Source organism: Dethiosulfatarculus sandiegensis, assembly GCF_000931935.2.
In the GTDB taxonomy this organism is placed as follows: Bacteria; Desulfobacterota; Desulfarculia; order Desulfarculales; family Desulfarculaceae; genus Dethiosulfatarculus; species Dethiosulfatarculus sandiegensis.
In genome coordinates this window covers 115344-346029 of the sequence record NZ_AZAC01000011.1, presented here as the reverse complement: position 1 = coordinate 346029, position 230686 = coordinate 115344, and the positions used below count along the sequence as shown (strand labels likewise).

Here is a 230686-nt window from a genome sequence, read left to right as displayed (position 1 = left end):
CTGGCGGTGCGCGAAGAGAGCTTTATCGAGGCGGCCCGCTCGGTGGGTGCCAAAAAGTGGCGCATTATCTTTAATCACATCCTGCCCAACTGTTCCTCGGTGATCATTGTCAAGGCCTCCATGGATATGGGCATGGCGATCCTGGCCGCCGCGGGCCTGGGCTTTATCGGCCTGGGCGCCCAGCCTCCCATGCCCGAGTGGGGCGTGATGATCAGCGAGGGCAGAAACTTCCTGCCCGAGTGGTGGTGGTATGCCACCTTCCCCGGCCTGGCCATCTTCACTACGGTCCTGGGGTTCAACCTGTTGGGTGACGGGCTCAGGGATATCCTGGACCCCCAGAGCAGAGGATGATCCCCATGAATAACGAGCAAACTAAAAATATTCTGGAAATAAAAGACCTGGCGCTTCATTTCGACACCTTTGAAGGCACGGCCAAGGTTTTGGACGGCGTTTCCCTGAGCCTGACCCATGGCGACACCCTGGGTGTGGTCGGTGAAACAGGTTGCGGAAAATCCATCACCTCAAAAGCGGTCCTGGGCCTTTTGCCCGTGCCTCCGGCCCGCATCCCCCGAGGCGAGATATTTTTCAAGGGCGACGACCTGTTGAAAAAAAGCCCCAAGGAGATCAGCAAGGTGAGGGGCACCAAGATCGCCATGATCTTTCAGGACCCCATGACTTATCTAAACCCGGTCTTCAGCATTGAAAAGCAGATGACCGATGTGATAATCCGCCATTCCAGGCAAAACGGAAGCCCGCTTAATAAAAAACAGGCCATTGAAAAGGCGGTGGAGCTTTTGAAGGCCGTGCAGATACCCAGCCCGGACCAGCGCATCAGGGAATACCCGCACGAGTTCAGCGGGGGCATGCGCCAAAGGGTGCTTATCGCCATGGCCCTTTCCGGAGAGCCGGAACTTCTGATAGCCGATGAACCCACCACCGCCCTGGATGTGACGATTCAGGCCCAGATCTTAAGGCTTTTGAGAGACCTGGTGAATCGTCTGAACCTCTCTATCCTTTTGATCAGCCACGACCTGGGCGTGGTGGCCAAGCTTTGCCACAGGGTGGCTGTGATGTATGCGGGCAATGTGGTGGAAACCTCTACCATAGACAGAATTTTCACCGCGCCTTTGCATCCCTATTCCCAGGGGCTTTTGCGCTCCATCCCCAGGCTCAAAAAGAGGGAGGATTCCCTGGAGGGCATTGCCGGCAGCATCCCTAGCTTTATTAACCCGCCCAAGGGTTGCCGCTTTGCGCCCCGCTGCCCCAAGGTCATGGATATCTGCGGAAATGTAAAGCCGATCCTGACCGAGGTGGAACCCGGGCACAGTCTGGCCTGTCACCTTTTTCCGGCCTGCCGCCCTGCAGACGCTTGAGACCGAGGTAATTTAAGCCATGAGTATTCTGGAAGTAAAAGATCTGAGCATGCATTTTCCGGTCAGGGGAGGGCTTTTGCAGCGGGTGACCAAGGAGGTCAAGGCCGTACGCAAGGTGAGCTTCAACCTGGAGCCCGGAGACAGCTACGGCGTGGTGGGAGAGTCCGGTTCGGGCAAAACCACCTTGGCCCGTTCAGTGCTGCGTCTTTTGACCCCGACCAGCGGCAAGGTGCATTTTCAGGGAAAGAATCTGGCCGGGCTTGAGGGCGAGGAGCTGCGCCAGATGCGCCGCCATATGCAGATGGTGTTTCAGGACCCCCATTCTTCCCTTAATCCGCGCAAAACCATCTTGAAAAATATAGGCGAGCCCCTGGTTATCTTTGACCGGATGAAGGGCAAGGCTCTGGCCGAGCGGGTGCAGGAGCTTTTGGAGCTGGTGGGCCTGGGCAGGGAGCACATGTACCGCTTCCCCCATGAGCTTAGCGGCGGTCAGAAACAGAGGGTTGGCATTGCCCGCGCCCTGGCCCTGCGCCCCAAGCTCTTGATGCTGGATGAGCCCACCAGCGCCCTGGACGTTTCGGTCCAGGCGCTGACCCTGAACCTTTTGGAAGAGTTGCAGGAAAAGCTCTCCCTCACCTATCTGTTCATCTCCCACAACCTGGCGGTTATCCGCTATGTTTGCGACCGGGTGGCTGTTATGTACCTGGGCCAGATTGTGGAGGAGGGTCCGGTGGATTCGCTTTTCGACTCCCCGGCTCATCCCTATACCAAATTCCTTTTGTCTGCCGTGCCCAGTCCCGAGCCCCAGACAAATACCGAAGAGCAGATTCTGGAAGGTGACATCCCAAGTCCTCTGAACCTCCCGACCGGTTGCAGTTTTCACACCCGCTGCCCGGTCAAGATAGGCCGCATCTGCGAGACCGAAGAACCGGTCACCACCCTGGTGGGTGAAGGTCACACCGCAGCCTGTCATCTCTGCAGGGGAGATCAATAGGCCGAAGCCTTGTAACTGGATAGTTTTAAAATTAAATAACCCGGCAGCAGAACCCCCCGGATCAGGAGGTTTCGCTGTCGGGTTTTTCTTTTTGCTGTATCTATAATTGAGTTTTTTGAGTTGACCTCGTGTGTACTATAAGATAAGTAATGTGTATTAAAAGATACAAAGGGTAATATGCCAGAGAATAATTTCGACCTAACGGTAATTCGTAATCTAAGGATTAAGCGGGGGTTGACCGCAGAAGAGATGGCCGGTCAGGCGAACCTGACCAGGTCCACTGTGGCTAAGATCGAAAGCGGCAGGGCCAACCCCACCCTGGGCACTATCGGCTCCATCGCGGATGTGCTGGGTATGAGCACCACGGCTCTCTTGGCCATGGCCGAGACTAGCCGGGCCACCCTTTACCAGGCCGAACCCTTTGAGATGAAGGGCATTAGCGGCAGCCGCATGGTTACGCCGGGTACGGAGATCTTTCACCTGAAGGTGGAATCCAAAGCCGAGGCTTTTTTTGATCCTCTGCTGCATGAAAATACCCAGGAAACCATGATGGTGCTCACAGGGAGCCTGGAGGTGACGGTTGACGGCAGGTCCCATTCCCTGAACCAGGGGCAGGCCTTGTCTTTCAAAGCCCTGCAGGAACACTCGATCTGGTCGGCTGATGGTTGCAGCTTGATCATAGTTCATTACAACTCGCTTTAACACTGCCTGATAAAAACTGATTCAGGCTGAGACCACGAAGGTCCGAGCCCCCTTAATTTAAGGGGGCCGGGCTTTTTTCATTTTTTGGGGAGAACGAAAAATGCCAAAGAAAATCCAGTTGTTGTTGATTTTGATATCTGTTCTATGTCTGGCTGCGCCGCTAAAGGCCGCGGAGAAACAAGAGAAGAAAAATACCAGCCAATTGGAAGATGTCTGGGTGCAGGCCACAAGCGTCACCGATGACGCCCTGGGTGATTCAATCGTCCATCAGGAGGTTATGGAGCGTCCCAGCATCTCGGGTTCAATTGTTGAATCACTTAAAGGCCAGGCGGGTATTCAGGTCTTGGGCACCTCTTTATTTGGCGGCAATGAAGCGGAAGTGCGGCTAAGGGGGTTCAACCAGACCCGTTTCAGGGTTTTGGTCGACGGCATGCCAATTCAGAGGGACGGGTCATATGGAAACGGACCGGTTGACTGGTCTACCTTCTCGCCGGATTGGGTTGAAAATATCGAAATCATGAGGGGCGCGGTGCCGGTTAAATTCGGCAACACCTTGGGCGGTGTTATCAATATCATAACCAAAAAGCCCACAGAAAAGCCTGACACCAGGGTGCAGGCTGTATACGGCAGCCTGGACACCTGGAAGGTGAACGCCTTGCATCGTTGCAAAATGGGGCCGGTTGGCTGGTCGCTCAGCGCATCCCACTATGAGACCGACGGATACCTGCGCAACAATTATGTGGACCGCAACAATCTATCCGGCCGGTTGAGTTTTGATCTGCCCTGGCAGATGGAGGCCGGTTTGGGGATTTATTTCAGCGACGGCAAAACCGGAATGCCGGTCTACAACCGGCCGGACAGCCCTTACTATGACAGTGGAAAACCTGATGCCGACGAAAAAGAGCTGGTTGGCCCCGGCATCAGCTCCCGACTGCTAAGAGGTGTTTACGCCTGGGGTGATGACAGTGAAGTCAAAGACACCAACACCCTGTACACTGCTTACCTGAAAAAGAATTTCAAGGCAGGTTCCTTTAGCGTCAAGGGCATGCTCTGGAATCAAAAAACCACAGACACCTATTACAACAGCCAGAGCAGCTCCCAAAAGCTCTATGAACGGGACAGCACCCCGGAGGACAACAACTGGCTGTTGATGGCGGATTTCGACTATACCCTGGGAAATCACACCCTGGCTTTTGGCGGTGAAACCCGCACCTACGGCTGGGGCGAGCAGAAGGTCTCTTACATTGACCGCAGCCAGTTCAACGGCTCCATCAACTTTTTTAAGTTTGTATCAGACGGTTTCCTGGGCCAGGAAGATTGTCTTCAGTATCACGCGGTCTATGCCCAGGACACCTGGCAGGCTATGGATAACCTGGAGATTGAGCTGGGCTTGCGCGGTGAATGGTTTGAGGCCAAGGAGATCGACCCGGCGGCTTTTGGTTTCCCCAACAGCGCCCGGGCCGCCACCCTTTCCGAAAGCGGGGTGGACCCCAGACTGGCAATCCGTTTCACCCCCTGGAAAGAGGGTGTAATCGGCCTGCGGGTGGGAATCGCCCATCGTTACCCCAACTCGCCTGAGTATTTCTGGTGGTACCTTAATCGGGGCAGCGGATTTTTCAATACCTCGCTTGAGCCGGAAAAGGCCACCCAATATGAATTGGGTATTGAACAGCGCTTCGGCAACAAAGCGGTATTGGCGGCCAGAGCCTATTACTACCAGGTTGACAATTATCTCTCCTCCACTTCGGTTCCCGGCACCGGTACAGTGGTCTACAACATTGACAAGGTTGATATCAAGGGTGCGGAATTTGAAGCGGGCGTGAAGCTGCCCTGGCATCTGCACCTTTGGGGCAATCTGACCCTGCAGGACGCGGAAAAAGAAGGCGATCCCTGGGACAGCGCTTCCCAGTCAGAGGCCCAGCTTCCCAATTTCCCGGAAGTCATGGCCAATCTTGGCCTGGACTACCGGAGGCCTGAAAAGTTCTCCGCAGGCCTGATCCTGCACTTCACCGGTGAGCGTGAATACCTGACCAACAAAACCCTTCATGAACTTGGTTCTTATGTGATGTTGAATGCCCATGCCACCTACCGCCTGGCTGACACTGAGTATGGCAAATGGGAGCTGGTGGCAAATGCCGCCAATATCCTGGACCAGGATTACGAGCTTGAGGCAGGCTACCCCATGCCCGGCTTCACGGTAATCGGCGGCGTTCGGTTCATTTTTTAAGGAAGATATTATGCAGGCAAAACCGTTTAAGCGTGAATTCGCCTTTCCCGGACTGGTGGCCTTTGTCTCCACCTGTGATCAAGAAGGTGTTCTTAATGTGGCCCCTTACTCCAACCTCATGGCAGTGCTTCGCCCTACTGATCTGGTCTGCGTAGCGCTTTGGCACAAAAGGGACACCTTGAAGAATATCCGGGCAAACAACCAGTTTGTCATAAGTGTCCCCCCTGCCTCCATGGTGGATAAAGTGGTGCCCACGGCCCAGGGACATCCGCCCGAGGTAAGCGAGTTTGATATTGCAGGCCTCACTCCCAGGCCGTCCAAGGTTGTCACTCCTCCGGGTGTGGAAGGGGCGGTGGCCTGGATGGAGTGCGAGCTGGTCAAACAGTATGTGGAGAAAAGCCATGTGCTGGTCTTGGGCAGGGTGGTTAATCTGGAGTTCGACCGCAACTGCCTTGACGAGAACGGTGGGCTGGACCCTGAAAAGGCCCAACCCCTGATGATGCTCCAGAATAATAAGGGAATGCGTTTTGTAACCGTAAGGGACATAGGCGCATTCGAGCCTTACGGGGCCATGTTTTTTGACGGCGAGGATATTCTTGCCGAGCATTATGAGGATTAAAAAATGGCTAAGAGATTTGTTTGGCTTTTGCTTCCCCTGCTTTGCCTGGCAATGGTCTTTTGCCTTCCCGCCCAGGCAGCCGGGATTGAGGCTGTGGTTGAAAAGGCGGTTGAACAGGCCAGGCAGGAGTTGGGCGGCCTGGATAAGGCATCTGAGGTGGCCTGCCTTACCAATGCCGGATATTCCGCATATAAGGGGGAATCAACTCTGATCGCTTTGGATGTTTTGGCCAAGGTGCTCCCGGTCAGCCCGGGCAAGGGCAACCTTTTGGTGCGTCCGGCCAAGGCTTCTGATCCGCTTTATTTCATGTTTATTAAAAAGGCCGGGCCTGAAAAGCTCATGGCTGTCTATACCCTGGAAAAATCAGGTGCGCTGAAATACGGCCCGGCCTTGAATATTTTCATTGGCAAGGGGACCTCTTTTAAACCATTCAACCAGGCCTATGGGCCCATGGCCTTTAACCTGGTCACCCTGGCCAACGGCTGGGCCATGGGACTGCCCCATGACATCATGCGGGCGGCTTTAATACACGGCCACCTTTGCTGTGGGGTTTTCACCGGTTATTTCACAACCAGGTTCATTGAAAAGAAGATTCCTTTGCAAAAAGGTGAGAACTACGTGTATGTGGGGGCTCCGGCCTGGTGCCAGGATGACTATATCATCGACTATATGCGGCTTACCCCAGGGACCCACGGCTATGTGACCATGGCCTTTCCCTGGTCTAAAAACTGGCCCACCAAAGAGAAAGACTATACCCAGCTCGGCGGAGTGGTGGTGCGCTTTAACCGCAAAACCAATCTGGGCAAGGCCTATGTACTTAAATTTGACTGGCGCCATGAAGAGTTCAAAAAATATATGGCCATGCCTGATCTGAAACTGGACTGGCGAGGCCAGCCCTGGCTGCATAATGCCTATGACCGATTTTTCATGACCAGGCTTGAAGAACCGGAGATGTTTGTAAGTATACAAAAAACAAGTGATATCAATGGCGTGGGGGATCTTAACGCCATAATAGGCCTGGGCGCAAATCCCCTGGCTAAAATTTTGGGACCAAGGGTGGCTGATTAGTTGGTTGTTTAATCAACTCTGGGGCTAAAAATCGAGCTGCCCAAGCGTTCCGTCATCCAAGGGGCGCGGCTTAACGGCCGCGCCCCTTTTTGTCTCCGATTTTCATAAGAGGTATCGAAGTTTACTACTTAGTTACCCTTGCCTCTCGGTGGTGTCTTGCCATTTGAAGTTTTATTTCAGAAAAGAGTCCCGGGCTGGTTGTTGAGTTCCGTTCAAGGCGGTTGTGGTCCATGTTTTTCAGGGCGTTTAAGATACGGGCAATGATCCTGCGGGGCAATCTTATACTTTTTAGTCAGGTGGGCTAAGCAAAATTGGCAAAATATAACTTTTGTAATTGATGAGTGAATATATGTAATTTATAGAATATTCAGACGGTATTTTAGCTTTTTTAAACCCCTATTTAAAACGGTTTTTTTGCGACATAAAAACAAGATGTTTTTAATGGTTTATTCTAAAGTTTGTGTTTTTACTTAATAATACAAAAGCCGTTGGCTTTTAGGGTTATGGCATGCCACTTGTCTTTTTTGATCTCCTTGGACTGAAAAGAAAGAAAAGTGATTATCCTTATAAAAAACCGGAATATTGAATCAATGAGTAAGTAGCAGTCCTTAAAGATAAAATTTGCTTATTTTTATTTAGGATCACAGGAAAGCCCAAGGGTTGTCTCCCGTCCAACACGCTTAAATACCACGAACTTCCCTGCTTGCAACCGCCGGTTCGACTTGGAGTGATGTTGTGTTTCTGTCCGTGATCCAAGGTTGACCAGTAATAGAAATTAGTTTAATATGCCCTATCCTTAAAACTTATACAGAAGTGGCCAAGGGATTTTTTCGCCTAACAGTTTTAATGGATAGGGTTTTTTGCATGTGGTGAGACCCGGCCAACCGGCAAGTTGTCTCAACCCGGCCTTTAAAGGCCTTTTTGCTCCGCGGCCGTTGCCGCTCTATTTAGGACGATATTTTCATGGTCCTGGACCCGAAGAACAATAATCAACCATCGCGTCTTTTATCAGTTGAGGGTCTTAAAACTCATTTCCACACATTCGAGGGAGTGGCCAAGGCGGTAGACGGGGTTTCATTCAGCCTGGATGCGGGCGAGACCCTGGGCCTGGTGGGAGAGAGCGGCTGCGGCAAGAGTGTCACCGCCCAGTCGATTATGCGGCTCATACCCGAACCCCCGGGCAGGATCGTGGAAGGCCGGATCCTCTTTAATGATCATGATTTGGCAAAAGCCGATATGCAGGAGATGCGCCGCATAAGGGGCAATCGCATCTCCATGATATTTCAGGAGCCCATGACTTCCCTGAATCCGGTCTTCACCATAGGTGACCAACTGGCCGAGATGTATCTGTTCCACAGAAAAGAATCCAAGAAAACGGCTCTGGAAAGGGCCATAGAGATGCTTCAGTTGGTGCAGATCCCGGCTGCCCACAAAAGAGTGGAGGAATACCCCCATCAGCTATCCGGCGGTATGCGCCAAAGGGTGATGATCGCCATGGCCCTGGCCCTTAATCCGGAGATACTTATAGCCGATGAACCCACCACCGCCCTTGACGTCACCATCCAGGCCCAGATTCTGGAGCTGATGCTCGAGCTGAAACAAGCCTATGACGCAGCCATCATTCTAATTACCCACGATCTGGGCGTCATAGCCGAGGTCGCCCAGAAGATAGCCGTCATGTACGCCGGCAAGATAGTAGAGCAGGGCCCCACAAAAACAATATTCAAAGAAGCATTTCATCCTTATACCAAGGGACTCTTGAAATCCATCCCCAAATTGGGCGAAAGGGCCAGGCAGGGGCGTCGCCGCCTTACCGAGATCAAGGGAATGGTGCCCAGCCTGTATGAACTGCCCCAGGGTTGTTCCTTTTACCCCCGCTGTCCCAAGCGGATGGATATCTGCAAAGAGAAGATGCCTGAATTGACCAGCCTCTCGCCAAAACACCTGGTTAGATGCTGGCTGAATGAAGACGCCTGAGTTTTTGGAGACAGTTAATTGGATAAACTGCTGAAAGTAGATGGGCTGAAAGTCCATTTTCCCATAAAAAAAGGGCTTTTCTCAAAAACAGTGGGCTATGTCTACGCCGTGGACGGAGTCTCTTTTGAATTGGGTGCGGGTGAGACCCTGGGCCTGGTGGGAGAGAGCGGTTGCGGCAAAACCACGACCGGTCTGGCGGTTTTACAGCTTATCAGGCCCACCGACGGGCAGGTCTATTACCAGGGCCGGGACATAACCAGGATGTCCGCAGGTGAACTGCGCGATCTGCGCCGGGAAATGCAGATAATTTTTCAGGACCCGTATTCCTCCCTGAACCCGCGCATGACGGTGAACGCCATAATTAACGATCCCATGGCTGTGCACAACGCCTTTCCCAATCATGAGAGGGCGGAGAGAATAGCCTATCTGCTGGAAAAAGTTGGGCTTAACCCGGAACAGGGACGCCGCTATCCCCATGAGTTTTCCGGCGGCCAGCGCCAGCGCATAGGCATAGCCAGGGCCTTGGCCTTAAATCCCAAGATTATAGTGGCAGACGAACCGGTCTCCGCCCTGGATGTTTCAATCCAGGCCCAGATTATAAATTTACTTTTGGATCTGCAAAAGGAATTTGACCTTTCCTTTATCATGATATCCCATGACTTGGCCGTGGTAGAGCACCTTTGCGACCGCATTGCCGTGCTTTATCTCGGCAAGATTGTGGAGACCGCCAGGCATAAGGATCTTTACTTAAATCCCAAACACCCCTATACCCAGGCCTTGTTGTCATCGGTCCCCCAGGCCGATCCGGAACAGACCAAGGAAAAAACCAGCCTGTCCGGTGATGTACCGAGCCCCATTGATCCACCCTCCGGGTGTCATTTTCACCCCAGGTGCCCCCATTGCATGGAGATATGCACCAAAGAGCCTCCCCCGGTGATCGATATGGGAGGCGGGCGCCAAGTAACCTGTTTTTTGTATCAGTAAGTCAATAAAAAAGCATTACAGACAGAAATACAAAGCACGGGAGGAAAAAATTATGGGAAAGAAAAATATTAACCTTTTCGCCGCGATCTTCGTAGCAGTGGCGCTTTTGGCAAGCGGTGCCATGGCCCAGGCGGCGGATAAACTGGTGTTGGGAGTGGATACCCCGCCTCGCACCATGAACCCCCATGGCTCCAATGCCGACTCCAATATCGGCATTATGAGCAACATCTTTGACGGCCTTTTGCAAAGGGTGGGGGCCACCGGCAAGCTGGAACCGGCCCTGGCCACCAAATTTGAGCATCCGGATCTTTTGACCTGGAAGTTCTATCTCAGAAAAGGTGTTAAGTTCCATAATGGAAACGACTTCACCGCAGCGGACGTGAAATTCACCTTTGAGCGTTTGAGCGATCCCAAGGTGAGTGAGTGGATCAACACCGGCAAAAGCATCGCCACCATCGAGACTCCCGACGACTATACAGTCATATTCAAGACCAAAGAACCCATTCCCTGGTTTGCCAACAATATGCACCAGATCCATGTCATGGATAAGGAATCCACCGAAAGCAGGGACGAAGGTGAAGTGGGGCTCAAGCCCATCGGCACCGGCGCTTACAAAATGGTGGAATGGGTCAAGGGCTCTTATGTGAAGTTTGAGGCCAATGAGAACTACTGGGAAGGCGCTCCGGCCATCAAGCATGTGGAACTTAGGCCCATCAAGGAATCCTCCACCCGTTTTGCAGCCCTGGCTTCCGGCCAGGTGGATATTGTCTCCGGTGTTCCGGTGCAGCTTTATGACAAGCTGATTGAAAATCCCAAGTTGAAGGTCATCAAAAAAGCCGCTCGCCGCTGCATCTTCCTGGCCCTGGGTAATGAGCCCGGCAGCCCCACCGCAGACGTGAGGGTGCGCAAGGCCATGTACCTGGCGATTAACGAAGACGAGATCATCAATAAGATAATGCGCGGTCACGCTTCGCCGGCGGCCCAGGTGCCCGATCCCCCGACGATCGGCTACAACCCCAAGTTGAAGCGCATGGCCTATGACCCGGCCAAGGCTAAGGCCCTGTTAAAAGAAGCCGGTTATGAAAAGGGATTTGAGATCACCCTGGCCGGTCCCAACGACCGCTATGTTCAGGACGCTCAGATCGCCGAGGCCGTGGTGAAATACCTGGCCAAGGTGGGGATCAAGGCCAAACTGGATGTCAAGCCCAAGAGCATCTTTTTCCCCGAAGTCACCAACGGGAAACATAAATTCTATCTGATTGGCTGGTTTGACGGCACCTTTGACATGGGTCGCACCTTCTTCAAGCTGATCCGCTCCTATGACAAGGAAAAGGGCGTGGGCGCCTGGAACGGCACCCGGTTCAGCGATGCCAAACTGGACAAGCTTCTGGATTCCACTGCGGATATCGTGGATCCGGCTGAGCGCAAAAAGGCCTTGCAGGAAGTCAACCGCCTGGCCATGGAAGACGCCATTGCCTGGATTCCCCTGCACTACCAGGTGGATCTTTATGCCATGCAGGAGGGCAAGGGGATTAAATTCGACCCCAGACCCGACCGTTGGCTGATCTACAAGGAAATTAAGAAAAAATAATAATCTATCACCCCTTTTAGGGCGGAGCCCTTAAAAAGGGTTCCGCCCCGGAGGGTGCATGTACACTTATGTAGCCCGCAGAATCCTTCAGGGAATATTGGTATTGCTTGCGGTTTCCCTGATTTGCTTTGCCATCTTCCGCTTTTCCGGTGATCCGGTGATCACCCTGGCAGGCCGCTATGCCACGGAAAAGCAAAGGGATGAAGTGCGCAAGGCCTTTGGATTGGACCGACCGCTCCACGTGCAGTATTTCAGTTTTCTGACCAATGCCCTGCAAGGGAATTTTGGCAAATCTTATGTGGCCAGGGTGCCTGCCCTGGGCCTGATCACAGAGCGCCTGCCCGCCACCTTTGAGCTGGCGGCCACGGCCATGTTCATCGCCTTCACTTTGGGGGTGGGATTGGGGGTGATAGTGGCTTTAAAGCCCTACTCCTGGTCCAGTCGCCTGGTGATGACCGGTTCCTTAGGTGGAATTTCTATTCCCACGTTTTTGATAGGTATATTACTGATCATGGTTTTTTCCGTATCCCTGGGCTGGCTGCCGCCTTATGGCCGGGGGGATACGGTTCAAATAGGAATCTGGCGCACTGGTTTTCTCACCACAAGCGGTATAAGCCATTTGATTTTGCCCGCCCTGACCCTGGGCCTGTACCAGCTGGCCGTACTTGTCAGGCTCACCCGGGCCGGCATGCGCGAGGTCCTCACCCAGGACTATATCAAAACAGCCTGGGCCAAGGGGCTCAGCCCCAATCGGGTGATTTACAAGCACGCCTTGCGCAATGTGCTGATACCGGTGATTACCATCACAGGGCTTCAGTTCGGCGAACTGATCGCCTACGCCACAGTGACCGAGACGATCTTTCAGTGGCCCGGCATGGGAAACCTGCTTCTGACCTCCATCTACGAGTCAGACAACCCGGTAATCGTGACTTACATCATGCTGGCGGCTGTGATCATTCTCACATTTAATATCATAATTGATATTCTCTACGCCTTTTTGAACCCGAGGATACGCTATGACTAAGCGTTGGACCTCCAACCGGATGCTTAACAGTTACCTTAGGGATCCGTCCGCCCTTTTGGGCAGCTTTATCCTGTTGGTCTTTATTGTAGCCGCCGTGTTGGCTCCCTGGATAGCGCCCCAAAACCCCTATGACCTGGAAAAGGTCAGCCTGGAGCATTTTCTCACCCCGCCGATCTGGATGGAGGGTGGAGTGGCTCCCTATTGGCTCGGCACCGACGACCAAGGCAGGGGCATCTTCAGCACTATCTTGTATGGCTGTCGGACCTCACTGATTGTCGGGTTCGGGGTGGTCTTATTTGCAGGCACCTTCGGGGTGCTGATGGGGCTGTTGGCAGGTTATTACGGCAAATTTGTGGACTCCATAACCATGCGCCTGGCAGACACCTTGTTTGCCTTTTCCACCACCCTGATGGCCATGCTGATGCTGGGGTTGTTTTCCCAGCGCAACATATTGATAGTGATCATAGCCATCTGCGTGGTGGACTGGGTGCGCTATGCCCGCACCATGCGGGGAAGCGTGCTGGAGGTCAAGCAGGAGGCCTATGTAATGGCCTCCAAGTCCACAGGGGCCAAGGATTTCCGTATATTGCTGAAGCATGTTTTGCCGAACGCCATTCCACCGATTTTCGTTATTGTGGCCGTGGACTTGGCCGTGGCTATCATGCTGGAGGCCACCTTGAGCTTCCTAGGGGTTGGCGTACCGCTCACCGAGCCCTCTTTGGGCATGATGATCGCCATAGGCAAGAATTATGTCTATGCCGGAATGTGGTGGATGGTCCTTTTTCCGGGCAGCGCTCTGGTGCTCTTGGTGATCGGAATCAACCTGTTTGCCGATTGGCTCAGGGAAGAGATGAACCCCCGCATTCAGCGTAGGAGCTGATAGGGGATTATGGGCGGGAAAAGCCTCATACTGGCTGCTCAAACCTGAGGCCGCCCGCATGACAAGGGGATTGAGATGTCTGGCATCATAACCTTTATCAATGCTTTTTTGATTGACGGCCTGGGCGGGGAGCCCAAGCCCGACGCCAAAGTGGTGATAGAGGAGGCCGAAATCAAGGAGGTCAGTTGGGGGAGTGAGGCCAAGGGGCCCGGCCGGGGAAAGGTCATAGACCTGGCAGGCAAGACCCTGATGCCGGGTTTGATAGATCTGCATGTGCATCCCGGCAATGTGGAGGCCTCCCTCACTCAGACCGCGACCTTGCCGCCTGCTGTGTTTGTGCACAAGGTCACCCGCACCCTGGAAAAGGATCTGGCCTTGGGGTTCACTTCCCTGCGGGATGCAGCGGGCCTGGATATCGGTTTCAAGGCTGCCGTTGATCAGGGGTTTATAAACGGCCCCCGACTTTTTTTGAGCGTATCGCCTTTGACCACCTCGGTGGGATATCCCGAGGGCCAGGCTCCGCCTCGCAACAGCCTGGGGGTGAGGCCCGAGGTCTGTGACGGCCCGGATCAGGTGCGGGCCGCCACCCGCCGCACCCTGGGCAGGGGCGCTGATCAGATAAAGGTTTTTGCCGACGGCGAGGTGTTGAGCCAGTCACCTTATGACCGCACCAAACCCGGCTCGGTCAAGTTCACCATAGAGGAACTCGCGGCCGCGGTGCAAGAGTCGAAAGCCCTGGAAAGCTATGTAATGGCCCACGCCTATTGTCCCGAGGCAGTCAGAAGATGTGTGGCCGCAGGCGTGCACACCATAGAACACGGCAACCTTTTGGATCAGGAAACCGTGGAGCTGATGGCCGAAAGGCAAACCTGTTATGTCCCCACCCTTACGGTCTATGAGATGGCTGCCAAAGGAGACATTATCAAGTGGGATGAGAAATCCCTGGCCAAACTGGCCGAAGTCGGCGACCAGGGGCTCAAGGCCTTGGAGATGGCCTACAAGGCTGGGGTTAAGATCGGGTCGGGCACTGATATTGTGGGGCCCGGTCAGGAATGCAAGGGCAGGGAGCTTTCGATCAAGGCTCAAGTGATGACCCCCATGGAGGCCATTGTTTCGGCCACAAGGATCAATGCCGAGATAATCGGATGGCAGGACAGGATAGGCACCGTGGAGTCCGGCAAATTGGCCGACCTGATCGTTGTGGCCAAAAATCCCTTGCAGGATATCTCGGTGTTTGAAGAGGGATTTAGTCAGGTGTTGATGGTGCTCAAAAACGGGGCTGTTTGCAAGGATCTGATGGGAGGCTAGTTGCGGACCTTTTGGAGCAAATGGTCCAAGGATCTCCGACTGGCCTGATAAAGAAGTTTTTTGTATCATGTTTGACTTGAATTGGATTGTGTAAGGTTAATAATTAAAGCTGGTTAGCGAAAAAACACAGATCTTTGGCTTTCAGCTTGACCGGGTCCTGGGAATATCAGACCCGGTTTCTCTTTGCTTTCAGGCGGTTCCGATTCGTTTGTAGAGATAACTCTTTGATTTTATTAAATATATTTACGACGAAATAATGCCTTGTTTTTTTGTTTATCCTGCCACCTCTTCTTTTAAATAAATTTGGAATAACTGTAAATAAAGTATGGTTTATGTGTAACCTGGCAATATAAGGTTCCCCAGGGCTGCTTTATCCGCCTGGACGTGACCCCGTGAGGATAAAACCCCATAATAATCACTTTGACTACGACGACAATGCCCTTATATGCGGCATGGCAGTCTTGGCCCAGACATTTCTGGATCTGAGTAAAGAAATCCGCCCGGAGGAAAACCCGGGCGAAATCTAGCCACATTATTCTGTTTCACCTTCTTAAGTTTAAATCATGATTGCCACGCTATAGCTTTGGCGGAAGGCTAAGTAGAAGTTTTTTGTAGTTGCGCCTAATTTATTTTTATGTATTTATATAGTTTAACAATTACTAACAATGAGTCGGTAAATCTTTTCCGGATATGTTAAAATGTGTTTCTCTTTCAATTGTCAACTACTTACTGGACGCAAAAAAGTTGAAGCCTTTCAGGATTTAACTTAACTGGCTGTTCTGTGAGGAACCATGGCGACCCCGGCTGTTATGAAAGATGAAAAGCCAGGTATTTTAGAAAGCCAGAGGCTTTGCGATCGTGGAAGCCTTATCTCCAACAGCAGGCAACGTTTGCTTGGAGACGAATGCATAGAGCGGTCCTTGTACCTGAATTCAGGGCTGGAACTGGTTTGCATGCAGCGTCGCACTGCAAGGGATGTGGCCTTTAAGTTTCAAAGGCAATATGCCTTTCTGGAATTTGGCTGCCTGCTTACAGGTGATGTTCAAGGCTTTTCCTACCTTCCCAGCGGTGGAAAGCTTCACTTCGGGGGACAGCCGGGTTTCACCTGGGTATCTTATGCCCAAAGCGCCTGCGGCATAATCGAGTATTTCAGCGGCAAGCCGATATGCGTTGTTGTATTTTTGGTGTCAGCGCCACTTTTGCATTCATTTCTTCCTTTTGCGGATATTTCTTCTCTTTCGCCAGTCATTGGAGATAGGCGGGTTCAACCCTTTAACTTGATGGGAGACCTGACCTCTAAGGTGGAAGAGGTTGTGCGCCAGATTATGGGCAAGAGGGAGATCGGCGACGAGCTTGACCGGCTTTTTCTTATCTCCAAGGCATATGAACTCATGTTTCAACTTATGGCTTCGCAAGGAAGCAAGTCTGGTTTTTCTGAACTGGATTGTATTGAAAAGGCCAGCCGCATCTTGCGGGAGCAATTGGCTTCTCCTCCCAGTCTGCCGGATTTGGCCAGACAATCAGGATTGTGCGCCACCAACCTGAACAGGGGATTTAAAGCGCGGTTCGGCACCACGGTTTTTGGTTTTTTGCGCAGGGAGCGTCTGGCAAAAGCCAGGGATCTTATGCTGAACAGCCGGAAAAGCGCTTGTGAAGCAGCCTGGGAAGTAGGTTATGCCAGCCTGAGTTCCTTTCACAGAGCCTTTTACGCCCAATACGGGGTAACTCCGGGTTCTTTGCTCAAGAAAAGCTGAAGAGCCGGGTTTTATTTGGAAGAATTTGGATCAGGCCAGATTGATATCCAATCAGATTACGGATTCGCTTTTTTGCATCTCTTTAGATAATCACTGCAAATTCCCTATACATCCTGGTGAAATGCCTTGATTCGAATGCTGGATCGCTTTTGCCGGAATATATCTTAAGGCCCATAAATAATTTTCTGGACAAAAAAAATAGTTTTCAGGACAAACAGGAACGAGACGCCAAAAGCATAATATCCTCTGTTTCATCAACCCATAGGAGGATTATTGTGTTGCTCCAAAAGAAAATATTGACTTTGGCCCTGGGCCTGGCTCTGGCCGCAAGCTCTGCCGTGGGATACGCGGATACAGGTGCAGTCCCCAAGGCGGCAACTAAAACCGGTGATATAGTCGTTACCGCCACTAAGACGGCCCACACTCTGCAGGATGTGCCTGTGGAGACAGTGCTCATTACCAGGGAAGATATTGAGCGTTCCAATGCGGATAATATCTCCGCCCTTTTGAACTACATCCCGGGTTTCAATTTTTCTCAGCAGTCGGATTTAGCAGGGGCCATGGGCTATAAAAATACAGTTCGCGGCCTGAACGTGGAATCGCATTACCTGCTGATCCTGGTGGATGGCCAACGGGTATTCGGCGGTTACCACAGCGGCGGCATGGCCTCGGCCGGTTTTTCCCATAACGTAAATGTGGTCCCTATTTCCATGGTCGAACGAATCGAGGTGGTCAAGGGGCCTGGTTCTGCGCTTTACGGTTCCGATGCGGTTGTTGGCGTTTTGAATATCATCACCAGGAAAGCGACCGACGAATTTAAAGTTTCCGCCGGGGGCTCTTACGGCTCCTATGAGGTCAAGGGAATGGATTATACGGGGGTGAAACCCCAGGAAACCAACCGTATTCGCTATGAAGCCAATGCCTTGATGAGCGGGCCCATTGTGGGAAAACTCAAAGGGGTCTTGGCCCTAAGTCATCAGGTTAACGAAGGCATCCAGCCCACAATCTATGATGTCCTTCGTAATTACATCCACGGCCGCCTGGACCTGGCTGCAACCGACAAACTGAATTTGGCCTTTGGCGGAGATCTTACTGCCTGGGAGCAGAAAAAAGACGAACTGGGGGACAAGAAGACCGAAGATGCCCCCAGGGTTTGGTTGACCGCCGATTATGAAATCAGTCCTTTGCATAATTTGGCCTTGAACGGCTATTATCATAAACTTGATGCTGACTTTAAGGACCCCTGGTACGGCAAACAAAGCGCGGATGTAAGTTATCAGGATGTGGAGCTGAAATATACGGGGCTTTATTTTAGCCAACACAGGATCACCCTGGGTTTTAACTATCTCAACGAATCCCTGGATACGGATGTGGTGGTGGATAAGGAGACAGCCACCACCAGTGCATATCTGCAGGACGAGTGGAGTCTTTTACAAGGCGACCTGGTCCTGGTCCCCGGAGTGCGCTTTGACCATAACGATGAGTATGGCGATGAAACCAACCCCAAGTTCAGCGCCATGTATAAATTCACCCCGGATACAATCCTAAGGGCTTCTGTGGGCTGGTCCTTCAAAGCCCCCTCCGGCATGGAGACCGCCTCCCAGCCTATGAACCACTATGTAAACTGGGTCTTCCCCAATCCGGACTTGAAGCCCGAAAAGGCGGTCACCTATCAAGTCGGTTTGGAACAGGGATTTTTTGACCGGCGTCTTCTGGTCTCGGCCACCTATTATCACTCCGACTTGAAGGATATGATCGCCCGATGCGCTACTGGAAAAACCTATTTGGGCCTGCCGGTGGCAACCTTTATGAACCTGGATGAGGCAAGGATTCAGGGGGTGGAGGCCACGGCCAGTTATTCGGTTATCAAGGGCCTGGACCTTAATTTGAGCTATGCCTATACCGACGCGATTAACAAAAAAACCGACCAAAGGCTGACGGACACACCGGAGCATAGCGTAAACGCTTGGATTGACTATAACAATTCTACCTACTTCTGGGGTGGTTCCTTTTCCATGAACTACACCGGTGATCAGAAAAATATGATGTTCACTCCCGCCGCTTCTCCTGAGACCGAAGAATTCACCACCTTTGGGCTCAAGCTATGGAAGGATTTCCAGAATGTTGGTCGCTTAAGTTTTGAAGTCGACAACCTTTTTGATGAAGACCTGAAGGGGTCTGACACCATCTATGTCGGGCAGATGTTCATGCTGAATTTCAGGTTTGGCTTTTAGGCTAACAGGTTCTGGAGATATTCCAAATGCTTATAGGTGACCATCTCAAGACCTTTGGTTGGGTTTTGGCTCAATCCAAAGGCAGCCGCAGTAAATTGTTCTGGTCTGCTTTTTTTGCCGGTGTAAGCGCAATCCTCGGCGTTGCACCCATGGTGTGCGTTTATTTTTTGGCTGCGGACTTTCTGGGTGTAGGGGAAATCGAGCCGGAGAGGGTGTGGGGCCTCATGGCCGTGGCCGTGGCCTCGGTTGTACTTCGTTTTGCCCTTTATTTCGCGGCCATGGCCTGCTCCCACATCTGCGCCTTTAATGTGATTTATGATCTGCGCGCAAGCATTGCCACTCGCCTTGCCGCCCTTCCCTTGGGTTTTTTTGAACAGAGATCTTCCGGGGAAATAGAAAAGATCATGACCGAGGATGTGGAAAATATAGAGCTTTTCATAGCCCATTATTTTCCGGATTCAGTTGCGGCAATGGCTTTGCCCTTGATAACGGCCCTGCTTCTTTTCTGGGTGGATATACCCTTGACCCTGGCTTCACTTGCCCCTCTCCCCTTGGCCTTTTTGATGCATTTGGGCATGAAAAGGGTGTATCGGAAAAATGTGGGGGCTTTTCACAAAAACGTTGAGGCCCTGAACAACGCCATAGTGGAATATGTAAGGGGCATGCCGGTGGTAAAGGCCTTTAATCAAACAGCCGAATCCTTCAGCCGCTACAAAAGGGCCCTTAAACGGCATACCGGGATTGCCGAGGAGTGGAGTTCCAAAGCCTCTGGTTTTACATCTTTTTTTTGGGTGTCTCTTGACCTTGGCCTGCTGGTCATCCTGCCGGTGGGATTTTTACTGCTGAAAAGCGGGGGGCTCTCACCTGCGGGATTTGTTTTATTCATGCTTTTGGGTCCCGGAATTATGGAGCCTTTGGGCAGGCTTATTATGGTCGGAGGATTTCTTGACCGGATCTCCGAAGGTGTCTTGCGCATACAGACGATCTTTACGGCCAAGCCCTTAAACGATCCGCAAAACGGTTTTACCCCCAAAGGCCATTCCATTGAATTTAAAAATGTAACCTTTGCCTATGACCGGGAGCCTGTTTTGCGTGATGTCTCTTTTGCTTTAAAGGAGGGGACGCTTAACGGGTTTGTGGGGCCGTCCGGGGCGGGTAAGTCCACCGCAGCCCGGTTGATTCCCCGGTTCTGGGATATTTCCCAGGGCCAGATTTTGATTGAGGGCCTGGATATAAAGCAGATTCCCGGCCGGGAGCTAATGAACAAAATAGGCTTTGTTTTTCAGGATGTGTATCTGATCAATGACACGGTGGCGGAAAACATCCGCATGGGGAATCAATCCGCCACTGATGACGAGGTGCTGGCGGCAGCCCAAAGTGCCCGGGCTCATGGATTCATTTCCGAGTTGCCCCGGGGCTATCAAACCGTGGTGGGGGAGGGCGGCGCCTATCTCAGTGGTGGAGAGAAACAGCGCATCAGTATTGCCAGGGCCTTTTTAAAAAACGCCCCCATTCTGATCCTCGATGAAGCCACCGCCTTTACAGATCCTTTGAATGAAAACCGCATCCACGAAGCATTGAACCGGCTGATGCAGAACAGGACTGTCATCATGGTGGCTCACAGGCTGCCCACGGTCATGCACGCGGATCAGCTTTTACTTTTTGAAGGAGGGAAAATAAAGGCCAGGGGAACCCACCAGGAAATGTTGCAAGACACACTCTACTCCAAATTGTGGAACAATTGCTCCTTGGCTTGCGATTGGAAACTGGCGGTGGGGGAGGCTATTGATGCTTAAAACTATTAAAAATATTTGCGGCCAGGATATTGGTTACCTTAAAAGCCCATTAGTTTATTCGGTTGTGGAAGGGGCTTTGCTGGCAGCACCCTATATTGTTCTGGCCTTTTTGTTGCCCGGCCTTTTGCTGGCCGGACAACCGGATAATGAGTTCTGGGTCTCCTATGGCCTTATAGCCTTGTTTTTTGCTCTGCGCATTTTTGTCACCAGAAAAAGTTACAGTGGCGGCATGCAGGCAGGCTACAGGGCCGGGGCAGCCATAAGGCTTAACATGGGGGAACACTTGCGTAAGCTGCCCATGGGTTTTTTCAGCCAAAGGGATACCGGGGAGCTGGTCAATCGCCTGTTTCAGAATGTGGGCATGGTGGAAATGATGATCGGCCACTTCATGTCCCAGGCGGTCAGTAATCTGGCGGCTCCCCTGGCGCTTTTGGCCTTTCTTTTGATTACAGCCCCTTTCTTAAGCGGAGTGATGCTTCTGACGCTTGTAGCGGCGTTCCCGCTTTTCTACGTTTTGATAAAAATGGTTGATAAGGACTGCGATAAGCGGGTGCAGATGCTGGATGTGGCGAACTCCAGGATTTTGGAATACTTGCACGGCATTACGGTCTTCAAGGCCTTTAACCAAACCGGCATGGGTTTTACAAGGCTCGCCAGGGCGTTGGCTGAATTGAGAGACTTCAGCATCAGGTTTGAGCTTAAGTCCTTTGCCGCCTCGCTGGTCTACAGCGCTGTTTTGGAAATGGGTTTTGTGGTCCTGATCTATGCAGGCTGGCAAATGATTGCCGGGGGCATGATGGAGCCTTACGGCCTTTTGATTTTTTTGATCCTGGCCCTGCGCTTTTACCGCCCATTACACCGATTTGCCGAGAACGCCGCCCTTACCAGGGGCAGCTTTTCAGGGGCCAAGGCCATCCATCAGGTTTTTGAGGAAAAAGAGATACCGGCCCCTGAGAAGAGGCCCGTGGAGCTTTCCAACTTTGAGATCCGTTTTGATCGGGTGTCTTTTGGCTACAAAGGCAAAAAGGTGCTGCATGATTTCTCCTTCGTGGCCCCGGAAAAGACCATGACTGCCCTGGTGGGGCCCTCCGGTTCAGGTAAAAGCACTGTAACCAAGCTTATCGCCCGCTTCTGGGACGTGGACCAGGGAGCTGTAAAAATCGGGGGGGTGGATGCCCGGGACCTGCCCCCAGAGATTTTGTTGGGCAACATGAGCATGGTCTTTCAGGATGTTTATCTGTTTAACGACACCATTTTGAACAACATCAGAATCGGAAACCCCGAGGCTTCTCTGGAAGAGGTGCGAAAAGTGGCCCGCGAGGCTCTTTGTCATGACTTTATCGAGGCGTTTCCCAAGGGCTACCAGACTGTTATCGGTGAAGGCGGTGCAACCCTGTCCGGCGGAGAAAAACAACGCATCGCCATTGCCCGCGCCATGTTGAAAAACGCCCCCATTGTGCTTTTGGACGAAGCTACCGCCAGCCTTGATCCGGAAAACGACCGTTTGATTCAAAAAGCGGTTGAACGCCTGGTTAAGTCAAAAAACCTTATTGTTATTGCTCACAGGCTCCACACCATTGTTAAAGCCGGACAGATTATTGTGCTTGAAGACGGCCGGATTACTCAAAAGGGTGATCATGAGGAGCTTATTAAGCAAAACGGGTGGTATGCGCAGATGTGGCAGGAGCAAAAAAGCCGGGTGGCCCTTAGACCGAAGAGGAACCATGCGTAATCGTTTTGACAGAAGGTACCTGGTTTTGGCTTTGCTTTTCATGGTCAAAACCCTGCCTCAGATATTTTTTCTGATGACCGTGCCGGTTATTCTACGGCTGGAAGGCCATCCCCTTGAGTTGATCGGACTGGTTCAGTTGGCCAGTGTGCCCTATCTTTTAAAATTTTTGTGGGCGCCTCTGCTTGACCGGGGAGGCGGCAATGAAAACCATTATAAAAAATGGGTGCTGGGTTCCGGTCTGATTTATGGCCTTTTGATAATGGCAATGGGTGTATTGGATATTGAGAATCAGTTGACGGAACTTATCAGCTTGGTGATTGTGATATCTTTTATCTCCTCCACCCAGGATATAGCCATTAATGCCCTTTATATCAGGCTGTTGACCTATGAGGAAAGGGGGCTTGGCTCCAGCAGCAAGGTCTTTGCCCTTAACCTGGCCACACTTTTGGGCAGTGGTCTTTTTCTGCTGCTCTATAACCATGCCGGTTGGGTTGCCGCCTCGGTCTCCATGGGAACCGTAGTTCTTTTGGCCTTGCCCTGTCTGGTTTTCCTGAAAGAGCCGTCTGGGCAAAAAAACGAAGCGGACAAGGGGATCCAGTGGACTGCATTTTTAAGCTTTTTCAAGGGCAGAGGCATGATCAAATGGTTCAGCCTGATGGTGTTGAATTCGGTCAGCACGGCAGCGATCTTCTTTATGATCAAGCCTTTTTTAGTCGACTATGGCATAGACCCCGACAGCATAGCCTTTTTGGTGGGCTTTTACGGCATGACTATTGCCGCCCTGGTGGCCATGGCCTGCAGTGGAAAAACCTTCCAAAGATTTCTTTTGCACCGCAGAAGGGCCTATATCATGTGCGCGGCGCTGCATGTGGCTGCCGTGGGCCTGTTTATCCCGGTTTCCCTGAGACACGATCTTATCTGGTTGCTTTATGTGGCGGTTGCCTTTCTCAATATCACCATCACCATTTCCTCGGTGGTTTCCGCAGCCCTTATAATGGATTTTTCCCGCAAGGGTTTTGAGGGAATTGATTATTCACTCCAGATGACCGGGCTGCATTTGGGCGGCATGTCCATGGCCGGTTTCAGCGGGGTGATTGTTGCCTTTACCGGTTATACCGCTTTTTTTTCAGCCCAAGGCCTGGTGGCGGCGGCCATGGTTTTAATTTCCATCACCCTTTTCAAGGGAAGATGGATTCCCGGCGATAATCTGGCTCCTGCAGAGGAGGCCGGAGTGGGAGTCAAACAAGGGTCATTTTGATGGCCTTTTAGATAAATCGATCATTACGCCTCATCCGGTTAATTGGGCTGGGGCGTAATGATTTGAAGCGCATGGTTGATTTTTGGTTTTTTCATTGCCGGATTATAGGTAGTATAACCCGTAGGAATACAAGGTTTACGGATGGGCCAATTGAAAGCCTGCCCCTTGTTTTTTAACACCTTTGGGCGCCAAAAGAAGCAGAGGGGAAAATGAAAAAACAGCCACTTTGCGTTCAGACAGTGGTTTGCCTTTTAGTGGTTTTCTTGTTAGCGCCTCCTGCCTTGGCCTGGTGGTCTCAGTTGAAGCCCAAAGGCAAACCCATTCACTCCATGCTGACCAGACTCTCCAGGGAAACTCTGCAAAAATACGGGCTTTGGTATGAACATGAAGCGAAAAAGGGCTCCAGTGACCCGGATGACAAAACTCACCTTCAGGCGGCGTTTACTCATCAACAGACCATGAAAAGGGCGCGCGATTCCATTTGCGCGGCCCTGAAGCCCTGGTTCAAGGGGAATAAAGAATGGGCTGCCAGGCGTTTGGTCAGGGGGTTCCATTATCTGCAGGATCGGGCAGATCCCACTGATCAGATAAAAGGTGGGCGTAGAATTCATGTACGGCAACTGGCCTATGAACTGCTCTCGCAAGAAGATCTGCACACCTATAACAGGGGACAGTGGAAGTGGTTGGTTCAAAGGTATCGGCGGGTAATGGAGAATATGAGCTACAGACAGGTAATGGAGCAGTCCGGAAAGTTTGCCGAGGATATCGGTAACAAAATAAATGAGTTGCATGAGCAGTTCAACTCAAGGCCCCAAGACCGGGACAGGCTGGTCAAAAACGAGCTTCTTAAAATGATGGCCTGCATCCAGGTCAGCCAGGACAGGCTGATCACCCTGTTTGCCGCGGAAAGGGCCAGGCAGGCCCGGGGGGAGAGTGAGTTATGCGATCCCGTTGATGTTGATGCCCTTAAAAAGGATGGATATTCAAGGTGTCAACGCTACGCTGACACGGCTGTGGCCCAGCAGGAGCGCAATCTTGATCAACAGTGCGGCTATAGCGGCTCCCGCTGGAGTAAGAACCGCCAGGGGCACTTAAACTGGTGTAAAAACGTTTTGCCTGATGCCCCGGAAAAGCAGACCGAGCTACGGGAAAACAGTCTGAAAACCTGCGCCGAGAATAACGCCCGTTGTAGGCCGTATGCGAAAAAATCGGTTTCCCAGCAGGAGCGCAATCTTGACCTGAAGTGCGGGTATACGGGCAGGTCCTGGAGTAAAAATTATGATGGACATTTCAGGTGGTGCCGGTCTGCTCCTGTCGAATTCTCTGCCAACTGGATCAAAAAGCGGGACGATTTGCTCACAACCTGTGCCGAAAAGAATGCCCGATGCAAGCCCTACGCTGAAAAGGCGGTTTCACAACAGGAAAGAAACCTCAGTCAGAAATGCGGCTATACCGGCGGGGCCTGGAGTAAGGGATACCGGGGTCACTTCAATTGGTGCTGGAGCGTTTCTGCTGAAGCTCCGGGCAGGCAGAGCGAGATGCGGGAAGAGCAGCTAAGGATCTGCGCCGAGAAAAACGCCCGCTGCAAGCCCTATGCTGAAAAGGCGGTCTCTCAGCAGGAAAGAAACCTCAGTCAGAAATGCGGCTATACCGGGGGGGCCTGGAGTAAGGGATACCAGGGTCACTTCAATTGGTGCTGGAGCGTTTCTGCTGAAGCCCCGGGCAGGCAGACCGAGATGCGCGAAAAGCAGCTCAAGACCTGCGCAGATAAGAACGCCCGCTGCAAGCCCTATGCAAGTACGGCTGTCAGTCAGCAGCGCCGTAATTTAAGCCAAAAGTGCGGCTACACCGGTGGCGCCTGGAGCATAAACTATGATGGGCATTTCAATTGGTGTTGGGGCGTTTCACAAAAGTCTTCCGATGGGCAGACAGAATATCGGAATCGGGTTTTAAAGGAGTGTGCCGAAAGAAAAAATAAATAAAGTTTTTTTATTTGGAAAAGGCTGCAAGGCTGCGAATAGGAAAGATGTTTTTAGAAGCGGTTTAATTTCTCCCCCATGCGCCGGGCCTTGGCCAGGTGTTTTTCAGAAGCGCCGGGCCTGTTCTTGGTGCCGGGCTGGGCCAGTCTGCCAATGGTTTTAAATCCCGACCACTTCAGCACCTCATGCACGGCAGCCAACGCCCCCCTGCTTTCAGCGAAGATCCAGTTAAAAGGCCATGGCGTGGTGCAGGCGGTGACCACCACCGCTGGTTTGCCCTTATGTTTCGGTAGGGGGGTTCCGGAAGGTTTTTCTCCCATAAGGGCCGGGACATTGCGATCGAAAATCAATTTGAGCTGGGCGCTCATATTGCCCCAATAAGTCGGCGTGCCTATGATAAGACCCTCTGCCCGGCGCAGTTTTTGACCCATTACATGCCCGTCGTCAGCCGGAAGGACGCAAATCCCGTTTGGGTCCCGGCGGCATTTCATGCAGCCAAGGCAAGGCCGGATATTCAGTTTGCCCGCATCTATCCATTCAATATCCGCATTTTGGGAAAGCCCTTCAGTGACTGCCTTGAGCAGGTTCGCAATAACGCCTTTGGGGTGAGGGCTGCCGTTAATTACCAGTATGCGCATTTTATGGTTCTTTCTGTGCGGTAAGTAGGGCGCAATGTTTCTTAAAAAGTTTGTAAAGGTGAATGCCGCCCTATTATAGCATATGGACTTTTAAGTTGAATAAGAGGCACACGGCAGGGTGGACTTTTCAGGTTATTTGAAAAACACCGATTTTTTCAGAAAATCCACCTCATGGGGAGTCAGGATCGCTTCCGGTGGTTGGGTGTTTTCCATGATGGATTTTTGGCAGTTGGGATTAGGTGTGGGGGCGCTGCAACTATGCCCCAGGCCAAAGGTGTGCCCCAGTTCATGTCCCACGGCATAGCACACCCCTTTTTGATCCTTGGTGAGTCTGCCGGAAGCGGGCACCGCAAGGCTGGCCGCATAGGGTGGTATTACGGCAAAGTCTCCCTGGGAGGCCGCGCCCATCCACATTTCAGGGCTGTTGCCGGTGAAAAGAGTGATAACCACCTTGATTCTTCCCTGAGGCAAGGGCAGGTTGGCCCGGTATTCGGCGATTGCCTTGTAAATGAAATCAAATCGGCGGGCATTATCCAGGCTGGCCCGGCAAAGGCCTTTCCAATAGGCGGCGTTTCCTTTCACCGGCAGCACCAGGGGCTCAAGTAATCTGAAATTTTTGCCTGCCCTTCGGCCATACCAGGTGTGCACCCTCTTTAAGACCGAGCTGAAACGCCCGGCTCCCCGCCGCACTCCCTGTATCTGGCCAAAATGATCTGAACTGACGAGCATTACCGGCAAAACCGCCTGGCCCAGGCTGCTCCAGGGAATGGCCCGCCAGTCGTATTTATGAACCCCAACCGCCCCCACAATCCATCCCCGGCCATATTGGCGCATTACCGCGCCCCTTAAATCCAGGGGTAAAATTCTGCCCTGAACTTTGGCTTTCCAGGCATACAGATGATTTCCGGTTTCCACCAGGACTGCGGCCGGGCCATATTGCTCCCGTACAGCTCTGGCCATATCCAGGGGGGCGTAACGGGCATGGCCGGTGAACGGTTTCAGAAAAACGGGCAAAAGATAAAGGACAAGAAAAGCCAAGGAAACTATGATCTTTTTACTGATAGAAGGGCGAGGCACTTTGAGCTCCTTGGCAGCCTTTCGGGGAGGGAGGAGTTGAGTGGAAAAGAAAGAACACCTGATGGATTGGTGTGGAAAGGCAACAAAACAATTTAAAGGCGAATTACGCTTCAGGACAGGCTGCTTCCTTTAAATTATCCCATGCCGTTACTTGTGGCGACAAGATGGCTATAGAAAAATTTGTTGTTATTTAAGATGTTTTGCTGGTTGGGGATGTGGGATAATTAATAACGAACCAGATGGTTCACGGCTTTCGGTCAATCAGAAGGATCGCCCCCATGTCCGCCCCTGCCCATAGCATATCCTTGAAAATTGGTGTGTTGGTTTTTTCCCTATTAACCTTAGTCTTTCCCCTACAGCTTAGCCTGGCAGGCCTTCTTAAGCCGGTTAAGGCGGAGGTGCCTTTTGTGCGCCAGCAGACTGCATTATGGTGTTGGCTGGCTGTGGCAGAGATGGCCCTGCGCTACAAAAAGGGCGCTTCCCTGCCTCAATGCCGTTTGGCGGACCTGGCTTTTAGAATGACCCCGGGCGCCTGCTGTAAGCCTGGTAAATGCCAGAAGGGAGCCAGCCTTACCGTGGTCCACGCCCTTTTGGCGTATATGGGGGTGAAGTCCCGACCCCAGGGGCCGGAAATCTCTTCTGATGAGGTCTACAGACTGTTAAAACAGGGGAGAATTTTTATTGTGCGTCTGGTGCGCCGCGACAGGGGGCCGATCCGTGTTGGCCCCAAGTCCGTGGGGCATGTGGTGGTGTTAAGGGGCATGCGCTTTGTCCCTGCCCCGCCGGGCAGCCCCCTGGCCAGGCAAAACAAGGCCTTGCCCTTGGTGTTGATCAATGATCCCAGTTTCCTCAGCCCCATTGAGGTGCCCTTTCCGGACGTGATTTCAAACTGGGAAGGCATGCTGGTTATCCAGTAGGGGGGGGTGGGAATCGTGTGGGAGACTTTATTTGAATCCTGTTAAAAAATACTCCCTGCCCTTGGATTAAGGCCAAATTCCAACTCTTATGTCTCTATCTCCTAACTTTAACCCCCCAGACAGGGCTTCGTCTGGGGCCATATCTTCGCTCCTTTGGCTCCCTTGAATTCTGCTCCCATCCCGGAGGAGGTTTGGTTCTTTTTTTATCTTGTCTTTTTTGCGTCTTCTATTCTATTTCTTCTTTAATTTAAATATGTTGTTTTGTTTGATGTCGGTTTGAAAAAGTGCAATTTTGCGACCTGTGGCCCGAGGCGGATTGGGGGGGAGACAGGCAAAGCCGGGGTGGGTGATCCGGGGAGAATTGGTTTGACAAATAGTTATAATATGGCTACAATGTAACTGTATTTTTAAAAGTGCTTGTTTTTATTAGATAAATTCTTGTTCCAACTAATTGAGAACCAATGCTTCATCCTTGGGAAGACAACACTGCCCAAAGGCCCCTTACAAGGACATTAATGATAAAAGAACCAGCTAAAAAGGGGGTGAAACCAAACTCTTGCGGAAAAAGCCTAGGAAACAGCATGTTTTTTTAGGCCTTAGCAGACGTAGTTTGAGCGCTTTTCCGGAAAGGATCTGTGGATAATTCACAGACCGGGTTTTTAAAAAGGTATTCGCGGCGAGGCTTCGGCAGGGAAGCCGGAAAAGCCGCAGGACGGATATGCCACTTCCGTGAGGTAAAAAATGAGATACGCAGAGACAGGCTACAATTTAGAGATTGATTTAACCAAGGGGAGTGTTGACAGGGTGGAGACCGACCCCACGGAAACCGAGCTCTATCTTGGCGGCCTGGGCACCAACGCCAAACTGATTTGGGACCGGGTGCCGCCGGAGGTGGAGCCCTTTTCCGAGGACAATCTTCTGATTTTCAGCGCCGGCCTGCTCTGCGGCACCCCTGCCACCGGCTGTAACAGGACCATAGTAACCACCATCTCTCCCCAGACCCGTTTGATGGCCTTTTCCATGATGGGCGGTTTTTGGGCTCCTGAGCTCAAGTACGCGGGTTACGACAAGGTGGTCATTCGGGGCCAGTCTCCCGACCTGGTTTATCTGTGGATAAATAACGACAAGGTGGAGATAAGGGATGCCTCCCATTTAAAGGGCAAGGGTGCGGTTGAGACAGAGGCCCTGATCAAAAAGGAACTCAACGAACCCAGGGCCCAGGTGGCGGCGATTGGGCTGGCCGGTGAAAACCGGGTGTTTTTCGCCTCCATTGAACAGGGCAGGTCCAGCGCCAGTAGGGGCGGAATCGGCGCGGTGATGGGGGATAAAGGGCTAAAGGCCATAGCGGTTCGCGGGACCAGGGATGTAAACGTGGCTCAGCCTGCCGAGTATATTCAGCTCTGTAACGAGGTGATGGAATATATTCAGCATCGTAACGAAAACCCCATACCGGGGGTCATGCCGATCCTGGCAGGGTTGGGTTCTCCCCAGGAGATGAAGGTCCACGACGAAAAGTGGCATACGGAAAACTTTTCCTGGGGCAACTCGCGCCTGCGCAGAAAGGATTTCTGGAACGAGGAGATCGCCAAGGAATGGACCGAGACCCTGGAGACCATGCGCAGGCGGCTGATAAGCTGTTACAACTGTCCCATGACCTGTGGGGCCACCATTTCTCCTCCGGGCAAACCCACCTATATGATGAAATGCTTCTCCAAGCTCACCTATACCATGGCCGCCATGAGCGATCTTGAGTTTGGTCTCGGCATTGCCCAGAGCGCCACCGAATATGGGGTGGACGGCTTCTCCACTCCCCAGGTCATGGCCTTTGCCTTGGAACTGTTGGAGGCGGGAATTCTGACAGACGATGATTTCCCGGGCATGCCCGAGGACAATGAAGGCAGGTTCTATTGGCTTTTGGAACACATAGTGAACCGGGAGGGCATAGGCGACCTGCTGGCCAACGGCACCTATTGGGCGGCCAAGGAGATAGGAAAGGGCGCAGAGGAATACGCCCACAACAACATTAAGAAGCACGAGCAGCTGCCGCTTAAACTCTCCATGCTGAATCCCATTTATTTTGTGATGTATGCCACCGGCGAGAAGATCAATATCACCCAGATTGAAGGCCAGTTTCCCCAGGCCCCCTTCCCCAAAAGGGAGCATAGGGAGGCCTTTGTAGAGGATTGGTTCCAGGTCCCGGATGAAAAGTTCAAACAATATTTCCTGGACTGGGAGCCCAGGGGCGAAAACTCCATGCCGTTTTACCCCACCCCGAAGATGGTCAGCGATATTGTGGACTGGCAGGAAAAGATGCACTACATAGACGACGCCCTGGGCATGTGCGCCGGTCTGTCTTCCTTCCCCTTGAAACCGCCTTACCACATTCATAATTATCCCAAGTTCATCTCGGCCGGTGCGGGCATAGAGATGGATGAGGAAAAGCTCACCAAGGCGATAAAGCGCTATCGGACTTTGGTCCGGGCCAACAACACCCGAAGGGGCATGAGCAGAAAAGACGAAAAGCCTCCCCAGAACCATTGGAAGAAAAGGTTCCCGGAACTGGAGCAGGAGCTTCTGGATACCTATTACGCCTTTAAGGGCTGGAATAAAGACGGCATCCCCACCAAGGAGACTCTTCAAGACCTTGGCCTGGATTATGTGTATGAGGATTTTGTCAAGCGGGGAGTTTTAAGGGAACAGGAAGACACCCCGTCTGAAAAGGCCTCTGGGGAATAAAAAAGGAGCATGACGCCGTGGCGGCTGAGAAAAAGAAAAAAGTCATAAAGACCATCGTAATAGATGCTGACAAATGCAATGGTTGTCGGGCCTGCGAGGTGATCTGCTCCGCTTTTCACGCCCAGCCCAAATACAGCGGCAACAACCCGGCCAGGTCCCGCATCAGGGTTATAAGAGATCCCTTGAGCGATATTTACGTGCCTGTATATGCCGGAGAATACACTCCGGCCGAATGCATGGGCAGGGATAAGTACATCCTGGACGGCAAGGAATATGATGAATGCGCCTTTTGCCGGGCCGCCTGTCCCTCGAGGGATCTGTTCAAGGAGCCGGATTCGGGCTTGCCGCTTAAGTGCGATATGTGCGAGGGCGAAGACGAGCCCTTGTGCGTCAAGTGGTGTCTGGTGGACGCCTTGACCTATGAGGAGCGGGAAGTGGAAGAGGAAGAGGAAGAGCCCAAAGAGGAACTCGATATCGGCCTGGAGTCCTTGGCTGATAAATACGGCCTGGACAAGATTGTAGACGCGGTTGCCCGGATGTCATCAAAGGAATGAAGTCTTTAGGCTAAAAAAAAGGGCGGGCTAAACTAGTGGAAAATATAGCTGATTACCAGGAAATTGTAGAGGTCATCAAGGAAAGTGGCGGCGACGCCTACAAAAGGTGTTTTCAATGCGGTCTATGCGATACGGTCTGCCCCTGGAACCGGGTGCGGGATTTCAGCATGCGCAAAATCGTGCGCCAGGCCACCTTTGGCATGACCGAGATCGAGAGTGAGGATATCTGGCGCTGCACCACCTGCGGCCGCTGTCCCCAGCGTTGCCCCAGGGATGTACAGCAGATCGAATCCGGGGTGGCGCTGCGTAAGATCGCAACCGAATATGGTGTCTTCCCCACCGCGGTCAAGCCCATCCGTTCCATCAGTGCGAGTCTGATCGGTGAGGGCAACCCCTTAAACGAAGAGCGCAAGAACCGGAAGAAGTGGACCGAGGGGCTTAATGTCCCAACCTTTGCCGAGGGTATGGATATCCTTTATTTTCCGGGCTGTTATCCCAGCTATGACCCCAGGTCAAAGAAGGTGGCCAGGGCTACGGCCTCTATCCTGAACAAGGCCGGGGTTGAATACGGCATCCTGGGCTCCAAGGAGAACTGCTGCGGCGAGTCCATCAGAAAGACCGGTGATGAAGAACTCTTCAAACGGCTGGCCAGGGAAAACATCAAGACCTTTGTGGACAACGGAGTGAAAAGAATCCTGGTCACCTCTCCCCATTGCCTGCACACTTTTAAGAATGAATACCCCCAGTTCATGGTGGATTTTGAAGTGATCCACATGACCGAGTTTTTGTTCGAGCTTATCCGGGAAGGCAGGCTCACCTTAAATGGCGAGTTCCCCAAAAAGGTGGCTTATCACGACCCCTGCTACCTGGGCAGGCACAACAATATCTACGACCAGCCCCGCGGAGTGTTGAAAGCAGTGCCCGGGCTGGAGCTTTTTGAGCTGCCGGACGCCTTTGAAGACAGCCTCTGCTGTGGCGGCGGCGGCGGCAGGATCTGGATGGAGACTCCCAAGGGCGAAAGGTTCTCGGATATCAGGCTGGAGCAGGCCATGGATGTGGGGGCGGATGTCCTGGTAACCGCCTGTCCTTATTGCATAACCAACTTCGAGGACAGCAGGCTGGCCGTGGCCGACAGCCGGGGCATAGACGAAGAAGACGAGAGCCTTATCCAGATCAAGGAGATCAGCGAGATAGTTCAGGAAGCCATCGAGTGATTAAAAATTCCTGATGGGATGTATACAAGTGGAAGCAAAGCACATGAGAGGCAGGCCGGTTATCAGTTCCACAAGCGTGGATTTTGGCGATGTGATGGTTGTCGGCGGAGGTATCAGCGGCATTCAAGCCTCGCTGGACCTGGCCGCAGCCGGGTTCAAGGTCTACCTGGTTGAAAAGGGCCCAAGCATCGGCGGCCACATGGCCCAGCTTGACAAGACGTTCCCCACTAACGATTGCAGTATGTGAATACTCTCACCCAAACTGGTCGAGGTCGGCCGGCATCCGAATATTGAGGTACTCACATATACTGAAATCGACGAAGTGGTGGGCGAAGCAGGTGGTTTTAATGTCACCCTGGTCAAGAAGCCGCGTTACATCATAGAAGACAAATGCACAGGCTGCGGGACCTGCGTGGAATATTGTCCGGTCGAGTACCCGGATCAGTACAACCAGGAAATCTCGGACAACAAGGCCGTACACATATTCTTTTCCCAGGCGGTCCCCCTGGTGGCTTATGTTGATGAAACCTGCCTTTACTTAAAGGAAAAGAAATGCCTGATCTGTGAGAGCGTGTGCCAGGCCGAGGCCATTGACTTCAGTCAGAAGCCTGAGAAGGTGGAGATCAACATAGGGGCCATAATCCTTTCGGTTGGTTTTGAGCCTTTTGATCCCAGTGTTAAGTATGAATACGGCTACGGTAGACTGGAAAACGTGGTCACCAGTATGGACTACGAGCGACTTCTGGCTGCCACAGGCCCCTATGAGGGCGAGATTCTGCGCGCCTCCGACAAAAAACACCCCCAAAAAATAGCCTGGATTCAGTGTATTGGCTCCAGAAGGGTGTCGGATGTGGACAACAGCTATTGCTCGGCGGTCTGTTGCACCTACACCCAAAAGCAGGTGATCCTGACCAAGGATCACAACGCCGATGCCGCCTGCACCATATTCCATAATGATATCCGGGCCTATGGCAAGGATTTTGAGCGTTATTTCCACCGGACCGATGACCTGGACCAGGTGCGCTTTATCAGGAGTTACGTCTCTGTGGTGCGGGAGACCCCGGACGAGAAAAACGTGGTTGTCAGATACGCCACCGCAGACCAAGGGGTCAAGGAAGAAGAATTCGACATGGTGGTCCTGTCGGTGGGGCTTAATCCGCCGACTGGAAACAAGGAAATCGCCGAGATGTTCGGCATTGAGCTGAATCATCACGGCTTTAACCAGACCAACCCGGCCAACCCCATGGAGACGGCCACGCCCGGCGTGTTTGTCAGCGGCGCATTTCAGGGGCCCATGGATATTCCGGAGAGTGTCTTCACGGCCAGCGGGGCAGGGGACCAGTGCGGTGAGATGTTGGACTACCGGCGCTGGAAACTCACCAGGGACAGGGTCTACCCCCCGGAAAAGGACGTATCCTCGGAAGAACCCAGGATTGGTGTCTTTGTCTGCCATTGCGGGGCCAATATTGGCCGGGTGGTGAATGTTCCCTCAACCGTGGAATACGCCCTGACCTTGCCGAATGTGGTCTACGCCCAGGAACAACTTTTTTCCTGCGCCACCAACTCGGCCAAGGAGATCACTGACACCATTAAGGAAAAGGGCCTTAACCGGGTGGTGGTGGCTGCCTGTTCGCCCAGAACCTTGGAACCCCTGTTCCGGGACACCCTGCGCGAGGCGGGTATTAACCAATACTATTACGAGATGGCCAATATCCGGGAACATTGCTCCTGGGTTCATTCCAAGGAAAAGGAGCTTGCCACGGAAAAGGCCAAGGATATCGTGCGCATGTCTTGCGCACGGGCCAATTTCCTTAGGCCTCTGCAAGAGATAGATCTGCCGGTCAATAAAAAGGCCCTGGTGGTCGGCGGCGGTATAGCCGGCATGACCTGCGCGCTATCCATTGCCAATCAGGGGCACGAGGTCTATCTCCTGGAAAAAGAGGCCCAGCTCGGCGGCATGGCCAGGAGGATACATTCCACTTTGGACGGCATGGATGTGGGAGCCTTTGTGGATGACCTGGTTAAAAAAGTCTACAAACACCTTTCCATTCATGTTTACACCAAGGCCGTCATAACCGAGGCCACGGGTTATGTGGGCAACTTTGTCACCAAGGTTGAGTCGGACAGGGGAAAGGCCAGGATAGAGCATGGAGCCAGTGTGGTGGCAACCGGGGTGGATGTCTATAAACCCACGGAATACCTCTATGGCGAGGACGAAAGGGTTCTGACTCACCTGGAGCTGGAGGAGAAGATCCACCAGGATGATGAAGACCTGCAGAAGGCCAAGACCCTGGTGATGATCCAGTGTGTGGGCTGCCGCAATGAGGAGAGGAATTACTGCTCCCGCATCTGCTGCGGCGAGTCGATTAAAAACGCCCTGGAGCTGAAAAAGAAAAAGCCGGAGATGGATATCTATATCCTGTATCGGGATATGCGCACCTATGGTTACATGGAGGACTACTATCGCGAGGCCTCTGAAATGGATATCAAGTTTGTGCGTTATGAACCCGAGGCTCCACCCCAGGTCAAGGCGACCACCTCTGAGGGCAGGGAGGTCTTGCAGGTGGGGCTCATGGACTACGTGCTGGGCATGGAGATAGCCATAGACGCCGACTATATAGCCCTGGCCGCGGCTGTTGTGGCCAGGGAAGACAACAAGGAGCTGGCTCAGAAGTTCAAGATCTCCCTGGGGCCGGATGACTTTTACAAAGAGGCGCACGTTAAGTTGCGGCCGGTGGACTTCGCCACTGAAGGCGTATATCTCTGCGGCACTGCCCATTATCCCAAGTACATACCCGAAACCATAAACCAGGCCTATGCAGCTGCCGGTCGTGCGTTGACCCTTTTGGGCCATGACATTGTCACGGTCTCCGGCTCGGTCTGCGAGGTGGAGGAGAATCGCTGCATGGGCTGCGGGGCCTGCATAGATGCTTGCACCTATGGGGCGATTGAGTTCCGTAAAACAAAAACAGGCAAAAAAGCCGTAGTGAATCCGGTTATCTGTAAAGGTGACGGCCTGTGCAACGCCAAGTGCCCCACAGGCGCCATCTATCTCAAGCACTTTACTGACGAAGAGCTTGTAAACCAGATAGACGCCGCGGTTTTTAAGGCATAAGGCTTTGAAGGCTTTTTCTAAACCCATAACACGAGGCGGTGACTGATGAGCGCGGGACGTAGGTTCAAGCCGAAGATATTAGGCTTTCTCTGCCATTGGTGAGCGTACGGCGCTGCAGATATGGCTGGAGTTTCCAGACTACAATATAAGAGTGAGATCAGGGTCATCCGCGTCATGTGTTCCGGTCGGGTGGATCTGGAGTTTATTCTCCGGGCCTTTTCCAATGGAATGGACGGGGTGTTTATCGGTGGCTGCCGCCTGGGCGAGTGCAACTATATAACCCACGGCAATTACCATGCTTTAAATACGGCCATGCTCGCAAAGAGGCTTTTGGAGCATATCGGCCTAGACCCGGACAGGCTGAGGATTGACTTCATGTCTGCCGGCGACGGTGGCCTTTACACCGAATTTGTGGATAGCTTTACCAGTCAGGTTAGTGAGTTGGGCCCTCTGGGAGAGAAAGAGGGGTTGGATGAGATTGAACTCAAGGCCAGGCTGGAGGCCGTGCGAAAGCTGATCCCCTATATCAAGGTGGCCAAGGGGAAAAAACTCGCCACCCAGTTCAGTAAAAGGGAAGAATACGACGAACTTTACACCAAAGAAGAGATAGATCAGCTCTTTGACGAGGTTGTCTCCTATTATATTGACCCGGAAAAATGTCAAGCCTGCGGCATGTGCCGCAAGCGCTGCCCGGTGGAGGCAATAGTCGGGGCCAAGAAGCAGGTGCATGTGATAGACCAGGACAAGTGCATCAAATGCGGAACCTGTTTTGAGGCCTGTCCCTCGAAATTCAGCGCAGTCACCAAAATATCAGGTAAACCGGCCCCTCCGCCCTTGCCTGAGGATCAAAGGGAAGTCATACCCCGGGCCAAGGCCGGTTAGCAGCCCACCGGTAAAAGGCTTTTGTAAGGGAAGACGCTCTTGAGAGGGGAATAGCCTTTTAAAGAAATTGGGAGATAGACTGCCTGTCGACGCTTTCAGGCCGACAGGCAGTTTTTTATGCCAACTATTTTAATTGCATGGTCTTTCAGGGGAATCTCTCCCGGCTTTGTCGCCACACCCGATGCAGAAATAGAAAATTGCCCAAAAGGTAGCGTCTCCATAAACGGCCGGGCTCTTGGAAAAGACGCCAAAGCCATTCAATGCCCAAGCCTCGCCAGGCCAGGGGAGCTCGGGGAACTTCTCCGGCCAGAAAATCAAACAACCCGCCGACAGCCAGCCCCAGCCCGGCTCCTGTTTCAGGAAGGTGTTCGGCCAGCCAAAGTTCCTGCTTGGGCGCTCCCATTGCCGCTAAAAGCACATCCACTTTATGTAAGGCAATGCGGGCCAGGATTTCTTGGGTTTGGTCCTCTGGGAAGTACCCGTGATGCCAGCCCGCTATCTCTATTTTGGGGTGGATTCCCCTTAAACATCGGGCGGCTTTTTCCGCCACACCGGGTCGGGCTCCTAAAAGATAGACTTTAACTCTCTGGCTTGGGAGTTCCTTGAACAGCCAGGGGATTAGATCGGTGCCGTTTAAGTTTTCCCGAACAGGATTTTTTAGTATAAGACCGGCCAGGGCCAGGCCTGAGCCGTCAGCCAGAACCAAGTCTGCCTGGGCAAGGGCGCGGCGATAGGCCGGGTTGGCGCAGGCCTGGTTGGCATAGTGAGCGTTCAGGAAACACACCAGGCCTGGTTGGGGCCGGTCAAGTAGTTTACGGATTTGCCCAAGGGCCTCTTCTTTAGTCAGATTGTTCAGCCTGATCCCCAGGATTGAGGTTTGCCCGCTTTGGGTGGTTAAGACCATTCTTCAATAGGCCCCCTTGCCCAAAAGCACCGCAGGTACGGTTTTTACGAGAAGCCTTATATCCAACCACAGGCTTTGGCTTTCAATGTATTGCAGATCCAGTTTCACCTGTTTGGGAAAGGGGATGTCCCCTCTGCCCTCCACCTGCCAGATGCAGGTGAGCCCGGGGAGAACATCAAGGCGTCTGCGGTCGCTGAGGCTGTATCTCGCCACCTCACTGGGCAAAGGCGGGCGGGGGCCGACTAAAGACATCTGCCCCAGCAATACGCACCAGAGCTGGGGGAGTTCGTCTATGGAAAATTTTCTGATTATTTTTCCCACCGGCGTTACCCGCGGATCGTGTTTTGATTTAAAGGTTATGCTGAAGTTTTCATCGTTTTGTTCGTTTTTTTGATCGTGAATACGGTCTGCATTAACCGCCATTGACCTGAATTTGGGAAAGCTGAATTCCCTTCCATGTAATCCCACCCTGGTCTGCAAGTATAATACCGGTCCCTTGTCGTATGCCTTGACGGCTATCGCCACCAGGAACATAAGCGGAGAAAAGGCCAACATGCTCAAGCCTGCACCTATGATGTCCAGAGCCCGTTTCAATAGCCTGGAGCTATTGGTTACGGTGATCCAGGCGTACTTTTTCCATAGATAGCGGCGTTGATTGGCCGGACCCTTGCCCGCATAGCGCCTGGCCAACTCCTCAATCATTTCCAGGCGGGTTTTGGCGTTGGGGCCTTGCGGGGTCTCTGCACGATTAACCTGCTGCATTGCCTTGGCCTTTTCAAGCGCAAATCCTGGGCGGGTGCTTTTTTCCGGGAAGTGCTTTTTCTTTGGTAAAAGGGACTGTGAAGTTGTTTTAGTAAGCAATGTGTTTTTTTGAAAGATGTCGGTGAGCATTCACAGTCTGGTTTATGTGAAAAAGGGTTATTACCTTTTTGCCGGTCGGATTTCTCACTTGCCTCTTGGATATAGCAACAAAGACGGCGTGGACCGTTTACCCTCCCTTAACCGGTGATGGCGGAATCAAAGGTAACCCTTTCTTCAGCGTTAAAAATTAAGAATTTGGATCCCCTGGCCCTGGCGACCACAATCATGCCCAGGTCCTGGGCCAGGTTAAGCCCCATTTGGGTGACGCCTGATCTGGAGATAAGAATTGGGATTCCCATAAATGCAGTCTTCATGATCATCTCAGAAGTAAGCCTGCCAGTGGTGAAGAAGATTTTGTCATCCCCTTTTATGTCTTCCAGCCACATGCGCCCACTTATGGCGTCGGCCGCGTTGTGCCTGCCTACATCTTCAATGCTGATCCGCACCTCTTCTCCCCGGCAGAGGGAGCAGCCATGTACTGAACCTGCCTGACGATAAAGGGGGTTATGCACGGAGGCGGATTTCAGCAGGGCATAGATGGTGGATGTCCTGAGCCTGGCCCGTGGCAATTTCTGCTCATAAAGCTTGTCTACGGTGCAACTGAAAAGAGTCCCCTGGCCGCATCCGCTGGAAACAGTCACCCGGGAGAGCTTCTCGGCCAGATCCGGTATCCCCTCACCACTTCTGGTATCTACATGCACAGTTTCTCTTGCCCAATTAACCTTTACCGAGGCGATATCTTCTATGCTTTCCAGAAGATGCTGGTTGCGCAGATACCCCAGGGCCAGTTCCTCGGGGTTGGTGCCAAGGGTCATCAAGGTGATGATTTCCTTGTTATCCACTTTTATGGTCAAGGGGGTTTCGCCGGGAATGGCCACCTGTTTGACCTTGCCCAAATGGTCTGTGACCTGGCAATAGTGCACCGGGTCCAGCCCGGCCCGGCTCATCTCCGGTTTGGTGTGAGGGTGCTTCTGTTCCTTCATGTTCTTTCCCGCTTTTTTAGCCTGTGACACCGCAGATGATCTGTGGAGTTTGAGCTTAGTCCCGCCGAGCGGAGTTGCCTTTAGCAAGGAAAAGGCAAAATAAATTGAGACTGACAGATCCTGGGCCGGGGTTATGCCTGATTAAAGTTCCATCTCCAGGTTGACCATATCACCTTTCTGAAAACCAATACTGTTGAAGAACTTTAAAAGCCTCCAGTCGCGTCGGGTTACAAAGGTGTACATGGTGTCCACCCCGTTTTCCTTGAGGCTTTCCGTCATATTTGCGAATAAGAGTTTAGCTATACCCTGTCCTTGAAAATCAGGGTCCACGCCAATGGTGTCGATCCAGCCAATGTTCTCCGGCACCCCGTATTCCCAACGGCTGGCTCCGCCAATGATAAAGCCCACTACCTGGCCTTTGATTTCCGCCACCAGGGCTGAGATCTGGGGGTGTTTTTCAACAATATCCAACTTCATCTGCCAATATTCCGGCCTGGGTCTGGTCAACACCTTAATATCAATAGAGACTATTTCATCTAAATCCGCAGGGGTCATTGGGCGCACAACAGGGGATACAGATGTACTTTCAGACATGTCACCCTCCTTTGTTTGTCCGGCTGGAGCGTAGGATTATAAGGGTTTATTCACCACCCTTATTTGTATGTTAATATGTTATGGGTCTTTACATAAAGGATATTTGGCTGGTTGGTTTTTTAAAGAGGCCTATCCCACATCTTTCTGGTTTCCGGATTTGTTGAATCCCCCTCACTCTTTCACTGGTTGGGGCAGTGAGGCAGATTGGCCTGGTTGTAGGCAGCCGGCAGGAGCAGGCTATTCAGCCAGGGGCACCTTTTTTCCTTTGACCTTTGCCACTGATCTTGGTAATCACGAACCCCGATTACTAAAGAACAGGCGGCTCTTTGCAGAAGGGCCCTATCCACGCTTGTGGGGGAACTGGGCATGGTGCGCTTGTAATTGTTGTAGATGGTCAGTCTTTTCTTAAGTATTCTTTGAAACTTGAGCATGTTTTTGCGCAGCGCTGCGCAGGCCCCTGCGTCATATTGAGGATTTTGCCGTTGTTGCACAGTGTTGCCGCCACGGTATATATGGCAAACCAAACCAGGGGCGGCGTTTAGGCCCAGAGGATTTTTTATGCGGGCCGCCTGAAGACAGCCCGCCTCTTTAGCCGCCAGTTTAAGGTCGCTCATCTCTTTACTTGCATCGACTATTCTGCAGGCCACAGGACCGACCACCTCTCTGGGCCTGTTCGCTTCTCTCAGTCTGGAATAATAAGCCAGCTGCTCTTTTATGACTTTTTTTGTATCGTTGATTTGATTGATATATCCCTGACATGAGGTCTGGCTGGTCTGCTCTTCTTGATCAAGCGGCGGAGTGCCGGTTGTTTCTGAAGCAATTCTGGCCTTGACGATTTTTATCTTGTCGCCCAGTTTTTTCCTGATGCGCTTGCAAGATGTGTGTTTAGCGGCCTTTTGCAAAAGTTCTTTCGCTTTCTGATACTTTCCATCGACATACAGTTTGTTTGCCTTTTTAAAAAGGCTGAAGGTGATCTCTTCGTAGGCCTTTAATTTTTGGGCTGATTTTATTTTTGTATTGATGCTTTTAGTATGTTTTTCACATTTGGCTTGGGATAGTGCTTTATTTAGAATTTTAAGGGCCTTGCCAGGGTGGCAATCCTTAAATTGCTCCCTTGCCTGGTTAACCAGTTTTTTTAGCTCCTGTTCCAGACTAAGGGCCTGATTGAGCTCGTTCTCCAGTTGATTGCGCAAAGGCCCTGCGGGCAGGTTGTTTATAAGGTCTCGGGCGCTTACGAAATCACAGCCATTTATGGCCTGCTTCACCACTTGCCCCTGCGCCGGTCCCGCACCCATGACCCTGGCCAGGGAAGTGAGGCAGGCTTGGGCCTGGCCCAAAGCACGGCGGGCCCTGGTCTTGGCCTTTTGGGAGGCATTTAGCTGTTCCACGGCTTGTTTCAAGGCCACCTTGCTTTTTCTAAGGGCCATGGAGGCACGTGCGGCTCGTTCCTCCAGCCGGGCAATTGCTCTTTCCAGCCCCTGGGCCGCTGCCAGCACTGGGTAAGGCGCCATGGGCGGGTCGGGGTCTATTGGCTTGGCATTTTTATATTGTTCAGCCACCTCTTGGCAGCCTTCCCTTAATTTCGAAAGTTCTCTGTTTTGCGGGTTTGGGTCCAGTAATCTGCCGATGGCAACCAGGAGGGGGAGGGTGTCTTCATAGCCTTTGGTCTTTTGCTTGGCAATACCCTTTACGTCTTTTTGAAGGGTTTCCCACATTTGTTCGGCCTGGTCCAGGAGTTCCCTGGCTTTGTCCAGGTTCACCCGCATATTGGCCGCGGCTTTTAGTTTTTTGAGCAGCCCGTCTGTGGCGGCTTCCAGTTCCCGGCTTTGATCTTGGGCCTGGTTCAGGCTTTGTTCTGCCGCCCGAACCGCATCCAAAAGGCCGCTCTCGGCGTGCTCTACTTGCAACTCAACCTGATGATAGCCCTGTTCGGCCTGATTATGCCAAACATGAACCTCATCTTGGCTGGGCTGGGGGGCCAATGTGGCTTTTTCAGCCTGGCCGCAGGTTTTTTTCTGTTCATCCTGAGCGCCTTGGGCCGCCTCATCCATTGCACCACCGAATTTGTTCAATTGGCTTAAGGCCGTCTCCAATCGGGCCAGGCTTTGCTCCATTCCCTCAAGTAAGGAATCGGGGCCAGGACCATATGGGGATTCATCCAACAGAATGGCGCTTTCGGCCTGAGCTTCGTATAACCTTTTGGCTTCGTTCACCAACTTATCCATCTCTTTTTGGTTTACTTGAACGTCTCTTCTCCACTTCAGAAAAAGGTGCAACTTTCTGTGGGCATCTTCCATGCGTGAACGCAACTGGTTAATCTGGTCGGTGAGGTCCTGTTCTTCTGTAGACTGCTCTCCTGCCGGGGTAAGGCGGGCGAGGCATGCGCGAGCCTTGGAAAGCCCTGCGAAGAGAGCCTGGGAGTTGGATGCCTCATGCAGTTTTTCTTGAATTTGCGGCAGCAGGTTTTCCGCCTGGTCCACAATGCTCTGGGCCCGGTCAAAGGTTTCCCTTAACCGGGCCAGATTCGGATTGGATTCGTAATTGATAAAATCCTGGGCAAGAGGGTCAAACTTAATCAGAACCGGCAGGTCTTGGGGAAGATATATTTCATCGGTTTTCTGAATCGCCCGTTCAAGCCTTGCCCATATGGGGTCTGTTTCAGGTGCGGAAGCCTCTAAAAGCCGGTCTTGCAGGGTAAAGAGATCCGCCTTGATATCTCTAAGCTTTACAAGGGAAAAAGCCATACGCAGGCTTTTAAGTTTTCTTAATAATTTTTCGGCCTTGTCCAGATCCTCCCGCGCCTGCTTCAGTTTGGTGAGATTTTTGGCCATTTCCCGGTAGGTATTTTGGAATAGTTCCCTATGTTGCAAGAGGGCATGGAGCCTGCCCGCTTGCAGGGCCAGGCTGTCGCTATCATCGGCCAAGTCCCGCCAGGCCCGGTTCAGGGACTTGCGCCTTTGTTCCAACTCCATGCGCAGGCGGCTTATTGTTTCCTGCCCCCGTCGGTGTGCATTTTCCTGATCAATGGCTGTTCGGACCTGGTCTGATTCCTGGTCGGCTCTTTGGCAGATTTCACTGGTCGCTTCTTTGACCTCTTTGGTGAATTTCAGCCACCCGTTGAGTTGACCGGTAAAGAGTTTCAATTGGGCCTTGGCCTGGCGCAAGGCGCTTTGGGCCAGGGGCATATCCGCCCTGCCGCCGATTACGGCCATGTTTTTTAAGGCAATGATAAGGCCTTCTGTTGCCTGAAGACCTTTTTGGGCCATGGAATGATGCAGGTTCAGCTCTGCTTCAGTGATGCGGTAGTCATCTAAAGCATCATATAGTTCATCCAGGATTTTCTCATGTTCCTCAATTTGCTTAACAATCTGCCTGTCGGCCCGGCCTTCAATGGGCAGGGCCAAAAACACTGTAAGTATCAGGGCCAGACAAGTAGTGGTTATATGGGGTCGATGCGGCATTTCAGTTACAGCTCTCCCAGATCGGCGGGGATATCTTCTTTTCTTATCGGGCCTGTGTCTTGACCTTTTTCCTGTAACTGTCCTTTGGAACTTAAGTCTTCCACTTCAAATTCCCCGGAAGCGATTTTGACCCCTTTGACAAAAAGTTCGACCTTGTATTCACCCACCGCCCATTTGCCGGGTTGTTCCCAGCCAAAGCCGTGGCAATGGGTTGAGTCCATCCAACCCGGTTCAAGCCTGGGGGTGGTCCAGAGTCGGGCAAGGCTTTTGCTGGGTGCATGAAGAATTGTCCATTCAATCCGGAAAGAACCGGCCTGTGGAGGTGATCTGTGGTGCAGGGCCAGCTCCCAGTTAATGTAATGAGCCTTGGATTTGTCAAAAATTGCCTTGTATTGCCTTTTGTTTTTTGGGGGGTAGCCTTTAGTGCTTTGAAAAAACAAAAGCCCGGCAACCTCTGAATTCAGGCCGGGGATGGTGGCCTGTTTTGGTGGACCTGCGGTCAGGTTTTGGGCATGAATCAGGCATAGTCCGAAAGCCAGGAATAAACAGGCCAGGGTTTTTAAAATTCCATGATTGGTCAAAGTTGTCTTCATGGTTTCCCTGATTTTCAGGCAAAAGCGGTATTTACCGGAACATCACTTTTTTGGGTTGCAGACATTTGTAGCCATTGGGTGTTTTCACCATTACTTTGCCGCCGGGACAGGTGCATCTGTACCCCAAAGTGGGGTGTCTGGGAGATAAAAGCGACCCTTCCGGGCACTTAAGGCAACTGATTTTACCTCTGCCCATGAAGCCGAGGCTTTGCCCGGCAGGGCATTTAACGCATCTGCCCTGACCGTAATAGTGATGCCATATGTATCCCGGATTGCAGGCAGCGCATTTTTTTTGACCTGCCAGGGTTACCGGCTTGAATTTTTTAGGACATTTGCCCTTGGCGTTAAGGGGGGTGTACTTGGGTTTGTGGCCTTGAGGGGTCTCCATGGCCGGATGCATCTGAAGCCTTACGCAGACCGTTTTGCCGTGGATTTTTTGAGGGAAATAGCCTTCCTTTTGATTACAAAAAAGGCAGCGCGATTTTCCTTTGAAAAACAGCTTGCTGGCTCCTTGGGGACATGTCCCCCCTGGTCCCGGCGCTTTGTAAACAGGTTGCATATGGTCTATGACCTGTGGCTGGGCCAGAGAAAGGGAGGCTAAAAAAAACAGGGAAGCCATGACTATCAGGCCCGTCAGTAAGGGAAAAATCCTTTGGCAAGAAACCTTCTGAGAATACATTTGGCAACTCCTTTGAAGTTTTAATGATTCGTCAGGGATTTAAAGGTCTGTGCATTGCCATTTGCCTTTGATCAGCCTGAATACCTTTCCGTTTGCACAGCGGCAGACCGGTTTAATGGGAAATGCCACCCCCATATAGGCCGCACCCTTGGGACAGCCCACACACCTGAGTTGTTTCTGGAACCTGTCCAGGTGGAAGCCTGAAGGACATTTGTAGCACCCGCTTTTAGGCTGCTTGTTGTTGAAGTGGAAATCCAAGGGGCATTTAATGCAACGCAGTTTGCCGTGAAGCATCATTGCCTTGAAGCTCTTGGGGCACTTGGCAGGGCCTGTCAAGCGGGCCAGTTCGACTGGGTTGAATAAAGGTTTCTTCACGTATGGCCCTATTATTTCCTTATAATCTTCAGACCATGCGTTTAATGGGGCGATTAAAAGAAAGACCGCGGTTGTAACAGCCAATTTTATGGAAAAGGTCCGGAATCCCATGGCAATACCTTCACTCTGGAGCTTTTTGAAATTTTAAAAATTAGTTAAATAGCCAATTTTTCAGGAGGTCGTGACGGTTTTTAAGAAAAGAGCTAAAAAACCTTGGCTGAGAGAGCGGAGATTCGAAGAGCTTGGCTTATATCTTAATATAGCAACATCCGGGATAGGGAGGCAATCGGCAGAGTTGGGAGTTTTAAAACATTTCAGCGCAGCAGATTTTCATTGATTAGTTCCCGGGCCAGGGCCTGGCTGAATGCTTTGGAAGGATGGAAGAAATCTCCGGCTGAGAGTTGGGTGTAGATGAGGCCTTTTGTTTTGAGCATTTTTTCCAAAAGGTCTTTGGCGTCATAGTGTCTGATGGCAAGTTTGTTTAAGATTTCAAGAGCGGCCCGGTGCTGTTTGCGATAGGAATTCGGCCAATTCCCCGGTTTCTGGAAAAGGGGGTAAATCACCATCAGCAACTTAAAACCGTCTGTTGGGATAGTTGGTGCAGGCGGGCCAGGTTGTTTTTAACCTCTTCTTCCAGGCCGGGTCTGTGGAAAAGCGACTTTTTTACAGAAAGCCATATCCTGTATATGGTTGAATGCCTGAAAAGCCAGGGACTGAAAAAATTCGAACCCAGATACATTTTAGCTACCAGGGTTTCTTCTTTTTGGCTCTTCAGGATAATCGGGGTGCCGTCAAAATCATTCAGACAAAACTCCAACACCACCAGGTCCGGGTTTATTTTTCTTAAATATCTTTCAAAGAAATTTACTTCTTGAAAAGTTGAATATACGAAAATTCCACCATTCCAGATCTGGTTTTTGCCCGGTGCGAGTTGAGCCAGGGCTTTTCCCAAGAAACCGATGGCTGCTATGGAATCTCCCATCATCAGAATTCTTTTTACCTGGGCTGGTTTTTTAAGGGCAAAGGAATTGTGTTGAGTCCCCAAATTTGAGTAGGCGTACTTCTCTCCCATTCTGGGTAAATAGCCCAATATGGGGTCCGGCTGGGACCATTGCTTGAATTGTTCTTGGCTGATGGTTTGGAATTGTTCTTTAGTGGGATCTTCAAAGTAAAGCTGAGTTAAGTTGGTAGAGTTGAAAACCAGGTTAAAGGGCATTAGAGCCAGGTCAAAAAGCACCAGGGCTACAATTACCGAGCAGATTAGCAGGGCTGTATTGGTGAAGGCTTTTTTCTTTTCACCCATGGGTTGCTTGCCAATTCACCCTTGTTGAAAGGTCAAGTTTCTAAACTGCCAAGAGGTATGGCCAGGAGATTGCCGTTAAGGCTTTTTTCCCAATTCACGGAGAACAGAAGGGGAAGGTCATAGCGGGGTATGTAAAAAGCCTGGTAGTTGTTTTCTTGAAAAAAGGCGTTTAATTGGTCTTTGGCATGGTCTGCCGAGGTCTTGTCTTTGAAATTAAGGTCTTCGTGTTCAAAGATCACATGAGGCCTGTGAGTGTCAATCAGGGCTGCTCCCCCTTTTAGAACTCGGTTTTCCACGCCTTGCACATCTATCTTCAACACGCCGATGTGTTCTTTCAGATCTGCAAAGACCTGGTCAAGGGTGATTAGCTCCACGGATATGGATTCGGCGGTTTCCTTTCCATAAAGGCTTTCCAGGAAAGTGGAGAGACCAATATCGCGGTGGGGGAAGGCGTTCATTTTAAGGCTGCCGGTTTGGTCAGCCAGGCCTTTTTCCCAAAGGGTTACGTTGTCAAGGCTGCTTAAGGAAAGGTTTCTTTGAAGTCTTCCCAGGGCGCTGGGTCCAGGTTCAAAGGCGTGAATCATGGCCTGGGGCAGATAACCGGCCAGGGGGATGGTGTAGGCCCCGATACCTGCTCCTACGTCCAGGAGAAGGTCGTTGGGTTGGGCCAGGTCGGCCATCAGGTTCAGGACATCCTGGTCATAGGAACCTTGGCTGATGAGTTTTCGTTCCGAGGCTATTTGGGGGTCGCAATAAAAAAACGAAGGCCTGCCCCGGTAATCCACCTTGATCAGCACTTCTTCTGAGTTATATTGCTCAAGATCCTTGTCGGAATAGCACCAGGTGTCTTGGCCGGACTTTTCCCCCCTTACCCAGGCGTTTCATGTATTGCAGGGGATCTATCTTTTCATACGGCTTGCGCAGCCCAGAGGCATAGAGGGATCTCCAAATTCTTTTCAGCATGTTTTCTATTTTAAACAGAGATTTTGGTTAAACAGGCATTTCTGCCGTGAGGAACCTTAAAAGCGGATAAACGCTTCAGATTCGCTTTTGTCCCGTCTTGGCAACTTGTTTTCTATTCTTAACTCTGTTGGGCCGGCACGGCCCTGAATAAGCACCTATCGCATAGTACTAAATTAAAATAATAGGTCAATGTGGGATTTTCCTGCCGGAACAGGAACCTTAAATCCAGGGGGGGCAGGGGATAAGGTTTTCCAAGTGGCTTGTGAGGGGCCGGTAAAACCGGAGAAAAAAAACCAAAGCAACAAACACATAAGGTGCAGTTGCTTTGGTTTTCGGGACCGATTACGGCCATTTTAGAGCAGTTGCAATTGGCTGGACCTATTGGGAAAAATTAAATCCCCCAATAGGCCTGAGGCCTGATTACTTTACGTTTGCCCTTTTATATCGTTTGGGCTCGGTTTTTTTGCGGCTCACAGGATTATTCTGTGAACCTGTGCCCACCCGTCTGCGTTTCGCAGGGCGGTAGGGCTTTTTAGGAGCCTTTTTCTGAGGCAAAAGCGGGCCCTCATAGCCAAAGGCTCGCGGGTCCGAGACCGGCACCGATTGGCGGATCAGCCGTTCGATATTCCGCAGAAATGATCTCTCCTGGGAATTGCAAAAGGATATGGCCACGCCCTTGGCCCCGGCCCTGCCGGTGCGGCCAATGCGGTGCACATAACTTTCCGGTTCGTTGGGCATGTCATAGTTGATCACATGGGTCACGCCTTCAACATCAATGCCCCTGGAGGCTACATCCGTGGCAACCAGCACCTTGGTGCGGCCTGTACGGAAATTGTTCAAGGCCGCCTGCCTGGCGTTCTGGCTTTTGTTGCCGTGGATGGCTTGAGCCTTTACATGACGTCGGGCAAGTTGACGGGCCACCTTGTCCGCACTGTGTTTGGTGCGGGTGAAGATAAGAACCCGGCTCGGCTTGGAGCTGTTTAGAACATCGTCTAATAACTCTTTTTTGTCTTCCTGGGCCACGAAAAGCACACTTTGGTCTATTTGCTCTACCGGCTCTGACACCCGGGCAATTTGGATTTTTTTAGGGGTGTTAAGGATTTTTCTTGTCAAATTCACAATGACCGGGGGCATGGTGGCAGAAAAGAAAAGGGTTTGTCTCTCTTTGGGAGCCATGAGCAAAAGGCGTTTAATGTCCGGAAGAAAACCCATGTCCAACATGCGGTCCGCTTCATCCAGGACCATTATCTCAAGATTATCCAGCCGGACAAAGTCCCGGTTTATGAGATCCAGAAGACGGCCGGGGGTTGCGACCATTATGTCGAGGCCCCTGGCGCAGGCCTTTATCTGGGGGCGGAGGCTTACGCCGCCGTAGACCGTCATCAGATGCAGACCCAGATACTTGCCATAATCCTTAAAGCAGTCTGTGACCTGAACAGCCAATTCACGGGTGGGGGTGAGCACCAGGGCTCTGGTGCTCTTGGGCTTGGTTTTTTTGCGGAGTGAGGACAGCTTATGTAATATCGGCAGGGCAAAGGCTGCTGTCTTGCCTGTCCCGGTCTGGGCACAGCCCTGCAGATCACGCCCTTCTAAAATGGGCGGAATACCGGCCGCCTGAATCGGGGTCGGATTTTGGTAGCCCAATCCGCGCAAGGCCCGTTGAATGGGTGCGTTCAGGGCTAACTGATCAAAGGAAATCTCTGGCATCTAGGCTATTTTCCTCGATAATTCTAGAGGGATGGGGAATTGGTCCCTCCCCCGGTTAAACAATGCGAGACCCCGCTTCAGCAAAGCCGAAGCGGGGTCTTCGATTCTTTACGAACGCTTGGTTTGCGAGGGCTACCAGCGCCTGGGCGGACGGGCTTCGCGAGGCCTGGCCTCGTTCACCTTAAGAGCCCTGCCATCCAAATCTGCGCCGTTTAAGGCTTCAATGGCGGCGGCTGCGCCTTCTGCGTCCATCTCAACAAAACCAAAACCGCGAGACCTGCCGGTCTCCCGATCCTCGATCACCTTGACAGAGTGCACGGTACCGTACTGTTCAAACAGTTCGCTAATACCTTGCTCATTGGAGTTGTAAGACAGATTACCTACGTAAATGTTAGTTCCCATTATCAAAAACACCTTACTAAAAAAGAAAAAATGCACCCCTCCCATGTGGAGGGATCACGGAACCAATTAAGCCCAAGTTTTCGGTAAAAATGAATGGCAAGAATAGGCCAGCAAGTTTAACGAACAAATTGGCTGAATGGTCAGCTGGTGATAATGATACAGGCGAAAAGCCTGGTGTCAATTTTTATTTAGCAAATAAAGATTAATTTCTTACTTTTTGCTCGGAAATAAATATCCCCACGTTTTGCCTGCCTAAAGTTAGGCTTAATAACTTTAGGCAGCTGGGGTGACGGATTGATTCAAGGTTAACCTCAAAAAGCCGATAAAGACCCGGTCCAAAGCCAAATTCGCTTCTGATCGGGCCTGTTTATTCACCTACATACGATCCAGAAACACCTTTCTGAAATGGAAGCCGTAGACGGCAAAGGTAAGGGCTCTGGTCAAGGCCAAGGGTTTACGGAAAAGTGACCAGAACATGAGCTTCCAGTAGTGCCGGCGGGCCTTGTCTTTTATGCCCAAAAGGAAAAAGGTTTTGAAAAGCGCTGAAATATAACCCGGATGCAGGCGGATGTAATTGAAATGAAAACGGAACTTTTTTCTTTTTAACGGCTTGTACTCTTTGAGGTAATTTTTCACCCGGTCGTAATAGGGCTTGGGGGAGTAAATACCGCTTATGATTTGGCGGTACCCCTGGTATAGGTTGTCCATTCCCATCTTGGGTACAAAATTGGTGGAAAAATCCGTATTGTCTCCGGTGACTTCTTTTAAAAGGCGCCCCTCTTCAGCAATACGCTTGTAAAGGCGGCTGCCTTTGGGGGCGTTCAAGAGCCCCACCATTGCGGTGATCACCCGGCTGTTTTGGATAAGTTCTATTTGCTTTTCAAATACAGATGGTGAATCACTGTCAAACCCCACAATAAATCCACCCCGAACCTCCATGCCAAAGGCCTGGATTTTTTTTACACAGGCCACCATGTCCCGGTTTTTATTCTGCAGCTTGCTGCATTCGGCCAGGCTTTCCTCACTGGGGGTCTCTATGCCCACAAAAACTCCGTCAAAACCAGCCTTGACCATCATGATCATCAGTTCTTCATCGTCGCTTAAGTCTATGGATGCCTCGGTGGAGAGACTAAAGGGGTAGTGGTGCTTTTCCATCCATTTAATAATGGATGGAAGGACATCTTTTTTTAGTTTGCCTTTGTTGCCGATGAAATTGTCGTCCACTATAAAGAGCCCGCCCCGCCAGCCCAGGGCATGGAGGTGGTCCAATTCAGCCAGCATCTGCTGGGTGTTTTTGGTGCGCACCCTGCGGCCAAACAGGGTGGTTATATCGCAGAATTCGCATTGATAGGGGCAACCCCTTGAATACTGGATGGTCATGGAGGCATAGCGCCTGAGTTTGATGAGATCCCAGCGGGGAGAAGGGGTGAGGCCAAGCTTGGGAAATTTTTCTGTAGTGTAAACCGGTTGGGGGTTTCCTGCCTCAAGATCCCTTAAAAAGCCGGGCAGGGTGATTTCCGCCTCATCCAGCACAAAATGGTCTATGCCCTCAAATTCTTCATGGCTGGTGGTGAAAAGCGGGCCTCCGGCCACCACCTTGAGCCCATGCCCCTTGCACCGGCTTACCACTTTTTTCACGGATTCCTTTTGGATCACCATGGCGCTGATAAAGGCCATCTCCGCCCAGACAAGGTGTTTATCGGTAAGCGGCTCCACATTCTCATCCACCAGTTTGAGCTCCCAGTCGGCGGGCAACATGGCCGCCACAGTCAAAAGCCCCAGGGGCGGGTGCATGGCTTTTTTGGCGATGAATTTAAGAGCGTATTTAAAGCTCCAAAAGGTCTCCGGATTCTTGGGGTAAATAAGAAGTGCTCTCATATTTTTATCCCTCATTTTTTTAATAGTATACAATGTTTAGCCCACATAGTGGCGTTGTTTTTTTTAATAAAATGAATTTTATTTGGAATAGTTAAGAAGCGAAAAGGCAAGGCTTTGATTGGCTAAACTGGCTTTTGAAAAGAAAAAAAACTGTTGGGTAGGCGGGGACTTGCCTTTTGGCTTTATCAAAAGTCCGTTTGAATAGGTTTTCAAGGGGCAAAAAACATATTTCCTACTTCCCTTGAAATATTCCCCAAATCCCCTGCTGTTAACATACTGATTAGCTTGCTAATTCAATTTTTCACTTGACACAGGATCGTAATAGTGGAATGTTTTACTAAGTGACACTGTGTTTCACTTGGAGAGACAAGGGTGACAGCCAAGGCAAAAACGGTTTTGCGGTCAAGTAAAAGGGAGGAGTTGCCTTTTACCGAGGTATCTTTTCCCAGGATAGCCATACCCTTAACTTTTACTGCGGGCCGGGCTTCCATGCGGGCCGGGTTGATGAAAGGGTATGCCGCCCCCTCTGTTTTTTGCGATTTCCCTTTTCGGTCTTTTTCCGTCTTTCCCTTCATTATCAAAGACAAGCAGTTAGTACACAGGAAAAGCCGCTGTTCTGGCCGGGGCGCTTCTGGACTTCAACAAGGGGCCAGGTTTGGCTCCATGTCGAGTCAACGAACCTGGCCGCAGAAGCTAAGGTCGCCTTATCTGAAATCCTATGGTGAAACGTCTTTTTACTGCTTGACACACGGCTTCAATCTTGCCAATCTGCCAGATAATAGGGATTGCACCCCATGGGCTGAGTCGGGATTAGCTGGTTTTTCTTGGCAACAGGCTCCCTTTTCACCTGTCAGGCTCACGACCGGCCTGGCTGAAGATCGTTTAATTTCAACCCACAAAAATAAAACAGCTTATAAAACCCCTTTCGCGGGAAAAACCCTGAATCCGGGTTTGGCTTCCAAGGGGTGTTTGAAACGCAAATTGAGTGAGAGCGGCAACTTAGCGCATATCAGAAAGCGTTATGACCGTTTGCCAGCTAAAGAGAGTTAGAAAGGATCCATAGATGAAGTTCATAGTCAATAAATCCAGTCTGCAGGGAACGGTTCAGATTCCCGGCAACAAGTCCGCCACGGCCCGGGCCATTTTGTTGGCCGGTTTGGCAGAGGGCGTCTCCACTATCGGCAACCCACTGCCCGGCCTGGACAGTTATTCCATTGTGGATATGATGTGCGCCCTGGGCGCCAAGATAGACACCTCCCGCGATGATAAGTGGATCGTCGAGGGGGTGGCCAACCAGCCCCAGGTGCCCTCCACTGTGCTGGACGCGGGCAACTCCGGCACCGGGTACTATCAGATTGTGGCGATCGCCTCTTTGATCAACGGCACCTCCGTGGTTTCCGGCGACTACCAGATCTGCCGCAGGCCCTGCGCTCCGATGATCGCCTCCCTGGAAGAACTGGGCTCCAAGGTGGTCTCCACCCGCAACAACGGCCTGGCCCCCCTGGTGGTCACCGGCCCCATGAAGGGCGGCAAAACCAGCCTGCCCGGTGTGAACTCCCAGTGGCTCAGCCCGCTTCTGATTGCAGGCGCCCTTACTGAAGAAGGCGTGGTGGTGGAAGAGGACGACCTGATGGAGCGTCCCTATGTGGATATGACCATGGGCTGGATGCGCACTGCCGGGGGAGAAGTCTCCCACGACAACTATGATCTGTTCACCGTGCCCGGCGGCCAGAAATACAAGGCCTTTAACGCGGATGTGCCTTCGGACTGGGGCACCTCGGGTTACCACATGGTGGGTGCCGCCATCACCGACTCCAAGGTTACCTTCACCAATATGGACCCCAACGACTATGCCGGTGAAAAGGCCTACCCCCATATCATTAAAGAGATGGGCGGCAACGTGACCTTTGAAGACGAAGGCCGCACCGTCACCATTGAGGGCGGCAACGAGCTGCACGGTATTGAGATCAACTGCTCAGGCACCCCGGACGCCATCCCGGCCCTGACCGTGTTGGCTTCCCAGGCCACATCCAAGACCGTTTTGACCAACGTGGCGGCCAGCCGTTTGAAAGAGACAGACCGCACCAGATCGATCATGGAAGAGCTGACCAAGATGGGCGGCAAGTTCGATGAGACCCCGGACACCCTGACCATCTACCCGGCCGAACTCAAGGGCACCCATATTGACGGCCGTCATGACCACCGCATTGTCATGGCCACTTCAATCGCCGCCCTGGTGGCAGAGGGTGAAACCATGGTTGACGATGCCGAATATGTGGGCGTATCCTTTCCTAACTTCTATGAACTGAGCCGATTCCTCGGTGCGGACATCAAGAGGTTGGACTACGTTTAGGGAAACCGGCAAAAGGCGGTCTTTTTAGAAAAGGCCGCCTTTTCAGGTAGGCCGGACAATCCGGCTACTCGCCTGAATAGGCTATATTGCATAACGAGGTAGGGAGAACTTTTAAGATGAAAAAGTATTTGGTTTTAATGACAGTGGCGCTTTTGACAGCCGCGCTTTGCGTACCCTCTTGGGCTGCCGACAAGAGGATCTCCATCGGCACCGCCGGCACTGCCGGCGCCCTGTATCCCATGGGTGTGGCCATGGCCGAGACCATCAACCACCATGTTCCCGGCCTGAAAGCCTCTGCCGAGGCCAGCAGCGCCTCTTTGGAAAACCTGCGCAACCTGGCCCAGGGCAATGTGGATTGGGCCATCAGCCAAAACGAAGTCGCCTTCCTGGCCTATAACGGTAAAGACAAATACAAGGGCCGGGCCGTTTCCTCCCTGCGCTCCTTGTTCGGCACCCTGCTTTCCTGGGCCCAGATTTTCGCCCCGGCCGACAGCTCCATCAAGACAGTGGCCGACTTCAAGGGCAAACGCATCGGCGTGGGCGCCCCGGGCAGCGGCGGTGAAAGGGCCGCCAGCAAGATCCTGGACTACTACGGCCTGACCTACAAGGACATCAAGGCCGAGTTCATGAGCAACGCCGAGATGGTCGCCGCCCTGAAAGACGGCACCTTGGACGCTTTCATCATCACCCACCCGCTGAAATCCGCCGCCCTGATGGACTTGACCACCAGCTTTGATGTTAAGATGGTGCCCGTGGCTGATGACGGCTTTTACAAAAAATACCCCTTCTTCAATAAAGTGGACGTGCCCGCGGGTGTGTACCGCAATGTTGACAAGCCCGTGCCCACCCCCACCAGCAGGGTGGTGATGTACACCAGCACAAAGGCCGAACTCTCTGCCGATCAGGTTTACGCCCTGCTTAAAGGACTGTGGGAGAACCCCGGCGAGTGGACCAACACTCACCCCGCAGTGAAGAAGTACACAACCTTAAAAGACGCGGTCAAAGGCTTGAGCGTGCCTTTGCATCCCGGTGCAGTGAAATACTACAAGGAAAAAGGGATTGAAGTTCCCCAGGCCCTGATCAAGTAGGAATACAGCCAAGATGAATCATTCAGCGCTCTTTTGGAAGGGACTCATCCTGTTATGCATCCTGTTCCTATCTCCCTGGCATTTGCTGCCTGCCCCGGCCGGTGCATCCGAAAGAGCGCTTTTTGTAAATAATCCTCAAACCGGCCTTGAGGTTTTGCTCCCCCTGGCCGGAGTAGATGAAGTATCCATCCGGTTTTTTCATTCATATGACTATCAGTGGGTGAAAGAAACCTTTGCCATAGAAAAAGGGCGCTTTGTGCCGAAAAAAGTGGCATATAGGGATGACTCCTATGACTGGCGCGATCAGCGCTATGATTGCAGCCCCAAGATAGGAAGTAAAAAGATTACTCTGGGGCAAATCAAGCCCCGAAAAAAAGATCGCTTGGTTAAAATCATTACACGCGTGGCTCATATCAAGTCACAGCAGTTGATATTAAAGGGTGCAAACAAAACCCAAACCATTCCCTTCACTCAATGGGGAAGACCTGGTCAGCGCCTGATTTTCTCCATCAAGGGAGATTGAAATGCCCAAAACCGAAGAAAAAAAGCCAAACAAGCGTAATCCGGAAGGATTTAGTCGTTGGTTGGTTTTCGCCATAGCAGTAGGCCTCTCCTGCTTTCATCTTTACACAGCGGCCTTTGGCGTGCTTTCGCCCCTTTACCAGCGGGCCGTGCATTTGATAGGTCTGCTTTTAATCTGTTTTTTTCTTTATCGTCTTTATCCCGGCCAGGGGAAACAAAACCCGGGAATTTTTGACTGGCCCCTGGTGCTTGCCACCTTGGGGTTGGGTGCGTTTTTGTTCCAGGCCTTTGCGCCCGAGGCTGTATTGGACAGGGGCATCATGGGCCCCACCGAGACCGAGTTCTGGGTGGGCCTGGGCCTGATTCTTTTAATTCTGGAAGGCACACGGCGCACAGTGGGCATGCCGATTGTGCTGGTGGGTGTGACGTTTTTAGCCTACGCCATGCTGGGGCCTTATATGCCGGATTTCTTGGCCCACAAGGGATATGGCCCAGAGCGTTTGGTGAGCTATCTGGTTTGGACCACAGAGGGTGTCTTCGGCATTCCAGTGGCGGTCTCGGCCACTTTTGTAATCGTGTTTATTATTTTCGGCGCGTTTTTGGACAAACTTGGCGCTGGAAACTTTTTTATTCAGATGGCCATGGCCCTTACCGGCCGCAGGCGGGGCGGTCCGGCCCTGACCTCGGTCCTGGCCAGCGGGCTCATGGGGTCTATCAGCGGTTCATCGGTCTCCAACGTGGTGACCACAGGCACCTTCACCATCCCCCTTATGAAGCGCACCGGCTATAAACCGGTCTTTGCCGGGGCCGTGGAGGCGGTGGCCTCAACCGGCGGCCAGATCATGCCTCCGGTTATGGGAGCCGGGGCCTTTGTCATGGCCGAACTTCTGGGGGTCTCCTACGCCAACGTGGCCCTGGCCGCAGCCATACCGGCTATTCTTTATTTCACCTCTGTGGGGCTGATGGTCTATTTTGAGGCTCATAGAAGCAGGATATCGGTTTTAAAGGACGAGGAGGTGCCTGATGCCAAGGCCATCCTGCGTCAGGGGTTCCATCTCCTGATTCCTTTGGCCGTTTTGGTCTACCTTCTGGTGATCAAGCAACTTTCCCCCATGTTGGCCGGTGTATACGCCATCCTCACCCTGATTGTAACAGCCAGTCTGTTTATCCTGATCCGTGAGCGCCGGTTCCCCTGGCGGGAGATCCTGGAGGCCCTGGAAGCAGGCGTTAAGACTGCGGTGCCCGTGGCCCTGGCCTGCGCCACCGCCGGTCTGGTTATCGGAGTGGTGTCGCTCACAGGCCTTGGAGTGCGGTTCACCCAGATGGTGATCCACCTTTCCGGCGGCGTGCTTTGGCTCGGCGGGCTCTTGACCATGATCGCCTGCATTATTCTGGGCATGGGACTTCCCACCACCGCGGCCTATATCATCACCGCAGTGCTGGGAGTGCCAGCGCTTACCGATATGGGGGTGCAGCCCATAGCCGCCCACATGTTCATTTTTTATTTTGCCATTATTTCCTTTATCACTCCGCCTGTGGCTATCAGCGCCTATGCGGCCAGCGGTGTGGCAGGCACCAATGCCATGAAAACCGGTTTCCAGTCCTTTAAGTTAGGGCTGGCCGGGTTTATTGTGCCGTTTCTGTTCCTTTACAGCCCGTCTATTTTGCTGCAGGGCAGTGTGGTAACTATTATCGTGGACACCATCACCGCCATCTTGGGGGTGACCGCGCTTTCAGGTGCCTTGATCGGTTGGTTTTTCCGGGATCTGTCCATTTGGTTGCGGCTGGTTTTTCTGGCTTCCGCGGTGGCTCTGATCGTACCTAATCCCTGGGTGGGCCTTTTAGGTGTATTGCCCATGGCGGCGGTTTGCCTTCTCAGCCTGAATAACCGAAAAAAAGAGCTGGCTGAAACTCCGGTCGGCAGTTGATTTTAAAACGGTTCCCGGGTCTTACTGTAAGACCCGGGAACTATCAGAGAAGTCATTACTTGTTTTTATAAAAAGAACCTCTATTGACTTCAGTTTGCCGTTGAATACTTGGCATCCCCCCACCCTTGGACGTTTTTACGTCTGTTCCAGGTATTCAACGGCATTTTTACGCTTTTTAGCTTAAGCTTAGTGTCGGCTCAAAGGGTGCAGGTCCGCTGGCGGGGCGCAGTGAGCAGGATTTCCCGTAAGCGCTCCGGATCTTTGGGCTGGTCCCATTTGCGGGAAAAAGATTCATTTCCGGCTGCCTGGGCAATGGCCGCCAAACTGCGCAGGTAGGCATCCCGGCGGTCATGGGTGAAGAGAATGACAAACAGAGCCCTGGTTGGGGATTGGGCGGGAGACAGGCTTACCGGTGGAGCAAGCCGCACCAAAACCAGCTCCAACCTGCCTTCGCCCGGTAAAAGGGCGTCTGTGATTGCCACGCCGGGGAACATCTCCGTGGATTGACTTTTTTGGCGTTTTTTAAGGGCAAGGGCCAGTTCCTGGGCCTCAATGCCGAATTCGGTGGCAGCCTCCAGTGATATTGAGGCCAGGATCTGATTGGTGTCTGAAATTTTTTTAAACTCCAGCACCTTGGAACCTCTGACCGCATGATCAAACTCATCCCAGCACATTTCATCCCTTTCCCGGATGATTTCCCGCAGTTCTTTTTCCAGGACCTTGCCCGAGGCTTCGGTGTCTGTCATGCGCTTGACCAGATAAAGAAGGGCTGTTTCTCTTTGCGCCCGTATGCGGCCATAGAACCAATAAAAGGCCAATCCGGCAAGAACCAGCAAAAGACTGCTTAAAAGGGCTTTCCAGCCCATTTCAATGATGAGGATGATAAAGCCCAGTGAGCCCGCGATCTGGAGCCAGGGATAGCCGGGCGACTTGAAACTGGGTCGGTAGCTCAAAAGCCTAGACTCCCGCAACACGATGACGCAGAGATTGGACATAAGATAGGTGAAGATCAGAATTGATGACGCCGCCTTGACCAGGGATTCCAGGCTGAGAAACAAGGTGCCCAGCACAAACAGGCCGGTTGCGAGAACCCCCATCTGGGGAATGCCGTGACGGGGGTTAATGGTTCCCAAAAACGCAGGCGCAAGCCCATCCCGGCTTAGGGCCAGGAGATAGCGGGATGCGGCCATGATGCCGGCCGAGGCCGTACTGGCAAAGGCCGCCACTGCAACCAGGCCCATCACCACCGCCCCTGTTGATCCTGCAATGCGGCGGGCTGCCTGGGTAATGGGAGAAAGTGAGATGTCCAGTATCTCTGCGCCCAATACTCCGGAAGTTATAAATGCAAGACTTACATAAAAGAACCCCACCACCACCAGGGAAAGGAAAATGGCCCAGGGTATGTTTTTGTGGGGCTCTTTTATTTCTTCCGCCACCGCCGCGACCTTGAGAAGCCCGCCATACGATACAAAAACAAGTCCGGCGGTTCCCAGAACCTGGCCCAGGCCATGGGGGGCAAAGGGGTCAAAATTGCTCCATTCAATTTTAGGTGCACCTTTTATGACAAAAAGTAGCATTAGGGCCAGAATCAGGCTTAAAAGCACCATCTGCATGAGATCTTCCTGTTCTGCCCAGAACAGATTCAAACCTACAAAAATTGCCCAAAGGGGCAGGGAAACCAAAAGCGGGTCCCAGCCAAACCAGAATTGGAAAACCGCCCCCATTCCCACTATGGCCAAAGCGCTTTTCAGGGAAAGGGAAAGCCAGGATAACAGCCCGGTTACCATGCCGGTGGCAGGGCCCATGGTGCGGGTGATGAAGAAATAGTCTCCACCCGCCTTGGGCATGGCGGTAATCACCTCGGTCAAGCTTATGCTGCCTATGGCTGCCAGACAGCCGGCCAGAAAATAGCTGAAAATCATGGCCGGGCCTGCCTGGGCGTGGGCCAGTCCGGGAAGCACAAAGATGCCGGAGCTGATCATTGCCCCGCTGGTCATGCAGAAAACGGCAAAAAGACCCAGTCGTTTATTCATGGCTGCCAAGAAAATCTCCCCAGTGTTTTTTTATTCTAAAACATAAACCTTCTTTGCTTGAGGAACAAGTTTGACTCTGCGTCTTGTCTACATTTACACCTCGCATAGCCTGCGCCTGGGGCCAAGAAGAAGCACGTCCCGCAAACGGTCAGAGTCCCTGCCGGCCAGCCAATTAGGCATGAAGTCAAAATGATGAGTGATCTGAGCCAAGGCTGCCAAAGCCTGCAGGTATTCGTTGGTTTTGTTTTTGCCAAGCACTATAAGAAAAAAGGCGCGAGTCTGTTCCTGGTTTTTCTGTAGAACCACACCAGGCTCAAGGCGGGCGGCCAAAAGAACTATTTGATCTGGGTCAGGATGGGGAATGTCGCTTATGGCTACTCCCTGTAAAAGAACTGTGGAACCCTTCTCTTCTCTGGAAGCCAAAAGGTTTGCCGCTGTTTCCTGATTAAATAGATGGTGAACAGCCAGTTCTTTGCCGAGAAGGGTAAAAAGTGCTTCCGGTTTGGTTGCTTCTTTTATATCTAGTATGATCCCCTGCCTGGTGAGTCGGTCAAAGGTGTCTTGGCAGTGCTGGTCCCTTTCCTTGAGGATGTCTCTCAATTCGGTCTCCAACTCCCCCTTGACCATTTGCTGGGAGGTAACTCTCTCCAAAAGGTGATGAATTGCTGATTCCCTCGCCGCTTTGACTCTGCCGTAAAACCAGTAGAATAAAAGCCCTCCCGCCACCAGGGCAAGGCTGATCAAAATGGCCTGATAGCCCATTTCAAGAATCAGAAGCCCGAATCCGGCCATGCCGATGATCTGCACCCAGGGATAGCCCGGGGCCCTGAAACTGGGGCGGTAATTTAAAAGGCCGCTTTCCCTGAGCACTATGAGGCATGCGTTGGCCAGGAAATAGGCTAACAGCATAACCGTACTGGCCGCCTGAACCAAGGCGTCAAGTTTAAGGAAGAGGGAAGCGATCATAAATGCACCGGTCAAAAGGATGGCGTTTACCGGCGCTCCTTTGGAGGTGACTTTGCCGAGCATTTGTGGAACAAGCCGGTCCCGGCTAAGTGCCAGAAGATAGCGGGAAGCGCTTAATAGCCCCGCATTGGCTGTGGATATAAAGGCCAGCATGGCTGCCGCGCCTATGGTCCAATAGCCCCATTCACCAAAAAGAGCCCTGGCTCCGTCACTGATGGGGGTTAGTGAATTATCGAGTGCCTGGGCGGGCAAGACCCCGGTGGTTATGAAAACCACTACGGTATAGGTGAGGGTGATAACCATTAGACTTAGTATCATGCCCAAAGGGATGGTGCGTCCGGGGTTTTTCACCTCTTCGGCAACACTCGCTATGTTTAACAGCCCGCCATAAGCCACAAACACCATACCGGCTGTGGAAAAGACAGCGGACCAGCCTTGGGGCAGAAATGGTTGAAAATATTTCGGATGAACCTGGTTGCTGCCCAAAAGGGCGTAGATTAGTAAAAGCCCCAACAACAGGGTCACCAGAATAATTTGCAGGGTTCCGGTTTTTTGGGCTCCGGTGAGGTTTATGAATATAAAAATGACTCCTAAAACCATCCCTATGGGTAAAGGGGGTATAGATAACCCGGAAGGTGCGAACGCCATGATTCCCACCAGGGCAAAGGCGCTTTTCAATGTCAGGCTGAACCAGGTCAATAAACCGCTCACCGCCCCGGCTGCAGGTCCCAGGGTTCGGGTGATGTAAAAGTAATCACCCCCTGCCTTGGGCATGGCGGTTATTATTTCCGCAAGGCTCAGCATGCCTGTGGCTGCAAGGCAGCCGGCCAAAAAATAGCTGAACACAACTGCCGGCCCTGCCTGAGCATGTGCCAGGCCAGGCAGAACAAACAGGCCGGAACTGATCATGGCCCCACTGGCAAGGCAGAAAACTGTTCCCAAGCCCATGCTTTTATTCAGATCAGCCATACGGTTAACCAGCCCTTGGATAAGATAATAAAGATATAACAGATAAATCAATGCTAAACACGGGTAGGCCCCTTAGCAGTGGTTGTCTTTGAGATGTGTTTTCAGCTTGTCAAAATCAAAGTCCTTTGCCAAGTCTAGAATAGGTAATTTCACAAGCGGTTTGGGATTTGGGATTGCCAATTTCGGAAAAGGCAGTGTTTAAGTAGTAGGAGAATGACGAGGTTTTTTCTGAATGCCAGTGGGTGAGCGGCTATTGTTTCGGCAGCCTGGCCAGGGCATTGTGTGGACGTAATATATGGATGATCGGATCTTTATGTATCCGGGTAAGTGTTAAAATTTATAGGAAAAGTTGCTGCCGGTGTTTTCCCAAGAGCCGCCCCGGAATGGGGCGGCTTTAAAGTCATTTTCAGTCACAGCCTAGTCAAAGGCCATGGTAACCTTCCATTCTTTCCACACGTTGCCTACCAGGTGTTCTCCCGGTTGTAACACGGGCTTGCCGGGTTTCCAGCCACTGGGAGTGGCCTTTGAACCCTTGCTTTCGCGGACCAGTTGGAAGGCCTGAATCTGCCGCAGGGTCTCGCCCACGTTCCTGCCCACGGGCGGGGTCAGCACTTCAAAGCCCTGGATAATACCATCAGGATCAATCAGAAAACGGCCGCGTACATCAACGCCGCCTTCTTCGTCATATACCCCGTAGGCTGAGCCGACCTTGCCGCCGCCGTCGCTCAGCATGGGGAAGGGCACACCGCCTTCGACCATTTTGGAAAGCTCGTGGTCCACCCACATTTTGTGGACAAACATGGAATCAACGCTCATGGAGAGCACTTCCACACCTAATTTTTGGAATTCGGGATGCTTCTCGGCGACCGCCGAAATTTCGGTTGCTCAAACGAAAGTGAAGTCACCAGGGTAGAAGCAAAGCACCACCCATTTCCCCAGATAATCGCTCAATTGAACTGAGCTGAATTTTCCCTGGTTGTAGCAGGGAGCCATAAAATCAGGGGCCTTTTTACCCACCTGTATCATTTTCTTTACCTCCTTTGGTTTTGAAGGGGCGTTTTCCCCGCTTTGCACCGGGGGGTCTTCGCCAACCACACCACCTGTGGGCCGGGCGCAACCAACCGGTTTTTCTTTCGGCATACGAAACCTCCCTTTGGTCGGTTATGAGGCAAAGGGCCCGGCAGTTTGGCAAGCAAATTTTCCTGAGTTTGATCTGATGCCGCTTGGTAAAAAAACAGGTTTTGCCAAGCGCCCGGTTCAGGCTGTTTGCAAGCGGTCTGCCGGCGCCTTTGACCTCTGATTAAAGTAATATAAATAATGGTAGACCTTAAAATTATGGCCGTCCAGTTTGGGTTTTGTCAAAAGCTGGTTACAGAACGGCTTGGATTTTTGGGCGGAATTGGCATTGCAGTATAAATAAAAAGGTATGGATAGGTATGGTGTTAAAGGGGGTGTTAAAAATCGTTTTGGGATACTGTTATTTCTCCGGCATGGTATGGCCGGAAAAATAACAGTTTTAATAATTGTATTTCTGCCTTTTAGATGCGCTTAAGCCGTTTTATTTATGATCAATCGGCTCTTATAATTTTGTTACTAATATTTTCTTGGTAACTGAAGTAAATTTTATGAGTGTGTATGAATTAATAAAAAAGTGATCAGATCAAAATATTGAAATAACCTATAATTACAGTGTATTATCTTTATAAATCGGCGTCTGTACTTGCCGGGATTATTTGGGAAATATAAAAGGCTCCAAATACCTTATTTAAATTGTTTTGACCTGGATTTAAAAATATCAAGGCAGGTTTTGATTTTTTATTCGGGTTTATTTACTGATCGGCATTTGTGGATAAGTGTTGGGCAGAGTTAGATTCGCTAAAAAATTCGGAAAAAGGCTTCATTATCTGGTAGTCTGCTAATATACTGATAAAGACGGGAACCTTTACAGATTAAAAAGTGAAATTAATCAGCAGGTTGGATGCGCGGAGCCGTACACGGCACTTTGAGGCCGGGGTTTGCAGACACCCTCCTGCTTGATCATAGCTTACCATGGGGGCCTTTAGATGAAAAAACTGCTTATTTTAGCCATAGCCGCCCTGGGGCTGGGCCTTTTTATGGGGGAATCATCCACTGATCTGGACAAGGACCCCTTGCAGGAATTGAAAGCCAGATTGAAAAATGTGCCCACGGCATCCATTGTCCTGGCTGATATGAAAGAAGAAGGCACCTTTTTCCCCAGTTACTACCACAATTACATGGTCATATACCAGGCTGTGGATCCTAAGAAGGCCCTTGATCAAAAGGTTTCGGCCATTCGCGAGGCAGAACCCCAATGGCGGGAGGTTTCCGAGGAAATCTACAATGCACGCAAAGGCCTTCTGGGCATGACCCTGTACTCCAAAAAGGACGGTAAGGAAAACACAGCAGTGGCTCCGGCTGGTTATGAGTATGTTGGTGATCCTCGCTATGGCCGTTGGCAGACGGATTCCAGCGGCAACCGCTTTTGGTCGTTTTTCGGTCAATATGCCCTGTTGTCCATGATCTTGGGCAACAGGCCGGTTATGTATAATGATTATTCCGGCTACCGCGGCCATTATAGAACCGGCCGCAATACGCCCTGGTTTGGCGGCAGATCCAAAGGCTCCGCCGCCGGAGCTAAAGTGGGTTCTTCGGCCAAGACCAACCAGCCTTCGGATTTCTTCCAAAGGCGCATGGCCCGCAGCCGCAGTCAGTCCAGCAGCTTTGCAAGTAAAGTAAATAACCGCGTTGGCCGCTCCAGTGTGAGTGTCAGAGGCCGTTCCGGCGGAGTGGGGAAATAGCCATGACTGTAGATGAACTGCTTACAGCTTTAGTTTTGCTTATCGGGTTTTTTGTGGTTTTCTGGGTTGGCAAAATGGTTTACACCCTTTTGCATCGCCAATATGACTTAAACCACGAGCTGACCCAAAGGGATAATCCGGCCTTGGCCTTGAGCCTGGTTGGATATTACGCCGGTTTGGTGCTGTCCGTGGGCGGAGCCTTGGTCGGACCCGGGGTGAGCCTGGTGGATTCCCTGATTGCCCTGGCAGTCTATGGTTTGTTAGCCGTGGTTTTGCTGAATATCTCATGGTGGGTCTGCGACCTTCTTATCCTGCGAAAATTTAAGGTGAACGACGAACTCATAAGGGACATGAACCAGGGAACCGGCGTGGTTGTGGCCGGAGTTTTCATTGCCTCGGGCTTTATCCTTTTTGGAGCCATCCAGGGCGAATCAGGCGGGATCTTGACCGCGGTTGTCTACTGGCTTATGGGACAAGCGCTTTTAGTCCTGGCTTCGTATGTTTACGACTGGATAACCCCTTACGATCTTCATAAGGAAATAGAAAACGACAATGTTGCCGCAGGCGTTGGTTTTGCCGGGTCTTTGATAGGCATAGGTGTGTTGATCGGCATGTCCGGGAGCGGCAGCTTTGAGGCATGGCGTGAAAGCCTTTTGGATTATTTAAGCTTTGCCCTTGTGGGATTGGTTCTCTTGCCTGTGGTGAGGTTTTTAACCGACAAGGTCCTATTGCCCGGCGTATCTCTGACCGACGAGATTGCAAACCAGGAAAAACCTAATCTTGGTGCTGCCTATATAGAAGCCTTTGCTTATATCTCGGGCGCTTTTCTGATTTATTGGTGTGTCTGATACTGTGCGCACCGGCCTGATTCTAAAAATTGCAGTCTTTGCCACCGGCCTGGCCGGGGTTGTGGCCGAGTTCGTGCTTTCCACTCTGGCTACTTACCTGTTGGGGGATGCGGTCTTTCAATGGGCAGTGGTAATGAGCCTCATGCTTTTTGCCATGGGGGTGGGAAGCCGTCTTTCCAGACTTGTCAGAAAAGACCTTTTGGACGCCTTTATCCTTACCGAATTTGTGCTCTCCATATTGTGCGCCGCAGCCTCATGCCTGGCCTATGGTTTGGCGGCCCGCATCTCTGAAGTCGGCATCCTGATATACAGTCAGGCCCTTTTGATCGGCTGTTTGATCGGCCTGGAGATTCCTCTGGTTACCAGATTGAACCGCAGCTATGAGGAATTGCGAATCAATATCGCCTCAGTCATGGAAAAGGACTATTTTGGCGCGCTTTTTGGCGGGCTTTTATTCGCCTTTGTGGCCCTGCCCCATCTGGGGCTCACCTACACCCCGGTTGCCTTGGGTGCTGTCAATTTTTCCGTAGCCGGTCTGTTATTGTTCTCCTTTCTTGGTTTGGTTAAAAGAAAGCGTCTAATTGTTAGCGCGTTTTCCGTTTCTCTTGTTTGTCTGGCCGGTCTGGCCTGGTTTGCCGAGCCGATTGTCACCTATGGAGAACAGGTCCAATACAGGGACAAGGTTGTGTATGCCACTCAAACACCTTATCAGAAGATCGTTATTACCAGGTGGAGGCAGAACCACTGGTTGTTTTTAAACGGCCAGGAACAGTTCAGCACGGTTGACGAGCATCTGTACCATGAGCCTTTAGTGCATCCGACCATGGAACTCACTGATAAGCCGGAGCGGATATTGATTATAGGCGGAGGTGACGGCCTGGCCCTAAGGGAGATATGGAAGCATAAGGGGGTGAAATCGGTGGTCATGGTGGACCTGGACCCGGTAATGACCAAGCTGGCAAGGGATCACGCAATATTTCGCTCAATAAACAAAGACTCCATGCATGATCCACGTCTCACCGTGATAAACCAGGATGCAGGCAGCTTTATCAAGGATGATACCGGACTCTATGACGTAATCATCGTCGACCTGCCTGACCCGGACAGTGTGGATCTTTCCCATTTGTACAGTTTGGGATTTTACAGAAGACTCAAGGCCCATCTGTCTTTGGGAGGAACCATGATAACCCAGGCCGGAAGCCCTTTTTTTGCGAAAAAGGCATACCTTTGTATTTACAAAACAATGCAAGCGGCTGGGCTGTCCTTGCTTCCCATGCACAACAATATCCCCACCATGGGGGAATGGGGCTGGTTCATGGCCAAGCACCAAAACGAGGCCTCAGCTGGCGAGTTGCGTCAAAGGGCTCTGCAACTTGAATTTAAGGAAATTAAGACCAAGTTTTTAAACCACGAGGCCATGAGTGTCTTGGTTAATTTCGGGAAAGGCATCTTTGATTCCAAGTTGTTGACCCAGGTTGAGGTGAATACGGTTTTTAAACCGGTTTTACCTCGTTACTACGCCCAGGGACAGTGGGACGTTTATTAATGAAAATGAGGGAGTGGGATGTCCAAAAGAGAAGCGGGGGTGCTCGATAATTTAAAATTGGCCTTTCTCATCATGGCCTCGCCTTGGCTGGTCTTTGCCCTGGACCTTATCCTGCCTTTTGATCTGAATCGCTTGGGTATTTTGCCCCGCAATTTTATCGGTCTCAGGGGAATAATATTGAGCCCCTTTTTACATGCAGGGATTCCCCATCTCCTGGCCAATTCCGGTGCGCTGTTTTTCTTGAGTTTCTTAGGATTCTCTCTTAACCGGTCCGCCACTTTCAGGGCCTTGGCCATTATTGTGCTTTTGGGAGGCGCCGGTGTTTGGGTGTTTGGAGCACCGGTTTATCATATCGGAGCCAGCGGCGTTGTCTTTGGCTTGTTCGGCTATCTCCTGGCCAGCGGTTTGTTTCATAAGGATATCAAGGCGATCATTGTTTCGGCCTTGGTTTTTTTCCTTTACGGCGGATTAGTCTTTTCGTTTTTAAGGGTCATGCCAGGCATAAGTTGGGCGGCACATTTCTGGGGTTTTGTGGCCGGACTATTGGCCGCCTGGCTGACCAGACCCAAGAAATAACCGGTTTTAAGCAAAGATTAAGCGGCGCCCCCAAGACGGAGTGATCCGTCTCGGGGGAGTTAAGACGAGCCTTTTTCAGGCGGCAGGCAAGATGTCGGTGAACTGATACTCCTCAACAAAAAATCCCAGATAGGCCTGGAATTCGTCTTCACCCCATTGTTCTATGGTGAGGTACTTTTCGCCGTCGTCGTCTTCATAACTCCAACGCAAAAGGTTCTGTCCCGGCCCTTGGGTGTTTTTAAGAAAACTGCCTCCAGCCATTTCTTCCATATAATAGGTGACACCGTCCAGAACGATCGTCTTCGGAGGGTCTCCGGTTTGCTGAATCGCTGTTTTCACTCCCTGGCCCAGACGGGAAAAGTCGATCAGACTGTTTAAACTCCAATCGTCTACATCATCATGTTCCAGCTCAAGGTAGATGATGGCATCACCTGAAACGAGCTGCCATTCGTGGGTCAGGTCGCCTTCAGACCAATCATAGGTATGATGGGCCTTCACCTCCCAGGTTTTGAGGTCATAGTCAACCATCCAACCAGGTTGCAGCTTAGCCAGCGTGAGACCGCCGGTTACATCCGGCCCCTGGTCGGTTTTTTTATCTCCACCCTTGAAAATGTCGAAAAATCCCATCTGCACCCGCCTGCTTTGAGGGGCGGCCCCGGAGTTCAATTTAGGACCCCGGAGCCTGGTTCTATTGGCTGTCAGGAGATACCCATTTTTTTCTTGAGTTCGTCCAGATTGGAGGATGCATTTTTAACGGCACCCTTGCTAAGGGCGGCATTTATCTCCTGGTCAACGTTGGTATCTACATCCGCCAGCTCGCCATAGGCCACTGCCAGGCTCTCGCTTTCCTCCACCCTGGCTTTCATTTTTTCCAGCATGGAGATGGTGTCGCTGGGGTCTATCTGAGACATTTGCTTGTTGATTTTTTGGGTGGCCTGGGCTGTCGTGGCCCTGGCCTTTAAAGTGGTGAGGTCGTTTTCATAAGAGGTGATGGTTGATTTGATCTTGTTCACCTGCGCCTGGAGCTGGGCCGACATTTTTTCATGGTGCTCGGCCTCCTGGGCCAGGGTCAAAGCCTGCCCGGCATTTTGCTCTTTCAAGTTAAGCGCCTCCGTGGCCAGGCGTTCGGCATCAGCCGCATCCAAAGAGCCGGACTGCATCTGCTGTAAAAGGCTCATGGCCTTTCTTTCGTAATCCGCTGCCAGCTTTTTCTTGTTGTCCGCATTACGCCTGGTGCGAATGGCAATGGCCTTAACCTCGGCCAAGCTGGTCATGGCCTGGCGCAGGTCGTTTTTAAGGTCACGGATGCCCTGCTCTGTCATCTTTACCGGGTCTTCCAGCTTATCAACGGCAGCATGGGCCTCGGATTTGGCCACACTGAAAAGTCGCTTAAAAAAGGACATTCTTTTCTCCTTTTAGCAAAAAGGCTATTTGGGGATGTAGGTTAAAAGCTCAGAACCATACTCGGCCAAGCCAAGGCTCAATGCCTGGATGGATGCCTCAAGTTCGTTGCGATCCAGATTGGCCAACTGCAGGGTGTCCCGGAAAAGAACTTTTTTGCCTTCGTCGTCCAGTGTAAAGGCGCCGTGAACCAGGGACCGGTTGAGCTGCAAAAGCCGTTTAAACAGGTCTTTGGGATCAGCAGGAACCGGCATTATCGACTGCTCCAGAACCACGATAGTATCTTCGCAGTCTATGATAAGGTTTTTGATGCCCTTATCTTCGTCTTCTACAATGACGATCTCTTCTTCGGGAATTTCTGTGGTAACGGCTATCTGCATGTCTTCCAGATAAGCCTTAACCAGCTCGAATTTCTCCGACATATTTTCCTCCATGGCTGTGCAAGCGGTTTATTTGTTGCTTGTCTTAGACTTTTTGGAGATGCAGCAGTAAAGGTGCATCTCTCTTATAAGATGTTTACAAGGCTCAAAAGGTGACAGTGATTTGTCAATATGCGTCTCTGTCCTTTAAGACCTGTCTCAAGCGCCTTGATAAAAGCGGCCTTACACACAAACTATAGTTGAGCGGAAAAAAGCAAAGCAAGTAGTCGGAATTTTGAATTCCTAACTAGTATTATTAGATGATAAACACTATCCGTTTATTGAAATAAACGGCTGTATAGTAAGAATTTGTCTGATCTGTTTGTAAAACAGGCTTCAGCCTGTCTGGCTCTAAATGTCCCATCTAATATATAACCATTTCAATGACCCATGTCCAGTTGGTCAGGTTGAATTTTGACCGATTCCTTGAATGGTTTCTCCAGGCTGTCAAGCACAAATAGCACCCTAAAACGGTTAATTAAAATCATCTGACAGTAAAAAATGCGTAAAAAAGCAAAATAAGAGTTTCCCCCGGAAAATTAAAGGTAAGTTTTACGTCATAAATATTGAGGTTAGTTGTGAATCGCTTTTAATTTGTGGATTTTTTGGACAAGTAACATGCTTAACTTAATGGTAGGTAAATTGCTTTACAGGTTAAGGAGAAGTTTAGATGTGTGTTGAAAATGGTTTCTTACAAGGCATGAAGTCCATTTCTGATTATGTTGGATTCAGTGAACGCACCATATTGAAACACAAAAAGAGTTTTCCTTTGATGCCCATCCAAAAGGTGGGCGGGGTTTGGGTTGGCGACCCTGAAGGCTTGACCGCCTTTTACAGATCATTGGCCAGAGGCGAGGAAAACCAACGAACTGTTCAGGCTGTCTGACCCCTTTATTTAAATGGAGTAGCAGATGTATTTAAAAATAGCGACAATTCCATTTTACCAGCGGGAATAAATACCCCGCGCTCAGGGTGTATTTACTTTTTGGGTTAGGCTTCTTGACTTCCTCTCTTTTTCCCCCCTCCCTAAATTCCCTTTGGTTTTGTAACTTACCGTTAATTATAAATTTATTCGTTATATTATGTAGATGTGCCGACTTGCTGGTTTTTTCAGGGAAAGAATAATTCCCTCAAAATTACGGGCAGCTAATATGTATCGTATGGAGCCTATTTGGGGGATTTGCTTTACCTGTCAAGCTATTTTTCCTAGATAAAAACAGAACATATTATCCCTAATTCCTTAAGAATCATCAAATACACGCAAAGACCAATTCCTTCCAAAACCAGTGATAATCTTCACTCAATTCGGACGGCGAAAAGTTTTTGTCGTGTGAATTTTAAGCATCATAAAAATTTAAAAATGTAGGCCCATGCGGGATGCATGACAGGACTTGTCAGGCCTTATTCAGTTGGGCGCATTTACGTTAAACAAAACTTAACGGATTGGGAATACACATGGAAAAACACCCGAGAACCCAGATACGCGAGAGGCTGGCGGCTTTATTAAGCACTCCTTTCGGCCCTACTGAAAACCTGGTGTATCCCACTTGCGCCCTGGACAGGGTGTATACCAGTCGTTTTCTTGAACTGAATCAGACTGGATTCCCCTATGCCTTGATAACCGACGAGCAGGAAACCGTATTAACGCCCGAGTCTGATCTCCCCTTGCGTGAGCTTTTGGTGATAATCGCCTGCACCCATAAGGCGGCAAACGGTTCATTGGTTGATGAGATGCTGGACCACTTTGCCTTGGATGCCGAGAGCCTGATTGCGCATGATTCCCATTTGGGGGACTTGGCGGTCTCATCCCAATACAGGGGCATGAAAAAAGAACATCAGACCGACGAACAAGGCGTCATCGGGTGCCTGCGCCTGGATTTCAGAATCCAATATTGCCCTGTCCCAAGGCTACTCCCGTCTTTACAGGATTTTCTCAAATGGCATGGCCATTACTCGCAAGCAGATACAGCAGGTGCGGCGGACTTGGTTGAATTGCCGCCGCCTGCATAAAAGGAGGCAACTATGGAGAAGATTTTTCTTAAACCGCGAAAAGGGTTGAAGGTGCCTGATCCTAAAACGGGCCGGGACTTAGACCCCCAGGGCGCTTATGTGACAGAGAGCATCTACTGGCTGCGAAGGCTGGCCGATGGTGATGTCACGAGCGCCAAAAAACAAAAACCCCGAAAGGAGAAATAGCCCATGGCCATCAGTTTTAACCAGATCCCCGTTGATCTCAGAACACCGGGTCAGTATGTGGAGTTTGATAACAGCCGCGCCCTGCACGGTCTTCTGGGTATTCACCAGCGACTTCTGGTGATCGGCCAGCGCACGGCAAGCGCCGAAGTGGAGGCGGGCAGGCTGGTCATGGCTGTCACCCCTGAGAAGATTAAAAAGATGTTCGGCCAGGGATCCATGTTGACCTCCATGCTCTTGGCGGCCAAGGAAGCCAACCCTTACACCGAGACCTGGGCCGTTGCCTTAGATGATGATGACGCGGCTGTGGCGGCCAAGGGAAGTGTCACCCTTAGCGGCGACCCTGCCCAGAGCGGCACCCTGAACCTTTATCTGGGCGGCGAGCGGATTCGCATCCTGGTGCAGGATACCGAAACCCCGGAAGAGGCGGCTGCCAATCTGGCGGCTGAAATTAATCTACATACCGAGCTGCCGGTGACCGCCCTGGTGGATGACACTGACACCAATAAGGTTAATATCACCGCCCGCCACAAGGGTGAGGCCGGAAACCACATTGACATCAGAATCAACTATTTCATGGGAGATTCCCTGCCCGAGGGGCTGGGCGTGACCATCTCTCCCATGAAAGACGGCACAGCCAACCCCTCCATTGCGACTGCCTTGGCCGCCTTGGCTGAAGAGCAGTTCAACTACATCGCCATGCCCTATACCGATAATTCTAACCTGAACCTTTTGGCTTCTGAGTTGGAGGGCAGGTGGGGCCCCATGCGCCAGATCGAAGGCCTGGCCTTTACTGCGGCCAAGGGAACCACAGCCGAGCTGTCCACCTTGGGCGATGCCAGAAACGACAAACTGATCAGTATGTTGGGCACCGGAAAGAGCCCGACCCAGCCCGAGATCTGGGCCGCGGTTTATGCCGCCACAGCTGCTTTTTATCTGAATATCGATCCCGCTCGCCCCTTGCAGACCCTGGAGCTGATCGGCGTATTGCCTCCTTCTTTTGGCGATCGCTTTACCAGGGAAGAGCGCAATGTGCTTTTGCATAAAGGTGTGAGCACCTGCATGGTCGATGCCGACGGCCGTTGCCGCATTGAGCGCTCCATCAGCACTTACCAGGAAAACGCCTATGGCTATGAGGACCCCAGCTACCTGGATATGAACACCATGGCCACCCTGGCCTATATCCGCATCCAGGTAAGGGCCCGTATTGCCCAGGTCTTTGGCCGTCACAAACTGGCCAATGACGAGACCACCATCTGGCCCGGACAGGCCATTGCCCGTCCCAAGGATGTGCGCATGGAGCTGATCGCACTGTTCCTGGCCATGGAAGAGCAGGGCATTGTGGAGAGTGTTGACCAGTGGGCCGACCAGATTGTGGTTGAGATCGACGGCACGGATTCCAACCGGGTGAATGCCCTGTTGCCGCCTGATCTGATCAATCAGCTCAGGGTTTTTGCCTCTCAGGTTCAGTTCAGGCTTTAGGCCAAGGAGAAAGATATGAGCACCGGCGCCAAAAGAATTACAGGGAAATTTTATATCAAACTCAACGGCAAACTCCTGCCGATCACAGGTGACGCCACCTTGAAGCTAGGCGGCCAATCCCGGGAAACGGTGATTGGAAACGAGGTTCTGGGCTTCAGGGAAAAGGCGGTGGCTCCCGAAGTGGACTGCACTTTTGTCCACAATCAGGATGTGGATCTCAAGGGCATCGGCTCCATGGATAACGTAACCATCACCGTGGCCACTGATACAGACGTGGTCTACACCATTGCCAATGCCTGGTGCGTGGATCCGCCGGAGCTTTCCAGCAAGGGTGAGGCCAAGTGCAAATTCTCCGGAGTTCTGTGCAAGTAACAATCTAAACCAATTGGATGCGTTGAAATGACAGGCAAAAACAAAACCATTGAATTGAAAAAAAGCATTTCAGTGAGCGGAGAAGAAACCTCTCGTCTTGAGATGCAGGAGCCAAAACTAAAAGACAGGGAGATCTTCGCCCATCTGAAACCAGGGATTGACGGGAGCCAGGTCTCCACCGGGGACATGTTGGATCTTTCTTATAAAGCGGCCTGCAAACTCTGCAATCTGACCCCTCCGGAGGCTGACAGCCTGGGCATGGAAGACGCCCTGAAAGTGGCGGAGGCGGCCATGGGTTTTTTCGTGGAGACCTAGAGGAAGAGATCAGCCACAGCCTGGCGGTCTTGGCCTATCTGTTTAATTGGCCGCCTAGTGAACTTCTGAATCTTACTTTATCCGAGCTGGAATATTGGGTTGAGCAGGCCCAATGGGCGGTTCAGCAACTCGACAGGGGGCGGTAGCCATGGCAATGGGAGCGACCGGTGAAAATATAGAGGTCAGAACTTTGGCCGACTATAGGAAAAATATTAGCGATCAGATGGACGGGTTTGCCGATGATCTCGTACTGAATAACAAGAAAATTGGCAAGGCCTTTGATTTTTCACTTCAAAAGGTCGCTTCCTTTAATAGTGCTGTTCTTAATAAACAGATCGAAAAGGTTTTGTCATCCATGCCTATAAAAGGCATGGATGACAAGTGGAGTCTTTTATCTGGTCTAAAAGAAATTAGTTGTCTAAATGAAAAAATGCTCAGTAGCGAAATGATAAAAGAAAAGCTGAGTATTCAAAAAAAACAAAACAGTACTAGGGGAAAATTTAAGGACTTCAAAACTTCGCTACAGTCTAACCTTTCGAGCCTGGTTGCTTCCTCTTCAATGCTTTCCTTGGAGCAACAGGTTCAGATTCATAATTCTATAAATAAAATCCCCAACTTATTTACAGAGAATCTGAACCTGTTGCGCAAGGATATTTTTAATAGGTCACTTGGTTTAAAGGAATTTAGCGTCCGAGTATCGGACAAGTTAAAACCTGCTAAAAAAGTCATCCAAGATATTATACCAGAAGAATTTTTAGGCGGGGAATTTAACTCTTTTTTTCCAAAAATGTCAGGGGATACTACCAATAATAAAAAAGGTGCTAATAATCTAAATTTGTCTGCTCGAGATTATCAATTAACTCACGGAATGTTTTCGTTGTTTGGGGGTAATAACTTTGGCTTTGAAAATGTTGCAAATACATATCCAATGCCAAAATTAGGAACCGCCTTTGGTTTTGAATTTGATGCTGCTTCAGATGTAAAAAATGGCTTATCTTTTTATGAAAATACTGATTCTAAGAATCCACTTTTATCATTAAATGAAAGAAAATTGCCCATTAGTGGGCAAAGAATTGAGAGTGGTTTAGATAAACCCAAACCTGTTTTCTATTCTGCAATTGATGAATTAAAATCAAGATGTGAGGGCCTTGAAAAAGGTTTGGGCTCTTTAGGTCGTTTGAATAGCCAGATAGGCGCGGCTTTAGCACATTTGCAAGCAAACCTGAGGCAGAAAGTTAAGCCTAATAAAAATCAGGGCAGTAAGTTTGTTGGTAGTGGCGCATTGGGTGGTAAAAACCTTTTACAGCCAGGGTTGGCAAAATTGGCGGATTTGTCCTCTGGATTAAATGGGGTGATCGCTAAGGTCTCCGGAGAGGCGTCCAAGATACCAGACCTGTTAAACGCATCCAAAAAGACTTTAGGGGGGCAAGGCAAGGCTGAAGCTGATTTTCGAAATAATTTGAAGGGCATTTCGAGCTCTTTGGAAGATTTTAAAAATGCTTTAAACCCACCTCATCAGGCTTCAAAAGGATCGAGTTCTCCTTCTGAAAAAAACAATAATAAATCATTTTTAGATAGAATTAAGACATTTTTCTCTTCGTTTAGCGAAGGCCAAAAAAATGAAGATAAAGAAGTGAAAGGAGTTACTGGTCAGTTTGGCGACTTGATATCAAAAGTGAGTGGTAAGTTCAAAGGGCTAGAAAGAGTTTTCAGTTCGCTAATGGGGGGAGCTGAGGGTGATGGTCCGTCGGATAATAAATCTCAATTAAGCAGTATCAAGACAACTGTTGGTAAGGAAATCGGGCTGTCGACAGGGAATAATGAATCCCACTTAAGAGTTGATAAGCAATTGTCAGGTTGGCCTGCAGATAAGAAATTAAATGATACTTTAAATAATGCAAATGCTATTGAAGCTCCTTTGAAAGGTCTGTCAGAATCTTTTGGCAAAATCGCAAGCAATTCCACTAAAAATAGTAGGGGTTTGCGGCAAAAAATTGATTTTAATCCTAATAAAAATATTCCGAAATTAAGAACACAATCCTTGCCAAAGAGTACAGGTAAAGCTTCCTTTGGCTTAAATAATAGGTCTTTGCTTGGGGGGGATGTTTTTTCAGATTTGGAACCCATGGAAAGGTTTAATGCCGGGGCTTCTAATTTGCTTATTAATGGTGGAGTTGATCCTCTGCGATCATCTCAAGACGATTTAAGTACTAAATATGAAAAAGGAGAAGAATCTCAAGCTTTGAGAAATGCCGGAACGGCTCTTAAAGATTATTCGGAATCCAAAATTAAAAAATATGGAAAAGTACAGATAGATCTTCTTTTAAAGAATAAAAATTCTAAAAAAGAAGAGAAAGCCATTTCTCAAAAAGTTGATGATTTGGCTGATGTCTATTGTGGTCATGCTGTGGCTGCGGGGGTTTGATCATGCCGAAAAAGGAAACCAAAAAGGCCGGTATGGCCAGTTTCAGAGGGGTGCCCTTTCATCTTCTGGATAGTGACATGGAGGTGGGAAGGCGCACGGTGACTCACAACTATCCCTTGAGCAACCAGCCCTATAACGAGGATATGGGCAAAAAAACCAGGGCGCTTAACCTTAAGGCCTCTATTCTGAACTCTATTCCCGGGGCCAACGACTATCAGGTCAATGCCAATAAGCTTTTACAGGCCTGTGAAAAAAGCGGCAGCGGTGTTCTGGTTTGTCCCGGGCTGGTGGTCTGCAAGGTGGTTTGCACCAAATGCCAGGTGCAATATAGCAGCTCGGGCAAGGGAGAGGCTCAATTCCAACTGAGCTTTGAAGAAGAGGGCGAAAACTCTTTTCCCAGCGCTAAAAGCGATCTGGAAAAGGTAATGAAGGAAAAGTCTGAAAGCGCTTTGGAAGACTTTCAAAAGGCTATCACGGATTTTCTGGAGGAGTTTTTAAAGGATTTCAATGAAGCCAAGGATAAGGTTCTGGCCACCATTTCCCAGATTGCGGCCAAGATCCGCGAGTTGTTGGATAAACTGGATCCCACTCCGCTTTTGCAGGAGGCCTTGGATTTTTTGAAACAGCTGGAGGAGCTAATCAAGGCTCCCCAAAAATTGCTCAAGGATATTGAAAAGACGGTCAAGGATTTTATCAAGTCGGTCGATAAGGCTATCCACGAAGTTCTTGGCTCTTTGCAAAAAGAGCTTGCCTTGGAGATATCCCTTAAGCTGTCTTCTTTGCAATTGGATTCCATTATAAAGGCTATCGAAGATTTCGACCTGTCTGAAGTTAAAGAAGCTGTGCAGGCCATTGTTGATTATGTCCGGCGTATATCTTTGGTGGTCGCGGCCTCCTTGTCTGTTGAAATCTCCTTTTCTTCACGCCTTGAAGCCAGATTGTCGCTGGAGCGGGTTTTAGACAATTTGGATATTTTGGCTCACCAGGCCAGCTCTAAAAAAGACACTTCTTCTTTTGAGCTTTTGGTTGAGCTTAAAACAATGCTGATAGCCTCTTTTGAGCAAAAGGAGCTCAACGCCAAAAAAGTTTCCAAATTTGATGTGCCTCCTTCCGCGTTGCCGGCCATGGTTTTGGCTTATCAACTTTACGGGGATATCACCCGTGAACAGGAGATCCTCAAGATGAATCCCCAGGTCTTTCACCCCGGCTTTTTACCTGCCGGAACAACCCTGGAGGTGAAGGATGCTTGAGGATGTGGTGCTCAAGGTTGAGCTTCAAAAAGACGTTATGCATGACAATGCCGGTTGGAAAAGCGTCAAGATCAGCAGCTCGTTGGATAAGCTTGCTCACAGCTTCAGCCTCGAGATGTCTGCCCGCTGGCCTAAACAACCGGAAAACTACCGTATAAAGCTGGGGGCCAAGTGCCAGGTTTTTTCGGGCAAGGAAAAGATTCTCTCCGGCCGCATAGACCAGATGAGCCCCTCTTACTCTGACAGCTCCCATTCCATCTCGGTCAGCGGCAGGGATCTATGCGGTTATCTGGTTGATTGCTCCCATGTCTCTGAAAAAGTGGATTTTTTTGATCAGGACCTGGTCTCCATAGCCACAGAGGTTTGTGCTCCTTTTGGAGTGACGATTGAGGCGGAAAAAGAGATCCCCGGCAAGTTCAAAAGGGCCAGCTACAGCCAGGGAGACAGTGTGCATTGTTTTTTGCTCAAGCTCTGCAAGCAGAGGGGTGTTTTGCCGGTGAGCAACGGCAATGGGGTTTTGAGCCTGCGGATATCGGATAAGCGGCCTGTGATCGGAGAGCTTAAGGTCGGTAAGAACATTATTGAGGCCAGTGGGGATTATTCGGGCAACGAGCGTTTTTCCAAGTATCTGGTCAAGGGCCAGGCTGCCGAACCGGAAGAGGACCAGGAGGGGGAGACCAAATCCCTGTCCGTGGTTGGGGAGGCCGAAGACCCAGTTTTAAAGGATGTTCATAGACCCTTGATCATCCTGGCCGATGTGACCGGTAATAAAGCGGCCATGGAGGCTCGGGCCAGATGGGAGTCTGTAAACCGGGCCGGAAAATCCCGGCGAGCCACTTTTAAGGTTCAAGGTTGGCGCACTGCCGCAGGAAAGCTCTGGCAGGTGAATAAGCTGGTCAAGATTGATGACTCTCTCTTGGGCATGAAGGGTGAATACCTTATTGAGAGCGTGAGTTTTGTTTTGGATGAATCCAGCGGCACCACCACCGAGCTGGGAGTGATCCACCCGGACGCCTATGCCGTCCAGCCTACCAAGGATCAAGCCAAAAATATTAAGAATTCCTATGACGGAGAACAGTCATGAACATGTCGGCTTTGGGCAGGGTCTTGCGCCCTTTGCGTCAGAAAATCCTCCTCATGTTGGCCAGGGGAATGGTCCGCGCGGTGGAAGAGAGTGATCAGGGCAAGACGATCACGGCCGAGCTTTTGGGAGGGGAAGTGGCCCAGGGGCTCAAGGTTATGCAGCAGTATGGTTTTGCTTCTGAACCTTTGGAAAATACGGAAGTAATGGTGCTTTTCCCGGCCGGGGACCGCAGCCTGGGCCTGGCCGTGGCCACGGAAAAACGGGAGCTCAGGCCCAAGGATCTGGACCAGGGGGAGGTGGCCCTTTACGGCAAGGGAGACGCTGTGGGCGAGGATGAGCCACCCCTTGAGCTGCCGGCAGAGCTGCCTCCCGGTTGGCCTGCTGACACCGGCGGACCCAGGCAGAGGCTTACCTTTAAGAACGACGGCAGGGAGGTGGAGCTGGTCTGCGACAAGTTCACTGTGCGGGCCATGCAGGGGATTGACCTGTTGAGTCTGGGGCAGATCCAGATCCTGGGTGCCGGGGTGAGCATGGGCAATTTCATGGCCCCGGTGAATATAGACGGTGAGTCTTTTGAACGGCTGGCCAGGGTTGGCGACTGCGTACATGTGGAAGAGGGCTCCAGCGCCGGGCACTGGAAGATTGTGGAGAGTTGCAATGGCTGACATTGGGCATTTTTTCGATAACCAGCTGCTGCATGGAGACTTGCGGGTTGCAGATGGTCAGCTCATGGAGGATCCGGGCCTGTTCACTGCGGTTCTGCACAGCCTTTTCAGTGATGCCGAGGCTCCCGAGGGAAGTGATGAACTTATTCGGGATAAGCGGGGCTGGTGGGGTGATCTCATCACGCCCTGGCCGGAAGATGAATATGGGTCCAGGCTTTGGCTGCTTAAGCGGGAAAAGCAGACACCTGAGGTGCTTGAACTGGCCAGGCTTTACGCCGAAGAGTCCCTGGCCTGGCTGGTGGCCGACGGCATAGTAAACGAGATCCAAGTGGATGCCGATTTCAGCGGGCAGGGAGTGCTCAAGATGTCGGTGCGCCTGGAGCTGGTGCAAGGCAAGCAGGCCTTGTTTGATTTTAACTATCCTTGGAGTTCTTCTGATGCCTCTTGATATTCCAGACATAAGAACCATTGAAGAGCGGGTGCGCACTGACTTAAAGGCTCAATTGCTTGAGGGAAGCCCGGAGTTGAGGCGGGGAAACCTGCAGGTCCTGAGCAGAGTTGAGGCCGGGGCGGTTAACAGTATTTATGGCCTGGCCAGAAGGCTCAGCCTGCAGCTTATGCCGGACACGGCCGAGTCGGAGTTTTTAAAGCGCCATGCAAGTATTTGGGGTGTGCGCCGCAAGCAGCCTGCCAAGGCCTTTGGCCAGGCAATTTTCAGCGGTGTAAACGGAACCCTGGTGCCCTTGGATTTAGAGCTGAGGGGGTTGAACGATGAGCGTTATGCAACCACTGAAGAGGCCTACATCCAAGATGGGGAGACCCAGGTTGCCATCCAGGCCAAGCAAGCCGGGATAAAGGGAAATCTGCCCGGCGGCATGAAACTTTACCTGCATCACTACATCCCAGGGCTTAAGGGACATGCCCTTTCCCATGGTGACATTGTGGGTGGTGCGGATTTGGAGACCGACGAATCCTTGCGCTTGCGCCTTTTGGATCGAATTCAAAAGCCTCCCAAGGGTGGATCCGGGCACGACTATGTGACCTGGGCCAAGGAGGTGCCTGGTGTGACCAGGGCCTGGGCCTATCCCTTGCGGCTGGGGCCGGGCAGTGTGGGAGTGACCTTTTTAATGGAGAATAAGTCGGGTTCTCCCATACCCAATGCCCAGGAGGTGCAGATGGTGCAGGATTATCTGGATGACCCTGCCCGCAGGCCCATAACCGCCACTGTCACGGTCTTTCCCAGCCAGGCCCACCCGGTTGATTTTGATCTGCGTTTGATCGGTGTGGACACCCCTTCTGTACGCCAGGCAGTGCAAAAAAGCCTGGAAGCTCTTTTCAGGGCTGAATCTGAACCAGAGGGGGTGATGCTGATCAGCCATATCCGTTGGGCCATCAGTCAGGCGGCAGGTGAGTATGACCATGAACTCATTAGCCCTGTTGCAAATATCACCGCAGGCCAGGCCAAGCTTTTGGTGCTGGGCCAGATTAACTGGGGGTAGTTATGGCAAGGGCGGTTGAATATCAACAGATGCTTTTGTCGCTCATGCCTTTGGGCGACATCTGGCCCAGGGACCCCAAAAGCACCTTGGGCCGACTGTGCCTGGGCAAGGCCAGGGAATACGCCCGGCTGGAGGAGATGCTCTATCGGCTGGTGGAAGAGGCTGATCCCCGCACAACCAGCGATTGCCTCAAAGATTGGGAACGGGTCTGCGGTCTGCCTGATCTGTGCAGCCTCATAACCGAGACTCCGGGCGAGAGGCGCAGCGCTTTGCACGCCAAATTGACCGCCTGCGAAAGCCCCACCCCGGCTTACTTTATCTCCCTGGCCGCCAAGCTGGGCTACCCGGTGAGCATAACGGAATTCAAGCCTTTCAGGGCAGGCATTGGCCGGGCCGGAGAACCGGCGGTGCAGGCGGATTGGGCCTATGTGTTTCGGGTGAATGCCCCTGCCGTGACAGTGCGGCGCTTTAAGGCCGGCAATTCAGTGGCCGGGGAAAAATTGTCTGATTGGGGTAATGAGCTGTTGGAATGCGCCATATTGCGGGACGCTCCTGCCCACACCTTGCCCATATTCGCTTACGGAGGTTGATAAAACCATGCACAGAATAGACGGCTCCGGCCACCAGGATAATCACTTTACCGAAGGAAATCCCCAAACCGGCACCGAGGCCACAGTAGTGACCGCGGACTGGCTTAATTCGGTTCAGGAAGAAGTGGCCCATGTGATCGAGGGCCAGAATTTGGCGCTCGATAAAGACGATAATGAACAGCTAAAAACTGCGGTGAATACTGCTATCGGGCAGGCGGTTGCCAATTGCAAAACAGAAGTTGCCCTAGACCGTGCCAGCGAGATTGATGCAGCTAAAAATGAAATCAGCGGACTGATTGACCAGAAGGTGGATGCCGGGATTGGGGCGGTTAAGCAGAGACATATTATAAGATGGTCGGTTTCCGGATATGCACAAGTTGCCGATTCGCTATTGACCATAACGCCCGGAATTAGCTGTAAAACTAAACGGGTGGGGGCAGTCATATCTGGAACTGGTGCCGTAGGATTTTCGGCAAAAGTTGGCTCAACAGCACTTTGGTCGTCCAGTATTGATTCCAGCGGTGGAGCCGCAAATACAGGCACAGTATATCTAACCGAACTAGATGCAATAACTATTTCACTGCCTATTGTTTCTGGTGAAGCCTACGACTTTCGTGGATTTATTTTAGTGGAGGAATTGTGATGCCGTTATCAGTAAAAATTATCTCAAAAACAGATACAGATAATGGTTTTGTGGTTGATTTTGAGGGTTATCAGGATGGAGGAAAAGTCCTGGAGACCGCCTTGCACTTCTCCCGTTTCTCCACGCCCAAACAGGTGCTTGAGGTTTGCATGGAAGAGGTGCAGGCCGCTGTTGCTCCCTTACCCGATTCGCCTGATCTTTCTGCTTTACTGAATCAGGAACATGAGGTCGATCCTGAGCTGGGGCACCCCCTTCATGGGATTGATGATCCGGTCCAGGCCAAGAGTCGAGTCGAGAGCCTTATAGCGGCCCGCTTGGAACGGCTCATCAGCGAAAGCGGCCTGGTGGACCGCTACCCCAGTGTGGAGCGGGACACCTGGGGTCGGCAGATAGAAGAGGCCTTGAACTACAAGGAAGGCCGGGAAAGCGCTTTCATAACTAGCGTAGCCAACACCCAGGCCGGAGAAACGCCCGAGATGTTTGCTGATTCCATTTTAAATAACGCTTCTGAGTTTTTGGCCTCGGCCGCGCCTCTTTTCAAGGCCAAACATGAGTTAGTCTGCGCTTTGGATGCTTTACCCAATGAAATGGAAGCTATAAAGGCCTTTTTCGATAACCAGGTGCTTAACTGGAGTATTTGATTATGGCTTGGAGCAACCTTGGCGGTGGAGATCATGAGGGTGTGAATTGGACTCCGGCGGATGGAGCGGAAATATGCGGCACCCACACCAATGTAGGAATCTTTTGCGTTGCGGCAGGCCGCAGGATTTACGTGAAAAAATATAATGGCTCTGATTACGGGGTGTTAAAGGTTGAAGCTCAAGACATTCAGATTGACGGCATTCTGGACGCGAACAAAGCGGGCTATGGAGGCGGAGGGGGAGGCGGCGGTGGCGCTGGGGGTAACGGCGGTTGGGTGGTGGAAACGGTGACATCCGGGGGGGCAGCCGGCCTAGGAACTTCTGGGGGAAATAATGGCTGCCCCGGTACAGGTACAAGTGGCGCGTGGTCAACAACCGGCGGCGGCGGCGGTGGCGGTGGTGCCGGGGGCGGGCCATATGGCGGCGCGCGCGGGCTTGCCGGTGCGGGTGGCACACTCCACAACGTTGGTGCGGCAGGATCATCAAACGGTGCTTGCGGAGGGTATCGTGGTGTCGCGAAAAATGGTGACAACTCAACTGACGAAATCGTGTATATGGGGTCCGGCGGAGGCGGAGGTGGTGCTGGCGGCGGCGGCGGTGCCGGCGACGATGGTTAGCCTGACTAAAGGAGCATAGCTAATGGCCTATTGTGGAGGCGGCGGTGCCGGCGGCGGTGGCGCCGGGGCTCTTGGTGGTGGTGCAGTTTACTTAATTGCAAAAAATAGCCTAAATCTCTCAGGCACAATTTATTCGGGCGGGGGAACCCGTGCGGGGAATGCCGGTGCCGGTGTATCCTCTACCGGTTGGCCTGGCGGTGCAGGTGGCACTGGCGGGAGTGCAACGGCGAGTGGTGCTCGTGGCGGCGGTGTTGGCGCGAACGGTAATACTTCTTGTGTACATGATGGTGGGCGCGGTGGTGATGGCAGATACGGCGGAACGGGCGCCGGTGGTGGTGTTCTTCTCCGGTGTGATGGCCCCTGGGGTGTTCAGATTTCCGGAGTTATCAGCACAGTCGGTGGAATGAGTTATGCAGCCCCTAATTTTGGATCCACCAAAATTTTTGGGGTTTACGGCAGGGTAAACACCGCCGGGGCAGCCCTTCAAACCGGCTGGAATAATAACTACGGCAGCCCTTTGATTAAGCAGAATAAGGTTTGGGTTCATCCTGTTGGTTAGATGAATGTTCAAAAAAGAGCAGGGGGTTTTTCACGCTCCTGCTTTTTTTGACCTAATTTTATTTGTCAGTTCTAAGTTTATGAATCGGTACGTAAGATTTCGCCTTGATTCTTGCTTAATCTACTTATGAAAGTTGATAACCATGCACAGAATAGACGGCTCCGGCCACCAGGATAATCGTTTTACAGAGGGCAATCCCCAAACCGGCACCGAGGCCACAGTGGTGACCGCGGACTGGCTCAATGCAGTCCAGGAAGAAGTGGCCCATGTGATCGAGGGACAGAATTTGGCGCTCGATAAAGACGATAATGAACAGCTAAAAACCGCAGTTAATACGGCTATCGGGCAGGCGGTTGCCAATTGCAAAACAGAGGTTGCGCTAGACCGTGCCAGCGAGATTGATGCAGCTAAAAATGAAATCAGCGGACTGATTGACCAGAAGGTGGATGCCGGGATTGGGGCGGTTAAGCAGAGGCATGTAATTAGGTTTTTTGTGAAAGGTTTGGTACAGACTGGAGATAATATAGTCAATATACAATCTGGAATCAATGGCAGAATTGTAGAAGCCGGAGCTATGGTAAGAGGTGGAGGAACTTCTCTCAATATAGAAATTCGTTCTTCTGGCACTACTTTATTTCAAAGTGAAATTGGGACAAATACTACCGGAGGTTATATTCAAAGAGATACTGATTTAAATGTTATTTGTGCCTGGAATACTTATTTTATGGTTGATGTTCATTCTGTAAATTCTGGCAATCCTTACAACTTTATGGGGTACTTAATTGTGGAGGAAAACTGATGGCTTTATCTTTAAAAATTATTTCGAAAGCAGATACTGATAACGGTTTTGTGGTTGAATTTGAGGGTTATCAGGATGAAGAAAAAATCCTGGATAACGCTTTGCATTTCTCCCGTTTCTCAACACCCAAACAGGTGCTTGAGGTTTGCATGGAAGAGGTGCAGGCTGCTGTTGCTCCCTTACCCGATTCGCCTGACCTTTCCGCTATGTTGGCTCAGGAGTATGAGGTCGATCCTGAGCTGGGGCACCCTCTTTATGGGGTTGATGATCCGGCCCAGGCCAAGAGCCGAGTCGAGAGCCTTATAGCGGCCCGCTTGGAACGGCTCATTAGCGAAAGCGGCCTGGTGGATCGCTACCCCGGTGTGGAGCGGGATACCTGGGGTCGGCAGATAGAAGAGGCCTTGAACTACAAGGAAGGCCGGGAAAGCGCCTTTATCGCAGGCGTGGCCAACACCCGGGCCGGAGAAACTCCCGAGATGTTCGCTGATTCTATTTTGAATAACGCTTCTGAATTTTTAGCAGCGGCGGCCCCTTTGTTTAAAAGCAAACATGAATTGGCCTGCGCCTTGGATGCCTTGCCTGATGAAGTGCCAGGCATCAAGGAATTTTACGATAACCAGGTGCTTAACTGGAGTGTTTGATTATGGCTTGGAGCAATCTGGGTGGTGGCGATCATGGGGGAGTGAATTGGACACCGGCAAACGGCAGAGAGATAGCCGGTGTTCATACCAATATCGGCACCTTTACCGTAGCGCAAGGTGCTACAGTGAAGGTCAAAAATTATAACGGCAGTGCTTACGGACAACTCAGCATCGAAGCCGGAAGTGTTCTTATCTTAGGCACCTTGACGGCGGAGGGTGCGGGGTATGGCGGCGGCGGTGGCGGCGGCGGTGGCGCAGGCGGTAATGGCGGGTGGTATGAGAACAGAGCTTATGCTGGTGGCGGCTACCCTGGCGGTCCCGGGGGAGAATCTGGTAATGCTGGTGAAGATTGCATAAATCCCACTGATAAGGCTGGTCAGTGTCAATATGCCAATGGCCGCAGAGGCGGTAATGGCGGTCGCGGTGGCGGTTCACATGGCGGATCCGGAGGCGCCCGGGGGCTGGGTGGAGCCGGTAACGGCGGCAGGGGCAGCCGTGGAACTAACGGAGGGTACTTAGCTGCCTGCGCAAACGGGGATAATACCACTAATGAAACTATTCGCATGGGTTCCGGTGGTGGCGGCGGTGCCGGTGGCGGTGGCGGCGGTGATGGTCGCGATGATTAAGGAGTAATAAAAATGGCTTATTGCGGCGGCGGAGGCGCAGGTGGTGGCGGAGCCGGAGCGCCTGGTGGCGGAAGCATCCGGCTTTTGGCTAAAGACAGCATGATCATCTCCGGCAAGGTGGTGACAAAAGGAGCCGGTCTAGTAAAAGAACATGGCCTTAATGGCCAAAATACAACTACAAGCCGAGGCGGTAACGGCGGAAGGGGCGGCCGAGGCGCCTATGCCGGTGATTCCAGCTATGGATTAGGCGGCACCGGAGCCAACTGCCTTAGAGGGGCCTATAACGGCGGCAGGGGCGGAACAGGAGCTGCTGGAGCGGGCGGCGGCATCTGCCTGATTTGTAAGGGCCCGTATGGTGTCAACGTGACCGGAAGTTTGGACTCCCGAGGTGGCGTTTCCAGAGCTAATTTTGGGTCCAGTAAAATTTTTGGTGTTCATGGCCGAATAAGCACTTCGGGAACCCTGGCAACCGGTTGGAATGATAACTACGGCAGTCCTTTGGTTCAATATAATGAGGTTTGGGTGCATCCAATAGGCTAGATAATGCCCTAAAAGAGCAGGGTGCCCCTGCTCTTTTCTCCTCAATCCAATGTGCAAACTTTTCAATGTCTTTATTCATAAGACACCTTTCTTTTGTATTCCTTTGGAGGTTTTCACCCATGCATAGAATAGACGGCTCAGGTCATCAGGATAATCGCTTTACCGAAGGCAACCCTCAAACCGGCACCGAGGCCACAGTGGTGACCGCAGGCTGGCTCAATGCTGTCCAGGAAGAAGTGGCCCATGTGATTGAAGGTCAGGGATTGGTCCTGAATAAGGATGACAATGAACAGTTAAAGACGGCTGTAAATACAGCCATTGACCAGGCGGTGGCCAGTTGCAAGACCGAAGTCGAACAAGAGCGGGATACTGCCATTGACTCGGCGAAAACTGAAATGAACGGGGTGATTGATCAGAAAATAGACGCCAGTGTTGGCGCGATAAAGCAAAAGCACATTATGCGCTGGTTTGCAAAAGGAAGACTCCAGACGGGGAGCCGGGTAATAAAAATGATGTCCGGAGTAAACGGCGCAATAAAAAAAATAAATGGTTATCTTTGGTCCGGTAGTGCCAATGTGTCTTTTGAGGTTAATACAAGTCTTTTTATGACGGCTGGTTTTACTGCTAGTTCATTGACATCGCTGCCGTGTAATCGTCCTGTAAGTCCCGGACAGATGGTTTATATAACCATAAATTCAGTTTCCGGCGATCCATGTGATTTTACAGGCTGCCTGGAAATAGAGGAGGATTAAAAGTTGGCTTTATGCTTTTTCATGGGGTGAATTTAAAGGAGCGAGCTAAAAAATTAACAAATTTTTAGCTCGCTCCCTGCAATGTTGATAGGCAGAGACAGAATAAGCGGATCCTTTCATCAGGACAGCCTCTTTTTAAAGGAAAAATGCCTGGATCGTCACCAAGGCCGCTATGATAACTGTAGACCGGCTGAATGATGTGCAGGCAAAGCGAGTGAAGGGGAGGTCCGGTTTTGAATGAGGATGATAATAAGCAGATGAGGGCCGTAGTAAACTCAGTTTTTGAACAGTCAGTGGCAGGCTGTGAAGCCAAGATTATCCGGGAGGGGATGCTCCTATAATTGGCGGAATAACTGAATGGCATACTATTAGGCTGGGCAGGTTGAGTGAGGCCGGTTTTTCGCTTATTTGTTTTTGTGTCTGGTATTGATGGCCGAGTAAAAGGTGTATCTCGGAATTGCCATAGCGGCGCACCTGTAAAGGTTAACCCATATCAGTAATTGTCATACGTTTAACCATAACGAAGTATGGATGGGGTAATGCTATAATTTTACGGTTGGGCAACCTTACGCATTCTGTATATTGGATTTTCGATGATAATTACCTGGCAGATGCCACCCTGGAATTGTTCGTTTCGTTTATAGTTGGTATTCCTCATAAGTTACTATTTTTATTTATCTTTCGCCCTGTTTTTAAGAAGTCGGTTGGCCGCCTTTCCTTTGTGCAGAGACTGGGGCAGGCCATTTTTACCTTTGGCGATTTATGCTTTTTTACCCGTTTAATCATGAACTGAGAATTGGCTTGAAGACTGCCTAGCGGATAATAACTGGCGATCTCTCATCCGGCAGGTCTCATGATTCCGGCTTGCTTGTCTGTCGTTTAACGAATATTGTATAGTCTGTTTTGGGAGGTTTTGTTTTGGTTTATTCTGCATAACTATATAAGATATGGTATAAAATTTGTTAATCCATCAAAATGAAGGCATATTTTTTCAAATTTACGGCAGTAAAGAAAAATCAAAATAACCTCAAAGGAAAAAATCCTTCAAAACCCGCCAGTTGCATCTCTCAAAAAATACCAAATTTCGCCTTCTTCTCAGTTGATAAAAAAATGGCTTGTAGCGTTAGGTGAATTAGCGGTAAAACACTTGTCATAAACATGAAAAACTGTAAATTAAGTTTGAGGAATTTTTCTTTGTATTGTTTTTATTGGCCCAAATACCAGAAAAAAGTATTAAAACTGCCGAACAGGAATTTGTTTTCATTTTTTGGTTAATTGGTTTAAGTATCTGATATGAGATCAAGCTGGTTTAGGTTGCCTCTTTTCGACAGGGAGAGTGTCGGTTTTTTAGATTTGTAAAATTAGATAGTTAGATGGAAATTCTGTTTATTTTTTTATTTAAATCGATATTTTTAATAAACTATACGGGAAAAATGATAATGCGATTCGCCGGAGTTCTCCACACAATAACGGCTTGCTTGACAAATGAAGGCTTTAGTCATGTTTGAAGATTTAAGTAACCGTATCAATAAGTTGCCTAAACTTACCAAGGCTGAGAGTAAACTTGTTGCATATTTTCAGGAGATAAAAGACCAGCTCGCCCTGAAGAATATTTATGAAATAAGCGATGGCGCCAGAGTCAGTGTAGCTACTGTTACGCGTTTTGTCTCCAGGCTTGGCTATGATGATTTTCTTGATTTTAAGAAGCAGCTTAAGCAGGCATTGCTGAGCAAAGTGGGTTCCCAATGGGAGAACTATCAGAAGACCAGGGCCGAACTCCTGGGAGGGGAGGGGGAACTTTGGACACGCTTCAGCAATCTGGTTATAAATGAACTCAAAGCGGCCCATGCCACCAACCCTCCGGAGAGGCTGGCCAAGGTGGCTGAGATGATTCATCAGACCAAGGGTGCGATTTATGTAATTGGCCAGATGAATTCTTATGCCATTGCCTATTTCTTCTGGCAACAACTGGCCATACTTTGCCCTGGGGCGGTGTTTCTGGATAACCAGGCGGGCAACTTAGTGCATAAGCTCCTTGGAATAAAGAAAGACGATCTCGTTTTCGCGGTTTCCTATACCAGTTATTCGCAACAGACCACTGCGGTCATAAGGGAGTTTGCTGAAAAAGGATCGCAGGTGGTTATATTGACAGACTCGGATGTTTCGCCTGTCTCCCGTTGGGCTGATGCGCAATTGGTGGTGCCGCTTGAGTGGAACGCCATAATGAGCAGCCGCTGTTCGGGGCTTATGCTGGTGGAAGCCCTGGTATTGCACTTGGCGCAACTGAGAAGGGACGAGCTGGGCGACCGGGTTGAAAGAGTCCAACTTCTCTCAAATAAGTTAAATGTGTTTGATCATCCGGGCAGTCGCAGAGATGTGATTATGCGGCGTTTGGACTTGATCATGGATGATGCCTTGGAGCCGGGAGAAAGCCAGTCCCAAGACCTTGGGCCGGAAAAAGGTTAGGGCCCGGCCGGAGACTATGACCGGCCGGGCGGGTTATGCCTATTTTTTGATTTTTGCTATAGCCTTGGAAGCTCCATCGGACAGAATCATGGAGTCCGTGCTGTAGGCGATCATGCGGGCGCCCTTATCTATCCATTGCCTGGCTGATTCAGGGGACACCACCCACATTCCGGCGGCTTTATTATTATCCGCGCAGGCCTTGAAGACCTTGTCCACGGTCTCAAGCTGTTTGGGGTGTTCCATCTGAAGGGGGATGCCCAGATTTGTAGACAGGTCGCCGGGACCCACAAAAATGCAGTCCACACCTTTTACCGCGGCTATGTCGGCGGCGTTGTCCGCGGCCTCGCCGGTCTCCGCCTGCACCGCCACCAAGGTTTTTTCATTGGCTTCAATAAGGTATTCGCCGGGATTGACCTGGCCAAAGGCAGTGTGCATTTTTTTCAATACCACTCCCCTTTCGCCCATGGGAGGATATTTGGCGTGACGCACCGCATCTTGGGCCTGGTCCCGGTTGTTGACCATGGGTAAAAGAAGTCCGCTGGCCCCTGCATCAAGGGGATGAAGTATTGCATCCTTGCGCACTTCCTGCGCCCTGACCACCACCTCAATACCGGCCCCCCTGGCCACCGCCAGGAAATCACTCATGGTTTCCGGCGAGTAAGTGCCGTGCTCATTATCCAAAATGAAAAAATCAAAACCAGCCTGAGCCAGGATGTAGGCAATAGCCGGATTTCTGGATTCACACACAAAGGTGCCAATGGCGGGTTCGCCGTTTAAAAGGCGTTTTCTTAATTGGTACACGAGTAACACTCCCTTTACGGTGTGACGGAGTTTAAAGGGCAGTTAGCCCTGACTGACAGGCTATTTGCGGCCAGCCTGCTGGTATTTTTATGGATTCTACGCCCCTTGGCGGCACCCTACAAGCTGTCTGTGTTTTTTCATGACACCATTTTTTTAATCAAGCATTCCCACAGCCCTGACCGGCGAACCGTCACCAGTTGAGAAGGGCAGGGGAAGGGCGCTGAAAATAAAGTCACGGTTCGGCAGCCTGTCCAGGTTGGTCAGATTTTCGAAGATCATGATATTGGCCTTTAAAAGGAGCTTGTGGTTCAAGTGACTCAAGCAATCCATGGGGTCCACCGAGATGGTGTCTACGCCCAGCCCCTTGATCCCTTTGGCAATCAGCCATTCCAGGGCGGAAACCGAGAGCACCGGAAAGCCCTGCAGGTATTTTTCGTGCCCCCAGTATTCGCTCCATCCCGAGTTGAACAGGACAAAATCCACCGTCTCATTTGGGCTGGGCCAGCGGTCCTCCAAATCCTCAAGTAAAACAGGTTCCTGATCCAGACCCTTTATATCTATGACAAAAGCAGTGCCCACAAAGTTTTCCAAGGGTATGTTTTCCAGACCCGCCCCTTGTTTGATAAGGTGCAGGGGAGCGTCCACATGGGTGCCGGTGTGGCTGCTCATTTTAAGCAGGCTGCATTGAAACCCTTCCTCTTCATGGGTGGCGGTCCGGCTTATTTCCGGATGCGGGTCCCCGGGATATACCGGCATGGAATCGGTTATTCTGTGGGTAAGGTCTATGACACGCATGGCAAAGACTCCTTGTTGCCAACGGTTTAGGCCATGGCCTTTTAACCAGAGGAATTTTGGTGGTAAGAGTCAATCTAAGCGGGAAGTAATGTACCAGAATATAACTCCCAGGGCCGCCTGGGCCAGGCTCAGGATCTGCCCCATGGTAAGAAAGCTTATAACCAGGCCCAGTTGGGGGTCGGGCTGGCGCACAAACTCGACTAAAAAACGGGCCAGGGAGTAGCCGATTATAAAAAGGACTGAAACCTGACCCGGTTTTACCCGGTCTTTCAACATCCAGAGCAGGAAAAATAAAACAGGCCCTTCCAAAACCATTTCATAAAGCTGGGAGGGGTGCCTGGGCAAGGGCCCTGCACCAGGGAAGACCATGCCCCAGGGCAGTTCGGTAATCCTGCCATAGAGTTCTCCATTGATAAAGTTGCCGATGCGTCCCAGACCCAGGCCTATGGGCGCGGCCAGGCAGGCTGCGTCTGCAGCAGGCAAAAGCGGTGTTTTTCTCTTTTTTAACAGGGTGAACCCTGCCAGGGCCGCCCCGACCAGGCCTCCGTGAAAAGACATGCCTCCGTGCCAGATGGCTATGATTTCAATCGGATTTTTCAGATACCAGTCAAGGTTCATCCACTGGTAGAAAAGAACATACCCCAGTCTACCTCCCAAAAGGAGCCCTATACCGCACCATAAAAGCAGTTCCTGGGTTAGATCCCCCGGCGCCCGGGGCAAGGTTTTTTTCAGGCGGTTTGATATAACCAGGTAGCCCCCTAAGAAACCCAATACATACATCAGGCCATACCAGCGCACTGCTATGGGGCCAAAGCTTATAAGAACCGGGTCTATCTGGGGGTAGGTCATGGTTCCTTTTTGTTTTGTTACTGGTTCAGGTCAAGGGACAGGCGTTTACCTGTTTTAATATCCTCAATCGCGGCATTTCGCCAGATCGCAGCGTCAACCTTTATTCCATAGCGAGGTTTTTGGGGTGGCTAAAGACTTCTCCCTTAGGTCGCGCCGGTGGAATTATCCGGGGCGGGCAGCAGGGAAAAGGCCTTAAACGTGTTGATAAGCAGTCGGCAGGCCATCCAGTTTACTTCCATTGTCTTGGCCCTGCGTAAAGCTTTCCCAGGAAACATCCCATCAGGCTTGAGTCTCTCTTACAGCTTGACTAATCTAAGTCTGCGGGTCAAACCTTGTCTAAGGCGCCTGCGACACGCGGATCTCATCTTCCGGATGGCTTCTTCTCCTGTGGTATTTAAAAAGTAATCAGATTGTATTAAGGAGGCCTGATTGTGGAGACTCAAACCGTTTTGATGGCTTTTGGCCTGACCCTTCTGGCTGGTCTGTCAACCGGTATTGGCAGTGCACTGGCTTTTTGCGCCCGGCAGACAAACACCAAACTGCTTTCCCTGGCCCTGGGGCTTTCGGCCGGGGTGATGATCTATGTCTCCTTTATCGAAATTTTCTTTAAGGCCAAACAAGCCCTGGAAGCGGATTTGGGTCCGACCCAGGGTTATTGGGTTACGGTGCTCGCCTTTTTCAGCGGCATGGGGCTCATAGCGGCCATTGATAAACTGGTCCCGGATTTTGAGAATCCGCACGAAATCCACAAGATCGAGGAGATGCAGGACGAGGAGGGCCTGAACAAGTTCCAAAGGCTCTACAAGGTCGGCATGTTCTCCGCCCTGGCTATTGCCATTCACAATTTCCCCGAGGGGCTGGCAACCTTTACCGCAGCCTTGAAGGACCCTTCCATTGGTATAGCCATTGCCGTGGCCATTGGCATCCACAACATCCCCGAAGGTGTGGCTGTTTCAGTGCCGATTTATTACGCCACCGGCGATCGAAAAAAGGCTTTTTACTATTCATTCCTTTCCGGTTTGGCTGAACCGGCGGGCGCGCTTTTGGGCTATCTTTTGTTGATGCCCTACCTCTCGGATACTGTTTTTGGAATCCTTTTTGCGGGCGTGGCTGGTATCATGGTTTTTATATCCCTGGATGAGTTGCTCCCCGCTGCCAGGCAATACGGGGAGCACCATCTTTCCATCTATGGTTTGGTTATGGGAATGGCAGTCATGGCCCTAAGCCTTCTTTTGTTTGCATAAAAAATTTTTGTCTCTTTCAAAGGTGCGCAAGAACTAACCGGTTTTTTCTAAATTGGGTGTTTTTTATGCAGCGGTGACCGGGATAAAGTCTGTTGGAGGCTTGATTCCGGGCTTTTGGGCCCAAGACAGTTTGGCCCGAATGCTGCAAGTAGATATCCGGAAAAGTTTGGAGAAGCTCTGTACGGGAGGAGTTCATGGCTTTGGTTTCTCTTGAGGGAGTGACCCGGACCTATGATTTAGGTGAGGTGCGGGTAAATGCCCTTTCAGATGTGAGTCTGGAGGTAGAAAAAGGCGCCTTTGCAGCCTTGGTGGGCCCTTCGGGCAGTGGGAAGACAACTGCCCTTAACCTAATGGGATGCCTTGATAAACCCAGTCAGGGCAGGGTGATGGTGAGCGGCCAGGATATCAGTGCCCTGGACCGTAAGCAAGGCGCTCTTTTCAGGGGAGAAAAGCTGGGATTTGTTTTTCAGGACTTCAATTTGCTCCCTGTTCTGACGGTCTTTGAAAATGTGGAATATCCCCTTTTAATGATTCTGGATATGCCCAGGGACAAGCGCGGACCATTGGTGGAACGGGTTTTGGAGGCAGTGGGAATGAGCAATCAGTCCCACAAGTATCCGGCCCAACTCTCAGGCGGCCAAAAACAAAGGGTGGCGGTGGCCAGGGCCCTGGTGGGCAAACCGGAGCTGGTCCTGGCTGATGAGCCCACAGCCAACCTGGACGGGAAAACAGCCCAAAAAGTGATTGAGCTGATGAAGCAGATGCGCGACGCCTTTGGCACCACCTTTGTTTTTTCCACCCATGATCAGAGGGTCATGGACCAGGCAGAGGTGCTTTTTTATTTGGAAGACGGAATTTTTGTGGGGCATTCGGGCCGGAAAGGCCAGGTGGAAAATGCTTAAGATATTGCGTCTGGCCTGGAAGAATCTTTTGCGCTACAAGCGCCGCAGCCTCTTGACCGGGCTGATGATCGCCTTTGGCATGGTGGCGGTGATAGTGTTTGTGGGCTTAAGCGGTTCTTTTAAAAAAGCCGTGGTAGGGCAGATTACGGATTCCTTTTTAAGCCATATCCAAATTCATAAAAAGGGTTACCTGGCCAGCATAGACAACCTGCCTCTGGACAGGTCCCTTTCCCCCAAGGCCTATGAAAACCTCGCCGGAATTTTGGAGAAACAGGCCGGGGTGGAGGCTTTTTCGCCGCGGATTAAGTTTTCCGCCATGCTGAGCAACTATACCCAAACCACCAATGTGCGCCTAAACGGCATTGAGCCGGCCAAGGAAAGTGCAACTGTTCCCTTGCTTACAACCCGGCTCACTGAACGCTCCCACAAAGATAAGCTTTTGCAGGAGGGCGAGGTGCTTTTGCCCGAATCCATGGCAACCGGCATGGGGGTGAAGCTGGGTGACACCATAGTGCTGGTGGCCAACAACAAGGACGGCTCTGTAAACGGCATGACTTTTAAGGTGGCCGGAATTGTGGAAGGCCTCATGGGGCCCGGCGGCAGGGACGGATATATCCATCTCAGGGATGCGGCCACGCTTTTACGTATGAAAAAGCCCGAGATAAGCGAGATTGCAATACGGGTCAAAAGTTTTGACAAACTGGAGAAGGCCGCCGCTTCCTTGAAGGGTCAACTGGCGCCTTTTAAAAATAAAGAAGGCAAACCTGCTTTTGAGCTGCACACCTGGGCCACGTTGACTCCTTTTTACAACATAGTGCGCATGATCAACATGATGAATATGGGCATCAAGGTGATTTTGATCGCCGTGGTTTTGATCAGCGTTTTGAACGTAATGATGATGAGTGTCTATGAAAGGGTGAGCGAGATCGGCGCCCTGGCCGCCATGGGCACCAGTCCGGGCCGTATAAGGGGTTTGTTTGTGGCCGAAGGGTTCAGCCTTGGCTTGATAAGCTCTTTAGCCGGAGCTGCCATCGGGGTCGGCATTTTGCTTGTGTTTAATGTGACCGGCCTGGAGGTTGAGTTCGGCAGATCCGGCATGGTCTTCATTCTGGAGCCATCCATAGCCCCGCTGGAGCTTGCCTGGTCATTTGGGATAGTGCTTTTGGTATCTATCCTGGCCAGTCTACAGCCCGCGGCCAAGGCTGCGCGCCTGGAACCGGTGGAGGCCCTGCGCCACGTGTAACGGACTTGATGAAACAGGATTTATAATTGCTTCAAAGGAAGAAGGCATGTTGAAAAAGCGTTTTGCCCGATGTTTCATCGCCCTGGGGCTGATCCTGGGGCTCTCGTCTCCGGCCTGGTCACTTAGTGGCCAGGAGATCTTGAAAAAGGTGGATGAGAATCTCCAGCCCGGTGCGTTTGAGATGTACCGCAAGATCATAAACATAGAACCGGACGGAACTAAAAAGGAGTTTGTGCTTTGGTTCCTTAAAAAGGACCTGGACAAGGTGGTGACCCTTTTTATCTCTCCGGCCAGTGAAAAGGGCAGGGCCACCTTACGCCTCGGCGACAATATGTGGCTTTATATCCCCAATGTGGGCAAGCCCTTGCGTATCACCAGCATGCAGTCTGTGGTGGGCGGGGTCTTTAATAACTCCGATATCATGCGGCTGGATTACGGCGTTGAGTATGACGTCTCTGAATACAAAGAACAACCCGGAGAGTATGTTCTTGAATTAAAGGCAAAATCCGGCAATGTCGCCTATGATCGGCTGCGTATGTGGGTCTTGCAAAAAGAATTGGTTCCCACCAAGATAGAATGCTACGCAGCCACCGGCATGTTGATAAAGACCCTGATTTTCAAGGAGATCAAGGATATTGGCGATGGTGTGGTGAGGCCCGCTGTGATGGAGACCCAAAGTCCTTTGTACAAGGGGTATATGTCCATAATGATCTCCGCCAAGCTCAAGAAAAGGGAACTGGCCGATGAGGTATTCACCTTAAATTACCTCTCCCGGATCAAGGACCTGCGCTGATGAATTCGGGCTGTTTTTGCCTGCGGGCTTTTCTTCTGCTCTTATGCCTGACTTGGCCCTTGCCGGCTATGGGCGGAGAATATGACTTCGCCATTCCGGAGGCGGAAGAAAAGCCCTATGAACTGGGGGGAAGGGCGGAGGTGCGCCAGGTTCACCATTGGCTGAATCAGGATTCAGCACGCTATTCCTTAGACCATTACAAAGACGATCCAGGTCCGGCTATTGATGAATTCAATCCCCAGGTGGAGCTGGAGGGGAGTTACGGCAAGCGTTTGTGGCAGGTGTTTTTTCTCTCTCATCATGAGTATTTGAACACCTATCAGGATGAAGATTGGCAAAATAAGCTCTATCAGGGATATGTTTCCATAAAACCGTCCAGCAACCTCACCCTGGAGTTGGGTAAAAAATCCTTTCTTTGGGGCAAGGGCTATGCCTGGAACCCGGCCGGGTTTGTCAACCGCACCAAAGACCCGGACGATCCGGAACTGAATCTGGAAGGCCGCACCGTGTTGGGGCTGGATTATATAAAGAGTTTTGCCGATCCAGGGCTTAACAACCTGGCCTTTACCGCTCTTTTATTGCCTGTGGTGGAGGATTTTTCCAACTCTGAACTGGGAGAGAACGGCGACTGGAACCTGGCCCTTAAGCTTTATCTGCTCTGGCGTGATACTGACCTGGATTTTATCTACTATAACGGACCCGAGCAGGCGGAAAGCCTGGGTTTTGATTTTGCCAGGAACCTGGCCGAAAACCTGGAGATCCATGGCGAGGCCGGGCTCAAGCGCCGGGTGCGGCATGTGGTTCTGGACAGCCTGGGCAATGCCTTGGTCTCGGAGGAGGACCAGCTTAGTTTCATGGCCGGGCTGCGTTACTTAAACTCCCATGACACCACTTTTTTTCTTGAGTATTATCACAACGGCGCGGGATACAGCTCTTCGGAGCTGGACGATTTTTTTGCCTATCAGGATGCTGCCTATGAGTCATGGCGGGTCACAGGTGATGACGCGATTATGGAAAAGGCAAGCCGGGCGGTGCGCCCGTATTATGGCCAGCGCAATTTTGGCAGACATTATCTATATTTCAAGGCATCGCAAAAGGAACCCTTTGATTTCCTATATCTGACAACCTGGATTGCCTCGATCATCAACCTGGAAGACTTGAGCTTCAGCCTGCAGCCTGGCTTGACCTGGTCTCCTGTGACCAACCTGGTCCTCAATTTCCGGATGGCCTTTCCCCTGGGTGGTTCAGGCACCGAGTTTGGCGAAAAGCCGGACCAGGCCAGAAGCGAGTTTTGGGTCAGGTATTATTTTTAGCCTTAAAGCAATTGGGTAATATGTCAGGCTCGATTAGCCCGTAAAGCTCTTGGTTTTACGGGCTAATCGTTTTTTGGATGCGTATTTGCTTGACAGATGCGGGGCTGTGCTATATTTATACGAACGTATAAAATTTTATACGAACGTTAGTATAAATACCGGGTAAATTGGGGTGATTGTGGATCACTGATTCCAATCAGGAAGGGCCTGGTAAAGGAGCTTGGGCTTTGGCCAGTTCAAAAGAAAAGATTTTGGATGCTGCTGAAAGGGAATTCGCCGAATTGGGGATAGCGGGTGCTTCATTGCGAGGCATAACCAAGTCGGCCGGAGTGAACTTAGGCAGTATTTACTATTACTTTGAGAGCAAAGAAGACCTGATAATGCAGGTTTTGCAGCGCCGTATAGACCAGTTTCGCAGGAAGGGGCTTATAGAGTTTGAGGAGTTCAAAAAGAAGGTGAAATCCCCCACCAACCGGGATTACTGGTTAATGATGGTAAAGGCCATGCTGCGTTTTCGCAGCAGGCATCCCCAATATGTGGCCTTTATCTCCAACCTGTTTTCCACCAGAAAGGATGTGGTGGAAAAGGCGCTGGGTAAGAATGAAGACTTTCTGCAAAATGAATACCTCAAGGAGATTAAAAAGTCCTTGCCGGAAAGAGTTTGGCTTGAGGCGGAAAAAAGGGTCACCACCATCATGCTTATGATCCACATGCTTCTTCTAAATAAACATATGGCCGGCATCTACCTGGAAAAGAAGAGAGTTTTTAAAGATCAGGATGACTTTGCCGAGGAGATAGCCAATATCGCAAGCGCCTCAATGGATGCCTTGGCCAAGGGATGTTGACAAAAATCGCATTCTCTGAAAATGGGTATTAGAAAAGCAAAAACAGACAAGTTTTAAAAAAAAATTAAAGGTAATCTTCCCTGGATTTGCCTGTGAGTTTTGCTGAACAGATAGAGGAGGCAGGCTGATATCCGGAAAAGAGAAGAGGGAAGAGGCCAGATATGAGGTCAGAGTGCGATGAGGCGGTTTTTTTATCTGTCTCTTTAAGAGTGCAACCGGTCGGCCTGTCTTGCCGGTCTGGAGGAGTATTTAAAATTGGGGCATCGCCCTTTTGGGTGGTGCCGTGGGTGGATTACCGTTTTATTGTTTGCTCTGAAGCCGTGCCCGGTCTTCTCGGTCAGGGCATCAGACCGATTGGCCGGTTTATTGACTGTTGATTGAATCGACGAAAAGACCCTTGCAAAGTATTCGGACTAATCAGTTGATTTCGCGCGGACAGTTTTTTTCAGCCTGTTGGAGAGATACTTGAGTGAACAAGGTGGCTTGTATGGTTAATCTTAAAGTAAGCATCAGTGTCTGCTTAGCGGCTATTGCCGGTATCTGCCTTTTTATCTGCCGAATAGACCAGGCTTCCTTGTTCTGGTTTATTTATTGATTTTGCGGCGAGTTCGGCCTTATAGGCCTTGTAACCGGAACACCAGCCCGTATGCCAGCGCCATATTCCGGCCAGTATGCTTTGGGGATTGGCCAAAGCATGGCGTCTCAGAAAACATTTTCCACAGTTGGTTGCCATTTTTCTTACCTTTGAGTCCAGCCTTGAATTGGTAATTGAACCGTTATCTGTGCTTCCCCGTGGCCGCTGGAGAAACGCCAGGGCATTTTATCTCTATCCCCTTCAGAAAATTAAGGATTAGACGGTTCACCATCTCTTTTTGCACAATGGTCAGAACCTGGCCGGCCCCGGGTATTAGCATCGTTCTTATTTGAGGAGCTTTTTGGCGCAGGCGATTAAGTGCTTCTTGGGGAGAATATATTTTTTCGTTTTCACCGACCAGAAATAAAGTTGGGATGGAGATGGCTGCCAGCTCCTGGTCGGAAAACACCGTGGGAACCATCCTGTGCCTGAATTTAAAGCTTTTTCTGGCCAACATTACATCTTTGATATGCTGATCAATCAACTCCCTGGCTCAGGGACCTTGTTTAACCAGGTCCGCAAAAAGCCAGTAAAGAAAACTTCTTATAGTCCAAAAGTTGTTGACTGCACAGGGGGCTGCCCTGAATATCCAGGCTCAGGAAATCGGTAGAACCGTGCCTGCCGGGGCCAGTAAGACCTGGGCCGATACCTTGTTGGGGTGTTGTCTGGTATAGAGCGCAGCAAGCCGGGCTCCATAGGAAATTCCGGCCAAAGACAACCTGGTCCAACCAGTCGGCATAGTCTCGAGGAGTCAGCATCCGCTTATGGTAAACACTCAAGCCGTTGTCACCCACGGTATCTAAGGCAAAGGTCTGAAAATGTTTGGAGAGTTGGGCTATATTCGGTACCCAGTGCAGTGAATTGCCGCCTGCGCCGTGCAGCAGAAAAAGGGCGGGGGCGTCCTTGGGGCCGCTTATGCGCACATAGGCAGGCCCAAAAGAGGTCGACACCATTCGCTCCTCAAAAGGAACCGGCCATTGTTTCCCTCTTTTTTGGTAGAGATCCAAAAATCTTTGCTTGCCCAGGGCGGAGCGAAAGGGATGATGCGGGGTTATCACCACCGGTCTGTCTTGGGGAGAGGCCCAGTAAAACATGGCTGCCAATAGCCCCCCGTGCAAAGAGCCAGGCCCGCACTTACCAGCAAGAGAGCCTTGAGGAGTTTTTTGGATTTTCCCATTATTTAGCGCCCCGCCGGTGATAGCCATGCATAAATTGGGAAAATTTGACTTGCATAAAACATAGCATCGAAAAAACGGCGGGCCAAGATCAAGGCGGGAGAAAAATGTTTCTCAGAGTAATCGTAACAATCAGGTTTGAGGAATTAAACGGGAACCTGAAGTCAGGGAAATGCCCAAGCCCGCGGGAAGAGCAACACCACCGCCCTGGTGTTATCCCTCCCGCAGAAGCTTGTGGCGAGATTTAATGGCCGTGCAAGCAAAGCCCGCCGCTTTTGGCCTTTGTATTCGTAATATCCAATCACCCCAGAATCAGCCTTTGGGGATCCACCTCTTCTCTCAAGACTTTCAGCTCTCTTTCATCGGGAGCCCTTGTCTCTTTGGCTTGGCTTACATCCAGCTCAAAGGAGGTGTTTTCAATTATTTTTTCAGGTGATACACCGGGATAGCACTCGGCCAGGTACATGCGCTTGGTCTTGGAATGAAATTTCAGCACTCCCAGATCAGTGACCACTGCCATGGGGCCGCCCCTGGTGTATCCGGCCTCCATGCGGCTTTCTCCGCCCCTTAGCCAGCCCGGACTGGTGAAGTAATCCAGTTCATTGACAAACCGCCTGGGCTCGTGCTGCATGAAGATGATGGTGTCATGGGCCAGGGAAGCTGCGTCACACCCTCCGCCCGAGCCGGGGAAACGCACCTTGGGCCGGTTGTAATCACCGATCACAGTTGAGTTGAGGTTGCCAAAAGAATCAATCTGGGCCGCCCCTAAAAAGGCGACGGTCCTCAGCTTCCTATGCCCTAAAATGGCAAAGGCCTCTATCAGCCCCGAGTTTACGCAGGAACCATACATTACCCTGGGGTCTGCCACTGCCAGGGGAAGCTCGTCCAGGCTGGGATCAATGCCGCCTGTCTCGAAAAACACCACCGCATTGGGTGCATGCACCCTTTTGGCCACTGTGGCGGCCAGCATGGATACGCCGGTGCCCGCAAAGAGAACGTCATTTTGGCCTATCAGCCTGCCTGCGGAGATGGCCATGATTTCCTTGTCCGTATAGCTCGCCATGAGACCCTACCTCCTGTCCAGACCGGGCGCGTAGCCGGTTATACGGCTGGCCTTTATGGTCAGAAGTTCAGATATGCCCACTTTCTCCAGATAATCGTGTTCATCTGAAATACCGAAAACCCATTCCTGGAGGTAATCCATGAAGGCGCGGTCATTGCCTGCGTTTTTCTTATAGGTCCACAGGTGTTGGGGGTGATAGTCATAGAAAAAGTGGCACGCCGTGGGGTGGGCCCCATAGGGAGCTTTAACCACTGCATCCACCAAAAAGTGGGGCAACTGGTTTTGATCCGGGTCCTGGCGCAGGTGCTCGGCCGGGACTATCTCCTCGCAGCTTACGATTAAAGTCTTGGCTGCCCTGGCCTGTTCTACATCGGCAAAGGTTAGCCCCTTGATCCTGGCCGTGCCGTCGTCTCCCACATACTGGGCATGCACCAGGGCCACATCCGGGGTGAGTGAGGGCAAGAGAAGCACCTTGTCACGGCCCGAATCAAAGGGATTTTCCATTTCCAGCATTTTTTTGTTGGCCACCTTGGGTTCAGTGCGGGAGGATTCACTGAAACCTTGTTTTTTAACCAGATCTGTTTCAAAGCCGGTTTTGGCGGGCATAAAGGGCAACCCCAGGGACCCGCCTAAAAAGCGCAGAGACATCTGAAAGTTGGAATAATCCTCAACTTCAAGGGCACCTTCCTGCACGGCCTTTCTGAACCGGATGCTGGTGGGGGCAAACCTCCCTGATCCTGCGTAGGCTATCTCAATGCGCTTGACGCAGCCCGCGCCGACCAGAAGGTCCATGGCCTGACCATGGGAATGACAAACCAGGTGCAGGTCTTTTTTCCCCTGGCGCACAATCTCCCGTGCTAGAGCCATGGGATTTCGGTTGATGGTGAATCCGCCCAGGGCGATCTGGGCGCCATCCGGAATGAATCTTTCGACCGCCTCCCGGGCGGTCATAAGTTTATCGCCAATCCTCTCCTCACTCATCAAATGACTCCAGGCAAAAAAGGTGGTCTACTTTCGTATTTTTCCTTTGATCATTGGGGAACACCCCTAAGCCGCTACTCCGGCTTTAGTCTCTCGCGATATTTTGAGCAGCTCCGGCAGAATCCCTTGGGGGAGGCTGGAAGCGTCCTCCCTTTCCGTTCTATAGGAAACCTGCAATGCGGCTTCAATAAGGCCGCTTTTGTCAAACAAAGGCACTGCCAGACAGCGCAGCCCCAGGGTGAGCTCCTGGTCCGAGGATGCGTAACCCATGAGCCTCACTTGATCAAGCTGCTTTTTAAGCACTGTTTTATCTGTAATGGTGTTTAAGGTGTAGGGCATCAGTTTGATGCGTTCCAAAAGGTCCGCCCGCTTGTGGGGGGGGAGAAAGGCCATGATGACCTTGCCCATGGAGGTGCAGTGGACCGGCAGCCTGGAGCCTGCGGTGAGGTCTAAGTTCACCACATCGTTGCTGCGGATGCGTTCCAGGTAAACCACTTCCTGGCCCTCAAGGATGGCGCAACCGCTGGTTACATGCCATTCCCTGGTGAGGTGGGTCAGGTAGGGCAGCATCCTGGTGCGCAGATCCATGCTTTCAATGATCCAGGAGCCCAGGCGCAAAACCCTCGGCGTAAGGCGATAGGTTTTGCCCTGCTCGTCAAAATGTACATAACCCAGTTCTTTAAGGGTCAGGAGATAACGGCGGGCCGTCACCAAGTTCATGCCGTTTTTCTTGGCCACTTCCGACAGGGTGAGCGCCGGTTTTTCTGGTGAAAAAGTGGTTAGGCAGGTCAGGCCGTTGGCCAGTGCCCTGATGAAGTTCTTGCCCGGGGGATGCTCTAGCATGGTCGAACTCCAGGGAGAGTGTGCGGGTAACTATGTAGATGACTTGATAATTCTAATCAATCAATCTGTAGTAACACTCTGCGTAATTGAATTACACTCTGAATAATATCTAAAAAAGTTTTTAAGGTCAAGATAGAGGTGTGGCTCCACATTAGGCTTGTTGATTGACACTATGGGAAAAAAGGACTTAAGTTAGAGATATCGGCTCTTTTTTTCATGACCCCGGCAGCGGGCAAAATTGTATTTGCCTAAGTGTGAAGGGGTGCCCCAAACCCGGATCAAGGGAGGACTCCATGCAAAAGGCGCCTTTAATTAAGGTGTGGCGGTTTCTGTTGGCGCTGCCGGTATTTATTTTCTTATTGATTATCTCGACCCAGGCCTGGTCCATGAATCCCTCGGATATGCGGATTCAGCATACCCAGGATGTGCAAAAGGCCAAGGCCCTGGTGGAGGAGTTTGACAAGCTTGTCAAGCAGGGGGCGGGCAGCCAGGAACTTTCCCGCCAGGCGCTGCGCATTTCAACTGACTACCAGGCCAAGCTGCTTTTGAAGAATGAGGGGAAATTCAAGGATCTTGGGCATCTGTATCATGATCTTATGAAAGGCCCCCAGGGCAACTCGGGTGTGTTAAGCGAGGTGCTTGAGGAGACCAGGCGCAGGTTAAGGGCCTTGAACAAGTATCCTCCCTCGGTGATCGACGATATCACCTTGATCCAAAACCAGGCCAGTGTCGCCCAGAAAAAGCCGCCCATGGATGTGGACGCCGGTCTCAAGGTGAACCCCAACACGCCCGAAGGCAAGGTATTGGGGAAAAAATACATGAAGGAGCTCGGCGGTCCCGGTGGGGTGGCGAGCTACCATGACGATCTGAAAAAGGCCATGGAAGAGGCCTATGAGCATGTAGCCGAAAAGAAGTACAAGGTCAAGGTTGACTCGGGCAAGGCCTTTTTGGAAGGCACCACCCCCTGGCATGTGGAGGCCTATCTGGACTCCGAGGTGCTGAAAGAGGGCGGGTTGCCCCAAAAGAGCCTGATCGAGCAGACCGTCTCGGTAAGTACGCACAAGAACAACCACTTTCTCAAGGAGGCTATGGAGGGCAAGATCTCCTGGGGTTCTGCCTATCAGGAGGCGGCCAGGGGCACCTTAAAGGATATGGATAAGGTGGACCGGGTCTTTGAGGAGATCAGGCGTCAGACAGGCAAAAACGTGCCCCGGCTCAGCAAGCAGCAAGAGGAGCTGAGAAAGCTGCTTAAGAAAATGACCTCGCCGGGGGCTGATCCCATAAGCGTGGCAGAGGAGATCAAAAAACTCACCAGGGGTAAAAACGTATTCAACGCCTGCAACGGCCTGGTGGAGACCATGGAGAGCGCGATTAAGTTTTCGCCTCCGGCCAAGATATTAAAGGCCAGGTTTTACCGTCACTTTTTGGCCACCGATGATCTTAAAAAGGCGCTGCAGGCCTTGATAGACGATAAGTACAAGGATCTGCCCAAGGCGGCCCAGGCCCTGGACCGGCGGCTGGCCAAGATAGCCGGATTGCATATGGTCTCCCTGGAAAAGATGAGCACCAAGCAGTTTTTGGAGCAGCTTAAAAAAAGCATAGGCGACCTTAAGTTTGATACTGTGGACGAGCTGATGGATGAGATCTTCAAACGCATTCACACCTCATCCCAGACAGATATGGCGATGCTTTTTGGCGAAAAGTCGGCCAAGGAGCTGGAGAAGGTGGCCAAGCTCACTGATCCGGCGGTAAAGAATAAAATAGCGGCCCGCTACAGGGGCAAGTTTTTACTGTGGCAAATAGATGAAAAAACCCAAAGGGTGCTTCTGGGCGACGGCGGCATCAAATCCCTTGCCTTTGACGGCATCATCGGCGTGGCCACGGCCATGCACCAGACCTCATCCATAATGGATGACACCAGCCTGAGCGAAGAAGATAAAAATTTAAGGATAGCCAATGCCTGGGTTACCGCCCTGCCCATGGTGGGGGACTTTGCCAGCTCCATAATCAACGGAATCGACGCCTACTATGAAGGCGACAAGGGCAAGGCGGTTCAGTCCGGAGTCTTCCTGGTTATCGGGGTGGCCTATGCAGTGCCCGGATTCCAGGTTCCGGCCGTGGTGGCGGGCCTGGGCATGGTGGCCTGGCAGCTCGGCGGTTCAGCCTGGGATATCTCCAAGGATAAGGCGATTATCTGGGCCTGGGTGGATTCGGGCAAATGGGAGGGCACCCAGGGGAAAATGCTGGGGCTGATGGATTCCAAGGGCAAGGTGAGGCCCGTGGCCCCTCCGGAAAAGGCCTTTGAAAGCCTGATGGAAGAAGGCGAGATAGGTTATCACACCGGGCTTTCCGGGATGACGATCAAAAAGTCCATCTATGAATTCATGGACCGCACCATCATGGCCAGCAACCAAAATGTCAAGGCCATGCGCACGGCCATCCAGAATCTGTATCCGGATTTTGTGGTGGATGATTACCTGCACGAGCATATCAACCTGGGGCGCACCGCCCTGGCCAAGATCATAAGGGAAAAGGGTGGCAATGTCAGAAAGGATGTGGCCCTGGCGCTTTATGTGAAGCTCAAAAAAGATATCTACGATAAGGCCGCCCTGGAGGCGATCAAAAAGCTGAAGAGCGAGGCAGAGGCGGAATACCAGGCTAAATACATGGTCGGTGACGCGGCCCAGGCCTTCAGGGACCTGGAGGCGATTGCCCAAAAATTGAGACTGCCTTTGGTCAAGCATGTCTGGGAGATCTACGAGTCTTTTGTCAAGTGGGCCACGGAGAAGATCAAGAGCCCCTGGACCAGGCACAGCCTGCCAAGGCGTCATGTGGAGCTGGCCAAGAAGTATGTACACGGCTACACCTTGATTGACGAGTCCCTGGACACCATACGTGAGACCATAAAAAAAGCCGGTCTTAAGCCGCCGGAAAAATTCCACTTAACCGGTTGGCTGGAGATTGACAGGAAAAGGGTTGACGGCCTGGTCAACGCCTACCGCAACGCCCTGGTGGAGGCCAAAAAGGATGTGGAGCAAACCCATGCCCAGGCAGCGGGGCTGACCGCTTACAAATTCGATCCCAAGAATCCCTGTGATCAGGCGCTTTTCTTAAAGCTGGCCCGGCTCAAGGTGATCATGGTTCACAGCCGGGACATGATGCTTTTAATGGAGGAATGGGCGGGCAAGAGTTCGGCTGCGGATAAGAGCCGTGACGAGGCCCTGCAAAATGCCCTGGATCAGGTGGATAATGCACCCCAGCCTTTGTGGTCCCTTCCATTGCAGACCTGGAGCGCTTTATCCAGCACCTTTGAGGAGGCCTATTCCTGGGCCCATGTGACCTGGGAAGGCTCTCAGGTCCTGCTCACGGCCAGGGACACCATTGAAAAGCGCATAGAGCAAAAGAAAAAGGAATATGAAGAGGCCAAGGCCCAGGGGCTGAAGGACATGATCAAGTGCCTGGCCAATATCACCGTGCATCTGCGCTATAAAAACGAAGACGGTGAGGAAAAGCCCATCTTAAAGGGCAAGGTGCTTTTAAAAGGGGCCGGTCCGATCATAAGCCTGGACGAGATGGAAGACGGCGACTACACCACCGGCATACCGAAGGCCGGGGATTACACCTTAAACGCCTCGGCCAAGGGATTCAAGGCCCAGGACGGTTCTGATGTGGCGGTGGTTAATTTGAATATCCCCGAACCGCCGCCCGGCAGGGCCGCCGAGCCCATAGAAAAAACCATATACCTCACACCCGGCAGCAAACCGGAGCTTAAGCTTGAGTTTAAAAAGGCAACTTCCGGTGAACCCGCCCGCTTGATCTGTGTGGTCACCTCTCCTGAACAGCCCCTTGATCCGGCAACCTTTAAGCTCAGCCTGGAGGGCAAGGATATCAAGGCCGAACTCACCCCGGGAGCTGAGAACAAGGAGATCAAGGCAGAGGTCAAATTCACTGAGCCAACCAAACCAGGTGAACGCGAGGTCAAGATAACGGTTACCGATGCCATTAAGGTGGAACACATCTTAACAGGCAAGTTTGACTATGAACTGGCCCTAGAACTTAAGGGCCACGTTCTGGACGATAAGGGCGGGTCACCTGAGAACGGCAAGGCCAACTCAGGGGAAAAAGTAAAAATAGCCCTTAAGCTCATAAACTATGAGGCCTGGCCCTTAAAAGACCTCATGCTCACAGCGCCCACAGATGACGAAAGGCTAAAGCCCACCGGGGAAAAATCCTGGAAGCAGGGGCTGCTTGAATCGGGCAAGGAAAAAACCACTTCCAGTCTTGAGTTCAAGGCCGGTGATGTGGGGGCGCGGACAGAGGCGGTGACCCTGCCCTTGTCTGTCACCCTGGCGGGCGAGGCCCTTAAAAAGCCCCTGGACCTCACAGTGGAGGTGAGTCCTTCCCTGATGCTTGAGGTCACCCTTGATTCCAAGGTGGATGACCCCAAGGCTCAGGATTCTCCCAATAACGGGGATAACAAACCCAATCCCGGTGAGTCGGTCAAACTGAAGCTCAAGGTCACAAATCGTTCCGACCAGGACAAAGGCCCGGAATATGACCTGGCCCTGTCTTGCGATTCTTCCTACCTGACCTTGGGTCAGGACAAGCTGAGCGGCACTGTTCTGGCCCCGGGGGCTTCGGAGGAGTTTTCACTGCCCGCCACGGTGGGAAGCGGGTTTAAAAAGGAGGTCACGGTCTTTATCAAGGCCGAGGTGATACCCAAGGGGCAGAGCCGGGGCAAGATATTCAAGCTTCCTTTGCTCCTGGAATTGGCGGCTCTTGAATTTGAACTAAAGGGCGTGACCGTGGAAGATCCCAAAAGCGGGTCATTGCTGAACCGAAACAACGGCAATAATAAACTCGGGACAGGCGAATACGGCTACCTCACCTTTACCGTGGTCAATAAGGGGCCCAAGGTGGAGGAGGTTTACTTTAACCTCACCGGGCCCAGGCATCCCGGCCTGACCATAATAAAGCCCCAGTCCCAGGCGGGCGGCAGCCCCATGCCCACCGACCAGCCCGTGCAGGTGCGTTTTGAAGTGGATGTACCGCCTGATTACCTTGACAGTGTAATGCCTCTCACCATCAAGGCCCATGACGCGGCCACCGGTCGCAAGTGGCAGGCTGTGCATAAACTCCCGGTGGAGGTGAAGAGCGACTTTGTCTCCAGCCTGGTTCTTTTGGGAGCGGGCGACACACCGGCCAAGCCCGAAGAGATAGCACCGGGCGCCAAACTGGGGTTCAAACTCAAGATCACTAACAAGACCACCCAGCCTCAACAAGGACTCGGTGTGGGCCTGCGCTACACCCAGGTAAGCGTTATTCCGAATCTGTGGACCGGTCAGAATCTGGCCGCCGGGGCGGATTGGCAGGAGAAGGGCGCTGTAAGCATTCCCAAGGATTTCAATGGTGAAAGCTTTGACATAGCGCTTGATGTGACCAATGCCGCGGGCACGGCAACCCTGCACAAGAACAAGTTCACCTTTAAGCTCGGCAAGCTGCCGACCAAGATAAAGCTCACCCCCAAACCCCCTGCCCAAGGACAAGGCGATTGGGGCCTTATGATAGAGGTGACGACCAAGGCCGGCACTTCGGTGGAGGCCGGTGGCGTAACGCTCACCGCAGGCGGCGGCGCCCTTTCCCAGGAGAAGTTGAGCTTAACCGACGGCAAGGCCCAGGTGAGTTGGTCTCCCCCGGCCAATCTGCAGGGCCAGGTTGAGATCAAGGTCTCATATACCGGCGATGAATCTGATCCGGCCCTGCCGGATAAGCGCTATGAACCGAGCCAGGCCACTATCAAGCTGCCTGCCCTGACCAAGGCAACCAAGGTTCTGGTCAAGGCCTCCAAGCCCGCGTCTTCCGGAGGCAAGGAGTTTGCAATTACCATTCAGGTGATTGAAGAAGACGGCAAGCCGGTGAGTAAAGGCGGCATGACTGTGACCAGCAACCTGGGCACCCTTTCCGGCGGCGGCATAGGGGCCAAGGGCGGCACTGTCAAATGGAGTGCACCGGGCCTGACTTTGCAATGGAAAGCTCCAGTGGACAGAAACGCCAAGGGCAAGGCCGTGTTCCAATACCTGGGAGACGTAGAAGATCCGGCCCTGCCGGATAAGGAATACTCACCCAGCAAGGCGGAACTGGATCTGCCTCCCCAGGTATTGATGACTCCTGATTTAACAGTGCAGCCGGTGCTTATTGATCAGCAAAAGGGCCTTTGGAGGCTTGATGTTTCCCTGACCGGCGAGGGGGGAAGGCCCATAAGCCCCTCTGAACTTGAGTTTAAGGCTACTGGCGGTTCCTTTGGCGACACCCCCGGAGTTCTGACCGCGAAAGTGCCGACCCAGGGCGGCCAGTACGGCAAGGGTTGGGTGGAGGAACCTAATAAACAGCACACCATAACCGTGAATTATGCCGGAGACCAGAGCGGGCCGGGCAAGACCAACCAGAAATACGATCCTGTTTCCAAGAGCGTGACCTTGCCGCCGAACTTGATTGCCCGCTCCACCGTGTTTGTGGTGGATGCCTCGGGCTCCATGCGCGGCTCCAAGCTGACCAGCGCCAAGGCAGCGGTAAGGGCGGCCTTGAGTTCCTATGCGCCCGGGCAGGCGGACGAGGAATGGGCCTTGATTGTGTTTTTCAGTTGCGGTTCCATTCAGCTCAGGCAGCCTTTTACCACCAACCCCGCGGATATCACCTCAAGGCTTGATTTCGGGGCCTCGGGAGGCACCCCCATTGCGCGCTCCATGTCCAAGGCTGCCGGTTATCTGCGCAGCAGCGGCAGGGGACAGACCGGGCGGATCATTCTCTTGAGTGATGGCGGCGAGTCCTGTCGGGGCAAACCTGTGGAGGCAGCCAAGAGCATCTTCCGCAGAGTGCGGCAGGTGACCCCTGCCGGAGGAGGCAGACCATGAGAGTTACAATGAAAATAACAGCCGCATTTGTGTTGGTCCTTTTCCCGGCCTTGACCGGATGGGCCATGGACCCCTCTGTGGCGGCTCTGGATCAGATGGTCAAGGGCAAGCCTCCGGTGGAGCGCCAGGTGGATATCAGGTTGGATGTGGTGGGATATGAAGTGGATAGAAATCCCAGGGCCAAGGCCCAGCTTCAGGCCGTGGCCAAGGCTGGTGGCGGCATTTTTTCAGGCGCAGGCATAAAAGACATTAAAAAGGTCATGAGCGGGGTGGTGGCCGGAGGGCCCAAGCCCAAGGCCCCGCCGAGTGGTTCCAGGTTGATGTACGGTGATTCGGTGGTCCGTCACGGCAGGCTTGAGCGTTGATTTCGTTCTCGCTTGAATAGCAAACGCATTTTTTTCTTGGCTGTAACAGGAGGGAAAATATGAAGTGGCGTCAGTTTCTCACTCCGGTCAAGAGTGTGACCGCCGAAAAAGCTAAAGAGCTTTTACAGAAAGACGATAAGATCCGCGTTTTGGATGTGCGTCAGCCCAAGGAGTATGAAAGAGGGCATATCTCAGGGGCCAAGCTTATTCCCATCGGTGAGCTGAACGACAGGTTGGATGAGTTGAGGCCCGAGGAGCCCTATTTGGTTTACTGCGCCATTGGAGGCCGCAGCCGGGTGGCCGCTCAGATGCTTTCGGGCAAGGGGTTTGCCAATATCTATAACTTGAGCGGTGGGTTCAAGGCCTGGAACGGGTGGACCGGTTTTGGGGATTATGAAAAGGGCCTGGAGTTTTTTGAAGGTGCGGCTGTTCTGGCAGAGGCCCTTGAAATAGCCTTGGGAATGGAGACTGCGTTAAGGGAATTTTACCAGGAGAAAACAGAATCAGTCTCAGACAAGGAGGCCAAGGCGGTCTTCAAAAAGTTGGCCGGCTTTGAAAAGGCCCATGAGGCCATACTGCAAAAACGCCTGGCTGAACTTGGCCGGGATACAGGCGCGGCAGATGCGTCCAGGGCCCTGGAAGGGGGAATGACCACAAGCGAGTATATGGAGGCTTTGGGACTTGAGGGGGAGTCTGTGGAAGATGCCTTGAACTTTGCGATGTTTGTGGAGGCCCAGGCCATGGATTTATATGCCAGGGCCGCGGACCGTGACGACCAGGGGCTTAAGGATTTTTTCCTGGGTATGGCCAAGGAGGAAAAGAATCACATTGATCAATTGGCCAATCTAATGGAGGCCCTGGTCTAAGGGAGGCTGTCATGACAAAACGACTGGTTCTGGCTGGAGCCGGCCACGCCCATGTGATGATTCTGGATCAGATGCCTGAACTCGTGCGCCATGGGCTTATGATAACCGTGATCGGTCCGGCCGCACTGCATTATTACTCGGGCATGGGCCCGGGTATGTTGGGGGGAGCCTACAACCCGGAATCTATAAGTTTTCCGGTTCGCTCCATGGTTGAGAGAACCGGGGCAACCTTTATCGAAGACTATGTAACCGGTTTGGACCCTAAAGAAAAACTCATATTTCTCAAGTCCGGAAAAACAGTTAAATATGATGTGGCCTCTTTTAACACGGGCAGTGAAGTGCCGGATGATATTGTGGAAAAAGGGGCGGAGGATGTTTTTAGCGTAAAACCCATAGAGAATCTTTGGCAGGGCAGGCAAAGATTGCTTGAACTGGCCGCCAAGGGTGAAGTTCGGGTCGGCGTGGTCGGCGGTGGCCCCGGGGCCTTGGAGGTGGCGGGCAATGCCTGGGCCGCCGGTTTGGAAAAATCGGGCAAAGGAGCCCGTGTCCGTATCTACGGGGGCAGAAAGTTTTTACATAAGCTTCCGCAAGGGGTGCAAAAAAGGGCCCGTCAGATTTTGAGCCAAAGGGGCATAGAGATTATTGAGGGGCAATATGCCCAAAAGGTCGGGCCTCACAGAGTGACCATGGCAGACAATAACACCTATGAAGAAGAGATCATTTTCACTGCTCTGGGGGTGAGGCCCAGGCCTTTGTTCGCTCCTTCCGGCCTCAGCACGGGCAAAGACGGCGGGCTTTTGGTGAACCGTTTTTTGCAGAACCCTGAATACCCGGAGATTTTCGGAGGAGGTGACTGCATCTGGTTTGAAGCTCAGCCTCTTGATAAGGTGGGAGTCTATGCAGTGCGACAGAACCCGGTGCTTTTGCATAATGTGAGGGCGGCCTTTACCGGGGAAAAGTTAATGCCGTTTAATCCGGGCGGAGACTATCTTTTGATCTTCAACCTGGGGCAGGGCAGGGGAATACTGCACAAAAAAGGGTTTGTCATTGATGGGCGCATGGCCTTTTGGCTTAAGGATTATATAGACAGGAAGTTTATCAAAAAGTTCAAGCCCGAGGACTGAACTTGATGAATCAGCCGATTGCTAAGTACTGATCTACTTGAAATAATTTTCAATTCATCAACCAGGCAGCCTTTGGGCTGCCTGGTTGATGTGTTTTATAGGTCTGTGGACATTTTTTTCAGCCTTTTGCTTAAAGCCGGCTGGCTTATGCCCAGCATTCTGGCCGCCGCAACCTGTTTGCCCTGACAACGGTTCATGGCTTCCTGCACTAAAATCGTGTTCATTTCTTCCAAAGTGGGCAAAGGATCGGGCAGGAGCACGGTCTGGGCCGGGCGGCTGGTAAACCCCGGCCTCCCCTGCTGCTCGTGTTCTTGAGCGGCTATTCTTTTTTTAAGCGACCCAAAAGGAGACTGTCCGGCCTTGGTTTTGGCCATGGCATTGTGGATCAGGGCCTTCAATTCCCTGACATTTCCGGGAAAGCTGTAACTTGCCAACAGGCTTTTAAGCTTGCTGTCCAGTCGAGGCGCTGGTCGGTTTAAGCTGTAGGCTGCTTTTTCTATAAAATGTTCGGTTAGAAGCACCAGGTCTTCAGGCCTCTGGCGTAACGGCGGGATGTGAACATGATAGGTGGACAACCTGTAAAACAGGTCTTCTCTGAATTTACCCTGGTCTTTGAGCTCCTCCAGGTTTCGGTGAGTCGCGGTAATTATCATGGCCTCCATGGGCTTGGCCACATCGCTTCCCAGGGGCATATATTCCCTTTCCTGCAGCATTCTTAAGAGTTTTATCTGCATGGCAGGGCTTAGATCGCCTATTTCATCTAAAAACAATATCCCTTGTCCGGCTTTTTCAATAAGCCCTTGGCGTGAAGTGGCCGCCCCGGTAAAGGCCCCTTTTTTGTGGCCACACAAGGTGTCGGAAAATAAATGTTCATCCAGTCCGGCCAGGTTTACCGCCGCAAAGGGGGCCTTGGGATTGGTTAATTTGTGAATGGCCTTGGCAACCAGTTCCTTGCCCACTCCGGTTTCCCCGGTAACCAATATGGGATGATTGGAAAAGGCAACAGCCTCCAGATACCTGAAAACTTTGAAAAGGCTTTTACTGTTGGTCAAAAAATCCTGAAAAGCTTCGGGATGCTCCAGGTCTTCACGCATGAAACAACTTTTCAGCTTCAGGTTTTCCTGCCTCAGGCTGCTTAATTCCAGGGCACGGCCCAGGGAGACGTGAAGCTGATTTTCCTCGATGGGTTTTACCAGGTAGTCAAAGGCCCCCGCCTTGATACAGTTGACCGCCGATTCCACGGTGTCAATGCCTGTGACCACAATGATAGGCAGCTTGGGAAATTCGTCCCCGGCCCAGGCCAGCAGGTCTTCGCCGGATGTTCCCGGCATTACCAGATCCAACAGCACGGCATCCACCGGTCTCGTGGTGAGCAACTCTCTGGCCTGCTTTCCGTTTGTACAGAGGATGATCTGCTTCAGGCCAAAGGAGCGCAGGGCCAGCTCAAAACTGTCCAAAGACGAAGTCTCGTCATCCACCACCAATATGACACTGCCGGGATCCAAGTTTTTTTTGTATCCACTCAAGACGCCTCGCTCCTCACAGGGAAACAGATTTCAACTGTGGTCCCGTAACCCTTTCGGGAAGATATGCGCGTGAACCCAAGGTGCTCCTCAATTATCCGAGACGATATGGCCAACCCCAGTCCGGTGCCGCCGCAGGTTCTTTTGGTCGTGAAAAAGGGGTCTTGTATATGAGGCAGGTCCTTGGGATCAATACCCTTGCCCTGGTCTTTGACCGTTACCCTTATGAGTCTTTGGGTCTTGTCATAATTGGTCTGCACGCAAATGGACTGACCGGAGTCGGTCAGGGCGTCCAGGGAGTTTTGCACCACGTTTATGATGACCTGTTCCACTTTTTGGAAGTTCCCCAAAAAGTGGGGGATGCCCATGCCGTAGTTTACGATAAATCCGTTGGTGGTTTTTTTGATTTGGTTGGCCAAGAGCGTCAGGGCCGCCTGGACCACCTGGTTTATGCTGAGCACCTCGTTCATGCCCCTGGAACCCTGTCGGGCATAGTCTTTCAGACCGGTGACAATGCGTTTGATTCGGTGGGCCCCCTGGTTGATTCCCTTAAAAAGGTTGGGCAGTTTTTCCCTGACCGTGGCGTAGTCCAGATTGCCCAGCAAGAAATCTCCCTGTTCTTCATAGTATTCATCCAATATGGGCTTGGTGTCTTCCCAGACCTTGCTCAAGAGAGAAGAATTTAATAATATGAAATTGTTGGGATTATTTACTTCGTGCGCCACGCCGGAGACCAGGATGCCCAAGGAGACCAGCTTGCCTGCCTGGACCAGTTGTTCATATTCCCTCTTGGCCTCTTCTTCCATGCGTTTTTTTTCGCTGATATCCTGGCAGGTAATCAGATGGGTGCCGCCTTGTATGTTGACTTTTTTAATACGCAGATTCAGGGTTCGGTCTTCCGCGCCCAGCGAGGATATAATCATCTCCAGGTTGTTTATCTCTTCATTTTTATCCATCAGCTCGTCCTGAAGCGGGACCTGGGGTAGAAGTCTTTTTATATTTCCCAATTCCTGGGCCTGTTCCACGGTCAGGCCGAAGATTTTTTCCACATTTGCGCTTATAAAGCAAAACTCGCCGTAATCGTCTGTAATAAAGACCGCGTCAGAGATGTTCTCCAAGATTACCCGGTGCAGCTCTTCTGAATTTTCCAGCATGGTGATCCAGCGCCGGTGTTCGGTTACATCACGGAAATTGGCCACGGCGCTGCTTGCCTCGCCCTGCCTGTTGCGCATGGCCGCGCAGGTCACAATACAGGTGACCTCTTCCTTGCCTGCGCGCAGGCAGTCAATATCCTTGCTGACAAAATCCTTGCCCGAGAGCGCTTCATCTATGATGCAGTCCCCGTTTCCACAGTGTTTACAGGGAAGCATGTTTTGGCAGGTGCGGCGCATTACATCTTCGGGCTTGCGGCCCGAAAGGTCCAGAAACGCCTTGTTGGCCTTGGAGATGGTGTAATCCGCGTCGACCACCACCAGGCCTTCGCCCGAGGTTTCAAAGATCTGGCTCAATTCCTGATAGGCCCTTTCCAGGTCTTTTTCAACTTCAATGCGCTGGTTTATCTCCCGGCTCAGCGCCTGGTTGTAACGCACCAGCTCCGCCGTGCGTTCGCTGATCTGGTTTTCCATGAACTTCATCATGTCGGCGCGTTCAGCCTCCAGGGCCTTGCGCTCGGTGATATCCCGGAAGGTGGCCAGGACATAGTCGTGCCCATGGACCCTCACCCGGTTCAGGGCAACTTCGGTGTTGATGATCACTCCGTCTTTCCTGGTGTCCACCCATTCGAAACGCTGTCGATCACCCCTCAGGGCCTGCTTGACTTTTCCTTGAGCGGATTCAAAGGAGGGAGTGCCGTCCGGCTGAAAATCGGGTGCGAAGTCACTGGCAAAGTAGCCTATGATGTCTTTTTCCTCACAACTCCAGATTCGGCAGGCCGCTTCGTTGCACTCCAGGAATTTGTCATCCATAAGCAGAAGGCCTTCGGAAAAACCGTCCAGCATGGCGTTTTTCTGGGCAAGCTTTTGCTTAAGCTGCTGAAGCTCCGCTTCAGCCTTGGCCAGTGATTCTTTAAGGCTCTGGTTCTCTTTGGCTAAGTCGGGGCTTGCTTGACCGGCCTCTGGAAAAGGATGGCCAGGGTTCATAAAAGGCTCCTTTTGCCTTTTATTTAAGGCACCGAAAGATCAGAACGATATTAACTGTTAACACTGATCAATCTATGAAGGAAATGTATCAAAAACCAGAGGCATTACCAGGTAAATAAAAGTGTCCGTGAGAGCGCGAAACGCTCAAACGGACACTTTGCCTGTCAGTTTCGGTTTTGCTGTAATGCTGTGAAGAGTCTTTCCGGAGTCATGGGCAACTCCGATATATCGAGGTCCAGGGCGTTGGCCACTGCGTTGGCCAGGGCCGAGGCCGGGCAGACAAGGCTGCACTCACCGGCCCCTTTGGCCCCAAAGGGACCGGTGGGGTCGCTGGATTCTACAATAATCGAGTCCAGCTCGGGAATATCGGCCGCCGTGGGAACCATGTAGTTGTGCATTTCATTCTGCACCTGGGAGCCGTTTTCCCTGTAGACGATTTCTTCGGTCAGGGCATAACCCAAGCCCTGCACCACCCCGCCTTCAATCTGTCCCTTGACAATGATGGGGTTGATGGCCTTGCCCACATCATGGGCCGCAGTCATTTTATTTACCGTGACCTGGCCCGTCTCGGTGTCAACCTCCACATCGGCAAAGCAGGCGTGCCAGGGAGGGGCGTTGGAAGGCACGATTCGGCCCAAGCCAATGAACTGCTTGTTGCGTACATGGGCGTGATACGCCACTTCTTCCATGGTGACCGCATTGCCCTTGCCCTTTTTAAGGGCCTCCAGGCCGGTCAATTCAGGCTCGGGTTCAGGTTCGCCGGGTTTGGGAGTGCGATAAATAACCGCATCGTCAATCATGAGGTCTTCCGGCTCGGCCTGGAAAAAGGGAGCCGCGTATTCCAGGATTTGCTTGCGCACATCGTTGGTCGCCGCCATTACCGCGGTTCCGGCCGCATAGCAGGTGCGGCTGGCGTGGCTGCCTATCTCAAAGGGGGTGGTTTCCGTGTCTCCATAGGTTATTTCCACCATCTCAAAGGGAACCCCCATTGCTTCAGCCGCGATCTGGGGCAGGCAGGTGCTGGTTCCGGTCCCCATGTCCGGCACGCCGGAGGCTATGTGCACGGAACCGTCGGGCTGAACCGTGACATAGGCGTTGTCATAGTCCACGCAGAAAGGCCAGGCATTGGAGACATGGGTGCCGACTGCCATGCCCAGGCCCCTTTTTATGGTCCCCTGGTTTTCAAAGGCCCCCTCATGTCCCAGCCGATGCTTTCCGCTCCCCGGCGTATGCATTCGGCCAGCTCGGTGGTGCCGCATTCATAGGGAAGGCACCAGGGGTCGCCGGTCTTCATGATGTTTTTGAGGCGCAGCTCCAAGGGGTCCATGCCGAGTTTTTCGGCCATCTTATCCACGGTTCTTTCCAACGCCAGGTTGCCCTGGGGGTTGCCAAAGCCGCGCATGGCCCCGCCGGGGGTGCAGTTGGTGTATACGCTGTGGCCAAAATAGCGCTGGTTGGGGATGCGGTAGATGGCCAGGGTCATGGCCCCCAAGACCCCGGGCAGCTCCGCCCCAAAGCTGCAATAAGCGCCTGTGGAAAGAGCCGCCTTAAGGTCCAGCGCCTGGAAGGCTCCGCCTTCCGAGGCCCCCAGGCGGACTGTGACATAGCCGGGATGCCTGGTGTCCGAGGAAGTGAAATCTTCTTGCCTGGTATAGACCATCTTAACCGGGCGTCCGGCTTTTTGGGCCAGGGCCACGGCGATGGGCTCGGCCTTGGCCGAAAGGCCTATGCGCACCCCAAAGCCGCCGCCCAGATGCGGCGGAGCCAGCACCCTTATTTTGCTGGCCGGGGTGTCAAAGATTTTGGAGAGAATGGCCCTGGAGGGGTGGGGCGTCTGGGTGGTTGACCAGACAGTGATCTTGCCGTTGCCCGAAATCTGCGCCACCGCGGCCTGGGTCTCCATCTGCACCTGCTTCTGCACCGGCAGTTTGTAAGCGTATTCCACCACATGATCGCTTTGGGCCAGGCCCTCTTCCACATCGCCCAAGGCGATGCGGATTATCTCGCCGGGTATGTTTTTCCCTTCCGGAGTCACACCCTTTTCTCCGTGCAATTCCGGGGCGCTTTCTTCCTGGGCTTCCAAGGGGTCATAAACAGTGGGAAGGGGCTCGTATTCAACCTCGATCAGTTTAACGGCTTGTTCGGCCATGGCCTCTGTGTCGGCCGCCACGGCCGCCACCTCGTCCCCCACATAGCGGACCACATTGTCAAAGATGTATTGATCAAGCACCCTCTCCAGGTTTGGAGTGGTGGTGAACATGGGCACCGAGGTGTTGAATATGTTTCTGGGGGTGTTCTCGTGGCTTACAACAGCCCGCACCCCTTTGAGCTTCTCCGCCTTTTCCGTGTTTATACTTTTTATGCGGGCATGGGGCACAGGGCTTCTCAGCACCTTGGCGTGGAGCATGCCGGGTAGTTGTATGTCGGTTGTAAAAAGACCTCTGCCTGTGGTTTTGTCAACTGCGTCTGTCTTGCGCACGCTTTTGCCGACAACCTTGAACTCTCTCATGCCCGCCCCTCCCTTTTTTCCGAAGCCCGGATCATTTCAGCCGCACGATTAACAGCTTCTACAATCATGAGATATCCTGTGCAACGGCAGATATTCCCGCTGATGGCTTCTTTGATTTCTTCCTTTTTGGGTGAGGAGTTTTTATCCAGCAGGGCCTTGGCGCTAATGATCATTCCGGGTGTGCAGAACCCGCACTGCACAGCGCCATTGTCCATAAAGGCTTCCTGAATGGGGTGGCAGGTATTTTTTTCGCCTATGCCTTCCACCGTCTGAACCACCTGCCCCTGGACCTTCATAATAGGCACCAGGCAGGAATTCACGGCATTTCCGTTCAGTATCACGCTGCAAGCCCCGCAATCGCCCTGCCTGCAACCGATTTTGGTTCCGGTCAGAAGAAAATGATCCCTTAAGACATCCACCAGCAGCTCGGAAGGAGCCGCCATTAATTCAACTTCCTCATTATTAAGAGTGAATTTGATTTTGGTTTTTTCCATATTGCTACTCCTTGTATTGTCTCAGGGAATTAGGCGCGGGCCAAGGAAACGGCCTGATCAAGGGCCCGCCTGGCAAATACCGGCAGCACCTGGGTCCTGTATTCCCTGCTGCCCCGGATGGGGCTGGAGCGGAAGTTGGCACTTTTGGCGACCAGCCGCGCCGCTTCTTCCGTGTTCTCGAAAGTGGCCGGCTTGCCGATTAAAAAATCTTGAGCCTCTTGGGCCAGCTGGGGGCCGGGCCCCACCGGAGCCACAGCAATGCGCACCTCTTCCACCAGATCCTGTTTTAGTCCCAGGAACACGGCCAGGTTCAGCATCGGCAGGGAAAGGGCCTTGCGGGCCTCCATGCGGATGTAAGTAGAGGACTGGCCTTTTTTCAGTTTAGGCACTTTTATGTGGGTGAGGACCTGACTGGTGCTGTCCACACTGGACTTCAGGACACCGGCATACATTTCAGGCATGGAAAATTCCCTGGTGCCCTGGGGGGTGGCAACCAGACAGGTTGCGCCCATGGCGGTCAGGGGGACCGTTGAGTCTGCCGCCGGATTGGCTGAGACCACATTTCCGGCAAGCGTGCCGATATTCCTTATCTGCAAAGAACCCACCGCCCGACAGGCCTGGGCCAGGGACGGGGCGTACTGCTTTACCAGCGGCGACGTAACCGCCTGGGTAAAGGTCACATTGGCCCCGATGATAAGGTCTTCGTTTTCTTCTGTGATTTTGCCAAGCTCGCTGATGCTGCCCAGGTCCACCCAGGCTTGGGCGGTTTTTTTACCCTGAGCCTGTTCAATTACAAGATCCGTTCCGCCTGCGATAATGCGGGCCGATCCTTGTTTTTCCTTGAGATAGGCCAGGGCCTCGTCAACAGATTCGGGTAAGAAATAGTCTTGAATCATGCTCCATACCCCTTGGTGGTGTGGTTTTCTGAAGTGAAAATTCCTAAACCGGCTTGATGGGTTTTAATGCGGGAGGAGAGGAGCGTTTCCATTAAGCCTTGCCGCCCGGACTTGGCCAGGCTGTTTTCAAGGCGCTCCTTTGGCCGGGCAAGGCCCTGACCGCCAGCTCCCTTACCGAAATACATTGAAAGAAGCGTGCCAAGGAGTTAAATCCGGAAAAACTTCGTAGATAATGGGAGATATGTGGAAATTTCTCTGGCCGGGGAATCGGGGAAAAGTATGCAGAAAGTTATAATTAGAGCGCTTGATTTATTAACACGTTGTAAATATTTATAAAATTAAAATATATAATTTTTGTTATCTTTGCATTGAGTTATAGGCATTTTGCCCACTTTGGATCATGGCTTATGAAATCTGGGGAAATGCCGGGCCCTGACTGAGCCCAGTCCTTGGATATAACCGTTTTCAATACCGTTTTCCTCTAAAGCCTTTACCGCCTGTTCATATTCCTCTTCTATGAGGCTGCGTTCCAGGCCTTTGGTTTCGCAGGCTTTGTACATGGGGCGATACTGGCTCATAAGGCTGACCCAGATATCCTTGCCCCCCAGTTTCCTCAAATCCGCCAGCACCTCAGGTGACTGGGAAAGGCCGTTAGGCAACACCAGGTGCCTGACCAGGACGCCTTTTCGGGCCACTCCCTTTTCATCTAATTGCAGGCTTCCGGCCTGGGCTATCATCTCGACGAGGGACCGGCGGCAGTTCTCCACATAAGCTTCCGCATTGGAGAGCCTTTTGGCCGCCGGTTCGTGGAAATATTTGTAATCCGGCATGTAGATTTCAATTAAGCCTTTCAAGCGGCGTATGGTCGCCGGCCTTTCGTAACCGGAGGTGTTGTAAACCACGGGCAGGTTGCAGCCGTTTTCACGGGCAAGGGCCAGGGCTTCCAGGATCACGGCCAGGTGGGGCGTGGGGGTTACCAGGTTAAGGTTATGGGCCCCTTTTAAACTGAGTTCCAGGAAAACCGCGGCCAGATCCTTGGCGTCCATGGGTTCGCCCCAACCGCCCTGGCTGATCTCGTGATTCTGGCAGAAGCGGCAACTCAAGGTGCAGCCGCTGAAAAACACCGTACCCGAACCCCGGCTGCCGCTGATGGCGGGCTCTTCCCCAAAGTGCAGTTGGGCCGTATTTACCAGGGCCTTGTCCCCGATTTTGCAAAAACCCTTTTCACCTTTGGTGCGGTCCACTTTGCAGGCCCTGGGGCAGATCACACAGGAGGTAAGCCATTTTTTCAGGATAGCCGCAGCCCGCCTCAGGTCCTCGGGGCGGGAGAGGTTTTGGTTCTTCTTCTCAGGCTGCATCGGCCTCTTTCTCTTTTCAAAATGGGTTTTGAAAATCTGTTTTATTACTTTTTAAAAACATAGTTCAACTCAAAACAACCGGCGGTAGTTCAACCTGCTCTGGAATGTGCTATAAAGGAAATTAATGTATTATCGTGCCCTTTCCTTAAATGATCCAGGGAGAAAAAACATGGCGCAATCTTTAGGCAGCTTTTCTTTTGTACTGCACAGCCATCTCCCCTATGTGTTGAACCATGGTAGATGGCCCCATGGTACAGACTGGCTGCATGAGGCGGCTTTGGGCTGCTATTTACCTCTCTTGCGTACGATCATGAAGCTTGATGCAAAGGGGATTCGTTCCGGAGTCACCTTGGGAGTGTCCCCGGTTTTGGCAGAACAACTGGCCGATCCCAGCTTTCATCTGGAGTTCAGGGAGTACCTGAAGGTGCGTTTGGATTATGCACGGCAGAACCAGCGGGAGTTTATCGACCAGGGGCAGGAGGAAATGGCCGAACTGGCCCAGTTCTGGCTGGACCACATAAAAGGGGTCAGGGAGTTTTATGAAGACACTCTGGGACGCGACATATTGGGTGGTTTCCGGAAATTGGCTCAAAAAAAGACTCTGGAACTCATGACCTGCGCCGCCACCCATGGTTATTTCCCCCTTTTAAGCACAGACGCCTCCTTGCGTTTGCAGACCGCCCAGGCGGTTCGCACCCATGAAAGGCACTTCGGAGAAAAGCCCGTGGGTATGTGGCTGCCGGAATGCGCCTATCGTCCTTCCTATGACTGGGCTCCACCGAATTCCAGGAAAAAACCAATTCCCAGAAAGGGAGTGGAGGAGATCCTGGCCGAGTTTGGCATAAGGTTTTTCATAACCGACTCCCATATGCTTGAAGGCGGTGAGGCCATAGGCACTTATCTTGACCGCTTCAAGGCCTTGCGCGGTTTGTGGGAGCGCTATGAGAAAGGCGCTTTGCCAAAGGAAAAACAGGCCGACCGCTCCACCTGCTTTTCATATTGGGTGGCCTCCCGTGAAAAACAAGACGCCGTGGCAGCCGTGTTTGCCAGGGACCCAGAGACCGCCCTGACCGTATGGTCCGCCGAGGTGGGTTATCCAGGGGACGGTTGGTACCTGGATTTTCATAAGAAACATTTCCCGGGCGGGCTTAAATATTGGCGGGTTACCAAGGCCAAGAGTGATCTGGCGGAAAAGGAAGTCTATGAGCCCTGGCGCATAGAGGATCGTTTAAATGAGAACGCAGATCATTTTGTGAGTGTGGTCAAAAAAAGGCTCAAGGCCCATTTAAAGGCGGCAGGCAAACCCGGCCACGTAACCGCGCCTTTTGACACCGAGCTTTTTGGCCATTGGTGGTTTGAGGGGCCGAGGTTTTTGGAAAAGGTCCTGAATCGTCTCTCAGGCGACCCGGATATTGAGCTGATTTCCTGCGGGGAAAAGCTTCGAAACGATCCCCCCCGCGAGGTGATAAGCCTGCCTGAGGGGTCCTGGGGCCAGGGAGGTTTCCATTGGATCTGGCTCAATGAGGATACTGAGTGGACTTGGCCCAAGATCTATGAATGCGAGAAGATTCTGGGGAAATTGAAACGCCTGGCCAAGGAGCCAAAGGGCGTTTTGAAAAAAGCCCTGGACCAGGCGGCCCGGGAGCTTTTACTGCTACAGGCCAGCGACTGGCAGTTTCTGATCAGCACCTGGTCTGCCAGGGATTATGCCGAACTTCGTTTCTCAGAGCATTACAGCGCCTTTAAACGCTTGGCCAAGATTGTAAGCTCCCTAAGTGAGGGCAAGCAGGTCGGCCAGGGAGATCTCTTCTTTTTAGAGGAGATAAGTCAAAGGGACAGTCTGTTCCCTGATCTTGATTTAAATGACTGGCGTGACAAGGGCTCATAGACCTCTCCCTGAAGTCTTCGCAAGGTTAATACGTAACTTGGAAAATTTAACCGGCCAACACCCCTTGACTGACAACCGTTGAGGGGTGTTGGCCGGGCAAGAGCAATCCTGTACGCCGAAAGTTGTATTGGTTGGGGAAATTGTTTTTAAGGCTCAAATTAGAAACCCCGCACGCCGTCTGGCTTACCGAGGTAAAAACAAACGACGCACGGGGGTGGGGGGCTTTCTGAGGGATTTCAGACAATTAGTCTGTCTCCCAGTATCTCTATTAACCAAGTTGTCTCACTATTTATAAGACACGACCACTTGTGCTAACAGTTTTCATTCTACAATGCGGGTTGCCCCTTGACAAGTGCAACCCGCATTGTTTTTTAATTTTTTTTGACCAGCTAGTCTTCCGGATTAGTGGCTTTGACCAGGGCTTTCAGCCTGTTCCAGTCGGCATCCACTTTTTCCTGGATGTATGCAAAGTCTTCGTCGGTCAAGTGCGCAAAACGTTTTTGCTTTTTCATGTATTCCTTGACCGGCAAGGGCTTTTTCACGTCCCGGTTCAATACGTATCTGCCGTCGATCACCTCATAGAGGGGGAAGATGCGGGCCTGAACCACCTGACGGGCGGTCTCAACCGAGATATCCGGGGCGCAGCGCCAGCCTGTGGGGCAGGGCGCAAACACATGCAGGTAAGCCGGGCCGGGCACGGTCACGGCCTTGCGGACCTTGTTCATAAGGTCCATATGGAAGGCCGGGCTGGCGGTGGCCACGTAAGGCATGTCGTGGGCCGCGGCGATCATGGGCATGTTCTTTTTCCAGCTGAACTGGCCCTTTGACTTGGCCCCCGGAGGTGAAGTTGTGGTCATGGCGCCGTAGGGCGTGGAGCTGGAGCGCTGCACGCCGGTATTCATGTAGGCCTCGTTGTCCAGGCAGACATAGGTGAAGTTGTGCCCGCGCTCAATGGCGCCGCTTAAGGCCTGAATTCCGATATCGGCGGTTCCGCCGTCACCGGCAAAAGCCATGATCTTGGCGCCGTCGTCTTTGATCCGGCCTTTCCTGATCAGGGCTTTGCGGCCGGCTTCCACGCCGCTGGCCACGGAGGCCGCGTTTTCAAAGGCCACGTGGATCCAGGGGCACTCCCAGGCGGTCTGGGGATAAGGTGAGGAAATAATCTCCATGCAGCCTGTGGCGCTGACGGCGATGAGCTCTTTGCCCACGGCCTTTGCGATCATGCGCAGGGCCAGCACTTCACCGCAGCCCTGGCAGGCGCGGTGTCCCTTGGAGAGAGGCTCATCCAAGGGCAGGTTCTTGGGAGACAGCTTCTTGAAATTTTCGAGAGCGGCGGTTGCTGTTTTCATTCTTTCACCCCCACCATCTCACAGGTCATGGTGGCGCCCGAGGCCTGGCCCTGGGCGGCTTTCTCGGCCATCATTCTGAAGTCGGCCCTGGTGACGTCGCGTCCACTGAGTCCGGCCACGAAGTTGGCCACATAGGTGTCTTTGCCTCTGCTGTGCAGCAGGGCTTTCAGCTCGGTGCCCACCGGGCCACTGTCACTGCCGGGCTGAAGCGCCCGGTCGACCACGGCCAGGGCCTTGGCGCCTTTGATGGCTTCCAGGAAGTCATCGGCCGGGAAGGGCCTCCACAGGCGGATGCGCACCAGGCCTACCTTCTGACCGGCTTCACGCATCTGGTCCACGGCCATCATGGCGGTTTCGCCGATGGAGCCCATGGTCACCAGAAGGGTTTCTGCATCTTCGGTCTTGTAGGTCTCAATGGGGTTGTAGGAACGGCCGAACTGTTTGGCAAAGCCTTCCCAATGCTCCTTGATCACCTCGTAGGAGTTGTCCAGGGCGTCCATGCAGGCTTTCCTGGCCTCGGTGTAGATCTCCGGCACGCCAACCGTTCCCATGCTGATGGGGTTGGCTATATCGAGCATCTGTTGAGGCTCAAAGGCGGGCAGATAGGCGTCCGCTTCGGCCTGGTCGGGCATCATGATGGGCTCGATCACGTGCGTCAGGGTGAATCCGTCCATGTTGACGGCCACCGGCAGGCAGACTCTCTTGTCCTCGGCCACCTTAAAGGCGTGCAGGGTGAGGTCCAACACTTCCTGTCCGTTCTCGGCAAAGGTCTGAATCCAGCCGCTGTCGCGCTCGGCCATGATGTCGCTGTGGTCGTTCCAGATGCTGATGGGGCCGGAGAGCGACCGGTTGGCCACCGCCATGACAATGGGCAGACGCAAGGCCGGGGCGATAAACACGATTTCGTGCATCAGAGCCAGGCCCTGGGAGGCGGTGCTGGTAAAGGTGCGGGCGCCGGCCGCAGAGGAGCCGATGCAGGCGCTCATGGCGCTGTGCTCGCTCTCCACAGGCACGAATTCGGCGTCCAGATGGCCGTCCGCCACCAACTCGGACAGATGCTCAACAATGTGAGTCTGGGGAGTGATGGGGTAGGCCGCGATGACGTCCACGTTGGCCAGTTTGACGGCTTCGCTGCAGGCCAGCGAAACCTCAAGTCCCACTCGCTGGCTCATGCTGTTTCCTCCTCTTCTTTCCAAGAAATGGCGTCTTTGGGGCACTCGGTAATGCAAATGCCGCAGCCTTTGCAGTAGTAGGTGTCCCAAAGGTAAAAGCCTTCGGCGTCGGGATCGGGGGTGTAGCACATGTCGGGGCACATGATGTAACACATGCCGCATTTGATGCACTTTTCGCGATCTGTAACCGGGATTCTGGTGCTTCTCCAGTCCCCGGTGTTGAAGTCTTTGGCATTGCCCGGTGTAGTGACCGCACAACCCAAAGCCAGCTCTTTCCAGGATTGCATTCCTTCGTCAGCCATGGTTTTACTCCTCGATAACCGTCTCGGCAAAAGCCCGCTCGAGAGATTTCTGGTTCTTTTCGGCAATCTTGCCAAAACGATTTTTCAGGGGCTCTACCACGGATTCTTTATCCACCAGGGAAGCGGCCTTTAAAAGGGCGCCGAGCATGGTGGTGTTTGTGATGGGAACGCCCATCTCTTCTTCCGCAATTTTGGTGGCGTTGACCACTGCGGTGCGGCCGTTAAACCCACTGTCCTTTTTCACGTCATCCGCGGACTTGGGGCTGTTGGCTACCAGTGTGCCGCCTTCCTTAAGACCGTCTTTGACATTACCTCCGGCAACCAAGGCCGGGTCAAGCACTACTACGATATCAGGCTCGTAGATTTTTTCCCGCAGACGGATGGGTTCATCCGAAATGCGGAGGTAGGCCTGCAGCGGTGCGCCACGGCGTTCCGGTCCAAAGGAGGGGAATGCCTGGGCGTAGCGGCCCTCAGCAATGGCCGCCTGGGCCATCAGCTCACAGGAGGTCACTGCCCCCTGCCCGCCTCGGCCATGAAAGCGAACCTCAATCATGAGAATCTCCTTGGCGTTAGAGTGTGGCTTGAAAAAATGGCAAAAATCCAATTATATCGGGCAGATTAATCCATGTCAAACCACACTGAATTATATTCAGCAAAACTGTGCTGAATCCAAAACCACAGCCCGGTAAAAGGACGGGCGGCACCCGTCCTTTTTCCCGAACTTATTATCTTCTGTCGCCAAAAAGGCGCAGAAGTAACAGGAACAAGTTTATGAAATCCAGGTAAAGCTTCAGAGCTCCGAAGATGGCCATCTTGGAGACTGTGACCTCGTTGGCCGCCTGAAGCACCATGGCCCTTAAGGCCTGGGTGTCATAGGCGGTAAGGCCCACAAATATGCCTATGCCGACGATGCTTATGATCCATTCGATCATGGGGGAGCCGAAGAAGATGTTCACCACCGAAGCGATGATTATGCCGATCAACCCCATGAAGAGGAAGGATCCCCAACCTGAGAGATCCTTTTTGGTGGTGGAAGCCCAGATGCTCACCACTCCAAAGGTGCCGGCTGTAATCAAAAAGGTTTTGACAACGCTGGCCCCGGTATAGGCTAAAAGCACCAGCCCGATGGTTACACCGTTTAGGGCTGAATATGCAATGAAAAGCGTGGCCGCGGTCCCGACCTTAAAACGGGTGATGCCCGCGCTCAAGGCAAAGACCAAGGCGAACTCGCCTATAATCGCCCCCCAAAAGAGCATGGTGGGGCCTTCAGGGGTGAAAAAGAGGCTAATGGCCGCCGCTGAATTCATAATCCAAAAGGCCACTATGCCGCTTAGGGCCAGACCGCCTGCCATCCAGTTGTAGACCCGGCGCATGAATACATTGATCAGCTCAAGGGTGCGGTCGCTCGCCGCGGGTCCACTGGAGTAATTAGGGTACGCACGATCCATAGTTTTTTTGACTCCTGACAGGTAAGGCCGGTCAAACCACACCCTTTACCTGAAAGTAAAGGTATGACCGGCTGATATTTCCGCCCAAGGCATTGCTTGGGCATGCTTTTCAAAAACCTCGACTTCCTCCCGTGGAAGCCCCTTATCGGAGGTCGACTACCCTAAGATAGTGCCTTCCCCCCCTTGGGGTCAATACTTCACCTTAACAGGGTTTTGTTTTACTACAAAGTCTAAAAAATAAAACAATTTGGCTACATCTTTTTGTCTGCGGCTTCTATTTTGCACAGCCCAAAAAATGAGGTATGCTTAGGGCAACTATCCCTAAAAAGGCAGGTTAATGTCCTGTACTTTTCGGGGGTTTACCCTATACCTAAATAGTCTGAGATTCCCTTTTTACAATGCGCATGCACCGGCCGCGTCAGCCGCACCATACAGCTTGAGCCATTTAAAGATCCAAAAACCGCCAAGGTCAATATTGAGGCTGGGAGCATTTAAGATGATCCCCGGTTCATAGTAAACGGTTATCCCGTTTTGTTCGGTTTTAAAAAATCTTTTCAGCTGGTTTTCTTCCGGGGCCTTGGGCGCAACCTGCGCCGGTGTGCCGCCTCCTCAACCAACCGCAGGCCTGGGTCGGGTAATAGTCACCGTTCCACCGTTTTTCATTATCCATTCATGAGCCCTGGTCTCTATTTCGATTCGCATCAAAGATCCTCACTTTCTTTAGTTAAAGATGGGTCATACTTGTGGCTTGTCAAGCTAAGGGCTTTGAAAAAGTCCTTTATTGGGGATGAAATGGAAGGACCTTGATTTGGGTTTTCTTGAAATAAGGATTTTGGAATCGAATATTCTTTCGAATAAGCCTTTCTAATCCAATATTTACTGGATGGGTATTATTTGAGATCCTTTGTGTAATATCTTTTGGCGCGGGCCTTGCCTGGAGGCGGATAAGGGAAGGGGCGGGCTCACTCGCCTGCTCAAACGGGATAGTGATCGGTTTTATTTTAAATCTATGGCATTATAACCGGTAATATTCTTTTTTGGTCAGCCCTGGTTTTGTTGCCGGAAATACTTGAGGGTCTGGATCATTACCTGTAATGCGGCGGAGGCGGCCTTTATGGAGCAACATGAAATTTTAGCCAAGATGCGGTCTGTGATCGATGAGTTGCCCCAATTGCCCGGCAGCGTCAACCGGATCCTAAAAGTTTTGGAGGATCCAGAGGCCGGGGTCCGGAAAATCACAGAGGCTGTTATGCCTGATCCCGCCCTGACTACCAAGGTGCTGAAAGTGGCCAACTCCGCTTACTATGGCTTTTCCGCCACCATAGCCAGTGTAAGCCGCGCCGTGCCTCTTTTGGGCCTGGAGACAATCAAATCCCTGGCCCTTTCCCTGGGGGTGTTTGAGTCCATGGGGCGAGACCAAAAGGATTCGGAGCTTATTCCCAAAAATGAGCTGTGGCTCCACAGCCTGACCGTGGCCGATACTATGGTTGAGATGGCCAAGCGCCTTGACGTGGAAGCAGAATACCTTTTCATTATGGGTTTTTTACATGATGTGGGAAAGTTGGTCCTGGCCAGGTCTTTTCCGGATCTTTACAAAGAGTGCCTGGACCGGGCTTTTGAAGAGGGAAGGGACCTGAGCGAGATTGAACGTAAAATGATTCGTTTTGATCATGGCGAGGTTGGGGCCCTTTTGCTCACCAGGTGGAAGTTCCCCAAGGTGCTGGTCAATCCCGTGCGTTTCCATCACAAGGATAAACTGCCCTCAGGCCCGGATACGGTGGATGTGGCCATGGTCAGGGTGGCAGACGCCCTGGCCAACCGTCTGCTCCATGGAGAAGACCATCCCAAGAGCCGTATAAGACAGGCAGACCTTGATTATCTTGAGCTTCAACAGTCCGAACTGGAAAGTCTTTATGCCTATCAGAAAGAGGCCGAGGAAAAGGTTTCTTCTTGGTTGGCTGCTTTGAACTGAACTTTTTGGGCCTTTTTCAGGCGTTTTCCACCCGGTTACGCCCCTTGTTTTTAGCAAGGTAAAGTGCCTGGTCCGCCCGTTCCACCAAGTCTTCCGCTTTGTTATCACTCTGTTGCCATTGGGTGCACCCCACACTTACCGTGTAGTTTATGGCCTGGCCCTTAAAGGAAACAGTTTTCCGGGCTATGAGCCTGCGCAACCTTTGGGACATGTTTATGGCCTCTTGCAATTGAGTTTCCGGTAAACAGGCCACAAACTCCTCTCCGCCATAACGCCCGACAATATCTGTGTTTCTCATGCTTCGCACCAGGGTGTGGGCAAATTGCCTTAAGACTTCGTCCCCTGCCTGATGCCCGTAGGTGTCATTCACTGCCTTGAACTTGTCCAGATCAAAAATTAATAGTGAGAACGGCCTGTTATAACGTTTTGCCCTGGTTATTTCCTGCTCCATCATCTGGAAAAAACAGTGCCGGTTGAAAAGGTCGGTCAGACTGTCTTTGGTGGCGGCCTGCTCCAGTTTTTCCTGCAGGTATTTTTTATCTGTGATGTCTTCTTGCAGACCTATGAAATGGGTGATTTTGCCTTTAGCGTCCCTTATGGGGGAGATACTGGCCGAAGCCCAATAGGTGGTTCCGTCCTTTCTTTGGTTTTGAAATTCGCCGGACCAGTTTTTGCCCTCAGTTATGGTTTGCCAAAAGGCCGGGAAAATACTTCGATTGTTTTCATGGCTGGGAGGGGGAAGGGGACCCAATTCCAGGAGTTCAGCGCTACTGTAACCGGTCAATTGGGTGAAACGGGGGTTTATGTGGCTCACTAACCCGTTTTTGTCGGTTATTATCACCGCGGCAGAACTCTGTTCCAGACCGGCCGACATAAGTTTTAAAGTCGCCTCGGTTTCTTTCCGCAGGGTCTTGGCGGCGGCGGCCTGCCATATGACCAAGGCAAGTATAAAAAGCACCACCAACAGGAATAATAACCGCTTGGGGTTGCTGAAGGTGATAACGGAAAAGTCTACAAGGTGTTGTGGAATATAGGAAACCAGATGCCAACGGAGCATGTTTCTTTTGTGGTGGCTTGCGGAAAAAAAAGAGCCGCTTGAATTGTAGGAATTAGCCGGTCCTACTTCCCTCCAGGGGTAAATGGTTACAAAGGTGAAAATCCCTTGGCTGGTTTTTATCTGACCGCTTTGCTGTTTAGTGATTTTATTCCAGACATCGGGGCTGGTTTTGGCAAAGGTGATTTCCGAGTCGAACCTGAATCCGAACTCTAAATCTTTATTGGTGTGATTAAGCCAGTAGCCTTTTTGGTTCAAAATAAAATGCTGAATCCCTTTGTCGTTTTTTAAAAAGTTCTGGTACCGGTCCAGCATTCTGCGGGCGCGATAATTCAGAACCACAATCCCCTTTTTTTGACCCTTGCTGTCCACAACCGGGTTCGCCAGCCTCAGGAGCGGCATAAACGGTTCGTGAATGCGCCCGTGTTCCATTTTTAGGTCCAGGGGGGATATGTATATATCATCCGGCGGTATGGCCATGGCAATTTTAAAATAATATCGTGAAGCCTTGTTGGGCAATTGCTGCTCGGACATCAGGTGAGGGAGGCCCTGGTCATAGGTGACTTTGACAATCTCCTGGCCTGTTGAATTGATATAGCGGAGCTGGTCGTATATTTCCCGGTCCCTGGCAAAATAGGAAAAACGCAAGGAAAGCCTTTTTTGGGTCTGGGACGAGGGAAAATCAATAAAATCCCGCATGGTCTGGCTGGTGGCCAGAATCATGAGGTCGCGGGTTACAATTTCCAGATCCCGGACCATCATGGCGCGGGCATGGCGCATGGAGCTAATTTCCTGAGCCATTAACACAGATACCTGCTTGTCATGATCAGAAAGGTTTTGGTGTAAAAATCCGGACAAAATCAAAAGGGCGGTGACAAGGTAGAGCCCGACAAACTGGCTAAAGGTCTTTTTGAAAGAGACCCCCAGCCAGATTTTTTTCAAATTACGGCCTTTGTCTAGTATTGAGTGCGTGGCGCTGTTGGTCATGGAAAACAAAAACCATTCCTACTAACATGTGCGTTCCCTTGGGAAAAACCCAAACTCGCTAAACACAGTCCAGTGGATAGACGGGGTTGGGAAGAGACTGGATGTATTTTGCAGGAAGTAAACCCGCCTGATTTATTAAAATATATAAAATTAATGTTATACAGCCATTTAAAGCTGGTCAAATGTTGGTTTATATGGATTGTTTTTTTAGGGAAAAGGTAATGTGTTCAGGTTGTTGACAAACAGCCTGAATGCGGGACATGGACACACCCCTGAAAAATTTGCGATTTTTCGGGGACCCCGAATGACGGCCCGCCGAATTTTGGAGCTTTCTTGAGAGGAGTAATTCAGTCCACTTGTCAAAATCCAAGTTTTTGCCAAGCGGCCTCGGACAATGTCCAGGAGGGCTTTGTCGGCGAGCTGGAACATTGCCCCGGGCTGGGCCGGGGCAATGCTTTTGGGCTTGATCAAAGGAATTACTTAAACGGTTGGATTGTTTGGTCCTCTTGGCATGAGCAGTCCAGGTTGCAGGCATTGCCCGCTCTTGCCGCCCCGCTGAGGCCGCTCCCTGATGTATGGTTTTCAAGGTCGTGGCTGTCTGCTCCCCCTGCCGGGGGAGATGCCCTGTGGTCATGGCCTTTTTTGTGGAACCGGTTTTTCAGGCTCAGGTATACCGGTTTAATGGAAAGGGCCGTCAACCCCAGGGCTGAGACCCACTTGAGCCACAAAGGAGCAACTTCCGCGGCGTTGCCCATGGTAGCCCCGGGGTCTATACCCAGTCCCGTATAAATCTGGTCGAGAATCAGCCCACTTGATATGGCAAAGACCGCAATGCAGGCCAGGTAAATGGCAGTGGCCTTTTTTCCCAAAACGCCGAGCAGCACAGAGAGGGATGTAAGGTTGGTGGCTGGTCCCGCCAACAGGAAAACCAGGGCTGTCCCGGGGCTTACACCCTGTAAAATCAGGGCCGCGGCAATGGGAGTGGATGCGGTTGCGCAGATATAGAGCGGAATCCCCACTGCCAGCATAATCAGCATGCTCAAGATGCCCCCGCCCAGGTGATTTTGCAGAAGCTCCTGGGGAGCCAGGGCGGTGATTACCCCCGAGAGAATGATGCCCACCATAAACCAGCTGGCCAACTCCGACCACAACTCACCAAAGGCATAGCGAAGCCCCAGAAACACCCGCCCTGCCCAAGAGGAAGGCATAGGTTCTTCGGCATGGCCGTGGCCGGAATGGTCATGCCCTGTATGGCAGCCACCTTGGCAGCAGCAGGTTAGGGGGGCTGACGGGACGGATTCTTTGGCGTCCGGATCCTTTTCCGAGAGGTTTTCGCTCAGTCCCGCAGCCACCGCCGTGGCAAAGGCCGAGACCGGTCTTGCCACGGTCATAATCGGATCCATCAAGGCATAGGTCAGGGCTATGCTGTCCACACCGGATTCCGGGGTGGAGATCAGAAAGCTGGTGGTTGCCCCCGTGTTTGCCCCTTGCTTTTTAAGGGAGGCGGCGGCCGGTAAAACTCCGCAGGAACACAAGGGCAGGGGAATGCCCAGAACAGCGGCTTTGAGCACCGGCATAAAGCGCCCTTCCCCCAGGTGCTTGGCTACTGTTTCCGCTTTTAAAAACACCTTTACCAAACCCGCTGTTACTATGCCCAAAACGATGTATGGGCCGGAATCCAAAAGGATATGCCAGCTGGAAAGAAGTATTTTGAGGATGAATTCCATTCTCACACCTTGTCGCGTTTATTTTTGGATGATCTGAAAAGTTTTTTAGTAATATTTCAATGTCTTACATGTTCCAGGCATACATCCAGAAGTTGGGCCACATGATCGTCGTCCAGTGAGTAGTAAAGCACCTGACCTTCTCTGCGGGATTTCACCAGGGCCAGATCTTTTAAACGCCGGAGCTGATGGCTGGCGGCGGACTCACTGATCCCCAGAAACGCGGAAAGGTCGCAGACGCACATTTCTCCTTTTAAAAGAGCCATGATCAGCCTGAGCCGGTTGGGATCACCCAGGGCCTTGAAAATACGCGCCGTCGCCATTGTCTCTTTGGGGGGAGGATCCGCCTCTCTGGCCTTTATGACCCGGTCTAAGTGGACCATGCGCACCAGGCAACCCTCTTCTTCTACGATTTTTGCCTTTTTCTGGGGAGTCATTTTATTCCTCATATATGATCATTTGTTCATATATAAAATAACACTCACCCAGCCATGTTACAACCCAACAAAACCAAAATAGTTGTTTTTAAAGTAGTACTGTTGGTAAATTATTTATATTATTGGTTTTACAATTATATTCCTTAGGCTTGAAGGGCCGGGCGCAATAAGGCAGGCTTATCGCGGGCAAAGCTTAATCGTAATTAATGGTTGATAAAGAGCCCGAAGCGCGTTGCCTGCGTACATCTATCCGGCACGTCACAGCTCACAGAAAAGGCTCTCCTGAAATTTGGCCGGATGACGGTTTTTAAAAGTTAGGGGAAAATGGGCCTTGCCCGGTAAAACTGGACAAGGCCCTTGAATTATAGATAAATTGACGTGTGATTCGCGGTAGGCCTGGGGGAGGGATTCTCCGGCTGACGCGACCCTGCCTTATTTCTTAGCGATTTAAAAGCCTGCGGTCCGATTCACTGGATTTACTCTGTTCCCGGACCTTGCCCGCCCCGTCAACCAGAGAGGATAGGTCATTTATCATTCTGTGGAGCTCCCCTGCTCCGGCGTTCATCTCCTGGGATGTGGCGGCTGTCTGTTCTGCTCCGGCCGCGGTTTCCTGAGTTGTCTGGTCCATGGAGGTCATGGCCTGATTCATCTGTTGAATGCCTTGGGCCTGTTCAGATGAGGCCTGGGCAATCTCTCCCACTAAAGCGGTGACCTTGGCCGCTGCGTCACCAACCTGATTCAACGCCTGGTCTGCGCGTTCGGTCCCTTCTACGCTTTGCCTTATGGTTTCAGTATTTTCCTCCAGCAAAACCGAAGTTTCCCTGGCAGCCTCGGCAGCTCGCAGGGCCAGGCTGCGCACTTCCTCCGCCACCACGGCGAATCCGGCGCCCGCCTCACCGGCTCGGGCCGCTTCAACCGCTGCGTTTAAGGCCAACAGATTGGTTTGAAAGGATATTTCATTTATGGCGCTAACTATTTTTGTTGTTTTTTGGCTGGTTTCAGAAACCCGGTGCATGGATGCGCCCAGGGCCTTCATGTGATCTTTGGCTTCCTGCATGGCCTGGTTGGCTTTTTGGCTTAGGGTGTCCGCCTGCTTGGCATTGTTTGCATTCTGGTTGGTCATGGCGGCCATCTCTTCCAATGAGGCGGCTGTCTCTTCAATAGAGGCCACTTGCTCTGAAGCGCCCTTGGCCAGGTTGGCGCTTACCTGAGAGACCTGGGATGCGGCCAGGGCCACCTGGCTTGCGTTTTGGGAAAGACCGCCGGCCACCTTTTTGATGGGCCGGGATATGGAAGAGGCAAGGAACCAGCCCACGGTTAAAAACAGAAGCAAAAGAACGATGCCCATGATCGCGATGACTCTGACAAAATGCCTGTAATCAGCATAGATTTCCGCCTCTTCCACCAAGCCGATCATTTTCCAGCTCAGTTCCGGGGAGTTGAACACATAGGCCAGATAATTTTTCTCCCCAAGGGTTATGGCTGTTGCCCCTTGTTTGCTGTTTGCCAGTTTGCGGTATCCCACCTCCTTAAGTTCACCCATTTTTTTGAAAAGCAAAGATTTGTCCCTGGGGTGGGCCAGGATGTCTCCGTTTTCCTGGACCATGATCACATAGCCGCTGTCTCCGACCTTCAGGTTGTTGATGATTTCCGAAAGGCGGTTAAGTGCAAAATCAACCCCAACCACTCCAGACCATTCTCCGGAACTGCCTTGAACCTTGGTGCAGGTGGTTATAACCACCTTGCCGGTGGTGCTTAGATAAGCATCTGAGATAATGACTTGCCCCGGGTTGGCCATGGCCTTTTGGTACCAAAGCCTTTTACGGGGGTCATATCCCGATGGGATGCTCACATTGGGAGCAGCCATAAAACCACCTTTATCGCTTCCCATGAGCACGGCGTCGTAGTCTTTGTGTGATCTGGCAACAGTATTAAAGAAATCAAAAAGCCTTTGGTTGGAGCTTCCGACGGCTACGGATTTTGAAGTCTGGGCCTGGGTGGCCTTTATGTAAACCGGCAACGCTTGCCCCGCCTGGGTAACGGCCTGGTTCAGCTTGAGCATCTCCACGTTTTCCCGGGAATCATCAATCAGAATGTTGATGGCGTTGTTCACCTGGGTCAATTCCCGTTCAAGGCTGCGCTCAAAGTTGTGAAGCGCATCGGATTTAATATTTAAGCCCACGTAGATTGAAATCAAAAGCACCGGCAGGATTGTGATTACCGCAAAGGCCAGCAGTAACCGCCACTTTATGGATAGATTTTTCATGATTCCTCAGCTGCGCCCCATGATCTTGCTTGGGGCTGGTTAATAGCTCCCTGACGCCTGCCCCCCGCAGGAAAATGCTGTTTCCAAAAATATCCCCGGCTTCTCGAAATAATTTTAGTAATCATAGCTTTTTCCGGATTGTTTCCAGCCCTCGTTTGGCCCAAATATGATGAAAATTACCGCGAAGGTAAACAGCTTAAGATGATAAAAATGATAATAAAAAAGTACTTATTTCCCAGGTTGAAAATAGTTTTGCCTTGTCTCTTGCGAGACAAGGCATAGTATTTACACGTCTTTTTTGGTTTATGCTTAAGGCCGGTTGGGTAAATTTTTTTCTAAGTTCAGGAGCATTTTTCCCCTAGAAATCCTTGAAATCGTCTTCATCCAAAGGAATGACTTTTTTGGGGTCTTGAGGATGAGCCGCCTTGGGGGCGTTGTGAGTCAATCTGGGTGGGGCGGCACTCTTGCCCGGCTGGGAGGCGTGTTGGACTTTGGCCTTTGGTTGGATTCTTGCGGAGTCACTGTCTTCGGCCTTGCCGTCAACCATGGAGGCAAGGTCCTTCACCACACCGTGCATAGTCTCGGCCTGGGCACTCATTTCTTCTGACGCGGCCGCGGCTTCCTCTGCATTGGCGGCATTCGCCTGGGTAACCTTGTCCATGGATACTATGGCTTTATTAACCTGCTCTATGCCTTCGGCCTGCTCGTTAGAAGCATGGGCGATTTCAGCCACCAGTCCCATAACCTTGCCTGAAACCTCGGTAACCTGGGCAAAGGCCTGATCTGTTTCAGTAACGCTTTCCGTGCCTTCCTTAATCTTGGTTACATTGTCTTCAATCAGGGTAGCCGTGTTTTTGGCCGCTTCAGCAGCTCTCATGGCCAGGTTCCTGACCTCGTCCGCCACAACCGCGAATCCGGCTCCCGCTTCTCCGGCCCTGGCCGCTTCCACGGCTGCGTTCAAAGCCAGCAGATTGGTCTGGAAGGCAATTTCATCGATTGTCTTGATGATTTTGAATGTCTCATCGCTGGCCTGGGAAACGGCCTGCATGGATTCTGTTAGTGAATCCATGGACTGCTTGGCCATGCCCACGATTTCGTTCGCCTGCTTGGTCAGTGAATTGGCCTGACCTGCGTTGTCTGCGTTTTGGCGGGTCATGGAAGAGATTTCTTCCAGGGAGGCGGAAGTCTCTTCAATAGAGGCAGCCTGCTCCGAACTTCCCTCGGCCAGGGACTGACTGGTTGCCGAAAGTTCTCCGGAGGCGGAAGCCACCTCATTTGCCCCCCTGCGCAAGGAATCCACAATGCGGATAACGGGTTTGGTGATGGATAAAGACAGGAAATAGGCGCCGACCATGAAAACAATCAGCAAGGCCAGCCCCAAAAGAGCCATCAGATACATCAGGTGGTTGAATTCAGTCATGACCTCCTCTGTTTGGATGAGGCCAATGATTTTCCAGTTAGTGCTCGGGGATTTGTAGATATAGGCCAGGTATTCAACGTCATTGAGGCTAAGCTCTGCTTTTCCCTGCTCCGTGGCGTCGAGCGTCTTCATGCCCGCGCTTTCTAATTCTCCGAGTTTTTTGAAGTTGAGGGCCTTGTCCTTGGGGTTGGCCAGTATGGTTCCGTCCTGCTGGATCAGCATTACGTAGCCTGTCTTGCCTATCTTTATATTGTTTACAATATCCGAAAGCTTGTTCAGAGCCAGGTCTATGCCCGCCACGCCGCGGGGTTTTCCGTCCGGCCCGTTGAAAACCTTGCAGATGCTGACAACCGGTGCGCCGGTTACGCTTAGATAGGCCTTGGAGATGGTTACCTTCCCCGGTGAAGCCATGGGTTCCTTGTACCAGGTCCTGATTCTGGGGTCATAGCCTGCCGGAAGGTCCATTATGGGGGCTATCACAAAACCTCCATCGACCGTGCCCATGAAAACAGCGTCATAGTCAGCGTGGGATTTAAGCATATGGTCATAAAAAGCGAAAATCTCACTGTTCACCCCCCCCTTTTGGGAGGGATCTTTACGGGATTTTTCCGTGGTGTTCAAATAACTGACTATGCTGTCATCCGCCTGGGTTGTGGGCAGATGGGTGGCGACCATTTTAACGTTTTCCTTGGCGTCGCTAATCATAATACTCATGGCATTATCGACCTGGGTCAGCGCTCCATTAATGCTCGCCACAAAACTATCAACAGAGCTTTGTCTGGTGCTTATGCCCATGGTTATTGCCAGGATCAGGATAGGGGTGATTATGGTGGCTGCAAAGGAAAGAATTAGTCTCCACTTGATGGACATTTACGTCTCCTTAAGTCCCCCCACCGGGGAACTTTTGCCTAAAAAATTAGAGTTGATTAAACTCCTTAAATATTTTTTCCCTGAAAGAGGGTTTAAAAAGCGTTACTCCTAAAATGATCAGGCCTTTTGAGTAAAAGATCAAAGGAAAATTCTGAACATTACTTGAGGGAAAGGTGCATATCGGCTTGTTGAATCGGACAGTTTGGTTCAAGAAAGTGACATTTAAATAGTAGAGCCCACTTGACCTGCGGCGGGAGTTATGTATATCTGGGCAGCGGTATTTTGCCCGCTCAAGGGGGATGAGGTATGTTAGGGGCCAAGAGAATATAAAAGAATGCAGATAAATTATATCTTAAATAAATTAGAAGAATCGGCGGATCTCAAGGTTCTGGCCCATAAGGCCAGACACGGAATAAGAGCCGTGAACACCAAGGGTATTCCAATTCCCAAGCTGCGCGCTCTGGCCAGGGAAATAGGCACAGATCATGAGATAGCCCAAGAGCTTTGGCTGGCCGGGTTTCATGAAGCCAGAATATTGGCCTCCATGGTGGACGATCCGTCACAGGTGACGGATAAACAGATGGAAGAGTGGGTCTCGGACTTTGATTCCTGGGATATCTGCGACCAGTGTTGTTCAAACCTCTTTGATAAAACTCCCTTTGCCTATGAAAAGGCGGCGCTTTGGGCCGAGAGAAAGCCTGAGTATGAGAAAAGGGCAGGCTTCACCATGATGGCTGTTTTGGCTGTTCATGATAAAAAAGCTCCGGACCAAAAATTTTTAAATTTTTTTCCCTTGCTGAAAAAGGGTGCGTCTGATCAGAGAAATTTTGTTAAAAAGGCTGTTAACTGGGCGTTGAGGCAGATAGGTAAGAGAAATCCGGCATTGAACAAGTCTGCCTGTGATCTGGCACTCAGCCTGAGGTGCCTTGATTCAAAGCCTGCCCGCTGGATAGCGGCAGACGCCTTGCGCGAATTGACAGGCGAGAAAGTTCAGAAAAGGCTTCAGGCCAAATGTAGCCGGGCCTGATCTATTTCCACAGGAAGGATTTGAATGTGTTTTTATTGGCCCAGGGCCTCGTTATAGGGATCTCCGTTTCCGCACCGGTGGGGCCCATAGGCGCTTTATGCATTAGCCGCACCTTGGAAAAAGGGCGTTTGAGCGGTTTTTTTTCCGGCCTTGGGGCGGCATGCGCCGATACCTGTTTTGCCATTGCCGCCGCATTGGGCGTGGGGTTGGTTGAATCCCTTTTAAATGAACATCAGTCAGGATTTCGCCTTATCGGCGGTTTGGTTCTTTTGGCTATCGGCCTGCGCACCCTGCGCGCCAAACCCACTTATAGCCACAAAAACGGCGGACGTTTATCCAAACGCGGCCTTATCGGCGATTTTCTCTCCACCTTTTTTCTCACCCTGACCAATCCCATGACGGTTTTGTTTTTCGCGGCGGTCTTCTCCGCCCTGGGGCTAAAGGTGGCTGGACAGGGCTGGCATGATCCCGCCATACTGATTTCGGGTGTTTTTATCGGGTCCTGCGGGTGGTGGCTTTTTTTGAGCCTTGGCGTGGGAATTTTGGGGGCGGGTATGGGCCCTTCCTTCAGGCTTTGGATGAACCGGATAGCCGGACTGGTGGTTATGGGGTTCGGAATGGTTATGCTTGTCTCCGCTTTTTTTAACTAGCTGTTTGCTAAATCTTTTTGGCTTGTTTTCGTTCAGCGAAACCGTATTGGTTTTTAATTCGGTGTTTTTACCGGCCCTTATCTTACTCTGGCCCTGATAACCCTTGGTTTTTTGGATGAGTTTCAGACTTCGGGTCGGCTCTCTAAGAGCCTTCCGGACAGGGCTTTGGGTGACAGTTTCCTTATTCTGGAAAAAATTCCATTACTTGACAATTAATTACCATGCAGCTCAGGTCTCGTTCAAATGGGCGTTTTTTGGTAGAGTAGGTTTTGTCCCTAAGGGGGGCAAAGAGTGCTTTAAGTATCTTAGCCGTTAACTGCGTATCTTTTTAAAGGTGATGCGGTTAAAGGCCCCTCTACAGTTTTTACAGACGGTCCGGGCCGACAGGATCATAACCTGCCGGTTCTGATGCTGCTTTTTTGAACCAAAAGGAGAGGTGAAAGCCATGAAAGCTGTGTTTACCCTGACTCCGGCTGAATCCAGGCGTCTTATTGCAAAGGCCGTGGCTCAGCTTGAAGAGGTTCAGGATGCCCTGAAAGAGGCCTATGTGGTAATCAACGGCGGGACCACAAACGGTTATGTGGCCCAGGAGCTGGCTGGTAAAACCGAGATCCGGCCGGAGAGGTTTACCGCGGGGACCAACAGCCACCGGCTCATGTGCGTGACAGAGGCGTCTCGCCGGGATCCTCTGCCGGTGATTCTTGAGAAGGGCAAGGTCTCGGACAAGACAACTCCCCAGGTTTTGAATGAGCATTTTCACCCCAAGACGGTTTTGATCAAAGGGGCTAACGCCGTGGACGCCTATGGCAATGTGGGCGTGGCCATCGGAGGTTTTGACGGCGGCACCATGGGCGCCACCGCAGGTATAGCCATATCCCAGGGGCTTAAATTCGTGGTGCCCGTGGGCCTTGAAAAAATGGTGCCTTCTGTGGAAGAAGCAGCCGAGGCAGTGGGAGCCAAGACCTTTGATTACACCATGGGCGCTGATTTCGGTATGTGGATAATCCCCAATGCCATAGTGATTACGGAGTTGGAGGCTTTTGACATCCTGGCCGATGTTGATGCGATTCATGTGGCCTCGGGCGGAGTGGGAGAGTCTGCTGGTGCTGTGGTGTTGGCTGTCACCGGCGAAGATGAGGATGTAAAAAAGGCCATCAGCCTGGTGGAATCCATAAAGGGCGAACCTGCCTTGCCGGGTTTCAAAGGTGATTGCGAGAACTGTCGCTATGCCTGTAAGTTTGCAGGCACTAAAAAACAAGACCTGCCTGACTGGCTGAAAGATTAAATCACAAACCGGGCCCCTTGGGGCCCGGTCCAGCTTGCTGACAAAGCCCTCCCGGACTTTGTCAGAGGCCGCTTGGCAAAAACGCGGTTATGCCAAGTGGCTCGAATTACTCGTCTTAAGAAAGCCGCGCAATTCGGCGGGCCGCCATTCGGGGTCCCCAAACTCGGAGAGTTTAGGGGTGTTCATTCGGGGTCCCCAAACTCGAAGAGTTTAGGGGGGGTCCATGGCCCGCGTTCAAAACAAAAATCGGGTTTGTACTTTGCCTTGATCCGGTTTTTAGGCAAGGGGTGTTGGGTAAAAAATTATGCGCGCATTATTGTTTGGCTATCACAACGTGGGTTGCGTGGGCTTAAAGGCCCTTCTGGCAAACGGATATTCAGTTCCCGCGGTATTTACCCATGCTGATGATCCCAATGAAAACACCTGGTTCGATTCCCTGGCCTTTTTAGCCGCGGAAAAGGGAATAAAGGTCTTTGCCCCTTTTGATATCAACCGGCCCGAATGGGTGGAAAAGATCAGAGAGCTTGATCCGGATATCATTTTTTCCTTTTATTACAGGAATATGATCAAAAGCGAGATCCTTGGCCTGCCTCCGCAAGGCTGCCTTAACCTGCACGGGTCTTACCTGCCTGCATATCGGGGACGCTGCCCGGTCAATTGGGTGTTGGTGAATGGGGAAAAGCAATCCGGGGCAACTTTGCACTACATGACCGAAAAGCCCGATCAGGGCGATATTGTGGATCAAGAGTCCTTTTTGATTGAGCCTGATGACACGGCCCTTGATCTGCACCACAAATTGGCCCACGCAGCCGGGACAATGCTCAACCGGGCCCTTCCATTGATAAAGGAGGGCAAGGCCAGGCCCAGGCACCAGGATCAGGCCAAGGTCACTTATTTTGGGGGCAGGGGCCCCAAAGACGGGCTTATTGACTGGCAAATGCCTGCCCAGAGAGTGCACGATCTGGTCAGGGCCGTGACCATTCCTTATCCCGGTGCCTTTTATCTGCTTGGAAGCAAGAAAATGTTTGTTTGGCGCTCCAAGGTGGTGTCGGGCAATGAACAGGCTGTTGCCGGAACTGTCTTAAGCACTTCGCCTTTGATCATAGCCTGTGGAAAAGACGCCTTGCAGGTTGTTGTGGGCCAGGCCGAAGGCCAAATCTATATGGGAGGGGAACAGTTGTCCCAAATTCTGGAACTGGCCCCCGGACTGAAACTCTGAGTTCAGGCTCCCCTTTTAGTTGTAAATCAGAGCATCTGCCAAAGTCCTCTTGGACTTTGGCAGTAAGTGATAGCCCTCAGGCCTATTTAGCGACTTTCTTGAGCGCCTGCCTTACATCTTGTTTGATGTCTTCAATAGCTTCCAGGCCTACGGTAATCATTATCATCTCCGGCTTGATCCCTAAAAGCGCCTTGGTCTCCGGGTCAAAATCCGCGTAATCCATGGACCAGGGATGGGTGGCCAGGGTGCTGCTTTGGCCGGGGCTGGCCGGAAAACCTATCATCTTTAAATTGGAGAGAAAGCTTTCGCAGGATTTTGCGTCTTTCAGGCCAATGGAAAGCAGTGCGCCATAGCCCCTGCCGCCGAATGTCTCCTTGGCTGCCTTATGATAAGGATTTTGGGGAAGACCGGGGTAGTTCACCCAGTGCACCTTGGGGGATTTTGTCAGGTGGCCGGCTAGTTTGACGGCGTTTGAAAGGTGGCGTTCCATGCGCAGGTTCAAGGTCTCCAACCCAAGGGAGGTCAGCCGGGCGTGCCAGAAGGATTGGGCTGATCCAGTGTTAAGATGTTGCTCGCGCTGCATTTTGGCCAGAAATGCCAGCTTACCTGACTGGTCCACAAAATCCTGAAAATCGGGAAAGCGTGCTCCCGCAGCCCAAGGAAAGGAGCCTTTATCGATAACCACCCCTCCCAAGGCTTGGTCATGGCCGCTTAAATAGGCGTTTGTAAAGTTAATCACCAAATCCGCACCAAGTTCTATGGGGCGGCAGAGATATGGTGAGGCCAGGGTGTTGTCCACCACCAGGGGAAGGTCGTGGTCATGGGCCAGGCTGGCCGCTTTTTTTATGTCCGGCACCTCCAGCCTGGGGGTGCTTATACTTTCCAGGTAGATGAAACGGGTTTTGGGGGTAATGGCCTTTTCCATGGCCTTTAAGTGAGTTGGGTCCACCAGGCGCACCTTGAGTCCGTATTTGGCAAATACATGGTCGAAAAGCAGATAAGTGGCCCTGAAAAGCGAATTGGAGGCGATGAACTCGTCACCGGTGCGTAAAAGTGTCAGGCAGACATTGTTAATGGCCGCCATGCCCGAAGAGGTTAAAAGAGCCCCTCTTCCGTTTTCCAATAAAGTCAGCCTTTCGTTTAAAAATCGGTTTTCCGGATGCTGGGGCCCTGGTGGCGCATAATCCGGTCTGGGCCGGCCTGCCTCCGGTTCGGAAGAAGAACCTTTTGCACCCGAATTTTCTGTGTGGTCGTAATATAGTATTTGTCTCCACTTTTGCGGATTAGATCCGTGGATGGCCTTGGTTTCGAAACGGGAATTGCTCATTCGCGTGACCTGCCTTGTCGCCTTTTAAAGGGCATGAATCTGTTTGTCAGTCAAAGCCTCGGCGTTTAAAGATCTGTGGATTTGAAAGGGGTGAACCAACCCCCCCGAAAGCGGAAGGCACATAATGGAGAATATCCTCGCTATGGTATTTCTCATACCCCTATAGTCGTGCTTACGCCGGGATTGGTTTCTTTGAAAACTGGATAAGGACACCACTAAGGCCCCATCAGCTTTGAAGCTGTCTTAGAATTATCTGTTTAATTTTAGCATATTAACCCCAGGACAGGAAAAGATGAACTGATTCGGATCAGGTTTTTACGGCCCACTTGGCGAAAATGGGGCGGAAGCAAAGGAGAAGGGCGGAGATAAAGACATAAGGTATTTGGTTTGCTGGGTTTCAGGTGTGTCAGAGAGGAGAAGATACGGATCGCCGGTGCTGGCGAGCAGGTTCTGCACGGTCAGGCTGCCCCCGTCTATCTGGGCGATCCTGTTATCGATGCGCCACTCGCCCTCCAGAACGAGGTCGTGGGTGGCATTTATGACGAATTCCTCGAAGCTGACAACCTTGGCGTGGTTTTGGGCCCAGGCTCCACCGGAATAGACTATGGTGTCGCTGCCCGTGCCGCCATCTATGTTCCCGCCCACGCTGTCAGGCCCGGTTTGCATGGTTACAGTGTCGTCGACGTCTTCACCGTATATGCTCCCGTTTACAGTGCCGCTGTTGTTTAGAATATCGCCCGCACTATGGGCGCCTTCAGCAATATTCTCGGATCCGGAAATCCAGCCGCTTCCCAGGCGACCGCAAGAATCGACTCTGCCTGTGTTAATAATGGTGTTGCTGCTGGAACTGGTGTTTTTGCCCTGATTTTCGGAGCCAACAATAAATATAAGGTTTTCACTGTTGCCGACCGTGCCGGAGTTGGCGATGTGGTTGCCTCCCCCTGTGCTGTTTTCCCCAAAATTATGGCTGCCATAGACGCTTTAATATATTTTACCGGAATTGATTATGGTGGTGGAGCCGCCGCTGCTGGACTCCCCATAATTCAAGGAGCCCTTATCTTCATTCTCTATCACGCCCGAGTTATCCAGGGTGTTTGACCCGCCACTGCTGCCGATTCCTTGATTAACACTTATATATACTGAAAGGCCCATAGTCCCCGAGTTGGTGATATGGTTGGAACCGCCAGTGCTTGAAGCTCCATAGTTACATGAGCCAAAGGTGCCGCCTGTTATTGTGCCGGTGTTGTTCTGTGTGTTTGATCCGCCGTTTCTGTTGCCGCCCGTGTTATGGCTGATATAAACACTGGTGTTTATTGTCCCGGCGTTAGTGACGGTATTGCCCGCACTGTTGTTTCCGTTTGCGTTGTTGACACTGACTGTTACGAGGCTCTCCAACAAACCGCCGTCCTGGTTGGTTAATGTGTTGCCGCCCTTGCCGGGCATTTTGACCTCACCATCCACTGTTCCGGAGTTGGTGAAGGTGTCGTTGCCGTCCTGGCTCATGTCAACCATTGCGGTCACCTCGCCGTGGTTGGCATAGTTGTCGTCGTCTGCGGTGCCGGTCATACTGCCCACCAAGTTAGTGCCGGATGGGTTGGTCTGGTCTGCGGCCTGAATTGATGAGGAGAAAAGGGGCAGGCTAAGGAGCAATATAAGGGGTAATAAAACAAAGGACGCATTTTTTCCGAAACCATGAGAGCGCATAATTCATTCAACCGGGACCGGGGGCAGGGGCAGTTTGGTCCGTTAATGATTTAAAGCGGTAGACCTTAAGGAAAGTCCAATCTCAAGAGTTTTTTTCTGTTTCGCTCAGTTTCGGTGCTTTAGCATGTATGATCCATATTGTATGCTAGCATTATAGACTTAATATGCTATTTACCCGCCTGTCAAGGGTCCCTCAATGGCGGGTCGAAAGCCGGACGTGTCGCGAGGATTGGTAAGCGGGCCGTCTGACTATCCGGCTCGGCATGGGAGGTTTTGAGCTTGCATAGGGCGATATTTTTGGTTTTGGGTTGCGACATTTGACAACCCTGTGAGCTCGATCCGAACCGTGATCATGCCTTTCCGGCCGGAATCCTCCATTCTGTTGATCTGAGAGCGATCCACAATGCGTCAAAGCATGATGCCCTAAATCACTCGCAATTCCGGTGGGCCGTCATTTGGGGTATTAATCCGGTGCGCCTTAATAGCAGCGGTTTTATAGGAGTGTGCTCAAGGACCGCTTGAGGCTATGTGAATTGCGGACCGGTAAAAACTAATTTCAACTATTTATATTGTTAATATAATTTTTACCTTTACCGTGTGGGAGTATCGGTTACATCCTCCCGTTTGGGGGCGGATGATTGTTTTTCGGATTTGATAAGAAACGATGATCATGATTTAACCTATTGAGATAATAATATAATTTTGTGACTCTTTAGTGTTAGGGCAATTTAGATGGGAGTAACGAATCTGAAATTGGCTGTAATCTTTACAAAAATATTTGTCAGACCCAAAGCCGCCGAGAAGGTGAAATATTTGTGCTTAGATGTTTAAAATCTAAGATTAATCCTTGCTTGCTTTAAGTCAGCAAAAAATAATTTACCTTCAAGCGTTGGTTGATTATCTGCTTGAAAAAATTGGAATACCGATAATTTTGCGCCAGGGATTTGAGGGGGCTGTTCAATGGCCGGGCATCTCATTTTTTTTGTCCCGCAGAGGTTTTCAGAGTCTAAAAAAATAAAAAACCTTAAAAGCCATGACCTTTATTGCATAACCCCGGATTTTAATGCTATAAGAACGCCGATGGGTTAAATTTGCCTTTAATTGGCGTAATAATCCTCTGGACCGATGACTGAAAGACAGTGCTTGTTTAGTTGTGATGATTGGCGGCCAAAGCGCGGTGAGATGCACCTTGCACTTTTTTGATTCGGCAAAAGGCTGCCTTGCAACTCTGCCAGGTAAAGGTATGTTCACAATGCTCTGCCTGGCGGATTGGTCGGGTCTTAAATCTGTTGTTTTAGGTTGACAAAATTGGGGCTGAAGAGTCTAGTGTTATAGGTCACTAAGTGAGATTCCGTTTCCCGGAGTGGAATATATGAAAGTAGTTGAGTCGCTTAAAAAGGGTTTGAGCCTTCTGGAATCTTTTTCCGTTTCCCATCCCAGGCTCAAGCTGCAAGATTTGGTTCATCGCACCGGTTTGCCCAAGGCCACCGCCTACCGCATGCTAAGGACTCTGATGTCCCTTAATTATGTGCGCTATGATCCGGTTTCAACTGAGTATTACCTGGGGCCCAAGGTTATGTCCCTGGGATTTGCAGTGATGTCCAGCCTGGATCTTAGGGAAAAGGCGCTGCCTTATTTGGAAGAACTTTCCCGCAAGACAGACCAGAACGCCAATCTGGGAATCTTAGACGGTATGGAGGTTGTCTATATTGAAAGGGTGAAAAAGCGCCGCATTGTCAATATAGACCTTACCATCGGCAGCCGTCTCGCGGCCCATTCCACCTCCATCGGCAGGGCTATCCTGGCCTTTTTGGAACCGGACGAGCTGGATTTGATGATAGAGAATCTTTTGCTGGATCCCCTGGCCATAACCCAGATCGGGGAAGACGGCGCCAAGCTGCGCCAGGAATTGGAATTGGTGCGGGAAAGAGGCTATGCCATAAATGACGAGGAGCTGGTTCAAGGGCTGAGGGCTGTGGGAGCCCCTGTCTTTAACGCGGCAGGCAAGGTCCAGGCAGCTATCAATATTGCCGAGTTCAGCCGGACCTGTAGCAGGACGGATTTGCTGAATAAGCATGTCCCCATGTTGCTTAAGACAGCCGAGACCCTTTCCAGGGCCAGCGGCCATCAGGGATAGGGCAAGTTCTGCTCCGGAGCGGGAAGATAAGGGACAATGGTCTGACCCAGTTCCAGGCAAGTGAATATGGAATCCAAAGTCCTTTGGAAATAAAACGCCTCAGGTGAAAAGGAAAAATATTTACTGGTTAAGGAGTAGGACTCATGCAAAGAAAAATAGCCCTTTTAACGGGCCTTTTGATCCTTACCGTGTTTTCCGCAACTGCCCTGGCCGCTGAAAAAAGGATAAGCATCGGCACCGCAGGCACCGCAGGCGCCCTTTACCCCATGGGCGTGGCCATGGCTGAGACCATAAACCGCCATGTTCCCGGGTTCAAGGCCTCGGCCGAGGCTTCCAGCGCCAGCCTGGAGAATATCAGAAACCTTGCCGCAGGAGATGTGGACTGGGCCATCAGTCAGAACGAGGTTTCTTTTCTGGCCTATTCAGGCAAAGGGAAATATGAAGGCAGGGCTGTGAATTCCCTGCGCTCCCTTTTTGGCACTCTCATTTCCTGGGCCCAGATTTTTGCCCCTTTGGACAGCCCGGTAAAGAGCGTCAAGGACCTCAAGGGCAAAAGGGTCGGTGTGGGAGCGCCGGGCAGTGGCGGAGAGCGCACCGCCGCCAAGATCCTGGGCTATTTTGGTTTGGATTACAAATCCATCAAGCCGGAGTTTATGTCCAATACCGAGATGGTGGCCGCCTTGAAAGACGGCACCTTGGATGCCTTTATCGTGACCCATCCCCTGAAAAGCGCCGCCCTGATGGACTTGACCTCCTCTTTCAAGACCAAGATGATCCCGGTGGCGGATCAGGGGTTTTACGAGAAATTCCCCTATTTCACCAAAAGAGATGTGCCTGCGGGAACCTATAAAAACATAAACGCCGCAGTCCCCACCCCCACCAGCCGAATAGTGATGTATACCAGCACCAAGGCCAATTTGAGTGAGGCCCAGGTCTATGCTATGCTTAAAGGACTTTGGGAAAACGCAGACGAATGGGTGAGCACCCATCCGGCGGTGAAAAGATACACCACACTGGCCGACGCAGTGAAAAGTTTAAATATCCCCCTGCATCCCGGTGCAGTGAAATACTACCGGGAAAAGGGACTCAAGATTCCCGAAAAACTGCTGAAATAGCGGGTGTCAGTTATCTGAAAAGATGAAAAACCGGCCAGGGCTTCCCCTGGCCGGTTTTTCGGTGTGGAGCCGCGAAGGCTTTTAAGATCGGATTCGTTCCCCACGGCCGGGGAAATATTTCCGCTTATTTCTTTTGATATGGGTGTTCACCAGGACCACCAGGGCTGTGAGCCAGAAGACTCCCTCATAGCAGATAATCTCCACAAACTTGGCCATATCCAATCTGGGGTTGGACCAGCCCTGATTAGTGGGGTCTGGTGTGGCCAGATTAAAGGGACAAAACATCATATCCGAGACAGGCCAGAATATCGCCACTCCCAGGCCGTTGGTGGGGTTGTCGTCTTTTATGGAATCTATAAACAGATGCAAGGCGCCGCCTATAAGCAGGCTGAAAAATATTTTGGCCTTGTTTTCCTTTACCCAAAGGGCGCCGATGCCGGCCACCAAGGTTATGAAAAAAACATTGTGGGTGGCAACCCTGTGAATTTGGTTGAAAAAGGGAAAAGGGAAAAAAATAAAATCAATATCCGGCAACACACCTCCTAAAAGGAGCGCGTGCACAGACAAAAAAGGCAGGGCCCTTGCCGCCAGATAGGTGGTTGATGCATGTCCAAGTGGAGTCACGTTCTGGCTTTCTTGTGGAGTTAAAGTATATGCCAAATTAATTTCATTACTTGCTGATCATATCATGGGGCTTGGTCCGGATCCAATCATGGCCTTTGGGGCTGCCAGGGATATTCCATGTATTCCGCGGCTTCACGGGCCGCTTTGTGATCCAGGATTTTTCCGATCAGATAAAGGGTTGCGTCCATCCCGGCTGCGATTCCGGCAGAGGTTATGATACGTCCGTTATCTACAAAACGGACGCCGGGCAGGAGCCTGGTGCGGGGGGCCACAGAGGCCAGGAGGTCAAAGGCGCCATGAAAGGTGGTTGCCTTTTGGTTTTCCAAAAGACCGGCACAGGCCAGGATCAGGGCTCCCGTGCATATACTGAGGCAGAACTCCGCCTTTTCTGTGGTGCTCGCCACAAAGTCCAGGGTGGCGCTGTGCTGCATGGCTTTCCTGGCTCCTTGCCCGCCCGGCACCACCAGGATATCCGGTTGGGGGCAATCTAAAAAATCAAAGTCCGCCATGACCTTGAGGCCGTTGGCTGTTTTGAGGGGGAGTTTTGAGTCAGCCACGGTGTTTATGGAAAACAGCTCTTTTCCCCGGCTTTTGTTGCAGGCGCTGAATACTTCAAAAGGTCCGCTGAAATCCAAGAGTTCAATACCTTCAAACAATAAAATGCTTACCAATCGCTCCATCCGAGCCTCCAAAAAAAAGTTTGAATCAGCCATAAATCGTTTTGAGCTGGTTGGTCAAGTGGTCGGAATTTCTTTTCCCGGTGTGATGGGAAAAGCTTTATTTCTGCCGTCCACCCGGCTGGTGTAGTCTTAATTATATAGATCAAAAGTTGATGTCGGTTCCTGTTCAGGGAGGAGATATGAAAATTGTGGTGGCTGCGGAAGGGCCTACGCTGAAAAGCCCAGTGGCTTCCAAACTGGGGGAAGCCCGTTTCTTTGTCTTTAGAAGCCGGCAGCCTGGAGAAGTTGAGGCCCATAAAAATCCGGCCAGGGGAGCGGGGCAGGGAGCTGTGGTCAAATCCCTGGAAGAATTGGCCCGGCTCAAACCCCAGGTATTGGTAACCGGTTTTTGCCCCCCCTGGGTGGAGAAAAGCCTGACCCAATTGGATATAAAGGTGGTGAATGGTTTCAGAGGCACTGTGGAAGAGGCTTTCACCGGGGCAGGGCGAGGGCCTGTTCAGGATGCGCCGGAACAAAAGGAAGTGACCTGGGCCGGGGCTCTTGCCATGACCGGTCGCCAGTTGTCGGGCATGTTGCCGGTATTTGTTGGAATAGTTTTACTGATGGGCATGTTGCGCGAGATAGTGACTCCACAGGCCTTGGAATTCTTGTTTAAGGGCCCCCCCCTAACCGACGGAATTTGGGGGGCCGTGGCAGGATCCGTGGTAACAGGCCAACCCCTGAACAGTTATGTGATTGCAGATCAAATGTTGCGCCAAAATGTCAGCCTGGTGGGAGTGACCGCCCTGATGGCAACCTGGGTTAATGTGGGGGTGGTGCAGCTTCCCTTGGAGATAAAGGCCATGGGCCTTAAGTTCGCCCTGCTTAGAAACAGCCTGGGTTTTTTTCTTTCCCTGGCCATTGCCTGGTGCATGGGGGCCTTGCACCTTGCCTGGCCCTGGAGTATGTGAAGACGATGACTTTTCTAAGGAAGATGGTTTTTCCCTTGCTGGTCTGCCTCGCCTACGGCGTGCTTTGGATCTGGGACCCGGCTAAAGGGCTGGGTGTGTGCAAGTCTTCTCTGCAAATGCTCAAGACTGTGATAGGGCCGCTTTGCCTGGTCTTTGTGATCATGACGTTTATGAATAAGTTGGTGCGGTCTGAAAAGGTGGCCGGGCTTGTGGGCCGTGGAGCAGGATATAAGGGGCCGGTCTTGTCTATCCTGGGCGGCGTTATCTCCATGGGCCCCATAATGGCCTGGTTCCCTTTACTAAAGGGGATAAAGGAAAAGGGCGGCAGTCAGGCCAATCTGGCCACGTTTTTGGGGGCTCGGGCTGTAAAGCCCATACTCCTGCCTGTGATGATTTCTTATTTTGGCTGGATGTTCAGTCTGCTGCTAACGGTTTTGACTCTTATAAGCTCACTTGTAATGGGTTGGGGGGTGGGGATCATGACCAACCCCGGCAAGGAAAAGGCAGCTGAATAGTAAATCCCGGAGCCACGCCCAAAAGGGACCGGTTGCCGGTTAAAAACCTGTCGGTCATGACAGGTTTTATTTTTTAGTGATTTTTGCCGCCATTACGCATTCATTATTTATTAATTATAAAAACTATTATCGTTAATACTATTTTTCTCAGCCATGCCTGTTTACTCGCTCCGTCCTGTTTGGTTCTTGATAAAACCCAGCCTTTTTGGGTTTGTCTTGTTTTAATACTGCAAAAAATGGGGCATGAAGCGCATGAGTGTTTGTTTTTTTAATTCCTAAAAGATGTAGAGGTATTAGGTGAATGTCCCAAGGCTGCAAATTTTATAAATTAATTTGAAAGTGAATGGATAAGGTATGGAGAAATTATATCTCATCTAGGTGACCAATATGTTCTAAATTAAAAATTTTTAAAAAGAGTCTTGACTATGATTGTAACTCTATTTTAGGCTGTTTTTACAAAGAGTCCTTGTGGGCTACCCGGCGGAAGGGATAGTGAGGTTGATTTAGATTTCCGCGTTTAATCGGCCAAGCTGCCTGCTGAGTTTTCATTTTGGCTTTTATATTAATACCAAAATGTTAAACAGGTAATAGGCTTGGCTTTTTTGTGATTAGCCAAGCTGCCTGAAACGAGGCTGACTTGGTCTTTTTTGGGACAAATAGAGCCTTTATTTCTGATTCATGTGGCAAAAATAGTTTGTTGTATGAAATAAGATTTGAGGCTTTGCGCCGCCTATATCCACCTTTGTCATTGAATTCCAAGAAGTTAATCCTGCCGTTTCCTTTTGAGGATGATTAATTTCCTTTGTTTTTTGGGGGGCTAAATAACAAATGATCAAAATTTTAATTAATTAAACAGAAATATATCTGAGTTTAATCGTATTATGACTCTGCTTTGGGGCGCTTGCTCCTAGTTTAAGGAGAGGTGCGCTCTTAAGTTAAATCATAAAACAGGTTCACTTTGCCTTAAATAAAGTAAAAGTGACGGTCTTCTTGCTTTGTTGTTTAACACTCAAGAGAAAGGCTGATTAAAATGGCAATTTATGAAAAAATAATCAATGAAACCATTGGGGCAACTAAGTCGGTTTATTCTGTTATTAAGGAAAAACGTGGAGCAGATTTTAAATTGGTTGACTGTAAACCTTATGTGGATGCGGTCAACCAAATGAGGCCCGCCGAAGGACAGTCTTCGGAAGTTATTGATCTTCATGTTCAATCGGTTATTGCGCATTATGAGGTTTTGTTGGGATTGTGCGAAACCATCCGTCCCGAAGATGATCCCTTTGTGGAACACTATCAGACCCCGCCGATATTAGAGATCCTCTACGAAGAGGACCCCGATTTTAAAGATTCCATGGGTAAATTCATTGGCGCTGTTTCGGAAAACAAGAGCCTGATAGGTCGCGAAGCCGTGAGGCGTTACGGAGGTATGTATGGCCTGACCTGCGTGGTGGACTTTGCCTATTCCTGTGGATCGGTGCCCAATCTGGTTAATCGAATTCTGGCTGGTCTTGAGATCCCCAAGGAACACAAGCACACCATTGTCTCTGCCAAATCCTGGGGCATGAATACTTCCTATGGCCTGGGGGGAGCTTTCCGGGCCGCTTTGGAAGCCGGAAAGACCGCCGCCGAGGCTGAGGAGGCGGAGGTTGCCCAGTTCATGCGGATCTACAGCGAACCGGTTGAGGCTCAGGCCGAACTTATGGACAGTCACAACTTAGGTGGTCACGGCCCGCATTCATCTTTCGACACCCGCAAGTACATGGCTCAGTACAAGGAAAAAATGCGTCCCTATGTACAGGCGGCTTTAAAGGCCGGCGTGCATCCGGCCAACATCGTGACGGTGCCCGCTTATTGCGTGGGCGACATTGGCCACCACATTGCCCAGTCCGCCTACAATATGTTCAAGGACGATATGGTCTTTGCCGTTTATGAGGCGGTTATGGGCGTCTTTGAAAATACTCTCAAAAGAGGGCTCATTGAAAATGCGTTTAAGAGCCCCTTTGAAGTCCTTTCCGTGGCCACCGGCGCGCCTGCCTGTGCAGCGGCCTATATCCTCTGGAAAGACAGCTTCACCGTGCCCATGGTGATAGACCTTTTGAGTAAGCGCTTCAGCAACTACGCGGCTATGAACCCCAAAAGGGGGGAGGCGGATGAACTGCACAACGCGGACTTCATAGATATCATGAAGCGTGGTGAACGTATCTTGGATATCAGCCCTATCGGCAATGGCCGCAAGATAAACGGAATTTTGGTTGATCTTGATCCCGTGGACAACCACGAGGTGATCGCAAATCCTCAGCGCTATACTTATCCCGCCTGTGCCATCACTCAGCGCTTTGCCGCCTTGATGAGCCTGTCGGACTTCCCCTGTTATCTCACACCCGAGGTGGCCACGGCCACCTTGATGACCAACATCATTGCCTTGACCCCCGGACAACCCGGTTCTCCGGTGAGAGGCTGCAAGGACTGCGCGGCGACAACCCTGATCAAGCGCAACTCGCCGATGGTCACCGGTGAAGGAGCCGGCGCCAAGGGCTATTGTCAATTTGATGTTGCCATTTAACCAGATTCGTGACCTTTGAGGCGGGAGCCGTAATCAGGCTTTCGCTTCAAGGGTCATCTGCGAAAAGGTTATAAGAATATGAGTAGCGAACCTTCGGCAATGCAGAAGTATTTGGCTGAATTAGTAGGAACCTTTATTTTGGTTTGGATAGGGCCCGGAGCCGGAGTGGTGGCGGGCATGATGGGGATGAACGGGCTCTCCGACATTTTGGCCATCGCTCTGGCCTTCGGCATAGCGGTTGCCATGGCCATTTATGTGTTCGGCCATATTTCGGGAGCCCACATCAATCCCGCGGTGACCATTGCCCTGGCTTTGCGGGGCAGGTTTCCTTGGAAAGATGTTCCGGCTTATATAATTTTTCAGTTAGTGGGAGCGGTGCTGGCTTCCTTGGTCTTTATCGCCTGCGCCGGTCCGCCCACCTGCACTAAATTTGGCCTTGGGGCTACAACCGTGAATCAAGCGGCAGGCATAACCCTTCCCATGGGCATCCTGGCGGAAGCTGTCGGCACCTTTTTTCTCATGATCACCATCATGGGCGTGGCTGTTGATGGCAGGGCCCCTAAGGGATGGGCCGGATGGATCATCGGAATGGCCGTGGCAGGCATAATCATAACCCTGGGTCCCTTGACCGGGGCATCCATAAATCCTGCCCGAACCTTTGGTCCTTATGTAGGCAACTCCCTTTTAGGCGGAGCCTGCCCCTGGCAGCAGTTCCTGGCGGTCTACTGTCTGGGTCCTGTATTGGGGGCCTCTGTGGCGGCTTTTGTCTATGACTTTATCGCCAAACCGGAGGGTTAGTTTAGGCGGATTTGACATTTTGACCGGCTGGAATAAAGCCCCGGGGCGCTTATGCGTCCCTGGGGCTTTAAATCATCAGTCGCTTAATTCATCAAGGCCGTCATAAAGGTCAAGGGCCTGGGGATTGGCCAGGGCGTCTTTGTTTTTCACCTCCCGGCCATGGATCACATTGCGAACGGCCAGTTCCACCTTTTTACCGCTTATGGTGTAGGGAATGTCGTCCACAGCTATGATCTTGGCCGGTACATGGCGCGGGGTGGCGTTTTTACGGATGGTGGTTTTTATGGTCTTGATCAGTTCTTCATCTAAGATAGCACCTTCATTCAGCTTGATGAACAGGACCACCCGCACGTCGCCTTGCCACTCCTGACCCACCACCAGGGAATCTTCGATCTCTCCCAAGTTTTCCACCTGGCGGTAAATTTCGGCTGTGCCTATGCGCACCCCGCCCGGGTTTAAGGTGGCGTCTGAGCGGCCATAGACGATCACCCCGTTTTCAGGAGTTATTTCAATGAAGTCGCCGTGGTGCCAGATATTGGGGAATACGTCGAAATAGGCTGCTTGATATTTTTCGCCTTTCGGATCGTTCCAGAATTTGATCGGCATGGTGACCCAGGGCTTGGTGCAGACCAGCTCTCCCTTTTCGCCGATCAAGGGCTTGCCGCTCATGTCCCAGGCCTGAACAGCCATGCCCAGGCACCTGGCCTGAAGCTGGCCTGCATGAACCGGTCCAATGGGGTTGCCCGCCGCGAAACAGCCTACCAGATCGCTGCCCCCTGAAATTGAGGAAAGGCACAAATCGGATTTTATATCCCGGTAGACAAACTCGAAACTCTCTTCGCTCAAAGGGGAGCCGGTGGAAAGAACCGCTTTCAAGGCTGTCAGGTCGCATTCCTTGCCGGGTTTGTAGCCTGCGTTCTCCACAGCTGCCAGGTAACGGGCGCTGGTGCCGAAGATGGTCATGCCCTCGTCCTGGGCAAAGCGCCACAAAACCCCCGGATCCGGATAAAAGGGAGAGCCGTCAAACAAAAGCAACGTGGCCCCAAAGGCCAGGGAGCTCACCAGCCAGTTCCACATCATCCATCCGCAGGTGGTGAAATAAAAGATGCGGTCTTCGGGTTTTAAGTCTGTCTGCAGGCCCAGTTCCTTTATATGCATTAAAAGCACATTGCCGGCCCCGTGAACCATGCATTTGGGCACCCCTGTGGTTCCGGAGGAGTAAAGAATATAAAGGGGATGCTCAAAGGGAAGCTGTACAAATTCCAGCTCAGGCGTATCGCCTGTTCCCAATGCTTCGGCCCAGGACATGGCCTGGGGTATTAGCTCCGCCTTGGGATTCTCTGTTGTGTAGGGGACTACGATTACCTTTTTGATGCTTTTGATTTCTTGGGTGATAAGGGAGGCCTTTTCCAGGGAATCAAAGGTTTTGCCATTGTAAAAGTAGCCATCTGCACAAAAAAGAACCTTGGGCTCTATCTGGCCGAAACGGTCCATCACTCCCTGGAAGCCAAAGTCAGGGCTGCACGAAGACCAGATCGCCCCCAGGCTGGCGGCGGCCAGCATGGCGGCTACTGTCTCGGGCATGTTAGGCAGGAAACCGGCCACCCGGTCACCGGCCGCCACCCCCAATTTCTTTAGAGTTGCGGCCAGCCGGGCCACTTGGTCATAGAGTTCCCGGTAGGTTACGCTCCGGGTCTGCCCCTGCTCGGGTTTAAACACCAGGGCCGGGTGGTCGTCTCTTCTCTTTAACAGGTTTTCCGCGAAATTGAGCCGTGCGCCGGGAAACCACCTGGCGCCGGGCATTTTTTCCGGGACGTCGATCACCTTGTCATAGGGCGCGGAGTGTATGACTCCGCCATATTCCCATATAGCTGCCCAGAAATCCGAAATATTATCCACAGACCATTGATGGAGATCGAAAAAGTCTTTGAGATCAAGTCCCTGCTTTTGGTTTACATCTTTGATAAAGGGGGTCAGATTTGCCTGTTCGATTCTTTGCGCGTTCGGTTCCCAAAGCTTTTTGGCCATCTCCTGTTGCTCCCTTGTCAAAAGCTTAAGTCAATAGTCTTCAGTTCATCTGTAACCGAACCCACCCCTGGTTGCTCCCGGGCCAGTTTCAGGGCGATTTCCCTGTTGCGTTTGCCCCTTACAATACCGGTGAGTATGAGGTTTTCCGCGCCCGCCCATTCCACTGATATGTCCCTGTGCGGCAAGGTGGGTATTTGTTTTTTAAGCGCGCTCTCCACTCGCTTGGCCAGCGCCATACCGGCCATGCGCTCTTTAAAGGCCTGCTGACTTGTGCCTTCCCCCAACATTTCCTTGGCCTGGCAAATCAAAAGCGCGCAGGATTCTGCTGAAAGGTTGGCGGTGTTCAAAACCAGGTCATACAGGCTGAAATCAGAGAGGTCCTTGGCAAAGACGTTCTCCACCAATGCCCTTCTTCGTTTGTCATAATGGTTTAAGTATTCGGCTGCCTCATCAATGGAAATGCCTTTTTTCTGGGCAATGCGCTTCATGCGCAGGTCTTTGGGGGCCAGGATGCGGGTGTGTAAAACACCCGGTTCATTGTTCAATACAATTTGGGCTCCCCTGCCCAAAAGAATTACATTGCCCGAGGATGCCAACTCACAGTTAAGAGAGGCAAAGAGGCTGGCGTTGGCGGGTTCCTTGAAAAAAAGCCTTTCAAAAAAACCCAGTGACATTTCGGTTTCAAAGGCGGCGCAGGCTCCCTGGAACTTTTCATCGCACTTTAGGGCCAGGCGGTGGTATTCCCTGGCGTCCACCACCCGGTATCCCAGTTTAACCGCGGCCAGGGAGGCTATATCGTCTCCCAGGCTGCCTTTTTGCCTTGATATGGTAATTACTCCCATTTTTGAACCCCCTTGCTCAGCCGCCTATGGCCTCGGCCCCGAATATGGCCTTGGGCAGCCATAAAACAAATTCAGGCCAGAGTATGCAGATGATGAGTCCCACCCATTGCAACGCAATAAAGGGCACAACACCTCTGTAGATGTGCACAATGCTCATCTCGCTGGGAGCAATGCCTTTTAGATAAAACAGGGAATAGCCGAAAGGTGGTGTCAAAAAAGCCATCTGCAGATTCACGCAGATCAGGGTCGCGAACCAGACCGGATGAAATTCCAGTTCAAGGGCGATGGGCGTGAAGATCGGCACCACAATCAGAAGTATCCCCAACCAGTCGATGAACATGCCCAGAAAGAAGACACATCCCATCATGATGAACAGAATAACATACGAATGCACTTCGAGTCCTAGTAATATGTTGCTGATGGCGTCTGAACCGCCGAGATACATGAAAATGGACTGAAAGGCGTTGCCTCCCAAAAAAAGCGTCATGACCATGCTGTTGGTTTTTAGGGTGGCTATGGCGGCATCCTTGACCGCTCCCCAAGTCAGTTTGCGGTAGATAATGGCCAGCAGAAAGGCCCCCAGACATCCAATGCCCGCCGCCTCGGTGGGCGTGGCCACCGCGGCGATGATGCTTCCCATGACCATTACGATGAGGGCCAGCGGCGGAACCAGGGATACCAATATCATCTTCAGCTTATCGGTTAAGCTGTAGATGCGTTCTTCTTTGGGTAAAGGCGGCCCCATCTCGGGTTTGATGGCGCACCGGATGGTTATGTAGGTCATGTAGAGGCCTGCCAGCAACAATCCCGGAAACATGGCCGAGGTGAAAAGGTGCCCCACGCTTACCTGGGCCAGGCTGCCGTAGACTACCAGCATAATGCTCGGCGGGATGATGATTCCCAGAGTGCCCCCGGCGCATATGGACCCGGCGGTGAGGGGAATGTCATAGCCTCTCCTTAAAAGGGCGGGCACTGCCAAGAGCCCCACCGCCACCTCCGTGGCCCCGACCACCCCTGCGCTGGCCGCAAAGATGGTGCAGACTAAGATCACCGCAAGGGCCAGCCCCCCCCTTATGGGACCCAAGATGATATGCATGGTTTTGAAGAGCTTTTCAGCTATTCCCGATGCGTCCAACATCTGGGCCATGAATATGAAAAGGGGCACGGCCACCAGGACATATTCCTCCATGACGCCATAGGTCTTGGAGGCGAACATGGCAAAGAGAAGGTCTATTTCCCCGCCGGTGCCGATGAGGCCGAATACCGTGGCCAAAATACCCAGGCTGAAGGCAAGGGGGTGCCCCAGAAAAAGGGTTATCAAAAGGGTGCCGAACATCAGAAGGGCTAAGGTTTCAGGCTCCATCTTTGCCCCCCTTCAATTTTTTCAGATCTTTCAGGAAACAGGCTATCCCCTGGGCCATGAGCATCAAAAGGCCAATGGGCATGACGGTTTTGTAAGGGTAGAGCGGCGGTTTCCAGGCGCTCCAGGAGTGTTCGTTCATGATCCAAGATTCGGCCGCGTATTTGACCGCAGCTATGGTGAGTATGCCCACAAAGGGCAGAAAGATAATCACAAAGGTTATCACCCTCAGCCATAACTGGATGCGCTCCGGCATCTGAAGAACAATAATATCTATGCGCACATGGCTGTCATAGAGCATGGTGTAGGCCATACCCAGAATAAAATGAGCGCCGTAACAATAAACCGTGACCTCAAAGGCCCAAGTGGTGGGGGCGTTGAAAACCCTGCGCATCAGTACTTCATAGAGCACCACAAAGATGAGCGGCAGGATGAGGAGCGCGATCCATCTGCCGGTGTATTCGGTGAATCCATCCACCGCATCGATAAGCTTGTTCATATTTCATCCCCGCTTTTTATGTGGTTGGCATGTGGCAAGGTAATGGGTCCGCCCCTGCCTGCAGGTGTTGCGGTCCCTGAAACCGGCTCAGGGCATGAACCGGTTTCAGGATTTGTCGGGATTTTTTCGTAGGCTACTGTAAATGGGTGCCCACCGATTTTTGGGAGCCGCTGGTATAGGTCTTATAGGGCCAGGGAACCAGCCTGCCTCTCATCTCACGCCAGGGGGCAAAATCTTCCTTGAATTTGTCTTGGGAGTCCAAGACCTTTTTCACATCCGGGTTCTTGGCCTTGAGCTCTTCCAGATACTCATATGTGGTCTTGGCGAATTCGTTCAGCGCCTCGTCTTCCATGACCACATATTCAACTTTTTTGCCCATTTCCTTGATGGCCGTGATGTTTAAGTTTTCGATCCAGGCATTGGACCAGAGCTGGGTTTCCTTGGCGCAGATGGAGACGATGGCCTTTAAGTCTTCAGGCAGGGCGTCCCATTTCTTTTTGTTAATGAAGATGTCAAATTGGCAGGAAGGTTGATGCGCGCCGGGCTCAATCACATACTTGGTGACCTCATGGAAGCCCATGGGCAGATCCACTGCGGGTGAAGAAAATTCGCAGGCATCAATAATGCCGCGCTCCAGGCCGAGGTAGATCTCACTGCCGGGCAGTGGTGTGACCGATGCCCCGAGACGGTTTAGGATGTCCATGTACCATCCAACCGTACGGACCTTCATGCCCTTGAAATCCTCCATCTTGGAGGCCTTTTTGTTTGAAAAAAGCCCCAACTCCTGTCCTGCGTTGCCGCAGAAAAAGGCCACCATGCCGAAACGGCCGTAAAGCTCGTTAAGCATTTCCTGACCGCCGCGCTCGTAGTACCAGATGTTATAGCCTTCATTGTCCAGGCCAAAGGGAACCGAGGAAAAGGCCACAAAAGCCTCGTTCTTACCCTTCCAGTAACCGGGCCAGGAATGGCCGATATCCACCACTCCCTTGCTCACCGCCTCAAAGGTCTCCATGGGCGGTACAATGGCTCCGGCCGGGAACACCTTGATATTCAAACGTCCACCGCTGGCCGCCCTCACACTGTCGGCAAAATGGATCATGAAGTCATAAAATAAAAGTCCTGCTCCCCAGGGGCCTGTCATACGCCAGGTAATGCGTTTCTTGGAGGTTTTCCACTTTTTGTTCTTCCAGGCTTTGGCCCTTTCATCCGCTCCGAATTTTTTATATTTTTTCTTTTTGGCCTTTTCCTGAACCTTGTCCTTGGCCATACCGAAATCAGCGTTGGCTGCGGTGAAACCAACAGCCAGGGCCAGGGCTAATAAGATGATGCCTAGTTTTTTCATGGAACTTCCTCCCTGATGAGTGTTTATCTCCACTATCCAGAACGCCCTTGGCCCTTTGAAGGCTTAAGCGGTCCCTCAGGCAACCGGATGTGGTCTGGCTTCAATAGGTGAGAACCATGCCTCCATCAAGCAACAGGTCTCCTCCCACCAGATAGCGGCCAAAGCGGCTCATGCCGTATAAAAAGGCATTGGCAACCTCAACCGGGTTCATCATTTCCTTGATTCGGCTTTTACCCATCATCACTTCGGTGACGACCTGTTCTTGGGTTATGCCCCTTTGCCGGGCCTGTTCGGGAACCTGTCCCAGGGCCAGGGGGGTCTTCACAAAACCGGTGCTGACGGTAAAAGACCTGATTTTTCCCCCGCCCTCGGCGGAGATGGATTGGGCCAGGGCCCTTTGGGCGAATTTGGCGATGTTGTAGGAAGGTTTGTTTTTGGTGGTTATATGAGCATGGGCGCTGGCCATGTTGGCGATGACACCTTCGCCGTCAGGGCTTTTTTTGATTTCTCTGATAACCAACTGAGAAAGAAAAAACGGGGCTCGCACCATGACCCTTTGCATGAGGTCGAATTTTTCCATGGGAAAATTCTCTACGCTGTCAATGTGCTGAAGCCCGGCTATGTTGGCCAGATAGCGAACCTGGCCAAGTTTGGCCGCTTCCTGTACGGCTTTTCCCATTTGGTTGTCCTGGTTCAGGTCGCAACCCAGAAAGATCATTTGCCCGCCCAGTTCGCGAGCCATGCTCTGGGTCTTTTTGCCTTGCTCCTGGTTGATATCAAGACCCACCACCATGAGGCCGTTGGCTGCCGCGGCTACTGCCAGGCCCCTGCCGATTCCAGTGGCCGCCCCGGTCACCAGGATCACATTGCCGGGGTTGAAGTCCTTGTCATCCAGAAACATTATTTCCTGACGGGTTATTACAGGTTCGGTTATTTCCATGGCTTTCTCCCGGAGTCTTGAGGGGGCAGACTTTTTGCACGCTTACAGCTTGAGCAAAAAGGGAGCCAAACCTGGCGGGAACGAGTCTGTAGGATAAGCACAATTTAAAATCGTTTTATTTATAGGGTGTTATAAAAATAAAAATGCAAAGAGCTGTTTTTTAGGGTTGTTGTATTGGATTATAGTCTACTAATATAGTGTATCAAGTAGGATACATGTAGCTGTGGTGCGACGGCAAGTCTCCCGACGCAGGAGGAAAAATGTGTTGAATTTTTCCAAAGCAGCAGGCGCCGAAACAACGGGAACGGCCTTGGATTTGTCTGCCCGTTGCCTGGAACTGGAAAAACAGTTGGAGCTTTACGAACTCATTTTTAACAATATTCACAATGGGGTGATGGTCACAAACGCCGATGGAATGGTGACCTTGTTCAATGAACCCTATGGAAGGTTTTTGGGGGTTGATCACAAAATCCAGGTAGGCAGGCACACCACGGAGGTGGTTGAGAACACCCGCATGCACATAGTGGCCCAGACCGGTGTGCCGGAGATAAACGTGAGCCAGCGCATCAAGGGCCAGCAAATGGTGGTCCAGAGAATTCCCATTCAAAAGAACGGCAAGGTGATTGCGGTATTCGGCCAGGTGATGTTCAAGGATGTGCGTGAAGTCGGCAGACTGGCCCGGAGATTGTCCCGCCTGGAGCAAAAGGTGAAGGTGTACGAGGCGGAGCTCTCAAGCCTGCGTTCCACCAGGTACACCTTTGAGAGTATAGTGGGCTCAAGTAAGGCGATGTCAAGCCTCAGAAAGGAAGCCCGCCAGGCAGCCTCAAATGATTTGCCGGTTTTGATAACCGGCGAATCGGGTACGGGAAAGGAGTTGTTCGCCCAGGCCATACACCAGGCCGGCAAGAGAAGCCAAGAGGCCTTTATGCGCATCAATTGCGCTGCCATACCTAAGGATCTGTTTGAATCCGAGTTTTTTGGTTATGACAAAGGCGCCTTTACCGGAGCCCGTGACCAGGGCAAACCGGGAAAATTTGAGATGGCCCATGGCGGGACTGTTTTTTTGGATGAAATAGGTGAACTCCCCCTGGAGATGCAACCCAAATTGCTGAGGGTTTTGGAGGAAAAGGAGTTTGAAAGGGTTGGGGGCACTTCACTGGTGAAAACGGATTTCAGGCTGATTGCGGCCACCAACCAGAATCTTGAGAAGATGCTTGTGACCGGGGCCTTTAGAAAGGATCTTTTTTATCGCCTAAATGTTATTCCCATAGAGATACCCCCTTTAAGGGAGAGGCCGGAGGACGTAATCCCCCTGGCTTATCATCTGTTGGGCAGAATCTGCGGAACCACAGGCAGGACCAGATACTGCCTTACGGAAGAGGCCCAAAAAGCGCTTTGCGCATATGCCTGGCCCGGTAATGCCAGGGAGCTGTGCAATGTGCTGGAGAGAGTATTGGCCAAGCTTGAAGGGGATAAGATTCATCTTAACGATTTACCCTGTGAATTCAGCGGCAACATTTCTCATTCCTCGCTGTTAAATAACGTGAGCCTGCACGCCGCCCTGGCCAAGGCCGAGAAAAAGGCCATCCTCAGGGCCATGAAAAAAGCGGGAAACAACAAGGCCCAAGCCGCCAGGATGCTGGGCATTCACCGCACCTTGCTTTATAAGAAGTTGAAAAAACACAATATATCGCAAGAAGAACAAGCGGATTGATCCACTTTGCCCGTGATGTAGCACAATTGCTACACACCCCGGGGACCGGTTTTGCAGGTCCGGATATCCCTTTATTGGGTCAAGGCTTTATTAACCAGTTTGACCAGTTGGCTGGGCAGATAGGGTTTTTGGATAAAGCCGGCCAGAGATGAGTTGCGAAAACGCCTGGATGCTTCTTGGCGGCTGAATCCGCTGGAGATGATTATTTTTGCGTCCTTTTTAAGGTCCAGTATCTTTTCAAACAGCGCACCGCCGTCCATACGCGGCATGGTCATATCCAAGAGCACCAAGTCTATGGTTTTTGTATGGGCCTTGAAAATTTTAAGGCCTTCCAGCCCGTCACAAGCCGTTATCACCGAGATGCCGGAACGCTTTAACGCCCCTTGGGCAACATCCAACACCATGGGTTCGTCGTCAACCACAAGCACTGTCTTGGGCCTGGCCCCAAGCCGGGGCCAATTATTAGTTACTTCTGAGCTGGAGGTGCCCTCCTGGGAAGAGGGAAGCAAAACTTCCACCTTGGTTCCCTGGCCGGGTCTACTATGCACCTTAACCGCACCTTTGTGACTGCGCACTATGCCCAATACCGCAGCCAGCCCCAGGCCCCTGCCCTGGAATTTGGTGCTGAAAAAGGGGTCGAAAATCTTGCCTATGGTGGCTTGGTCCATGCCCGAACCGGTATCCGTCACCTTAAGGGAAACATATGTCCCCGGCTTCAGATTGTCGTTAAGATAGGTGTGGTCCAGGTAATTCTGATCTGCCGTGAAATAATCGGTTTTTAGCTTGATCTCTCCGGTTTGGGTGATGGACTCGGCCGCGTTGCTCAAAAGGTTCACCACCACCTGGCGCACCTGGGCGGTGTCTGCCTCTATTTCGGGAAGGTCTTTAGCCAGATCATAGTGAAGTTCAACATTTTTCCCTGCCACTGTGCCGAGCAGGGGCTCCATGTCCTTAATCACCTTGTTCAGGCATAACGGCATCACCACAAATTTGCCTTTGCCGGAATAGGCCAAAAGCTGGTTGGTCAATTCGGCCAACCGCCTGGCTGCCTCTTCGATTTTCAGCACAAATTTATGGGCTTTTGTTTCCTGGGGCAGTTCGTAAAGGGCAAGCCCCGCGTTGCCTAAAACCCCGACCAGAAGATTATTAAAATCATGGGCTATACCCCCAGCCAACACGCCAAGGCTCTCCAGCCTCTGCACTTTCTGTAGTTGGGCATCTATTTTGCGGCGGTTTTCCTCAGCCTCTTTTTGTTCGGATATATCCGAGATGAAACCTTCCAGGCAGATAAGTTCGCCTTGCGGGTCCCAAAGGCCGTGGCCCTTTTCCATTACCCATTTTTCCCGGCCCTCGGCAGTAATAATTCTAAAAACCAGACTGAAATCGGTTTTATCGGTCAGGGCCTCTTGCACTTGGTTCCAGATTTCTTCCCTGTGAGCCGGGTGGGTTATGTCTGTAAAGGACGTCTTTTTATTTCCGATCAGGTCGCGGGCATGATAGCCGGTTAATTCAAGACATCCTTCAGAGATAAATTCCATGGTCCAGTGGCGATCATTGCGGCAGCGATAAGCCACACCGGGAAGGTTGGCGATGAGTGAAGAAAGGTCCGGCTCCTGTGAACGGTCGGGAGGCTGTTGCCTTGTCTCCTGGAGCAGAAGTAAAAGCCTCTTTTGATTGTCCAACTGGGAAGGGAAAAGGCATGCATGGATTTTAAGGGAGAAGGAGCCGATATCTTGTGTCCAGGCTTCGACCGACAAGGGAGTGATCTCTTCTTTTTTAAATAATTCGCTGCATGAGTCGGTAAGATTCGGCGAAAGATCGGCAAGGGAATCGGTTTTTAACGGCGTGACAGGTTGGGAGTTATTTGGCTCCGAACTGTTACGGAAATACTTCAGGGCTGTCTGGTTCATTTTCAGGATGCGGCAATCCCGGTCCACCACCAGTGCGGCTAGAGGCAGCGAAGTCATGAAGTCTGGGTCAATCTCCGGGCAGATGGAGATGGTGGTTGGTGCGTTTCCCATAATCCTTCCCAGCTTTTTTTAAATAAGCACATCCTATTGGGGCCGGATCTGACAAAGACGCTGACTTACATCCACCGGTTAAACTGGTCCGGGCCGGTGGCTTTCATTTTTGGAGATGAAAATTATTTTTAAAATGGAGTCAAAAAGGAAAAGTGTTTAATAAATGCCCCCTCTCATATGGCCTTTTATAAGCAAAAAACGTTCCATTTTTTAACATATTGTTTTTGTTGAATTAAATATATATTAAGTATGTCTAATTAGCCATAGTTACAGATAAATATCCGGCTGAGCCGGATTTCAATTCGGATCAGCCGGACAAATCAGGTCTTATTTGTGATAACCGGAAACTACTTGAGCAATTGTCTGGCTATCACCATACGCTGGATTTCACTGGTGCCTTCATATATGCGAGTGAGGCGCAAGTCTCTGTAAAAACGCTCCACGCTGAAGTCTTTCATGTAGCCCATTCCTCCGTGGATCTGAACAGCCATGTCCGCCACCTTTCCGGCCATTTCCGTGCAGAAAAGTTTAACCATCGAGGCTTCCTTGATCACGGCCGAGCCTTTTTCATCTCTTAATTGGGCGGCATGGTAGAGCATTTGTCTGGCCGCGTAAATCTGGGTCGCCATGTCGGCCAGCATGTTCTGCACAGACTGGAAATTGCCTATGGGCTGTTTGAACTGCACCCTTTGTTTGGCATAGTCAAGGGAGAGTCCCAAAAGCCGCTGGGCCGAACCCAGGGCCGAGGCTCCCATGGTGAGACGCCCCTTATCCAAGGTGCGCATGGCGGTTTTGAAGCCTTGCCCGGTCATCAAGGCCCCGCCCACGATATTTTCCTCAGGCACCGGGCAGTTATCAAAGATAAGCTGGCAGGTGTGGGTTCCCCTTAAACCCATTTTGCGTTCTATGGTCCCCACCTCGAAACCGGGTGTCCCCTTTTCAACCAAAAATGCGGTAATGCCGCCTTTGGCCCTTTTCCCCTTATCGGTCAAGGCGAATACCGTGGCCAGATCGGCGATGTCGCCATTGGTTATAAAATGCTTTACCCCGTTCAGGATATATTTGTCACCGTCCTTAAGGGCCGTGGTCTGGATATTGGCCGCGTCCGACCCTGCTTCCGGCTCGCTCAGGGCAAAACAGGCGGTCCATTCCCCGCTGGCCAGCCTGGGCAGGTATTTTTGCTTTTGCTCTTCTGTTCCATCCAACAAGATGCCCTGGGAGCCGATGCCGTTATTGGTGGCAATGCGGGTGCGAAAGCAGGCGTTTGTCTTGCTTAGCTCCTCATAGACCAGGCATTCCCCCCAGGTGGAAAGGCCCAGGCCCTCGTATTCCTGGGGAATGGAAAGCCCGAACAATCCCAACTCCCTCATTTTCCGCACGGTTTCCGGGGGAATTTTGTCTTCGTCTTCAACCTGGCGGCTGATCGGCTCCAGGTCTTTTTTCACAAATCTTCTTATCGTCTCCAGCATAATTCTTATGTCTTCTGAGATCTGGTTCTGCATGGCGGTCAGGCTCCTATAGGCTTGGGTCCAGCACGACTTTCATCACGTTTTCTCCGGGCACTTCGCCGGCAACCAGTTTCAGCCCTTTTAAGGCATCTTCCAGGGGCAGACGATGGGTGACCAGTTCGGCCAAGGGGTATTTACCCTTGGAGGTCATTTTTATGGCCGGTTCCACGGCTTGGCGGTCATGGGAAAAAGTTCCCAATAGCTTGATTTCGTTAAATACAACCTTGTCCAGAGCCAGGGGGATCTCCACGTTCGCCCCATAAATGCCGGGCAGGACAATGGTGGAGCGAAGCCCGGCCACGGAAAGGGCGGTAATCGCCCCCTGGGGGTTGCCGGTTACATCCATGACCAGTTTGGCCATGGCTCCGTCTGTGAGGCTCGACACCCTGGCAACCACGTCTTCCTGATCCGCCATGATCACATGGTCCGCGCCAAAGCGCCTGGCCATTTCAAGTCTTTGCCGGTCGGAAGAGAGCCCCACCATGATAATGGGGCCGGCTCCGGATTCCTTGGCCACCGCAGCCCCGGCCAGGCCCTGTTGGCCCGGCCCGATGATCGCCACCGGTTGACCTATGCCCACATCCCCCATCTGGCGCACCCAGCGCACCCCGTTTCCCATCACCGCGCAGATCATCACCCCCTCCTCAGGTGAAATATCCTCGCCGATTTTATGGATCATGGCCCTGGGGTGCAGATAGAGGTAATCGGCATAGGCCCCGTAAAGATGGGGAGGGTCCTGGCAGGAGATCATGGAGCCATAGGTGTAGAAATTTTCACACAAGGTGTAGTTCCCGCTTAAGCAGGGCCCGCAGAAACCGCAGCCAAAGGCATATTCCACAATCACCCGGTCGCCGATCTCAAGGCCGTGGCGCTTAAGGGCGGCATCTCCCATCTGGTGAATCCGCCCCACGATTTCATGCCCCAGGATTATGGGATAGGGCCTTTTGCCCCTGGCGCTCTTGCCTTTGAATATACCCGGGTCCGACCCGCATATTCCGATCAACTCAAGCTTTAAGATGCCGTCGTCATCGCCGATTTGGGGCAGAGGGAATTCCCGCATCTCAAGAACTCCGGGTTCGGTGGCAACCATTGCTCTGGTTTTCATCCTGAAACCTCCTTATTGGCAAGGCTGTCAAATACTCCCGGCCTGGTTTCAGGCGGATCACCTTGCATGAGTTTTTCCTTGATTACCCGGTTGGTGGCGTTTCTGGGCAGGTCCTCCACTGCCAGCCAAAAGCGGGGGATTTTAAAATCCGCCAGGTTTTTTTGGCAGTGGGTGATCAAATCCGGCCAGGAAACGATATTCTTTTCCGCCGGGATAACAAAGGCCATGGGCTCTTCCTCGCCCAGGGCATCGGCCGGGCTCACCCCGATAACGGCGGCCTGGCTCACCGAACCATGGGCTGTGAGCACTCCCTCCACCTCGGCGGCGCTTATGTTTTCGCCTTTTTTGCGGATCACATCCTTGCCGCGTCCCAGGAAATAGATCCATCCCTTTTCATCGGTTTTGCCCATGTCGCCGGTATGCAGCCAGCCCTTGGCCATGGCCATTTCCGTTGCCTTCTGGTCTTTAAGGTAATGGGTGAAAAGGGCCTGGTTCTGGATCATGATTTCGCCGGTCTCGCCGGGATGGCAGGGGGAGAGGTCGGCTTTGGCCACTATGATCCGGTTTTTAAGTCCGGGCCAGCCCGGAACCATGGGCTTGCCCACCGCTCCGTCCACGCATCTTTTTCCCGGCGGACTCATGATGGCCAAGGGCGATTCAGTCAGGCTGTAAAGGGTTTGCAGTTTAACCTTAAAACGTTTTTCAAAGTCATGATAACAGCCTTTGGGAGCCCCTCCGGCGACAACCAGCTCAACCGGGTTGTCGCCGTCGTCCGGCTGGGGCGGACGACCATAAAGTATGGTGGTCAAGGCTAAAAGCATCACCACTTTGTTGACATTATGGCTTCTGGTCCAGTCCCACATGCGGGAGGCGCTGAACTTTTCAGCCAGACAAAATGTTCCCCCGGCCCAAAGAGTGCCCATGGTTGAATAAAATTGAGCGTTTACATGAAAAAGCGGATTGGCTGTGAGCAGGCGGTCGCTTTGTTTGAGTTCTGCTGTGCGGGCAAAGGAAGAGGCGGTGCGCAGGTAGTTGCCGTGGGTGTGGACCACGCCCTTGGGAAAGCCCGTGGTGCCAGAGGTGTAGAGGATCACTGCCGCGTCATCTAAGTTAAGGGCCATTGGGGGCTGCCCCGGATCAGGCGTCTTGAAAAAATTATCGACCGTGGGCAATTTTTCGTTTTGCCCCAATCCCAGCCAATTATTGATCTCAGGGCAGTTCTTTTTCAGCCCTGGCAAAAGGTCAAGGGTGCTTTGATGCATCACCACAGCCTTGGCTTGGCTGTGGTTCAGTATGTATGACACCTCTTGAGCTGTGAGCCTTAAGTTGACCGGAACCAGCACCGCGCCCATTTTCAGGATGCCCCACCAAAGAAAAATAAACTCTGGTGAGTTGGGGGCCAAAAGGGCAATGCGGTCGCCTTTCTTAAGTCCCAGATCGGAAAATCCCCTGGCTGCTTGATTGGCCTTGAGGTTCATTTCTTCATAGGTGAAGCTTTTATCCTTGAACTCCAGAAAAATTTTATTTTTAAATTCTTTTTCCCTGAGTTGAATCAGCTCTGACACGCTTTGCATAAAAACCCGCCTTTACATATGGCTCAGGCCTGGGTGGAAACCGGCAACGCCTTTTTAGCGGCCAGGTTCATCAAAAGGTAGATCAGCCCCAGTAATGCCACGCCGCCCAGGTCTGAATACAGGCCCGGCATGATCAGTAAAAAGGCCGCCCCTAAAAGCACCGCTCTGAACAGCAGGTTAAGGCGTCCAGCCAGGTATCCCAACAGGGAGGAACCGATCGCCACACAACCCAGCACGGCCGAAACAAAGGAGAGCATGATAGCGTACCAGCTTCCTTGCCAGATAAGGACCGGATGATACACAAAGATAAAAGGCACCAGATAGGCGATAATCGCCAGCCGCATGGATTCAAACCCGGTGGCAAAAGGCTTGGAACCCGCCAGGCCTGCTCCTGCAAAGGCGGCCAGGGCCACCGGAGGAGTGATGCAGGAAAGGCAGGCATAGTAAAACACGAATAAATGGGCAGCCAGGGGTTTCACCCCCAGGTCAACCAGCACGGGACCGGCCAGGATTACGGTGAGGATGTAAGCCGCCGAAGTGGTGAGCCCCATGCCCAGAATCAGGGAAGCCACCATCACAAAGACCAGCGAAAGCAAAAGGCTGCCGCCCGAGGCCTGGATAACCAGGCTGGAGAATTTCAGCCCCAGGCCGGATTGGGTCACGCAGCCAATCACGATTCCCGCGCAGGCGCAGGCCAGCGCTACTTCCAGGCTGCCCCTGGCTCCTTTTTCCATGGCGGTCAGTATTTTTCGCGGCCCCATGCGGGTTGATTTTTTGAACCAGCTTATCACCACTACGGCCACGAGGGCCCAAAGGCCTGATTTCATGGGCGAGTAACCTTGCACCAAAAAGGCGATAAGTATCACTGCCGGTAAAAGCAGATGACCGCCTTGTTTGATTGTTTTCCAAAGCGGGGGCAGCATGGAGCGGTCAAGGCCTTTCAAACCTCGGCGCACCGCCTCCAGATGCACCATGTAAAGGAGGGCCACAAAATAAAGAACCGCCGGGATAAGGGCGGCCTTGCAGACCTCCAGATAGGTGGTGCCCAACATATCCGCGATGATAAAGGCTGCGGCTCCCATGACCGGCGGCATGAACTGGCCGCCGGTGGAGGCCACGGACTCAATGGCCCCGGCAAATACCGGGCGGTAGCCGATATCCTTCATAAGGGGAATGGTAAAGGAGCCGGTGCTGACCACATTGGCCACGGCCGAGCCGGAAATGGAGCCGAAAGTGGCGCTGGAAAGCACCGCCACCTTGGCCGGGCCGCCCCGCATGTGACCGGCCAGGGCATTGGCAAAGCGGATAAAGAATTCACCGGTGCCTGAGGCCACTAAAAAGGCCCCAAATAAAATGAAGATAAAGATGAAACTTGCCGAGACCCCAAGGGGGATGGTGAAAAGTCCCTCGGTGGTCAGAAATTGATAACTTATCAACTGTTCCAAGTCTATGAGCCTGTGTCCCCAAAGACCGGGTATCAGGTGGCCGAAAAGGGTGTAGGCTATGGCCACCAGGGTGATAATGGGCAGGGCCGGCCCCATGATGCGCCGGGTGGCGTCAAGGACCATGATAATGACGATTCCGCCAAGCCACAGATCCAGGTCGGTGGCTGCTCCGCCCCTGGCCACCAGGCTTTTATATTCAGTGGCAATGTGAATCAGGGCGGCGGCGGTCAGGATAATCATGGCTATATCCAGAATGCGCCAGCCCGGGCCCATGGCCGCGCGGTCTGTTTTTCGTAAAGCCGGATGGATGAAAAAGACCAGGGCGCAGGCAAACAAAAGGTGCACCGGTCTTTGCACCATGGCGGAGAAAAGCCCGAATTGGGCCGTGTACAGGTGAAAGGCGCACATGCCCAGGGCTGTCAGGGTGATGACCCACTGGATGATGGTTTTTATATTTTGAGATTCAGTCATTAATATCACCTGTCTTAGTTTGAGTAGGGCAGGGGGTGTCCTCAATTATGAGATCAACCAAGGTTCCGGGCCGAATGCGCTCGGCCAGGCGGGTGCGGGTTTTGCCCCTGATTACGGTGTGATCGGCCATGTCCGGAGATCCCATCATGAAATGAACCTTTGTGATCTTCCGGTTTATGTTCCTGAGTTCGCCGACCCCGTCGGGGCGCAGGTGAAAGTCCGTATACTCAAAGCCTTCGCCGTTCAAATTTGATTTAAAGGTCATGTGGGTGAGCAGTATCTCGCCCGGGCCCAGGGCTTGGTAATGTTCCGCGAAAAAGGCCCGGTCATAGGAGTGCATGAACCAGAGGGTGAATTTCTCTTTTGTCTTTATGGGGAAACAAAAGGCAACCTGCCCGGTGTCGCTGATAACCGCCTTTAGCCGAAGCCCGGCCCCGGCCTGCGCAAAAGAGGCAAGAACCAGCATGAGACCGGCAAGGCTGAAAATAGTTATTCTTGTGAGACCGGTCTTGGGGGAAAGGCTTTTCCCTGCCCGGCAGGTGTCTCCGAAGCAGGGAAAAGCGTTTTTAAAGAGTCTGTTATTCATGCCTAAAGCCAGATGCCTATTTCAGAACGCCCCGCTCCTTGAAGAACTTGACAGCTCCGGGGTGCAGGGGAATGGACATGCCGTTGGTGGCTGTTTCAAGGGTTATGAGCTTAAACTTGGCGTGAATCTTGTCCAACTCGTCTTTGTGATCAAAAACAGCCTTTAGAATTTCATAGGCCAGTTTTTCGCTCATATCCGCCTTGACCACAAAAAGACCCATCCAGGCCAGGGTGTGGTGATCGTCCTTCATGTTCTTATAGGTGCCCGCCTTGATGGTGCGGGGGAAATAGGCCGGGAAATCCTTGTTGATCTTCTGGGCCGTTTCGGGCTCGATATTCAGGAAGCGGATATCCCTTTGGGTGGTGAGGTCCATCAGAGTGGGGGCGGGAGTTCCCAGGGTGACGATGCCCACATCAATGTTGCCGTCCTTCATGGCCGCCGTGGTTTCAGTGGCGGAGAGGAACTGCTCGTCAATGTCGTCGTAGGTGAGTCCGTAGACCCTGAGCACATACTGGGCCATTTTTTCCGTGCCGCTGCCCGGAGCGCCCACCGCCACCTTTTTCCCTTTGACATCCTCTATCTTTTTTATGTCCGACTCAGCCAGTACATAGAATTGGATATCAACCGGATAGGTGGAGAAAAGACCCCGCAGGTTTTTTTGGGGCTTGCCTTCAAAGGCGCCCTTGCCTTCAAAGGCATGGAAAGCCGCATCCGGCATGGAGAGCGCCAGGGCGTCCGAACCCTTCATCACGGCCCGGATATTCTCAATGGAAGCTCCCGAGGGGTGGGCGGAAGCGTAATAGCCCTTGATGTATTTGTTGATCATATTGGCCACGCCGCCACCCAAGGGGTACCAGCTTCCTCCGGTGGAGGCTGTGCCGATAGAGAGCCTTTCATCGGCCTTAACTATTTGCGCTCCCAAGGGCAAGGCAAGGCAGATGAATAAAATTGTCAGTACTTTAGCGGTTTTCATTAATTGCATTGGCAAACCTCCCATAAGTGGCCAAAATATAAGGTCCCCCCTTTTTACGACCTTCAGGGTTTGGGGAACTGAAGACAAAATAAAGAAGCGTTCGCTTTTCTAGGGCTATTCTCCCCATTTGCGCAGTCTGTTTTTCAGGGTCTTGCCGCTGGCGTTTCTCGGCATGTCTTTTATGAACTGGACCAGCTTTGGCTTTTTATAGCTGGCCAGGTGCCTTTTGCAGTATTCGATCACCTCTTCCGAACTGAGCTCCTTGCCGTTTCTAAGCACTAAAAAAGCCTTGACGCTTTCACCCCACATTTCATCCGGAATCCCCACCACTGCGACGTCCGCCACATCCGGATGGGCGAAAAGCACCTCTTCAACCTCCCTGGGGTAGATGTTTTCACCGCCTGAGACGATCATGTCCTTTTTACGGTCCACAATATAAAAAAAGCCATCTTGATCCATGCGGGCCAAGTCGCCGGTATGGAGCCAGCCCTGGCGCAGGGCCTCTTCCGTGGCCCGGGGCTGGTTGTGGTAACCGGCCATTACATTGGGGCCGCGGCAGATCAACTCACCCACCTCGCCGGGCGGCAGGGGATTGGAATCCTCATCCGCCACCACGGCCTGTAAAAAGGGCAGGGCCGTGCCGACAGATACGTCCTTAATGAGTGAATCCTTGGCTTTCAGGATGGTTATGCAAGGCGAGGCCTCGGTGCAGCCGTAGACATCGTAGATGCCATGGATGCCGGGAAGAAATTCCATCAAGCGTTTTTTGGTGGCCAAAGGCAGTTTGTCCGCACCGGAGGTACATTTTTCAATGGACCTTGTATCAGCCTGGGCCGCCTTGGGGTGTTGCAGTAATAGGTTGTACATGGCAGGTGACCCCGAGATGACGGTGGCCTTTTCTTTTTCTATGATCTTAAGCATCTGGCCGGGTTCGAACTTTTTAACCAGAATGCTCACCCCGCCCAGGGCCAGTTGAATGGTCAGGTGGTTGTTCAAGGCCGCCGTGTGATAGAGCGGGCCGACTATGATAGATATCTGACCCTCTTTGTCTTCCCTGCCGTGTATGGTGTTGAAAAGGTTCCAGATAATGTTTCTGTGACTGATAACCGCCCCCTTGGGCCTGCCCGTGGTGCCCGAGGTGTACATGAGCTGGCAAGGCTGGTCTTCCTTTATGTCCTCGGAAAAGGGGGAGTAGGACCCCTTTTCAACGAAGTCATCGTAGTCCAGGCTGTCGAGGTGGTGTTGTTTGCCCTGGGTCACAAAAAGGGGATGCTCTTCCAGGTCCTCTTCTATTGTTGCTATGGTCTCTGCGAATTCCGCTCCCATGAAAAGGGCCTTTGCGCCCGAGTCGTTTAAGATATGGGCCATTTCCCGCCCCACCAGGCGGAAATTAACCGGTGTGGCCACCAGACCCACCCGAATAGCCGCGAAATAGACCTCAACCAGGGCCGGGCAGTTGTGAAATAAAAGGGCCACCCGGTCACCCGGGTTAAGTCCGGCCGCCAGCAGGGCTCCGGCCAGGTGTCCGGTGCGCTTTTCCAGTTGTTGGTAAGAAATCCTTTGTTGGTCTTGAATAAGGGCCGTGGCAGACGGACTTTTGGCTGCCTGATTGGCCAGTAGCAGAGCTGCGTTCAAAATCCTTCTCCTGAGCCAGGGTTTGCAAAAACCCTGGGGTAATCGCCTGTATATCCCAAAAGGCCGCACAAGGTGCGCCCCAGGTCTGCGAACTGGTCCAATATGGCCTGGGCTGCGGGGGTGTGGGCCTCGCGGACGGAGATCGAAATGTTTACCGAGGCCACCACCATTTTATCCTGATCAATGATCGGCATGGCCACAGAGTAAAGGTCCAAGTATAGTTCCCGGTTGCTGATGCTGTAGCCCCTGTCGCGGGTTTCCATCAGATCCGAGAACAGTTCATCCGGATCAGTGATGGTGCTTTCGGTCAGTTTGGGCCTGTCCATAGTCCAGATGAGATCCCTTAAATAGGAGTCTTCCTGGGAAGAAAGCAGAAGTTTGCCCGAGGCGGTGCAGTGGGCGGGCAAGCGGGAACCGGTTTTAAGGTCCAGGTTCAGAAACTGCTGGGCCTCCTTGCGGTAGATGAAAAATATATACCCTTGGTCCAGAACTGCCATATTCATGGTTTTGTTAACTTTTTCGGAGAACTCGTCAATGAGCGCTTCTGTCTGCTTGCGCACTTGGCTGGCGTTCATAAATGAGAAACCCAAGGAAAGAACCTTTGGGCCAAGGAAAAATTCCCGGTGTTTGTTGCGTTTTAGAAAACCCAACTCCATCAGGGTGGCTGTGTAGCGCTGCAAGGCCGCTATTTTGATGCCGGTGTTTTTGGAAAGGGTGGTTAGAGTGAGCCTGGGATGCTCGCCTGAAAAGGCCTGCAAAACAGTTAGTCCCCTGGCCAGGGATTGAATGAAAGATTGACTCGGTTTATTCATATTTATCCCTATGCGATAATAGTTATTGCATTACAATATATTATACGAGAAAACCTAGGGTCAAGATAAAAACGATAGTATAAATAGGAAATAACCCGGAAGGTGCTTCCCGCCCGGCTCGGGCAATATCCGCACTTGACCGGATCTTTATAAAAAAGGCATATTGAAATTGACGTATACGTCAACGGGGGAGGGGTATGATTCAAAAGAAAAAGTATGCCGGACATAAGCTCCACAGTATCTCCGAGCTGGTGAAGGAGTTTGGAATTACTTCGCGAGCCATACGTTTTTATGAAGAAAAAGGCCTTTTACTGGCCGAACGCAGCAAAGGTGGACGCCGCCTTTTTTCCCAAAAACAAAAAGTTCGCCTGAAGCTGATTTTGCGGGGAAAACGCTTTGGCCTTTCCCTGGACGAGATTGCCACTATTATCGGTAGTGCGGAAAGGGAGCTGGACCCGAGGGAGCAGACCCTGCGCGCTCTTTTTTTGGCCGAGGAAAAACTTCCTGAAATCAAATCCCGCATCAAGGAGCTTACCCAGCTAGCCGATGACCTGGAGAGCCTGGTCTCAAGATTACGTAAAGGACTGGTGAAAAACAGTCAGGCTGTTTTCGGGGAGCAGGGTTAAGCCAAAGGGGAGGCCGGGTTTTCAGCCGCCTCATGACACCTTTTCAGGAATATAATAAAAAAATATGAGCAACCCTATTTTTCAAGGGAGTAACCCAATGCCCTTTACTGCCTCGCGCTTTGGTTTTTGCCTGGTTTGTCTTCTTATGTCGGCCCTGATTGCAGGATGCGCCCCCAAGGGGGCCGGACCGGCCGCAGGTTCCCGGACCGAACCCTCCCAAGCCCAGTCTGACATGGAGCAACAACCCGATTTAAATGTTGTTTATTATGTAAAGGTCTGGGCCTTGAACCTGCGCGAATGCCCCAGTACAAAGTGCCGCATAGTCAGTGTGCTGGGTAAGGGTGACCAGGTAAGGCCGATTGAGGATAAAAAGGGTTGGTACAAGGTTGCCATGGTGAATCGGGATAAATCCGGCTGGGTGGCCGGGCGTTTTTTGAGCCGGGAGCCGGTGGAGAGTGGCCCCAGACCCAAATTCGACCAGACCGCCGCGCCCGAACCCCCCTCTTTAGATGAGGAATTTTCCCCGCTGAAACCGTCTGGATCTGATTCCGCTCCCCAGATAAAGGAGGAGCTGGCGAAATAAAGCTCCCCGGTTCGGGCGTTTTACGGGTATCGCTTATGAAGCCCCCGGCCGGAAATGCATCGGCCGGAGGCTTATGCCCGGTTTAGCCCTTTTTTTGCCATTTCTTATAATAGTCATCCATTACAGCCACAATATTCTTGCCCACCCTTGCGCAATCCGCTGATTTCACATTGGCCAGGGCAACCCTTAAGGACCACTTGGGACCGGCAAAACCCTCTCCCGGCAGGCAGACTGTGGAATGGATCTTAGCCAGCCTGATCAAGAAATCCAAAGGCCATTGCTCGGCCAGATATTCGCTGAAGGCCTTGCCGTGGCGTTTATTGGCCATGCGTTTCAAGTCCACCAGGGCATAGTAACGGGTGAGGTTGTCACTTTTCGGTTCAGGCAGCTCCAGGGCCTGGTACAGGGCGTGCCAGCGTTTTTTCAGGATATCCATGATGGTCTTTTTATAGGCAAATTCCTTATCCATTAGTTCGAACAGGGAAAACAGGCACATTATGGCCTGTTGGGGCCCGGAGAGCCCGCCGGTGTGGGCCAGGGCCACATCCCTGGAATCCTGCTCCAGTCGGTCCATGAACCTGATCTTGTCCGGATCGGTTGAGGTTATGCTGTAACGCCTGGCCAGTTCCTTTTTGTCCTTGGCCGGTAGTTTTTGGATTATGCGGTCCACTACGCATTCCTGGTAAATCGAGACTACGCCCAGACGCCAGCCGGTGACTCCAAAATATTTGGAATAGGAATAGACCCCAATGGTGTTCTGGGGTATTTCTTCGGCCAAGGTATGAAATTCATTCACAAAGGTGGCGTAGACCGTATCGTTTATGATTACCAGGTCCTGTTTTTTCTGTCTGACCAGTTTGGCGATGCGCTCCACTGTGCTTTTATTCAACGCCCGGGAGGTGGGGTTGGTGGGGTTGACTAAAAAGAGCGCTTTGACCCCGGGGTCTTCCAGTTTTTTGACCTCGGACTCGGGCAATTGCCATCCCTGGTCTTCGTCGCCCTCCACATAGATGCTTATAAGGTTGTATTCCTTTAGTTCCGGTATCTCCAGATAAGGCGAGAATATGGGGGTGAAGATGGCGATGTGGTCTCCGGGGCGCAGCACTTTGTTGATCCTGAGGGATTTGAATACATAGATCATGGCCGCGGTTGCCCCTTCGGTTGCAAAGAGGCTGAATTCACCCTTGGGAGGATTGCCCGCAAAAAGGACCCTGGAAAGATATTTGTTAACGATCTTCTCTGTTACCGGCAGGATGCGGGGCGGATCCGGATAAAAATCGCCCTGAACTGCGTCCACCAGCTCAAAGGCCGCCTCATCCGCATTCAGGCCCAATTGGTTTTCCGTGAAATCAACCGCCTTTTTCAGGAACTCGGCCCCGGCTCCCTGGCCGTGCTGATCCAGGTATTTTTTCAATTTCGCGGCCATGCCCTTGGTCTCGACCCGCATGCCCAAGTCAGGTGCTTTAGTTTCGTCACCGGCTGCCTGGGCCGCGAACCGGGTAAGCTCGGAAAAGGCCTGGCGGGCGGTGGTGTTGAGGAAATCCGGATTGCCCCGGCCCGCGTTAATAAAACGGCAGGCCTGTTTTTTAGCGGCCTTTTCCCGGCAGGTTTTTTCAGCCAGGTCTATGAGCCGGTTTTTTATCTCAAAAGGGCTTTCGTGGCTGAGTTTTTTTTGTTCCGGAGTCAGTTTGGCCCAGGCCTCCGGCGGCAGGGCGGCCCAGGCGTTGGCAGCCAGGGCTCCCGCTCCCAGCCAGGCTGATCGCTTAAGAAATTCCCGGCGTTTCATACCGGCCGGGGATTCACTGGAGGAGTCGCTTGAAATTTGCTTTCCGGTATCTTTTTTGCCCACGTTTTTTCTCCTTAACTGAAGTGTTATTTGGGAACCAATAAGAGCATGGCCCTGAAAGGCCTTTATTGGCGGATGTTATTTCGATTTGGGGTCACCTGCCTTGAAAAGAGTCCAGGGCCTGGATGGGCGGCTCATGATATAGGGCCCCAGATGGTCCCATTCAATGTGCTCTTTGAAAAAGGCCTTGGCATCAAAAGCAAGCCCGGAAGAGTTCCCCCACCTGCCCCAGAACTGCCAGTTCTTGGCCAGGCTGCTGTCGGTGACCTTTCCGTCCACCGCGCCCCTGGGCTGATAGGGCAGGGGCCTTGAAGGGTCGCTCATGAAATAGCGGGGATCCAGCTCGTAATGGGAGTCCACTGTGCGCGAACAAGGGTTGTTTTCCTTTTTCAGATAAACGTCATAATGGTCGGCCAATATTTTTTTGCCGATCTCGACGTCTAATCGGCCGTTGTATTTGCGCATCAACTGGGTCAGCCGAACCCGGCGCGCCCCCTGGTGACGCCTGATATCGGAATATCCGGTGTTGGAGCATTCCAGATTGCGTATGCGGGGATCCAGGGGCGCGTTATAGCCGATAAACCAGCCGTCTTTTTTGCGCTCCACGCTGTAGAATTTAAGGCCCAGCTCATAGCGCATGATCTCGCCGGTTTTTCTATCCGCCACCAGCCAGGCGTTGGCATAGCCGCCGCTGTTCATTTTTTTCATCAGGTCCACAAAATCATCCAGGTTGTCCGCATACTGCATTGCCCGGCGGACCCTCAAAAATTCCGGCATTTCATTGGAATCGTACATGGAAAACCCGCCCATGGTGGTTTCCGTGCCCATGAGCTTGGCCCCGGTCAGAAAATAGTCGGTTTGGCTGTCAATGTAGCCGGGCACGGATTGCATGAATATGCGGTGCCCCTTGGCCGGGACAATATCCAGGATAAGGTTGCAGAACTGTCCCCATTGAAAATTATCAAAGGTGTTGTGAGCCATTACCACCTGACCGTTTTTGGTGGCCGAGCCTGTGGCCATAAAGGCGCTGCAATGATCTGTCGGAGCCTTGATCTGTTTTTGATACCTGTATTGATCAAGGGCCTGGGGCCACCAGTAGTCCATAAGTTCTTCATGGCCGTTCCAGGCCAGGATATCGGCAAAACTTATCTCCACTCCGGCTTTGCGCGCCCCGTCGGCTATCCCCTTAATTTCCTCAAGAAATTCTAAAAAGGCCTTTTCCTTGTCATAGCTGGCCAGGATTTTCTCACTCCACATCTTTTGGGCCGCGTCCGTAAAAAAAGACCAGGGCTTGCCGGTCTCGATTACAGTTAGCTCCTTAAGGCTTTTCATGATCACCTTGAGTTCCTTGGCGGCCAGGTACCCATGCTGAACTCCCCTTTCATATGGTTTGCCTTCAATATGGATATAAACCCAGCCGTTTTTATCCACCCTCCATCCCTTTTCATAGGTGACCTTTTGGGCCAGGGCCTGACCGTTTGTGAAAAGGAGGCTGGTTAGGAAAATAAAGCCAACAAACAAGAGATATTTGTTTTTCATGGGGCGCTCCTTGCAACGTAAAGGGAAATAAAGCCTAAACCTGGCCACGCAGGAGTAGAAAATTTGATTGAGAAGGCCTTCCCGATCTGAAATCCATAACTTAGAAAGCCTGTTCGGCGTTTGGGGGGCGGGCGGTTTTCACCCTGAACCCCATGGCTTAATAAAGGAACATGGGCTTGCCCAACATGCTTTTCACCTTGGGACGATAGGTCTCTTTGTCATAAAGTTCGTCCACGTCCACGGTTTTCTTGCCTTCAACCGCTGTGGTGGCCGGAACATGGGTGTAATTCCCGTGACGCAGGGCAACCATGCGGCCGGACTGGTTTTTGCCCAAAAGCTCCATGGCCAGGTTGGCAAAGGAGATGGCAACCATGCGGTCCAGGGCGTCCGGCGCTCCGGAGCGCATTAAATAGGCCACCTGCTGGTAGATTGTTCTTTCGCCGGTTATTTTTTTTAAGGCCTCGCTTACCACAAAGCCGATGCCCCCCAGCTTGAGATGCCCGTAGGCGTCCGGGCTGCCGTACTGGACCTTTTCTCCGCCGCGCATATGGGCGCCTTCCGATATGCTCAGAATCGAATAATTGCTGGGATTGCTTTTTTTATCCTTGAGCAGGAGCCTGGCCAGGCGTTCCATGTCAAAGGGAACTTCACTGATCACCGCCCGGTCCACCCCGGCCAGATGCGCTGCCATCAGAGAGGTCTCGCCGGAGTGGCGTCCAAACAGCTCCACCACCCCGATGCGCTCATGGGACCCCACATTGGACCTGAGGGCGGTTATGAAATCCACACTCCTGGTGACTGCGGTGGAGAAACCTATGCAGATATCCGTGCCGAATACATCGTTATCCATGGTTTTGGGAATGGAGATTACGGGGACTCCTTTTTGGTGCAGATGAGCGGCATAGCTTAGGGTGTCGTCTCCGCCAATGGGTAAAAGAAGGTCTATGCCGAGCTTTTCCAAGACGTTAAGTATGTGTCCCGTATAGTCGCGCTTTTGATCTTTTTTGATTTTATAACCATCTTCAGAGACAAAATCAGGGAACTGGGCTGGAACCACCAGGGCCGGATTGGTGCGAGAGGTGTGCAAAAAGGTTCCGCCCGAACGGTCAACCGCCCTGATGGCGGTTTTCTGAAGCTCCACCACATGCAGAGGCTGGGGCGCATCATCTTCCGGGTTGAAATGCAAAAGGCCGTGCCATCCCCTTCTGATGCCGAGCACCCTGGCTCCCATTTCTTCGGCTCGCCAGACTACGGTCTTGATGCAGGCATTGAGCCCCGGAACATCGCCTCCGCCGGTGAGTATACCGATGGTCTTGGCCATTTCTTCTCCTTGTTCCGTCATCAGATCAATTAAGAGATCCGATACAGAATTTAGATTATCAAATATATATATTTAATGGAACCCCGCATAAAGGCGGCCCGCTTCTTAGACGGCGGATTTCGGAGCAGGAAAAGGGATTGGCGTTTAGACAGACAAAAAAGCCGCCTCGATTGACCGAGGCGGCTTGCGCTGGCTTTAAAATATTTCGGGGTTTGCAAAATCCAAAGTAGGTTTTTTTGAGCACCCCGCTAGTGGCGCAAGGGATTAACCGTTAATACCGGCACCGGCGAGAGCTTGATAACACTGCGCACAACAGAACCGAAAAAGGTTTCTTCAAGTCCCCTTCGGCCATGAGTGCCCATCATGATAACGTCCATTCCCCTGTTTTCCGCAAAATTGATTATCTCGTCGGTAGGCCTGCCGGAAACGACATGAATCTGCACGTTCATATTGCTTAAGCTGCTTTCATCCACAAAAGCCTGGATTTTTTTCAAGGCGGTTTCGTGCATGGACTGTGAAAGTTCGCTGAAATTCATGTTCACCGCATAAAAGCCATAATACTCCGTTGGGTCGGGCAGGACGTGCAACAGGTGTATCTCGGCCTGGTTCCTTTCGGCAATGGCCTTGAGATAGCGCACCATTTTTGTGTTGCCCTCCTTAAAGTCCAGGTCCAGGGGGAATAGGATTTTGTTAATGTCCCACATGTGTCACCTCCAACAGATCTGCGCCCGCTCCCCTTTGCAAGGAATATGGGCTTGTTCCATGCAGTGCGACTTTTTTCCAAACTGTGTTGCCCGGTTATTTTTCAATCGGACCAACACTCTTTAATACCATTTTAGCATTCTTGGCGGCTGATATGCATTTATTGGGACAGATCTAAGGTTTATCGAAAAGAAATGCTGGACAGGCGCCGGGGGGGGGCGCCTGTCCAGACGAGGTAGGGATAATGTCCGTGCCGCCGGTCGCCGAACTAAATTGGGATGGGAGTCCGCTGCCTTTGTTAAAATGTTCGGCTCTCCGGCTGACGGGATAGGGTGCACCCTGGTCATATTGCAATTAGGGGGCCAATCGCCCGGGGGAATTATACGGTGAGGTTTTTTTCCATAAGTCCTTTGCCTGGGGAGTCCCTGGGGTGGATCGGACAAAAGGCGGGGTATGCTGAATACTTTTCAGTCAATATATAATTTGCATAAATGCCGGTAAATTAGCTTATTGACGATATGTCGGTAAGTGCATTAATCGAAATTGTTACCACAAAATTCGACCTCTCAGGGCAGGTTCTTCTCCCCGAATCCAGCTTCGATATATTTTGATGGTCTGTCGGAGAAAAAGCCTTTTCAGTTTTTGGCTTTGGCGTGCTTTTAAGGGGAGTATTGGATTTGGGAAAGAAATCGTTGATCGCAAGGCCTGGCCCAATGGTTTGGGAGTCCGCTGCTTTATTTTATTTTTTTTGGGCTCAGGCGCTTGCGAAAAACGATTAAATACAATCAACAGTTTTAAATTTCATTTCCTTGTTCTTGTCTCATTAATTAGCAAGGACCTTGCCAAGAGCACCTACTTGTAAAGAATAACTAAAAAGCTTTTAATATTAATAATTTATGAGAAGTGAATCCGCTTAGATAGGGAATAGGAATTTAATAAGCTTTTAGAAATATACTCCTTATTTAGTAAAATTGACGATATTAAGTCATTGTTTTATAGGGGCGGGTTTAGAGAAAACAAAGATGCCTTTTAAATTTTCTTCCTGGCAGGGGAGGATTTTGCGAAAAAGGCAGACGGAGTGTGTAAAAGGCTTTGTGAAAAAGCGGGCTGCCGCAGATGAGTGAGTTATTCGTTTATCTGGGCAGCCCGGCTTGACAGCCTTCCGGCTAACCGGTGGTCGAACCTTGATTCTGGGAACCGGGTTGACCCGCGCCTGGTCCTGTGCCGTCACATTGGGAAGGGTCTCCCGGCACTCCACCACCAGGCCCCTGGCCGGGACCTGTGCCGTCACCCGGGCCGTTGCCCCCTCCCACACCTCCTCCGGGCCCGCTGCCGTCACAAGCGCCGGAACCTGCGCCGCCGCCAGCTCCACCGCCGCCGCCAGCTCCACCACCGCCGCCGCCGCCGCCGCCGCCGCCACCGCCGCCGCCACCGCCTCTGGCCAAGAGTATTTCCTGGGAAGACTGGGTGTCGATACTGGGCTGGGAAAGAGATTCAGTACTCATAAAGAGCAATGAAAAACCAGCCAAAAGGACTATGGTGACAATGCCCGTTTTGGTTTTCACGTTTGGGCTCCTTTCTGGGGTTGGCCTTTCGTTTTGCCTGTGGCAGACAAAACGCCGGTTAACTGACAGTTTTTTGTTCATCAAATCCGTGATCAGGTTGTGGTATGGCTAAATTATGCAGTTAATAGAAGATCTGGCTAATTTTATCTCCAGTGTAGAGATGGATTTGATTCTCATAAGTCTGTTATTAATTCTTCTAATATTTTTTTGACGTAGTTATCATAATAGATTAATTCCTTTAGTTTTTCTGTAATCAGCCTGTTGACCTTAAATGCCCATTGGGTCAAAGATTCCCGGAAAAAAGCGCATTTGTAGTTTTTTAAACTAATTACAGGAAAATATTCTCTTTATTTTTTGGCAGTTTTCTTGCTCGCCTTGGTGTGAAGTCAATGTCAAAGCCGACCAGGATAATTATAAAGAAGAAGAAATCATGAATGTGGGGGGCATAAATCAGGCTGCGGGTTATATGGCTGTTCGGCAGCCGCTCACAGTTCGGTCAGGCACAACAGAATCTCCGCAAACAGCTCAGTCCAGAGCTGAAGCCGGCAAAGTGGATCTTAAATCCATTGGTCTTTATTCTGAACACGGTCTTGATGCGGGAGGCAAGGGGTACCTCCCCCGGGCGGATCTGGAGATGGCCTTTGATCGGGTCAAGGGAATTGTCAAATGCGCCCTGGATCAGCTTTTCATGCAGGCGGGGATAGATGTTGCAAAGCCCATGAAAATACGCGCTGACCGAACCGGTGCGCTTAAGGTGGTGAGCAACCATCCCCAAAAGCAAGAGATAGAAAAGCTCTTAGCGGAAAACCCGGATTTGAATAATCCCTATAATGCCATGAGCGGCCTGGCCAACCTGCTTCGAATGGGGGATCTGCACGAAGAGTTCGACAGGATCTACGCAGAACATCCAGAGCGGGCCACAGCCATGATTCAGCGAATTCAATATATTACAAAGGATTCGGTTTTCACGGTCGGTTATGGCGCTGATGGTCTTGAGACCGGCTTTTCCTGATGAAAAGCTAGGCAAGGCAGACTTGAAAGGCCTTGCCTAGCTTTGCTCAGTATCAGTTTTTTTAAAAACAAACCCCTATTGCAGGCGTTTAAAGTTGAAATCCTTGTTTTTCATGTCGTCTAAGAAGCGCAAGCCCTGCGTCCCGGTTGACATGGCGGATTTGACCTCCATCACCCCTTTGGTCAGGCCATAGAAAATAGCGCCGGTTATGGCCCCTTGGTCAAAAACAATTTTGCGGTAGGAATTGTCGTCTAAGTATACCGCGCTCTTTTTTTCATCTTCAGGATCAATATCCCCTGCCGAGAAGAGATCTACGCCTACCACCTTAAGAGAGTTGGACATTACGGTTCCTGTATATTTTGCGTCACCGCCCGCCATATTTTCCCCGGCCACTTCACCTTGGGCCTGACTGGCCTGCCATATGCCGTAGAGCCTTCCGGCATGCTCAACCTGGTCACCGGCGGCCCAGATATTAGGCAGGCTGGTTTGCATGCGGTCATCCACCACTAAACCGTTTTGGATATCCAGGCCCGCCTGTTTGGCCAATTCGATGTTGCCTCTAATTCCTGCGGAAAAGACCACAAAACCACCTTCAAGGCTGGTCCCGTTTTTTAAGAGCACGCCGTTTGCCTTGTCTTTGCCTGTGATCTCTTGGGCCGCAGTGCCGAGATGAAACTCAAAACCCATTTTCCCCAGGCGTTTTTGCAGCAATTTGGCTCCGGTGGGATCAAGTTGACGAGGGAGGAGCCGGTCGAACATCTCAACGATAACCGGCTTAAGCCCCATTCGGACCAGTGCAGCCCCGGTCTCCAAACCAAGCAGCCCCCCGCCCAAAAGAATAACCGCATCCGTTTCGCCTGCGGCCTTGGCAATTTTCCTGGCATCCTCCACCGTGCGCAGGGAAAAGACATTTTCTTTATCCGCACCAGGCACCGGAGGTATAAAAGGATGCGCTCCGGTGGCCAAGAGGAGTTCATCATAAGGCAGGGAAGGGCCTTTATCGGTTTCTACCGTTTTATCGTTAATGTCTATTTTTTTTGCCGTCTGACCTAAAAGCAATTCAATGCGTTTTTGTTCGTACCATTTTTGGTCGCGCAGGGTTATGGTCTTTATATCCACCTCACCGGCCATGAATTCGGGCAGACGGGGGCGGTAGTAAAAAGGCGAGGTTTCATCGGAGATAACAGTTATGGAAGCCTCGGAGTCCAGTGATCTAATCTTGCCGGCAGCAGTGGCCCCGGCCACTCCGTTGCCAATTATCAGGTATTTTTTCATTACTGGTCAACCCTTTCAATTCTGGAATCAAAAAGTTGACCTTGCGTGAGTGTGGCAAGGTCTAGGCGGCAGGTTCTGGATAATGCCGGTTGTCATTTTCGCAGTGTTATCTGTCTTGATGCAGATATGATAACACCGCATCCGTAGAGCAGGCAAATTTATCGCCCGGTTTTTTGCCTGTCTTTAGAGAAGATGTGAAATATTTCATTATTTGAAAGATATGATTAAAAGAGTCGATAACTGGAAACAGACTAATTCTTTGTACAGAGAGGTAAGACTTTTGCTAAGTGGAAAAGCAAATGGGGAAAAAAGAACCATGCTTTTTCTTCTTTGCTTTATGTTTTTAGCTTTTCCGGGAGCAGCGGGATAACTTGTACGCAACTTTTTTTATTTGGCGGGGGGGCGGGAAGGATACAGTTGGGTTAAATCCGCCATCTTTTCGGAGCTAAGGTTCGGTTTTGGCTTGGGATCCGAGTATGTCCCGATAAAGGGCGGCAATTTCTCGCCAGGAGCAAGTTTGCCTGCGGGCCTGAAGTCGGCACCCAGGGCTGCTGTGGTCTTCTCTTTGGGCGGTTCGGGCGGTGGCTTGATAGGCGGTTCAGGGATGGAAGTACCCTGCTCATAGGCGGTCATGACCTGTTCCAGGTAAATCCGCCGGGTGCGGGCCATGTTTCTCAAAGTAGAGGTGTAGGCCTGGCTTTCTGCGGAACAATAGGCCACATGGGCCTCCGGCAGCCTGCCTTGAGCGGCGAGTTGATTACCGTAGTGCAGCATGCGGTTGGAATATCCTTCATCCAAAAGGATTTCCTCAAAGGCCCTTGTGTTTAACTGGGTGGTCCCGCAACCGGCCAGCAACAGGCTGACTCCGGCCAGAAAAAACACCATTCGGTATTTAACGAAATTCTTCTCCATAATTTTTACATCGGCACAAGAGGCTGGATGCTTGAGAGGTAAATGCATTTTGTAAAGGTGGCCGTGCTTTATTCTTTTTCAGGATGAATGATCAACGGTTGATAAGTACTGCGGACCCCTGGTCGGAAACAAATCGGCTTGATCCTTTGAGGGAGGATAAAGAGCACACCCCCAGGAAAAGGGTTATCAGTAAAAGGCCCAGCCCCAGCCAACGGACCGTACCCCGAGGCACCCTGCCAAAAAGAACTCTTCTGGCAAACAGGCGATATTTGTGGACACCATCTGCGCACTCCACCCACGGAGCATCACACTGGCGACCTTCCTTGCCAAAGTAACGCATGAAAAACCTGGATATTTCTATAAAAAATTGAAAATATTCTGCACCCAACCTGCACCATATAATAGTGCAGGTTGGGGCTTTAGGCAAGAAAAGTTTGTCAGAGCGCTTAAAAAAATATTCTCACTGCCTGTTATTAAGACAGTGAAAATATCTTTTTTAAAACAATTTAGAAAAGTCTTTTGTGGTCGACCATAAGACAAGAATTCTGTATGACGATTAGCCCGTTTTTACGGGCCTTTTCGCCTGCGTCAAAATGGCTGACACCCAACTGCAGCCACAGTGCCTTGGCTTTGGTTTTAAGCGTGTCTTCAACTACTTGGGGTACAAATTCACTTTTACGGAAGACGTCCACCATGTCAATTTCAAAGGGAATATCTAAGAGTGAAGCATAGCATTTTTCGCCCAGAATTTCATTTTCCTTTGGGTTTACCGGTACAATTGTATACCCTGATTCCTTAAGATAACGGGCTACTTGGTTACTGTCCCGCTCAGGTTTGGGCGATAACCCAACCACAGCTATTGTTTTTACTTCAGTTAGTAATTTTTTAATGTTTTGATCATCCGGGTTAGCTTGTAAAAGCATTTAAAACCCCCTTTTTGACTGCACGATATGATTTTAAAATTTGCTGAATTTTATTCAGTCAAATTGGATCGGCGCAAATGAAATGTCATTTTTCGAACCGTTGAATTATTGCAAAAAATAAATAACGGCTACCTATAATAATCTTCAAGAGATGGCACTTATGTTTCACCCGGCCAGCCTGAAATCCTCCAGCATTAATTCTATATGACGTTGGCCGTAATTGGAAATACGGGGAGAAAAAACCACATCCAGGGTGGCGTTTTCAGACGGCCTGCGCTGGGCCAGGTTAAAACCAAAGCAACGTATGGTCCTGCCGTTTTGGGAAATTTCCATCTTCAGGTGCAGTGAGTCCTTGCCCACGGCTTGTGAATTCTCGACCCTGGCGTTGGTTAAAAAGAGCAGGGGTTCGGGGTGACCCGGACCAAAAGGAGCCAGTCTCTCCAGAATCCGCATGGTCTTTGGATTCATATCCTCAAGGGTTACCTGGGCCTCGGGTTCCAGGGGGCGTTCGAGCCCCTGGGCGGGGATTTGCTCGCGGGCGGCCAGATCCAGGGAGTGGGCAAACTCTGAGAGCTTGTCCGTGGGTAGTGAGGCCGCCGCTGCCAGGGCATGACCGCCGTAACTGGTCAGAAGATGCTCCAGGCCCGCCAATGCCTTTTGCATATGAAATCCCGGCAGGGATCGGGCCGAGCCCACTGCTTTTCCGTCTTCCACAGTCATGAGCATAATGGGCTTGCCGGTGAAGGTGACCATGCGGCTGGCCACTATGCCGAGCACTCCTTTGTGCCATCCCTCCCTGGCCAGGACCAGGCATTTGGCATCCTTATAATCGGCCCGGCTTTCATATTCCTCCCTGGCTTCTTCAAAAACCCTTTGTTCCACGTCTTTTCTTCTGTTATTAAGCCGATCCAGCTCGCCGGCCAGAAAAAGGGCCTGATTGTAATCTTTGGTCAGGAGAAGCTCCAGGGCCTTGGTGGGGTGGTCCAGGCGGCCGGCGGCATTTATTCTCGGAGCCAGGGTAAAGCCGATATCCCTGGGGTCCATGGGGCCTCGCTGGCCAGCCACCAGGGCCAGGGCCTTGAAACCGGGACGGTTGAATCTGTTCAGTATTTTTAGCCCTTCCTTGACCAAAATACGGTTGCACCGCATCACCGGAACCACGTCAGCCAAGGTGCCGACAGCTACAAAATCAAGGGAATCCAGTAAGTTGGGCTCCGAGTGATTTTTGAAGTATCCTTCTTTTTTTAATGCGGCCCTGAGCCCGGCGGCCAGATAAAAGGCCACTCCCACTCCGGCCAGTTCGCTGGCCAGGGCACAGCCCGGCTGGTGGGGATTGATCACCGCCTCGGCCGGGACCATCTCGCCCGGGGGCAGTTGATGGTGATCTGTCACCACCACTGAAAGTCCCAGTGATTGTGCGGTTTCAATGCCTTTATGGTCAGAGATGCCGCAATCCACTGTCACCACCACCTGGGCTCCGGCCCGGGCCAGGCGACGGGCCGAGTCCGGCGAAAAACCATACCCGTCCCTTAGGCGGTGGGGCAGGTCATAGACCACATCGGCATTCAAACGGCGCAGAAAGTCCACCATCAGGGCCGTGGCAGTCACCCCGTCCGCATCATAATCACCGGCTACGCCGATGATTTTATTTTGTTTGATAGCCGGGACCAGAATTTCAAGGGCCTGGTCAAGGCCTTTCAGCCCTTGATAAGAGGGAAGCTCCTTTAAGGCCGGGTCTAAAAAAAAGTTCGCATTTTCCGGTTGTTTTATACCCCTGCGCACCAGAATCTGGCTCACCCATATCGGCAATCCTGTTTCCCTGGCAAGCTTTTCCGCTTCTGTTCCGGGGGGCTCTATATTCTTCCAGGTTTTTCCTTTTTGTATAACACTCATGCTACACAATATATAGGGGGGGTAAAAACCGGTCAATATCTATATGTTGTATATGGTTCGGGCTTTGCCACTAGCAGGAGCCTGCTTAAAGGCCGAAGACGAATTGATTGACAGGAGTTGTAAAAACTGTTTTACCCGTATAAGAATTGTATTATCTATTAAAACTAATGGCCTCTACTGGTTGGCGGGCTGATGCTGTTTGCGGTAGCCTACCCACCTGTTCCCTGCCTTTTGGTATGGAGGTTTTCAATAAACACGGAGTAATAGAAAAGAGTTGAATTAAAGATGGTAAAGAGAAAGCCCATAACCCGCCGCAAACTATCTCACCTGGTGCGTGACCGTTTGATTGAGATGATAGAAAACGGGGATATCAAGCCCGGTGAACAAATGCCTTCCGAGCATGAGATTATGGAGTGGTTTGAGGTGGGGCGGCCTGCGGTGCGGGAAGCCATGCAGAGTCTGGAATCAATGGGGTTTATTTGCATAAGGCACGGGGAAAGGGCCAGGGTTGTAATGCCCACGGCAGAAGTGGTGATGGATAAACTGGATTCCATCACCAGGCACCTTTTGGCCACCTCTCCGGAGACGGTGTTCCACCTGATGGATGCCAGACAGGTCTTTGAAGCGGGTATGGCCCGTCTGGCCGTGGAAAGAGGACGTCCAAAGGATTTTGAGAGGTTGGCTGAACTGGCCCAATGCATGCGGGATAATCTGGACTCCAGGGAAAATTTCGTCAAGGCGGATATGGAATTCCATATGACCATGGCCGGAATATCCGGCAACCCTGTTTTTACCGCTATTTCCAAGGCCGTAATGAGTTGGCTTCTGCAATACCACGAAGATCTGCTTGGGGTGGCGGGTCTGGAAGATCTCACTCTTAAGGAACATGAAATGCTTCTTGCAAAGCTTATTGAGAAAGATGCGGATGCTGCCGCCCGCATTGTCAGTGATCACATTATGAGATCCAATACGCTTTACAGGGAAAGCATGAAAAAATCCTGATAAAATTTCTTGTCCTAAAGCCAGGTAATCACACTTCATCCGGTATAGCCCGCTTGCCCTGATTATTTATAATTACATCAGAAAAGTGAGCAAGGACTGAATTCAGCCTCCGGCCTTTGCACTTGATTTCCGGTTATGATTTTTAACGATGGTTTGTGACCCCCCCGAATCGCTCTGTCCGGTGATGGGCGGCTTTTTGGAGTATTATCTAAAAAAACAAATAGTTAAGTCGTTGTGAACTCGGTTTGCACGTTGTCGCTTTTTGTTTGTCTAAGTCAATAAAATGAGCGTAGAGGTGTTGGTGATGACTGGGCTTTACAATAAAGACAGGGCAATAGAATTTTGAGCGTCTGAAATAAACGTCATAGGTTCGTGATTACAAAGTGTTACTTAATGCTTTCAGATCAGTGGAACATTCCTGTCTTCGGCTGAATTGACTCTGCGCCTCACCTTTTTGATCCTTACTTGCACTTAAAACAATTTTCCCTGTCTGATGCACCTGCCTGTCCTTTACGGAAAAAGTTCTTGACCTTAACTTGTATGATGAGTATATCATCGTCTCATTATGTATTAATCTGACGTTACCACTATAACCGTAGGATGCATACCCGATCGTTAAGGGTTTTAAGTTTCAATAAAAAAGGGAGAATAAATCCCTATTCAGGAGCAGGACATGGCAGAAACCGCTTCCAAAAAAAGGCCAACCATTCCGTCTATAAAGCAGGGCAAGGGCTCGGGCCGCAGGGTCACCATGATAACGGTTTACGACTATCCCTTTGCCCGGCTGGTGGACCAGTCCGAGGCCGAGATGATCCTGGTCGGTGATTCTCTGGGCATGGTCATCCAGGGGGGGGAGCACACCAATCCCGTGACCTTGGATGAGATCATCTATCACGCCAAGGCTGTCAGAAGAGGCGCACCCAACACCCTGGTGGTGGGGGATATGCCTTTTATGAGTTATCAGCTGAGCCCTGAACAGGCTCTGGCCTCTGCCGGACGTCAAATCAAGGAAGCCGGTGTGGACTGCGTGAAGATGGAAGGCGGTGAATATCTTGCCCCTTATGTCCATAAGCTGGTTCAGGCCGGAATTCCGGTGGTGGGGCATATCGGTCTCACCCCCCAGAGCGCTTCGGCCTTGGGCGGCTTCAAGGTGCAGGGAAAGACGGAACAAGAGGCCGAGCAGCTTGTTAAAGACGCTATCGCCCTGGATCAGGCCGGTGTTTTTGCCATGGTTTTGGAATGCATACCCGCCGGTGTGGCCAAGGTTATCACGGAAAAGGTCAATGCGGTGACGATGGGGGTGGGGGCAGGGCCTCATACAGACGGCCAGAATTTAAACGCCTATGACATCTTGGGCCTTTTCGACAGCTTTGTACCGAAATTCGTGGAGCAATACCAGAAACTGGCCCCGCTGGTGCTGGACGGCTTCAATTCCTTTGCCCGGCAAGTAAAAGACGGCTCCTATCCGCAGGCCGCCCACAGCTTTACCGGCGGCGAGACAATCAAGGGCCTTTATCCCACTGAATGAGAGCGATCATGCCTGACAAAGAGACCAATTCAAGGGGCAGTCTGCGTTCCTCTCTGGTGACCAAGGGCCTGGACCGGGCCACGCACCGCTCCCTTTTTTATTCAACCGGCCTGGAGCCCAGATATCTGGATAAGCCCCTGGTGGGGGTGGTCAACTCCTTTAATGAACTCATGCCCGGGCACATGCATTTAAACAGCCTGGCCCAGTCCATCAAACTTGGTGTTGCGGAGGCAGGGGGAACCCCTCTGGAGTTCCCCTGCATCGGGGTTTGCGACGGTATTGCCACCGGCCATCAGGGCATGCGCATGCCCATGGTGAGCCGGGAGATGATAGCAGACTCAATTTACCTGATGGCCCTGGCCCATGGTCTGGACGCCCTGGTGCTTTTGACCAACTGCGACAAGATCACCCCGGGCATGCTCATGGCCGCGGGCCGTTTGGATCTGCCCTGTGTGGTTGTCTCGGGCGGCCCCATGGATCCGGGCGTGTTCCAGGGCAGGAAAGTCTGCTACACCGACCTCATAGAGGCCGAGGGCCTGGTGGAGCGGGGACTCATGACCAGGGAGGAGCTGTCCGAGTTTGAGCAGGCGGCCAATGTGGGGCCCGGAGCTTGTTCCCTTATGGGCACTGCCAACTGCATGAATATCATGACCGAAGCCCTGGGAATGACTTTACCGGACGGAGCCCTGATCCCGGCCACCTGGGGAACGCGCCTGGCCTTGGCCAAGCGGGCGGGGCGTCAGGTGCTTGAGCTTTTGAAAAAGAATATCAAGCCCACGGATATCATGACCAGGGCGGCCTTTGAAAACGCCCTGGCCGTGGATATGGCCATTGGCGGCTCCACCAATACCGCTTTGCACCTGCCTGCCATAGCCAGGGAGGTGGATGTGGATCTCGACCCCTCCATATTCACAGAGGTGGCCCGGCGCACACCCCATCTCACCCTGCTGAAACCCGCGGGCAGGTTTTTCCCCAGGGATCTCTTTGAGGCGGGCGGTGTACCTGCCCTAATGGAAGAACTTAATCAAAACGGACTTTTGCATGGCGACTGCCTCACGGTTACCGGTGAGAGCCAGGCCCATAACATAAAAGGCCGAAAAATAGAAAACACCGAGGTTATAAACCCGGTTGCCTCGCCTTTGAGCCCCAGGGGCGGCCTGGACTTCCTTTACGGCAACCTGGCTCCGGAAGGATCTGTAGTCAAGTCTGCGGCCGTTAGTCCCTCCATGATGACCCATCAGGGGCCTGCCAGGGTTTTTGAGCGGGAAGAGCCTGCCCTGGAGGCCATATTCGGAGGCAAAATCAACCCGGGCGATGTGGTGGTGATCCGCTATGAAGGGCCCAAGGGCGGCCCCGGCATGCGTGAGCAACTTCTGCCCACCTCGGCCATTATCGGCATGGGGTTGGGAGAGAGTGTCGCCCTGGTGACGGACGGCCGTTTTTCCGGCGCCACCCAAGGGGCTTGTGTGGGGCACGTGACCCCCGAGGCCTACCTGGGCGGGCCCCTGGCCTTGGTTAAAGAGGGAGATCAGATCCTTATAGACATACCCGCAGGACGCCTGGAGCTTTTGGTTGACGAAGCCGAACTTAACCAGCGCAAAAAGTCCTGGAAACCTCCAGCACACACTGAATTGAAATCCGGTTCACTTTTGGACCGCTACCGCCGCATGGTGGGCAGCGCCATTAAGGGGGCTGTATTGGGCTGATTCCCATAAGCCGGGAGCGCCCTTTCCAGACCTACTCAATAAACTGTCATGAAGATGGAAGAAGATCCAGCTCAACTGGAAGAGGAGGCAAAAATGAAACGCGTGATCGTTTTGGCTGCTGTATTGGCTCTGGTTATTTGCCTGGCTGCTCCGCAAATGGCTTTGGCCAAGAAAACTCTGAAACTGGCTACAGTGACCCCGGCCCATCATGCCTACAATGACGGCGCTCGCGAGTTTGCACGCCTTATCAAAGAGGGGACCGGCGGCGAGGTTATCGTCAAGGTCTATCCCGGCGGACAGCTCGGCAAGGGCGAAAGGGAGCTTTTGGAAGGCATGCAGGTGGGGACCATTGACCTGGCTATCACCTCAACCGGCCCTATCTCCAACTTCACCCCTGAAATGGGCGTGTTGGATCTGCCTTTTCTGTTTGTCAGCCCGGCCCATGTGGACAAGGTCCTGGATGGACCTGTGGGTATGGCTCTTTTGAACGACATGTCTAAGGCCAGGTTAAAGGGCTTGGCGTTCATGGAAAACGGTTTCCGTCACTTCACCAACTCAGCCAAGCCCCTGACCAAGCCGGAGGATTTCAAGGGTCTTAAATTCCGCACCATGGAAAATCCCGTTCATCTGGCCTCTGTGCGTCAATTGGGCGCCCAGGCCACTCCCATGAGCTGGGGCGAAGTTTACACCTCTTTGCAGACCAAGGTTATCGACGGCCAGGAAAACCCGGTGGCGATCATCCATGCCAACAAAATGAGCGAGGTGCAAAAATACCTTACCTTGTCCGGGCATTTTTACTCTCCCTCTCCCTTGACCATGAACCTCTCCAAATTCAAGAGCTTGAAGCCCGAGTGGCAGAAGCTTTTCGTGGAGGCTGCCTTAAAAGCCGCCGCCTTTGAGCGCAAGGTGATTCGCGACAATGAAGTCAAGCAGATTGAGGAGCTCAAGAAATGGGGTATGGAGGTGAACACCGTGGATAAGGAGATCTTTATTCAGGCCATGAAGCCTGTCTATGCTCAGTTCTTCAACCAGTACCCCTCCTGGAAAGAAATGGTCAAACAAATTAACGCTGCCAAGTAGGAATTTTTGCGCCGGGTCTTCGGGAGGTGTTTTGCCTCCCGGACCCGGTTTTTCGCGGAACTGACAAAATGGAAAAATTAAGCAAAATCTTGAATCGGGGCTCTGAGCTGGTTCTGGCTGTTTTCCTATCAGCCCTGGCCCTGGTGGTGTTTTTACAGGTTATTTTTCGCTACCTATTGCACCTGCCGCTTTTCTGGACCGAGGAGACGGCCCGCTATTGCCTGGTTTGGGCCTCTTTTCTGGGAGCCGGTGTTGCCCTGAGAAAGGGGCAGCATATTGCGGTAACCATATTGGTGGACCGTCTGCCCCCCAAAGCAAGGGTTGTCTTTGTACGGGCCTCCCAGGTCTCAATGGCGGTTATCGTGGCGGTTATTTTTTGGGGAGGCATAGATCTGGTTCAGATCACCCAATCCCAGATCAGCCCGGCCTTGCGCATACCCATGTGCATTCCCTATCTGGCCATCCCCATTGGCTCGGCCATCATGATGGTGCATTTGATCGCCTCTTTGTTAAGCCCCTTACCTCCATCCCAAGCCGATACATGTCGCTTGTGAACGGGATCCAGGTTGAACCATGGTAATCTTGACTCTTGTCGCCGCGTTTATTGTATTTTTGGCCATCGGCGTGCCTGTGGCCTTTGTTCTGGGCCTCACCCCCATGACGGTGTTGATGACCCAGGGTGAGACCCCCCTGGTCTTAATTGCCCAGCGTATATTCACCGGAATGGACAATCCCATTTTGATGGCCATTCCCTTTTTCATTCTGGCCGGCAATCTCATGAGCCGGGGCAGCATGACCGAGCGCCTGGTCACCTTTTGCAAGATTCTGGTTGGCGGGTTAAGGGGCGGCCTGGCTTATATTAATATTGTAATCAGTATGATTTTTGCCGGGATAACCGGCGCGGCCGTGGCAGACACCAGCGCGGTGGGCTCCATATTGATCCCGGCCATGGAAAAGGAAGGCTATGACGTGGATTTCTCGGCCGCGGTCACAGCTACTTCATCCACCATCGGACCGGTTATCCCGCCTTCCATACCCTTTATTGTTTATGGTGTTTTGGGCGAGGTGTCGATCGCTTCCTTGTTTTTGGCGGGAATCGTCCCCGGTGTCTTGCTGGGGTTGTTCCAGATGGCCGTTGTCTGGTATTACGCCAGGAAAAGGGGCTATCCCAAGGGGTCTATGCCCGGACTTAAGGAAGCCTTCAAGGCAATAATGGATGCGGCCCTGGTCCTTATCATGCCGCTTATTATTTTAGGCGGAATCCTGACCGGTGTCTTCACCCCCACGGAGTCCGCTGCCATAGCGGTTTTTTACGCCCTGGGTATTGGTTTTTTCGTGCACCGGGATTTAAAGCTCAAAGACCTGCCCAAGATACTGATTGAGACCGGAGCAACCAGCTCCCTGGTCCTTTTGGTTATCGGCATGGCTTCCATATTCTCCTGGCTTTTGGCCAGCGAAGAGGTGCCCCAGATTGTCACCCAGGCCATCTTGTCCGTAACCGAGAATAAAATTCTTATTTTGCTTTTGGTCAATGTGGTGCTTTTGATTGTGGGCACCTTTATGGAGACCACGGCTTCCTTGATCATCCTGACCCCTGTGCTGTTGCCCTTGATGACCCAGATCGGGGTTGATCCCCTTCATTTTGGGGTGATCATTGTGCTGAACCTGGTCATAGGGTTGACCACTCCGCCTGTGGGGGTCTGCCTCTTTATTGCCTGTTCCATAGGCAAAACCAGGCTGGAGAGCCTGTTCAGGGCCATTGTACCGTTTTTAATGGCCTCGCTTGCGGTTTTGATCATATGCACCTATTGGGGCGGATTGGTGATGGCAATTCCCCACGCCTTTGGCTACTGATGAGTTTGAAAAAGGGTTTTGCCAAAGTGGCTTTTTGCACTCCCTGGCATTTGGGCTGGAAAAGGATTTTTGGGGAATCGGCTGCTGGGGCTTTTTACAGAGATTAATCTCAACAAGGCCTGGTTTTTCAAAAAAGTCAGTATGAAGACTCCGTGGACCGCTAACGGCCCGCGGGGTCTTCAGATCTTTTTAATCAGCCTGGGCTCAGATCAGCATTTTTATTCTTTTCGGGTGTCAATGAATAAAAGCCCTTTATTTTTTGCGGTTTTCCTTAGGCGAGTGATTCTAGCCAGTTGACATCTGCTAAAATTCACATGAACGTTATCGATAAGCGATAAAACCCCGGGCCTGACGGCCCGGGGGCTTTATACGGTCAGGGGTTGTTTTGAGATCAGGCCAGACGCTTGGCCACCAGTTCGGTGATATCCATTACCTTGATCTTGCCTAGTTTTTCCTTGCGGGCCCTGGCGGCTCCCTGGTTCAGGGAGTTTTTGCAGGAGGGGCAGGCGCTGACCACAGTGTCCGCACCCACGGCAATGGCCTGCTTAATGCGTTCAAAGCCTATATCCCCGCTAAGCTCGTTGTCAAAGGCCTTGACTCCGCCGCCGCCGCCGCAGCACTTGGCCAGGTTGCGGTTAAGGGCGAACTCCACCAACTCCACATTGGGCAGGGCCTTGATCACGTTTCTCGGCGGTTCAAAGATGCCCATGTGCCTGCCGATGTCGCAGGGATCGTGATAGGCCACCTTAAGGTCCTTGCCCTCCTTGAATTTGAGCTTGCCTTCCTGGATGAGCCTGTCCAAGAGCTCCACGGCATGCTCGGCCTTGTACCCGTCGGCATGGCCGTGTTTTTCATAGAGATGGCCAAAGGTCTTGTGGCAACCGGCGCAGGTGCTGACCAGATTCTTAATCCCGGCTTTTTTGAATTTTTCCAGGTTGATCTCGGCCGCCTTGTCAAAGGTTGCCATGTCGCCCACCAGGTAGGAGACATATCCGCAGCAGGTCTCGTCATCACCCAGAACCGTGAAGTCCTCGCCCGCAGCCTCAAGTATCTTGATGATGGAGGGGATGATCTTGACATCCTGGTAAGAGCCCACACAGCCCAGGTGTAAAAGGGTCTCGGCCTTTTCCTTGGCTTCAAAGCCTTTGGGGAAGGAGTCGGTCCTGGTCTCCTTTTTCTCGCCAAAGGGGTTGCCCTTTTCAATGGTGTCGACCATGAACTGCTTGAATACTTCGGGCAGATAGCCTTTTTCCACCACCCGTTGCCTGGCCGCCTGCACAATCGCGGCCACATCCACCGAAGCCGGACAGGTGAAGCGGCAGTTGGCGCAGAGCATGCACTGATACAGCCTTTCGGCCATTTCCTGGTTGGGCTCCAGCTTGCCGGTGAGCATCTGGAAGGCAATGGAGACCCTGCCTCTGGCGTTCAAGGTCTCCATGTCGGTCTGGCCGTAAGTGGGGCAGCCCAGGCGGCAGAAACCGCACTGGATACAGGCCACGATCTCGTTATCCACCTCGGAACCAAAGGTGATGACCTGATCTGATCCGTCTTTAAGCGGATCAAAGGCGTTTCGCGCATAGATATCTTCAATGGAGCCCGAAAGCCCCATCTTGGCCGGGTTCAGGATGTCGTTGGGGTCCAGGGCGTCTTTAATGGACTGCATGACCTTGATGCCGGTGTCTCCGACTTCGTCGCCGATATAGGGGGCCTTGGCCATGCCCACCCCGTGTTCGGCGCTCATGGTGCCGTCCATCTCAGAGGTTATATCCACCAGTTCAAAGGCAATCTTCTTGACAGCGTCCCATTCCTCTTTTTTCTTCACATCCATGATAAAGGTGGCGTGAAGGTTGCCGTCGCCAATGTGGCCAAAGGTGGCGATGGGGAAGCCGTATTTGTCTCCCACCTTCTGAATTTGGTTGATCGTTTCGGGAATCTTGGTCAAGGGCACGCCAAAGTCTTCCATGAGAGGAACCAGCCTATAGCCCGGTTTCAACCTGCTCATGGCCGGCACCAGCTTGTGCCTGGCTTCCCACAAGGGAGCCTTTTCCGCCATGTCATCGGTCCAATTGGCGAACATCATGGAGTGCTTTTTACCGATGGTGTCAACCTTGCCCTGGTATTCCTCCACCGCGGCCCGGTGACCGTCCAGCTCCAGCATGATCATGCAGTTCACGCCCTCGGCCGCCTCCAGGCTTATCGCCTTTTTAAGGACCTCGATCGATACGTTGTCCAGGATTTCGCAGGTGGCGATGGGGATGCCCGTGGTGAGCATCTCGGTGACCGCGGCTCCGGCGGTCTCAATGCTGGGGAACTCCAGCCTGGCGCTGATGGAGTATTCAGGCATGGGCAGGATCTTCAAGGTTGCTTCCGTGATCACCCCCAGGGTGCCCTCGGAGCGGCAGAACAGCTGGGTGAGGTCGTAGCCGCTGGAGGATTTGGGTGCGATGGTGCCGGTTTTCAAGATGCTGCCGTCGGCCAAGACCACCTTGAGCCCCATGACAAAGTCTTTGGTTGTTCCGTATTTAACCGCCCGGATGCCGCTGGCGTTGGTGTTGATCATGCCTCCCAGAGTGGCGATGGCGGCTGAACCGGGATCTGGCGGGAAAAAGTAGTTGTCCTTGGCCAGGGCCGCGTTCAGATTGCCGCAGACCAGGCCCGGCTCCACCTTTACGTAGTGGTCCGTAAGGTTTACTTCCAGAATCTTATTCATACGGATAAGGTTTAGAAGCACTCCGCCTTTCATGGCCAGAACCGCGCCGGTGACGCTGGTGCCGCCGCCCCTGGGGATAACCGGCACCTTGGCCTCGTTACAGGCCTTCATTATTTCCGACACCTGTTCGGTGTTCTCCGGGAAAACCACCATGTCAGGCGGTCCGAAATGCACTGACATGTCACGGGCATAACCCAGGCAATCCACTTCGCTGGTTACCACGTTGTCTTGCCCTACGATCTGTTGCAACCGTTCGACTAATTCCATTGGCTACCCTCCCCAACCCTGGCCCCGCGCCACCGGGGTAAAAAACAAGTAGAAAAAAGCCGTATCTCTTCCGCACCGGGGCTGGCCTGAAGAGAGAAGCCCCCGGCAGAATAAAAAAGGGAGAGGCTTGATATTGGCCCCTCCCTCTTGGATGCATTATCTTCCCGCCTCAGGGAAATAAAAGTAATTCCATTTCCTAACTAAGATATATATTTTAGTAAAAGGCGGGAACAAAGTACACCTATTTCGGTTCGTTCTTGGCGATTTCCTCTTCCACCCAGGCCAGGTAATCATCGCCTTTTAAGAGGTTTCCCAGTTCTTCTTCCAGCTCCTCGGGCTTGATTTTGCAGATCCAGCCTTTTCCATAGCAGTCTTCGTTGATCAGTTCGGGCTCGTCTTCCAGATCCTCGTTGCCTTCGATCACCTCTCCGGAGACCACGGCGTAGACCCGGCCCACCCATTTGCCGCTCTCAATGGAGCCAAAGGGTTTGCCCTGGTTAACCTCGTCGTCTTCTTCAGGCACGTCAACAAAAGTGATCTCTCCCGCCATTTTCTGGGTCAGGTCAGTGGTCCCCATGACCACGGTGTCGCCTTCCACCCGAGCCCAGAAGTGGTTTTTGTCGTAGTAGAGATCATCCGGAAATGTATAGCCTTTGACTTCCATGGCAGATTCCTCCTTATGCGTCAAAGGGATTTAATCTTAAGTGATGACTTGGGTTTTTTTCTTAACCCCTTAGGTCAAACACAAACTTCACTATAACGAATCAAATGCTTACTTAAAAGCCTTGACCAGATCTTTCGGCTTCACCCGGTTGAGTTTGAAACCCAGGTCATTGGGCGAATACCCCATGGCCAGGCCCAGAATCTGGGTCAGATAGACCACCGGAACCTTGAAATCGGCCTCTTTCTTTTTCAAAATTGATTTCTGCTGCCCTTCATACATCACATTGCAGAAAGGACAGATTACAGCCAGGGCGGTGACCTCGGTATGTCCCAGTTCCATGAGTTTCTGTCCGGCCATGGAGCCTGCCAGGTTTTCGTCCGTGCCCAAAAGCCCGCCTCCGCAGCAATCCTTCATGGAGCTGTAGTTAAGCGATTTGGCGCCTGTGGCTTCAATCAGCCGGGTCAGGGTCACCGGGTTTTCCGGGTCGTCGAATTTGCCGGTGACCTCGCTGGGCTTCAGGTAGTGACATCCATAATGGGGTGCAAAGGTGAAGCTGTCCAGTTTTTGGGTGAATGTCTTTTTAAGGGCGTCCACTCCCACATCTTCATATAAAAACCGGGCAAAGTGTTTGACGTTAACCCCGGGCTTGTATTCAAGGCCCAAAGGCTTGAGCTTTTGGTTGACTTCATCCCTGGTCTCTTCATTATGGTCCAGCAGGTGGGCCGCTTCGCTCAAGGTGCCGGTGCAGGCGCTGCAAAGGGCCACTAGAGGCAAGCCGGTCTCTCCGGCCTGGGCCAGGGCTCTGGCCGCTATGATGAGGGCGGCCCTTTGGTCGTTGGCCTTAAGGGGAAAACCGCAACACCCGAACTCCGGCAGGTCCTTCAGGGTTATATCCAGGGCCTCTGCCACCTTGCGGGCGCTGAGTTCATAATTCAGGTTGCGGACCGGAACAGTACAGCCCAGAAACAGAAGCGCTTCCATTATTCCTTCTCCTCGCCGCTGGCCTGTGGTTTTTTGCCCAATATGCTTTGGAAGTCTTCGGGTTCCTGGGAAACTGGCGGCAAGCCGAGCTTGGCCCTTTTGTCGTTTTCAAAGTCCGTCACTTCCAAAAGGCGTCCATAAGAGGCCAAAAAGTCGCCCGCAACCTCGGCCGAAGGCGGGGCGTATCCCGCCCGGGCAGCCAAATTCTTGATGGCTGTAAGCACCTCTGTAAAGCGGACTTCCTGGGGACAGACCTCCTGACAGGAGTAACAGGTGGAACATAGCCAGATCAAAGGAGAGGAGAGGACTTTTTCCTTCATTCCCAAAAGGGTCATGCGGATGATCCTTCTGGGGTCATATTCCGGTCTGTGCCCTCCCACCGGGCAGCGGGCGCTACAGGACGCACAGGCAAAACAGGCCTTGATTCCTTCTCCGCCGGGTTCAGCCGCCACCTCGAACTTGAATTGGGGATCGCAATCATTTAAACGCATCTTTTAGTCTTCCTCCGCCAATTCAGCCAGTCTGGCAACAGCCTCGGCCAGCACCGGGGCCTGGTTGCTCGCCATGTTCAGGAACTGGGCCCGGTTGGGGTCGAGACCTGCTTTCTCCAGTATTTCAGCGGATCGGGCACAGTCGTGCCTGGCTCTGGTGTTGCCGGTCACAGAGCGGCAGTTGCCTTCCTGGCAACCTGCGGTGAGCACTGCCCGGGCTCCCAGGGAAAGGGCCTTAAAGATGAGTTGTTCGCCCACCCGCCCGGCGCAGTTCACCGGCAACACCACAAGCCCCTGGGGCCATTGGTGCCCTTGGGCGCTGAGTTGTCTGAAGGCGGGCCAGGCGGAGTTGTTACAGGCAAAGAGCACCATGGGTCTGGCCTGGCCCACGGCCTGGATGCCTCCTTGAAGGGTCTTCATGATCTCGGGGTTTGACCAGCCCGTGGGGGCAATGGCCTCGGCAGGGCATTGGGCCGCGCAGATGCCGCAGGCAACGCAGGCGGCCGGGGCGCATTCTATCTGTTCGCCCACGAATCTGGGCACCCCGTGGGGACAGACCCTGACACAGGTCAGGCAACTGGCGCACCTGGTGTGGCGCACCGCCGGTATGGGCTGGGCCTTGCCGGTGAGCCGGTCATGAAGATTCGCGGCCACGGAGGCGGCCTCTGTCTTTCGGTCGGCTCCAGGGGCGGTTCCCCTTAAGGCGCCGCTTACATAAAGGCCGTTTCTGGGGGTGAGCCCGGCGGTGTAGCGGGGATGATCTCCGGATATGAGCCCCCAGTTGGGCCATAGCACCTCGTTTGCAAAAAAGTCGGGCCAGGCGGCTGTAAATTCCCGGCTAAGACAGACAAGGTCGGGCGAAAGCTCCATTTCTTCGCCCAAAAGCGGCTCCTGCCATCTCAACAGCCGTCCGCCTTCTTTTATCTCAAGGGCTCCGGGTTGAACCCTCACGGTTATCACCCCGGCTTCCCTTGCTTCCCGGTAAAGGCGCTCCACTCCCCGGTTGGCGACCCTGGCCTCGGTAAAGAAAAGAGTCGCCTGTACAAAAGACTGTTGTTGCAGGGAAACAGCGGTCCTTACCGCTTTTTCAAAGCCATAGGCCGTGGCCGGTTCATCAGCCCCGGCCAGTACGGCCGCCTGGGTCCATTTTTTTGCCGTGCCTTGGGTCAGGGCTTCCCGGGCCTTATCAAGGGGTGTCAACCAGCCTCCGTCCAGGTCCGGCCCTGGTTCACGCCAGACGCCGGGTTGGGCCAGGACCACCGCTCCGAAGAGCATCTCTTCCCTTTGCCCCTTGCATTCAAACCAGGCAGTAAACTCGCCTCCGGAACCGATCAGGTTTATCAGGTTGGTTTCGGTTCTTATCTCAAGGCCCTGGGGCAAAAGCGCCGCCAGTTCGGCTGTTTTTTTCGGATCTTCTTCCTCACCACAGGCTCCGGCGTCGGAAAAGGGGGTGGCAAATAGCACCGGATGCCCCAGTTGGGTTATCTCCTGAATCGCTAAAAGGGCCGATTCACCGGCTCCGTAGACTAAGACATTCAAGGCCGCCTTTTTAGTATAGACCGGCGGTATAGTGCCCAGGCCCGCCCTGGCCGCGGATTTTGCCACTGCCTGCTCCGCCCTGGCGGTGCGATGGTCAAGGTCGCCGCCGCCCACTTCAGAGGGCAGGTCCAGCCAGATAACCGGCTGACCGGCCAGCGCCTGTTTAAGCCTGAAATCGGCGGCTTCTTCGGCCATGGTGACCACAGCCGGGGTGTTAAAGCCCTGGTTAAGCTGAAGGCCGGTTGCCTTGGTGATTTTTTTCCGATCCAGATCATCTGTTAAAGGGTTCTTTTGCCATATCAGATTTACATTAGGCATGGGCGCCCTCCTTGAGATAGGAAAGGGCGCTTGTTGCGGCCAGGGCTGCGTGGTCTATGGATTCTATGATGCCGCGTGGACCTCCCGCACAACCGGCGACAAACACCCCTTTATCCGAGGCGCGGGCCATGTCTTTGTCCTCCCCCAGAAAACCGTCCTTTGTTCGCGATATGGAGAATAATCTGGTTAGCTCGTCCGAATCCTTGGCCGGTGTGAGCCCCACTGAAAGAACCACCATGTCGTAGACGCCTTTTTGAGGCTGACAACCGGGTTCCGCAAAAATCACCTCGGCCTTGCCTTCCAAGGCCCTCACCTCGCCCGGTATGCCCCGGATGAAATCCATCTGCTCCCTGCGGGCCTTGACTGCAAATTCCCAGCCCGGACCGTATCCCTGCACATCCATGTGAAAGAAACTTATCTCTGACTCGGGCAGCTTGGATTTTATAACCTCGGCCATATCCAGGGCATAGCCGCAACAGACCTTGGAACAGTAGAGGTTTCCCACTGACTGGTCTCTTGAACCTACGCATTGAATAAAGGCGACTTTTTCCGGTGGAACTCCGTTTGGTCCGACCAGGTAGCCGTGCTGAAGCATGGTCTCCAGCTCCAGGGCGCTGATAACCCCGGGCACCCTGCCATAACCGAAACGACTTTTAAGGCTGGGATCAAAGGGGGTGAAGCCCACTGCCAGGATCACTGTCCCGGCCAGGGCCAGGGTTTCTTTGGGAAGGGAGTTTCCCAGGGAGGCCCGGTGTTCCTCCATGGGGGTGGGGGCCAGCCTGACCCGCCAGGTATCTTCCCGGCGCCGCGCCTCAATAACCGAGGCACAGGTCAGGACGGTTATTTCGGGCCTTTTGGCCGCTTCATCGAGCAGGTCTCCCAAGCGACAGGCCCCGCAGTGAACGCAGAATTCAATTGCCTTACAGCAAAAATTCGCCACATGGCCGCCCAGACGCCCGGTTTTTTCAACCAGAATACTCTGGACCCCCCGACGGGACAATTCAATGGCAGCGGCCAGTCCGGCCACTCCCCCGCCAACTATCAATACCGGTGTTTTTGTCTCCTGCACCGCCCGTTAATCCTCCTTCGCCCGTGTTTGAGCGCAACCCGCTAAGGCAGGATTTTCAGCCTGCCGCACCTGGTTCAAGGCTTACCTAAACCCGTTTTGTTTTGGGCTTGACAAGCACTTATGGGCCTGTCTATAGTGCGAATTAGCTAGATTGTAGCTAACATGTAATCATTTTGTCCACCGTTTTTCAAATGCCCGGTCCTTTTTCCCAAGTACCTAGCAGCGCAGGGAAATTAAGCGACCCATGGTCAGGAGACTGTTGCATGTTTGAAGCGCCTCCGCCCATCAAAGCCACAAAGCAGATGAAGAAACTCATGGCCAAACACTTCCTGGACCTGGACCGGGCCAAGAAGGAAGGGTCGCCCAAGGTAGCCTGGTGCACCAGTGTGGGACCTGCCGAACTTTTGCTCTCCATGGGGTTTGATGTTTACTATCCGGAGAATCACGGCGCCCTTTTGGGGGCCACCCGCATGGCCGCGGACATGATTCCCTATGCCAATGCGGAAGGGTATTCCCCGGATATATGCTCCTATCTTACCAGTGATGTGGGGGCATATATAAAGGGAGTAACCCCCCTGACCAGGGCCTATGGCATTGAGACCATACCCAAGGCCGATCTGCTCGCCTTTAACACCAACCAGTGTCGCGATGTGCAGGACTGGTTTGGCTACTACTCCAGAAAATGGCAGGCGCCCATGGTGGGGGTCAGAACCCACCGCCAGGTAGGCGAGGTAAAGGACTATTACATAGAAGACATCGTGGGTCAATTCAAAGACATGATACCCACCCTGGAAGAGGTTTCAGGCAACAAGTTCGATATTGACCGCCTCAGGGAAACCGTGCGTCTTTCCAAGGAATGCACTGTCCGCTGGCGCAAGGTGCTTGAGGCCGGGGCGCACAGGCCCGCTCCGATGAACTTTTTTGATTACACCATCCATATGGCTCCGGCCGTGGTTTTGCGCGGAAAACCCGAGGCCATTGAATACTATGATCTTCTCCTTGAGGAGATTGAGGTGAGAAAGCGAGAGGGGATTGCCTCTGTGCCGGGCGAGCGCATGCGCCTTTACTGGGAGGGCATGCCGGTATGGGGCAGGTTGCGCATGCTGAGCGATATTATGAACGAGATGCAGGCGGCGATTGTTGCTTCCACCTATTGCAACTCCTGGATATTCGATGCCTTTGACGAAAGGGAACCCTTTGAGTCCATGGCCAGGGCCTACACCGAACTCTTTATTGTGCGGGACGAGGACTACAAGGAAAAATATATAACCGACTGGATCGAAAAATTCGGCATTCAAGGCATTATTTTCCATAATGCCAAAACCTGCCCCAACAATTCCAACACCTGCTATGCCATGCCCCAAAGACTGGCTGAAAAGCTCGGCGTGACCACAGTGGTGATTGACGGTGATCTGAACGATATGCGTTGCTTCTCAGACGAACAGGCCAAGACCAACCTGGAAGCCTTTGTGGAACAGATAGAAGAGAGGGCCTAGTGAGCGAAATTTTCGGTGGGGTTGATGTTGGGGCCTCCTCCACCAAGGTGGCACTTATAAACTCCGAAGGTGAGTTGATCGGAAGCGGAATTCTGCGTTCGGGCACTGATTTTGCCGGGAGCGCGGAAAAGGGCCTGGCCATGGCCCTGAAAGAGGCGGGGGCCCATAAGCCGGACCTGACCAAGGTTTTTTCCTGCGGCTATGGCCGTAAAAACGTCTCTTTTGCCACTGAAACCCGCACCGAGATCGCCTGCCACGCCGCAGGGGCTTATCACTATTTCCCCCGGGCGCTCACCATCATTGATATCGGCGGACAGGACAACAAGATAATCAAGCTTAACGATCGGGGACTGCGCATCTCTTTCAAGATGAACCGCAAATGCGCCGCCGGAACCGGGGCCTTTTTGGAAGAGATGGCCCTGCGGTTGGACCTGGAGTTGGGGAGCTTGGACGGGTTGGCCAGAAAGGCCGCCAAGACAATCACCCTGGGCTCCTACTGCACCGTCTTTACCGCCACCGAGGTGCTGGCCCGCATCAGGGAAGGGGCCCTGGTGGAAGAATTGGTAAGGGGGCTTTTCCGTTCGGTTCTGCAAAGGGTCCGGGAGATGGACACCATCAGCGGCCAGGTGGTTATAACCGGCGGTGTGGTGGCCCACAACCCCTTTATCCGGGAGATGATGGCCGAGATGCTTGGCGTGCCGGTGGAGTCCCCGCCCAGGCCCCAATTGGCCGGGGCCGAGGGCGCCGCGCTTTTGGCCGGGAACAGTCATTCCAAAAAGTCTTAAGAATTTTAAATTGCGGGCAGATGTTGGTCGGCAGCAAGACGTCGGCAAGATCGAGCCGCTTATCAAACGGGAGGGATAGGCTTATGAACCGCTGGCTGCACGTGGGAGATATCCTGAGGATTAACGCGCAACTCTTCCCGGATAAGGAAGGCGCGGCAGACCTTTATCGCTCTTTGACCTTTAAGGAATGGAACGAGCGCTGCAACAGCCTGGCCAACGCTTTGGCCGACCGGGGCTTGAAAAAAGGCGACCGCATAGCAATGATCGCCTTTAATGCCTTGGAGTGGTTGGAATTTTACGGGGCGTGCGCCAAGGGCGGCTTTGTGGCGGTCCCGATTATGTTCCGCCTTACTCCGGCTGAATACACCTATATCCTTAACAATTCCGGCTGCTCGGCCTTTATTGTGGAAAAACCCTTTGTGGAAGGCGTCAACGAGGCCAAAGACGAGCTGGAGACTGTAGGCGCAGATAAATACTTCTACATGGGCGAGGGCAGTGCGCCCGAGGGATACACCCACCTGGAAGATCTTTTCAGCCAAGGCCCGCCGACAGAACCGCCGGTCAAGGTTATAGACGAGGACACCTGGATCATCATGTACACCTCCGGCACCACCGGACGCCCCAAGGGCGTGGTGCGCACCCATGAATCCCTGGCCGGTAAATACTGGACCAACATTGCGGCCATGGGGTATCAGCGCGATGACCGGGGCCTTCTGGTCATGCCCATGTGCCACATAAACAGTGTTTTTTATTCCTTTGTCTTTTCCTGCCTGGGCGCCACCTGTGTGGTTTATAACTCGGTTTCCTTTGACCCGGAGCACATGATCAAGACCTTGAGCGATTTTAAGATCACCTTTACTTCGCTGGTGCCCACCCATTACATCATGATGCTGGCCCTGGAAGAGTCCGTCAAAAAATCCTACAATGTTGATTGTGTGCGTAAACTTTTGATCAGCTCCGCCCCAGCCAGGAGGGACCTCAAGCTGGCGATTATGGATTATTTTAAAAACAGCCAGTTGTACGAGGCCTATGGCTCAACCGAGGCCGGTCTGGTGACCCTGCTTTTGCCTGATGAGCAGTTCGACAAGCTGGGCTCCATTGGCCGTGAGATTCCGGGCACGGACATCCTGAAGCTTCTGGATGAGGACGGCAATGAAGTGCCGGTGGGCGAGGTCGGCGAGCTCTACTCCCGTGGGCCTGCCTTGTTCAGCGAATATTGGAAAATGCCCGAGGAAACCAAGGACTCTTTTGTGGGGGATTTTTTCAGCGCGGGCGACATGGCCTACAAGGATGAACAGGGTTACTACTACCTGGTGGACCGCAAGAAAAACATGATAATCACCGGCGGCGAAAATGTCTATCCCTCTGAAGTGGAAGACTGCATCGGCGGCCACACCGCGGTCAAGGACGTGGCGGTGATCGGCGTGCCAGATCCCAAATGGGGAGAAAAGGTCTCGGCCGTGGTTATCCTGCACGATGGAGTCGAGGCCTCAGACGAACTGGCTCAGGAGATTCTGGGCTTTACCAAGGGCAAGATCGCAGGCTTCAAGCGTCCCAAGACGTTGGATTTCGTGACCGAGAAAGAAATGCCCAGAACCGGCACCGGCAAGATCCTGCACCGGGTCCTGCGTGAGCGTTACGGCCATTGGGCCGATTCAAAGGATTAATTTGAAAATGATAAGGCCTTTCCATCCTGATTTTCAGGCTGGAAAGGATAAGTTTTTCTCGCGGTCCCCCAACAAGGGCGCGGTTGTTTAGTGAAAAAAAGGAGCTAATTATGTTCCAGAAATCTTTTATCCCTCATAAGGGATACTGGTCGTCACCTTTTTCCCGCTGGCAGATGTCTTTTCAGAATATCAATTCCATTGAGCTCGGCGCCGCCACCACCAGGAAGTTTCTGGAGACCAGGGGGTATGAGGCCGCCATGTTCGACGGCTGCGTTTTGGGCATGACTATTGGCCAAAAGTCCTGGTTCTATGCCAATCCCTGGTTCTGCGCCATGATGGGCAATGATCGCATAAGCGGACCCACGGTAAGCCAGGCCTGCGCCACCGGGGCCACTTCCATTTACACCGCCTGCATGGGCCTGGAGTCGGACACCTACCAGAATATGCTGGTGGCCACCACAGACCGCTGCAGCAACGGCCCCCACACCATCTGGCCCAATCCCAAAGGTCCCGGCGGGGAGGTTATCAGCGAAAATTGGTTGATGGATAACTTCAACCAGGACCCCTACGGCAAGGAAGCCATGGTCAAGACTGCCGAGAACGTGGCCGCGGACAACGGCGGAGTGAGCAAAGAGGAATCAGACGCCATGGCGGTTAGGCGTTATGAGCAGTACCTCATGAGCACAGCCGACGACAGCGCGTTTCAAAAGGAATACATGATCCCGGTGGATGTAAAAATTTCCAAGAAAAAAACCATCACCGTGGAGGCTGACGAGGGTATCTCCCCCTGCACGCCCGAGGGACTGGCCCCCTTGAAACCGGTTGTGCCCGGCGGCTGCATCTCTTTTGGCGCCCAGACCCACCCGGCCGACGGCAACGCGGGTCTGATTGTCACCACCAAGGAAAAGGCCCGGGAGCTCAGTCAGGACAAGAGCGTCACCATCCAGGTATTGAGCTATGGCTATGCCAGGGCCAAAAAGGCCCACATGGCCGCCGCCGTAACCCCTGCGGCCGAGATGGCCTTGGCCAAGGCGGGGCTCGAGGTCAAGGACCTGTCAGCGGTCAAGACCCACAACCCCTTTACGGTAAACGATATCATCATGGGCCGTCTCATGGGCATACCTGGGGATATCTTTAACAATTACGGATCATCGATGGTCTTTGGCCATCCCCAGGGCCCCACCGGCACCCGCTGCACTGTGGAACTGATTGAAGAGTTGATCAAGCTGGGCGGAGGCTACGGCTTGTTTGCGGGCTGCGCCGCCGGTGACACTGCGGCCGCCCTGGTGATCAAGGTCAACTAGGAGCCTATCTGTCCGGGAGGTAAATGCGGGGCAAGGATGCGCCCGTAAAAGCCAAAACGGCTTGCCGCCCTGTGATTAAAACCTGTTTCCAAGACATAAAAAAAGCCGGGCCGCTCAATCCATCGGGATTGGCGGCCCGGCTTTTTCTGCAAGTTTAAAAAGGCTCAGCTGCGATAGTCCGCGTTGATCTCAATATATTTGTGGTCCAGGTCCGAGGTGAGAATCCAAAAGGACTCTTCGCCCAGGCCTAAGTCCAGATGCAGTTCATAGCGGTCTTGCTTCATGACCCGGGCCACCTTTTCCTCGGCTTTCGGCCCGGTCCACACACCCTTTTCCAATAAAATTTCGTTGCCAATGGCAAGGTGGATCTTGTCCGTATAAAATGGCCTGCCCAGACGCTGGGACTGGAGGGCCGCAGTGCTCACAAAACGTCCCCAGTTGGGATCGCAGCCTGCAAAGGCGGTTTTGCAGAGCAGGGAGTGGCCAATGGCATAGCAGATCTGGCGGGCGAATTCCTGGTCCGGAGCACCGGTTGCTCTTATTCGGATAAGGTGACCGGAGCCCTCGCCGTCAGCCACCATCATGGCCGCCAGGTCCTGGCACACCTCGATCACTGCGCAGGCAAAGGTGTCAAATTCCGGATCATCTTCTGTAAATACAGGATTTTCCGCCCGGCCGCCGGCCATGATCAGGCAAGTGTCATTGGTGGAGGTGTCGCCGTCCACGGAAATCCGGTTAAAGCCCCAACCAACCGCCTTTCGCAAGGCAGCCTCCAGGGTGGGGGCCTCGACCTTGGCGTCTGTGAGGATAAAGGCCAGCATGGTTGCCATATCCGGCCGGATCATGCCCGCACCCTTGGCCAGGCCCGCAACAACCACCGGTCGACCGCCTATGGTGATTTCCCGCCTGGCGGTTTTGGGGAAGGCGTCCGTGGTCATTATGGCCCCGGCCGCCCGGCTTAATCCTTGGGAAGAGAGGCTTTCAATCGCCTGGGGCAGCGCCTGGCCGATCTTTTCCGCATCCAGAAGCTGGCCGATTACCCCGGTGGAGCAGGGCAGAACCTCTTGTTCTAGGCAGCCCAGCGCCTGGGCGGTTTTTTGGCAGCAGCTTTGGGCAGCCTCAACCCCGGCCTGGCCGGTGGCTGCGTTGGCGCAACCGCTGTTGGCTATAATGGCCCTGGCCCGGCCGGAGAGGATATGTTTTTTGGCCACCTGCACAGGGGCGGCCGTCAGTGGATTTTGGGTGAAAACCCCGGCAACCGGCACCGGCTTTTCAGCCGTGATCAGGGCCAGATCCTCCCGCCCGTCTTTTCTGATCCCGGCAAAAACACCGGAACCGCTGAAACCGGGCACCGCCAACTCTGCGCCGGAAGGTTGTTTCAAGGGTGTGTTTCCCAACTCAGGCAGTATATGCATTACCCTTGGCTCCGCTTCATATTAAGCTGCCCTTCCGCAGCATTTTTTGTATTTTTTACCGCTGCCGCAAGGGCAGGGATCGTTTCTGCCCACCTTTTTAGTCTTGCGGCGCTGGGGCTCGGGTGCAGATCCGTCACCGCCGGAAAAGGTGAGGGGAACATCTTCCTCAGGCGCGAACTGGGTTGCGTCCTGGGGCTTTTCCAGTTGCAGACGCATCAGGGTGGAGACTGTTTCACCCTTGATCCTTTGGACCATGTCGGCGAACATCTCGAAACCTTCTCTCTGATACTCCCGCAGGGGGTCTTTCTGACCATATCCCCTGAGGCCGATGCCCTCCTTGAGGTGGTCCATATTCAACAGATGGTCTTTCCAGTAGCTGTCAACCACCTGCAAAAGCACCATCTGCTCCAGGTAGTTCATAACCTCCTGGCCATATTCGGCGAACTTTTCCTGATAGAGGTCTTTACCGTTTTTAATGATATCCTGGGTTATGGACTCGGCTTCCAGGCCGTCTTTGTGCTTGAGACCCGGCTTAAAGCCCAGCAAGCCGTTTATGGCCTCATCCAGGGAGTCAAAATCCCACTCCGAAGAGGGGGTGGAGCTGTCGGCAAACAGAGCCACAGTCTCTTCGACGGCTTCTTCTATCATCTCCAGGATCTGCTCGTGCATGCCCTCGGCCTTTAATGCGGATTTTCTTTGGGCATAGATGACCTCGCGCTGTTTGTTCAGCACGTCGTCGTATTCAAGTAGTTGTTTACGAATATCAAAGTTGCGCCCCTCAACCTTTCGCTGGGCGTTTTCAATGGCCTTGGTGATCAGGTTGTGCTCAATGGGCTCGCCTTCTTCCATGCCGAGTTTCTGCATGACTCCACCTATGCGGTCAGAGCCGAACAGCCTCATGAGGTCGTCTTCCAGGGAGAGATAAAAACGGCTGGAGCCCGGATCGCCCTGACGGCCGGAGCGGCCCCTTAACTGGTTGTCAATACGGCGGGATTCGTGCCTTTCCGTACCCAGGATATGCAGGCCGCCCAATTCGGGCACCCCTTCACCCAAAACAATGTCGGTGCCGCGGCCTGCCATGTTGGTTGAGATGGTAACCACCCCGGCCTGACCGGCCTGGGCCACGATCTCGGCCTCTTTGGCATGGTGTTTGGCGTTCAGGACCGTGTGGGGAACACCCATTTTTTTCAGGCGCTTAGAAAGTTTTTCACTGGTGTCAATGCTGATGGTGCCCACCAACACAGGTTGTTTCTTTTTATAAAGTTCTTTGATTTCCGCCACCACAGCGTCGAATTTTTCCTTATGCGTGCGGTAGATGACATCAGGATGATCCGCCCTGACCATGGGCTTGTGGGTGGGAATCACCGCCACGTCGAGCTTGTAGATCTTGTTGAATTCTTCCGCTTCGGTGTCGGCCGTACCGGTCATGCCGGCCAGCTTGTCATACATGCGGAAGTAGTTCTGAAAGGTAATGGTGGCTAGAGTCTGGTTCTCGCTCTTGACCGTTAGCTTTTCCTTGGCCTCCAAGGCCTGGTGCAGACCTTCCGAGTAGCGGCGGCCGGGCATGAGTCGGCCCGTGAATTCGTCGACTATGACGACTTCGCCGTCCTTGACAATATAATCCACGTCTTTTTTGAAAAGGGTGTGGGCCTTTAACGCCTGCTGTAAATGATGCAGAACCTCCATGAATCTGGGGTCGTAGAGGTTATCAACATGCAGGGTCTTTTCGCAGAGAGCCACGCCTTCATCAGTCAGGTTGGCGGTGTTGCTCTTTTCATCCAGGGTGTAATGCTCTTCTTTTTTCAGCCTGGGAATAACCCGGTCCACCTGCTGGTAGAGTCCGGTGGATTTTTCACCCGGGCCGCTGATGATCAGAGGCGTCCTGGCCTCGTCGATCAAAATGGAGTCCACCTCGTCCACAATGGCGTAGTTAAACTCCCTCTGTACCAGCTCTTCCACGTCGAACTTCATGTTGTCGCGCAGGTAGTCGAAACCAAATTCATTGTTGGTGCCGTAGGTTATGTCCCTGCTGTAGACATCTTTGCGCTCGTGATCATCGAGCCCGTGCACAATGCAGCCGGTTGAGAGTCCTAAAAAGCCGTAAACCTGGCCCATCCAGTCGGCGTCGCGCTGGGCCAGGTAATCGTTTACCGTAACCACATGAACGCCTTTTTCGGTCAGGGCATTCAGATAAACAGGCAGGGTGGCGGCCAGGGTTTTACCTTCACCGGTTTTCATCTCGGAGATCTTGCCCTGGTGCAGCACAATACCGCCGATGAGCTGCACGTCATAGTGACGCTGGCCAATGGTCCTTCTGGCCGCCTCGCGCACTGTGGCAAAGGCCTCGGGCAGGATATCGTCCAGGGTCTCCCCCTGGGCCAGGCGCTGTTTCAGCTTGTCGGTCTGGCCTTTAAGATCTTGGTCGGACAAGGCGGAGATGGTGGGTTCCAGTTGGTTTATCTGGTCCACAAGAGGCCAGATAGTTTTTAATTCCCGCTCGTTTTTAGAGCCGAACACCTTGGTTAAAATTTTACCTAACATAATAGGTTTATATTACTCCTTCAGGCCCCAAAGGCAACTCCCGACGCCGCTCTAACCGCAAGGCGTCGGGAGACTGGTTGAATTCCGGTTATGGGCTGATTCTCAGTCGAGAATATAGTACCTCGGGTTGGTGGGCACTCCCGACATCAAAACTTCATAATGCAGATGAGGTCCGCTGGATCTTCCGGTATTGCCCACTCGAGCTATTTTTTGCCCGCGCTTTACTTTTTGTCCGACCTTGACCTCGAATTTACTCAAATGACCGTAGCGGGTCACCAGGCCGTGGCCGTGGTTTATCATGACCATCTTGCCGAAGCTTCCCCTGCGGCCGGCATAGGTGACCACTCCGTCAGCCGGGGCGACAATAGGGGTGCCTTTTTTATTGGATATGTCTATACCGGCGTGGAATTGTTTTTTGCCCGTAAACGGCGAGGTCCGGTTGCCGAAACCGCTTGTGACCCAGCCCTTGACCGGCCAGATAGAGGGAGTGGAGGCCAGAATGGAGCGCCGCTCTTTAAGGAATTTGGCGAGTTCTATCTGGACCTGACGCTCTGCGTCACCGGCTGCGTAAAGGTCATCCAGCTCCTGACGCATATAGGAGAGCTGGCGGTCCCGATCGGAGTGGGCCAGGCGGATGCCGGGTCCGTGTTCCGACTTGTCCGGGCCGCCCATGCCGAAGATCCCGTCATTCTCATTGGGCTTTTCCAGGTTGGCCAGGATGCGCAGGCGATGGTTGAACTCTTTAAGTTTTTTCATTTCGTCTTTAAAGTCGGTCAGACGCTTGGCAAAGGCTTTTACCTGGGCCGAGTGGTGCCTGTTCTGTTGCTCCATGGCCTTGAGATCGGGTAACTGCTTGCAAACAGTCTGATATTCCCGGAACCAGAAAATACTCATGCCTATGGCTGCGATGAGGAGAGCAAAAAAGGAGGGGACCAGCCAGGGCGGCATAGAAAACCGTCTGACTGTGTTAGTGCCTTTCGGTATTACCAATACAGTGTATTTTTTAGCCACAACTTACCTTATTGGGAGAGCTTGCTTGATGTTAATTTGACCTTGAATCAATTAGCACATTATACCCTTAAAAGTCAACCGCACCCGGTCCGGGAAACGGTCCGGATAATGCCTTTTTTACGGACCGCTGACTGACATTTCGGTTACAAGGGCCGAGGCGCAGCCTGTAGTTCCAAAGAATCTAAAATCATTGGCTATTTCTTTCATAGCCTCAAAAACTTTCAGGATGTTGCCGGCTATGGCGATTGATTTCACAGGTGAAGTCAGGGTTCCGTTTTCTATGAGGCGTCCGGCCGCACCAAAGGAAAAGTCCCCGCTTATGGGGTCCGCTGTGTGGCCGCCCAATATCTCGGTTATAAAAATGCCTTTTTTCAGGCCCGATGCCAGTTCGGCTGTGGTTTTGAGCCCCGGCTCCAGGATAAGGTTGTTGAATCCCACCGAGGGCGGGGCTTTAAGTGAACCTCTCACTGCGTTGCCGGTGCTTTGGCCCCCCTGAAAATGAGCCCAGAGGCAATCGTAGATAAAATTTTTAACCACGCCTTTTTCCACCAGGCTGGTGCACCGGGTGGGAGTGCCCTCACCATCAAAGGGCCTGGTGCCGGGACCTTTGGGGTAAAGTCCGTCATCTAATATAGTAACGGCAGAGTTTAAAATCAGCTTTTCCTGTTTGTCGGCTAGTAGTGAGCGTCCTTTGAACACGCTCTCACCGCTCATGGAGGCGCTTAAGATGCCTAAAAATTGTGCCACCACCTGGTTTTCCAGGATAACGTCATAAAGTCCGTCTGAGACGGGTTTGCCGCCCAGGTTGGCCACAGCCCTCAGACCCGCGGCCCTGCCGACATCCACCGGGTCCAGGTCCGCCAGAAAGCGGCTGCCCCTGCCTTCAAAGCCAACCTCCTGTTCCCCGTTTTCTTCGGCCAGGGCTTCGGCCCCGATTGAAAAGTAGGTGGATTTGTGAGAAAGGTCAAGACCGTTTGAGTTGAGCAGATCAAGGTGGCTTGTGTATTCTTCTATTCCGGCAGGATAGACATGGCTTATCCTGGGGTCCGCCTCCCTGGCGGCCCGGGCCAGGGCCACAGCCCGTTTTTGTTTTTCGCCCAAGGGCTCATTCAGGGCTTCGGAATCAAAAACCTCGGTTTCAGAATATTCCGCTCCGGCTGAGGGCAGGCTCCCGCTGAATTCAAGTTCACTCGCCTTGGCCGAGACCAGGGCCTGGTCAACAGCCCGGGCCAGTTCCTCCCTGGTCCCTCCTATAAGGTAGGAAAAACCCAACCGGCCTTCTTTTATAACTCTTATGGAATAGCCCAGGCTTTCAGCCTGGGAAAATTTATCAACCTTGTCATCCCTTACGCTCAGTTCGAGACTTTGGGTGCGGCTGGCTATTACTTCCCAATGATCCGCATCACTGGCCTTTAGCAATCGTCCGGCTTCTGTTATTTCGGATTTTCGTTTCATGATTAAAGCTCCAGCAACATGGCGGTTTCAGTGCAGTCCGGAAAATTAACGCACTTCACACAATCCGCCCATATTTTGTTGGGCAATTGTTTTTTACTGGTTTTTTTGAACCCTATTTTGTTAAAAAAATCGGGAATGTAAGTTAAAATAAAGATTTGGTCGAACCCCCTGGCCACACTTTCGGAAAGGCAGCTCTCCACCAGCTTTTTGCCCCATCCCTGACCCTGGTCCTCCGGCAAGACCGCCAGGCTCCTCACTTCGCTTAAAGACTCCCAGCAAAAATGAAGAGCGCAGACCCCCACCAGACGGCCGTCTTTGTCCTGGGCCACCACGAAGTCGCGCAGATATTCGTAAATGTCGCTAAGCGGCCTAGCCAGTAAGCGGCCTTCCCGGCCATTTTCTGCCAGGATCTTGTGGATGAAAGGAACGTCTTTCTGGTTTGCCTTTCTTATCAAGTGGCTATTTTTCCTTTCGTGTGATAAAGGCGGCAAATTTGTATTTGTGCTTCATGCGCGCCACAGAGGATTGGGCCAGGTCCAGGGTGTCAAAAGGGCCCACTCTGACCCGATAGCGCAGGCCAACGCCCTTGACCATGGTCTTTTTGATATAGGCCGGGTGACCCGCTTCTTTTAATTTTCGGGCCAGGCTCAAAGCCTGGGCAGGCTCCTTCATGGAGGCAACCTGCACTGTGTATTGACCTTTATTCTGCTTTTCGGAAGAAGGTTTCTTAACCGGTTTTGTTGTTTCCTTTTTCGGCGGAGTACCGGCGGCAACCCCATCATAAAATGACAGGGTCCTGGGCGGCAAGGGCTCGGTGCCCGCTGTTTTGACGGGCTTGTTTTGTTTGCCCATCCAGCTTTGCCATAGAGCCAGCTGTTCTTCGGTGGCCAGTTTGCCTTGGCCCACCCAGATTCCCAGGACAAAGGCCCAGCAGATTAGAAAAATGCTGAACACGGGCCAGATATAACGCCATATCCGGCCTGTTTGCCTTGGTGTACCGGTGTCTTTCGCCACCCTTACATAACCTCCGGCGCGCTCACACCCAAGAGTGCCAGGCCGCCGGCCAGCACCTGGCCCACAGCCCGGGCCAAGAGCATTCTGGCCTGGGCCAGCTCCTGATCATCCACCATGATGCGCCTTGCGTTGTAAAAGGAGTGGAACTGGCCCGCCAGCTCGCCCAGGTAATAGGTTATCCGGTGCGGTTCCAGAGAAGCGGCCGCCGCGGCCACCACCTCAGGGTATTCGTTGAGCTTGCGGGCAAGGGCTATTTCGTCCTTTTCCTTAAGCTTGGCCAGCTCCACCTCTTTGGGCTTCTTGGGCTCAAGGCCGTTTTCCTTGGCCTTCCTGAGCACGCTTTTCACCCTTGTGTGAGCGTATTGTACATAGTAGACCGGGTTGTCCATGCTCTTTTGCTTGGCCAGCTCCAAGTCAAAATCCAAAGGAGAGTCGGAGCGGCGGGTGAGGAAGATATAGCGGGCGCTGTCTGAGCCGACTTCGTCCACGACCTCCCTTAAGGTGACGAATTCACCCGCCCGGGTGGACATGGCAACCGGTTCGCCCGCCCGGAGAAGGTTTACCAGCTGGACCAGAACGATCTCCAGGTCCCCGGGCTTTTTACCCATGGCCTCCACGGCTGCCTTTAGCCTGGGGGTGTAACCGTGGTGATCAGCGCCCCAGACATTTATCAGCCTTTCAAAGCCCCTTTGAAATTTATCAAGGTGATAGGCGATATCACTGGCAAAGTAAGTGGTCTCCCCATTGGAGCGGCGCACCACCCGGTCTTTTTCATCGCCAAATTCCATGGCCCTGAACCAGAGGGCATCGTCTTTTTCATAGAGGCGGCCCTGATCGGATAGCTCCTTAAAGGCCTTTTGCACTCCGCCTTGCTCAACCAGGTCATTTTCCGAATACCAGGTCTCTATATCCACCTGAAAGGCCTTGAGGTCGTCTTTGATGCCGTTTAGGATGCGGTCCCCGGCCCAGGCCGCGGCCCTGGTCACCGCCTCGGGATCGTTTATATCCGGAGCCGTGTCAAAGCCGTTGACCTCAAGGTACTCGGCTGCCAGGTCCTTAATATATTCTCCACGATAGTGGTTTTCCGGAAAAGGCAACTCCGGGTCTTTTATCTCGGCGGCCCGGGCCAATACTGAACGCCCCAGGGTGGCCATTTGATTGCCCGCGTCGTTGATGTAATATTCCGTGCCCACTTGAAAGCCTGAGAAGGCCAGCAACCTGGCCAGCACATCGCCCAGAACAGCTCCCCGTCCGTGCCCCACATGCAAGGGGCCGGTGGGGTTGGCCGAGACAAATTCCACCATGACTTTTTTGCCTCCGCCCCAGGAGCCTTTGCCAAAGGTTTTTCCTTTCTCGAGGATTTCGGGGAGGATGGCCAGCCAGGCTGTGGGGCTCAAGGTCAGGTTGATGAAGCCGGGACCGGCTATCTCGGTCTTGGCAATGAGACCGTTTATGTCGCCCAGATTGTCCAGGAGTTTCTGTGCTATGACCCTGGGGTTCATGCCAAGGGGCCTGGCAAGCTGCATGGCCAAGTTGGCGGCCAGATCGCCGTGGGACTCTTGTTTGGGTCTTTCCAGCACAAAAGCCACATCCGGGCAGGCGGGGAGATCTCCTTTTTCAAAGGCTGCTTCAAGTGCGTTTTCAAAAGCCTTGATTATGGTTTGTTTCATTGATCGTGCTTTCCGTTCTCAGGCAGGGCAGCGTCCCTTGTAAAATCCGGGCATTTATTGATGCTGCTTTGTTGAATGGTAAATTTTTTTTTACAGTTGGCGCGCCAGGCGCATATTGCGCAGATCTGTATCTCAGCAGCTGCGGTTTTTGTCCTTTGCGAATCGCTCATAGGGCAGCTCCAGGCATTGGTTGCAAGCTTATCAAAACTAACCTGCCCCAAGGTGATGGTCAAGCACGGCGAACAAAACCCTTGCATTCAGGCCCGGAGGCCTGAGGCTGTTTTGAGCCCGAAAGGAGTTTTCCCCTGGTCGGAGCGGCCCCTTGCAGAAGGAGATTCCCGGTTTTGACCTGGTCGGAGAGCCTTTTGATTTTCTTGAATTTTCTATACCAGCTACAGGGGGTAAGGCAAGTTTTGTTTACAAAGAAAGCACCTTAAAAAGAAAAAAGCCCGGCTTAAGCGGGCCCGGGCTTGCAGTCCTTTGATCGACGGCTGGAAAATGCGCCATGAAGACACCCTTAATCGTTTTTTTGTTTTAAGAATCCATTTGCCGGACAATTGAATTGTAATCACTTAAAATGTAATAATTGTATATGCTTATCCAAAGTGAGCCGAAACTGAACGGCATCTGGTAAAACCCAATGGGTTATGAGATAAAAAAAACCCGGGCCAAATAAGGCCCGGGTTTGGATTGCTTTAATTGAGCTTGTTAGTTGAAAAATTTCCGGCGTCTCCTCCACAGGCCCAGTCCCAGGGCCGAACCCACCAGAATAAGGCTGGCCGGTTCGGGGGTTGCCGAAGCATTGATTCCAGCTACTGAGAAGTCGTGATGCTGACCTTCGGGAACCGGGTTTAAGGCATAAAACTCGATGGTCGTCACCGGCCCGGAGTTCAAGCTGATCAGTTTTACTCCATTGGTGCTGCCGGAGACCTGGCTCAGATCGGCCAGGAATTTAACGGCTGCTCCGCCGTCAAGGCTGTAGTAGCCTTCTTCCTGGTACTGCCTGCTTCCTTCATAGAAAAGGTCGGTCAGGTTGAAGCTGGAGAGGTAGACCGGCTTGTCAAAGGAAAGCGTCAACTTTTCAAGCTTGTCCACTTCGTCCTCTTCGTTGCCCCTGACCCCGAAACCATCGGTGTTGTCCCAATAAAGGGTGTTGGCTCCACCTGAAGCGGTAATGGTAAGATCCGCATCCAGGGAAGACACATACCTGGTGATGGATGTCTCGGTTGTTGATCCCGGATTCCAATAGCTGTTTAAAAAGTCAATAAATGCTGCCTTGGCGGGCACTGCGGACAGGGCCACGGCCAAAGCCACCAATCCAAGAATTTTTGTTACACGTGCCATGGCTGTCCTCCCTAACTGGTATACTTATAGATGCTATAAAATATAGTGCTAAAGTGGGACATATGCAAGGAATAAATCAAAATTTAAATCTGGACTTTACAATATCGGTTCAAACGCTAGAATTGGGTGTTGCTTGCGCCTGTAGCTCAGTTGGATAGAGCAGCGGCCTTCTAAGCCGCGGGCCGGGGGTTCGAATCCCTCCAGGCGTACCATATGTTATTTCAAGGGGTTGGATTGAAAGGTCCGACCCCTTTTTTGTGTGTTGGCTCATTTGCCTTTTGCTTGAGGCTAAAGGAGAGGCTTGTGACCAAGCAGGCTTCGCAGTCGCTTTAAGGCACTAAACCATCCCCCTATAACTCCCGTCCGCTAAAATTTCGGGGGGATGCGATACTGCTGTACTGCTAAAAGTTTGTTGTTGCGGGATATAATATCTAATCGCCGTTTTGGATCAATTCCTTCCAAAGGGCGATAATCGCCGGGGTGCGATCCTTTACCGCCTTGGAGGTGCGCACCAGGCCTGCCTTGTCAATCGGCACTCCTTCCAGTGCGTTGGGGGACAACTCCGGCGGTTCCTGTCTGATGGAATCTTTGAATCCCTGGTTTCTGGAAACAAAGTCAGCCAGTTGAATGGCATAGACAATGGGGGCGTAGGTCAGTGAGGGGGTGGGGTGGTGATGCCTGGCGATAACCTCCTGCAGCATGGGGGGCAGCTCCCACTGTTCAGCCAGGGCGGAGCCGATCTGTTCATGGGAGATATCCAAGGCCTTTTCCGCCTCTTCAAAAGACATCTCCCCGTTTTTTACTTTGGCTCTAAGCAGCTCCACTTCATCCGGGAAAAAGGCGGCCAAAACCACCTTGCCTATGTCGTGCAGCAAGCCTGCGGTAAAGGCCTTTTCAGGTTCTATGGCTGAGGTCTGTTCTCCCAGGAGTTTGGCTGCCTCGGATACGGAAAGGGAATGCAGCCACAAAAGCTGGGCCAGTTCCTTGTTTTTAAAGTTGGCCGGATGCAGGAAATTGGTAAGGCTGAGCCCCAGGCAAATATTGCGAACCTCACTGAAACCAATGGCAACCACGGCCCTTCCCACGGTGGTAATTTCCTTGCGAAATCCATAATAGGCGCTATTTGAAACAGCCAGCAGCTTGGCTGTGAGGGCCTGGTCGTTTTTTATTATTTTTTCCATGTCCTTAGCTGATGACAAAGGGTTGTCCAGGGTGGCAAGAATCTTAGTCAGCACTATAGGCAGGGTTGGGATATTTCGTATTTTTTTTAACTTAAAACTCATACTTAGTTTTCCTTGACTAAATAGCGCATAGTCACAACCAGGTCAACCATCTGAATCTAAGAACATTTTCATACATAATATGGCCATGGGTCAAAGGGATTAGTTGGATTGGTTGGCTCCAAATAGGATTTTCCGGGCCAGGTCTTCACTTTCTCTAAGGGCGTGGGCAAGACGGCTCTTAACTAATGGCCTGGAGAAGATAAAACCCTGCACCTCATCAACTTCATTATGGAGGAAGAATCTTAATTGGTCTATGGTCTCCACCCCTTCGGCGATAACCTTGAGCCCCATTGCCCTGGCCATGGATATGATGCTGATCACAATAGCTACGTCGCTGGGATCGTCTGGGAGCCCCTTTACAAAGGAGCGGTCAATCTTAAGGACATCTATAGGGAATCTTTTTAAATACTTAAGAGAAGAGTAACCGGTTCCGAAATCATCCAGGGAAAGGCTTATGCCCATTTGACGCAGATCGTCCATGGTGCCGATGGCCCCTTCGACGTTATGCATCACGGCGCTTTCAGTGAGTTCCAAATCCAGGGCGCTGGGCGGAAGCTCGCACTCGGTCAGAATTTCCGCCAACATTGATGCCAGATCGTGCTGCCAAAGCAGTTGCCTGGTGGAGAGGTTTATGGAGACCACCAGGTCTTCCATGCCTTGATTTCTGAGTTCCTTGGTGGTTAGGCAGGCCTGGCGCAACACCCATTCCCCCAGGGGCACAATCAGGCCGCTTTCTTCGGCCAGGGGAATAAACTCGGCAGGTGACACCATGCCAAGATCCGGCCTGTCCCAACGCACCAGGGCCTCCATTGCCCCCACCTTGCCGGTGGCCAGATCGAATTTGGGCTGATACATCACCACAAATTCCTGGTTTTGGAATCCTTTTCTAAGATTGGATTCCATTATCAAACGCCTGGTGACATTGGTGTGCATGGCAGGACTGAAGAGCTGGAAGCGACGCTTGCCCTGCTTTTTGGCCTGATACATGGCCAGATCGGCGTTTTTGATTAAGGTTTCCGGGTCGCCGCCATCGGTGGGGAATATTGTCAGCCCTATACTGGCGCTGAGGGTCAATTCATGACCCTCGTATATTATGGTGCGGGAAAGCATCTGGATGATTCGCCGGGCCACCTTTACCGCGTCTTCCGGCTCGGCTATCTCGGGAATCACAACCACAAATTCATCCCCGCCCAGGCGGGAGACCGTGTCCTCGGCCCTCATGCAGGAGAGCAGCCTGGCGCCCACGGTCTTGAGCATCTTATCGCCCACCGAGTGTCCCAGGCTGTCGTTTATGGTTTTGAAATTGTCCAGGTCCAAAAAAAGGACAGCCAGTTGAACTTTGCGCCTTTTGGCCTGGGCCACAGACTGTTTCAGGCGTTCGTAAAACAGCACCCGGTTGGGCAGGCCGGTGAGGGGGTCATGATGGGCAAGGTGAATAATTTTATTTTTGCTGAGCCGGCTTCCTTCCAATTCCTTAAGAGTGGCCAGACAGTGGGCGTTTTGACTTCCGGTGGATGGAAAATGCTCCACATCCAGCCAGATGAAACGCTCGCCTTCCACCATTTCGTGTAAAAGCGCGGCGCCTTGCCAGCTTCCCGATCTGGCTGCCGCTTCCCACACGTGCTTGTAGTAGTTGTGGTCGGTGGAGTCCGGGGAGTGCAGATTAAGCGAAGAACCCACTGCTTGGTGGGGACTCATGCCTGTCATTTGGGTGAAGGCTTGATTTGTCTTTAAAATTAACCCCCTGTGGTCTGTAACCGCCGTGGCGACCCCCAGGCGGTCAAAAGCCCAGGCCTGCAGGTTGCGCTCCCTCTCCGTATTGAGTGAAGCCCCGCTGTTTTCGGCCATCATAACCACCAGCTCCCGATCCGTCCCCAGGGAGAGCAGGCAGCAACTAAGCCTCACCGGGATGATTTCCTGGTTTCTGGTGACAAACTCGGCCGCAAAAACAGCCGGTGATTCCGATAGGGTGGGGATGCGGGGCGGCTTTTGGGGCAGGCGAATAAAGCGGTTTGTCTCCATGCCGGTGAGTTCATTTTTGTTGTAGCCCAATAACAGGCAGGCAGGCGGATTGGCTTCCAGACATGGACCGCGTATGGCTCCTTCATGGGAGCTTGAGATAATGCAAGGGTGCCCCACCAGCCCCATGAGCGCCTGAAACAAAGAGTTGGTGCTGGGAATAGAGGTGACGCCTTCTAATTCAGCGGCCAAGGAAGAGTTATCGGTAAGATTGGCTACAATCTCCGCTATATCCTGATCCTTGAATTTTTTATCTGAATCTTGAGCGTCACTCATGGGCAAGCAGGTCCTGGTGTTTAAAGTTTTTGTGAATTTAAGATTAAATAAAAACAGCCTATATTTTTTTTATTCGCCGCATTGTCTTTATTCGTCTTATAAACACCGCTCCATTTTAATTTATCGGCCACTTGGTGCGGTTTCTTGAATTGATCTTTGATTATCGTTGATAACTGCTGGTCATCAATAAAAAAATAATTTTTACTTCATTGGGGCGAAGAGCTTGACTTCACACTTGGTGATCACCAGCCAAAAACACGTTTATCATGGGGGGATACGGCCTCCCCTCCTAACGGGCCCTGTTGTGATTTTAAGCGTTTGAAGTATTTTTTTAGCGTTTTGCCCCGCTGTTAGTCTGCCCCAAAAAAAGTACGCTCCTCTTCCCAATAATAATTTGATAATTTAAAAATTGCTATAAAAAAAAGATGGTTAAAGGAAAGATAAGATTTTATCACGGTATTGGGTAGTAAATAATTAATCATATTGTTTTAATTAATTATTTATTAGCCTGATTATCTAATTTTTAAAAATAACTTGAATTGAGTCACTATAATTCTTTAAGGGAAAACAGGAAAGGGCATTACGGAGAAAAGAAAACAGCATAGTTCAAAGATCTGCGATTTATCCTGAAACCAGCCGACCACGCGAGATTTGCGGCCGGCTGGTTTCAGCTTGAAATGATCAGAGTTTTTTGGTTGAGAGCCTGAGGCTGTTCATAACCACTGTAAAACTGGAAACGGCCATGGCTCCGGCAGCCATAGCTGGATGTAAGTCTCTGATAAAGCTTGGCATCCAGCTTACATAGTGAAAAGCACCGGCGGCCAGGGGCACCAGGAGGATATTATAGAAAAAGGCCCAGAAAAGGTTTTCTTTTATGGTGCGCATGGTGGCCTTGGAAAGACGGATGGCTCTGGCCACGCCTGTGATGTCATCTCCCACCAAGGTGACGTCGCCTGCCTCCATGGCTACATCCGTGCCGCTGCCGATTGCAATGCCAACATCCGCCCTGGCCAGGGCTGGGGCGTCATTGATGCCGTCACCCACCATGGCCACCAGGCCCACTTTTTCCTGGGCCTTCTTCACTTCCGCCTCTTTGTTTTGGGGTAAAACACCCGCTACAACCTGTTCAATACCCACTCGTCGCGCAATGGCCCTGGCTGCCTGCTCATTGTCGCCGGTAACCATAACAGGGGTGATGCCCATTTCCTTTAATCTGGCAATGGCTTCTTTTGCCTCGGGCTTTTCCTGATCCGCCACAGCCAGAAGCCCGGCCATTTCGCCGTCTATCTCCGCCAGCATGACGGTTTTACCCTGGGAGGCGATCTCGTTGACCTGTTTTTTCAGGGCAGGGTTCAGCACGGCTTCGCCGTTGAACCAGTCGGGCTTGCCGATCCGGACTAAAGAGCCGTTAACCCTGGCCTGGACTCCGCTGCCGGTCTGGGACTGGAATTCATCGGGTTCCATAATTTCAAGGCCTTTTTCCCGGGCCCCGTTGAGAACGGCTCTGGCCAAGGGGTGCTCCGAGCCTTTTTCCGCCGATGCCGCCAGGGCCAAAGACTGGTCTGCCTTACCGTTTAAGGGAATCCAATCGGTGAGAACGGGTTCACCCTTGGTTATGGTGCCTGTTTTGTCGAGCATCACGGATTTGAGCCTATGGGCCGTTTCCAGGGATTCGCTTGATTTAAAGAGAATTCCCATGGTGGCCCCCTTGCCGGTGCCGACCATGATGGCCGTGGGCGTGGCCAGACCCAGGGCGCAGGGGCAGGCGATAACTAAAACCGCCACCATGCGGATCATGGCGGTTACGAATTCACCAGCCGCATACCACCATACTCCCAAGGTTATCAGGGCCAGGATGATAATGGTGGGTACAAAGATCGCCGAGACCTGGTCGGCCAGGCGCTGGATAGGGGCCTTGCTGCCCTGGGCCTGGCGAACCAGTTGAATGATGCGGGCCAGGGCTGTTTCAGACCCCACGCCTGTGGCCTTTATTTTAAGCGCGCCTTCCTGGTTCACAGTGGAGCCAAAGACCGTATCACCGGTTTTTTTATCAACCGGGATGCTCTCACCTGTCATCATGCTTTCGTTTACCGAAGATTCACCCTTGATGATCTCGCCGTCTACGGGAATAGCCTCACCAGGGCGCACCAGGACCACCTGGCCTTTTTGTACGGCCTGGGCCGGGATATCCCGTTCCACACCATCTTCATCCAACACGTGCGCCGTCTTGGGACTCAAGTCCATAAGGGCCTTGATCGCCGCCGAGGCCTTTCCCTTGGCCCTGGCTTCCAACAGCTTGCCGAATTTGATCAGGGTTATGATCATGGCCGAGGTTTCAAAGTAGACATGGCTCCCCAGGCCGGGGAACAACAACAGAGCCACGGAATAGACATAGGCCACCGAAGAGCCCAGGGCCACCAGCACATCCATGTTGGCGCTGCCGGCTTTTATGCTTTTGTACCCGCCGATATAGTAACCCAGGCCGGTGTAGAACTGCACCGGCGTGGCCAGAGCCAGGAAGAACCAGTTAACCCAGGCGGCATGGGCCCACTCCCCGTAAAGCCCGAAGTCCCGCCCCATACTTAGAATGAAAAGTGGAATGGTGAATAAAAGCCCCACCCCAAAGGCCCTCTTTTGGACGGCTAGTTCTTCTTCCCTGGCCTTTTGCTCCACATCATGCAGGGAATCCTCGCCTTCAGCGGGGACAACCAACTCGAATCCGGCTTTGTGTACAGCCTCGGCCATCAGCTCCGGCCCGGTTTCTCCGGGGGCGTACTCAACGGTTGCCGTTTCCGTGGCAAAGTTCACATTGGCCGATTTGACGCCGGGCACTTTTGTGCTTAAAGTGCGTTCCACGTTTGCCGCGCAACGGGCGCAGCTCATCCCAACCACCGGCATCTCAAGGGTGCGGGTGGCTTGGGGTAGAACCAGGTTGAAACCAGCCTGCTCCACTGATTGGGCAATGGTTTTGAGGTCGGTGACTTCTGGGTCGTAATCAATCGAGGCGGACTCAGTGGCAAAATTTACATTGGCCTGTTCAACCCCGTTGGTTTTCTTTTGTAAGGTTCTTTCGACGTTTGCCGCGCAGCGGGCGCAGCTCATCCCCACCACGGGCAACTCCACATGTTTTGAACCCAATTTGTCTCCCTCCTGGGTTTATGCAGCTGGATAGCCGATCTCATTTAACAGGGCCGCGATTGTTTCCCAGTTGGCCGGTTCTTCCCAGGTGATAGTCACATCCTTACTCTCTACATCACCTTCCACCTTTAAAACCCCTTTAATTTCTCCCACTTCTGTTTTGACAGTATTAAGGCAGTGGCCACAGGCAATACTGGGAATGTTTATCTTCTTTTCCGGCATTGTAATCTCCTGAAGAATGTGGTTAATTTTTTTAGTACCACTTAATAAGATAAGAATCAAATAAAAAAGTGCCACTATTATTTCCTATAAAAATACTATACTTGGCTGCGGGGGGCGGCAGGGGTATTATAATAATGCAGTTCCATAGTGGATTCAGCTTATGAGAGGGAAGCGGCAATTGCAGACCAAGCGACCGAACTGTTTCAAATGCAGGCATTTTGCTCTTACCTGGCAGAAACAGAGGCCCTATATATGCAAGGCCATGGGGTTTCAGTCCAGAACCATTCCCTGGCAGGTGGTGGTGAGAACCTCCGGCAAACCCTGTCTTTTATATAGCCCCAAACCGGAAAAGCCTCCTAAAAGGCCTGGTAAATGGGTTTGATTTTTACTGGTGCCTAATACATTAAAGTGGATGCCGATTCGGTAAAAGACCATGCAGTTGGGGAGCCTTTTCAGACTTAAGCGCTATTTCCTTAAAAAACGAGCTGTTATGCGCCCAGCGTGCTCATGGGCGAACACTTGTGCGCCAAGAAAAAGTGATGTGCCATAAATTAACCCCTGGGCGGGGTTTGCCGTCCAGGGGTTTTCAGTGGGAGAGTATGTCTGCTCTTCCGAACGAGGCGGGGAGCCGGTGTTTTACCAGGCCGGGTCCCAGGGGATATCCGATTCAACCTGACCCAGGGGTAGGGAAAAACGGTAGTTGCGGACCTGCCCCAGCACCTTTATCGGCATTATCATCAGTAATTGATCATCTGAATCAACCACCGGCCTGCCCGAGTGCCTGGCAGGTAAAAGGCGCATGGCTCCGTCTCTTTCTTCCCGGTCGGCCGGGCGTAAAAGGGTGCTCACTGTGCCCTGGGGCTGCACTCGGGTGGGGCGCTGGGCAGTCACCGGATCACCGTATTGCACATTATCGGTAATAATGCTGTGGGGCCTGCCGTCCAAATCGATGTAGTTGATCAGATTCCAGTCTATGACCACGGGGCGGTCTGTTTTATTGATCAGGGTGAACTCAAAATTATAGGCTTTATCCGGGAAAACAGAGAAACGGGCCGTGAACGAGTCTTCGTCAAAGACCATTTGGTTGCTGTTCGTGTTGTAGGTCAGCTGGTAGTTCAGGGACCTTTCATCATCCATGATCTCTTCGTTTTGGTAATAGGAGACTGCATCCGGTGATCCGCAACCCAGAAAGAGCGTCGCCGCCGCGCAGACAATGCCCAAGGCCAATAGCCTGGATGTTTTCATCTTGCCTCTCTTTTTTGCTGTGTTATGACCGTGAACCGCAAAGATTGATTGCCCGGGTTTTTGGCAAAGCATGGCCCGGCATTCTATAAATACCTGAAAAATGAAAAAACAAACTACTGTGTTTAAAATTTTGCCCACAAAAAAGGCGCTACTTCACCCGGCGCAGAACAGCTACGCTGCCGTGGCTGTGGGCAGGTCGGGTCGCAGGATTCCGGGCAGGCTCCACAATCAGGGGCCTGGTCATGTAGCGGGGAGTGACTGCGGCGCAGACTCCGATCATCCCGGCAAAAGGCCAATGCCCCACTTGTAATGAAGGCCAGGTTGTGGCCCCGCTCCAGGCCTGGGGAACCGGTCCCAACACTTCCCGCACCAGCCTCCACAGGCTAAGCAGGCTGAAAGACCTTCTTTGTTGCAGGGGATTATAAGGGCTGAGATAACGCCAGGTGATCGGCCCAAAGGAAAGGAAGTTCATGGTGATGATGCAAAGGCGGCTGGCTGAAACCCTGGCGGCCTCGGCCAACACCTGGGCGGGTCTGTCCACCAGCTCCAGGGTGTTCATCATGATTACCGCGTCAAAGCTGTTGTCTTCATAGGGCAGATCATGGGCGTCGCCTAAGTCGATTTCGCAATTAGGCCCCAGTTTTTTGGCAGCCATATGGACAGCCACAGGGCTCATGTCCAGGCCGTGCGCCAAAAGGCCCCTTTGCCTTAAGTGCTTTAGATGCAATCCCAGGCCGCATCCCACATCAAGAACCCGCCAGCCCTTTCGGCAATCCAAAATCGTGTCCAAAAGCCTTGTGGTCATACTTTGGTATTGCATCCCTTGGGCGGAGTCGAGCCAGGCTTCATAGGCCGCCAGTTCTTTTGCGTCAAATATCTTGTCCATACCTTTACTGTAATATAGTGTAGATGCTAAGGCAACTTGAACCATACTGGCGCCTGCATCATAGGTGTGCTATGTTTTTAAATAACGGGGTTTTTTCTTATAAAGCCCCAAAGCTCCCAAGGGGGGATCGGGGAAAAGGGGCTTATCCCATTTAAGACCTGGTCCGCATCCTTTTTCCCTGCCGGTTGAAATAACGTGCTGTTGAAAAACAGTCAGTCAGGTGTGCCGGTTTTAAATCAAGCATTTTTATCAGCCTGGCAAAATCACGTTTTTACCGGGTTGGGATTGAAAAAGTCCGGGATGGTCTTTTTCAACAGCCTGTGAGTCGTTCTACGGTTTTTCTTTGCCAAGGGAAGTGTTTTGAAGATGCGGCGATCCCAAAGGCCTCATGGCCCTGCCTTTTATCCCAGGCCGCTCGGCTTTGAGGAAGTGACACGGCACAGGAATATTCACTGTGGGCTTTACGGCATTTGCCTGCAGGTGGTTATAAAGAGGCGCTGGCCTTCTTTCTCCTGTGTGGACTGCTCACTGTGGCCGGAAAAGGGGAAGCAACCCCACGCCGCCGGGCCGGCAACTGTTCTGGCCATGCCCGCAACTCCTCCCCGTTAGTTCCCAACCTCACTGTTGCCTTAAAGGTTAATCAGCTTTTTTTGAGCTGCTCTCCGGATTTTGGTCTTTATTTTCTTGCGGCAGTTGGTTTTCTGACGGGACTATAGGGCCCCTGCCGCGTTCGAGCTTGTAGAGAAGTCCGTAGATTTTTTCCCGCCAGATATACACCGGTGCTATAAAAGCCACGCTTAAAATTCCCAACCAGACGAAACTCCAGTAGTTTTCCTGGTAGACCATGGCTCCTTGCAGGCTCAGTAAAAGGGTTCCCGGAATACGTCCCGCACTGCTGACCACCAGGAAGATGCGCCAGCTCATGGGGGAAAGCCCCAGGGCGTAACAGAAATAATCCTTGGGAAAGCCGGGAACCACAAAGAAGATAAAAGCCGCGACAACCCCTTGCCGCTCCATGATAAATGAAATTCGGGCCAGCACATGGGGCGGTATCAATTTTTCTATGAAGGTTTTGCCCAGCATGCGGGCCAGAAAGAAATTGATCCAGGAGCCAACGGTAAGTCCCAGGCTTGAATAAACCAAAGACGGGAACCAGCCAAAGACATAACCTCCGGCTGCACCGACCAACTCACCCGGAATGGGGGAGATCAGCACCTGAAATACCTGGAATACCACAAAGGCCAGCGGGGCCCAGACTCCATAGGACTCAATTCGGGCCCTGAAAGCCTCTTTGTCTTTAAGCAGCTCCCAGAGTTCAAGGCAGTATTGCCAGATAGGCTCCCAGAAGATGTAGGTGAGAAGTGAAAGCAAAGCTAGAACTCCCAGGATCATGAAAATGGCTTTTCTGCGCCTGCGTTTCAAGTCCTGGGGATTGTAGTCTAAATCGGGTTCAACCGGTTTTTTTGGGTTTTCCATTCCTTATAGAGCCTTTGTCTACTTGGTCACCGCTTTGCCAAAAGGGGAGGCCTTTTCACATGTGATG

General features: G+C 52.1%; 194 protein-coding genes, 1 tRNA gene and 1 pseudogene (1 of these 196 running past the window's edge). 97 read left to right on the top strand and 99 right to left on the bottom strand.

Annotated features, from left to right (window positions below; genetic code table 11):
* The 20 genes from X474_RS09080 to X474_RS08990 all read left to right on the top strand — a co-directional run.
* Window positions 1-351: the end of an ABC transporter permease gene (locus X474_RS09080; protein ID WP_082464269.1), read on the top strand. 591 nt of this gene lie to the left of the window's left edge; only the last 351 of its 942 coding nucleotides appear in the window; its start codon lies off the left edge, out of view; the stop codon is at window positions 349-351.
* Window positions 352-356: 5 nt separating this feature from the next.
* Window positions 357-1373, top strand: coding sequence for an ABC transporter ATP-binding protein (locus X474_RS09075; protein WP_044348438.1), 1017 nt, complete (start codon window positions 357-359; stop codon window positions 1371-1373).
* A 19-nt stretch (window positions 1374-1392) separates the two neighbouring features.
* The gene (locus X474_RS09070; RefSeq protein ID WP_044348262.1) at window positions 1393-2367 is read left to right on the top strand and encodes an ABC transporter ATP-binding protein; all 975 of its coding nucleotides are present in this window, start codon (window positions 1393-1395) and stop codon (window positions 2365-2367) included.
* A gap of 177 nt (window positions 2368-2544) precedes the next feature.
* Window positions 2545-3069 (top strand): helix-turn-helix domain-containing protein, encoded by a 525-nt coding sequence (locus tag X474_RS09065; RefSeq protein WP_044348260.1) that lies wholly within the window; start codon window positions 2545-2547, stop codon window positions 3067-3069.
* 100 nt (window positions 3070-3169) lie between these two features.
* Entirely contained in the window at window positions 3170-5296 is a 2127-nt protein-coding gene (locus tag X474_RS09060) for a TonB-dependent receptor (protein ID WP_044348259.1), read from the top strand.
* Window positions 5297-5306: 10 nt separating this feature from the next.
* A complete protein-coding gene (locus X474_RS09055; RefSeq protein WP_044348258.1) occupies window positions 5307-5915 on the top strand; it encodes a flavin reductase family protein in 609 nt (202 codons plus the stop codon).
* Between the two features lie 3 nt (window positions 5916-5918).
* Window positions 5919-6983, top strand: coding sequence for an FmdE family protein (locus X474_RS09050; protein ID WP_044348257.1), 1065 nt, complete (start codon window positions 5919-5921; stop codon window positions 6981-6983).
* Window positions 6984-7946: 963 nt separating this feature from the next.
* Entirely contained in the window at window positions 7947-8960 is a 1014-nt protein-coding gene (locus X474_RS09045; protein ID WP_044348255.1) for an ABC transporter ATP-binding protein, read from the top strand.
* Between the two features lie 18 nt (window positions 8961-8978).
* Complete coding sequence (locus tag X474_RS09040; protein WP_044348253.1) at window positions 8979-9944, top strand: ABC transporter ATP-binding protein; 966 nt, start codon at window positions 8979-8981, stop codon at window positions 9942-9944.
* A 52-nt stretch (window positions 9945-9996) separates the two neighbouring features.
* Window positions 9997-11535: an ABC transporter substrate-binding protein gene (locus tag X474_RS09035; RefSeq protein WP_044348252.1), complete on the top strand. Its 1539-nt coding sequence runs from the start codon at window positions 9997-9999 to the stop codon at window positions 11533-11535.
* 58 nt (window positions 11536-11593) lie between these two features.
* Complete coding sequence (locus tag X474_RS09030) at window positions 11594-12559, top strand: ABC transporter permease (protein ID WP_044348251.1); 966 nt, start codon at window positions 11594-11596, stop codon at window positions 12557-12559.
* Window positions 12552-13439 (top strand): ABC transporter permease, encoded by an 888-nt coding sequence (locus X474_RS09025; RefSeq protein WP_044348249.1) that lies wholly within the window; start codon window positions 12552-12554, stop codon window positions 13437-13439. Before X474_RS09030 ends, X474_RS09025 begins: the two co-directional genes overlap by 8 nt.
* A 75-nt stretch (window positions 13440-13514) precedes the next feature.
* A complete protein-coding gene (locus tag X474_RS09020; RefSeq protein ID WP_044348247.1) occupies window positions 13515-14747 on the top strand; it encodes a metal-dependent hydrolase family protein in 1233 nt (410 codons plus the stop codon).
* Window positions 14748-15139: 392 nt separating this feature from the next.
* On the top strand, window positions 15140-15274 hold the full coding sequence (locus X474_RS27030) for a hypothetical protein (RefSeq protein WP_269433185.1): 135 nt from the start codon (window positions 15140-15142) through the stop codon (window positions 15272-15274).
* Between the two features lie 264 nt (window positions 15275-15538).
* Window positions 15539-16501, top strand: coding sequence for a helix-turn-helix domain-containing protein (locus X474_RS09015; RefSeq protein ID WP_052515037.1), 963 nt, complete (start codon window positions 15539-15541; stop codon window positions 16499-16501).
* 278 nt (window positions 16502-16779) lie between these two features.
* Complete coding sequence (locus X474_RS09010) at window positions 16780-18735, top strand: TonB-dependent receptor plug domain-containing protein (RefSeq protein WP_156360695.1); 1956 nt, start codon at window positions 16780-16782, stop codon at window positions 18733-18735.
* 26 nt (window positions 18736-18761) lie between these two features.
* Window positions 18762-20531 carry an ABC transporter ATP-binding protein gene (locus X474_RS09005; protein WP_052515036.1) on the top strand — a complete coding sequence of 590 codons (1770 nt, stop codon included), beginning with the start codon at window positions 18762-18764 and terminating at the stop codon, window positions 20529-20531.
* Window positions 20524-22263 carry an ABC transporter ATP-binding protein gene (locus X474_RS09000; protein WP_044348244.1) on the top strand — a complete coding sequence of 580 codons (1740 nt, stop codon included), beginning with the start codon at window positions 20524-20526 and terminating at the stop codon, window positions 22261-22263. Before X474_RS09005 ends, X474_RS09000 begins: the two co-directional genes overlap by 8 nt.
* Window positions 22256-23521, top strand: a complete 1266-nt coding sequence (locus tag X474_RS08995) for an MFS transporter (RefSeq protein ID WP_044348242.1) — start codon at window positions 22256-22258, stop codon at window positions 23519-23521. Before X474_RS09000 ends, X474_RS08995 begins: the two co-directional genes overlap by 8 nt.
* Before the next feature lie 209 nt (window positions 23522-23730).
* On the top strand, window positions 23731-25503 hold the full coding sequence (locus tag X474_RS08990) for a hypothetical protein (RefSeq protein ID WP_044348240.1): 1773 nt from the start codon (window positions 23731-23733) through the stop codon (window positions 25501-25503).
* Between the two features lie 50 nt (window positions 25504-25553).
* Here the strand turns inward: X474_RS08990 and X474_RS08985 are convergent, their stop codons facing one another.
* Both X474_RS08985 and X474_RS08980 read right to left on the bottom strand, forming a co-directional pair.
* Complete coding sequence (locus X474_RS08985; protein ID WP_044348238.1) at window positions 25554-26138, bottom strand: flavodoxin family protein; 585 nt, start codon at window positions 26136-26138, stop codon at window positions 25554-25556.
* Window positions 26139-26270: 132 nt separating this feature from the next.
* On the bottom strand, window positions 26271-27215 hold the full coding sequence (locus tag X474_RS08980; protein ID WP_044348236.1) for a hypothetical protein: 945 nt from the start codon (window positions 27213-27215) through the stop codon (window positions 26271-26273).
* Window positions 27216-27493: 278 nt separating this feature from the next.
* Between X474_RS08980 and X474_RS08975 the strand changes: the two genes are divergently transcribed.
* From X474_RS08975 to X474_RS08945, 6 genes are all read left to right on the top strand, one after another.
* Complete coding sequence (locus X474_RS08975; protein ID WP_044348235.1) at window positions 27494-28132, top strand: C39 family peptidase; 639 nt, start codon at window positions 27494-27496, stop codon at window positions 28130-28132.
* A gap of 741 nt (window positions 28133-28873) precedes the next feature.
* Window positions 28874-30868: an aldehyde ferredoxin oxidoreductase N-terminal domain-containing protein gene (locus tag X474_RS08970; protein ID WP_044348233.1), complete on the top strand. Its 1995-nt coding sequence runs from the start codon at window positions 28874-28876 to the stop codon at window positions 30866-30868.
* Window positions 30869-30885: 17 nt separating this feature from the next.
* On the top strand, window positions 30886-31422 hold the full coding sequence (locus tag X474_RS08965) for a 4Fe-4S dicluster domain-containing protein (protein ID WP_044348231.1): 537 nt from the start codon (window positions 30886-30888) through the stop codon (window positions 31420-31422).
* Between the two features lie 35 nt (window positions 31423-31457).
* Window positions 31458-32636, top strand: coding sequence for a (Fe-S)-binding protein (locus tag X474_RS08960; protein ID WP_044348230.1), 1179 nt, complete (start codon window positions 31458-31460; stop codon window positions 32634-32636).
* 43 nt (window positions 32637-32679) lie between these two features.
* Window positions 32680-35751: a CoB--CoM heterodisulfide reductase iron-sulfur subunit A family protein gene (locus X474_RS08950; RefSeq protein WP_156360704.1), complete on the top strand. Its 3072-nt coding sequence runs from the start codon at window positions 32680-32682 to the stop codon at window positions 35749-35751.
* A 45-nt stretch (window positions 35752-35796) separates the two neighbouring features.
* A complete protein-coding gene (locus X474_RS08945) occupies window positions 35797-36633 on the top strand; it encodes a hydrogenase iron-sulfur subunit (RefSeq protein ID WP_082464251.1) in 837 nt (278 codons plus the stop codon).
* A 145-nt stretch (window positions 36634-36778) separates the two neighbouring features.
* On the opposite strand, the gene X474_RS08940 is transcribed toward X474_RS08945, so the two are convergent.
* From X474_RS08940 to X474_RS08875, 14 genes are all read right to left on the bottom strand, one after another.
* The gene (locus X474_RS08940; protein WP_082464250.1) at window positions 36779-37537 is read right to left on the bottom strand and encodes a WecB/TagA/CpsF family glycosyltransferase; all 759 of its coding nucleotides are present in this window, start codon (window positions 37535-37537) and stop codon (window positions 36779-36781) included.
* A 3-nt stretch (window positions 37538-37540) separates the two neighbouring features.
* The gene (locus X474_RS08935) at window positions 37541-38299 is read right to left on the bottom strand and encodes a sugar transferase (protein WP_082464268.1); all 759 of its coding nucleotides are present in this window, start codon (window positions 38297-38299) and stop codon (window positions 37541-37543) included.
* Between the two features lie 236 nt (window positions 38300-38535).
* Window positions 38536-39381 (bottom strand): formate dehydrogenase accessory sulfurtransferase FdhD, encoded by an 846-nt coding sequence (locus tag X474_RS08930; RefSeq protein ID WP_052515034.1) that lies wholly within the window; start codon window positions 39379-39381, stop codon window positions 38536-38538.
* Between the two features lie 141 nt (window positions 39382-39522).
* A complete protein-coding gene (locus X474_RS08925) occupies window positions 39523-39975 on the bottom strand; it encodes a GNAT family N-acetyltransferase (RefSeq protein WP_044348222.1) in 453 nt (150 codons plus the stop codon).
* 179 nt (window positions 39976-40154) lie between these two features.
* A complete protein-coding gene (locus X474_RS08920) occupies window positions 40155-43436 on the bottom strand; it encodes a coiled-coil domain-containing protein (protein WP_044348220.1) in 3282 nt (1093 codons plus the stop codon).
* A gap of 5 nt (window positions 43437-43441) precedes the next feature.
* Window positions 43442-44029 (bottom strand): hypothetical protein, encoded by a 588-nt coding sequence (locus X474_RS08915; protein WP_044348218.1) that lies wholly within the window; start codon window positions 44027-44029, stop codon window positions 43442-43444.
* Window positions 44030-44060: 31 nt separating this feature from the next.
* The gene (locus tag X474_RS08910; protein WP_044348216.1) at window positions 44061-44708 is read right to left on the bottom strand and encodes a hypothetical protein; all 648 of its coding nucleotides are present in this window, start codon (window positions 44706-44708) and stop codon (window positions 44061-44063) included.
* Between the two features lie 39 nt (window positions 44709-44747).
* Window positions 44748-45083 carry a hypothetical protein gene (locus tag X474_RS08905; protein WP_156360693.1) on the bottom strand — a complete coding sequence of 112 codons (336 nt, stop codon included), beginning with the start codon at window positions 45081-45083 and terminating at the stop codon, window positions 44748-44750.
* A gap of 314 nt (window positions 45084-45397) precedes the next feature.
* Window positions 45398-45655, bottom strand: coding sequence for a hypothetical protein (locus X474_RS08900; protein ID WP_044348213.1), 258 nt, complete (start codon window positions 45653-45655; stop codon window positions 45398-45400).
* Window positions 45649-46386: an SGNH/GDSL hydrolase family protein gene (locus X474_RS08895; RefSeq protein WP_044348211.1), complete on the bottom strand. Its 738-nt coding sequence runs from the start codon at window positions 46384-46386 to the stop codon at window positions 45649-45651. The genes X474_RS08900 and X474_RS08895 overlap by 7 nt, the downstream gene beginning before the upstream one ends.
* Before the next feature lie 32 nt (window positions 46387-46418).
* The gene (locus X474_RS08890; protein WP_044348209.1) at window positions 46419-47183 is read right to left on the bottom strand and encodes an FkbM family methyltransferase; all 765 of its coding nucleotides are present in this window, start codon (window positions 47181-47183) and stop codon (window positions 46419-46421) included.
* A gap of 586 nt (window positions 47184-47769) precedes the next feature.
* Window positions 47770-49056 carry a DEAD/DEAH box helicase gene (locus X474_RS08885; RefSeq protein ID WP_197282034.1) on the bottom strand — a complete coding sequence of 429 codons (1287 nt, stop codon included), beginning with the start codon at window positions 49054-49056 and terminating at the stop codon, window positions 47770-47772.
* 132 nt (window positions 49057-49188) lie between these two features.
* Complete coding sequence (gene rbp / locus X474_RS08880) at window positions 49189-49458, bottom strand: RNA-binding regulator (protein WP_044348426.1); 270 nt, start codon at window positions 49456-49458, stop codon at window positions 49189-49191.
* A gap of 375 nt (window positions 49459-49833) precedes the next feature.
* Entirely contained in the window at window positions 49834-51336 is a 1503-nt protein-coding gene (locus tag X474_RS08875; RefSeq protein WP_044348208.1) for a B12-binding domain-containing radical SAM protein, read from the bottom strand.
* Window positions 51337-51756: 420 nt separating this feature from the next.
* Here X474_RS08875 and X474_RS08870 point away from each other — a divergent pair, with 420 nt between their 5' ends.
* The 5 genes from X474_RS08870 to X474_RS08850 all read left to right on the top strand — a co-directional run bounded on the left by X474_RS08870 (window position 51757) and on the right by X474_RS08850 (window position 57227).
* The gene (locus tag X474_RS08870; RefSeq protein ID WP_156360692.1) at window positions 51757-52386 is read left to right on the top strand and encodes a hypothetical protein; all 630 of its coding nucleotides are present in this window, start codon (window positions 51757-51759) and stop codon (window positions 52384-52386) included.
* 13 nt (window positions 52387-52399) lie between these two features.
* Window positions 52400-53689 (top strand): 3-phosphoshikimate 1-carboxyvinyltransferase, encoded by a 1290-nt coding sequence (gene aroA / locus X474_RS08865; RefSeq protein ID WP_044348206.1) that lies wholly within the window; start codon window positions 52400-52402, stop codon window positions 53687-53689.
* Between the two features lie 116 nt (window positions 53690-53805).
* Window positions 53806-54777: a TAXI family TRAP transporter solute-binding subunit gene (locus X474_RS08860; RefSeq protein ID WP_052515033.1), complete on the top strand. Its 972-nt coding sequence runs from the start codon at window positions 53806-53808 to the stop codon at window positions 54775-54777.
* 13 nt (window positions 54778-54790) lie between these two features.
* Window positions 54791-55300: a hypothetical protein gene (locus tag X474_RS08855; RefSeq protein ID WP_044348205.1), complete on the top strand. Its 510-nt coding sequence runs from the start codon at window positions 54791-54793 to the stop codon at window positions 55298-55300.
* 1 nt (window position 55301) lies between these two features.
* On the top strand, window positions 55302-57227 hold the full coding sequence (locus X474_RS08850; protein ID WP_044348204.1) for a TRAP transporter permease: 1926 nt from the start codon (window positions 55302-55304) through the stop codon (window positions 57225-57227).
* 197 nt (window positions 57228-57424) lie between these two features.
* Here the strand turns inward: X474_RS08850 and X474_RS08845 are convergent, their stop codons facing one another.
* From X474_RS08845 to prxU, 3 genes are all read right to left on the bottom strand, one after another.
* Window positions 57425-59260: an amino acid permease gene (locus X474_RS08845; RefSeq protein ID WP_044348424.1), complete on the bottom strand. Its 1836-nt coding sequence runs from the start codon at window positions 59258-59260 to the stop codon at window positions 57425-57427.
* A gap of 93 nt (window positions 59261-59353) precedes the next feature.
* Window positions 59354-61195: an amino acid permease gene (locus X474_RS08840; RefSeq protein WP_044348422.1), complete on the bottom strand. Its 1842-nt coding sequence runs from the start codon at window positions 61193-61195 to the stop codon at window positions 59354-59356.
* A 417-nt stretch (window positions 61196-61612) separates the two neighbouring features.
* Window positions 61613-62335: a thioredoxin-dependent peroxiredoxin gene (gene prxU, locus X474_RS08835; RefSeq protein WP_269433184.1), complete on the bottom strand. Its 723-nt coding sequence runs from the start codon at window positions 62333-62335 to the stop codon at window positions 61613-61615.
* Between the two features lie 923 nt (window positions 62336-63258).
* On the opposite strand from prxU, the gene X474_RS08825 reads away from it, so the two are divergent.
* The 4 genes from X474_RS08825 to X474_RS08810 are packed head-to-tail and all read left to right on the top strand — an operon-like array spanning window position 63259 to window position 66984.
* Window positions 63259-64014, top strand: a complete 756-nt coding sequence (locus X474_RS08825; RefSeq protein WP_044348199.1) for a hypothetical protein — start codon at window positions 63259-63261, stop codon at window positions 64012-64014.
* Between the two features lie 2 nt (window positions 64015-64016).
* Complete coding sequence (locus X474_RS08820; protein WP_044348197.1) at window positions 64017-64862, top strand: DUF350 domain-containing protein; 846 nt, start codon at window positions 64017-64019, stop codon at window positions 64860-64862.
* Complete coding sequence (locus X474_RS08815) at window positions 64855-66408, top strand: polyamine aminopropyltransferase (RefSeq protein ID WP_044348196.1); 1554 nt, start codon at window positions 64855-64857, stop codon at window positions 66406-66408. Before X474_RS08820 ends, X474_RS08815 begins: the two co-directional genes overlap by 8 nt.
* Before the next feature lie 18 nt (window positions 66409-66426).
* Window positions 66427-66984 (top strand): rhomboid family intramembrane serine protease, encoded by a 558-nt coding sequence (locus X474_RS08810; protein ID WP_044348195.1) that lies wholly within the window; start codon window positions 66427-66429, stop codon window positions 66982-66984.
* A gap of 75 nt (window positions 66985-67059) precedes the next feature.
* Here X474_RS08810 and X474_RS08805 read toward each other — a convergent pair whose 3' ends face one another.
* The 3 genes from X474_RS08805 to X474_RS08795 all read right to left on the bottom strand — a co-directional run bounded on the left by X474_RS08805 (window position 67060) and on the right by X474_RS08795 (window position 68807).
* A complete protein-coding gene (locus X474_RS08805) occupies window positions 67060-67611 on the bottom strand; it encodes a DUF4178 domain-containing protein (protein WP_156360691.1) in 552 nt (183 codons plus the stop codon).
* Between the two features lie 71 nt (window positions 67612-67682).
* Window positions 67683-68387, bottom strand: a complete 705-nt coding sequence (locus X474_RS08800; protein WP_044348192.1) for a PspA/IM30 family protein — start codon at window positions 68385-68387, stop codon at window positions 67683-67685.
* A gap of 24 nt (window positions 68388-68411) precedes the next feature.
* Complete coding sequence (locus tag X474_RS08795) at window positions 68412-68807, bottom strand: YbjN domain-containing protein (RefSeq protein WP_044348191.1); 396 nt, start codon at window positions 68805-68807, stop codon at window positions 68412-68414.
* A gap of 667 nt (window positions 68808-69474) precedes the next feature.
* Here X474_RS08795 and X474_RS08790 point away from each other — a divergent pair.
* The 17 genes from X474_RS08790 to X474_RS26090 all read left to right on the top strand — a co-directional run bounded on the left by X474_RS08790 (window position 69475) and on the right by X474_RS26090 (window position 82599).
* Window positions 69475-69690, top strand: a complete 216-nt coding sequence (locus X474_RS08790) for a hypothetical protein (protein ID WP_044348189.1) — start codon at window positions 69475-69477, stop codon at window positions 69688-69690.
* A gap of 569 nt (window positions 69691-70259) precedes the next feature.
* The gene (locus X474_RS08785) at window positions 70260-70814 is read left to right on the top strand and encodes a hypothetical protein (protein WP_044348187.1); all 555 of its coding nucleotides are present in this window, start codon (window positions 70260-70262) and stop codon (window positions 70812-70814) included.
* Window positions 70815-70826: 12 nt separating this feature from the next.
* Window positions 70827-71000: a DUF2635 domain-containing protein gene (locus X474_RS25565; protein ID WP_231688309.1), complete on the top strand. Its 174-nt coding sequence runs from the start codon at window positions 70827-70829 to the stop codon at window positions 70998-71000.
* Between the two features lie 3 nt (window positions 71001-71003).
* Complete coding sequence (locus X474_RS08780; protein ID WP_044348185.1) at window positions 71004-72479, top strand: phage tail sheath subtilisin-like domain-containing protein; 1476 nt, start codon at window positions 71004-71006, stop codon at window positions 72477-72479.
* Window positions 72480-72494: 15 nt separating this feature from the next.
* On the top strand, window positions 72495-72851 hold the full coding sequence (locus X474_RS08775) for a phage tail tube protein (RefSeq protein ID WP_044348183.1): 357 nt from the start codon (window positions 72495-72497) through the stop codon (window positions 72849-72851).
* 27 nt (window positions 72852-72878) lie between these two features.
* Window positions 72879-73166 (top strand): phage tail assembly protein, encoded by a 288-nt coding sequence (locus X474_RS08770; protein WP_044348181.1) that lies wholly within the window; start codon window positions 72879-72881, stop codon window positions 73164-73166.
* 29 nt (window positions 73167-73195) lie between these two features.
* On the top strand, window positions 73196-73312 hold the full coding sequence (locus X474_RS25560) for a GpE family phage tail protein (protein ID WP_231688308.1): 117 nt from the start codon (window positions 73196-73198) through the stop codon (window positions 73310-73312).
* Window positions 73279-75591, top strand: coding sequence for a hypothetical protein (locus tag X474_RS08765; RefSeq protein ID WP_156360690.1), 2313 nt, complete (start codon window positions 73279-73281; stop codon window positions 75589-75591). Before X474_RS25560 ends, X474_RS08765 begins: the two co-directional genes overlap by 34 nt.
* A gap of 2 nt (window positions 75592-75593) precedes the next feature.
* Window positions 75594-76841: a DNA circularization protein gene (locus tag X474_RS08760; protein ID WP_044348177.1), complete on the top strand. Its 1248-nt coding sequence runs from the start codon at window positions 75594-75596 to the stop codon at window positions 76839-76841.
* Window positions 76834-77925 carry a phage baseplate assembly protein gene (locus X474_RS08755; protein WP_044348176.1) on the top strand — a complete coding sequence of 364 codons (1092 nt, stop codon included), beginning with the start codon at window positions 76834-76836 and terminating at the stop codon, window positions 77923-77925. The genes X474_RS08760 and X474_RS08755 overlap by 8 nt, the downstream gene beginning before the upstream one ends.
* Window positions 77922-78590 (top strand): phage baseplate assembly protein domain-containing protein, encoded by a 669-nt coding sequence (locus X474_RS08750; protein ID WP_052515030.1) that lies wholly within the window; start codon window positions 77922-77924, stop codon window positions 78588-78590. The genes X474_RS08755 and X474_RS08750 overlap by 4 nt, the downstream gene beginning before the upstream one ends.
* The gene (locus tag X474_RS08745) at window positions 78583-79038 is read left to right on the top strand and encodes a phage GP46 family protein (protein WP_044348175.1); all 456 of its coding nucleotides are present in this window, start codon (window positions 78583-78585) and stop codon (window positions 79036-79038) included. The genes X474_RS08750 and X474_RS08745 overlap by 8 nt, the downstream gene beginning before the upstream one ends.
* Entirely contained in the window at window positions 79028-80089 is a 1062-nt protein-coding gene (locus X474_RS08740; protein WP_044348173.1) for a baseplate J/gp47 family protein, read from the top strand. The genes X474_RS08745 and X474_RS08740 overlap by 11 nt, the downstream gene beginning before the upstream one ends.
* A 2-nt stretch (window positions 80090-80091) precedes the next feature.
* A complete protein-coding gene (locus X474_RS08735; RefSeq protein ID WP_044348172.1) occupies window positions 80092-80679 on the top strand; it encodes a YmfQ family protein in 588 nt (195 codons plus the stop codon).
* A gap of 7 nt (window positions 80680-80686) precedes the next feature.
* Window positions 80687-81322 carry a hypothetical protein gene (locus X474_RS08730; protein ID WP_044348171.1) on the top strand — a complete coding sequence of 212 codons (636 nt, stop codon included), beginning with the start codon at window positions 80687-80689 and terminating at the stop codon, window positions 81320-81322.
* Complete coding sequence (locus X474_RS08725; protein ID WP_044348170.1) at window positions 81322-81963, top strand: hypothetical protein; 642 nt, start codon at window positions 81322-81324, stop codon at window positions 81961-81963. The genes X474_RS08730 and X474_RS08725 overlap by 1 nt, the downstream gene beginning before the upstream one ends.
* 333 nt (window positions 81964-82296) lie before the next feature.
* The gene (locus tag X474_RS26090; protein ID WP_156360689.1) at window positions 82297-82599 is read left to right on the top strand and encodes a hypothetical protein; all 303 of its coding nucleotides are present in this window, start codon (window positions 82297-82299) and stop codon (window positions 82597-82599) included.
* Window positions 82600-82698: 99 nt separating this feature from the next.
* Here X474_RS26090 and X474_RS26085 read toward each other — a convergent pair whose 3' ends face one another.
* Window positions 82699-83127: a hypothetical protein gene (locus X474_RS26085; RefSeq protein ID WP_156360688.1), complete on the bottom strand. Its 429-nt coding sequence runs from the start codon at window positions 83125-83127 to the stop codon at window positions 82699-82701.
* A 154-nt stretch (window positions 83128-83281) separates the two neighbouring features.
* Here X474_RS26085 and X474_RS08710 point away from each other — a divergent pair, with 154 nt between their 5' ends.
* The 6 genes from X474_RS08710 to X474_RS08685 all read left to right on the top strand — a co-directional run bounded on the left by X474_RS08710 (window position 83282) and on the right by X474_RS08685 (window position 88963).
* Entirely contained in the window at window positions 83282-83938 is a 657-nt protein-coding gene (locus X474_RS08710) for a hypothetical protein (RefSeq protein ID WP_052515029.1), read from the top strand.
* Window positions 83938-84579 carry a hypothetical protein gene (locus X474_RS08705; RefSeq protein WP_044348168.1) on the top strand — a complete coding sequence of 214 codons (642 nt, stop codon included), beginning with the start codon at window positions 83938-83940 and terminating at the stop codon, window positions 84577-84579. Before X474_RS08710 ends, X474_RS08705 begins: the two co-directional genes overlap by 1 nt.
* A gap of 2 nt (window positions 84580-84581) precedes the next feature.
* A complete protein-coding gene (locus X474_RS27025) occupies window positions 84582-85205 on the top strand; it encodes a hypothetical protein (RefSeq protein WP_156360687.1) in 624 nt (207 codons plus the stop codon).
* Window positions 85206-85217: 12 nt separating this feature from the next.
* Window positions 85218-85745 carry a hypothetical protein gene (locus tag X474_RS08700; protein ID WP_044348167.1) on the top strand — a complete coding sequence of 176 codons (528 nt, stop codon included), beginning with the start codon at window positions 85218-85220 and terminating at the stop codon, window positions 85743-85745.
* A gap of 119 nt (window positions 85746-85864) precedes the next feature.
* Window positions 85865-86497 (top strand): hypothetical protein, encoded by a 633-nt coding sequence (locus X474_RS08695; protein WP_052515028.1) that lies wholly within the window; start codon window positions 85865-85867, stop codon window positions 86495-86497.
* A 1500-nt stretch (window positions 86498-87997) separates the two neighbouring features.
* Entirely contained in the window at window positions 87998-88963 is a 966-nt protein-coding gene (locus X474_RS08685) for a MurR/RpiR family transcriptional regulator (RefSeq protein ID WP_044348165.1), read from the top strand.
* Between the two features lie 39 nt (window positions 88964-89002).
* Here the strand turns inward: X474_RS08685 and X474_RS08680 are convergent, their stop codons facing one another.
* From X474_RS08680 to lgt, 3 genes are all read right to left on the bottom strand, one after another.
* Window positions 89003-89764, bottom strand: coding sequence for an HpcH/HpaI aldolase family protein (locus X474_RS08680; RefSeq protein ID WP_052515027.1), 762 nt, complete (start codon window positions 89762-89764; stop codon window positions 89003-89005).
* Window positions 89765-89917: 153 nt separating this feature from the next.
* The gene (locus X474_RS08675; protein WP_044348164.1) at window positions 89918-90559 is read right to left on the bottom strand and encodes a cyclase family protein; all 642 of its coding nucleotides are present in this window, start codon (window positions 90557-90559) and stop codon (window positions 89918-89920) included.
* 69 nt (window positions 90560-90628) lie between these two features.
* Window positions 90629-91408, bottom strand: a complete 780-nt coding sequence (lgt, locus tag X474_RS08670) for a prolipoprotein diacylglyceryl transferase (protein WP_044348163.1) — start codon at window positions 91406-91408, stop codon at window positions 90629-90631.
* A 452-nt stretch (window positions 91409-91860) separates the two neighbouring features.
* Between lgt and zupT the strand changes: the two genes are divergently transcribed.
* The 6 genes from zupT to X474_RS08635 all read left to right on the top strand — a co-directional run bounded on the left by zupT (window position 91861) and on the right by X474_RS08635 (window position 97748).
* Entirely contained in the window at window positions 91861-92652 is a 792-nt protein-coding gene (zupT, locus tag X474_RS08665; RefSeq protein WP_082464266.1) for a zinc transporter ZupT, read from the top strand.
* Window positions 92653-92846: 194 nt separating this feature from the next.
* A complete protein-coding gene (locus X474_RS08655; protein WP_044348158.1) occupies window positions 92847-93554 on the top strand; it encodes an ABC transporter ATP-binding protein in 708 nt (235 codons plus the stop codon).
* Window positions 93547-94797 carry an ABC transporter permease gene (locus X474_RS08650; RefSeq protein WP_044348157.1) on the top strand — a complete coding sequence of 417 codons (1251 nt, stop codon included), beginning with the start codon at window positions 93547-93549 and terminating at the stop codon, window positions 94795-94797. The genes X474_RS08655 and X474_RS08650 overlap by 8 nt, the downstream gene beginning before the upstream one ends.
* Before the next feature lie 46 nt (window positions 94798-94843).
* Window positions 94844-95590, top strand: a complete 747-nt coding sequence (locus tag X474_RS08645; RefSeq protein ID WP_044348156.1) for an outer membrane lipoprotein-sorting protein — start codon at window positions 94844-94846, stop codon at window positions 95588-95590.
* Window positions 95590-96903, top strand: a complete 1314-nt coding sequence (locus X474_RS08640) for a hypothetical protein (RefSeq protein ID WP_044348155.1) — start codon at window positions 95590-95592, stop codon at window positions 96901-96903. The genes X474_RS08645 and X474_RS08640 overlap by 1 nt, the downstream gene beginning before the upstream one ends.
* Before the next feature lie 227 nt (window positions 96904-97130).
* Window positions 97131-97748, top strand: a complete 618-nt coding sequence (locus X474_RS08635) for a TetR/AcrR family transcriptional regulator (protein ID WP_052515026.1) — start codon at window positions 97131-97133, stop codon at window positions 97746-97748.
* 520 nt (window positions 97749-98268) lie between these two features.
* Here the strand turns inward: X474_RS08635 and X474_RS08630 are convergent.
* The 5 genes from X474_RS08630 to X474_RS08605 form a co-directional block, all read right to left on the bottom strand.
* Entirely contained in the window at window positions 98269-98481 is a 213-nt protein-coding gene (locus tag X474_RS08630; RefSeq protein ID WP_044348153.1) for a hypothetical protein, read from the bottom strand.
* Window positions 98482-98888: 407 nt separating this feature from the next.
* The gene (locus X474_RS08620; protein ID WP_052515025.1) at window positions 98889-99485 is read right to left on the bottom strand and encodes an alpha/beta fold hydrolase; all 597 of its coding nucleotides are present in this window, start codon (window positions 99483-99485) and stop codon (window positions 98889-98891) included.
* Window positions 99486-99858: 373 nt separating this feature from the next.
* Entirely contained in the window at window positions 99859-100620 is a 762-nt protein-coding gene (locus tag X474_RS08615) for a CoA-transferase subunit beta (protein ID WP_044348151.1), read from the bottom strand.
* 6 nt (window positions 100621-100626) lie between these two features.
* Window positions 100627-101601, bottom strand: coding sequence for a CoA transferase subunit A (locus tag X474_RS08610; RefSeq protein ID WP_044348150.1), 975 nt, complete (start codon window positions 101599-101601; stop codon window positions 100627-100629).
* 66 nt (window positions 101602-101667) lie between these two features.
* A complete protein-coding gene (locus tag X474_RS08605; RefSeq protein ID WP_044348149.1) occupies window positions 101668-102444 on the bottom strand; it encodes an IclR family transcriptional regulator in 777 nt (258 codons plus the stop codon).
* Window positions 102445-102737: 293 nt separating this feature from the next.
* On the opposite strand from X474_RS08605, the gene X474_RS08600 reads away from it, so the two are divergent.
* Genes X474_RS08600 through X474_RS08585 form a run of 4 tightly spaced genes read left to right on the top strand, consistent with a single transcriptional unit; the run spans window position 102738 to window position 111710 of the window.
* Window positions 102738-109355 carry a VWA domain-containing protein gene (locus X474_RS08600; RefSeq protein WP_044348148.1) on the top strand — a complete coding sequence of 2206 codons (6618 nt, stop codon included), beginning with the start codon at window positions 102738-102740 and terminating at the stop codon, window positions 109353-109355.
* Entirely contained in the window at window positions 109352-109720 is a 369-nt protein-coding gene (locus X474_RS08595; RefSeq protein WP_044348147.1) for a hypothetical protein, read from the top strand. Before X474_RS08600 ends, X474_RS08595 begins: the two co-directional genes overlap by 4 nt.
* Window positions 109721-109779: 59 nt before the next feature.
* Window positions 109780-110586 carry a rhodanese-like domain-containing protein gene (locus tag X474_RS08590; protein WP_044348146.1) on the top strand — a complete coding sequence of 269 codons (807 nt, stop codon included), beginning with the start codon at window positions 109780-109782 and terminating at the stop codon, window positions 110584-110586.
* An 11-nt stretch (window positions 110587-110597) separates the two neighbouring features.
* On the top strand, window positions 110598-111710 hold the full coding sequence (locus X474_RS08585; protein WP_044348145.1) for an NAD(P)/FAD-dependent oxidoreductase: 1113 nt from the start codon (window positions 110598-110600) through the stop codon (window positions 111708-111710).
* A gap of 95 nt (window positions 111711-111805) precedes the next feature.
* On the opposite strand, the gene X474_RS08580 is transcribed toward X474_RS08585, so the two are convergent.
* From X474_RS08580 to X474_RS08550, 7 genes are all read right to left on the bottom strand, one after another.
* Complete coding sequence (locus X474_RS08580; protein ID WP_052515024.1) at window positions 111806-113236, bottom strand: sigma-54-dependent transcriptional regulator; 1431 nt, start codon at window positions 113234-113236, stop codon at window positions 111806-111808.
* A complete protein-coding gene (locus X474_RS08575) occupies window positions 113233-115371 on the bottom strand; it encodes a PAS domain-containing sensor histidine kinase (protein ID WP_052515023.1) in 2139 nt (712 codons plus the stop codon). The genes X474_RS08580 and X474_RS08575 overlap by 4 nt, the downstream gene beginning before the upstream one ends.
* A 164-nt stretch (window positions 115372-115535) precedes the next feature.
* Entirely contained in the window at window positions 115536-116522 is a 987-nt protein-coding gene (locus X474_RS27020) for a xanthine dehydrogenase family protein molybdopterin-binding subunit (protein ID WP_197282031.1), read from the bottom strand.
* Window positions 116523-116536: 14 nt separating this feature from the next.
* Complete coding sequence (locus X474_RS27015; RefSeq protein WP_197282030.1) at window positions 116537-117880, bottom strand: xanthine dehydrogenase family protein molybdopterin-binding subunit; 1344 nt, start codon at window positions 117878-117880, stop codon at window positions 116537-116539.
* A complete protein-coding gene (locus X474_RS08565) occupies window positions 117877-118374 on the bottom strand; it encodes a (2Fe-2S)-binding protein (RefSeq protein ID WP_044348144.1) in 498 nt (165 codons plus the stop codon). Before X474_RS08565 ends, X474_RS27015 begins: the two co-directional genes overlap by 4 nt.
* Window positions 118375-118403: 29 nt before the next feature.
* Window positions 118404-119270, bottom strand: a complete 867-nt coding sequence (locus tag X474_RS08560; protein WP_044348143.1) for an FAD binding domain-containing protein — start codon at window positions 119268-119270, stop codon at window positions 118404-118406.
* Between the two features lie 398 nt (window positions 119271-119668).
* Window positions 119669-120628 carry a radical SAM protein gene (locus tag X474_RS08550; RefSeq protein ID WP_082464242.1) on the bottom strand — a complete coding sequence of 320 codons (960 nt, stop codon included), beginning with the start codon at window positions 120626-120628 and terminating at the stop codon, window positions 119669-119671.
* 169 nt (window positions 120629-120797) lie between these two features.
* Here X474_RS08550 and X474_RS08545 point away from each other — a divergent pair, with 169 nt between their 5' ends.
* On the top strand, window positions 120798-122516 hold the full coding sequence (locus X474_RS08545) for a glycoside hydrolase family 57 protein (RefSeq protein WP_044348401.1): 1719 nt from the start codon (window positions 120798-120800) through the stop codon (window positions 122514-122516).
* Between the two features lie 389 nt (window positions 122517-122905).
* Here the strand turns inward: X474_RS08545 and X474_RS08540 are convergent, their stop codons facing one another.
* From X474_RS08540 to X474_RS27655, 6 genes and pseudogenes are all read right to left on the bottom strand, one after another.
* Window positions 122906-123865 (bottom strand): thiamine pyrophosphate-dependent enzyme, encoded by a 960-nt coding sequence (locus tag X474_RS08540; RefSeq protein WP_044348140.1) that lies wholly within the window; start codon window positions 123863-123865, stop codon window positions 122906-122908.
* Window positions 123862-125037, bottom strand: a complete 1176-nt coding sequence (porA, locus tag X474_RS08535) for a pyruvate ferredoxin oxidoreductase (RefSeq protein ID WP_044348138.1) — start codon at window positions 125035-125037, stop codon at window positions 123862-123864. Before porA ends, X474_RS08540 begins: the two co-directional genes overlap by 4 nt.
* Complete coding sequence (locus tag X474_RS08530) at window positions 125034-125339, bottom strand: 4Fe-4S binding protein (RefSeq protein ID WP_044348136.1); 306 nt, start codon at window positions 125337-125339, stop codon at window positions 125034-125036. The genes porA and X474_RS08530 overlap by 4 nt, the downstream gene beginning before the upstream one ends.
* A gap of 4 nt (window positions 125340-125343) precedes the next feature.
* Window positions 125344-125892: a 2-oxoacid:acceptor oxidoreductase family protein gene (locus X474_RS08525; protein WP_044348134.1), complete on the bottom strand. Its 549-nt coding sequence runs from the start codon at window positions 125890-125892 to the stop codon at window positions 125344-125346.
* Window positions 125893-126064: 172 nt separating this feature from the next.
* Window positions 126065-126787, bottom strand: a complete 723-nt coding sequence (locus X474_RS08520; protein WP_044348133.1) for a Bax inhibitor-1/YccA family protein — start codon at window positions 126785-126787, stop codon at window positions 126065-126067.
* Window positions 126788-127180: 393 nt separating this feature from the next.
* A pseudogene (locus tag X474_RS27655) lies at window positions 127181-127372 on the bottom strand (hypothetical protein); the annotation flags it as partial.
* 529 nt (window positions 127373-127901) lie between these two features.
* Here X474_RS27655 and X474_RS08515 point away from each other — a divergent pair.
* Window positions 127902-128759 (top strand): HDOD domain-containing protein, encoded by an 858-nt coding sequence (locus X474_RS08515; protein ID WP_156360686.1) that lies wholly within the window; start codon window positions 127902-127904, stop codon window positions 128757-128759.
* A 16-nt stretch (window positions 128760-128775) separates the two neighbouring features.
* Here the strand turns inward: X474_RS08515 and X474_RS08510 are convergent, their stop codons facing one another.
* The 5 genes from X474_RS08510 to X474_RS08490 all read right to left on the bottom strand — a co-directional run bounded on the left by X474_RS08510 (window position 128776) and on the right by X474_RS08490 (window position 137517).
* Window positions 128776-130755, bottom strand: coding sequence for a sensor domain-containing diguanylate cyclase (locus X474_RS08510; RefSeq protein WP_197282029.1), 1980 nt, complete (start codon window positions 130753-130755; stop codon window positions 128776-128778).
* Window positions 130756-131276: 521 nt separating this feature from the next.
* A complete protein-coding gene (locus X474_RS08505; protein ID WP_082464241.1) occupies window positions 131277-132527 on the bottom strand; it encodes an SO_0444 family Cu/Zn efflux transporter in 1251 nt (416 codons plus the stop codon).
* A 56-nt stretch (window positions 132528-132583) separates the two neighbouring features.
* Complete coding sequence (locus X474_RS08500) at window positions 132584-132961, bottom strand: ArsR/SmtB family transcription factor (protein ID WP_044348130.1); 378 nt, start codon at window positions 132959-132961, stop codon at window positions 132584-132586.
* 439 nt (window positions 132962-133400) lie between these two features.
* Window positions 133401-135227 carry a methyl-accepting chemotaxis protein gene (locus tag X474_RS08495; RefSeq protein WP_044348128.1) on the bottom strand — a complete coding sequence of 609 codons (1827 nt, stop codon included), beginning with the start codon at window positions 135225-135227 and terminating at the stop codon, window positions 133401-133403.
* A gap of 358 nt (window positions 135228-135585) precedes the next feature.
* Window positions 135586-137517 (bottom strand): methyl-accepting chemotaxis protein, encoded by a 1932-nt coding sequence (locus X474_RS08490; protein ID WP_052515020.1) that lies wholly within the window; start codon window positions 137515-137517, stop codon window positions 135586-135588.
* A gap of 334 nt (window positions 137518-137851) precedes the next feature.
* Here X474_RS08490 and X474_RS08485 point away from each other — a divergent pair, with 334 nt between their 5' ends.
* The 4 genes from X474_RS08485 to X474_RS08470 all read left to right on the top strand — a co-directional run bounded on the left by X474_RS08485 (window position 137852) and on the right by X474_RS08470 (window position 141698).
* Window positions 137852-138544 carry a DNA alkylation repair protein gene (locus tag X474_RS08485; RefSeq protein ID WP_044348127.1) on the top strand — a complete coding sequence of 231 codons (693 nt, stop codon included), beginning with the start codon at window positions 137852-137854 and terminating at the stop codon, window positions 138542-138544.
* A 26-nt stretch (window positions 138545-138570) separates the two neighbouring features.
* On the top strand, window positions 138571-139194 hold the full coding sequence (locus X474_RS08480) for a LysE family translocator (RefSeq protein WP_052515019.1): 624 nt from the start codon (window positions 138571-138573) through the stop codon (window positions 139192-139194).
* A 445-nt stretch (window positions 139195-139639) separates the two neighbouring features.
* Complete coding sequence (locus X474_RS08475; protein ID WP_044348124.1) at window positions 139640-140479, top strand: sugar phosphate isomerase family; 840 nt, start codon at window positions 139640-139642, stop codon at window positions 140477-140479.
* Window positions 140480-140783: 304 nt separating this feature from the next.
* Window positions 140784-141698, top strand: a complete 915-nt coding sequence (locus X474_RS08470; protein ID WP_044348396.1) for a formyltransferase — start codon at window positions 140784-140786, stop codon at window positions 141696-141698.
* Between the two features lie 82 nt (window positions 141699-141780).
* On the opposite strand, the gene X474_RS08465 is transcribed toward X474_RS08470, so the two are convergent.
* From X474_RS08465 to X474_RS08455, 3 genes are all read right to left on the bottom strand, one after another.
* Window positions 141781-143025, bottom strand: coding sequence for an aminotransferase class I/II-fold pyridoxal phosphate-dependent enzyme (locus tag X474_RS08465; RefSeq protein ID WP_052515017.1), 1245 nt, complete (start codon window positions 143023-143025; stop codon window positions 141781-141783).
* Between the two features lie 315 nt (window positions 143026-143340).
* Window positions 143341-143691 (bottom strand): hypothetical protein, encoded by a 351-nt coding sequence (locus X474_RS08460; RefSeq protein WP_044348123.1) that lies wholly within the window; start codon window positions 143689-143691, stop codon window positions 143341-143343.
* 315 nt (window positions 143692-144006) lie between these two features.
* Entirely contained in the window at window positions 144007-144591 is a 585-nt protein-coding gene (locus X474_RS08455) for a hypothetical protein (RefSeq protein ID WP_156360684.1), read from the bottom strand.
* A gap of 1510 nt (window positions 144592-146101) precedes the next feature.
* Here X474_RS08455 and X474_RS08450 point away from each other — a divergent pair.
* Window positions 146102-146866, top strand: coding sequence for an IclR family transcriptional regulator (locus tag X474_RS08450; protein ID WP_044348119.1), 765 nt, complete (start codon window positions 146102-146104; stop codon window positions 146864-146866).
* A 143-nt stretch (window positions 146867-147009) separates the two neighbouring features.
* Window positions 147010-147981, top strand: coding sequence for a TAXI family TRAP transporter solute-binding subunit (locus tag X474_RS08445; protein ID WP_052515016.1), 972 nt, complete (start codon window positions 147010-147012; stop codon window positions 147979-147981).
* Window positions 147982-148062: 81 nt separating this feature from the next.
* Here the strand turns inward: X474_RS08445 and X474_RS08440 are convergent, their stop codons facing one another.
* Complete coding sequence (locus tag X474_RS08440) at window positions 148063-148605, bottom strand: metal-dependent hydrolase (RefSeq protein WP_197282028.1); 543 nt, start codon at window positions 148603-148605, stop codon at window positions 148063-148065.
* Window positions 148606-148691: 86 nt separating this feature from the next.
* A complete protein-coding gene (locus X474_RS08435) occupies window positions 148692-149285 on the bottom strand; it encodes a DJ-1/PfpI family protein (protein WP_044348115.1) in 594 nt (197 codons plus the stop codon).
* 179 nt (window positions 149286-149464) lie between these two features.
* Between X474_RS08435 and X474_RS08430 the strand changes: the two genes are divergently transcribed.
* The 4 genes from X474_RS08430 (at window position 149465) to X474_RS08415 (ending at window position 154111) form a co-directional block, all read left to right on the top strand.
* The gene (locus X474_RS08430; RefSeq protein WP_052515015.1) at window positions 149465-150235 is read left to right on the top strand and encodes a NifB/NifX family molybdenum-iron cluster-binding protein; all 771 of its coding nucleotides are present in this window, start codon (window positions 149465-149467) and stop codon (window positions 150233-150235) included.
* Between the two features lie 5 nt (window positions 150236-150240).
* Window positions 150241-150750 (top strand): hypothetical protein, encoded by a 510-nt coding sequence (locus X474_RS08425; RefSeq protein ID WP_156360683.1) that lies wholly within the window; start codon window positions 150241-150243, stop codon window positions 150748-150750.
* A 1030-nt stretch (window positions 150751-151780) separates the two neighbouring features.
* Window positions 151781-153313: a DUF2193 domain-containing protein gene (locus X474_RS08420; RefSeq protein WP_044348112.1), complete on the top strand. Its 1533-nt coding sequence runs from the start codon at window positions 151781-151783 to the stop codon at window positions 153311-153313.
* 78 nt (window positions 153314-153391) lie between these two features.
* Window positions 153392-154111, top strand: a complete 720-nt coding sequence (locus X474_RS08415; protein WP_044348110.1) for an MIP/aquaporin family protein — start codon at window positions 153392-153394, stop codon at window positions 154109-154111.
* A gap of 75 nt (window positions 154112-154186) precedes the next feature.
* Here X474_RS08415 and X474_RS08410 read toward each other — a convergent pair whose 3' ends face one another.
* From X474_RS08410 to X474_RS08385, 6 genes are all read right to left on the bottom strand, one after another.
* Entirely contained in the window at window positions 154187-156139 is a 1953-nt protein-coding gene (locus X474_RS08410) for an acetoacetate--CoA ligase (protein ID WP_044348108.1), read from the bottom strand.
* A 17-nt stretch (window positions 156140-156156) separates the two neighbouring features.
* Window positions 156157-156981: a cytidylate kinase family protein gene (locus X474_RS08405; protein ID WP_044348106.1), complete on the bottom strand. Its 825-nt coding sequence runs from the start codon at window positions 156979-156981 to the stop codon at window positions 156157-156159.
* 16 nt (window positions 156982-156997) lie between these two features.
* Window positions 156998-158344, bottom strand: a complete 1347-nt coding sequence (locus X474_RS08400; protein ID WP_044348104.1) for a TRAP transporter large permease — start codon at window positions 158342-158344, stop codon at window positions 156998-157000.
* Complete coding sequence (locus tag X474_RS08395; RefSeq protein WP_044348101.1) at window positions 158334-158840, bottom strand: TRAP transporter small permease subunit; 507 nt, start codon at window positions 158838-158840, stop codon at window positions 158334-158336. The genes X474_RS08400 and X474_RS08395 overlap by 11 nt, the downstream gene beginning before the upstream one ends.
* Window positions 158841-158973: 133 nt before the next feature.
* Window positions 158974-160182: a TRAP transporter substrate-binding protein gene (locus X474_RS08390; RefSeq protein ID WP_044348099.1), complete on the bottom strand. Its 1209-nt coding sequence runs from the start codon at window positions 160180-160182 to the stop codon at window positions 158974-158976.
* 100 nt (window positions 160183-160282) lie between these two features.
* Entirely contained in the window at window positions 160283-161122 is an 840-nt protein-coding gene (locus X474_RS08385) for an SDR family oxidoreductase (RefSeq protein ID WP_044348097.1), read from the bottom strand.
* 265 nt (window positions 161123-161387) lie between these two features.
* Between X474_RS08385 and X474_RS08380 the strand changes: the two genes are divergently transcribed.
* Window positions 161388-162836, top strand: coding sequence for a sigma-54 interaction domain-containing protein (locus X474_RS08380; protein ID WP_197282027.1), 1449 nt, complete (start codon window positions 161388-161390; stop codon window positions 162834-162836).
* A gap of 71 nt (window positions 162837-162907) precedes the next feature.
* Here X474_RS08380 and X474_RS08375 read toward each other — a convergent pair whose 3' ends face one another.
* From X474_RS08375 to X474_RS08335, 9 genes are all read right to left on the bottom strand, one after another.
* On the bottom strand, window positions 162908-164857 hold the full coding sequence (locus tag X474_RS08375) for a hybrid sensor histidine kinase/response regulator (protein WP_052515014.1): 1950 nt from the start codon (window positions 164855-164857) through the stop codon (window positions 162908-162910).
* 347 nt (window positions 164858-165204) lie between these two features.
* Window positions 165205-166359: an acyl-CoA dehydrogenase family protein gene (locus X474_RS08370; RefSeq protein WP_044348095.1), complete on the bottom strand. Its 1155-nt coding sequence runs from the start codon at window positions 166357-166359 to the stop codon at window positions 165205-165207.
* Between the two features lie 13 nt (window positions 166360-166372).
* A complete protein-coding gene (locus X474_RS08365) occupies window positions 166373-167470 on the bottom strand; it encodes a zinc-dependent alcohol dehydrogenase (protein ID WP_044348093.1) in 1098 nt (365 codons plus the stop codon).
* Window positions 167467-169044, bottom strand: coding sequence for an AMP-binding protein (locus X474_RS08360; RefSeq protein WP_044348092.1), 1578 nt, complete (start codon window positions 169042-169044; stop codon window positions 167467-167469). Before X474_RS08360 ends, X474_RS08365 begins: the two co-directional genes overlap by 4 nt.
* Before the next feature lie 23 nt (window positions 169045-169067).
* Window positions 169068-170960, bottom strand: a complete 1893-nt coding sequence (locus X474_RS08355) for a TRAP transporter permease (protein ID WP_052515013.1) — start codon at window positions 170958-170960, stop codon at window positions 169068-169070.
* Window positions 170953-171546 carry a DUF1850 domain-containing protein gene (locus tag X474_RS08350; protein ID WP_044348090.1) on the bottom strand — a complete coding sequence of 198 codons (594 nt, stop codon included), beginning with the start codon at window positions 171544-171546 and terminating at the stop codon, window positions 170953-170955. The genes X474_RS08355 and X474_RS08350 overlap by 8 nt, the downstream gene beginning before the upstream one ends.
* Window positions 171547-171562: 16 nt before the next feature.
* Window positions 171563-172528 carry a TAXI family TRAP transporter solute-binding subunit gene (locus X474_RS08345; RefSeq protein WP_044348089.1) on the bottom strand — a complete coding sequence of 322 codons (966 nt, stop codon included), beginning with the start codon at window positions 172526-172528 and terminating at the stop codon, window positions 171563-171565.
* A gap of 105 nt (window positions 172529-172633) precedes the next feature.
* Window positions 172634-174154: an acyl-CoA synthetase gene (locus X474_RS08340; protein ID WP_052515012.1), complete on the bottom strand. Its 1521-nt coding sequence runs from the start codon at window positions 174152-174154 to the stop codon at window positions 172634-172636.
* The gene (locus X474_RS08335; RefSeq protein WP_044348087.1) at window positions 174151-174966 is read right to left on the bottom strand and encodes an IclR family transcriptional regulator; all 816 of its coding nucleotides are present in this window, start codon (window positions 174964-174966) and stop codon (window positions 174151-174153) included. The genes X474_RS08340 and X474_RS08335 overlap by 4 nt, the downstream gene beginning before the upstream one ends.
* A gap of 197 nt (window positions 174967-175163) precedes the next feature.
* Between X474_RS08335 and X474_RS27010 the strand changes: the two genes are divergently transcribed.
* Both X474_RS27010 and X474_RS08325 read left to right on the top strand, forming a co-directional pair.
* On the top strand, window positions 175164-175592 hold the full coding sequence (locus X474_RS27010) for a MerR family transcriptional regulator (protein ID WP_044348086.1): 429 nt from the start codon (window positions 175164-175166) through the stop codon (window positions 175590-175592).
* Between the two features lie 97 nt (window positions 175593-175689).
* A complete protein-coding gene (locus tag X474_RS08325) occupies window positions 175690-176175 on the top strand; it encodes an SH3 domain-containing protein (protein ID WP_044348085.1) in 486 nt (161 codons plus the stop codon).
* Window positions 176176-176257: 82 nt separating this feature from the next.
* Here the strand turns inward: X474_RS08325 and X474_RS08320 are convergent, their stop codons facing one another.
* The 5 genes from X474_RS08320 to X474_RS26075 form a co-directional block, all read right to left on the bottom strand.
* Entirely contained in the window at window positions 176258-178024 is a 1767-nt protein-coding gene (locus tag X474_RS08320) for a bifunctional aspartate transaminase/aspartate 4-decarboxylase (protein WP_197282026.1), read from the bottom strand.
* A gap of 75 nt (window positions 178025-178099) precedes the next feature.
* A complete protein-coding gene (locus X474_RS08315) occupies window positions 178100-179560 on the bottom strand; it encodes a C45 family autoproteolytic acyltransferase/hydrolase (protein ID WP_052515011.1) in 1461 nt (486 codons plus the stop codon).
* A gap of 157 nt (window positions 179561-179717) precedes the next feature.
* Complete coding sequence (locus tag X474_RS08310) at window positions 179718-180881, bottom strand: 6-phosphofructokinase (protein ID WP_044348084.1); 1164 nt, start codon at window positions 180879-180881, stop codon at window positions 179718-179720.
* 248 nt (window positions 180882-181129) lie between these two features.
* Window positions 181130-181585, bottom strand: a complete 456-nt coding sequence (locus X474_RS08305; protein ID WP_052515010.1) for a universal stress protein — start codon at window positions 181583-181585, stop codon at window positions 181130-181132.
* A gap of 1164 nt (window positions 181586-182749) precedes the next feature.
* Window positions 182750-183148, bottom strand: coding sequence for a hypothetical protein (locus X474_RS26075; protein WP_156360682.1), 399 nt, complete (start codon window positions 183146-183148; stop codon window positions 182750-182752).
* A 550-nt stretch (window positions 183149-183698) separates the two neighbouring features.
* On the opposite strand from X474_RS26075, the gene X474_RS08290 reads away from it, so the two are divergent.
* Window positions 183699-184160: a hypothetical protein gene (locus tag X474_RS08290; protein WP_156360681.1), complete on the top strand. Its 462-nt coding sequence runs from the start codon at window positions 183699-183701 to the stop codon at window positions 184158-184160.
* Window positions 184161-184235: 75 nt separating this feature from the next.
* Here the strand turns inward: X474_RS08290 and X474_RS08285 are convergent, their stop codons facing one another.
* Together X474_RS08285 and X474_RS08280 are read right to left on the bottom strand one after the other, a co-directional pair.
* On the bottom strand, window positions 184236-185435 hold the full coding sequence (locus X474_RS08285) for an NAD(P)/FAD-dependent oxidoreductase (RefSeq protein ID WP_044348078.1): 1200 nt from the start codon (window positions 185433-185435) through the stop codon (window positions 184236-184238).
* 387 nt (window positions 185436-185822) lie between these two features.
* Window positions 185823-186347 carry a hypothetical protein gene (locus X474_RS08280; RefSeq protein WP_156360680.1) on the bottom strand — a complete coding sequence of 175 codons (525 nt, stop codon included), beginning with the start codon at window positions 186345-186347 and terminating at the stop codon, window positions 185823-185825.
* Window positions 186348-186618: 271 nt separating this feature from the next.
* Here X474_RS08280 and X474_RS26070 point away from each other — a divergent pair, with 271 nt between their 5' ends.
* Window positions 186619-186882, top strand: a complete 264-nt coding sequence (locus X474_RS26070; RefSeq protein WP_156360679.1) for a hypothetical protein — start codon at window positions 186619-186621, stop codon at window positions 186880-186882.
* Here the strand turns inward: X474_RS26070 and X474_RS08270 are convergent.
* Window positions 186854-187270, bottom strand: coding sequence for a CoA-binding protein (locus X474_RS08270; protein ID WP_044348074.1), 417 nt, complete (start codon window positions 187268-187270; stop codon window positions 186854-186856). The genes X474_RS26070 and X474_RS08270 overlap by 29 nt on opposite strands.
* Window positions 187271-187435: 165 nt before the next feature.
* Window positions 187436-189163 (bottom strand): single-stranded-DNA-specific exonuclease RecJ, encoded by a 1728-nt coding sequence (recJ, locus tag X474_RS08265; protein WP_044348072.1) that lies wholly within the window; start codon window positions 189161-189163, stop codon window positions 187436-187438.
* A 285-nt stretch (window positions 189164-189448) separates the two neighbouring features.
* On the opposite strand from recJ, the gene nanR reads away from it, so the two are divergent.
* The 6 genes from nanR to X474_RS08235 all read left to right on the top strand — a co-directional run bounded on the left by nanR (window position 189449) and on the right by X474_RS08235 (window position 196333).
* Window positions 189449-190165, top strand: a complete 717-nt coding sequence (nanR, locus tag X474_RS08260; protein WP_044348071.1) for a transcriptional regulator NanR — start codon at window positions 189449-189451, stop codon at window positions 190163-190165.
* A gap of 673 nt (window positions 190166-190838) precedes the next feature.
* A complete protein-coding gene (gene panB / locus X474_RS08255; RefSeq protein WP_044348069.1) occupies window positions 190839-191693 on the top strand; it encodes a 3-methyl-2-oxobutanoate hydroxymethyltransferase in 855 nt (284 codons plus the stop codon).
* Window positions 191694-191734: 41 nt separating this feature from the next.
* Entirely contained in the window at window positions 191735-193399 is a 1665-nt protein-coding gene (ilvD, locus tag X474_RS08250; RefSeq protein WP_044348377.1) for a dihydroxy-acid dehydratase, read from the top strand.
* Window positions 193400-193492: 93 nt separating this feature from the next.
* Complete coding sequence (locus X474_RS08245) at window positions 193493-194479, top strand: TRAP transporter substrate-binding protein (RefSeq protein WP_044348376.1); 987 nt, start codon at window positions 193493-193495, stop codon at window positions 194477-194479.
* Window positions 194480-194547: 68 nt separating this feature from the next.
* Window positions 194548-195033 carry a TRAP transporter small permease gene (locus X474_RS08240; RefSeq protein WP_044348374.1) on the top strand — a complete coding sequence of 162 codons (486 nt, stop codon included), beginning with the start codon at window positions 194548-194550 and terminating at the stop codon, window positions 195031-195033.
* Window positions 195034-195052: 19 nt separating this feature from the next.
* Window positions 195053-196333, top strand: coding sequence for a TRAP transporter large permease (locus tag X474_RS08235; protein ID WP_044348067.1), 1281 nt, complete (start codon window positions 195053-195055; stop codon window positions 196331-196333).
* 391 nt (window positions 196334-196724) lie between these two features.
* Here the strand turns inward: X474_RS08235 and X474_RS08225 are convergent, their stop codons facing one another.
* From X474_RS08225 to X474_RS08200, 6 genes are all read right to left on the bottom strand, one after another.
* On the bottom strand, window positions 196725-199310 hold the full coding sequence (locus tag X474_RS08225) for an FAD-binding and (Fe-S)-binding domain-containing protein (protein WP_052515006.1): 2586 nt from the start codon (window positions 199308-199310) through the stop codon (window positions 196725-196727).
* A 241-nt stretch (window positions 199311-199551) separates the two neighbouring features.
* The gene (gcvH, locus tag X474_RS08220; RefSeq protein ID WP_044348062.1) at window positions 199552-199974 is read right to left on the bottom strand and encodes a glycine cleavage system protein GcvH; all 423 of its coding nucleotides are present in this window, start codon (window positions 199972-199974) and stop codon (window positions 199552-199554) included.
* A 108-nt stretch (window positions 199975-200082) separates the two neighbouring features.
* Window positions 200083-200955, bottom strand: coding sequence for a CoB--CoM heterodisulfide reductase iron-sulfur subunit B family protein (locus tag X474_RS08215; protein ID WP_044348060.1), 873 nt, complete (start codon window positions 200953-200955; stop codon window positions 200083-200085).
* Window positions 200955-201446 carry a 4Fe-4S dicluster domain-containing protein gene (locus X474_RS08210; RefSeq protein WP_044348058.1) on the bottom strand — a complete coding sequence of 164 codons (492 nt, stop codon included), beginning with the start codon at window positions 201444-201446 and terminating at the stop codon, window positions 200955-200957. The genes X474_RS08215 and X474_RS08210 overlap by 1 nt, the downstream gene beginning before the upstream one ends.
* 3 nt (window positions 201447-201449) lie before the next feature.
* Entirely contained in the window at window positions 201450-203303 is a 1854-nt protein-coding gene (locus X474_RS08205; RefSeq protein WP_044348055.1) for a hydrogenase iron-sulfur subunit, read from the bottom strand.
* Window positions 203296-204372 carry an FAD-dependent oxidoreductase gene (locus X474_RS08200; RefSeq protein ID WP_044348053.1) on the bottom strand — a complete coding sequence of 359 codons (1077 nt, stop codon included), beginning with the start codon at window positions 204370-204372 and terminating at the stop codon, window positions 203296-203298. Before X474_RS08200 ends, X474_RS08205 begins: the two co-directional genes overlap by 8 nt.
* Before the next feature lie 263 nt (window positions 204373-204635).
* Here X474_RS08200 and X474_RS08195 point away from each other — a divergent pair, with 263 nt between their 5' ends.
* From X474_RS08195 to X474_RS08180, 4 genes are all read left to right on the top strand, one after another.
* On the top strand, window positions 204636-205868 hold the full coding sequence (locus X474_RS08195; RefSeq protein WP_044348052.1) for a 2-hydroxyacyl-CoA dehydratase subunit D: 1233 nt from the start codon (window positions 204636-204638) through the stop codon (window positions 205866-205868).
* Window positions 205868-206653, top strand: a complete 786-nt coding sequence (locus X474_RS08190) for an acyl-CoA dehydratase activase (RefSeq protein ID WP_044348051.1) — start codon at window positions 205868-205870, stop codon at window positions 206651-206653. The genes X474_RS08195 and X474_RS08190 overlap by 1 nt, the downstream gene beginning before the upstream one ends.
* Before the next feature lie 83 nt (window positions 206654-206736).
* On the top strand, window positions 206737-208320 hold the full coding sequence (locus X474_RS08185; RefSeq protein ID WP_044348049.1) for a class I adenylate-forming enzyme family protein: 1584 nt from the start codon (window positions 206737-206739) through the stop codon (window positions 208318-208320).
* Between the two features lie 110 nt (window positions 208321-208430).
* A complete protein-coding gene (locus tag X474_RS08180) occupies window positions 208431-209624 on the top strand; it encodes a thiolase family protein (RefSeq protein ID WP_044348048.1) in 1194 nt (397 codons plus the stop codon).
* Window positions 209625-209788: 164 nt separating this feature from the next.
* Here X474_RS08180 and argJ read toward each other — a convergent pair whose 3' ends face one another.
* The 8 genes from argJ to X474_RS08140 all read right to left on the bottom strand — a co-directional run bounded on the left by argJ (window position 209789) and on the right by X474_RS08140 (window position 220074).
* Entirely contained in the window at window positions 209789-211039 is a 1251-nt protein-coding gene (gene argJ / locus X474_RS08175) for a bifunctional glutamate N-acetyltransferase/amino-acid acetyltransferase ArgJ (RefSeq protein ID WP_052515005.1), read from the bottom strand.
* Window positions 211040-211060: 21 nt separating this feature from the next.
* Window positions 211061-213580: a preprotein translocase subunit SecA gene (gene secA / locus X474_RS08170; RefSeq protein ID WP_044348046.1), complete on the bottom strand. Its 2520-nt coding sequence runs from the start codon at window positions 213578-213580 to the stop codon at window positions 211061-211063.
* A gap of 102 nt (window positions 213581-213682) precedes the next feature.
* Window positions 213683-214528 carry a M23 family metallopeptidase gene (locus X474_RS08165; protein ID WP_052515004.1) on the bottom strand — a complete coding sequence of 282 codons (846 nt, stop codon included), beginning with the start codon at window positions 214526-214528 and terminating at the stop codon, window positions 213683-213685.
* 180 nt (window positions 214529-214708) lie between these two features.
* Window positions 214709-216046 (bottom strand): TldD/PmbA family protein, encoded by a 1338-nt coding sequence (locus X474_RS08160; RefSeq protein ID WP_044348045.1) that lies wholly within the window; start codon window positions 216044-216046, stop codon window positions 214709-214711.
* A gap of 2 nt (window positions 216047-216048) precedes the next feature.
* Entirely contained in the window at window positions 216049-216501 is a 453-nt protein-coding gene (locus tag X474_RS08155) for an N-acetyltransferase (RefSeq protein WP_044348043.1), read from the bottom strand.
* Window positions 216502-216505: 4 nt separating this feature from the next.
* Window positions 216506-217060 carry an SPOR domain-containing protein gene (locus X474_RS08150; protein ID WP_044348042.1) on the bottom strand — a complete coding sequence of 185 codons (555 nt, stop codon included), beginning with the start codon at window positions 217058-217060 and terminating at the stop codon, window positions 216506-216508.
* Between the two features lie 2 nt (window positions 217061-217062).
* Window positions 217063-218730, bottom strand: coding sequence for an arginine--tRNA ligase (gene argS, locus X474_RS08145; protein WP_044348040.1), 1668 nt, complete (start codon window positions 218728-218730; stop codon window positions 217063-217065).
* 708 nt (window positions 218731-219438) lie between these two features.
* Window positions 219439-220074, bottom strand: a complete 636-nt coding sequence (locus X474_RS08140; RefSeq protein WP_044348039.1) for a PEP-CTERM sorting domain-containing protein — start codon at window positions 220072-220074, stop codon at window positions 219439-219441.
* A gap of 135 nt (window positions 220075-220209) precedes the next feature.
* Here X474_RS08140 and X474_RS08135 point away from each other — a divergent pair.
* A tRNA-Arg gene (locus tag X474_RS08135) sits at window positions 220210-220286 on the top strand.
* Window positions 220287-220505: 219 nt separating this feature from the next.
* Here X474_RS08135 and X474_RS08130 read toward each other — a convergent pair.
* The 4 genes from X474_RS08130 to X474_RS08115 form a co-directional block, all read right to left on the bottom strand.
* On the bottom strand, window positions 220506-221357 hold the full coding sequence (locus X474_RS08130; protein WP_044348037.1) for an HDOD domain-containing protein: 852 nt from the start codon (window positions 221355-221357) through the stop codon (window positions 220506-220508).
* 99 nt (window positions 221358-221456) lie between these two features.
* Complete coding sequence (locus tag X474_RS08125; protein ID WP_052515003.1) at window positions 221457-223652, bottom strand: putative bifunctional diguanylate cyclase/phosphodiesterase; 2196 nt, start codon at window positions 223650-223652, stop codon at window positions 221457-221459.
* A gap of 681 nt (window positions 223653-224333) precedes the next feature.
* Window positions 224334-226790 carry a heavy metal translocating P-type ATPase gene (locus tag X474_RS08120; protein ID WP_156360677.1) on the bottom strand — a complete coding sequence of 819 codons (2457 nt, stop codon included), beginning with the start codon at window positions 226788-226790 and terminating at the stop codon, window positions 224334-224336.
* A gap of 18 nt (window positions 226791-226808) precedes the next feature.
* Window positions 226809-227087, bottom strand: coding sequence for a heavy-metal-associated domain-containing protein (locus X474_RS08115; RefSeq protein WP_231688307.1), 279 nt, complete (start codon window positions 227085-227087; stop codon window positions 226809-226811).
* Window positions 227088-227190: 103 nt separating this feature from the next.
* Here X474_RS08115 and X474_RS25550 point away from each other — a divergent pair, with 103 nt between their 5' ends.
* Window positions 227191-227394, top strand: coding sequence for a uracil-DNA glycosylase (locus X474_RS25550; RefSeq protein ID WP_231688306.1), 204 nt, complete (start codon window positions 227191-227193; stop codon window positions 227392-227394).
* A 254-nt stretch (window positions 227395-227648) separates the two neighbouring features.
* Here the strand turns inward: X474_RS25550 and X474_RS08110 are convergent, their stop codons facing one another.
* The 3 genes from X474_RS08110 to X474_RS08100 form a co-directional block, all read right to left on the bottom strand.
* Window positions 227649-228257 (bottom strand): hypothetical protein, encoded by a 609-nt coding sequence (locus tag X474_RS08110; protein ID WP_156360676.1) that lies wholly within the window; start codon window positions 228255-228257, stop codon window positions 227649-227651.
* Window positions 228258-228405: 148 nt separating this feature from the next.
* Entirely contained in the window at window positions 228406-229143 is a 738-nt protein-coding gene (locus X474_RS08105; protein WP_044348032.1) for a class I SAM-dependent methyltransferase, read from the bottom strand.
* A 636-nt stretch (window positions 229144-229779) separates the two neighbouring features.
* A complete protein-coding gene (locus X474_RS08100) occupies window positions 229780-230619 on the bottom strand; it encodes a TVP38/TMEM64 family protein (RefSeq protein ID WP_044348030.1) in 840 nt (279 codons plus the stop codon).
* Window positions 230620-230686: the final 67 nt, after the last annotated feature.

Excerpts from the sequence above, each read along its gene's own strand:
- porA (WP_044348138.1), bottom strand. The coding sequence starts at position 125,037 with ATGAGCCAGCGAGTGGGACTTGAGGTTTCGCTGGCCTGCAGCGAAGCC.
- X474_RS09050 (WP_044348257.1), top strand. The coding sequence starts at position 5,919 with ATGGCTAAGAGATTTGTTTGGCTTTTGCTTCCCCTGCTTTGCCTGGCA.
- X474_RS26085 (WP_156360688.1), bottom strand. The coding sequence starts at position 83,127 with ATGAACCCAAACCTTATTCTGCTTAATCAAAGGGCTGCCGTAGTTATT.
- zupT (WP_082464266.1), top strand. The coding sequence starts at position 91,861 with ATGGCTTTTGGCCTGACCCTTCTGGCTGGTCTGTCAACCGGTATTGGC.
- X474_RS08160 (WP_044348045.1), bottom strand. The coding sequence starts at position 216,046 with ATGAAACGAAAATCCGAAATAACAGAAGCCGGACGATTGCTAAAGGCC.
- X474_RS08805 (WP_156360691.1), bottom strand. The coding sequence starts at position 67,611 with ATGGGATTTTTCGACATTTTCAAGGGTGGAGATAAAAAAACCGACCAG.
- X474_RS08445 (WP_052515016.1), top strand. The coding sequence starts at position 147,010 with ATGCAAAGAAAAATAGCCCTTTTAACGGGCCTTTTGATCCTTACCGTG.
- X474_RS08755 (WP_044348176.1), top strand. The coding sequence starts at position 76,834 with ATGCTTGAGGATGTGGTGCTCAAGGTTGAGCTTCAAAAAGACGTTATG.
- X474_RS09030 (WP_044348251.1), top strand. The coding sequence starts at position 11,594 with ATGTACACTTATGTAGCCCGCAGAATCCTTCAGGGAATATTGGTATTG.
- X474_RS08365 (WP_044348093.1), bottom strand. The coding sequence starts at position 167,470 with ATGAAAACCAGAGCAATGGTTGCCACCGAACCCGGAGTTCTTGAGATG.
- X474_RS08500 (WP_044348130.1), bottom strand. The coding sequence starts at position 132,961 with ATGACTCCCCAGAAAAAGGCAAAAATCGTAGAAGAAGAGGGTTGCCTG.
- X474_RS08435 (WP_044348115.1), bottom strand. The coding sequence starts at position 149,285 with ATGGAGCGATTGGTAAGCATTTTATTGTTTGAAGGTATTGAACTCTTG.
- X474_RS08455 (WP_156360684.1), bottom strand. The coding sequence starts at position 144,591 with ATGACCGGCACCGCAGACGACGACAACTATGCCAACCACGGCGAGGTG.
- X474_RS08725 (WP_044348170.1), top strand. The coding sequence starts at position 81,322 with ATGCCGTTATCAGTAAAAATTATCTCAAAAACAGATACAGATAATGGT.
- gcvH (WP_044348062.1), bottom strand. The coding sequence starts at position 199,974 with ATGGAAGTCAAAGGCTATACATTTCCGGATGATCTCTACTACGACAAA.
- X474_RS08585 (WP_044348145.1), top strand. The coding sequence starts at position 110,598 with ATGACAAAACGACTGGTTCTGGCTGGAGCCGGCCACGCCCATGTGATG.
- X474_RS08415 (WP_044348110.1), top strand. The coding sequence starts at position 153,392 with ATGAGTAGCGAACCTTCGGCAATGCAGAAGTATTTGGCTGAATTAGTA.
- nanR (WP_044348071.1), top strand. The coding sequence starts at position 189,449 with ATGGTAAAGAGAAAGCCCATAACCCGCCGCAAACTATCTCACCTGGTG.
- X474_RS08685 (WP_044348165.1), top strand. The coding sequence starts at position 87,998 with ATGTTTGAAGATTTAAGTAACCGTATCAATAAGTTGCCTAAACTTACC.
- X474_RS08655 (WP_044348158.1), top strand. The coding sequence starts at position 92,847 with ATGGCTTTGGTTTCTCTTGAGGGAGTGACCCGGACCTATGATTTAGGT.
- X474_RS08810 (WP_044348195.1), top strand. The coding sequence starts at position 66,427 with ATGTCCAAAAGAGAAGCGGGGGTGCTCGATAATTTAAAATTGGCCTTT.
- X474_RS08775 (WP_044348183.1), top strand. The coding sequence starts at position 72,495 with ATGAGCACCGGCGCCAAAAGAATTACAGGGAAATTTTATATCAAACTC.
- X474_RS08970 (WP_044348233.1), top strand. The coding sequence starts at position 28,874 with ATGAGATACGCAGAGACAGGCTACAATTTAGAGATTGATTTAACCAAG.
- X474_RS08520 (WP_044348133.1), bottom strand. The coding sequence starts at position 126,787 with ATGGATCGTGCGTACCCTAATTACTCCAGTGGACCCGCGGCGAGCGAC.
- X474_RS08780 (WP_044348185.1), top strand. The coding sequence starts at position 71,004 with ATGGCCATCAGTTTTAACCAGATCCCCGTTGATCTCAGAACACCGGGT.
- X474_RS08355 (WP_052515013.1), bottom strand. The coding sequence starts at position 170,960 with ATGACTGAATCTCAAAATATAAAAACCATCATCCAGTGGGTCATCACC.
- X474_RS09000 (WP_044348244.1), top strand. The coding sequence starts at position 20,524 with ATGCTTAAAACTATTAAAAATATTTGCGGCCAGGATATTGGTTACCTT.
- X474_RS08770 (WP_044348181.1), top strand. The coding sequence starts at position 72,879 with ATGACAGGCAAAAACAAAACCATTGAATTGAAAAAAAGCATTTCAGTG.
- X474_RS08205 (WP_044348055.1), bottom strand. The coding sequence starts at position 203,303 with ATGCCTAATGTAAATCTGATATGGCAAAAGAACCCTTTAACAGATGAT.
- X474_RS08360 (WP_044348092.1), bottom strand. The coding sequence starts at position 169,044 with ATGCAAAGCGTGTCAGAGCTGATTCAACTCAGGGAAAAAGAATTTAAA.
- secA (WP_044348046.1), bottom strand. The coding sequence starts at position 213,580 with ATGTTAGGTAAAATTTTAACCAAGGTGTTCGGCTCTAAAAACGAGCGG.
- X474_RS08765 (WP_156360690.1), top strand. The coding sequence starts at position 73,279 with ATGGGCGGTTCAGCAACTCGACAGGGGGCGGTAGCCATGGCAATGGGA.
- X474_RS08370 (WP_044348095.1), bottom strand. The coding sequence starts at position 166,359 with ATGCAGAACCAGATCTCAGAAGACATAAGAATTATGCTGGAGACGATA.
- X474_RS08735 (WP_044348172.1), top strand. The coding sequence starts at position 80,092 with ATGGCAAGGGCGGTTGAATATCAACAGATGCTTTTGTCGCTCATGCCT.
- X474_RS08385 (WP_044348097.1), bottom strand. The coding sequence starts at position 161,122 with ATGGAAATAACCGAACCTGTAATAACCCGTCAGGAAATAATGTTTCTG.
- X474_RS08545 (WP_044348401.1), top strand. The coding sequence starts at position 120,798 with ATGGCGCAATCTTTAGGCAGCTTTTCTTTTGTACTGCACAGCCATCTC.
- X474_RS08270 (WP_044348074.1), bottom strand. The coding sequence starts at position 187,270 with ATGCTTTTACAAGCTAACCCGGATGATCAAAACATTAAAAAATTACTA.
- argS (WP_044348040.1), bottom strand. The coding sequence starts at position 218,730 with ATGAAACAAACCATAATCAAGGCTTTTGAAAACGCACTTGAAGCAGCC.
- X474_RS08710 (WP_052515029.1), top strand. The coding sequence starts at position 83,282 with ATGCACAGAATAGACGGCTCCGGCCACCAGGATAATCGTTTTACAGAG.
- X474_RS08390 (WP_044348099.1), bottom strand. The coding sequence starts at position 160,182 with ATGAAAAAACTAGGCATCATCTTATTAGCCCTGGCCCTGGCTGTTGGT.
- X474_RS08280 (WP_156360680.1), bottom strand. The coding sequence starts at position 186,347 with ATGGAGAAGAATTTCGTTAAATACCGAATGGTGTTTTTTCTGGCCGGA.
- X474_RS08565 (WP_044348144.1), bottom strand. The coding sequence starts at position 118,374 with ATGGAAAAAACCAAAATCAAATTCACTCTTAATAATGAGGAAGTTGAA.
- X474_RS08345 (WP_044348089.1), bottom strand. The coding sequence starts at position 172,528 with ATGCAATTAATGAAAACCGCTAAAGTACTGACAATTTTATTCATCTGC.
- X474_RS09070 (WP_044348262.1), top strand. The coding sequence starts at position 1,393 with ATGAGTATTCTGGAAGTAAAAGATCTGAGCATGCATTTTCCGGTCAGG.
- X474_RS08210 (WP_044348058.1), bottom strand. The coding sequence starts at position 201,446 with ATGCGTTTAAATGATTGCGATCCCCAATTCAAGTTCGAGGTGGCGGCT.
- X474_RS08985 (WP_044348238.1), bottom strand. The coding sequence starts at position 26,138 with ATGCGCATACTGGTAATTAACGGCAGCCCTCACCCCAAAGGCGTTATT.
- X474_RS09055 (WP_044348258.1), top strand. The coding sequence starts at position 5,307 with ATGCAGGCAAAACCGTTTAAGCGTGAATTCGCCTTTCCCGGACTGGTG.
- X474_RS08800 (WP_044348192.1), bottom strand. The coding sequence starts at position 68,387 with ATGTCCTTTTTTAAGCGACTTTTCAGTGTGGCCAAATCCGAGGCCCAT.
- X474_RS08675 (WP_044348164.1), bottom strand. The coding sequence starts at position 90,559 with ATGCGTGTCATAGACCTTACCCACAGAATAACCGATTCCATGCCGGTA.
- X474_RS08820 (WP_044348197.1), top strand. The coding sequence starts at position 64,017 with ATGACTGTAGATGAACTGCTTACAGCTTTAGTTTTGCTTATCGGGTTT.
- X474_RS08245 (WP_044348376.1), top strand. The coding sequence starts at position 193,493 with ATGAAACGCGTGATCGTTTTGGCTGCTGTATTGGCTCTGGTTATTTGC.
- X474_RS08110 (WP_156360676.1), bottom strand. The coding sequence starts at position 228,257 with ATGAAAACATCCAGGCTATTGGCCTTGGGCATTGTCTGCGCGGCGGCG.
- X474_RS09005 (WP_052515036.1), top strand. The coding sequence starts at position 18,762 with ATGCTTATAGGTGACCATCTCAAGACCTTTGGTTGGGTTTTGGCTCAA.
- X474_RS08350 (WP_044348090.1), bottom strand. The coding sequence starts at position 171,546 with ATGAATAACAGACTCTTTAAAAACGCTTTTCCCTGCTTCGGAGACACC.
- X474_RS08730 (WP_044348171.1), top strand. The coding sequence starts at position 80,687 with ATGCACAGAATAGACGGCTCCGGCCACCAGGATAATCACTTTACCGAA.
- X474_RS08215 (WP_044348060.1), bottom strand. The coding sequence starts at position 200,955 with ATGGAAGCGCTTCTGTTTCTGGGCTGTACTGTTCCGGTCCGCAACCTG.
- X474_RS08795 (WP_044348191.1), bottom strand. The coding sequence starts at position 68,807 with ATGTCGGAGAAATTCGAGCTGGTTAAGGCTTATCTGGAAGACATGCAG.
- X474_RS08525 (WP_044348134.1), bottom strand. The coding sequence starts at position 125,892 with ATGATTGAGGTTCGCTTTCATGGCCGAGGCGGGCAGGGGGCAGTGACC.
- X474_RS25565 (WP_231688309.1), top strand. The coding sequence starts at position 70,827 with ATGGAGAAGATTTTTCTTAAACCGCGAAAAGGGTTGAAGGTGCCTGAT.
- X474_RS08610 (WP_044348150.1), bottom strand. The coding sequence starts at position 101,601 with ATGAGTGAGGAGAGGATTGGCGATAAACTTATGACCGCCCGGGAGGCG.
- X474_RS08640 (WP_044348155.1), top strand. The coding sequence starts at position 95,590 with ATGAATTCGGGCTGTTTTTGCCTGCGGGCTTTTCTTCTGCTCTTATGC.
- X474_RS08235 (WP_044348067.1), top strand. The coding sequence starts at position 195,053 with ATGGTAATCTTGACTCTTGTCGCCGCGTTTATTGTATTTTTGGCCATC.
- X474_RS08465 (WP_052515017.1), bottom strand. The coding sequence starts at position 143,025 with ATGAGCAATTCCCGTTTCGAAACCAAGGCCATCCACGGATCTAATCCG.
- X474_RS27010 (WP_044348086.1), top strand. The coding sequence starts at position 175,164 with ATGATTCAAAAGAAAAAGTATGCCGGACATAAGCTCCACAGTATCTCC.
- X474_RS08325 (WP_044348085.1), top strand. The coding sequence starts at position 175,690 with ATGCCCTTTACTGCCTCGCGCTTTGGTTTTTGCCTGGTTTGTCTTCTT.
- X474_RS27025 (WP_156360687.1), top strand. The coding sequence starts at position 84,582 with ATGGCTTGGAGCAATCTGGGTGGTGGCGATCATGGGGGAGTGAATTGG.
- X474_RS08195 (WP_044348052.1), top strand. The coding sequence starts at position 204,636 with ATGTTTGAAGCGCCTCCGCCCATCAAAGCCACAAAGCAGATGAAGAAA.
- X474_RS08165 (WP_052515004.1), bottom strand. The coding sequence starts at position 214,528 with ATGCCGCCCTGGCTGGTCCCCTCCTTTTTTGCTCTCCTCATCGCAGCC.
- X474_RS08410 (WP_044348108.1), bottom strand. The coding sequence starts at position 156,139 with ATGGCCAAAAAGCTTTGGGAACCGAACGCGCAAAGAATCGAACAGGCA.
- X474_RS09065 (WP_044348260.1), top strand. The coding sequence starts at position 2,545 with ATGCCAGAGAATAATTTCGACCTAACGGTAATTCGTAATCTAAGGATT.
- X474_RS09045 (WP_044348255.1), top strand. The coding sequence starts at position 7,947 with ATGGTCCTGGACCCGAAGAACAATAATCAACCATCGCGTCTTTTATCA.
- X474_RS08130 (WP_044348037.1), bottom strand. The coding sequence starts at position 221,357 with ATGAGTTTTAAGTTAAAAAAAATACGAAATATCCCAACCCTGCCTATA.
- X474_RS09015 (WP_052515037.1), top strand. The coding sequence starts at position 15,539 with ATGGCGACCCCGGCTGTTATGAAAGATGAAAAGCCAGGTATTTTAGAA.
- X474_RS08895 (WP_044348211.1), bottom strand. The coding sequence starts at position 46,386 with ATGGGTGAAAAGAAAAAAGCCTTCACCAATACAGCCCTGCTAATCTGC.
- X474_RS08785 (WP_044348187.1), top strand. The coding sequence starts at position 70,260 with ATGGAAAAACACCCGAGAACCCAGATACGCGAGAGGCTGGCGGCTTTA.
- X474_RS09075 (WP_044348438.1), top strand. The coding sequence starts at position 357 with ATGAATAACGAGCAAACTAAAAATATTCTGGAAATAAAAGACCTGGCG.
- X474_RS08335 (WP_044348087.1), bottom strand. The coding sequence starts at position 174,966 with ATGAATAAACCGAGTCAATCTTTCATTCAATCCCTGGCCAGGGGACTA.
- X474_RS08490 (WP_052515020.1), bottom strand. The coding sequence starts at position 137,517 with ATGTCCATCAAGTGGAGACTAATTCTTTCCTTTGCAGCCACCATAATC.
- X474_RS08990 (WP_044348240.1), top strand. The coding sequence starts at position 23,731 with ATGAAAAAACAGCCACTTTGCGTTCAGACAGTGGTTTGCCTTTTAGTG.
- X474_RS08540 (WP_044348140.1), bottom strand. The coding sequence starts at position 123,865 with ATGAAAACAGCAACCGCCGCTCTCGAAAATTTCAAGAAGCTGTCTCCC.
- X474_RS08745 (WP_044348175.1), top strand. The coding sequence starts at position 78,583 with ATGGCTGACATTGGGCATTTTTTCGATAACCAGCTGCTGCATGGAGAC.
- X474_RS08315 (WP_052515011.1), bottom strand. The coding sequence starts at position 179,560 with ATGAAAAACAAATATCTCTTGTTTGTTGGCTTTATTTTCCTAACCAGC.
- X474_RS08310 (WP_044348084.1), bottom strand. The coding sequence starts at position 180,881 with ATGGCCAAGACCATCGGTATACTCACCGGCGGAGGCGATGTTCCGGGG.
- X474_RS09060 (WP_044348259.1), top strand. The coding sequence starts at position 3,170 with ATGCCAAAGAAAATCCAGTTGTTGTTGATTTTGATATCTGTTCTATGT.
- X474_RS08530 (WP_044348136.1), bottom strand. The coding sequence starts at position 125,339 with ATGGCTGACGAAGGAATGCAATCCTGGAAAGAGCTGGCTTTGGGTTGT.
- rbp (WP_044348426.1), bottom strand. The coding sequence starts at position 49,458 with ATGGGAACTAACATTTACGTAGGTAATCTGTCTTACAACTCCAATGAG.
- X474_RS08405 (WP_044348106.1), bottom strand. The coding sequence starts at position 156,981 with ATGGGAGTAATTACCATATCAAGGCAAAAAGGCAGCCTGGGAGACGAT.
- X474_RS08790 (WP_044348189.1), top strand. The coding sequence starts at position 69,475 with ATGTGTGTTGAAAATGGTTTCTTACAAGGCATGAAGTCCATTTCTGAT.
- X474_RS08930 (WP_052515034.1), bottom strand. The coding sequence starts at position 39,381 with ATGAAGGAACAGAAGCACCCTCACACCAAACCGGAGATGAGCCGGGCC.
- X474_RS08925 (WP_044348222.1), bottom strand. The coding sequence starts at position 39,975 with ATGTCTGAAAGTACATCTGTATCCCCTGTTGTGCGCCCAATGACCCCT.
- X474_RS08840 (WP_044348422.1), bottom strand. The coding sequence starts at position 61,195 with ATGGCTGATCTGAATAAAAGCATGGGCTTGGGAACAGTTTTCTGCCTT.
- X474_RS08975 (WP_044348235.1), top strand. The coding sequence starts at position 27,494 with ATGTCCGCCCCTGCCCATAGCATATCCTTGAAAATTGGTGTGTTGGTT.
- X474_RS08180 (WP_044348048.1), top strand. The coding sequence starts at position 208,431 with ATGTTCCAGAAATCTTTTATCCCTCATAAGGGATACTGGTCGTCACCT.
- X474_RS08550 (WP_082464242.1), bottom strand. The coding sequence starts at position 120,628 with ATGCAGCCTGAGAAGAAGAACCAAAACCTCTCCCGCCCCGAGGACCTG.
- X474_RS08940 (WP_082464250.1), bottom strand. The coding sequence starts at position 37,537 with ATGGTCTTAACCACCCAAAGCGGGCAAACCTCAATCCTGGGGATCAGG.
- X474_RS08140 (WP_044348039.1), bottom strand. The coding sequence starts at position 220,074 with ATGGCACGTGTAACAAAAATTCTTGGATTGGTGGCTTTGGCCGTGGCC.
- X474_RS08375 (WP_052515014.1), bottom strand. The coding sequence starts at position 164,857 with ATGGGAAACGCACCAACCACCATCTCCATCTGCCCGGAGATTGACCCA.
- X474_RS08225 (WP_052515006.1), bottom strand. The coding sequence starts at position 199,310 with ATGGAATTAGTCGAACGGTTGCAACAGATCGTAGGGCAAGACAACGTG.
- X474_RS08600 (WP_044348148.1), top strand. The coding sequence starts at position 102,738 with ATGCAAAAGGCGCCTTTAATTAAGGTGTGGCGGTTTCTGTTGGCGCTG.
- X474_RS08305 (WP_052515010.1), bottom strand. The coding sequence starts at position 181,585 with ATGTGGGACATTAACAAAATCCTATTCCCCCTGGACCTGGACTTTAAG.
- X474_RS08760 (WP_044348177.1), top strand. The coding sequence starts at position 75,594 with ATGCCGAAAAAGGAAACCAAAAAGGCCGGTATGGCCAGTTTCAGAGGG.
- X474_RS08100 (WP_044348030.1), bottom strand. The coding sequence starts at position 230,619 with ATGGAAAACCCAAAAAAACCGGTTGAACCCGATTTAGACTACAATCCC.
- X474_RS08285 (WP_044348078.1), bottom strand. The coding sequence starts at position 185,435 with ATGAAAAAATACCTGATAATTGGCAACGGAGTGGCCGGGGCCACTGCT.
- X474_RS08630 (WP_044348153.1), bottom strand. The coding sequence starts at position 98,481 with ATGGCAACCAACTGTGGAAAATGTTTTCTGAGACGCCATGCTTTGGCC.
- X474_RS09025 (WP_044348249.1), top strand. The coding sequence starts at position 12,552 with ATGACTAAGCGTTGGACCTCCAACCGGATGCTTAACAGTTACCTTAGG.
- X474_RS08400 (WP_044348104.1), bottom strand. The coding sequence starts at position 158,344 with ATGGAGCCTGAAACCTTAGCCCTTCTGATGTTCGGCACCCTTTTGATA.
- X474_RS08860 (WP_052515033.1), top strand. The coding sequence starts at position 53,806 with ATGAAAAAGTATTTGGTTTTAATGACAGTGGCGCTTTTGACAGCCGCG.
- aroA (WP_044348206.1), top strand. The coding sequence starts at position 52,400 with ATGAAGTTCATAGTCAATAAATCCAGTCTGCAGGGAACGGTTCAGATT.
- X474_RS08935 (WP_082464268.1), bottom strand. The coding sequence starts at position 38,299 with ATGCAGCAGGTTAATCGTGCAGAGACCCCGCAAGGCCCCAACGCCAAA.
- X474_RS09020 (WP_044348247.1), top strand. The coding sequence starts at position 13,515 with ATGTCTGGCATCATAACCTTTATCAATGCTTTTTTGATTGACGGCCTG.
- X474_RS08875 (WP_044348208.1), bottom strand. The coding sequence starts at position 51,336 with ATGAGAGCACTTCTTATTTACCCCAAGAATCCGGAGACCTTTTGGAGC.
- X474_RS08825 (WP_044348199.1), top strand. The coding sequence starts at position 63,259 with ATGAAAAAACTGCTTATTTTAGCCATAGCCGCCCTGGGGCTGGGCCTT.
- X474_RS08105 (WP_044348032.1), bottom strand. The coding sequence starts at position 229,143 with ATGGACAAGATATTTGACGCAAAAGAACTGGCGGCCTATGAAGCCTGG.
- X474_RS08650 (WP_044348157.1), top strand. The coding sequence starts at position 93,547 with ATGCTTAAGATATTGCGTCTGGCCTGGAAGAATCTTTTGCGCTACAAG.
- X474_RS08750 (WP_052515030.1), top strand. The coding sequence starts at position 77,922 with ATGAACATGTCGGCTTTGGGCAGGGTCTTGCGCCCTTTGCGTCAGAAA.
- X474_RS08885 (WP_197282034.1), bottom strand. The coding sequence starts at position 49,056 with ATGCCAGAGATTTCCTTTGATCAGTTAGCCCTGAACGCACCCATTCAA.
- X474_RS08915 (WP_044348218.1), bottom strand. The coding sequence starts at position 44,029 with ATGAAGACAACTTTGACCAATCATGGAATTTTAAAAACCCTGGCCTGT.
- X474_RS08450 (WP_044348119.1), top strand. The coding sequence starts at position 146,102 with ATGAAAGTAGTTGAGTCGCTTAAAAAGGGTTTGAGCCTTCTGGAATCT.
- X474_RS08420 (WP_044348112.1), top strand. The coding sequence starts at position 151,781 with ATGGCAATTTATGAAAAAATAATCAATGAAACCATTGGGGCAACTAAG.
- X474_RS08425 (WP_156360683.1), top strand. The coding sequence starts at position 150,241 with ATGACTTTTCTAAGGAAGATGGTTTTTCCCTTGCTGGTCTGCCTCGCC.
- X474_RS08615 (WP_044348151.1), bottom strand. The coding sequence starts at position 100,620 with ATGGCGAGCTATACGGACAAGGAAATCATGGCCATCTCCGCAGGCAGG.
- X474_RS08395 (WP_044348101.1), bottom strand. The coding sequence starts at position 158,840 with ATGAACAAGCTTATCGATGCGGTGGATGGATTCACCGAATACACCGGC.
- X474_RS08855 (WP_044348205.1), top strand. The coding sequence starts at position 54,791 with ATGAATCATTCAGCGCTCTTTTGGAAGGGACTCATCCTGTTATGCATC.
- X474_RS26090 (WP_156360689.1), top strand. The coding sequence starts at position 82,297 with ATGGCTGCCCCGGTACAGGTACAAGTGGCGCGTGGTCAACAACCGGCG.
- X474_RS08645 (WP_044348156.1), top strand. The coding sequence starts at position 94,844 with ATGTTGAAAAAGCGTTTTGCCCGATGTTTCATCGCCCTGGGGCTGATC.
- X474_RS08850 (WP_044348204.1), top strand. The coding sequence starts at position 55,302 with ATGCCCAAAACCGAAGAAAAAAAGCCAAACAAGCGTAATCCGGAAGGA.
- X474_RS08910 (WP_044348216.1), bottom strand. The coding sequence starts at position 44,708 with ATGTATTCTCAGAAGGTTTCTTGCCAAAGGATTTTTCCCTTACTGACG.
- X474_RS08560 (WP_044348143.1), bottom strand. The coding sequence starts at position 119,270 with ATGATTCAAGACTATTTCTTACCCGAATCTGTTGACGAGGCCCTGGCC.
- X474_RS08475 (WP_044348124.1), top strand. The coding sequence starts at position 139,640 with ATGAAAGCTGTGTTTACCCTGACTCCGGCTGAATCCAGGCGTCTTATT.
- X474_RS08920 (WP_044348220.1), bottom strand. The coding sequence starts at position 43,436 with ATGCCGCATCGACCCCATATAACCACTACTTGTCTGGCCCTGATACTT.
- X474_RS08700 (WP_044348167.1), top strand. The coding sequence starts at position 85,218 with ATGGCTTATTGCGGCGGCGGAGGCGCAGGTGGTGGCGGAGCCGGAGCG.
- lgt (WP_044348163.1), bottom strand. The coding sequence starts at position 91,408 with ATGACCTACCCCCAGATAGACCCGGTTCTTATAAGCTTTGGCCCCATA.
- X474_RS08605 (WP_044348149.1), bottom strand. The coding sequence starts at position 102,444 with ATGCTAGAGCATCCCCCGGGCAAGAACTTCATCAGGGCACTGGCCAAC.
- X474_RS08995 (WP_044348242.1), top strand. The coding sequence starts at position 22,256 with ATGCGTAATCGTTTTGACAGAAGGTACCTGGTTTTGGCTTTGCTTTTC.
- recJ (WP_044348072.1), bottom strand. The coding sequence starts at position 189,163 with ATGAGTGTTATACAAAAAGGAAAAACCTGGAAGAATATAGAGCCCCCC.
- X474_RS08595 (WP_044348147.1), top strand. The coding sequence starts at position 109,352 with ATGAGAGTTACAATGAAAATAACAGCCGCATTTGTGTTGGTCCTTTTC.
- X474_RS08705 (WP_044348168.1), top strand. The coding sequence starts at position 83,938 with ATGGCTTTATCTTTAAAAATTATTTCGAAAGCAGATACTGATAACGGT.
- argJ (WP_052515005.1), bottom strand. The coding sequence starts at position 211,039 with ATGCATATACTGCCTGAGTTGGGAAACACACCCTTGAAACAACCTTCC.
- X474_RS08240 (WP_044348374.1), top strand. The coding sequence starts at position 194,548 with ATGGAAAAATTAAGCAAAATCTTGAATCGGGGCTCTGAGCTGGTTCTG.
- X474_RS08430 (WP_052515015.1), top strand. The coding sequence starts at position 149,465 with ATGAAAATTGTGGTGGCTGCGGAAGGGCCTACGCTGAAAAGCCCAGTG.
- X474_RS09035 (WP_044348252.1), top strand. The coding sequence starts at position 9,997 with ATGGGAAAGAAAAATATTAACCTTTTCGCCGCGATCTTCGTAGCAGTG.
- X474_RS08495 (WP_044348128.1), bottom strand. The coding sequence starts at position 135,227 with ATGAAAAATCTATCCATAAAGTGGCGGTTACTGCTGGCCTTTGCGGTA.
- X474_RS08575 (WP_052515023.1), bottom strand. The coding sequence starts at position 115,371 with ATGAACCCTGGCCATCCTTTTCCAGAGGCCGGTCAAGCAAGCCCCGAC.
- X474_RS08125 (WP_052515003.1), bottom strand. The coding sequence starts at position 223,652 with ATGAGTGACGCTCAAGATTCAGATAAAAAATTCAAGGATCAGGATATA.
- X474_RS27020 (WP_197282031.1), bottom strand. The coding sequence starts at position 116,522 with ATGGCAGTCGGCACCCATGTCTCCAATGCCTGGCCTTTCTGCGTGGAC.
- X474_RS27015 (WP_197282030.1), bottom strand. The coding sequence starts at position 117,880 with ATGAGAGAGTTCAAGGTTGTCGGCAAAAGCGTGCGCAAGACAGACGCA.
- X474_RS08485 (WP_044348127.1), top strand. The coding sequence starts at position 137,852 with ATGCAGATAAATTATATCTTAAATAAATTAGAAGAATCGGCGGATCTC.
- X474_RS08185 (WP_044348049.1), top strand. The coding sequence starts at position 206,737 with ATGAACCGCTGGCTGCACGTGGGAGATATCCTGAGGATTAACGCGCAA.
- X474_RS08505 (WP_082464241.1), bottom strand. The coding sequence starts at position 132,527 with ATGGAATTCATCCTCAAAATACTTCTTTCCAGCTGGCATATCCTTTTG.
- X474_RS08845 (WP_044348424.1), bottom strand. The coding sequence starts at position 59,260 with ATGAATAAACGACTGGGTCTTTTTGCCGTTTTCTGCATGACCAGCGGG.
- X474_RS08740 (WP_044348173.1), top strand. The coding sequence starts at position 79,028 with ATGCCTCTTGATATTCCAGACATAAGAACCATTGAAGAGCGGGTGCGC.
- X474_RS08460 (WP_044348123.1), bottom strand. The coding sequence starts at position 143,691 with ATGCAAACCGGGCCTGACAGCGTGGGCGGGAACATAGATGGCGGCACG.
- X474_RS08695 (WP_052515028.1), top strand. The coding sequence starts at position 85,865 with ATGCATAGAATAGACGGCTCAGGTCATCAGGATAATCGCTTTACCGAA.
- X474_RS08515 (WP_156360686.1), top strand. The coding sequence starts at position 127,902 with ATGGAGCAACATGAAATTTTAGCCAAGATGCGGTCTGTGATCGATGAG.
- panB (WP_044348069.1), top strand. The coding sequence starts at position 190,839 with ATGGCAGAAACCGCTTCCAAAAAAAGGCCAACCATTCCGTCTATAAAG.
- X474_RS08470 (WP_044348396.1), top strand. The coding sequence starts at position 140,784 with ATGCGCGCATTATTGTTTGGCTATCACAACGTGGGTTGCGTGGGCTTA.
- X474_RS08590 (WP_044348146.1), top strand. The coding sequence starts at position 109,780 with ATGAAGTGGCGTCAGTTTCTCACTCCGGTCAAGAGTGTGACCGCCGAA.